Annotated in this window: 208 protein-coding genes and 3 pseudogenes (2 of these 211 only partly in view); 119 read left to right on the forward strand and 92 right to left on the reverse strand. The window is 44.2% G+C overall.

Going from position 1 to position 230,686, the window contains the following annotated elements; genetic code table 11:
- Together ATB76_RS03045 and ATB76_RS03050 are read right to left on the reverse strand one after the other, a co-directional pair.
- A protein-coding gene (locus ATB76_RS03045) for a hypothetical protein (RefSeq protein WP_061034757.1) crosses the window boundary here: on the reverse strand, positions 1 to 2,133 show its 5' portion. 87 nt of this gene lie to the left of the window's left edge; 2,133 of the gene's 2,220 nt are visible here — the first part of the coding sequence; its start codon is at positions 2,131 to 2,133; its stop codon lies beyond the left edge, outside the window.
- A 276-nt stretch (positions 2,134 to 2,409) separates the two neighbouring features.
- On the reverse strand, positions 2,410 to 3,339 hold the full coding sequence (locus ATB76_RS03050) for a sensor domain-containing diguanylate cyclase (RefSeq protein WP_061034586.1): 930 nt from the start codon (positions 3,337 to 3,339) through the stop codon (positions 2,410 to 2,412).
- A 302-nt stretch (positions 3,340 to 3,641) separates the two neighbouring features.
- Here ATB76_RS03050 and artP point away from each other — a divergent pair, with 302 nt between their 5' ends.
- The 5 genes from artP (at position 3,642) to ATB76_RS03075 (ending at position 7,261) form a co-directional block, all read left to right on the forward strand.
- Positions 3,642 to 4,370, forward strand: a complete 729-nt coding sequence (gene artP / locus ATB76_RS03055; RefSeq protein WP_104029939.1) for an arginine ABC transporter ATP-binding protein ArtP — start codon at positions 3,642 to 3,644, stop codon at positions 4,368 to 4,370.
- Between the two features lie 88 nt (positions 4,371 to 4,458).
- Complete coding sequence (locus tag ATB76_RS03060; protein ID WP_005443853.1) at positions 4,459 to 5,190, forward strand: arginine ABC transporter substrate-binding protein; 732 nt, start codon at positions 4,459 to 4,461, stop codon at positions 5,188 to 5,190.
- 1 nt (position 5,191) lies between these two features.
- Positions 5,192 to 5,881 carry an arginine ABC transporter permease ArtQ gene (artQ, locus tag ATB76_RS03065; RefSeq protein ID WP_061034588.1) on the forward strand — a complete coding sequence of 230 codons (690 nt, stop codon included), beginning with the start codon at positions 5,192 to 5,194 and terminating at the stop codon, positions 5,879 to 5,881.
- Positions 5,878 to 6,546 (forward strand): arginine ABC transporter permease ArtM, encoded by a 669-nt coding sequence (artM, locus tag ATB76_RS03070; RefSeq protein ID WP_005388569.1) that lies wholly within the window; start codon positions 5,878 to 5,880, stop codon positions 6,544 to 6,546. Before artQ ends, artM begins: the two co-directional genes overlap by 4 nt.
- A 139-nt stretch (positions 6,547 to 6,685) precedes the next feature.
- The gene (locus ATB76_RS03075; protein ID WP_061034589.1) at positions 6,686 to 7,261 is read left to right on the forward strand and encodes a protocatechuate 3,4-dioxygenase; all 576 of its coding nucleotides are present in this window, start codon (positions 6,686 to 6,688) and stop codon (positions 7,259 to 7,261) included.
- A gap of 9 nt (positions 7,262 to 7,270) precedes the next feature.
- On the opposite strand, the gene ATB76_RS03080 is transcribed toward ATB76_RS03075, so the two are convergent.
- Positions 7,271 to 8,101, reverse strand: a complete 831-nt coding sequence (locus ATB76_RS03080; protein ID WP_061034590.1) for a LysR family transcriptional regulator — start codon at positions 8,099 to 8,101, stop codon at positions 7,271 to 7,273.
- 118 nt (positions 8,102 to 8,219) lie between these two features.
- Between ATB76_RS03080 and ATB76_RS03085 the strand changes: the two genes are divergently transcribed.
- Positions 8,220 to 8,867, forward strand: coding sequence for a glutathione S-transferase family protein (locus ATB76_RS03085; protein WP_061034591.1), 648 nt, complete (start codon positions 8,220 to 8,222; stop codon positions 8,865 to 8,867).
- A gap of 45 nt (positions 8,868 to 8,912) precedes the next feature.
- Here ATB76_RS03085 and ATB76_RS03090 read toward each other — a convergent pair whose 3' ends face one another.
- Together ATB76_RS03090 and ATB76_RS03095 are read right to left on the reverse strand one after the other, a co-directional pair.
- Positions 8,913 to 10,676 carry a DUF3859 domain-containing protein gene (locus ATB76_RS03090; RefSeq protein ID WP_061034592.1) on the reverse strand — a complete coding sequence of 588 codons (1,764 nt, stop codon included), beginning with the start codon at positions 10,674 to 10,676 and terminating at the stop codon, positions 8,913 to 8,915.
- Positions 10,677 to 11,072: 396 nt separating this feature from the next.
- Entirely contained in the window at positions 11,073 to 11,744 is a 672-nt protein-coding gene (locus ATB76_RS03095; RefSeq protein WP_045405177.1) for a type 1 glutamine amidotransferase domain-containing protein, read from the reverse strand.
- 116 nt (positions 11,745 to 11,860) lie between these two features.
- Here ATB76_RS03095 and ATB76_RS03100 point away from each other — a divergent pair, with 116 nt between their 5' ends.
- On the forward strand, positions 11,861 to 12,745 hold the full coding sequence (locus ATB76_RS03100; RefSeq protein ID WP_038873443.1) for a LysR family transcriptional regulator: 885 nt from the start codon (positions 11,861 to 11,863) through the stop codon (positions 12,743 to 12,745).
- 221 nt (positions 12,746 to 12,966) lie between these two features.
- Here the strand turns inward: ATB76_RS03100 and ATB76_RS03105 are convergent, their stop codons facing one another.
- The gene (locus ATB76_RS03105; protein WP_039974214.1) at positions 12,967 to 14,484 is read right to left on the reverse strand and encodes an arylsulfatase; all 1,518 of its coding nucleotides are present in this window, start codon (positions 14,482 to 14,484) and stop codon (positions 12,967 to 12,969) included.
- Positions 14,485 to 14,676: 192 nt separating this feature from the next.
- Positions 14,677 to 16,338, reverse strand: coding sequence for an electron transfer flavoprotein-ubiquinone oxidoreductase (locus ATB76_RS03110; RefSeq protein WP_081094886.1), 1,662 nt, complete (start codon positions 16,336 to 16,338; stop codon positions 14,677 to 14,679).
- Positions 16,339 to 16,616: 278 nt separating this feature from the next.
- Here ATB76_RS03110 and ATB76_RS03115 point away from each other — a divergent pair, with 278 nt between their 5' ends.
- Both ATB76_RS03115 and ATB76_RS03120 read left to right on the forward strand, forming a co-directional pair.
- The gene (locus tag ATB76_RS03115; RefSeq protein WP_061034594.1) at positions 16,617 to 17,366 is read left to right on the forward strand and encodes an electron transfer flavoprotein subunit beta/FixA family protein; all 750 of its coding nucleotides are present in this window, start codon (positions 16,617 to 16,619) and stop codon (positions 17,364 to 17,366) included.
- Positions 17,367 to 17,377: 11 nt separating this feature from the next.
- Positions 17,378 to 18,343, forward strand: a complete 966-nt coding sequence (locus ATB76_RS03120) for an FAD-binding protein (protein WP_061034595.1) — start codon at positions 17,378 to 17,380, stop codon at positions 18,341 to 18,343.
- Between the two features lie 450 nt (positions 18,344 to 18,793).
- Here the strand turns inward: ATB76_RS03120 and ATB76_RS03125 are convergent, their stop codons facing one another.
- From ATB76_RS03125 to pdhA, 3 genes are read right to left on the reverse strand one after another with little or no spacing between them, the layout of a single operon-like run.
- Positions 18,794 to 19,936, reverse strand: coding sequence for a dihydrolipoamide acetyltransferase family protein (locus tag ATB76_RS03125; RefSeq protein ID WP_061034596.1), 1,143 nt, complete (start codon positions 19,934 to 19,936; stop codon positions 18,794 to 18,796).
- On the reverse strand, positions 19,933 to 20,916 hold the full coding sequence (locus ATB76_RS03130; RefSeq protein ID WP_009696326.1) for an alpha-ketoacid dehydrogenase subunit beta: 984 nt from the start codon (positions 20,914 to 20,916) through the stop codon (positions 19,933 to 19,935). Before ATB76_RS03130 ends, ATB76_RS03125 begins: the two co-directional genes overlap by 4 nt.
- Complete coding sequence (gene pdhA, locus ATB76_RS03135; RefSeq protein ID WP_061034597.1) at positions 20,909 to 22,003, reverse strand: pyruvate dehydrogenase (acetyl-transferring) E1 component subunit alpha; 1,095 nt, start codon at positions 22,001 to 22,003, stop codon at positions 20,909 to 20,911. The genes ATB76_RS03130 and pdhA overlap by 8 nt, the downstream gene beginning before the upstream one ends.
- A 595-nt stretch (positions 22,004 to 22,598) precedes the next feature.
- Here pdhA and ATB76_RS03140 point away from each other — a divergent pair.
- The 3 genes from ATB76_RS03140 (at position 22,599) to yegD (ending at position 25,220) form a co-directional block, all read left to right on the forward strand.
- Entirely contained in the window at positions 22,599 to 22,919 is a 321-nt protein-coding gene (locus tag ATB76_RS03140) for a DOPA 4,5-dioxygenase family protein (protein ID WP_038873466.1), read from the forward strand.
- Positions 22,920 to 23,154: 235 nt separating this feature from the next.
- Positions 23,155 to 23,781, forward strand: a complete 627-nt coding sequence (locus tag ATB76_RS03145; RefSeq protein WP_038873467.1) for a hypothetical protein — start codon at positions 23,155 to 23,157, stop codon at positions 23,779 to 23,781.
- Positions 23,782 to 23,867: 86 nt separating this feature from the next.
- Complete coding sequence (yegD, locus tag ATB76_RS03150) at positions 23,868 to 25,220, forward strand: molecular chaperone (protein ID WP_061034598.1); 1,353 nt, start codon at positions 23,868 to 23,870, stop codon at positions 25,218 to 25,220.
- A gap of 238 nt (positions 25,221 to 25,458) precedes the next feature.
- Here yegD and ATB76_RS03155 read toward each other — a convergent pair whose 3' ends face one another.
- Entirely contained in the window at positions 25,459 to 25,935 is a 477-nt protein-coding gene (locus ATB76_RS03155; RefSeq protein WP_038873472.1) for a copper chaperone PCu(A)C, read from the reverse strand.
- Positions 25,936 to 26,020: 85 nt separating this feature from the next.
- Positions 26,021 to 26,482: a hypothetical protein gene (locus ATB76_RS03160; RefSeq protein WP_061034599.1), complete on the reverse strand. Its 462-nt coding sequence runs from the start codon at positions 26,480 to 26,482 to the stop codon at positions 26,021 to 26,023.
- A 375-nt stretch (positions 26,483 to 26,857) separates the two neighbouring features.
- On the opposite strand from ATB76_RS03160, the gene ATB76_RS03165 reads away from it, so the two are divergent.
- Positions 26,858 to 27,898, forward strand: a complete 1,041-nt coding sequence (locus ATB76_RS03165) for a hypothetical protein (RefSeq protein WP_045405184.1) — start codon at positions 26,858 to 26,860, stop codon at positions 27,896 to 27,898.
- Between the two features lie 65 nt (positions 27,899 to 27,963).
- On the opposite strand, the gene ATB76_RS03170 is transcribed toward ATB76_RS03165, so the two are convergent.
- The 3 genes from ATB76_RS03170 to ATB76_RS03180 all read right to left on the reverse strand — a co-directional run bounded on the left by ATB76_RS03170 (position 27,964) and on the right by ATB76_RS03180 (position 30,017).
- The gene (locus ATB76_RS03170) at positions 27,964 to 28,260 is read right to left on the reverse strand and encodes a hypothetical protein (RefSeq protein WP_038877133.1); all 297 of its coding nucleotides are present in this window, start codon (positions 28,258 to 28,260) and stop codon (positions 27,964 to 27,966) included.
- Between the two features lie 117 nt (positions 28,261 to 28,377).
- Positions 28,378 to 28,713: a hypothetical protein gene (locus tag ATB76_RS03175; RefSeq protein WP_045405185.1), complete on the reverse strand. Its 336-nt coding sequence runs from the start codon at positions 28,711 to 28,713 to the stop codon at positions 28,378 to 28,380.
- A 122-nt stretch (positions 28,714 to 28,835) separates the two neighbouring features.
- The gene (locus tag ATB76_RS03180) at positions 28,836 to 30,017 is read right to left on the reverse strand and encodes a DUF5666 domain-containing protein (RefSeq protein WP_061034600.1); all 1,182 of its coding nucleotides are present in this window, start codon (positions 30,015 to 30,017) and stop codon (positions 28,836 to 28,838) included.
- A gap of 89 nt (positions 30,018 to 30,106) precedes the next feature.
- Here ATB76_RS03180 and ATB76_RS03185 point away from each other — a divergent pair, with 89 nt between their 5' ends.
- The 4 genes from ATB76_RS03185 (at position 30,107) to ATB76_RS03200 (ending at position 34,503) form a co-directional block, all read left to right on the forward strand.
- Complete coding sequence (locus ATB76_RS03185) at positions 30,107 to 30,775, forward strand: response regulator transcription factor (protein WP_038873507.1); 669 nt, start codon at positions 30,107 to 30,109, stop codon at positions 30,773 to 30,775.
- The gene (locus ATB76_RS03190) at positions 30,747 to 31,988 is read left to right on the forward strand and encodes a HAMP domain-containing sensor histidine kinase (RefSeq protein ID WP_045405187.1); all 1,242 of its coding nucleotides are present in this window, start codon (positions 30,747 to 30,749) and stop codon (positions 31,986 to 31,988) included. Before ATB76_RS03185 ends, ATB76_RS03190 begins: the two co-directional genes overlap by 29 nt.
- A 157-nt stretch (positions 31,989 to 32,145) precedes the next feature.
- A complete protein-coding gene (locus ATB76_RS03195; RefSeq protein ID WP_038877126.1) occupies positions 32,146 to 33,075 on the forward strand; it encodes an SRPBCC family protein in 930 nt (309 codons plus the stop codon).
- Positions 33,076 to 33,213: 138 nt separating this feature from the next.
- Complete coding sequence (locus ATB76_RS03200) at positions 33,214 to 34,503, forward strand: alkaline phosphatase (protein WP_061034601.1); 1,290 nt, start codon at positions 33,214 to 33,216, stop codon at positions 34,501 to 34,503.
- 82 nt (positions 34,504 to 34,585) lie between these two features.
- Here ATB76_RS03200 and ATB76_RS03205 read toward each other — a convergent pair whose 3' ends face one another.
- The 6 genes from ATB76_RS03205 to ATB76_RS03230 form a co-directional block, all read right to left on the reverse strand.
- Positions 34,586 to 35,029 (reverse strand): hypothetical protein, encoded by a 444-nt coding sequence (locus tag ATB76_RS03205; protein ID WP_039974230.1) that lies wholly within the window; start codon positions 35,027 to 35,029, stop codon positions 34,586 to 34,588.
- Between the two features lie 12 nt (positions 35,030 to 35,041).
- Entirely contained in the window at positions 35,042 to 36,820 is a 1,779-nt protein-coding gene (locus tag ATB76_RS03210) for a S8 family peptidase (protein ID WP_038873500.1), read from the reverse strand.
- A 256-nt stretch (positions 36,821 to 37,076) separates the two neighbouring features.
- Complete coding sequence (locus ATB76_RS03215) at positions 37,077 to 37,412, reverse strand: hypothetical protein (RefSeq protein WP_038873503.1); 336 nt, start codon at positions 37,410 to 37,412, stop codon at positions 37,077 to 37,079.
- A 9-nt stretch (positions 37,413 to 37,421) separates the two neighbouring features.
- Positions 37,422 to 39,197: a tetratricopeptide repeat-containing diguanylate cyclase gene (locus ATB76_RS03220; protein ID WP_230677765.1), complete on the reverse strand. Its 1,776-nt coding sequence runs from the start codon at positions 39,195 to 39,197 to the stop codon at positions 37,422 to 37,424.
- A 782-nt stretch (positions 39,198 to 39,979) separates the two neighbouring features.
- A complete protein-coding gene (locus ATB76_RS03225) occupies positions 39,980 to 41,236 on the reverse strand; it encodes an aromatic amino acid transport family protein (protein WP_061034603.1) in 1,257 nt (418 codons plus the stop codon).
- A gap of 220 nt (positions 41,237 to 41,456) precedes the next feature.
- Positions 41,457 to 43,673, reverse strand: a complete 2,217-nt coding sequence (locus ATB76_RS03230) for an EAL domain-containing protein (protein WP_038871645.1) — start codon at positions 43,671 to 43,673, stop codon at positions 41,457 to 41,459.
- 363 nt (positions 43,674 to 44,036) lie between these two features.
- Here ATB76_RS03230 and ATB76_RS03235 point away from each other — a divergent pair, with 363 nt between their 5' ends.
- The 11 genes from ATB76_RS03235 to nirD all read left to right on the forward strand — a co-directional run bounded on the left by ATB76_RS03235 (position 44,037) and on the right by nirD (position 57,491).
- Positions 44,037 to 44,471 carry an N-acetyltransferase gene (locus ATB76_RS03235; RefSeq protein ID WP_039976522.1) on the forward strand — a complete coding sequence of 145 codons (435 nt, stop codon included), beginning with the start codon at positions 44,037 to 44,039 and terminating at the stop codon, positions 44,469 to 44,471.
- 289 nt (positions 44,472 to 44,760) lie between these two features.
- Positions 44,761 to 47,424 carry a nitrate reductase gene (locus tag ATB76_RS03240; protein ID WP_061034604.1) on the forward strand — a complete coding sequence of 888 codons (2,664 nt, stop codon included), beginning with the start codon at positions 44,761 to 44,763 and terminating at the stop codon, positions 47,422 to 47,424.
- A gap of 20 nt (positions 47,425 to 47,444) precedes the next feature.
- Positions 47,445 to 48,350 carry a uroporphyrinogen-III C-methyltransferase gene (gene cobA / locus ATB76_RS03245; RefSeq protein ID WP_061034605.1) on the forward strand — a complete coding sequence of 302 codons (906 nt, stop codon included), beginning with the start codon at positions 47,445 to 47,447 and terminating at the stop codon, positions 48,348 to 48,350.
- Positions 48,347 to 49,300 (forward strand): glycosyl transferase family protein, encoded by a 954-nt coding sequence (locus ATB76_RS03250; RefSeq protein ID WP_061034606.1) that lies wholly within the window; start codon positions 48,347 to 48,349, stop codon positions 49,298 to 49,300. Before cobA ends, ATB76_RS03250 begins: the two co-directional genes overlap by 4 nt.
- A 228-nt stretch (positions 49,301 to 49,528) precedes the next feature.
- Positions 49,529 to 50,446, forward strand: a complete 918-nt coding sequence (locus tag ATB76_RS03255) for a dienelactone hydrolase family protein (protein WP_061034607.1) — start codon at positions 49,529 to 49,531, stop codon at positions 50,444 to 50,446.
- Between the two features lie 73 nt (positions 50,447 to 50,519).
- Positions 50,520 to 51,101, forward strand: coding sequence for an ANTAR domain-containing protein (locus ATB76_RS03260; protein WP_061034608.1), 582 nt, complete (start codon positions 50,520 to 50,522; stop codon positions 51,099 to 51,101).
- A 265-nt stretch (positions 51,102 to 51,366) separates the two neighbouring features.
- Complete coding sequence (locus tag ATB76_RS03265; RefSeq protein ID WP_061034609.1) at positions 51,367 to 52,731, forward strand: CmpA/NrtA family ABC transporter substrate-binding protein; 1,365 nt, start codon at positions 51,367 to 51,369, stop codon at positions 52,729 to 52,731.
- Positions 52,732 to 52,811: 80 nt separating this feature from the next.
- Entirely contained in the window at positions 52,812 to 53,777 is a 966-nt protein-coding gene (locus tag ATB76_RS03270; RefSeq protein WP_038889326.1) for an ABC transporter permease, read from the forward strand.
- Positions 53,778 to 53,788: 11 nt separating this feature from the next.
- Complete coding sequence (locus ATB76_RS03275) at positions 53,789 to 54,625, forward strand: ABC transporter ATP-binding protein (RefSeq protein WP_005450080.1); 837 nt, start codon at positions 53,789 to 53,791, stop codon at positions 54,623 to 54,625.
- 10 nt (positions 54,626 to 54,635) lie between these two features.
- Positions 54,636 to 57,155, forward strand: coding sequence for a nitrite reductase large subunit NirB (gene nirB, locus ATB76_RS03280; RefSeq protein WP_061034610.1), 2,520 nt, complete (start codon positions 54,636 to 54,638; stop codon positions 57,153 to 57,155).
- Positions 57,156 to 57,491: a nitrite reductase small subunit NirD gene (nirD, locus tag ATB76_RS03285; protein ID WP_061034611.1), complete on the forward strand. Its 336-nt coding sequence runs from the start codon at positions 57,156 to 57,158 to the stop codon at positions 57,489 to 57,491. It abuts the gene before it with no gap.
- Between the two features lie 98 nt (positions 57,492 to 57,589).
- Here nirD and ATB76_RS03290 read toward each other — a convergent pair whose 3' ends face one another.
- A complete protein-coding gene (locus ATB76_RS03290; RefSeq protein ID WP_061034612.1) occupies positions 57,590 to 57,994 on the reverse strand; it encodes a PPC domain-containing DNA-binding protein in 405 nt (134 codons plus the stop codon).
- 1 nt (position 57,995) lies between these two features.
- The gene (locus ATB76_RS03295) at positions 57,996 to 58,571 is read right to left on the reverse strand and encodes a TetR/AcrR family transcriptional regulator (RefSeq protein WP_061034613.1); all 576 of its coding nucleotides are present in this window, start codon (positions 58,569 to 58,571) and stop codon (positions 57,996 to 57,998) included.
- A 284-nt stretch (positions 58,572 to 58,855) separates the two neighbouring features.
- On the opposite strand from ATB76_RS03295, the gene ATB76_RS03300 reads away from it, so the two are divergent.
- The 8 genes from ATB76_RS03300 to ATB76_RS03335 all read left to right on the forward strand — a co-directional run bounded on the left by ATB76_RS03300 (position 58,856) and on the right by ATB76_RS03335 (position 66,957).
- Positions 58,856 to 59,470, forward strand: coding sequence for a glutathione S-transferase (locus tag ATB76_RS03300; RefSeq protein WP_061034614.1), 615 nt, complete (start codon positions 58,856 to 58,858; stop codon positions 59,468 to 59,470).
- A 254-nt stretch (positions 59,471 to 59,724) separates the two neighbouring features.
- Complete coding sequence (locus tag ATB76_RS03305) at positions 59,725 to 59,985, forward strand: hypothetical protein (RefSeq protein WP_038878106.1); 261 nt, start codon at positions 59,725 to 59,727, stop codon at positions 59,983 to 59,985.
- Between the two features lie 26 nt (positions 59,986 to 60,011).
- Positions 60,012 to 61,673, forward strand: coding sequence for a SpoIIE family protein phosphatase (locus tag ATB76_RS03310; RefSeq protein ID WP_061034615.1), 1,662 nt, complete (start codon positions 60,012 to 60,014; stop codon positions 61,671 to 61,673).
- Positions 61,674 to 61,893: 220 nt separating this feature from the next.
- Positions 61,894 to 62,367, forward strand: coding sequence for a prepilin-type N-terminal cleavage/methylation domain-containing protein (locus ATB76_RS03315; protein ID WP_061034616.1), 474 nt, complete (start codon positions 61,894 to 61,896; stop codon positions 62,365 to 62,367).
- Between the two features lie 318 nt (positions 62,368 to 62,685).
- Positions 62,686 to 64,383, forward strand: coding sequence for a GGDEF domain-containing protein (locus ATB76_RS03320; RefSeq protein WP_240538019.1), 1,698 nt, complete (start codon positions 62,686 to 62,688; stop codon positions 64,381 to 64,383).
- Between the two features lie 38 nt (positions 64,384 to 64,421).
- Positions 64,422 to 64,964, forward strand: a complete 543-nt coding sequence (locus ATB76_RS03325) for a type II secretion system protein (RefSeq protein WP_061034617.1) — start codon at positions 64,422 to 64,424, stop codon at positions 64,962 to 64,964.
- Positions 64,965 to 64,981: 17 nt separating this feature from the next.
- Positions 64,982 to 65,674 (forward strand): response regulator transcription factor, encoded by a 693-nt coding sequence (locus ATB76_RS03330; protein WP_042604128.1) that lies wholly within the window; start codon positions 64,982 to 64,984, stop codon positions 65,672 to 65,674.
- Between the two features lie 11 nt (positions 65,675 to 65,685).
- Entirely contained in the window at positions 65,686 to 66,957 is a 1,272-nt protein-coding gene (locus tag ATB76_RS03335; RefSeq protein WP_038878091.1) for a HAMP domain-containing sensor histidine kinase, read from the forward strand.
- A 343-nt stretch (positions 66,958 to 67,300) separates the two neighbouring features.
- On the opposite strand, the gene ATB76_RS03340 is transcribed toward ATB76_RS03335, so the two are convergent.
- From ATB76_RS03340 to ATB76_RS28585, 6 genes are all read right to left on the reverse strand, one after another.
- Positions 67,301 to 68,008: a response regulator transcription factor gene (locus ATB76_RS03340; RefSeq protein WP_042602877.1), complete on the reverse strand. Its 708-nt coding sequence runs from the start codon at positions 68,006 to 68,008 to the stop codon at positions 67,301 to 67,303.
- A gap of 214 nt (positions 68,009 to 68,222) precedes the next feature.
- A complete protein-coding gene (locus ATB76_RS03345; RefSeq protein ID WP_061034618.1) occupies positions 68,223 to 69,224 on the reverse strand; it encodes an NADH:flavin oxidoreductase in 1,002 nt (333 codons plus the stop codon).
- Positions 69,225 to 69,498: 274 nt separating this feature from the next.
- The gene (locus ATB76_RS03350) at positions 69,499 to 70,491 is read right to left on the reverse strand and encodes a cytochrome d ubiquinol oxidase subunit II (protein WP_061034619.1); all 993 of its coding nucleotides are present in this window, start codon (positions 70,489 to 70,491) and stop codon (positions 69,499 to 69,501) included.
- 2 nt (positions 70,492 to 70,493) lie between these two features.
- On the reverse strand, positions 70,494 to 71,825 hold the full coding sequence (locus ATB76_RS03355) for a cytochrome ubiquinol oxidase subunit I (RefSeq protein ID WP_061034620.1): 1,332 nt from the start codon (positions 71,823 to 71,825) through the stop codon (positions 70,494 to 70,496).
- Between the two features lie 700 nt (positions 71,826 to 72,525).
- On the reverse strand, positions 72,526 to 73,428 hold the full coding sequence (locus ATB76_RS03360) for a DUF1254 domain-containing protein (protein WP_240538020.1): 903 nt from the start codon (positions 73,426 to 73,428) through the stop codon (positions 72,526 to 72,528).
- 12 nt (positions 73,429 to 73,440) lie between these two features.
- The gene (locus tag ATB76_RS28585; protein WP_240538021.1) at positions 73,441 to 73,614 is read right to left on the reverse strand and encodes a hypothetical protein; all 174 of its coding nucleotides are present in this window, start codon (positions 73,612 to 73,614) and stop codon (positions 73,441 to 73,443) included.
- A 135-nt stretch (positions 73,615 to 73,749) separates the two neighbouring features.
- On the opposite strand from ATB76_RS28585, the gene ATB76_RS03365 reads away from it, so the two are divergent.
- The 7 genes from ATB76_RS03365 to ATB76_RS03395 all read left to right on the forward strand — a co-directional run bounded on the left by ATB76_RS03365 (position 73,750) and on the right by ATB76_RS03395 (position 83,358).
- Positions 73,750 to 74,685 (forward strand): LysR family transcriptional regulator, encoded by a 936-nt coding sequence (locus ATB76_RS03365; RefSeq protein ID WP_061034621.1) that lies wholly within the window; start codon positions 73,750 to 73,752, stop codon positions 74,683 to 74,685.
- Positions 74,686 to 74,728: 43 nt separating this feature from the next.
- The gene (locus ATB76_RS03370) at positions 74,729 to 75,286 is read left to right on the forward strand and encodes an ATP-binding protein (protein ID WP_038871702.1); all 558 of its coding nucleotides are present in this window, start codon (positions 74,729 to 74,731) and stop codon (positions 75,284 to 75,286) included.
- A 216-nt stretch (positions 75,287 to 75,502) separates the two neighbouring features.
- A complete protein-coding gene (locus ATB76_RS03375) occupies positions 75,503 to 76,822 on the forward strand; it encodes a peptidoglycan DD-metalloendopeptidase family protein (protein WP_061034622.1) in 1,320 nt (439 codons plus the stop codon).
- Between the two features lie 224 nt (positions 76,823 to 77,046).
- Positions 77,047 to 77,925 (forward strand): helix-turn-helix domain-containing protein, encoded by an 879-nt coding sequence (locus ATB76_RS03380; protein WP_061034623.1) that lies wholly within the window; start codon positions 77,047 to 77,049, stop codon positions 77,923 to 77,925.
- Positions 77,926 to 78,048: 123 nt separating this feature from the next.
- The gene (locus ATB76_RS03385; protein WP_061034624.1) at positions 78,049 to 78,909 is read left to right on the forward strand and encodes a hypothetical protein; all 861 of its coding nucleotides are present in this window, start codon (positions 78,049 to 78,051) and stop codon (positions 78,907 to 78,909) included.
- An 827-nt stretch (positions 78,910 to 79,736) separates the two neighbouring features.
- A complete protein-coding gene (locus ATB76_RS03390) occupies positions 79,737 to 82,625 on the forward strand; it encodes an Ig-like domain-containing protein (protein ID WP_061034625.1) in 2,889 nt (962 codons plus the stop codon).
- A 136-nt stretch (positions 82,626 to 82,761) separates the two neighbouring features.
- Complete coding sequence (locus tag ATB76_RS03395; RefSeq protein ID WP_061034758.1) at positions 82,762 to 83,358, forward strand: cytochrome b/b6 domain-containing protein; 597 nt, start codon at positions 82,762 to 82,764, stop codon at positions 83,356 to 83,358.
- Positions 83,359 to 83,456: 98 nt separating this feature from the next.
- On the opposite strand, the gene ATB76_RS03400 is transcribed toward ATB76_RS03395, so the two are convergent.
- Positions 83,457 to 84,029: a YceI family protein gene (locus ATB76_RS03400; RefSeq protein WP_042602864.1), complete on the reverse strand. Its 573-nt coding sequence runs from the start codon at positions 84,027 to 84,029 to the stop codon at positions 83,457 to 83,459.
- Between the two features lie 308 nt (positions 84,030 to 84,337).
- Here ATB76_RS03400 and ATB76_RS03405 point away from each other — a divergent pair, with 308 nt between their 5' ends.
- The 5 genes from ATB76_RS03405 to ATB76_RS03425 all read left to right on the forward strand — a co-directional run bounded on the left by ATB76_RS03405 (position 84,338) and on the right by ATB76_RS03425 (position 89,282).
- The gene (locus ATB76_RS03405) at positions 84,338 to 84,967 is read left to right on the forward strand and encodes a DJ-1/PfpI family protein (RefSeq protein ID WP_061034626.1); all 630 of its coding nucleotides are present in this window, start codon (positions 84,338 to 84,340) and stop codon (positions 84,965 to 84,967) included.
- A 233-nt stretch (positions 84,968 to 85,200) separates the two neighbouring features.
- Complete coding sequence (locus ATB76_RS03410; protein WP_038871736.1) at positions 85,201 to 86,331, forward strand: AI-2E family transporter; 1,131 nt, start codon at positions 85,201 to 85,203, stop codon at positions 86,329 to 86,331.
- A gap of 360 nt (positions 86,332 to 86,691) precedes the next feature.
- Positions 86,692 to 88,017: a diguanylate cyclase gene (locus ATB76_RS03415; RefSeq protein WP_061034627.1), complete on the forward strand. Its 1,326-nt coding sequence runs from the start codon at positions 86,692 to 86,694 to the stop codon at positions 88,015 to 88,017.
- 120 nt (positions 88,018 to 88,137) lie between these two features.
- Positions 88,138 to 88,824, forward strand: a complete 687-nt coding sequence (locus ATB76_RS03420) for a winged helix-turn-helix domain-containing protein (RefSeq protein ID WP_061034628.1) — start codon at positions 88,138 to 88,140, stop codon at positions 88,822 to 88,824.
- Positions 88,821 to 89,282, forward strand: a complete 462-nt coding sequence (locus ATB76_RS03425) for a hypothetical protein (RefSeq protein ID WP_038878050.1) — start codon at positions 88,821 to 88,823, stop codon at positions 89,280 to 89,282. Before ATB76_RS03420 ends, ATB76_RS03425 begins: the two co-directional genes overlap by 4 nt.
- Positions 89,283 to 89,350: 68 nt before the next feature.
- On the opposite strand, the gene ATB76_RS03430 is transcribed toward ATB76_RS03425, so the two are convergent.
- A complete protein-coding gene (locus ATB76_RS03430; RefSeq protein WP_038878049.1) occupies positions 89,351 to 89,956 on the reverse strand; it encodes a transcriptional regulator in 606 nt (201 codons plus the stop codon).
- Between the two features lie 375 nt (positions 89,957 to 90,331).
- On the opposite strand from ATB76_RS03430, the gene ATB76_RS03435 reads away from it, so the two are divergent.
- Positions 90,332 to 90,772, forward strand: a complete 441-nt coding sequence (locus ATB76_RS03435) for a YtoQ family protein (protein WP_042604139.1) — start codon at positions 90,332 to 90,334, stop codon at positions 90,770 to 90,772.
- 66 nt (positions 90,773 to 90,838) lie between these two features.
- On the opposite strand, the gene ATB76_RS03440 is transcribed toward ATB76_RS03435, so the two are convergent.
- Positions 90,839 to 91,825 carry a zinc-dependent alcohol dehydrogenase family protein gene (locus ATB76_RS03440; protein WP_061034629.1) on the reverse strand — a complete coding sequence of 329 codons (987 nt, stop codon included), beginning with the start codon at positions 91,823 to 91,825 and terminating at the stop codon, positions 90,839 to 90,841.
- A gap of 326 nt (positions 91,826 to 92,151) precedes the next feature.
- On the opposite strand from ATB76_RS03440, the gene ATB76_RS03445 reads away from it, so the two are divergent.
- Positions 92,152 to 92,997, forward strand: a complete 846-nt coding sequence (locus ATB76_RS03445; protein WP_033006300.1) for an enoyl-CoA hydratase/isomerase family protein — start codon at positions 92,152 to 92,154, stop codon at positions 92,995 to 92,997.
- A gap of 204 nt (positions 92,998 to 93,201) precedes the next feature.
- Complete coding sequence (locus ATB76_RS03455) at positions 93,202 to 93,831, forward strand: SGNH/GDSL hydrolase family protein (protein ID WP_061034631.1); 630 nt, start codon at positions 93,202 to 93,204, stop codon at positions 93,829 to 93,831.
- Positions 93,832 to 94,017: 186 nt separating this feature from the next.
- Here ATB76_RS03455 and ATB76_RS28420 read toward each other — a convergent pair whose 3' ends face one another.
- Positions 94,018 to 94,179 (reverse strand): hypothetical protein, encoded by a 162-nt coding sequence (locus ATB76_RS28420; protein WP_162998339.1) that lies wholly within the window; start codon positions 94,177 to 94,179, stop codon positions 94,018 to 94,020.
- Positions 94,180 to 94,455: 276 nt separating this feature from the next.
- Between ATB76_RS28420 and ATB76_RS03465 the strand changes: the two genes are divergently transcribed.
- Positions 94,456 to 95,670 (forward strand): GTP-binding protein, encoded by a 1,215-nt coding sequence (locus ATB76_RS03465; protein ID WP_061034632.1) that lies wholly within the window; start codon positions 94,456 to 94,458, stop codon positions 95,668 to 95,670.
- A gap of 148 nt (positions 95,671 to 95,818) precedes the next feature.
- Here ATB76_RS03465 and zigA read toward each other — a convergent pair whose 3' ends face one another.
- Positions 95,819 to 97,018, reverse strand: a complete 1,200-nt coding sequence (zigA, locus tag ATB76_RS03470; RefSeq protein WP_061034633.1) for a zinc metallochaperone GTPase ZigA — start codon at positions 97,016 to 97,018, stop codon at positions 95,819 to 95,821.
- A gap of 190 nt (positions 97,019 to 97,208) precedes the next feature.
- Between zigA and ATB76_RS03475 the strand changes: the two genes are divergently transcribed.
- The 5 genes and pseudogenes from ATB76_RS03475 (at position 97,209) to ATB76_RS03495 (ending at position 101,391) form a co-directional block, all read left to right on the forward strand.
- A complete protein-coding gene (locus ATB76_RS03475) occupies positions 97,209 to 97,634 on the forward strand; it encodes a TraR/DksA C4-type zinc finger protein (RefSeq protein WP_061034634.1) in 426 nt (141 codons plus the stop codon).
- A gap of 188 nt (positions 97,635 to 97,822) precedes the next feature.
- On the forward strand, positions 97,823 to 98,725 hold the full coding sequence (locus ATB76_RS03480; RefSeq protein ID WP_061034635.1) for a homocysteine S-methyltransferase family protein: 903 nt from the start codon (positions 97,823 to 97,825) through the stop codon (positions 98,723 to 98,725).
- Positions 98,712 to 100,247, forward strand: a pseudogene (locus ATB76_RS03485) (BCCT family transporter). Before ATB76_RS03480 ends, ATB76_RS03485 begins: the two are co-directional and overlap by 14 nt.
- Positions 100,248 to 100,511: 264 nt before the next feature.
- A complete protein-coding gene (locus ATB76_RS03490; protein ID WP_038878040.1) occupies positions 100,512 to 100,976 on the forward strand; it encodes a GNAT family N-acetyltransferase in 465 nt (154 codons plus the stop codon).
- Between the two features lie 64 nt (positions 100,977 to 101,040).
- Positions 101,041 to 101,391, forward strand: a complete 351-nt coding sequence (locus tag ATB76_RS03495) for a DUF3147 family protein (protein ID WP_005440716.1) — start codon at positions 101,041 to 101,043, stop codon at positions 101,389 to 101,391.
- On the opposite strand, the gene ATB76_RS03500 is transcribed toward ATB76_RS03495, so the two are convergent.
- Entirely contained in the window at positions 101,378 to 102,217 is an 840-nt protein-coding gene (locus ATB76_RS03500; protein ID WP_061034636.1) for an AraC family transcriptional regulator, read from the reverse strand. The two genes, ATB76_RS03495 and ATB76_RS03500, sit on opposite strands and share 14 nt — an antisense overlap.
- 110 nt (positions 102,218 to 102,327) lie before the next feature.
- Here ATB76_RS03500 and ATB76_RS03505 point away from each other — a divergent pair, with 110 nt between their 5' ends.
- From ATB76_RS03505 to ATB76_RS03535, 7 genes are all read left to right on the forward strand, one after another.
- Positions 102,328 to 102,804 (forward strand): YHS domain-containing (seleno)protein, encoded by a 477-nt coding sequence (locus ATB76_RS03505; RefSeq protein ID WP_020196331.1) that lies wholly within the window; start codon positions 102,328 to 102,330, stop codon positions 102,802 to 102,804.
- A 246-nt stretch (positions 102,805 to 103,050) separates the two neighbouring features.
- Positions 103,051 to 103,380 carry a YceK/YidQ family lipoprotein gene (locus ATB76_RS03510; protein ID WP_061034637.1) on the forward strand — a complete coding sequence of 110 codons (330 nt, stop codon included), beginning with the start codon at positions 103,051 to 103,053 and terminating at the stop codon, positions 103,378 to 103,380.
- 132 nt (positions 103,381 to 103,512) lie between these two features.
- On the forward strand, positions 103,513 to 104,262 hold the full coding sequence (locus ATB76_RS03515) for a phosphatase PAP2 family protein (RefSeq protein ID WP_061034638.1): 750 nt from the start codon (positions 103,513 to 103,515) through the stop codon (positions 104,260 to 104,262).
- Positions 104,263 to 104,446: 184 nt separating this feature from the next.
- The gene (locus ATB76_RS03520; RefSeq protein ID WP_061034639.1) at positions 104,447 to 104,824 is read left to right on the forward strand and encodes a VOC family protein; all 378 of its coding nucleotides are present in this window, start codon (positions 104,447 to 104,449) and stop codon (positions 104,822 to 104,824) included.
- Between the two features lie 275 nt (positions 104,825 to 105,099).
- Positions 105,100 to 105,921: an alpha/beta fold hydrolase gene (locus ATB76_RS03525; RefSeq protein WP_039977463.1), complete on the forward strand. Its 822-nt coding sequence runs from the start codon at positions 105,100 to 105,102 to the stop codon at positions 105,919 to 105,921.
- Positions 105,922 to 106,106: 185 nt separating this feature from the next.
- On the forward strand, positions 106,107 to 106,610 hold the full coding sequence (locus tag ATB76_RS03530) for a YgjV family protein (protein WP_038878028.1): 504 nt from the start codon (positions 106,107 to 106,109) through the stop codon (positions 106,608 to 106,610).
- 62 nt (positions 106,611 to 106,672) lie between these two features.
- Positions 106,673 to 107,155 (forward strand): tetratricopeptide repeat protein, encoded by a 483-nt coding sequence (locus tag ATB76_RS03535; protein WP_038878025.1) that lies wholly within the window; start codon positions 106,673 to 106,675, stop codon positions 107,153 to 107,155.
- A 46-nt stretch (positions 107,156 to 107,201) separates the two neighbouring features.
- Here the strand turns inward: ATB76_RS03535 and ATB76_RS03540 are convergent, their stop codons facing one another.
- Complete coding sequence (locus ATB76_RS03540) at positions 107,202 to 108,533, reverse strand: MFS transporter (RefSeq protein ID WP_061034640.1); 1,332 nt, start codon at positions 108,531 to 108,533, stop codon at positions 107,202 to 107,204.
- A gap of 114 nt (positions 108,534 to 108,647) precedes the next feature.
- Positions 108,648 to 109,439 carry a CLCA_X family protein gene (locus ATB76_RS03545; protein ID WP_009704528.1) on the reverse strand — a complete coding sequence of 264 codons (792 nt, stop codon included), beginning with the start codon at positions 109,437 to 109,439 and terminating at the stop codon, positions 108,648 to 108,650.
- Positions 109,440 to 109,723: 284 nt separating this feature from the next.
- On the opposite strand from ATB76_RS03545, the gene ATB76_RS03550 reads away from it, so the two are divergent.
- On the forward strand, positions 109,724 to 110,728 hold the full coding sequence (locus ATB76_RS03550; RefSeq protein WP_038871059.1) for a metal-dependent hydrolase: 1,005 nt from the start codon (positions 109,724 to 109,726) through the stop codon (positions 110,726 to 110,728).
- Between the two features lie 16 nt (positions 110,729 to 110,744).
- On the opposite strand, the gene ATB76_RS03555 is transcribed toward ATB76_RS03550, so the two are convergent.
- Positions 110,745 to 111,137, reverse strand: a complete 393-nt coding sequence (locus tag ATB76_RS03555; RefSeq protein WP_061034641.1) for a hypothetical protein — start codon at positions 111,135 to 111,137, stop codon at positions 110,745 to 110,747.
- A 251-nt stretch (positions 111,138 to 111,388) separates the two neighbouring features.
- Between ATB76_RS03555 and ATB76_RS03560 the strand changes: the two genes are divergently transcribed.
- From ATB76_RS03560 to ATB76_RS03580, 5 genes are all read left to right on the forward strand, one after another.
- Entirely contained in the window at positions 111,389 to 112,075 is a 687-nt protein-coding gene (locus ATB76_RS03560; RefSeq protein ID WP_104029934.1) for a glutathione S-transferase, read from the forward strand.
- A 198-nt stretch (positions 112,076 to 112,273) separates the two neighbouring features.
- On the forward strand, positions 112,274 to 112,465 hold the full coding sequence (locus ATB76_RS03565) for a hypothetical protein (RefSeq protein WP_038878013.1): 192 nt from the start codon (positions 112,274 to 112,276) through the stop codon (positions 112,463 to 112,465).
- Positions 112,466 to 112,577: 112 nt separating this feature from the next.
- Positions 112,578 to 113,036 carry a hypothetical protein gene (locus ATB76_RS03570; protein ID WP_061034643.1) on the forward strand — a complete coding sequence of 153 codons (459 nt, stop codon included), beginning with the start codon at positions 112,578 to 112,580 and terminating at the stop codon, positions 113,034 to 113,036.
- Between the two features lie 237 nt (positions 113,037 to 113,273).
- On the forward strand, positions 113,274 to 113,711 hold the full coding sequence (locus ATB76_RS03575; RefSeq protein WP_005440697.1) for a hypothetical protein: 438 nt from the start codon (positions 113,274 to 113,276) through the stop codon (positions 113,709 to 113,711).
- Entirely contained in the window at positions 113,712 to 113,891 is a 180-nt protein-coding gene (locus tag ATB76_RS03580; RefSeq protein ID WP_033006290.1) for a DUF1289 domain-containing protein, read from the forward strand.
- Between the two features lie 9 nt (positions 113,892 to 113,900).
- Here the strand turns inward: ATB76_RS03580 and rcnR are convergent, their stop codons facing one another.
- Positions 113,901 to 114,173, reverse strand: a complete 273-nt coding sequence (gene rcnR / locus ATB76_RS03585; RefSeq protein ID WP_005440696.1) for a Ni(II)/Co(II)-binding transcriptional repressor RcnR — start codon at positions 114,171 to 114,173, stop codon at positions 113,901 to 113,903.
- Between the two features lie 157 nt (positions 114,174 to 114,330).
- Entirely contained in the window at positions 114,331 to 116,091 is a 1,761-nt protein-coding gene (locus tag ATB76_RS03590; protein WP_061034644.1) for an ABC transporter transmembrane domain-containing protein, read from the reverse strand.
- Positions 116,092 to 116,387: 296 nt separating this feature from the next.
- Between ATB76_RS03590 and ATB76_RS03595 the strand changes: the two genes are divergently transcribed.
- Positions 116,388 to 116,801 (forward strand): PaaI family thioesterase, encoded by a 414-nt coding sequence (locus ATB76_RS03595; RefSeq protein ID WP_061034645.1) that lies wholly within the window; start codon positions 116,388 to 116,390, stop codon positions 116,799 to 116,801.
- 152 nt (positions 116,802 to 116,953) lie between these two features.
- On the opposite strand, the gene ATB76_RS03600 is transcribed toward ATB76_RS03595, so the two are convergent.
- The 3 genes from ATB76_RS03600 to ATB76_RS03605 form a co-directional block, all read right to left on the reverse strand.
- On the reverse strand, positions 116,954 to 117,592 hold the full coding sequence (locus ATB76_RS03600) for a hypothetical protein (protein WP_042602829.1): 639 nt from the start codon (positions 117,590 to 117,592) through the stop codon (positions 116,954 to 116,956).
- Between the two features lie 290 nt (positions 117,593 to 117,882).
- Complete coding sequence (locus ATB76_RS28040; protein ID WP_104029933.1) at positions 117,883 to 118,059, reverse strand: DUF6435 family protein; 177 nt, start codon at positions 118,057 to 118,059, stop codon at positions 117,883 to 117,885.
- A 376-nt stretch (positions 118,060 to 118,435) separates the two neighbouring features.
- Positions 118,436 to 119,332, reverse strand: coding sequence for a LysR family transcriptional regulator (locus tag ATB76_RS03605; protein ID WP_061034646.1), 897 nt, complete (start codon positions 119,330 to 119,332; stop codon positions 118,436 to 118,438).
- Positions 119,333 to 119,442: 110 nt separating this feature from the next.
- Between ATB76_RS03605 and accD the strand changes: the two genes are divergently transcribed.
- The 3 genes from accD (at position 119,443) to ATB76_RS03620 (ending at position 121,979) form a co-directional block, all read left to right on the forward strand.
- On the forward strand, positions 119,443 to 120,312 hold the full coding sequence (gene accD / locus ATB76_RS03610; RefSeq protein ID WP_061034647.1) for an acetyl-CoA carboxylase, carboxyltransferase subunit beta: 870 nt from the start codon (positions 119,443 to 119,445) through the stop codon (positions 120,310 to 120,312).
- 246 nt (positions 120,313 to 120,558) lie between these two features.
- Complete coding sequence (locus ATB76_RS03615) at positions 120,559 to 121,635, forward strand: beta-eliminating lyase-related protein (protein ID WP_061034648.1); 1,077 nt, start codon at positions 120,559 to 120,561, stop codon at positions 121,633 to 121,635.
- Positions 121,636 to 121,718: 83 nt separating this feature from the next.
- Positions 121,719 to 121,979, forward strand: a complete 261-nt coding sequence (locus ATB76_RS03620; RefSeq protein WP_038870892.1) for a DUF5062 family protein — start codon at positions 121,719 to 121,721, stop codon at positions 121,977 to 121,979.
- A gap of 73 nt (positions 121,980 to 122,052) precedes the next feature.
- On the opposite strand, the gene ATB76_RS03625 is transcribed toward ATB76_RS03620, so the two are convergent.
- Positions 122,053 to 122,478: a nuclear transport factor 2 family protein gene (locus tag ATB76_RS03625; protein WP_061034649.1), complete on the reverse strand. Its 426-nt coding sequence runs from the start codon at positions 122,476 to 122,478 to the stop codon at positions 122,053 to 122,055.
- 189 nt (positions 122,479 to 122,667) lie between these two features.
- Between ATB76_RS03625 and ATB76_RS03630 the strand changes: the two genes are divergently transcribed.
- A complete protein-coding gene (locus tag ATB76_RS03630) occupies positions 122,668 to 123,006 on the forward strand; it encodes a helix-turn-helix domain-containing protein (RefSeq protein ID WP_039976801.1) in 339 nt (112 codons plus the stop codon).
- Between the two features lie 153 nt (positions 123,007 to 123,159).
- On the forward strand, positions 123,160 to 123,654 hold the full coding sequence (locus ATB76_RS03635) for a YcxB family protein (protein ID WP_061034650.1): 495 nt from the start codon (positions 123,160 to 123,162) through the stop codon (positions 123,652 to 123,654).
- Positions 123,655 to 123,921: 267 nt separating this feature from the next.
- Here the strand turns inward: ATB76_RS03635 and ATB76_RS03640 are convergent, their stop codons facing one another.
- On the reverse strand, positions 123,922 to 124,491 hold the full coding sequence (locus tag ATB76_RS03640; RefSeq protein WP_061034651.1) for a DUF6795 domain-containing protein: 570 nt from the start codon (positions 124,489 to 124,491) through the stop codon (positions 123,922 to 123,924).
- Positions 124,492 to 124,730: 239 nt separating this feature from the next.
- Here ATB76_RS03640 and ATB76_RS03645 point away from each other — a divergent pair, with 239 nt between their 5' ends.
- Positions 124,731 to 124,958, forward strand: a complete 228-nt coding sequence (locus ATB76_RS03645; RefSeq protein WP_240538024.1) for a hypothetical protein — start codon at positions 124,731 to 124,733, stop codon at positions 124,956 to 124,958.
- A gap of 323 nt (positions 124,959 to 125,281) precedes the next feature.
- Positions 125,282 to 126,139: a hypothetical protein gene (locus ATB76_RS03650; RefSeq protein ID WP_061034652.1), complete on the forward strand. Its 858-nt coding sequence runs from the start codon at positions 125,282 to 125,284 to the stop codon at positions 126,137 to 126,139.
- On the opposite strand, the gene ATB76_RS03655 is transcribed toward ATB76_RS03650, so the two are convergent.
- From ATB76_RS03655 to ATB76_RS03675, 5 genes are all read right to left on the reverse strand, one after another.
- Entirely contained in the window at positions 126,136 to 128,634 is a 2,499-nt protein-coding gene (locus ATB76_RS03655) for a DEAD/DEAH box helicase (RefSeq protein ID WP_061034653.1), read from the reverse strand. The genes ATB76_RS03650 and ATB76_RS03655 overlap by 4 nt on opposite strands.
- Positions 128,631 to 129,527: a DUF1837 domain-containing protein gene (locus ATB76_RS03660; protein ID WP_061034654.1), complete on the reverse strand. Its 897-nt coding sequence runs from the start codon at positions 129,525 to 129,527 to the stop codon at positions 128,631 to 128,633. Before ATB76_RS03660 ends, ATB76_RS03655 begins: the two co-directional genes overlap by 4 nt.
- Positions 129,528 to 129,960: 433 nt before the next feature.
- Entirely contained in the window at positions 129,961 to 132,825 is a 2,865-nt protein-coding gene (gene gcvP, locus ATB76_RS03665) for an aminomethyl-transferring glycine dehydrogenase (protein ID WP_061034655.1), read from the reverse strand.
- 125 nt (positions 132,826 to 132,950) lie between these two features.
- Complete coding sequence (gene gcvH, locus ATB76_RS03670) at positions 132,951 to 133,331, reverse strand: glycine cleavage system protein GcvH (RefSeq protein ID WP_061034656.1); 381 nt, start codon at positions 133,329 to 133,331, stop codon at positions 132,951 to 132,953.
- 51 nt (positions 133,332 to 133,382) lie between these two features.
- The gene (locus tag ATB76_RS03675; protein WP_038870873.1) at positions 133,383 to 134,678 is read right to left on the reverse strand and encodes a serine hydroxymethyltransferase; all 1,296 of its coding nucleotides are present in this window, start codon (positions 134,676 to 134,678) and stop codon (positions 133,383 to 133,385) included.
- 379 nt (positions 134,679 to 135,057) lie between these two features.
- Here ATB76_RS03675 and ATB76_RS03680 point away from each other — a divergent pair, with 379 nt between their 5' ends.
- Both ATB76_RS03680 and gcvT read left to right on the forward strand, forming a co-directional pair.
- Positions 135,058 to 135,681, forward strand: a complete 624-nt coding sequence (locus ATB76_RS03680; RefSeq protein WP_061034657.1) for an XRE family transcriptional regulator — start codon at positions 135,058 to 135,060, stop codon at positions 135,679 to 135,681.
- Positions 135,682 to 135,941: 260 nt separating this feature from the next.
- Positions 135,942 to 137,060 (forward strand): glycine cleavage system aminomethyltransferase GcvT, encoded by a 1,119-nt coding sequence (gene gcvT, locus ATB76_RS03685; RefSeq protein WP_020197065.1) that lies wholly within the window; start codon positions 135,942 to 135,944, stop codon positions 137,058 to 137,060.
- Between the two features lie 152 nt (positions 137,061 to 137,212).
- Here the strand turns inward: gcvT and ATB76_RS03690 are convergent, their stop codons facing one another.
- The gene (locus ATB76_RS03690) at positions 137,213 to 137,938 is read right to left on the reverse strand and encodes a TetR/AcrR family transcriptional regulator (RefSeq protein WP_038870867.1); all 726 of its coding nucleotides are present in this window, start codon (positions 137,936 to 137,938) and stop codon (positions 137,213 to 137,215) included.
- Positions 137,939 to 138,101: 163 nt separating this feature from the next.
- Between ATB76_RS03690 and ATB76_RS03695 the strand changes: the two genes are divergently transcribed.
- From ATB76_RS03695 to ATB76_RS03710, 5 genes are all read left to right on the forward strand, one after another.
- Positions 138,102 to 139,175, forward strand: a complete 1,074-nt coding sequence (locus ATB76_RS03695) for an efflux RND transporter periplasmic adaptor subunit (protein ID WP_061034658.1) — start codon at positions 138,102 to 138,104, stop codon at positions 139,173 to 139,175.
- Positions 139,175 to 140,236: an efflux RND transporter periplasmic adaptor subunit gene (locus ATB76_RS03700; RefSeq protein WP_061034659.1), complete on the forward strand. Its 1,062-nt coding sequence runs from the start codon at positions 139,175 to 139,177 to the stop codon at positions 140,234 to 140,236. Before ATB76_RS03695 ends, ATB76_RS03700 begins: the two co-directional genes overlap by 1 nt.
- Entirely contained in the window at positions 140,236 to 143,295 is a 3,060-nt protein-coding gene (locus ATB76_RS03705) for an efflux RND transporter permease subunit (protein ID WP_061034660.1), read from the forward strand. The genes ATB76_RS03700 and ATB76_RS03705 overlap by 1 nt, the downstream gene beginning before the upstream one ends.
- 110 nt (positions 143,296 to 143,405) lie before the next feature.
- The gene (locus ATB76_RS28045) at positions 143,406 to 143,543 is read left to right on the forward strand and encodes a hypothetical protein (RefSeq protein WP_155647546.1); all 138 of its coding nucleotides are present in this window, start codon (positions 143,406 to 143,408) and stop codon (positions 143,541 to 143,543) included.
- 50 nt (positions 143,544 to 143,593) lie between these two features.
- Positions 143,594 to 144,307 carry a hypothetical protein gene (locus tag ATB76_RS03710; RefSeq protein ID WP_061034661.1) on the forward strand — a complete coding sequence of 238 codons (714 nt, stop codon included), beginning with the start codon at positions 143,594 to 143,596 and terminating at the stop codon, positions 144,305 to 144,307.
- An 85-nt stretch (positions 144,308 to 144,392) separates the two neighbouring features.
- Here ATB76_RS03710 and ATB76_RS03715 read toward each other — a convergent pair whose 3' ends face one another.
- Positions 144,393 to 144,956, reverse strand: coding sequence for a porin family protein (locus ATB76_RS03715; protein ID WP_039976789.1), 564 nt, complete (start codon positions 144,954 to 144,956; stop codon positions 144,393 to 144,395).
- A gap of 306 nt (positions 144,957 to 145,262) precedes the next feature.
- On the opposite strand from ATB76_RS03715, the gene ATB76_RS03720 reads away from it, so the two are divergent.
- Positions 145,263 to 146,096, forward strand: coding sequence for a winged helix-turn-helix domain-containing protein (locus ATB76_RS03720; RefSeq protein WP_061034662.1), 834 nt, complete (start codon positions 145,263 to 145,265; stop codon positions 146,094 to 146,096).
- Positions 146,087 to 146,581: a hypothetical protein gene (locus ATB76_RS03725; protein ID WP_061034663.1), complete on the forward strand. Its 495-nt coding sequence runs from the start codon at positions 146,087 to 146,089 to the stop codon at positions 146,579 to 146,581. Before ATB76_RS03720 ends, ATB76_RS03725 begins: the two co-directional genes overlap by 10 nt.
- A 125-nt stretch (positions 146,582 to 146,706) precedes the next feature.
- Here ATB76_RS03725 and fruA read toward each other — a convergent pair whose 3' ends face one another.
- The 3 genes from fruA to fruB are packed head-to-tail and all read right to left on the reverse strand — an operon-like array spanning position 146,707 to position 150,591.
- Positions 146,707 to 148,452, reverse strand: coding sequence for a PTS fructose transporter subunit IIBC (fruA, locus tag ATB76_RS03730; protein ID WP_045401944.1), 1,746 nt, complete (start codon positions 148,450 to 148,452; stop codon positions 146,707 to 146,709).
- A gap of 19 nt (positions 148,453 to 148,471) precedes the next feature.
- Complete coding sequence (gene pfkB, locus ATB76_RS03735; RefSeq protein WP_045401943.1) at positions 148,472 to 149,446, reverse strand: 1-phosphofructokinase; 975 nt, start codon at positions 149,444 to 149,446, stop codon at positions 148,472 to 148,474.
- Between the two features lie 11 nt (positions 149,447 to 149,457).
- Positions 149,458 to 150,591, reverse strand: coding sequence for a fused PTS fructose transporter subunit IIA/HPr protein (gene fruB, locus ATB76_RS03740; RefSeq protein ID WP_061034664.1), 1,134 nt, complete (start codon positions 150,589 to 150,591; stop codon positions 149,458 to 149,460).
- A 364-nt stretch (positions 150,592 to 150,955) separates the two neighbouring features.
- On the opposite strand from fruB, the gene cra reads away from it, so the two are divergent.
- Complete coding sequence (gene cra, locus ATB76_RS03745) at positions 150,956 to 151,951, forward strand: catabolite repressor/activator (RefSeq protein WP_061034665.1); 996 nt, start codon at positions 150,956 to 150,958, stop codon at positions 151,949 to 151,951.
- On the opposite strand, the gene ATB76_RS03750 is transcribed toward cra, so the two are convergent.
- Entirely contained in the window at positions 151,941 to 152,894 is a 954-nt protein-coding gene (locus ATB76_RS03750; RefSeq protein WP_061034666.1) for an endonuclease/exonuclease/phosphatase family protein, read from the reverse strand. The two genes, cra and ATB76_RS03750, sit on opposite strands and share 11 nt — an antisense overlap.
- Before the next feature lie 126 nt (positions 152,895 to 153,020).
- Here ATB76_RS03750 and ATB76_RS03755 point away from each other — a divergent pair, with 126 nt between their 5' ends.
- Positions 153,021 to 153,560 (forward strand): RNA-binding S4 domain-containing protein, encoded by a 540-nt coding sequence (locus ATB76_RS03755; protein ID WP_061034667.1) that lies wholly within the window; start codon positions 153,021 to 153,023, stop codon positions 153,558 to 153,560.
- Between the two features lie 107 nt (positions 153,561 to 153,667).
- Here ATB76_RS03755 and ATB76_RS03760 read toward each other — a convergent pair whose 3' ends face one another.
- The 7 genes from ATB76_RS03760 to ATB76_RS03790 form a co-directional block, all read right to left on the reverse strand.
- Positions 153,668 to 154,486, reverse strand: coding sequence for an EAL domain-containing protein (locus ATB76_RS03760; protein ID WP_061034668.1), 819 nt, complete (start codon positions 154,484 to 154,486; stop codon positions 153,668 to 153,670).
- A gap of 93 nt (positions 154,487 to 154,579) precedes the next feature.
- Positions 154,580 to 155,500 carry an amino acid ABC transporter permease gene (locus ATB76_RS03765; protein WP_061034669.1) on the reverse strand — a complete coding sequence of 307 codons (921 nt, stop codon included), beginning with the start codon at positions 155,498 to 155,500 and terminating at the stop codon, positions 154,580 to 154,582.
- Positions 155,501 to 155,576: 76 nt separating this feature from the next.
- On the reverse strand, positions 155,577 to 156,395 hold the full coding sequence (locus ATB76_RS03770) for a transporter substrate-binding domain-containing protein (RefSeq protein WP_038870832.1): 819 nt from the start codon (positions 156,393 to 156,395) through the stop codon (positions 155,577 to 155,579).
- A 9-nt stretch (positions 156,396 to 156,404) separates the two neighbouring features.
- The gene (locus tag ATB76_RS03775) at positions 156,405 to 157,202 is read right to left on the reverse strand and encodes an amino acid ABC transporter permease (RefSeq protein WP_038877954.1); all 798 of its coding nucleotides are present in this window, start codon (positions 157,200 to 157,202) and stop codon (positions 156,405 to 156,407) included.
- A 4-nt stretch (positions 157,203 to 157,206) separates the two neighbouring features.
- On the reverse strand, positions 157,207 to 157,941 hold the full coding sequence (locus tag ATB76_RS03780) for an amino acid ABC transporter ATP-binding protein (protein WP_061034759.1): 735 nt from the start codon (positions 157,939 to 157,941) through the stop codon (positions 157,207 to 157,209).
- 135 nt (positions 157,942 to 158,076) lie between these two features.
- Positions 158,077 to 158,715 (reverse strand): lysoplasmalogenase, encoded by a 639-nt coding sequence (locus ATB76_RS03785; RefSeq protein ID WP_042602785.1) that lies wholly within the window; start codon positions 158,713 to 158,715, stop codon positions 158,077 to 158,079.
- Positions 158,716 to 158,980: 265 nt separating this feature from the next.
- The gene (locus tag ATB76_RS03790) at positions 158,981 to 160,129 is read right to left on the reverse strand and encodes an iron-containing alcohol dehydrogenase (protein ID WP_061034670.1); all 1,149 of its coding nucleotides are present in this window, start codon (positions 160,127 to 160,129) and stop codon (positions 158,981 to 158,983) included.
- A 181-nt stretch (positions 160,130 to 160,310) separates the two neighbouring features.
- Between ATB76_RS03790 and ATB76_RS03795 the strand changes: the two genes are divergently transcribed.
- Together ATB76_RS03795 and ATB76_RS03800 are read left to right on the forward strand one after the other, a co-directional pair.
- Positions 160,311 to 161,192, forward strand: coding sequence for an AraC family transcriptional regulator (locus ATB76_RS03795; RefSeq protein WP_061034671.1), 882 nt, complete (start codon positions 160,311 to 160,313; stop codon positions 161,190 to 161,192).
- 278 nt (positions 161,193 to 161,470) lie between these two features.
- On the forward strand, positions 161,471 to 164,632 hold the full coding sequence (locus ATB76_RS03800) for a glycosyl hydrolase family 18 protein (RefSeq protein ID WP_061034672.1): 3,162 nt from the start codon (positions 161,471 to 161,473) through the stop codon (positions 164,630 to 164,632).
- Between the two features lie 89 nt (positions 164,633 to 164,721).
- On the opposite strand, the gene glgC is transcribed toward ATB76_RS03800, so the two are convergent.
- From glgC to ATB76_RS03830, 6 genes and pseudogenes are all read right to left on the reverse strand, one after another.
- A complete protein-coding gene (glgC, locus tag ATB76_RS03805) occupies positions 164,722 to 165,978 on the reverse strand; it encodes a glucose-1-phosphate adenylyltransferase (RefSeq protein WP_104025919.1) in 1,257 nt (418 codons plus the stop codon).
- A 322-nt stretch (positions 165,979 to 166,300) separates the two neighbouring features.
- Positions 166,301 to 168,049: a formate--tetrahydrofolate ligase gene (locus ATB76_RS03810; RefSeq protein WP_038870812.1), complete on the reverse strand. Its 1,749-nt coding sequence runs from the start codon at positions 168,047 to 168,049 to the stop codon at positions 166,301 to 166,303.
- 237 nt (positions 168,050 to 168,286) lie between these two features.
- Positions 168,287 to 169,591, reverse strand: a complete 1,305-nt coding sequence (locus tag ATB76_RS03815) for an inosine/guanosine kinase (protein ID WP_038870810.1) — start codon at positions 169,589 to 169,591, stop codon at positions 168,287 to 168,289.
- 130 nt (positions 169,592 to 169,721) lie between these two features.
- Positions 169,722 to 170,099 (reverse strand): annotated as a pseudogene (locus tag ATB76_RS03820) (CreA family protein); the annotation flags it as partial.
- 274 nt (positions 170,100 to 170,373) lie between these two features.
- Positions 170,374 to 171,372: a DUF6035 family protein gene (locus tag ATB76_RS03825; RefSeq protein WP_061034674.1), complete on the reverse strand. Its 999-nt coding sequence runs from the start codon at positions 171,370 to 171,372 to the stop codon at positions 170,374 to 170,376.
- Positions 171,372 to 172,661, reverse strand: a complete 1,290-nt coding sequence (locus tag ATB76_RS03830) for a hypothetical protein (protein WP_061034675.1) — start codon at positions 172,659 to 172,661, stop codon at positions 171,372 to 171,374. Before ATB76_RS03830 ends, ATB76_RS03825 begins: the two co-directional genes overlap by 1 nt.
- Positions 172,662 to 172,887: 226 nt before the next feature.
- Here ATB76_RS03830 and ATB76_RS03835 point away from each other — a divergent pair, with 226 nt between their 5' ends.
- Positions 172,888 to 176,640, forward strand: a complete 3,753-nt coding sequence (locus tag ATB76_RS03835) for a hypothetical protein (protein ID WP_061034676.1) — start codon at positions 172,888 to 172,890, stop codon at positions 176,638 to 176,640.
- Positions 176,641 to 176,671: 31 nt separating this feature from the next.
- On the opposite strand, the gene ATB76_RS03840 is transcribed toward ATB76_RS03835, so the two are convergent.
- Both ATB76_RS03840 and ATB76_RS27070 read right to left on the reverse strand, forming a co-directional pair.
- Positions 176,672 to 177,139: a CreA family protein gene (locus ATB76_RS03840; RefSeq protein ID WP_061034677.1), complete on the reverse strand. Its 468-nt coding sequence runs from the start codon at positions 177,137 to 177,139 to the stop codon at positions 176,672 to 176,674.
- A 171-nt stretch (positions 177,140 to 177,310) separates the two neighbouring features.
- Positions 177,311 to 177,412, reverse strand: a pseudogene (locus tag ATB76_RS27070) (lipoprotein); the annotation flags it as partial.
- 212 nt (positions 177,413 to 177,624) lie between these two features.
- Between ATB76_RS27070 and ATB76_RS03845 the strand changes: the two are divergent.
- The 3 genes from ATB76_RS03845 (at position 177,625) to ATB76_RS03855 (ending at position 180,867) form a co-directional block, all read left to right on the forward strand.
- Positions 177,625 to 178,134: a hypothetical protein gene (locus ATB76_RS03845; RefSeq protein ID WP_038870806.1), complete on the forward strand. Its 510-nt coding sequence runs from the start codon at positions 177,625 to 177,627 to the stop codon at positions 178,132 to 178,134.
- Positions 178,135 to 178,205: 71 nt separating this feature from the next.
- Positions 178,206 to 179,960 (forward strand): HD domain-containing phosphohydrolase, encoded by a 1,755-nt coding sequence (locus ATB76_RS03850; protein ID WP_039976774.1) that lies wholly within the window; start codon positions 178,206 to 178,208, stop codon positions 179,958 to 179,960.
- Positions 179,961 to 180,198: 238 nt separating this feature from the next.
- A complete protein-coding gene (locus ATB76_RS03855; RefSeq protein WP_061034678.1) occupies positions 180,199 to 180,867 on the forward strand; it encodes an HAD-IA family hydrolase in 669 nt (222 codons plus the stop codon).
- On the opposite strand, the gene ATB76_RS28875 is transcribed toward ATB76_RS03855, so the two are convergent.
- Both ATB76_RS28875 and ATB76_RS03860 read right to left on the reverse strand, forming a co-directional pair.
- Positions 180,864 to 181,079, reverse strand: a complete 216-nt coding sequence (locus ATB76_RS28875; RefSeq protein WP_095760689.1) for a hypothetical protein — start codon at positions 181,077 to 181,079, stop codon at positions 180,864 to 180,866. The two genes, ATB76_RS03855 and ATB76_RS28875, sit on opposite strands and share 4 nt — an antisense overlap.
- Before the next feature lie 270 nt (positions 181,080 to 181,349).
- Complete coding sequence (locus ATB76_RS03860; RefSeq protein WP_061034679.1) at positions 181,350 to 182,780, reverse strand: methyl-accepting chemotaxis protein; 1,431 nt, start codon at positions 182,778 to 182,780, stop codon at positions 181,350 to 181,352.
- Between the two features lie 605 nt (positions 182,781 to 183,385).
- On the opposite strand from ATB76_RS03860, the gene ATB76_RS03865 reads away from it, so the two are divergent.
- Both ATB76_RS03865 and ATB76_RS03870 read left to right on the forward strand, forming a co-directional pair.
- Positions 183,386 to 183,982 (forward strand): ACP phosphodiesterase, encoded by a 597-nt coding sequence (locus ATB76_RS03865; protein ID WP_038870798.1) that lies wholly within the window; start codon positions 183,386 to 183,388, stop codon positions 183,980 to 183,982.
- A gap of 75 nt (positions 183,983 to 184,057) precedes the next feature.
- Positions 184,058 to 185,314: a DEAD/DEAH box helicase gene (locus tag ATB76_RS03870; protein WP_061034680.1), complete on the forward strand. Its 1,257-nt coding sequence runs from the start codon at positions 184,058 to 184,060 to the stop codon at positions 185,312 to 185,314.
- Positions 185,315 to 185,345: 31 nt separating this feature from the next.
- Here the strand turns inward: ATB76_RS03870 and ATB76_RS03875 are convergent, their stop codons facing one another.
- Entirely contained in the window at positions 185,346 to 186,134 is a 789-nt protein-coding gene (locus ATB76_RS03875) for an EAL domain-containing protein (RefSeq protein ID WP_038870795.1), read from the reverse strand.
- Positions 186,135 to 186,328: 194 nt separating this feature from the next.
- Positions 186,329 to 186,961, reverse strand: coding sequence for a hypothetical protein (locus ATB76_RS03880; RefSeq protein ID WP_038870794.1), 633 nt, complete (start codon positions 186,959 to 186,961; stop codon positions 186,329 to 186,331).
- Positions 186,962 to 187,091: 130 nt separating this feature from the next.
- On the opposite strand from ATB76_RS03880, the gene ATB76_RS03885 reads away from it, so the two are divergent.
- From ATB76_RS03885 to ATB76_RS03895, 3 genes are all read left to right on the forward strand, one after another.
- Complete coding sequence (locus ATB76_RS03885) at positions 187,092 to 187,334, forward strand: DUF2164 domain-containing protein (RefSeq protein WP_038870792.1); 243 nt, start codon at positions 187,092 to 187,094, stop codon at positions 187,332 to 187,334.
- Positions 187,335 to 187,507: 173 nt separating this feature from the next.
- On the forward strand, positions 187,508 to 188,047 hold the full coding sequence (locus tag ATB76_RS03890) for a cytochrome b (RefSeq protein WP_061034681.1): 540 nt from the start codon (positions 187,508 to 187,510) through the stop codon (positions 188,045 to 188,047).
- Positions 188,044 to 188,613, forward strand: a complete 570-nt coding sequence (locus ATB76_RS03895) for a YceI family protein (protein ID WP_038870789.1) — start codon at positions 188,044 to 188,046, stop codon at positions 188,611 to 188,613. Before ATB76_RS03890 ends, ATB76_RS03895 begins: the two co-directional genes overlap by 4 nt.
- Before the next feature lie 99 nt (positions 188,614 to 188,712).
- Here the strand turns inward: ATB76_RS03895 and focA are convergent, their stop codons facing one another.
- Positions 188,713 to 190,164 carry a formate transporter FocA gene (focA, locus tag ATB76_RS03900; RefSeq protein ID WP_038870786.1) on the reverse strand — a complete coding sequence of 484 codons (1,452 nt, stop codon included), beginning with the start codon at positions 190,162 to 190,164 and terminating at the stop codon, positions 188,713 to 188,715.
- A 287-nt stretch (positions 190,165 to 190,451) separates the two neighbouring features.
- Between focA and ATB76_RS03905 the strand changes: the two genes are divergently transcribed.
- Together ATB76_RS03905 and ATB76_RS03910 are read left to right on the forward strand one after the other, a co-directional pair.
- On the forward strand, positions 190,452 to 191,357 hold the full coding sequence (locus tag ATB76_RS03905) for a LysR substrate-binding domain-containing protein (RefSeq protein WP_038870783.1): 906 nt from the start codon (positions 190,452 to 190,454) through the stop codon (positions 191,355 to 191,357).
- Between the two features lie 285 nt (positions 191,358 to 191,642).
- The gene (locus ATB76_RS03910) at positions 191,643 to 192,122 is read left to right on the forward strand and encodes a DUF1097 domain-containing protein (RefSeq protein ID WP_038877926.1); all 480 of its coding nucleotides are present in this window, start codon (positions 191,643 to 191,645) and stop codon (positions 192,120 to 192,122) included.
- A 160-nt stretch (positions 192,123 to 192,282) separates the two neighbouring features.
- On the opposite strand, the gene ATB76_RS03915 is transcribed toward ATB76_RS03910, so the two are convergent.
- The gene (locus tag ATB76_RS03915) at positions 192,283 to 193,914 is read right to left on the reverse strand and encodes an ATP-dependent endonuclease (protein WP_038870778.1); all 1,632 of its coding nucleotides are present in this window, start codon (positions 193,912 to 193,914) and stop codon (positions 192,283 to 192,285) included.
- 273 nt (positions 193,915 to 194,187) lie between these two features.
- Here ATB76_RS03915 and ATB76_RS03920 point away from each other — a divergent pair, with 273 nt between their 5' ends.
- The 4 genes from ATB76_RS03920 (at position 194,188) to ATB76_RS03935 (ending at position 198,784) form a co-directional block, all read left to right on the forward strand.
- Complete coding sequence (locus ATB76_RS03920; RefSeq protein ID WP_061034682.1) at positions 194,188 to 195,930, forward strand: bifunctional UDP-sugar hydrolase/5'-nucleotidase; 1,743 nt, start codon at positions 194,188 to 194,190, stop codon at positions 195,928 to 195,930.
- Positions 195,931 to 196,457: 527 nt separating this feature from the next.
- Entirely contained in the window at positions 196,458 to 197,477 is a 1,020-nt protein-coding gene (locus ATB76_RS03925) for a TerC family protein (RefSeq protein ID WP_061034683.1), read from the forward strand.
- A gap of 279 nt (positions 197,478 to 197,756) precedes the next feature.
- The gene (locus ATB76_RS03930; protein ID WP_005424996.1) at positions 197,757 to 197,948 is read left to right on the forward strand and encodes a hypothetical protein; all 192 of its coding nucleotides are present in this window, start codon (positions 197,757 to 197,759) and stop codon (positions 197,946 to 197,948) included.
- 137 nt (positions 197,949 to 198,085) lie between these two features.
- A complete protein-coding gene (locus ATB76_RS03935) occupies positions 198,086 to 198,784 on the forward strand; it encodes a DUF1223 domain-containing protein (protein WP_061034684.1) in 699 nt (232 codons plus the stop codon).
- Between the two features lie 5 nt (positions 198,785 to 198,789).
- Here ATB76_RS03935 and ATB76_RS03940 read toward each other — a convergent pair whose 3' ends face one another.
- The 5 genes from ATB76_RS03940 to ATB76_RS03960 all read right to left on the reverse strand — a co-directional run bounded on the left by ATB76_RS03940 (position 198,790) and on the right by ATB76_RS03960 (position 204,715).
- A complete protein-coding gene (locus ATB76_RS03940; RefSeq protein WP_240538025.1) occupies positions 198,790 to 199,692 on the reverse strand; it encodes a homocysteine S-methyltransferase family protein in 903 nt (300 codons plus the stop codon).
- A 167-nt stretch (positions 199,693 to 199,859) separates the two neighbouring features.
- Positions 199,860 to 200,417 carry an alkylphosphonate utilization protein gene (locus ATB76_RS03945; protein ID WP_038870769.1) on the reverse strand — a complete coding sequence of 186 codons (558 nt, stop codon included), beginning with the start codon at positions 200,415 to 200,417 and terminating at the stop codon, positions 199,860 to 199,862.
- Positions 200,418 to 200,697: 280 nt separating this feature from the next.
- Positions 200,698 to 200,907, reverse strand: coding sequence for a YgdI/YgdR family lipoprotein (locus ATB76_RS03950; protein ID WP_005435119.1), 210 nt, complete (start codon positions 200,905 to 200,907; stop codon positions 200,698 to 200,700).
- Between the two features lie 135 nt (positions 200,908 to 201,042).
- Positions 201,043 to 203,451 carry a VolA/Pla-1 family phospholipase gene (locus tag ATB76_RS03955; protein WP_061034686.1) on the reverse strand — a complete coding sequence of 803 codons (2,409 nt, stop codon included), beginning with the start codon at positions 203,449 to 203,451 and terminating at the stop codon, positions 201,043 to 201,045.
- A gap of 22 nt (positions 203,452 to 203,473) precedes the next feature.
- On the reverse strand, positions 203,474 to 204,715 hold the full coding sequence (locus tag ATB76_RS03960) for an outer membrane protein transport protein (protein ID WP_038870765.1): 1,242 nt from the start codon (positions 204,713 to 204,715) through the stop codon (positions 203,474 to 203,476).
- Positions 204,716 to 205,126: 411 nt separating this feature from the next.
- Here ATB76_RS03960 and ATB76_RS03965 point away from each other — a divergent pair, with 411 nt between their 5' ends.
- Entirely contained in the window at positions 205,127 to 206,155 is a 1,029-nt protein-coding gene (locus tag ATB76_RS03965) for a site-2 protease family protein (RefSeq protein ID WP_042602278.1), read from the forward strand.
- A gap of 156 nt (positions 206,156 to 206,311) precedes the next feature.
- Here ATB76_RS03965 and ATB76_RS03970 read toward each other — a convergent pair whose 3' ends face one another.
- Complete coding sequence (locus tag ATB76_RS03970) at positions 206,312 to 207,097, reverse strand: M48 family metallopeptidase (RefSeq protein ID WP_038870761.1); 786 nt, start codon at positions 207,095 to 207,097, stop codon at positions 206,312 to 206,314.
- A gap of 192 nt (positions 207,098 to 207,289) precedes the next feature.
- On the opposite strand from ATB76_RS03970, the gene ATB76_RS03975 reads away from it, so the two are divergent.
- The 5 genes from ATB76_RS03975 to cutA all read left to right on the forward strand — a co-directional run bounded on the left by ATB76_RS03975 (position 207,290) and on the right by cutA (position 210,338).
- A complete protein-coding gene (locus ATB76_RS03975; RefSeq protein WP_061034687.1) occupies positions 207,290 to 207,724 on the forward strand; it encodes a hotdog fold thioesterase in 435 nt (144 codons plus the stop codon).
- Between the two features lie 17 nt (positions 207,725 to 207,741).
- Positions 207,742 to 207,975, forward strand: coding sequence for a DUF3389 domain-containing protein (locus ATB76_RS03980; protein WP_038870757.1), 234 nt, complete (start codon positions 207,742 to 207,744; stop codon positions 207,973 to 207,975).
- A gap of 79 nt (positions 207,976 to 208,054) precedes the next feature.
- Positions 208,055 to 209,761: an SgrR family transcriptional regulator gene (locus ATB76_RS03985; protein ID WP_061034688.1), complete on the forward strand. Its 1,707-nt coding sequence runs from the start codon at positions 208,055 to 208,057 to the stop codon at positions 209,759 to 209,761.
- The gene (locus ATB76_RS03990; RefSeq protein WP_038870753.1) at positions 209,745 to 209,996 is read left to right on the forward strand and encodes a hypothetical protein; all 252 of its coding nucleotides are present in this window, start codon (positions 209,745 to 209,747) and stop codon (positions 209,994 to 209,996) included. Before ATB76_RS03985 ends, ATB76_RS03990 begins: the two co-directional genes overlap by 17 nt.
- Positions 209,997 to 210,005: 9 nt before the next feature.
- A complete protein-coding gene (cutA, locus tag ATB76_RS03995; RefSeq protein WP_061034689.1) occupies positions 210,006 to 210,338 on the forward strand; it encodes a divalent-cation tolerance protein CutA in 333 nt (110 codons plus the stop codon).
- On the opposite strand, the gene ATB76_RS04000 is transcribed toward cutA, so the two are convergent.
- A complete protein-coding gene (locus ATB76_RS04000; RefSeq protein ID WP_038870750.1) occupies positions 210,300 to 210,896 on the reverse strand; it encodes a DUF2238 domain-containing protein in 597 nt (198 codons plus the stop codon). The genes cutA and ATB76_RS04000 overlap by 39 nt on opposite strands.
- Positions 210,897 to 211,118: 222 nt before the next feature.
- On the opposite strand from ATB76_RS04000, the gene ATB76_RS04005 reads away from it, so the two are divergent.
- Both ATB76_RS04005 and ATB76_RS04010 read left to right on the forward strand, forming a co-directional pair.
- Positions 211,119 to 211,958 (forward strand): 2OG-Fe(II) oxygenase family protein, encoded by an 840-nt coding sequence (locus tag ATB76_RS04005; protein WP_038870749.1) that lies wholly within the window; start codon positions 211,119 to 211,121, stop codon positions 211,956 to 211,958.
- Positions 211,959 to 212,070: 112 nt separating this feature from the next.
- Positions 212,071 to 212,691, forward strand: a complete 621-nt coding sequence (locus ATB76_RS04010; protein ID WP_045405328.1) for a DNA-J related domain-containing protein — start codon at positions 212,071 to 212,073, stop codon at positions 212,689 to 212,691.
- Positions 212,692 to 212,775: 84 nt separating this feature from the next.
- On the opposite strand, the gene ATB76_RS04015 is transcribed toward ATB76_RS04010, so the two are convergent.
- From ATB76_RS04015 to tesA, 4 genes are all read right to left on the reverse strand, one after another.
- Entirely contained in the window at positions 212,776 to 214,431 is a 1,656-nt protein-coding gene (locus ATB76_RS04015) for an ABC-ATPase domain-containing protein (protein ID WP_061034690.1), read from the reverse strand.
- Positions 214,432 to 214,503: 72 nt separating this feature from the next.
- Positions 214,504 to 216,414 (reverse strand): EAL domain-containing protein, encoded by a 1,911-nt coding sequence (locus tag ATB76_RS04020; RefSeq protein ID WP_039977836.1) that lies wholly within the window; start codon positions 216,412 to 216,414, stop codon positions 214,504 to 214,506.
- Positions 216,415 to 216,604: 190 nt separating this feature from the next.
- Entirely contained in the window at positions 216,605 to 217,804 is a 1,200-nt protein-coding gene (gene fabV / locus ATB76_RS04025; protein WP_042602271.1) for an enoyl-ACP reductase FabV, read from the reverse strand.
- A gap of 83 nt (positions 217,805 to 217,887) precedes the next feature.
- A complete protein-coding gene (tesA, locus tag ATB76_RS04030) occupies positions 217,888 to 218,490 on the reverse strand; it encodes a multifunctional acyl-CoA thioesterase I/protease I/lysophospholipase L1 (RefSeq protein ID WP_038877902.1) in 603 nt (200 codons plus the stop codon).
- Here tesA and ATB76_RS04035 point away from each other — a divergent pair.
- The 3 genes from ATB76_RS04035 to ATB76_RS04045 all read left to right on the forward strand — a co-directional run bounded on the left by ATB76_RS04035 (position 218,489) and on the right by ATB76_RS04045 (position 223,425).
- A complete protein-coding gene (locus ATB76_RS04035) occupies positions 218,489 to 219,190 on the forward strand; it encodes an ABC transporter ATP-binding protein (protein WP_061034691.1) in 702 nt (233 codons plus the stop codon). The two genes, tesA and ATB76_RS04035, sit on opposite strands and share 2 nt — an antisense overlap.
- Positions 219,181 to 221,637 (forward strand): FtsX-like permease family protein, encoded by a 2,457-nt coding sequence (locus ATB76_RS04040; RefSeq protein ID WP_061034692.1) that lies wholly within the window; start codon positions 219,181 to 219,183, stop codon positions 221,635 to 221,637. Before ATB76_RS04035 ends, ATB76_RS04040 begins: the two co-directional genes overlap by 10 nt.
- Before the next feature lie 354 nt (positions 221,638 to 221,991).
- Positions 221,992 to 223,425 (forward strand): FAD-dependent oxidoreductase, encoded by a 1,434-nt coding sequence (locus ATB76_RS04045; RefSeq protein ID WP_061034693.1) that lies wholly within the window; start codon positions 221,992 to 221,994, stop codon positions 223,423 to 223,425.
- Positions 223,426 to 223,477: 52 nt separating this feature from the next.
- Here the strand turns inward: ATB76_RS04045 and ATB76_RS04050 are convergent, their stop codons facing one another.
- From ATB76_RS04050 to ATB76_RS04060, 3 genes are read right to left on the reverse strand one after another with little or no spacing between them, the layout of a single operon-like run.
- Positions 223,478 to 224,413 carry a biotin-dependent carboxyltransferase family protein gene (locus ATB76_RS04050; protein WP_045401845.1) on the reverse strand — a complete coding sequence of 312 codons (936 nt, stop codon included), beginning with the start codon at positions 224,411 to 224,413 and terminating at the stop codon, positions 223,478 to 223,480.
- Positions 224,410 to 225,093: a carboxyltransferase domain-containing protein gene (locus ATB76_RS04055; RefSeq protein WP_038877894.1), complete on the reverse strand. Its 684-nt coding sequence runs from the start codon at positions 225,091 to 225,093 to the stop codon at positions 224,410 to 224,412. The genes ATB76_RS04050 and ATB76_RS04055 overlap by 4 nt, the downstream gene beginning before the upstream one ends.
- Positions 225,093 to 225,848 carry a 5-oxoprolinase subunit PxpA gene (locus ATB76_RS04060; protein WP_061034694.1) on the reverse strand — a complete coding sequence of 252 codons (756 nt, stop codon included), beginning with the start codon at positions 225,846 to 225,848 and terminating at the stop codon, positions 225,093 to 225,095. Before ATB76_RS04060 ends, ATB76_RS04055 begins: the two co-directional genes overlap by 1 nt.
- A 289-nt stretch (positions 225,849 to 226,137) precedes the next feature.
- Here ATB76_RS04060 and ATB76_RS04065 point away from each other — a divergent pair, with 289 nt between their 5' ends.
- Positions 226,138 to 228,096, forward strand: coding sequence for a diguanylate cyclase (locus ATB76_RS04065; RefSeq protein WP_039977823.1), 1,959 nt, complete (start codon positions 226,138 to 226,140; stop codon positions 228,094 to 228,096).
- Positions 228,097 to 228,150: 54 nt separating this feature from the next.
- On the forward strand, positions 228,151 to 229,167 hold the full coding sequence (gene galE / locus ATB76_RS04070) for a UDP-glucose 4-epimerase GalE (protein WP_038870736.1): 1,017 nt from the start codon (positions 228,151 to 228,153) through the stop codon (positions 229,165 to 229,167).
- A 476-nt stretch (positions 229,168 to 229,643) separates the two neighbouring features.
- Here galE and ATB76_RS04075 read toward each other — a convergent pair whose 3' ends face one another.
- Positions 229,644 to 230,686, reverse strand: the 3' end of a protein-coding gene (locus ATB76_RS04075) for a TonB-dependent hemoglobin/transferrin/lactoferrin family receptor (protein WP_061034695.1). It continues 1,129 nt past the right edge of the window; only the last 1,043 of its 2,172 coding nucleotides appear in the window; its start codon lies beyond the right edge, outside the window; the stop codon is at positions 229,644 to 229,646.

The raw sequence follows: 230,686 nt of genomic DNA on the forward strand, positions 1-230,686 counted from the left end.
CATTGGCTTATCTAAATGGATGGTGATTTTCGGCGCTGAGAAATAGTCTGCACTTTTACCGAAAAAGTCAGTGCGATATAACACACGGCCTTTGCTGAACTCACGAGCTAACACCATTTCTGTTGGGCCTTGAGGGACTACATTGGTTTCTGACTGATAAGCAAAGTATGTATAGGTAGGCAATACGTAAGCTAACCCATCAGGAAGATCGGCATGAACGACTTCATTCATAGTTGAATCACCAATGACGGTGTAATCCGAAGGAGTAGGCGTGCTGGTGGACATCATCAGTGGGATGGCCTCTGCGCCCTCAGGTAGCTGATTGGCGGGCTCTCCCAAGTCAACAGCAAGTAAGGTACTTGGTTGATAGGCAATATTCTTTGGTATGCCTGCCTTCCAGAAGTTATCACCTGTAGTGTTATTACTTCCATATAGGTAACCATTGTTCCACTGATTAAAGTAACTGCCATCAGGGTGATGATTTAAGTAAAACGCCGCCAGTGCAGAGTATTGGTCCTGCTTCCAGTTATCTTCAGTGTTGCCAAAGTACTGAACTCGACCATAACGCGTGGTCGCTTGATAAATCACTTTCTGACCCGCTTTGGCGAGTGCAGAGTTATCCCAAAACTTAGCTAAACCAGCATAGCCACTAAAGCCAGTAGAAGGGAAAAGGTAGTGCTCGCGTAAGTACAAAGAGCCAGCTTCAACCAAATGGTTTTGTCCATTACGGCCGAATAAGTTTGCCGTGCCGATGTTGAGGCCAATTAACGCATCCGCACCCAGCGTCGCCAGTTTGTTTAAAAACGCCGAGAATTGCGCTTTGTAAGCATCGTCAGCAACTTGGCTACCCGCCACCAAACCAAGTTCACCCACTGTACCACCGGAATAAACGTAGAACTGATTTGCTCCGAGTAACTTATTCGTATCGTCGTTGTACGCACCGTTTAAACCTTGCTTCGCCCATTCAGCTTGGTAATAGTGGTGCATAGCGTTGGCAAAGTCGGGGTTGCCGAGATTGGTTAATGCCCAAGAAGAGGTTTGGTTCCACATACGACCAAATGGAATAACACGTGACTCCCAACGAAATCGTGCTGTCGCATTCTTATTCGAACGGTTTTTGTATTCACTCCAAGAAAGATAATTGTCTTGGTTGAGATCCGCAGATTTGTCGAAGCCACGAATTTTGCGCCAGCGTTGAATGGCTTGACCTTCAGGTGTTGCCGTTGGAGCATCGGTCAACTTAACGGTTTGGAAGCTGTTTTTGAGCTTTACTTCTTTTAGACGAGGGCGATTCTCGATGTTTTCGTCCTGCCAGGTAATTTTCGCAACGTAAAGACGGCCGCCATCGCGTATAAAGGTGGAGCCAAAGTACTGACCACCACCATAGGTTTGTCCGCTGCCATCGTGTGTTGTAGCGCGAACCCAATCCGAAGGAACAGACCAGTTTACCGTTTGGTTTTTGGTCATGTTTTCGGTTTTGTCTTTCTTAATATTGACGCTTTTCCATTGCGATACTTGACCAAATGCATTGGCGGCAGAAGGGTACTCAATCTTGAAAGTGCCGCCTTGAGCAAACTGAGAGAATTTAAATACTAAGCGGTCGAACTGCTCGGAATGGTAGACATACAATGCGCCACCATTATTGGTTTGTTCAAACACATCTGCATCCCAAGGCGGTTGCTGGTAGAGCGAAAAACCGGCATGGTCGGCACTTGCTGTATAACCGACAATCATTGGTTTTCGATTGAGCAATGTGTTTTCACCATGGGTTTTATCGACTTCTGCAATGATGGTGTCTTCAGAAAAATGCAGAAAGTAATCTTCGTAATCGATGCCATTTAAGTCTGCTTGATTACGAATTGTGTTTTCCAGCCAACTCGAATTGAGCTCTAGTTTTTGGTTGTACATGTAACCAATGGCGTTGACGCGTTCGTTATCACTTTTGTTTTGATAAGCACCAAATACAACATCGGCATTATCCAACTCCCATTCAAGTGCCGCGGCAGCGGAAACAGGAGTATCTCGCAAATCGATACCTTGCTCATGTAGTCCGGGTAATATGACCGCAGTGCTGGCCAAAATAGTAGGCGAAAGAAGGCTCAAAGAACCGAGCGCAAGACGATATGGCTTCATCATTGATTTGTCCCTATCAAAAACGTCGATAACTCAAATTGCGAGTCAAAATACGAGAAAAGTATTAGCGATAGGTATGACCAATTCAAGAAATGGCCGGAATGTAACTGCTTTATAAATTCTTTATGGTTCGAATAATCTTTGTGAATCAGCTTCTTCTAAAGTAAGTATGGGCATTCTCAATTTTGAATCTTGAAGGATAGGGGATTTGCTACGCGAGATTTTTCTCAAAATGAGAGAGTTAGATAGTAGCAATTGTTGGTTCAAAGTGAAGACCTAATCAGTTGAGCCGTGGATTAACCTGAAGTGTGTTGCTTTGTCTCTGCCGGTATTTTTGGAGTGGTATAGAGCTAAGTCAGCTTGGTGAATCAAATCTTTAACAATGTGATTTGCGACCCCATAAGATAGATGTGAGGAGTTTTTTGTAAAAGTAGTCGCTCCAAAACTACAAGTAACCTTTTTATAAGGTGATTTTAGTTTGTAGAGAGCGTTTTGTAATCTGCGTATCAAACCCAGAGCGGATAACTCATCGGTTCGTGGTAACAATAAAATGAATTCTTCTCCTCCATATCGAGCAATGATGTCATCAATACGCTTAGTATTATTTAGTAAGCTTGAAATTATGGTGAGAATTTCATCTCCTGCTAAGTGCCCGTATAGGTCGTTAAAAGTTTTAAAGTTATCAATATCAACAAGTACTAGTGAGAAGGTGTGATCGCCTCGCATTATAAATTCAAAAATACTCTCAAGAAACTTTCTTCTATTAAATAAACCTGTCAGGGGATCTTTATACGCCATTTCTTGCAACGACTTATTCATACTAACTAGTTGCTTATTGTTGAGGTCAGAATAGCTGCTTGAGTTTTTTTCAGAAGTAATGTCCTTGGCTACCGCGTATAACAACCCTGTTTTTCTTTCTGGATTCGAAGTCCATAGCAGATCTTTGTAGTCTCCCGATGAACAAATGTATCTATTGCGAAATGCAATTGTAGGTATACCTAATGATAATTTTGATACTTCTTGAATTGTTGCTTGTATATCTTCTGGATGAACAAATTGCATGAAGTCTCTGTCTACTAATTCAACTTTTGACCAACCAAGTGTTTTTTCAAAGGCATCATTGACATATTTAAATTGCCCCTCAAGAGTGGCAACGCAACACAAATCGATAGACATATTAAAAAAATGCTCAAGGTCGTAATCCATAGGTGTTGCCTGCCTTAATTTATGCTTAATACTCGCGAGAGGAATTTTACAAAACAGAGTCTAGTACATCGTGTTGAATAAACTAGTCATATGCAACGTAAATCACAATAAATGTTGAAATAATTGATCGATATAACAATTGCGGTGTGTGCATATCTAAAATCTAACTAGTCAGATGCTCTGCTTTGGTGGTTTATTCTCATACAAAAAATTAACAATCTAAATTTTTATACATTTTTATTGCATAAAATCTCTTTCTTGCTAGTATAACTCCCAGATGACAATTAATGCAGTATGGCAGCATGAGTATTCAAGTTAAAAGTATCAATAAGTCTTACGGCGATACCCAAGTTCTACACGATGTCAGTTTTAATTGTGAAAGCGGTGAAACGTTGGTGTTACTCGGTCCAAGTGGTGCAGGGAAGAGCTCTCTACTACGTGTTCTTAACCTTCTTGAAGGGGCGGATAACGGCCAGTTAAACATCGCTGATGACGCATTCGACTTTTCAACTGAAATCAAAGAGAAGCAAGGTTTAGCGCTTCGTCGTAAAGTGGGCATGGTGTTCCAACAGTACAACCTATGGCCACACATGACAGTGATGGAGAACCTGATTGAGGCTCCGGTAAAAGTTTCTGGCATGGATAAAGAAGAAGCGAAGACGCAGGCAATGCAAATTCTCGCAACGCTGCACTTGGCAGACAAAGCGGATGCATGGCCGATGCAACTTTCTGGCGGTCAGCAACAACGTGTGGCGATTGCCCGAGCCCTGATGATGAAACCAGAAGTCTTGCTTTTTGATGAGCCTACCGCGGCGCTTGACCCTGAAATCACGAACCAAGTGGTCAAAATCATTAATGATTTAAGCGAAACCGGAATTACACAAGTAGTTGTGACCCACGAGGTGGATTTCGCCAAGAAAATCGCTAGCCATGTTCTATACCTAGAACAAGGACACATCGTAGAACACGGCACGCACGACGCATTTGTTAATCCGCAAACCACTCATTTTGCCGATTACCTAAATCACTAAATTACGTTTTTAAAGTTCAGTCTATTTAACAGATAAGCTCGGCTGTCATTGCGAGTGTCAGCCCACTAAGTACACACGGAGTATTGCAATGAAAAAGATTCTACTAGCTTCACTAATCGGTCTTGTCTCAGCGAACGCAGCAGCACAAGAAGAGATCAAATTCGCGATGGAAGCAACTTACGCACCGTTCGAATACATGGATGAAAACAACCAAATCCAAGGTTTTGATGTGGATCTGGCGAACGCACTATGTAAAGAAATGGAAGCAAAATGTACCTTCCACAACCAATCTTTTGACAGCCTGATCCCTGCATTAAAATTCAAGCGTTACGATGCGGCTATTTCTGCAATGGATATTACGGATGCGCGTTTGGAGCAAGTGAACTTTTCTGACCCTTACTACGACAACTCAGCAGCGTTTGTTTCTATCAAAGAAAAAGTGGCTGATCAAAAAGCACTAGAAGGTAAGCGTGTTGGTGTTCAAAACGGTTCAACACATCAAAGCTACCTGATTGAACAAATGCCAGGCGTAACAGCGGTTCCTTACTCAAGCTATCAAGACGCATTCATCGATATGAAGAATGGCCGTATTGATTCTGTATTCGGTGACACGGCAGTCGTAGCAGAATGGTTCAAGAAAGAAGATAACCTAGCGTACGTGGGCGAGCACGTTACTAACCCTAAATACTTCGGTAACGGTTTCGGTATCGCGGTAAACAAAGGTAACGACGAGCTAGTGAACAAGCTGAACACGGCACTGAAAACAGTGAAAGCGAACGGCGAATACGACGTAATCTACAACAAGTACTTCGGTAAGTAATATGGCACTAACGGGTTACTCTTTATCGCTTGTTCAAGCTAGTTGGATGACTGTCCAACTGGCCTTCACAAGCCTTTTAGTCGGTTTGATTCTGGCAGTGGTATTCGCCAGTGGTGAAATGTCTCGCCGCGTTTTCGTTAAATGGCCAATGACGGCGTTTGTGACGATTGTACGTGGCTTGCCAGAAATCCTTGTCGTGTTATTTATCTATTTTGGTTCGACGCAGGTTTTGTTTTTAATCACCGGCGACTTTATTGAAGTTAGCCCGTTCTTGTCTGGCGTGGTGGCGTTGTCATTGATCTTCGCTTCTTATGCTTCTCAAACTCTACGTGGCGCATTGAAAGCGGTTGGAAGAGGGCAAAGAGAGGCAGCAAGTGCACTCGGCATCAGTCCAGCACACGCTTTTGTTCGCATTGTTTTGCCACAAGCAGTAAGGCATGCACTGCCAGGTTTAACTAACCAATGGTTGGTTCTGCTGAAAGATACCGCACTTGTATCATTGATTGGTGTAACGGACTTGTTGAAGCAAGCGCAGTTAACATCAGCCGCCACGCACGAAGCCTTTACATGGTATGCAACGGCCGCTGCAATTTACTTAGTGATTACGCTTGTTACGCAACGTGCAGTGAAAGTGATTGATAAGAAGTTCTCAATTCAAGGCATGAGCATGGGACAGGAGGCGACCGCATGAACGAACAACACGTTTGGCAAATGCTGGATGGCTTAGGCACTAGCCTTCAATTGACCGCCGCTTCTTTGGTCGTGGGGTGTCTCTTAGCTTTGATGATGACGCTGACTCTGATCCTACGTACTCCGGGTTTGCATTGGGTAAGCCGTGGCATCATCACCTTGTTCACAGGTACACCTTTGTTGGTGCAGATCTTCTTGGTGTACTACGGTCCGGGTCAGTTTGATGCAGTAAGAGAAAGTGTATTTTGGACATGGTTAAGCCAACCTTGGTTCTGTGCGATGTTAGCGCTAGCGCTGAATACCGCGGCATACAGTACTCAGTTGTTCAAAGGAGCGTTTAACGCGATTCCTTCTGGCCAATGGCAAGCGTGTCGTGCTCTGGGTATGAACAAAACGGCAACGCTGAAAGTGCTGTTGCCATACGCCATTCGTCGTGCTGTTCCGGCTTACTCGAACGAAGTGATTTTGGTCTTCAAAGGTACGTCCCTAGCAAGCACTATTACGATCATGGATCTGATGGGCTATGCGCAGCGCATTAACGCGCAAACTTACGATACGTTGACGGTATTTGGTATTGCTGGCGCGTTCTACCTAACGGTGAATGGTGTGCTGACTCTCATTTTCCGTCAGGTAGAGAAGAAAGCATTGGCGTTCGAAGCCGCATAAATCTTCAATCAAACACTCATCATTTAGTTCCACAGTGCCTCTGCAAATGACTCTCTAGCAGGAGCATTTTTTATATTCGTCATGGCAAATCGCTCAAGTTCCACCAAACTTAACTCAAAACTTTTCGATTGGTGACATTATGGAACGACGACACTTTTTAGCGCTGTGGACATTGTTGTTCGCACCCTCTTTAAAAGCGAAAACACCAATGCAACCAACGCCAGAACAAACAGAAGGGCCATTTTATCCAGTCGCAGATGTTCCTCTTCGTCAAAACTTGATTCTGCAATCAGAAGGCTTGGTCGGTGAACCTATCGTGTTGCAAGGCAAAGTCGTGGATACAATGGGAAATCCTCTCTCAGGCATCAAAGTAGAAATCTGGCAATGCGATGGGCAGGGGATTTACGATCATCCTAAGCAGCCAAATAACGATAAGTTTGATGCTCACTTTGCTGGCTTTGGCGCTGCAGAAACTCAATCGGATGATGGTCGCTACTTATTCCAGACTTTGTATCCCGTGCCTTATGCCTCTCGTCCGCCGCACATTCACGTCAAGTTGTGGCGTGATAACCAAGAGCTGCTGACCACTCAGTTGTACTTAAAAGGCAATACTGGTGATGAATGGTGGGGCGGCAAAGCCCGTGATTCTCTACAGTTTGAAACTATACGAATCGACGGGCGATTAACGGGCGAATTTAACTTTGTGATTGGCTAGCGAATCCATTTAAGCCATTAACTCAACCAATTGCGTTAAGCATTCTTTGTCCAGTATTGGATGAGGCTCGACACTTGTGACCAAAACGATATCCACTGAAGGCAGCGATGGCATATCGTCTAAGATCTTAAGATCCTCGCTAACGCTAATACTGCCCATCGCACCGATAGCCATGCCTGAACGTACAATCGCTCGTTGTGCAGAGGCCGTATTGCAACACGCCAGTAATTGATAAGGAATACCACGTTTGGTTAATCCGTCTACCGCTGCTGCGTGGTATTTACAGTCGGTTTGGAATAGGGCGAGAGGGAGAGGTTGAGCGTGCTCGATGTCAAAGTCAGGGTGAGCAATCCACACACCTTTGTCGCTTGCTAGCCAGTAACCTTCTTCACTGTCCGGTGCTCTAGTCACAATAGCGGCGTCTAGCTTTCCTTCATCCAGCTTTTCTCTCAAGGTGATGCTGGGCTCACTGAAGACTTGAATCGAACACGTGGGTTCAGATTGTTGTAATACACGAATGACTTTAGGCAGGATAATGTCGTTGTAATCTTCTGGACAACCTAAGCGAAGAGGACGCTTATTTTCATAGCGTTTCACCTGTTTCAGCGCTTGATTGTGTAAGCTGACTAGTTGCTCTGCATGAGAGCGTAGTGCCAATCCCGCTTCACTTAAGACAAGATTGCGACCTTCTTTTTCAAACAAGCTGACGCTGAGTTCGTCTTCTAGCTTACGCATTTGTGCACTGAACGCTGATTGGGTGCGATTGATCTGCTTGGCTGCACGAGTGAAACTGCCCGTTTCGACAAAAGCCAGAAAGCTGCGTAACGCATCGATATCCATATCTAAAACTCATCCATCGTTTTTGTTGAAGTGTTCCATCAAAACTATCCGTTAGTCCCCTTAAATACAATCAGATATTGTGATTGGGTAATCAAAACACGAACCGCATGGAGGCGTCATGAAACTGTTTATTGCTAACCAAAACTACTCAAGCTGGTCACTGCGCGCATGGCTGATCTTTTCTCAATTCAAATTGGATGTCGAAGTCACCAAGCTCAGATTATTCACGGAAGATTTTTATAAGACCTTGGAAGGTATTACGCCAACGGCGAAAGTACCTACCTTGGTGGATGGTGGTGCAACCGTGTGGGATTCATTAGCGATTTTGGAATACGTTAACGAGCAATACTTACAAGGCAAAGCATGGCCAAGCAACTCCGTAGAACGAGCTAATGCACGCGCCATTGCCTCAGAGATGCATTCGGGTTTCTTTGACTTAAGAAACGAACTCCCAATGAACATCCGCGCGCGCAGAAAAGTCGATCTAACGGATGGTGCACGTAAAGATATTGCACGCATTGACGCCATTTGGGCAGAGCAAGCCAAGCTGCATCCGAATGGTTGGCTATTTGGAGAATGGTCAATCGTCGATGCCATGTACGCACCTGTGGCATTGCGTTTCCAAACTTATGGTATCGAGTTATCGGAAGGTGCCAAAGCTTACCAACATAAGGTGCTAGCAAGTGAATCTCTAAAGCAATGGTTGGAAGAGGCGAGCCAAGAAACGGATATCGTAGAAGAAGATGAAGCAGGGGTAGAGGTTTAACGGTACTAGAGCCTCACTTGATGGGAGGCTCTATTCAAAAATACCTTATTTACTTTTCATACATTGAAGTACTTCTGTTCGCTCGAAATGATTTTCTTCTGCGTAGGTTCCCATTAAACACCCTGTATAAAAGAGAAAAGCATTTTTCAGAGCGTCTTTACTGTCAAACTTGCCCTTTTGTTTTTTGATTTCTCGTGCCATTACTGACTGGCAGCTCTTGGTATAAGGCTCAAGAGCTTGTTCACATTTACTAGTACTATCGAACCCAAAACAGCGCTGAAAGGCGGTTTCTTTACAAACATAACTAGAACCTTTGCTGAATAAGTTTTGCATGACCAGAGCTTCCTTGATTGAAGTGAGTTCTTTCGGATCATCCATATTGACTAGCTGGAAGGCTTTTTTTGCTACCACGCTATCGCGGTAAAGTATCTCGAGTTTCCAACTGCCGGACACCAGCTCGCTTTTATCGCCGAAATACCACATCGCGAGGTTACGATCATGCTTAAACATGGTGTCAGGCCAAGTGGATTCGGTGAACCCTTTGCCCGTTTTAGGATCGACAATCTTTGGATGAGTCATCCGGACGGTAATTGGGAATTTGTTGGTTTTTGCAAGGCTAGGCTCTACTTCGCCCTGTGCATTCTTGGGCAACGTAACCGAGTATCGAAAGCCAATGTATTGGCCGAGTTTTGGCATCACCATTTGTGTTGGAGTCACGGTGTACTCATTTCCCTCTTGCGTTATTACACCACCTTCAATGATGCTGACACGAGGAGATAGTAGGTTTGAGATGTTTTTCTCTTCGCTTGCTTGAGAGGTTGTCGTTAGAGCGGCGGCATAAGGTGAACCCTCGACTGAAAACAGATCAAACTCATGACCTTTAGGCAATGTAATATCATAAAGTGGGTTGTTGAATGCTGTGAACTTCTTCAAGGCCAGTTGTTGAGTCAGGTCCAGTTTGGTCAATTTATTATTGTTTAGCTCTAGTGACGTTAAGTCTGGGTTTTTACCCAATTGGAATTCAGCTAACTGGTTATAGTCTGCTTTAACTTCTTGCAGCTGTGTCTGCTGGCTTAAGTCCAAACTGGTGAGCTTATTATTGCGCACGTTAAGGTGCTTAAGATTCGCGTTTTTCGACAAATCAATCTCTTGCAATTGGTTTGATTGAAGAGATACGTGTGAAAGCTTTGGGTTATGGCTTAAGTCGATCGTAGTTAGGCTGCCACTTCCAAGAAAGAGCGTCTTGAGTTCGGAGTTTTGGCTAACGTTAAGTTCTGTCAGTTTATGGGCACTGAATCCAAGGTCACGCAACCGTGATAGGTGGCGAACGTCTATTTCTGCAATAGGCATTTTGTAGGCGTAGAGACTTTTCAGCTTCGAGTTCTTGTTGATGTTGAGCTGTGTCAGGTTGTTTTCTGAAACAGTCAGAGTTTCAAGCTCTGGGTTATGAGAGAGGTCGATATCTGTCAATTGGTTGTTCGCCAAGATCAGGCGTTTGAGCTTTGGATTATGTGTAGTATCGACGCTTTTAATATTGTTATTTAGGAGAATCAGGTCTTCTAGTGCAGGGAAAAATTTAATTTCTTCCACAGAGCTAATGTTATTGTTGGAGCAGTCGAGTTCGGTCAAAATATTTGGTGGAGACGCTTCGTAGCCAGAAAAGCAATCAGAAAAGTTTGGGTCGACGAACTGAATGTCTCCAATAGTTTCTGGAGTGGAACAATAAGCAAAACCGGATAACGCCAAACCACTTGTTGCCATCACCATTTTACCGGATAACCGGATTCGGTTTACCACTGACGCCTTCATACATGAATCCTTTTCGAAGTATTTTCTTTTTAGTTTTAGGTGCTCAATTGCCTTGCCGTTAGTGAATACGGTTTCGACAATGAATAGAGCAACATTGAATAGATCTTTAGCAGTTTACGCAATTTCTCAAAATAAAACTGTAGGTAAACTACCGGAACTATTAGCTTTTTCATCTAAAGTTTTCGAATGGTGATCAAGGTGACGTCGGTGGTTATGGCGTGGAAGGGGCGAATTGATATCGGGATAAACATGTGAAGCACAGCTACCATTATACTTCGCAGCTCTAATACTATACTTCACAGGTTTATGGCAGTACTGAGCAGCGAACATTAAAGTCGTGGAAGTTGCTATATGGCATCTACCACGCTCTATATCCGCTGCTTAACAATCGTTTGATTACCCCAATAGTTCCACAATTGCTTTCCCTACACCGTGTGCGCTAGTTGGGTTTTGACCAGTGATCACACGTTCGTCAACAATCACAAACTCTTGCCACGGCTGTACTTTTGAGTAGCGTGCTGCGCCACGTGCTAGGAATTCTTCCAAAAGGAAAGGGATATCATTGATGGTACCAAAGTCGATTTCTTCTTCACGGGTAAAACCTGTCACCGATTTAGACGCAAGCAGTTTCTCTCCATTGCTAAGCGTGATAGGCAGTAGGGCGCCAGGGCCATGACAAACGGCAGCAACGATGCCGCCACCTTCATAATGCTTTGCAGAGATTTGTGCGAAATCTTCATTGGTCGCTAAGTCAGAAAGTAGACCAAAACCTCCTGGGTAGAAGATTGCATCGTAGTTGTCAGCGTTGATTTGTGAAACTGGAATCGTGTTGTTGACACGGTTTTGGAAATCATCATCAGCCAAGATTTTTGTGTTTACCGCATCACCTTCAATGTCTGTTCCATACAGTGGGGCTTGGCCTCCTTTGATAGAAGCAATGTCGTAATCGAAGCCCGCACCAAGTAATTCTGCAAGTGCATGGGTGAGCTCTGGTGCGTAGGTGCCGTTTGCTTGATCGGTTTCGCCGAGTGTCGCGTGGTTCGTTACAACAATGAGTACTTTCTTCATGATGGGGTCCTTTTGGGTTGCTGTATTTTGTTGAGCACCTTCATACTAATTGCTAATCAGATGGGTGATAATAGAGGTAATTAGCAAAACATTATTGCCATATGGCAAAGGTGACTATGGACAGTTTTGAAGGTATCAACGAATTTGTTACGGTTGCGGAGAGCTTAGGGTTTTCTTCTGCTGCGAAACAATTGGGTTGCAGTACCAGCCATGTAAGTCGACAAGTGACAAAGTTAGAGGAACGTTTAGGCGTTGCCTTGCTAGCACGTTCGACACGAATGGTAAGCTTAACGGAAGCAGGGCAAGCGTATTACCAACAATGTAAAGAGTTGGTGATTGGGCTTCAGCAAGCCAATGAGCAACTCACTACACAGCAAACTCAATTGAGTGGTACGTTACGAGTGAGTGCTGCTGGTGCGTTTTCTGAAAATCACGTTGCACCAGCGTTGATGGCGTTTGCGAAACAACATCCGAACCTCACGGTAGAAGTCAACTTCAATACAAGTATGGTCAATTTTATTGAAGATGGTTTTGATTTTGCCATTCGTTACGGACGCCTAAGTGATTCTGGTTTAGTCGCGAGAAAGCTAGTCGATCGCCCCATGGCAGCGGCGGTGAGTCAGAATTATATCGACGAGCATGGTTTTCCTACTCATCCAACACAACTCAAGCACCACAGTTGCATCATCACGAACAAGGACGTTTGGTTATTTGAAAAAGATGGTAAGGCGCTAGATGGCGTGAAAGTCCAAGGACGATGGAAAAGCAACAACGCTAAAACGGTTTTGCAAGCCTGTGAAGACGGATTAGGCGTGGCGTATCTACCAAAGAGTAGCTTTAACGACGCCATTTCTTCCGGGCGATTGGTACCAATCTTAGAGTCTTATTGGGGAAGTGGTAATAGCAGTTGGATCGTTTATCAGAATCGCCACTTTCTGCCTCTAAGGGCTAGATTGGCCATCAACTTTCTACTTGACCATTTTGCTGATTGGCAGGAGTAGGGAGGGGTATTTCGAAAGCAAATAAAGCAGCGATAAACTGCGCCATGGGTGACAGGCGATATCTGCTTTTCTCTAAAACTATCCGACCGTGATGAACGTCGGTTATGCGACTCTTAGAGATGAGGTATAAGGGCTTGAGACATAAAAATACGGAGTACAGATACCAGCGATAATATCCGTACTCCGTAGGCTTAGTGCTTTATCAAACTAAGTGTTAAACATTAATTCCGTTGTGGTTGCGTCATGGCATCCACGACTTGCTCGATACTCAAAGAGCTGCCTTTGGTTGCAGGGAACTCTTTAAAGGTTTCAAGGAATTTTCGAACGATAGCCTGCGCTGGGACAAACATCCACATTTGGTCTGCGTAGAAGTGTCGGACATAAAGCGCTGAGTCTGGTCCTACTTCAAATGGGTCCATACGTAGGTTAACGATCAACGGCCAGCTTGGCGTTTTACGATAAGCCTCGTTGATGGCCCCTTCCATGATGGTGAAGTGAATCTTCCAATCTTTATAACGCAGAGCGTTTAAGTGGCCGCCAGCATCAAAGTAGAAGATTTCATTACGAGCACCAGTATCTGTTTTACCGGTAAGTAGGTCTAACTGGTTATATCCATCGAGGTGCGCTTTAAAGGTTTTGTTATTGGCTTCATGACCTTTAAGTAGCTTCTCTTTTACGTCTGGCTCACCCACGGCGGCCAATAGCGTTGGCATCCAGTCTTCTTGAGAGAAAATGTCGTTGATGACCGTACCTGGTTTGATTTGACCCGGCCAGCGAACCATCATAGGTACGCGGAAGCCACCTTCCCAAGTTGTACCTTTCTCGCCTTTAAATGGTGTTGTACCACCATCTGGCCATGTGAATTTCTCTGCACCGTTATCGGTACTGAAAATCACGATGGTATTGTCGGCTACGCCCAGTTCGTCAAGCTTCTTAAGCATCACGCCAACTTGATCGTCCAGATCCATCATGCCGTCGGCATAAAGGCCATAACCAGACTTCCCTTTGTATTCTTCACTTAGGTGTGTCCAAACGTGCATTCGCGTCGAGTTGTGCCAAATGAAGAAAGGTTTGTCGTCTTTCACGGCTTTTTCCATGAAGGCAAGACTGGCTTCCATAAACTCTTGGTCAACGTTTTCCATACGCTTACGGGTGAGTGGGCCTGTGTCTTCAATTTTTCCGTCAGCGGTGGATTTAAGAACACCGCGAGGACCGAATTTTTTACGGAACTCAGGATCTTTAGGGTAGAACTCTGATTCTGGTTCTTCTTCAGCATTTAAGTGGTAGAGGTTACCGAAGAATTCATCAAAACCGTGGTTAGTAGGTAAGTGCTCGTCTTGGTCTCCTAGGTGGTTTTTACCAAACTGACCCGCAACGTAGCCGTGGTTTTTCAGTAGCTCAGCAATGGTTGGGTCTTTGGCTTGAATCCCTTCTTTTGCTCCAGGCATACCAATCGTAAGTAAGCCTGTACGGAATGGGTGCTGACCGAGAATGAACGATGCACGACCCGCAGTACAACTTTGTTGCGCGTAAGCATCCGTAAAAATGGCACCTTCCTTGGCAATGGTGTCGATGTTTGGTGTACGACCGCCCATCATGCCATTGTGATAAGCGCTAATGTTGTAAACACCAACATCGTCGCCCCAAAATACTAAAATGTTGGGTTTATCTGCTGCCAACAGACTGACAGGCGCGACCGCGCTCATCAATACGAGAAACTTCCTCAATATCCTCTTCATCGAGTCCTCCTGGACAATAAGTAGAATTCATTTCTTTTGTTGTGATTTATGCAAATTGACCGTGAACTGCTTAGTTAATTGGCAAACTAAGCATAGTACACGTGATTGATTTGTTAGATTTTTGATGGATTTAAATTATCAATTGTTCAGATAAAAGAGGCGTGATAGCGAATCACCATCACATTATAAGTGCTACATGTTTTGATAGCTTGGTCCGCCGCCACCCTCAGGTGCTTTCCATGTGATGTTTTGCGAAGGATCTTTGATGTCACAGGTTTTGCAATGCACGCAGTTTGCGGCATTAATTTGGAATGTTTGCTCGCCTTCGACTTCTACCACTTCATATACGCCAGCAGGGCAGTAGCGCTGGCTTGGCTCATCAAACTTCTTCAAATGGATTTGAATCGGAATATGAGGATAGGCGAGTTGCAAGTGGCAAGGCTGATTTTCTTCGTGTTGTGTACCAGACAAAAATACCGATGAGGGTTTATCGAAGCTGATTACACCATCTGGTTTCGAGTATTGAATAGGTTGGCACTCATCAATTGGTTTCAGCTGTTCATGATCGTGCGAAGGATCAGTGATTGTCCACGGTATTGGTTTCTTAACCAGAGGTTGCCACAGATTGTGTTCGAAGGTGGAAAGTGCGCCGCCAAGCACACTGCCGAACTTGTGGATGTTTGCACCAAAGTTACGTGTGTGACTAAGCTCTTCATACAACCATGAATCTTCAAACTTGGTTTGGTAATCCGGTTCCGAATTGGATTGTGTGAATGCTTCGGCAATGGCTTCTGCGGCTAACAAACCGGATTTCATCGCAGTATGGCTGCCTTTGATCTTAGCGACGTTTAAGGTGCCCGCATCACAACCAATCAATAAACCGCCGGGGAATTGCTGTCTCGGTAGAGAAGACAACCCACCTTTCGCAATGGCTCTTGCGCCGTAAGCGATGCGTTGAGCGCCTTTCAAATGTTGTTCGATAGCAGGGTGGTGCTTAAAGCGTTGAAATTCGTCAAACGGACTCAAGTAAGGATTGCTGTAATTCAAGTCGACAATAAGCCCAACGGCGATTTGGTTGTTCTCCATGTGATAGAGAAAACCGCCACCCGTGGTGTTGGATTCACTCAGGGGATACCCTGCAGAATGAAACACGCTGCCAGATTGATCTTTGGCATCGGTAGGTAACTCCCAAATCTCTTTAAGCCCGAGCGCATAATGTTGCGGTTGTTTATCACCATCTAAACCAAATCGTTGGATGAGCTCTTTACCAAGATGACCTCGGCACCCCTCGGCGAATACGGTGTATTTGGCTTTTAGCTCAATACCGGCTTCAAAGTTGGGTTTGGCTTCTCCTTTCTTGTCCAAACCCATGTCGCTGGTGTTTACCCCTGTAACAGCGCCAAATGCGTCGTAGTTAATCGTGGATGCGGCGAAACCGGGATAGACCTCTACACCAAGCGATTCAGCTTGTTCTGCTAACCAACGACACAAGTTCGCCAAACTGATGACGTAGTTGTTTTCATCATTGTGCATTGGGTTAGGGGTAAGAAAGTGGGGAACACGAATGTGATTAAGTTCTGTGGTTAGGTACAAGAAGGCATCGTTTTTTACAGCGGCGGAAAGCGGCGCGCCCATGCTTTGCCAATCAGGAAAAAGCTCGTCTAATGCACGTGTTTCGAATACCGCGCCAGATAAGATATGTGCACCAACTTCTGAGCCTTTTTCTACCACACAAATAGACAGCGGCTCATCTTCACGCTCTTGGTTGAGTTGCGCTAAGCGGCATGCTGCACTCAAACCTGCAGGTCCAGCGCCGACAATCACCACATCAAATTCCATGCATTCTCTTTCCATCTTCTTGCTTCCTTTATGCGAAACCTTTCTTTGTGTTTCAGGTGCTTCTTCTATTACGCAGTGCTCGTATAAAGAACTATAGTCCAGTTGACGTAAACGTAAACTAAACTAAGCTCAAATGGTAACGTCATAGGGCGTGATAAAGATATATAGTGACAATGTCACAATGTGTTTTTTGTTAGCAAAGTAATGAAAAAACTGAGCTTTAATACAAGTCTTTGTCGCGCATGACCCAATTGCTAGGACGCGTATCGCTTTGCGATCTGCTAGGAGGGAATGTGAAAGTACTGGTTGCGATTAAACGTGTAATTGACCCTTACGTTAAAGTAAGAGTGAAATCTGATGGTTCCGACGTGGAAACCAACAACGTGAAAATGACGATGAATCCGTTCTGTGAAATCGCGGTGGAAGAGGCAGTACGCCTTAAAGAAGCTGGGGTAGCAGAGGAGGTGTTAGTGGTGTCGATTGGTGACACCAATTGTCAAGAACAATTGCGCTCAGCGCTTGCATTAGGTGCGGATCGTGCGATTCATATTGATGTTGAACAGTCACCAGAACCGCTTGCGGTCGCGAAGTTACTCAAAGCTGTGATGGAACAAGAACAGGCTCAATTGGTGCTGCTGGGTAAACAGTCAATCGATACGGATAACAGCCAAGTCGCACAAATGTTGGCAGCACTGACGAATCGTCCACAGGGGACATTTGCATCGGAAGTGAAAGTCGAAGGGGAAACGGTTCTGGTTACTCGAGAGATCGACGGTGGCTTAGAGACGCTCAAACTGGATATGCCTGCGATCATCAGTACGGATTTGCGATTGAATGAACCGCGTTACGCCTCGCTACCGAATATCATGAAAGCGAAGAAGAAGCCGCTATCGGTAATGACGCCAGACTTCTTTGGTGTGAGTGTTGAGCACTCTCAGCAAGTGCTGGAAGTCATGACGCCGCCTGCTCGTAAAGCCGGTGAGATGGTTGGCAATGTGAGCGAGTTAGTCGACAAGCTCAAAAATGAAGCGAAAGTGATTTAGGAGGCATAACCATGGAAAACAAACCGGTAGCAACCTTGGTCGTTGTAGAACACGATAACCAATCACTTTCAGCAGATACACTACGTGCGTTGAGCGCAGCTTTTCAGATTCAACAAGACGGTGCCTCCTTGCCTGTTACCGCCTTGTTAGTCGGGCATCAATGCGGCTCAGTATTGAATGAGTTGAAGTGTGTGCAAGGTATCTCACAGATCATTGCGATTGATGCTGCTGAATATCAACATGCACTGGCAGAAAATCTATCTACTTTGATTGCCGAAGTTGGTCGGGATTATTCGCATATCCTAGCTCCTGCGAGTACTTTCGGTAAGAACTTGATGCCCCGTGTCGCTGCCTTATTGGATGTTGGGCAGTTGTCAGATGTGATTGTGATTGAATTGCTCGACACGGTTGTTCGCCCCATCTATGCCGGTAATGCGTTAGCCAGAGTTCGTTCGGACGATACAACCAAAGTGATGACGATTCGAAGCTCAGCGTTTGACGCTATTGCTGTGTCTGATTCACCAGTAGTCGAGAATGTCGTGACGTTAGAAACGGTCATTAAGGCGGAGCACAGTGAGTTTGTTTCACAGCAAAAAGCGGAAAGCGAAAGACCAGAGCTACCAGCAGCAAACGTTGTTGTCTCGGGTGGTCGTGGGTTAGGCAGCAAAGAGAATTTCGCGCTGGTGGAACAGCTTGCCGACAAGCTTGGTGGTGCAATTGGTGCATCACGCGCTGCGGTAGACGCAGGCTTTGTGTCTAACGATTTGCAAGTTGGGCAAACGGGTAAGATTGTCGCGCCTCAACTGTACATTGCCGTGGGTATTTCCGGTGCAATTCAACATTTAGCAGGGATGAAAGATTCCAAGGTGATTGTGGCGATCAACAGTGATCCAGAAGCGCCAATCTTCCAAGTTGCAGACTATGGTTTGGTTGGTGATTTGTTTGAGATTATGCCGGAGTTGTTGGAGAAGGTTTAAGTTCGGTATTTGTCGGGCGTCATTCCCTAGAGCGAAGAATGAGCGGGCAGGGAATCCCTTCTTGCTCGCTACTTTAAGTCGTCATTCTGAACAGCGAGGAACGAGCGTGATTCAGAATCTATCGTCAAAGTGCACGGTTGGTATATCTCTATGAAAGCCCTTCAGTGCATTTTGCCATTAGATTCCTAGTCGCGCCTAGGCTTGCTGGAATGACACACTAGAGTTTCCTCTAAGTATCAGATTGTTACGGTGCTTCTTTTTGAGTACACACCACTCAGCGTCATTCACTAGAACGAAGAATGAACGATCAGGGGATCACCTTCTTGCTCACTACTTTAAGTCGTCATTCTGAACAGCGAGGAACGAGCGTGATTCAGAATCTTTTCAAATTCACTCTCAAAACAAAGGGCTTCCAATCGGAAGCCCTTTGTTATTCATGGCAAACGTTGCTTAAACGCTCGCTTTTCTTAGGTGTTCTGCTAGTACTTTTGTGAACCTTGCTGCTTCACCGCCGGTACATGCACGGTGGTCAAACGTAATCGACAGCGGCATGGCTTTCACTGCCACAGCTTGCCCGTCTCGAATTACAACCTTCTCAATGATTCGACCTGCACCGACAATCGAAACTTGTGGCGGCGTGACCACTGGCGTTGCGTAAATGCCTGCAATCGCACCAAAGTTTGAAAGCGTAATGGTGGCGTGCTGTAACTGCTCACGACCAATCTTACGTTCCCGTATGCCTTGCACGGTTTGGTCCAACCAACGGCGCACCTCTTGTGGCTCATACTCATCAGCGTGTCTCAGAACCGGCACGTACAAACCATGTCGACTGTCTACGGCAATACCAATATTCACCGTGCTGTGGACACAACGCGTCATGGTCTCAGCATCAAACCATGCATTCATAGCAGGTTCTTCCTGACACGCATGCACAATGGCTTGGACCAGACGAATACTGATGTCTTCACCTTGCTTCCAGCCATCTAAGACAGCTTCCTCAGTAATGGTCACTGCCGCGACATTGTGATGGGATTCCGCCATGGTCGACACCATGGTTCGGCGTGCGCCTTTGAGTACTTCTGTACCTGGACGCTGTTTGCCTGCTTCGTCGTAAATGTCGGCATCGACAATCAAACCGTCCGGACCACTGCCTTTGACCAAATCTAAATCCACACCTAGTTTCTTCGCTAATAAGCGAGCAGAAGGTAGGGCCGTGATGAGGTTATCAGGTGATGGATTGTGTTCGCCACCAATCCAGAAATCGTCCACATTCACGCTGTGCGCATGTTGGGATACATTACCGACCACGGTTGCTGCATCGGCAGTTTGTTTCTGCTCTGAGACGGTTTGTTCTGCTCCGGTTTCATCGATTTCCAGAAGTAGAGCACCGATGTTGATTACGTCGCCTTCTTCACCATGGCGACTCACGATGCGACCGCCATAAGGCGCAGGCACGTCCACGGTTGCTTTTGCGGTTTCAACAGTAAGCACCACTTGATCCAGTTTGACCATATCGCCAACACTAATATGCCATTTCACAATTTCTGACTCAGCGAGACCTTCGCCGAGATCGGGTAAGTTAAACGTCTTCATTTCCAATCCTCCACGAGTTCGCGCGCGGCGAGCACAATGTCTTCTTCCTGAATCATGTAATAATCTTCGTTGCGGTAGTACGGCATGATGGTATCCATGCCCGTGACGCGTTTTGGTGGCGCTTTGAGTAGGCACATGGCATGTTCTGCGGTTCTGGCTAGCAGTTCTGAGCCGACACCACAGGTTTTGCTGGCTTCATGGACCACCAAGAGGCGTCCGGTTTTCTCTAGCGAACGGAAGATGGTCGCGGTATCAATGGGTTTGATGCTGGCTAAATCAATCACCTCAACTTCGATACCTTGATTGGACAGCGTTTGAGCCGCTTGCAGTGATTCGACAACACACGCTCCCCAAGTCACTAACGTAATGTCGCGACCTTTGCGAAGGGTAAAACAAGTGTCGAGAGGTAGCGCTTCGCCGTTATCCACCACTTCAGATTTCACAGTGCGATAGATACGTTTCGGCTCGAAGAACATCACCGGATCGTTGCTTCGAATGGCTGCTAGGAGCAAACCATAAGCGCGTTGCGGTGATGAAGGAATCACAACCTTAAAGCCTGCGGTGTGAGCAAATAACGCTTCGACGCTTTCGGAGTGATGCTCTGGTGCGTGAATACCGCCACCAAAGGGCGCGCGGAATACCGCAGGGCAGGTAAGTCGACCACGAGTTCGGTTACGCATTCGCGCTGCATGACACATTAAATGCTCCAATGCAGGGAAGACAAAGCCTTGGAATTGAAACTCGGCTACAGGTCGTAAACCTTGCGTTGCCATACCGACAGTGACTCCGCCAATAAGCGCTTCAGCTAGAGGTGTGTCGATAACGCGCTTAAGACCGTATTTTTGTTTGAGTCCTACAGTGGCGCGGAATACACCCCCGTTATCACCCACATCTTCGCCAAGGACGATGACATTTGGGTCGTGTTCCATTTCATGGTGCAGTGCGAGGTTCACTGCTTCAACTAACGTGAGTTCAGCCATGTTTCCCTCCCTGCATTCGCATTGCTTTATTGATTAGCTCATCCCTTTGCGCATGAAGCTCTTGTGGCAGGGATTCATAAAGGAAATCAAAGCCCGTTTCAGGTGCTTGATTTGGCATGTTGAGATAACGCTCAACGGCGAGTTCAACTTGTTCTTTGCAATGTGCTTGCCACTCTTGCTCTTTCTCGTTATTCCAAACGCCTTGATTGGTGAGAAAGGCTTTAAGTCGACGAACAGGCTCATATTGCCAAGCCGTTTGAACCTCGTCCTTGTTACGATAGCGGGTCGCGTCGTCGGCGGTGGTGTGATCGCTCAAGCGGTAACTTACTGCTTCAATTAACGTTGCGCCTTTGCCTTTTCTCGCTCGTTCAAGGGCGTTCAATGTTGCATCAAACACCGCGACGACATCGTTGCCATCCACCGTAATACCGGGGATACCGGCACCTTTGGCTTTTTCTGAGAGAAATTCCGCGGCACATTGCAAAATGCGTGGTACGGAGATCGCCCATTGGTTATTGTTCACCACAAAGACTAATGGGATGTTCCAAGCGCCTGCACAATTAATGGATTCAAGGAAATCGCCTTTGGAAGTGCCGCCATCGCCGCACATCACCAAAGCGGCATCGTGATTGCCTTGGATTTTCAGTGCCGCCGCAACACCAACGGCATGGGTACACTGAGTTGCGATTGGGACACAGAAGGGGAGATCTTTACTAGGAAAAGGACTGCCTTCAGGCGCGAAGTCGCTGCCGCGTTCATCGCCTCCCCAATATTGCAGGTTCTTTTCCATTCCTATGCCACGGCACCACATGGCGGGCATATCACGATAATAAGGCACGAAAACATCGGTGGTGTTAAGCGCTCTGCCCACAGCAATACCAACAGCTTCCGAGCCAAGGTGTGATGGGTAGGTGCCCAATTTCCCAGTGCGTTGCAGGGCAACGGCTTTGTTATCGTAGGTCCGGGTTAATACCATGTCTTGGTAAAATCCGACCAAAGTTTCAAGATCAGCCCAGTTGGGTAGTTGGCTGACGAGGTTCCCATCATGGTCGATAAATCGATGCATGGGTAATGCCTGAACGTTCATCTCAAGCTCCTTTTGACGCTGCGGGTCTTTTGGACTGCAGCTGCTCATTATTTCGATCTCAGCCTGTATGGGTACTCAGGCTTTGATATCAGCGCAAAAGGTCATACCTAGGATTGCAGTTGTTTTTGATAGTTATTGACGCATCTGTCGTTCGTCTCTCTAACAAAACTGTGTTCTGGAAAAACACAAGGCGTCGCTTGATACTGCTGTTTACACCGCCTAATCCAGTGATGAATCTTGATATAACCAGACACTGTAAGTGTAAGCAAAATGTTAAATTATGCTTTGATTTACGCAATGCTCCACAGTAAAATTTCGCTTACAGTGTATTTTTATAGGATAAAACACTGGTTTTAAGAATTGTACGTTTTCAGAATTGAATGGAATCACTGACTTTGACCAGAAATTTGCGACAAAATTACGCTGTGAAATTTCACAACTTGAATAGTTTTTAAGCACTTTGAGGTGATAATTCAGTAACACGTTATTCTCGTCGTCACGCTTTGACTAGATAGAGTCACTTGTCACTTCCCAAGGTTAGGGAATGCATGTAGTGTGACCCATAATTAAAGTCTGTGATACTCATGGAGAAGTTATGTACCACATTCATGTTTATTTTCCGCTTCAGCAGCAGGAAAAAGCTCAAGCCTTGAATGAAATTATTCGTCAAGAACGCCAAGACGTGCTGCGCGTTTTTCCGTTAGTGTGTAAATTGGTTGGGCCCCATAAGATGCCAATGTTTGAACTGCACGTTGAATCCGTGAGCGAGGAATTTATCGCTTGGTTAGATACCATTCGAGGTGGCTTCTCTGTCTTAATCCATCCAGTCAGCGATAACGAATTACGTGATCACACAGAACATGCGATTTGGCTCGGGCGCGAACTCGGAGTATTTGAGGAAAAGCTCGAAGCGTAAATCGTTGGGGTAGGCGACGTTTCCCCTCCTTGTTCGTCCTACCCAGATTCAGCAATTCCGTCCATCGTGTGCTAAACCTAAATAACGATAGTGATAAAAGAGTCACCATCGTATGTTCTTATATTTGATGTTTAGCAACGCATTAAAACAAGATTTAGCATATAAATCAGGGAAGTGCAGTATACGACCCCAACGCCATTGGCAGTGGAAAGGACATTTCTAGAGGGGAAAGGGGATGCTAACAATACTCTTGGTGGCACTAGCGCTGTATATCTTTTGGCTGTTGTTTCGTAATGGCCCTGCATTTGCCGAGCGTGTGCCAAGTAAAAAACGCAACTGGGTCGGACCAACCGCTAACCAAGAAGAGTGGCAAGGCTATTGTTCAGAAGTCTTTCAACCATTCAGTTCTCAAACTACCTTTTATGCCATCGCCTATTTTGCCAACTTCGTTGCGGCTGCGAATGCGATTTCGTGGTCGATCATTTATGAAGGTGACTATCCCATCATCATGAGTCGTTTTGGTAGCTATTTCATCGTTAATACTCATGATGCGCTGTTGGTTTCAGGGTTTGTCGCGTTGGCGTGCTTTATTATAAATTGGCAGCTTGCTGTCCATTGCGCAGGAATCATGAGCCAATATTTGGTGCGCATACTCATCATTAACCGCACTCGTTTCGTAGCGATTAGCTTAGTGTTTTGTAGCTATTTTGCATACTTACTTACAGTAGGTATTTTTTGGCTCTTCCACGATGGATACTCGATTTGGCATGGGCTTACGCTCACACCGGTATTTCTGCTTTTGGCGTTGCTTCTTGCGTTTGTACTGCCCTCAATGAAAAAAGAGCCTGTAGAGAAAGACTAAAGCCAGATTCAATTCAAGTTGTTGCGCTAGAATTTCCACGACTGTTGAGGTAGGATTGCCGACCTTTTTTGTCAGTGGGAGGACTTATGTACATCGGCTTTGACTATGGCACCGCAAACTGTTCGGTGGCGAAAATGGAACAAGGTGAGCCTCAGTTGCTTAATCTTGAGGGGAATAGCCCTTACATTCCTTCCACCCTTGCGTCACCAACGCGTGAATCGGTGTCTGAACACCTATTTCGTCATCGTAATATCAAGCCTTTTGATAAAGTGGGTGAGCAAGTTCTGCGTCGCGCTATAAACTTCAACCGCGAAGAGAGCATTGAACTTGAGCCTGAAGATATGGCGTTTGGACAAGCAGCGCTGAATCGTTACTTAGAAGATCCTCGCGATATTTACTATGTGAAGTCACCGAAGTCTTTCTTAGGTGCATCGGGCCTGCGTGACGTTCAGTTAAGTTTCTTTGAAGATCTAGTGTGCGCCATGATGGACAACATCAAGTCGCAAGCTGAGAACGATGCGCAGCAAATCATTACTGATGCGGTGATTGGTCGTCCTATCAATTTCCACGGACGTGGAGGAGAAACGGCGAACATCCAAGCAGAAGGTATTCTCTTAAGAGCAGCAAAACGTGCTGGCTTCCAAAATGTTGAGTTTCAATTTGAGCCTGTTGCCGCGGGTCTGGAATATGAAGCGACGCTAACGGAAGATAAAACCATTCTGGTGGTCGATATTGGCGGTGGTACGACAGACTGTTCTTTGATTCAAATGGGACCATCTTGGCGTGGTAAAGCGGATCGCACAGCAAGTCTGTTGGCGCACAGCGGCCAGCGTGTCGGTGGTAACGATTTGGATATTGCATTGGCGTTCAAACAACTGATGTTCCCATTTGGTATGGAGAGTAAGATGGAGTCGGGCATCGTTATGCCAACCACACAGTTCTGGAACCCAATTGCGATCAACAACGTAGAAGCGCAGAGTGACTTTTATTCTCGTGAGAACCTTTCGGCGTTGAAACTTCTGCACAAGCAAGCGCAAGAGCCACAAAAGCTTGCTCGCTTGTTAGAGGTTTACCATGAGTCTCTGGGTTATAACATTGTCCGTCGTGCGGAAGAGGCGAAAGTCGCGCTTTCTGAACAAGCGTCTTACCATGCGGGCATTAACTTGTTGTCTGAGTTGATTGAAGTCGATGTTCAACGTGATGAGATGATTGAAGCGATTGAATCACCGAAGAATAAGATGACAGCGTTAGTAACAGAAGCGGTAGAGCAAGCGGGCGTAAAACCGGATGCAATCTTTATGACCGGCGGCTCGGCACGTTCACCTATTTTGCGTGATGCAGTGCAGACAGTATTGCCAAATATTCCGGTGGTGAGTGGTAACTACTTTGGTTCGGTAACCGCAGGTCTAGCGCGCTGGGCAGAGGTTTGCTTTAAGTAAGACTGAGTTAGCTGTTAATAGATTCCTGATCTCGCCTAGGCTCGTCGGAATGACGAGGGTGGAGTTTGGTTGATGTGTTGAGCACTAAGCCACTCAAACTTTGATAGAAGACTAAATGGGGTCATTCCCTAGAGCGGGGAACGAGCGAGTAGGGAATCTCTCAAGTACACATAATTAAAGTCTGAACACCGAAAGCAAAAGAGCCCGCTGAAGTCGCGGGCTCTTTTCGTTTAAGCGATTAATGGTGGTGCGTGTGCTTTTCCATGTGGTCTTTTTTCTCAACCGCCATTTCTACTTCCACTTTACCTGCTTTTTTGAACGTCAAAGTCACAGGGAAACGGTCGCCTTCTTTTAGCGTTTGGGTTGGGTTGAAGATCATGAGATGGAAGCTGCCTGGCTTGAATTCCACTTTCTGCTGAGGCTCTACCACGACTTCATCAATCTTAATCATCTTCATCATGCCGTCTTCTTTCGTGTGAGTATGAATCTCTACACGGTCAGCAATCGGTGTTGAAGCTGCAATCAGCGCGTCATCAGCATCACCTAGGTTACTTAGCTGGAAGAAACCGCCAATTACTGGCGCATTTGGTGGTGCTTCACGACTCCAAGGATGATCGATGTGAATCTTGCCTGCTTCATATTCGTGAGCGAGACTCAGTGGGCTCGCTAATAGAGCAATAAGAGCGAAGGCTGTGGTTTTCATTGTTTTAAGCATTAGTGTTTTCCTTTTGAAATTTTGCTTCTCCGAATCGTTTGTGCGATCGGATTAATTGTTATTGTTGTGCGCCACATGCAGAGCATTAGGCAAGGAAAGCACGAGGTGGTGATTGTTTTGGTGCGACGTGTTTATACACTTGTCGACCACATAGGGCGAAGTCGTAGGATATTAATGTGTGCTTGCGGCGTCGCAGCCAAAAGATGGTGGCAAGAAAGAGTCCTAACGCAACGGAGATAAAGAATTGAGCGGCTTGCAATAACGGACATTCAAATTGGATGCTGTCGTGCAGATTGAGATCTTGAATGAAGTCTGAGTTGGGAATTGCATTCGCTTGAATTAACTCGTTAACATCGACCCATTTAAAGCCATCTGCAGTACACAGTAGCACCTTCTCATCTTGTACTTGGTTGAGCCAGTTTTCACCGTGAATTTGCGTAGGGTTGAGCGCGACGGTGGATGTCAGGTACAACTGAAACAGCACTGCGATGATTATCGCTACTGCGCTTATAGTTGGTTTTCCTGATTGTATTTTGACTGTTCCCATACGACGCGATACTTCATTGTTTCGGCGCGGGATACTAACAAATGAGCGTTAAATTGTAACTGGTAGTTTATAAAAAGGTGATGTGAGTGTGTTTTATTTGTTTTGTGGATTATTGTTCTAAAGATAAATATCTAAAATTGCGTTGCTCACAGCACAGCTTAACCTGTTGGCTTGCTGAATGGTGCGGATTTGATTGGTGATTTTACGTGCTAGAATCGCGCTTATTCGATTCAAAGTGACTATCTATTCTTCACTTGTTTTCCATTAACGGAATTATGACAGTAATTTAATAAAGGATACGGTATTCTCCGCACCTTTGTAGTTGCCTGAAGCGCCCGTCATATAAGGGTTGCGGAATCTTAAGAAATTTCTCCAATGAAATACGAACAACAGATCGGATATCGATATCCTAAAGGTCGCTTTGCGATGGTGAGCGTGTATGCGTTTACTGGTGCAGCGATTTTAGCATCGACTATTTTCTCTCTTTTACTGTTTTTGTCGATTGATGAAAACCCAATGATGCAGGCGCTATTTGGCGGTTTGGCCATCATATTTGAAGCGGGTAAATTTTACGCTTGGTATGAATACGGTGAGCGTCGTGCCCATCGAAACTACGCAGGTGCCTTAACGGCATTGGTGTTTTATTTGGTTCTCGCTGCCATTTCTATTGGTGGCAGTATCGGTGGTATCAACAGTGCGACCAACAGTGCACAAAGCCATATCTCGGTAGAGCAGGCAAAAGTTGAAGCCTACAACCGTCAGATTGCATCAATCGATAAACAGATTGAACTGAACAACATGGCGGCGCAAAAGTACATCGAAATGGAGCGCATCGCGACAGGTGTCTCTCGTATTCAAGAGCAAAACAAGAAATTGCGTGAAGAACAGCAACGCCTAGCGACGGAACGCGACAGCTTACCGCCAGTCGCGCAAGGTTCGGTGATCGGCTTGATTGACAGCTTGGCGAAAGCATTCGGTACTACATCGTCTCAAGCGCAGCTGGGTTTGGTGGTCTTCTTATCAATCTTGTTGGACTTCTTCGCAGCGTTTTTCGTTGGATTGATTGGTGAAGAGAACCGCTTCCGTCATTATTTCCGCAGAAACGATGGTATTACGCTAGCGAACGTTCGTGATATTGAACTTGAACCGGCGGGTTACTTACCTCATATTAAAGAGGAAGAACAACCTGAAATGTCTGTGCCAATTGAGCCAGAAGAACCAAAGACGTTATTAGAACAAGTGAGTGATGCGCTAAAAGGGCATCAAGTGACATGTACTAAGAAAGCCGTCGCGAAGCAGTTCCGACTTTCAGCAGAAGAAGTTGATAAAGTATTTGAAGAATTGGCTGAGCTTGGTTTAGTCGGTAAGAAAGCGAATCACCATTACCATTGGATTGGTCAAGCTGAAGCGGCTTAAGCATTTCGAGCGAAAAACAAAAGAGCGTCCATCTGGGCGCTCTTTTTGTTCGCGGAAACACAGCATTAATCCGTGATGATTTTCTTGGTTGTGTTCTTAAGAGGTTTCTTTTCTTTTTCTGGCATTGCAGCATCAACTGCTTTACCTGCAATCCCCTCATCTGGCAGAGCGTCTTTGCCCGCTTCTACGGTGGTATCTTTCAACGCTTCTTTTGGGGTACAACGACCACCAACACCAACAACCGCTTTGGTTGCCGTTGCTTTCGCGGCTTTTTCAGCATCACAGTCGGGGTCCATTACGCCTGCATAGCTGGCTGTAGAAACAAACAAGAAAAGAAGGAGGGCCAGATTACGTATTTTCATTCCAGTTACCGTATTTATGTAAACATGCATTAAGTGTAACTGAGGGATTCTGATTTGCAGGAAAAGAAAAGTGCCGCCAAAGCGACACTTGTGGGTTTCTGTTGTAATTTCGGAAGTTTAGTCGTTCGCGAGCTCAATTTCTCTTGCGATATTTTGATCACCTACAACCACACCATCAACCTCAATCGTTGCACCATCTAGGTTGGCTTCCTGTACTCCTTCGAGTTGAGTATTGCTATCAATCACGACGGTTTTGGTTTGAAATTCAGGCCCATGCTCGTTTTGGCAAGCAAGAACAAACGTTCGGGAGTCTGCGTTATAGCTGTTTACTAAACCGGTGCACTCAAAAGATTCAACTCGTTCTGGTGTTGCATCAGCCTTTGTTGCAGCAAAACTGCTTGCTGAAGCACAAGCGCTGAAAATCATCATTAGAGGCAGTGTTATTTTACGCATTATTAATCCCTCATTTGGTCATACGTATCTGTTGTAAAGAGGATAGAAGAAAAGTCGATACGGGAGGAAAAGAAGCATCAAATTGTGATGCTTCTTAAATATTTGCGTGTATTTACATTACGTTAGTCGTCGTGACTTTCTGCTTCTACTTCACGTGCTACGTTTTGGTTGTTGATGATCACACCTTCAACTTCGACTTTAGTGCCGTTTAGATTGTGCTTTTCTAAGCCTTCAAAGCGAGTTTGAGCGTCAATCACAACGGTGTTGTTGGACATGACTTGGTCTGCATCATTTTCACAGCGTGAAACTTGGAACGTTTCCGTGTTTACGTTGTAGTTTGTTACCACACCTTCACATTCAAACTCTTTACCTTGCCAGTTACTGTCGTGGTCACCATCAAAATCTGGGCCGTCGATCTCGACTTCGGTCGCCGTGCGAACGCCATTTTTCATTACAGACGTTACTTCAACTTCTTGGCCTTGTTTCAAGTCGGTTTTAGTCCCGTCTTCAAAGCGGGTCGCGTTATCGACAACGAAGTTACCACGGTAGTTTAGTGAGAATTGGCTGTAGTCATTAGCGACCCAAGTAACAATGCCTTCTACGTCGTTATCACCGACCAAGCTGTCGTAGTTTTCGACTTCAACTTCTGTAGCCATGAAAACATCGCCTTGCATCGTACCTTCGGCTTCTACCCATTCGCCAACGCTCAAACCATCAACTCGGTCATAAGAGACTGTGACGTTCGCACCTAGTTTGAATGTACCGTTATTGGTGTCAATGCTTGAGATACGACCTTCAATTTCATCAGGACCGTTGTAATCGAAATCAAACTTAACGACGGATAGCACTTTGTAGCCCGCATCAGCGGTTGGTAGTGAAGACACCATAACCCAGTCGCCTTGGTCGATTTCATCACTTAAACCTTCAAAATGAAGTTCAACACCGTTTACCGTGAACGTTTTGTTGATGTGGTCAATCGCGGTCACCGTGCCAGTCATGGTCGGTTCTAGCGTAACAACAACCGGTTCCTCTGTTGATTTTTCTGTTCCAGAACCCACTTGAACCATCATGTTTGGCTGAACGGCGCCAAGGTTGGTTTCTTTTGAACCATACATGACTTCAGAAACGCGGTAGGTGTAGCCATTTACTGTAATGGTGCTTTTCGCTTCGTTTACGGACTCAACCGTACCAATCGCTGAGCTTGGTTTTGCTGCCGGTTGAGGTGAAGAGCTGCCACCGTCACCAGAACCACCACAACCCGATAATGCCATGCCCACTGCGGCTACAAGCGCTAATTTTTTCATGATTTATACCTGTTTTTGAAAGCTTATTTATGAATTTGGTTGTATCTTATGATGCGTATCGTGAAGTGTTCGTGAAGAAACGTGAGCCTATGAAAATATTAATTGTCGATGATAATCACAATGTTTCAGAAACTATTGCCGATTATCTGGAATTGGAAGGGATGACGATAGATTGCGCTTATCATGGAGAGGCCGCGCTAAATTTAATTCAAGAAAATCATTATGATGTGATCATTATGGACATCATGATGCCGAAACTTGATGGCATCAGTACCGTCCATAAACTGCGTCAAGAGTATCTATGTGGTACGCCGATATTATTTTTAACCGCCAAAGATACGTTAGACGACAAAGTTGCCGCGTTTCAAGCTGGGGGTGACGACTATTTGATGAAGCCATTTGCAATGCAAGAGTTGAGTTTACGTGTGCATGCACTGGCAAATCGAGGCCCGAGACAAGATGTTGGCACGCTCAAATTTGCCGACATTAGTTTGGATGTGCGTACCGACCAAGTCACAAGAATGGGTAAAGCACTCAAACTGAGTCGTATTCAAACTAAGATCTTAAAACTGTTATTAAAGCGGGCTCCGGCATCGGTATCTCGAACCGAAGTTATTGAGGATGTCTGGGGGGATGAACCTCCGGGCAGTGATGCGTTGCGTAGTCATATTTACGGGCTAAGAACTGCACTCGACAAAGGGTTTGATGATTCTAGATTAGAGACCATTCATGGACAAGGTTACCGACTTAAAGCATAAAGATTACCCAAGTATTTATCGCAAAATTCGTTGGGGTTTTGGCCTTATGACGTTTGCGATGTTTACGTTGTTTTGGTCATTAATTTATGTGGCAGAGAACAAACTGGAAGTGTTGAGCTTGCATCACTGGCTCGATACTGAAGTGGTTCTATACAAAGAGAATTACAAAAAGCAGGGTTGGGATGCCCCTTTGCCAAACGTGATGGAGTTTGATTCCTACTGGAGCAAAGCTCCGACACCTGATTGGTTGCTGTCGTTTAAGTTTCCAGGCTTCTATGAATACCTATTAGGTGAAGAGGATAAGCACTTTGTTGTCTTCGAGCACCCATCTGGTGAAGGATTGATGTACATCGTCTTTCAAGATGATTCCGATGATTATCTGGATGAGTACGAAAGCTCGTTGCATCAATTTACTTTTTTCTTGGGTGGCTTGTTTTCCATCATCATGGTTGGCTACGGTGTTTACATGGTGCGAATTCTTTCTCGTCCACTGGCTAAAATTGAAGGCAAAATCGGCTGTATGCCGCCGGACCAACCCGCGTTTGAAGTCGATACTAAGTTCAGTGAAACCCGACATATTGAGCAAACTTTGCTGGACAGTAAAAACAACATCGCAGGTTACTTCCGACGAGAGCAAGAGTTTAGCCGATTTGCATCACACGAACTTCGAACGCCCATCATGGTAATAAAAGGCTCTGCAGATATTTTAAGCCGAGTGCCAGATCAACCACGCGTCGCGCAAAAAGCCATTGCGCGTCTTCAACTGGCCAGTGAAGAAATGCGGGTTCTAACGGAAGCTTTCTTACTGTTAGGGAAAGAGAATGTTGAGCCGCAGCACTACGGCGACCATGAATTGATTGTTTGCCTCAATCAACAGCTAGAAGAGCTTGCTCCTCTGTTTGCTAAACAAGGTGCAGAGTACCAGTTAAGGGAAAAAGACAGTGGTGTGGTGCATGCGCCTGAGAGTTTTATCACCATTGTGATCAATAACCTGATTAAGAATGCATTCAGTTACAGCGTTGGTGACATCGAGATTGAACTGAATAGCACTCAATTGGTGGTTGTGAATCGCCATGATGGTAATGAGACCTACAATGCCGGTTATGGCTGTGGGCTTGTGATTGTGCAACGCATCTGTGAGCGCATGAGTTGGCCGTTTGAATTAGAGGATGATGGCGTAAGGTTTACGGCCAAAATCGACTTTGTTTCCTGATTGAGCACTTCGATTAGGGGAGTGCTTCGAACGGTGTGAATAACGAAAAGCCAGAGATTTCACTCTGGTTTTTTTGTACCTAACTGCCAGTGAAAAAAGAAAAAACACTGATATGAATTAGACTCTAGGGAGTGGAAGGGAAACTCAAGGAGCGACTATGCTTTCGTACCACGTAAGTAAGAGCGTTGAAATCGAAAAGACGCAAAGCGAGATTATCGATTACCTCAAAGATTTTAAGAATTGGCCGGAATGGTCTCCTTGGCTTATTTTAGAGCCGGATTGCGAGCTAACTTACAGCAATGAGCAGGGGCTGGTCGGTTCCGGCTATCAGTGGAACGGGAAGCGTGTTGGTACTGGGGCTATGGTCTTAGAGAGCACACAAGAACATCGTTTAGATATGGAATTGCACTTTTTCCGCCCTTTTAAAAGTCATGCGAAAGTGACGTTAATCGTCACGCCATCAGAGAAAGGATCTGTGGTGGAATGGCAGATGCAATCAAGCGTGCCGTGGTTTTTATTCTTCTTGAAAGGCATGTTTAAAAGCATGATTGAGATGGACTATGAACGTGGGCTGCGCATGCTGAAGCGCCAATTAGAGACCGGAACTGTCTTATCTGAATTGGTTGAAGTCGGTAGTCGTCAGCAAAATGAAATTAACTACATTGGCTTAACGGGTTCCGGCATGATGAATGATCTGGGACCAATCATGCAAGATCACATTGAACGATTATTTGACCTCGTAGAAAAAGAGAAGCTACCTGTGACCGGGGAGCTCTTTTGCTATTACTTATCCATGGACATGAAGCGTGGATACTTTGAATTTATTACCTGTTTACCAGTTAAAGCTGGCGTTGCCGCGATGAGGGATTTTGTTGCGGGAACCATTCCTGCCAGTGACACCTTTGTTGTGGAGCATAAAGGTGAATATTGGTTTCTGGGTAATGCGTGGTCAATGGCGATGAGTGTGACTCGGCATGATGGTGTTAAAGTGAAAAACAAACCTTTGGGTATTGAACGCTACTTAAACAGTCCGCATGATACTGAGCAGGCTGAGCTGCGCACTGAGGTTATCTTATTTAAGAAATGATGTGCGTTGTAAAACTATGAACTAACGCCATGTTTCATCCTAACTGCATGATAGTATTCGTTAATGCTTTAACATTAGAACGATACTCAAGTTGATGAGTGCCATATTGGCATCATCGCATTATGTCATGGATGAGATATGAAACTGAAAACCCCTCTAATAACTGCCTGCTTATTTGCCAGTCCTGTCTTTGCCAGCGAGGCGCCTAAAAACATCATCTATATGATTGGTGATGGGATGGGACCTGCCTTTACCTCTGCCTACCGTTATTATCATGATGACCCAGCCACAAAAGAGATTGAGCCGACGGTGTTTGATTCGATCTTAGTTGGTATGGCAAAGACGTATCCTGATGACGTCACCTATGTTACTGACAGTGCAGCAAGCGCGACGGCACTGAGCAGTGGCATTAAGAGTTATAACGGTGCTGTGGCGGTTGATGTCGATAAAAAGCCAGTTAAAACCATGCTTGAGATGGCAAAAGAGCAGGGGATGACGACTGGATTAGTTGCAACGTCACAAATTAATCACGCCACGCCAGCGAGCTTTGCAGCTCACAATGAATCTCGTCGAAACTATGATGAGATTGCCAATGATTACATTGATAACAAAGTCGATGATCAGTTACCTGTTGATTTATTACTTGGTGGCGGTGTGCGTTATTTTGAACGTGAAGATCGCAATTTGGTTGAAGAATTTAAACAGCAAGGTTACCAGTACATTACCGATTTCAAAGACCTTCCTGCATTGCAAACTTTACCTGCGTTAGGCCTGTTCGCAGATAAGGCATTTCCATTTGCGCTTGATGAGAATCCTACTCGTCTAGAGGAAATGACCAACAAAGCTCTCTCACTGCTGCAACGTCGAGATAACGGTTTTTTCGTTATGATTGAAGGCAGTCAAATTGATTGGTGTGGCCACGCGAACGACATTGCGTGCGCGATGGCAGAAATGGATGACTTTGCCAAATCGATTGAATTGGCGAAAGCTTATGTCGATGCGCATCCAAACACTTTGTTGGTGGTGACGGCTGACCACTCCACAGGCGGTTTAACTATCGGTGCCAATGGACAATACCAATGGGATACAGAGGCGATTAAAGGAGTTCATCAAACTGCATGGCCCTTAGCGATGTCATTAGCGCAGTCTCACGATATGATCAAAACATGGAATGCTTCTGTGGATTGGGAATTGTCGAAAGAGCAAGGTAGGCAACTCGCTTATGCGAAATTAAGTGAAGAACCAGCGAAAGCGCTTTATAAAGAAGTGAAAGACATCATCAACAAGAAGAGTTTTACTGGTTGGACGACGAAGGGCCATACCGCTGTTGATGTTCAAGTGTTCGCTTACGGGAAAGGGGCTGATAAGTTTGTGGGCTCACAGAACAATACCGATATTGCCAAGAAGTTGATCGGGTTTATTCAATAAATTAGATTGAAGCTGATTAGTAAAGAAAATGCCTCAGCGATTGCTGAGGCATTTTTATCAGCCAACTTCTCTTGCTAGAGAATTATTGTGCACGGTATTTACCGCTGTTTAGTTCAATTTTAGACGCTTTTACGCGACTGTCCGCATTTAGGTAATCACTGATGCCAAGAAGATCTTGGCCTTCTGATGCTTTAAACACCGCGGATTCACCTTGTGCGAAGACAACTTCAAGTTTCAGCTCCTTTGCTACAGCCTTTGCATCCGTAGGACTTTTTACTGTTACAAAGATAAGGCCTGTGGCTTTAGATACGTTACTAAACGCGTTCTTAAACACCTCATCACCTGCATGCAGTTCAGCGGCTTCAGATAAGTTATCGACTGATAGCTTACGGTAGTCTTGGCCGTTAACTTCTAACGCGTCAGAAGCGACGAATAGCTCAGGAGTTGGTTGCTCTGCCAATTGCTGTGCACTTGCAGTTGCCGCCATTGTTGAAAGAGCCAGAATAGAAAAAGTCATAAATTTCATGTGATTGACTCCTTAGTGACCGAAGATGCGCATAGACCAGTTTTTGATAACCCCTGGTTGTGCGTTGTTTGCCATCGGTACATCATAGATAGCAGAAGAGTTGAAATATGCAATGAATGAGAATACTTCATCACCGTTGGTATCGATCGCGCGTAGCGTCCATTCGCCTTTCGCATTCTCACCGTAGAACTGGTTCGACAGCATTAGTTGGTTTTCATAACCTGCCACTGTTGGATCAAGTGATTGACCAACAAGGCCGTTGCGAGGCGTTTGTAGAACAGAACGCGTACCTGCTGGAGAAATTAGTTCAATTGCCAAATCTGGTAGGCGTGAGTGTTCCAGCGTTAGCTTAACTTGAACAGACTCAACCGTTAAGTCTTCAGTGATCGCAACAGCAGAAGAGCCGCCCGTTAAGCTTGCATCTGGAACGCTCACTTCAGTTGCATTGTTTGCCCATGGCGTAATGACTTGTGCAGGTAGAACGTTGTTTGTCATACGTGCACGCTTCATTGCTTCATCTAGGTTAACGGCACCAAAACCATAGAAGGAATGGAAATCAACGCCCGCTGCGTTTTTCTGCCATGGTGAAATAGCTTCATAACTGACAACTTCACCTTGGTTGTTGACAAATTCAAGTGCAACACCTGGGTGATCTTTGTCCGTGACACTTGCTGTTTCTGCAAGAAGAGCACGAACATCACGAGCTGATAACGCGTGGTTTGTCGACATGATTGCGGCAATCGCACCAGAGGTGTTTGGAGCAGCAGAAGACGTACCATTCATCGTGCTGGTGTAGTTACAGTTTGGATCTTGCTCTGTACCGCCATGCAAGCCATTAATACCCAAATCTGCGCTGGTGTTTTGACCTTCTTCACAGCCCATTAAGTCCGTTGTTACCATTGCTGGAAAGTCTTGGCCGTATTCCCCCGCTGGTGCAGCAACCCAAACGTTTGTACCTACAGACGAGTAACTTGCACGTGTACCATCGGCACGTAATGCACTAGTGACTAGGTTGTAGTAACTTGCGTTGTCATAAGACTGCTGTGAGTTGTGCATTGGTAAGCCTTTGTTACCACCACCGGCGAAGAAATCGCCTGGAAGAACGAAGAATCGGCCAGTATTGAAGTAACGATAACCGTTACCTGCAGACTTAACGAAGACTGCTCCACGGCCCCATGCGTTACTTTCACTCACATCTTTCATTACATCCATTTCGAGTTTGAACTGAGGATCATTCTCGTCGAATGGAATAGGGGTAAGTGGGCTAAAGCCATAACTTTGGTTGAATACGCGCACGTCGCTGGTAGACGCGTCTGCACCGTGAGAAATTAACCAACCTTCAAGCGTTTGGTTAGCGAGCCAGTTAAAGCCCATCAAAGAAGAGCGAGAAGCGACACCGCGAACGCCTTCACCGTTATTACCGACAGCACTGATCAAACCGGCAACGGCAGTACCGTGACCATTTGCATCGACTGGGTAGTCGGCTGGGAATGAAGAGTCTTCAACAAAGTTTCTGCTGCCTGTGACTACGTTACCTGCAAGGTCTGGGTGGTCGATTTGAACACCAGAATCGATAACGGCAACTTTCACCCCAACGCCAGCAATACCCATTGCTTGTGTCAGGTTGGTGTTTAAATCGTTACCCGCAACCGCAGGATTGGCCGCGAACGCCGTTTGTCCTGTGTTGTTTAAGTGCCATTGCTCTGAATAGAGCGGATCGTATGCCGAGACGGCAGGAGAAATACCTACTGCCAACATCGCGGCGAATAGGCGATTAATGCGTGTTTCCATTTGTGACCTCATTGTCTTTGTTTGGAATTTTTGTCCCTGTTCGATACTCCTTTAAACAGGTCTAAACAAAGCTAGCGGTTAACTAAGGAGACGAAAACTGTTTACATCTTATTTACGTTCATTTTTCGACGCACGACATTATCTTGACGTTAACTGCTTGAAGTCACTTGGGATTCTAGATATTTGACTGGAAGATAGCGTGTTTAAAAAGCAGGAAAACTAGAGTAATTTCCTGCTTTTTATGGAATGGGGTGATTTATATGGCAGGTTGTATGGTTGCCTCAGGTTCTGTAGGGGCTTGTTCTTTACGAGACAGCAGACCGTCAACTACCTTTTCAACATAAAACTTCTTAAATTCTTTATCGCACCATTTCTTGTTCAAACCGCGACGGTTGAATTCAGCACCGATTGCTACTCGAGTTTGATTTGTGGCGCGATTGTAGTAGAGCGTTTCGCATAATTGCATGTTACTCATTTGCTGAGCGTACACATTAACACTGCTACTTCGCATTCCAAGTTGGGAAGCTTGTTGGTTACTGCATGCAGCCAAAAAGAAAGGGGCAAATGCAGCAAGAATCCATATTTTTTTCATTGTGCTTTTCTATGACGTCGAGTGAATTTTGTGCTGGTTACGACCAGCTTGTTTGGCATCATACAGAGCTTGGTCCGCGGCAAAGAACCACTTATCCCACTCTTGTTTGATCGATTGAGCGCTTAACTCGTTGACCGCGCCGAGAGAGATTGTGGCGCTTAGCGACTGTGAGTCAACCTCTAGATTGTTGTTTTCTACTGCAAGTCTCAAACGGTTGAGTGTTTTTGCACAGTCGTCGACGTGACGGATTTCGAACAATAATACAAACTCTTCACCACCCCAACGAACTAAAAGATCACCAGAGCGTGTCGCCTCATCCAAAATAGTGGCGACATGTATCAGCATCTTATCGCCTAAGTCGTGCCCGTATTGGTCATTGAACGATTTGAAGTGGTCGATATCAATGACCGCTAAGGCAAACTTTCTATCTGGACTGCGACGAGCCATATTTTCCAACCAGCTAGGAAGGTAGCGGCGGTTATGGACTTTAGTTAGCGGGTCTGTTGTGTTCTGTTGCGCCAACTCTTCGTTGATCTTATTCATCTGGCGGATGTAACGGAACAACCAAAAACCGATAGCCGCAACGACACAAAAATAGAAGATTTCACGATAGCGTTGAGATTCAAGCTCAGACGCTTGCAACGCATTTTTTGCTTCTAGTAAGGTCAGCTCTTTTTGCGCTAACTTTGCCTCAAGATCGAGCTTGATGTTAATCATTTCTTCACCATGGACATGGCTAGAAAAGTTGCGCTCCAAACTGCGTAACTGACCTAAGTAATCAAATGCAGCTTCAAACTTCTTCAACTCTTGATTCGCTCGAACCATGACTAGAAGAAGGTCCATTTTTTGTTTAGTTTCAGCGCTAGCCGATTCATTTAAGCTATCGAGTGCCAACTTCGCATTTAAGATTGCTTGATCAAACTGATTGTCTGCGAGGTACGCTTCGGCATACGCCTCATAACAAGCGGCTTTGATACTTTTATGATTCTGAGGGTTAGGTAAGGCTAAGCAGGCTTCTGCTAGCTCTAATGATTCATCTATCTTACCAAGCGTACTCAAAAGCTGAGATAGGTTGGAAACAGAATTATGTTTGATTCTTACTGAGCCGGTTTCCATCGACAGTTTCGCTGCTTGTTCGAAATAGTGTTCAGACTCAAGGTACTCTTCCATTCCAAAATAAACCACGCTCATGTTAGCGTACATGATCGCCAGGAAAAGGCTGTTGTCGTAATGATCATCGCTGTTTAAATACCCATCAATCGCTTGATCTAAGTAGGTTTTCGCTCGCTTCCAATCGGACAGTTCCATGTAAAGAGAAGCGATATTATTGAGCGTCATCGCGATTTGGATTTCAAACTCAGAGTGTTCAAGCAGATCGTAAGCGGTACGGTAGTGTCTTAGGCCTGTTTGCACTTGAGCGCGTTGGACTTCAGCATTACCTAACCAGCGATAGGCGCGGCCCTGCAAAGAGTCATAACCGATCTCACGCGCGGTGTTGATGACTTCGTGTAATAGAAGTTCGCCTTGCCACACTTCGTCTGCTTCTACCAATTCTACGGCTTGGTTGAGTTTGGCTTCTGCAATAACCCACGGCAACTTGTGCTTTTTACCAAACTCCACAAGGTTGGGAAGTTTCGGTAAAGGAACCCCTTCATAGCGTTCTAGATAGATACGGGCAAAGTAATACAGCGCTTGAGATTCTGGCGAAGCATTAGGTGTCAGTGACAGATCGCTAGATTTAATTGAACGAGGTTTACCAATGGAGTCGAAGTAGAACTCCAGCATTGGATAATCTGCGCGAGCAAGATGTTGCTTTAGGTAGCTTTCCTTTTTGGGCGCGTCAGCGGCTAGGCTGGGTAGTGAGCAAAGCACTCCAAATATAATAGTAAAAAGGAATCGCAGCGTTTTTAACGGAAAAGGCATCAGACTGTTGATAGAAAAGCTGACTCTTATAATGAAACACGTAACAAGTTTATCATCTCTTAACCGCGATTACCCATAGATTTAGCGGTTTTATTCTGCTTATTATTCTCTTCACCAAGCCAATGAAACTAGGCATGTGGTCAAGGTAAACGTTTAAAAAGTTCAGCTTTGTCGTAAGGGAGGAAGGTAGAGTCTTTCAGCGGTTATTTATATAAGAAGGGTCGGAGGGCTGGTGGGGATATTTTCGCTGACCGATTCAAAAATAAAGACGCCGTTTGATGATAGTTCAATCTTAAAAAATCGTTCGATCTCTAAAAGTTCACATGACTGTAATAAAAATTTAATCTTTGTATGAGTTGTGGAAAAATGCTTTTTTCGACATAGTGTTAGTAAGCCAAGAGAAAACGGCTTGTTTTCACTAAAAAGGAGATTGCCTATGCACAATGAAATGATTCAACCTTCCCACTTTGGTATCATCGGTCGTACTTGCATCGCGTCTGTACTAATGATCGTAGGTGTTTTCACATTCATGTAATGAGAAAGTCTCTTTCTATTACCGAATAAGAAAACCATAGCAAAATTCAGGGAATTACCTTAATAAAAAATAAGGTATTCCCCTGAAAATAAAAGCCACGTCTATTTTCTTAACTCAACAAGCTAAAAACCAACGCACTTACTGCAATAATCCCCGTCAATAGGACAAAGTACGTCGATACTTTTCCACGATACTGCTTTAACGCTTTCACTTTGTACACCGACAACATCGGCATAATGAACAAGATCATCGCGATAACCGGGCCAGATAGTGCCTCCATCATACCCAAAATGCTTGGGTTCATGATTGCCGCAATCCAAATAGACACGAATAGCACCACAACGCTGATGTGATCAACACGGCGTTTCGGCATATCTGAATGCTTAGTGATCAAACCATTTAGGCTTTCACGTGCACCTAAGAAATGGCCAAGGAAAGAAGAGGTGATCGCGACAAATGCTACAAGTGGACCAAGCGTTGCAATGAATGGATTGTCTGTTGCATTTGCTAAGTAAGACAGTACTGATACGTTTTGCGATTTCGCCTCTGCCAGTTGCTCTGGAGAAAGCGCCAAGACACAAGAAAACACAAACAAAAGAACAAACGCAATCAGCATGACGCTTGTACGACGCAGAATCAGTTCTGATTTATTATCGGCCGCATCACCATAATGACGACGTTGAACATTTGCAAAAGTGGAAATTGCTGCTGCGTGGCTGAAAGAGAAGATCACAACCGGAATCGCTAACCACATTGTGCTTGCGAAGGACGACATTTCCGGCGCATCCATCACTGGCATGCTCCAGTTCGGCATCAGATAAAATGAAAGAAACGCCAGAATCGCAACCAATGGGTAAACCATGATAGCAAACGCACGTAGCATCACTTTTTCACCCGCCATCATGATAGCAATTAAGCTGAACACCAATACGCCGGAAAGTAGGGCACGCGGTAATGGCTCCATACCCGCTTGGTTGATCATGAAGCTGTCAACGGTGTTGGTAATACCTACGCCATAGATAAGTAGAATCGGGAAGATTGAAAGGAAATACAAGAGAGAGATAGAGCGTCCCGCTTTTGCGCCAAAGTGCTCTTCAACCACATCGGTAAAATCTGCGTTTTTCACTTTTGATGACAGCACAAATCGTGCTAGGCCACGGTGTGCCAAATAAGTCATTGGGTAGGCGAGTACCGCCATGACGATAAGCGGCCAAAAACCGCCAATACCTAAGTTAATCGGTAAGAATAAAATACCCGCACCCACGGCAGTACCAAACAGACTTAGTACCCAATGGGTATCATGTTTAGTCCAAGCGTTTGTTGTGTTTAATTCACTAAAATTTAATGTATATCGAGATTCTTTCACTTAAAACTCGCCTTTATAAAAATAATAATCGCGCGGATGTTAACTGTTTTAGTGATTGTTATCACATGGAGGTGATGGTGAATCATGCTAGTGAAGAGGCAAAGGTGTAAACTATCGAACCATGTAAAATTGAAAAAAGCGATATATAGTTTCAGTTCGGTGTTTATAAATTGAAATTATATCGCGAAATATTACGATTTTATGGTTTTAGATGTTGCGGTTAAGCTTTGTTCGATAACATTGTAAGGTGTTCCGAAAGCAGCAGTGGTCTTGCGACCCCAAACCCTTGAGCAAACTGGATATTTAGCGCTTTCAGTGTATCGATATGACCTTCTGATTCGACAAACTCGGCAACCGTGACCAACTGCATGCTGCAGGCGACTTGGCTGATGGCTTGGACGATGATTCGGTCATTTTCACTGTCGACAATGTTTTTCACGAATGAGCCGTCCACCTTCAGCACGTCAAGGGGAAGGCGACGCAAATAATCGAAGCTCGCATAACCGGTGCCAAAATCATCCAGTGCGATGGTGGAACCTGCTTCCCGAAGTCTGTTTAAGTTTTGAATTGCAATTGGTTCATTACGAAGTGCATCCGATTCGGTAATTTCAAAACACAGTTTATTCATCGGGATCTGGTGTAGCTCCGCTTCGGTTTGAATGTCTTCCGCTAAACCCTGTGAATTCAGCGCTTTGGCGGTCAGGTTGATGGCACATCGTCCGATCGAGTCCCAATCTTTAATATGGTTTTTTAGCGCTTTGAAAGTGTGTTCGATTACCCATTTGTCTAGCTCTCTTTCTAACCCGAACTCATTGATTAAAGGGAAAAACTCAGCCGGAGACATAAGCTCTCCCTGTTTAGGTTTAAGGCGCAGCAAAATCTCAAAGTGGGCATTTTGAGCGTTATCCGATAGCGCTCGATAAGGCTGACAATAGAGCTCAAATTCGTTTTCGCGAAAGCACTGTTGGATGAAGCTCAATTGGTTAAGTGTCTTATTTTCTTCTTGATTGTGTGTTACCCAGTTCACGCATGCGGTGTCGCGACCTTGTTGCTCGCACAGTTTGGAGATCAAAGGATCAAGATTGTGGTTTCCGTCGATGGAAGCACACTGGATGGTACGTTTTACAAGGCTTACCGCGCTGTCGTCGAAGTAAAAATAAAAACGGTCTAACAGCCCAATGAGTTTGTTTAACTCTGCTTCCATGTTTGGCAAGCGTGGTGCAAAACAAAGTAAACCGCTAGCGAATGGCGGCAGATAAGCTCGAGTTAGGTGGTCAGTCTTATACGCGAGGTATTGGCTAAGTTGTTTCATTAACTGTGCTCGACCTTGGTGTCCTAATCCATGAAGTTTAGATAAGGTTGGTTCAAGATCGATGTAGATCAATGTCGCGTGAGTTTGCGTTGCGACATCTTCTTTTAGTTGCGCGAGATTGTATAACCCCGTAAAGCTATCGATGCGTTCTTTTCGAATCGCATTACGTGTCGTGACATAGTTCTTTATTGTATGAGCACCAAGCATAAAAGTGAGCATGGTCAGTACAAACAAAACCAGCAGCATCGCATAAACTTGTTCACGAGATATAAAGCCAAGATTGTATCGACTGATGATGTTTTCCACGCATACCAGCAATGTCGTTGCACCAATCAACATGGGGCGCAGTAAACCTAATTTGCCTAACCCCATGCCTACTAGGCACAGTAACATCAAACTGAGCGTATTAAGTGTCAGCGGGTTTTGTGTGGATATGCTGGCGACCAAAAATAGCGCACATACCATCAACCATAAGCGATAGTGTAATGGATCAGAGTAGGCCGCCATCATTGCACGATCGAGCTTAATATACGGTGCATTTTCTCCATCAAGGACATAGCTTAAACCAAGGCACAACAGAGGAGTTAGTACCATTTGTGTCAAAATGGCGCTCAAAACAGAGTAAGCGATAAACTCAAAAGAGAGATTTGCCACGTCACTTAAAAAGGCACTAATCAGCATGAGTAGAGCAGTGTTTGCAATAGGATAGAGAATGCCGATTAATACCGCATAATAACTGAGCTTTAAGGTGAAGTTATACGCCGCAACGCGTTTTAATGCGGATCGGTAGAGGTGACAAAACAACAGCGGCAATGCGGGTAGCAACACAGAAAATAGCAAAGCCATTTCCCACGGACGTTTGGAAAAGCACCCATAGTAGAAAAGTAACCCAGCAATGATTGTTGGCAAAACGCGCCAACTGTATCGGAGTATCACTGTTACAACGAAAGCGGCCGTAAAAGAGAGTACGTGGACACGATCCTGTGCTATCACGTAAAAGTTGGAGAGGCTATAGCTTACTTGTATTGCGCAAAATATTAGGATTTGAATGCCTAAAAACTGCCACCACTTTTTATTTTTATAATCGAGCAACAGGGGTGATTGCTCGAATCCAGACATCGACATTATTTAACTCTAATTTTGACAGCGTAATGGAAGCATCCGTTTAAGCACGGATGCTTCATTTTTTATAATGATTCGCCTAGCAAGGTGATTGCAGTTGCTCATGGTGGGCGGGTTAGCCCTTATCGTTTTTATTATTTTTGTATATAAGAGCGGCGATTATTCTACAAAAAACAACCAACAATCAAATAAAAACTGGTACGACGTTCCGTTAATATGAAAGAGTGCTCATGAACACGATTCTTTGTTTGAAAAATCAACCTTTGCCTAAAGTTGGTAAAGCACTAGAATCTGACTGAAATAATTGGAGTTTATCGAAATGGGGCTTTAGATATTGCTTAATGTGTCCCGAAGGAGTGAGTTGTTATGAAGATCACCTCAGCAGAAAAACAAGATTTAGTTACACTATACGAGCTTGAGCATAAGCTGTTTGGGCATCATGCATACCCAAGATTCTTCTTCAGACAAGCATTTGATTGCTGGCAACAGGGGTTGGTAGTTTCCAAGCAAAGCGAGCAAGTCACAGGCTATGTATTGATGGCACAAAGTGATGAACAAAACACCCATTGGATCTTGTCACTTGCGGTAGATAGTCAGCACCGAGGAAAGGGGATTGCACGTTCGCTTGTGGAGAATGTAATCGCAAAAGCAAGTTCCGGTTCTGTTATTAAGTTAACTGTCGATCCAAACAATGCGCCGGCTTACAAGTTGTACACTTCGTTAGGCTTTAAGGTTCTGGAAAAAGAAGAAGATTATTTCGGTGATGGAGAGCCGAGACTGGTCATGGCACTAGCCCGTTAATCTTGCACTTCTGTGATTCAAACTCGCACCTAATCAGTGCATTGCCAATTATAAAGTGAAAACGGATTTTGTTAAGTTATTGAAATGTAATGCAATATAAAATTGGCATCGGGTTTGCTATTTAGATTATGTTCATCGTTAACTCGATGCGCCGCTTTCCCTTAGCAGGCGGTTAAGCGGATAGGGTATTACTTTTTGAGCTTTTATAGGCAATGCAGCCTCTCTCGTTTCGGGAGAGGTTTTTTTTCGCTTGTAGCTCGTCATTCTAAGGAAAGAATCAGGGGGCGGAATGTCGCAAGGATGCAAAAAAACCACTTGTCCCTATTGTGGTGTTGGATGTGGTGTCGAGGTCAATGCGAAAGGAATCGTTGGGGATGCGTGTCATCCTGCAAATGCGGGATCACTGTGCGTAAAGGGCGTCGCGTTGGCAGAGAGCTTGAATATGCCTTCGCGCTTGCTGTATCCAAAGCTTGTTACCAAGCAGCGACCTCAAGGGCAAGAACTACAATGGCAACAAGCCACGGATCTGATTGCAGAAAAGATTCATCAAGCGAAAGCAGAGTTTGGACCGGATTCCGTCGCGATGTACGTGTCAGGCCAGTTGTTGACGGAAGACTATTACGTCGCCAACAAACTCATGAAAGGCTATGTTGGCAGCGCAAACATCGATACTAACTCGCGTTTGTGTATGTCTTCGGCGGTTGCGGCTCATTTACGAGCATTTGGTGAAGATGTCGTTCCTGTCAATTACGACGACATTGATAATACCGAGCTGTTGGTCATCTGCGGTGCGAATACCGCTTGGACGCATCCTGTTTTATTCCGACGTATTCAACAAGCGAGAGAGAACAATCCTAATCTAAAGCTGGTGGTCATTGACCCGCGTGAAACGGTCACAGCACAGCAAGCGGATTTGCATCTACCAATTAAAAATGATGGGGATGTATCACTTTTAAATGGGCTGCTTAAGTTTCTTATTGAGCAGCAATATATTGATTCTAAATACATAAATTCTTATACCGACGGGTTTGATGCGCTTGCAGAAGAAGTTTCTGATTTGCGTTACGATGTCACTAATCTAACGTCTTCCATTGGCATTTCAGAAGAAAAACTCACGACATTCTTCCAATGGTTTGCGCAAAGCCCAACCGCAATCACGCTGTTTTGCCAAGGGGTTAACCAAGCCGAAAATGGTGTCGATAAAGGCAATGCCATTATTAATGCACATTTGGCGACAGGTAAAATTGCCAAGTCAGGTTGCGGGCCATTTTCTATTACAGGTCAGCCGAATGCGATGGGCGGACGAGAAGTCGGTGGATTGGCAAATCAATTAGCGGTTCATCGTGCTTTTGACGCAGAGTCTATCAAGCAAGTGCAAGCGTTTTGGGATTCACCAGAAATTGCCACTCAGCCCGGTTTAAAAGCCGTTGAACTGTTTGAGGCGGTAGAACGTGGTGAGATTAAAGTTCTGTGGATCATGGCAACCAATCCCGTTGTCTCTTTGCCAGATAACCAATTGGTGAAACATGCACTAGAGATTTGTCCGTTTGTGATTGTTTCAGATATCACAGCGGATTCGGATGTCGCGCATTACGCGGACCTGTTGCTGCCCGCCGCTGGTTGGGGGGAGAAACAAGGAATGGTCACCAACTCTGAGCGTCGACTTTCAAGGCAGCGTCAATTTCAGGCGCCTCCCGGTGAAGCAAAATCTGATTGGTGGGCGATAAGCCAAGTCGGACAAGCTCTGTGTGCATTGGAAAAGACACAAAATGGCTTTGCGTTTACTTCTGAGCGGGCGGTATTCAGGGAATATGCCGCGATGACAGGCATGAATGCAGATTCGCCATTGAAGCTAGATCTTTCTCAATACGCCAACTTAACCGAGCAAGAATACGAAGAGTGGGTGCCGACACAATGGGGAGGAGAGCGTCCTTTTGCTGATGGAATCTATTCGCACCAAGATGGAAAAGCGCGCTTTGTCGTGACCAGTGAATCTCCAACGCGTTTAGAAAGAACAAAAGGCTGGTGGCTCAATACGGGCAGGCAACGCGATCAATGGCATACCATGACGCGCACAGGGCATATCGCACACCTTGCCGCCTCTGAGTTAGAACCAACCGTGTACATGAACACACTCTCTGCTACTCAAAATCGCTTAAAAGCAGGACAACTCACCAAGCTGTTTCAGCCTACTTCAAACACCAGTATTTATGCCAAAGTTGCCATTGATGAAGGTTTGGGTTTTCAAGAGCTGTTTATGTCAATGCATTGGGCGGGTCGATATGGCGGTGAAAGCAGTGTTAACGCGATAGTAAACAGCGCAAAAGACCCTATTTCCGGGCAACCTGCGTTTAAGTCGTCTTATGTTGAAGTGCAAGATGCGGCGGTAAAAACCTACGGTATGTTCATCGGTACACAATTTGATTCCGGCAAGTTTCTCTACAGCGCATTTCAAGCAGAAAGCAATTTGGGTATTTGGCGCTTTGCACACGATAAGCGACCAAAGAAGCAGAGTTTTTGTCGAACGGAAAAGAGCCGCAGAATTACGATAGATATTGCTCAGGGTTGGCTAGCGGTGGATTACGACCTTGTTGGAGACGTTCGTATCATTCGCTCTGTTTTAGTGGTGTCTAGCGAACCGATTCAAACTGACTACACCAACTTTACTGGCTTGATTGGCAAGCCGATGGAGCTATCGCAACTGCTTACCATCACTCAATCGCAAAGCAGTGCCAAACTGGTTTGTAGTTGTTTCCGTGTCACTGATAAACAAATACATGACGCGATGGATAAGCAAGACTGCACTTCACTGACTCAACTTCAAAACAAACTCAAATGCGGCACTAACTGTGGCTCGTGCGTTTCTCAAATCAAACAGATGGTCGACAGTCATCAGCATCAAAAGGGTAAACAGCAAGCGAACCAGCAGAGTCTGGCTATTCAAATAAAGTAAGTCATAAAGAGGATAAGCACATGGAAGCGCCTTATCAAAAGTCTTGGTTTAAGAAAGGACAAGCGAGTCAGAAACAAGAACGCTCGTCTCGTTTTTCTAAGCATGACCAAGCAAGCAAACTGAACCAACTTTTAGAAGACCATTCAGTAGACCTAGACGCGAACCACAAAGGTTTTGTCTCGATTGTCGGAGCAGGGCCGCACGATCCTGACTTGTTAACGGTAAAGGCTGTAAAAGTGATTATGTCGGCAGAGGTTCTGCTGTACGACCGCCTGGTTAACAAAGATATTTTGGAGTTGGCTTCGTCACAAGCCGATTGGATCTACGTGGGCAAACGATGCGGACAACCCAGTATTGGTCAGGAAGAAATCTGTGATTTGATGGTGTCGCTTGCTCAACAAGGAAAACGAGTTGTGCGCTTAAAAGGGGGAGATCCATTCGTATTTGGCCGTGGAGGCGAAGAAGCATTAGCACTCGTCAAACACTCAATCGCTTACGAAGTCATCCCCGGCATTACCGCTGCGATTGGGTGTTCCGCAAACAGCTTGATTCCGCTGACTCATCGTGGCGTTGCTCGCAGCGTTACCTTTGTGACAGGGCAAGTGGTAACAGGTGCATTTGAAGCGTGGAGCCAACTGATGCAAAGCGGACAAACGTTAGTCTTCTATATGGGGTTAGAAAAGTCATCGCAAATACAAACGGGTTTAATCAATTCCGGTTTGAGAGCAGATTTCCCAGTCGCGATCATCACTCATGGTTGCAGCCCTCAGCAACAAGTTCATGTTACCCAACTCAATCAGCTCAATGATTTATCGATTACACTTAAAGGCGTGAGCCCAGCATTGATTGTGATGGGAGAAGTTGTCAAACTGCGCGAACAACTAATAGAAACCGTACAGTCAGTGACGGAATACGAGGGAATATGAGCAGCATTTTGGAATGTATTAGAACAGTCGGTCGTGGCGAACGTGGTAGAAAACCACTGAGCTTTGACCAAGCGTTTCGAGTTATGGATGAATACCTAAACGGTGAGTGCGACGACGATCAGATGGCAATGCTGTTGATGCTGATCCGCGTACAGAACGAGACTCAACAAGAAATCGCTGGCTTTGTGAAAGCATTCCAATCCCGCATGCCAGCTATTGGTGCAGATATTGATTGGCCATGTTATGCAGGCAAACGTGAAGCGGCAGGTCAGCCTTGGCATCTGTTGGCAGCGAAGATCCTTGCCGATAATGGCCATAAAGTGCTGATGCACGGCTATCACGACCGTCAATCTGGTCGTTTACACGCTGAAGACTACCTCGACAAATTTGCTATTACGAAAGCGGAATCAGCAGAAGAAGCAAAGCGTGTGTTAGAAACACAAAACATTGTGTATCTACCGCTGAGTGCGTTTGCTCCTCAAGCAGAAACCATGATCGGTTGGAAGAATCGTTATGGGCTTAGAACGCCGATTAATACCGTGGTTCGAGCATTGAATCCGGGGCAGGCGACGGTTGGTATTCGTGGTAGCTTCCATCCTGGGTTCCAACAACTTCATGCTGAAGTCGAATACGAGATTGGTCAAACCGCTCACGCCGTTGTGTCATTCAAAGGACAATCGGGTGAGTCAGAATACAACCCGAAAGTAAGCCAAACAGTATGGCTAAGCCAAACAAGCGGCGTGACATCGCACTACTGGACGGAGCAAATGCTGTCTGAGGTGCCAATGCCTGCGAACTGCCCATTTGGGACGTCAGAAGACGACATGAACCAAATGGCAAATACGGTTCTTGCTACCATGACAGTGGTCTTGTTTGCACAAATGCACGACAGGGAAAAAGCATTCGAACGTGCCTTCTCTTACTGGCAAGCCTATTGCGGTCAGCAATAATGCACTATTGTCAATTAATGTAAAACCAACGACGCAAAGTTGTTGAATCTGAATCCATTATCTATTGTTTGAAGAAGGTAAAAGATCCTAGCTCGCCAATGATGTGTTCACCACCTTGCTCCGTATCAGAGTGGTGAAACCGCAGTTTTAGCCTCGATAGCGTTCGTTTCTCGCTGCGCTTTTGAGAATGAGAAATTCCCATATGGTAAGACACAGAGGACATGGATAATGGTTCTAAAGCATACCACTCCTAGTGAAAAGGCTTCTCATCCGATCCCGCAAGAAGCCTTCGATTGGTACGACGAATACGCCCACGGAAAAATCTCGCGCCGTGAGTTTCTTAATAGGCTGGGTGGCCTTGCGGTGCTTGGCTTTAGCATGACAGCACTGGTCGATGCGTTAACCCCGAATTACGCACTCGCAGAACAAGTTTCATTTAACGATCCTGACATCAAAGCAACGTACGAAACCTTTCCATCTCCAAATGGGCATGGAGAAGGGCGTGGTTATTTGGTGATGCCACAGAAGAAGACCTTGAAATCGCCGACCGTGTTGGTGATTCATGAAAACCGAGGTCTGAACCCTTATATCAAAGATGTCGCAAGACGACTTGCAAAGGACGGCTTTATTGCTTTCGCTCCAGACGCGCTTTATCCACTCGGCGGCTATCCGGGGAACGACGATGAAGGTCGCGCCATGCAGAAAGAGATGAACAGAGCCAAGATTGAACAAGACTTTATTGCAGCCGCTAACTTCCTCAAACAATACGAGGGTGGCAACGGTAAATTGGGAGCGGTTGGATTCTGCTTCGGTGGATACATTGTCAACATGCTTGCAGCGGTAATGCCAGAAGAGCTCGATGCAGGTGTGCCTTTCTATGGAACACCTGCTGCGCAAGAGATCCAAAAGCAAGTCAAAGGGCCATTGATGATTCACTTTGCAGGGCTCGATAAGCGTGTTAACGACACATGGCCTGCTTATGAGCAGCAGTTAATCGCGACCGACGCACAGTATCAAGCGTTAATGTATGAAAACGTCAACCACGGTTTCCATAACGACTCAACGGCACGCTACGCACCGGAAGAAGCAGCGCTCGCTTGGGAACGCACACTCGGCTTCTTCAAAGAACATCTCGCCTCTAGTTAGAACGCTTCAACTTTAGTTGGCACATTCCTTGTTATGTCTCTCTTAGTGAGTGAGATATAAACAAGGAATGTGCATGACTCAATCAACGTCAAAAACACCCATCATAGTATGCTGTGATAGCCTCGAAGAGCAGGCTCGATTGTCCGGCTTATTGAGCAAAGATTACGACAACATCATCGGCTGCCAATTGGCACAATTAGAAACGCTTATGCAACGAGAACCGCCAGCAAGCGTTGTGGTTGGATGGCAGCAGCCGACGGCCGAACTGCGTTTGATCGTCGATTTCTGCCGCAGAAAATCGGCCCCACTTCTTATCGTCTTAAAGCAGTTATCATCTAATGATATCAATCGGTTATCAGAAAAAATGGACTATGTTCTCATGCCACATGATAGTGAGTTTGCACTTCAACCCTGGATTGAACATGCGACATTAGTGAGAGCGAAATTCGAAAGTATGCAATCGGAAATTGAATCGCTGACCCATAAGATTGAAGAGCGCAAGCTGGTGGAAAAAGCCAAAGGTCTGCTGATGAAGATGCACAGTGTTGATGAAGAACAGGCGTATAAAGCACTTAGAAATTCAGCCATGCAATCGAGCCAAACGCTCGCACAAGTTGCCAAGAATTTGATAACTACTTTGGAGGTGCTTGATTAGTTACTCTACCACTTTGGGGTTAGAGTGCGTTTTCTAACGTGGTGCGTGTTGCACTATCAGCAAGCAATAACAGGGAATAACAAACAGCAAGATATACTAATCTATTGTATTTACTGTGAAAAATAAGTTGGCACAGTAATTGGATTAGAAGAATTGGGTTTATTGTTGAATCGCTTATCTCAATTATCAACGACGGTAATTGTAGACTTAGCAACGGCGCTACTGCTCTTCGGAGTAGTGGCGCTTTTTTTATGGGAGCAAACCAATGAAATGGAGTTCGATGCTGAAAGTGTCAGCAATTTCGTTATCGGTATTCACCACGGTCAGCGTAAAGGCAGAGTTGGGTGAGCCAGAAATTGAAGACCTGAAGTTTGGTTTTATTAAGTTAACCGATATGGCACCGCTGGCGGTTGCTTATGAGAAAGGTTTTTTTGAAGACGAAGGCTTGTACGTCACTTTAGAAGCGCAAGCAAACTGGAAGGTGCTTTTAGACCGAGTCATCGATGGTGAGCTTGCTGGTGCGCACATGCTTGCTGGTCAGCCATTGGGCGCAACGATTGGTGTTGGCACAAAAGCAGAAGTGATTACCGCGTTCAGTATGGATTTGAACGGCAACGCAATCACGGTTTCCAATGATACTTGGGAGCAGATGAAGCAATACATTCCAAAACAACCAGATGGCAAACCTGTTCACCCAATCAAAGCGGATGCACTGAAGCCTGTGGTCGACAGCTATCTGGATAAAGGCAAACCTTTCAATATGGGCATGGTGTTCCCTGTATCGACGCACAACTATGAGTTGCGTTACTGGTTAGCGGCGGGCGGGATTCATCCAGGCTTTTACGCACCAGACTCAGGCGATAACAGTGGCCAGTTGGATGCTGACGTTCTCTTGAGTGTTACACCGCCACCACAAATGCCAGCCACAATGGAGGCGGGCACGATCAAAGGGTACTGCGTAGGCGAACCCTGGAACCAACAAGCCGTATTCAAAGGCATTGGTACGCCAGTCGTGACCGATTACGAGATCTGGAAGAACAACCCAGAGAAAGTGTTTGGTGTTTCCAAAGCTTGGGCTGAGAAGTATCCAAACACGCACATTCGCGTAGTGAAAGCCTTGATTCGAGCGGCACATTGGTTGGATGAAAACGACAATGCCAACCGCCAAGAAGCAGTGAAGATGCTATCAAGAAGCGAGTACGTTGGAGCGGATGCCGAAGTTATCGCCAACTCAATGACCGGCACATTTGAATACGAGAAAGGCGACAAACGAGACGTGCCAGATTTCAACGTGTTCTTCCGTCATAACGCCACTTATCCGTATTACAGCGATGCGATTTGGTATCTGACCCAAATGCGCCGCTGGGGGCAAATCTCAAGCGAGAAATCCGATGATTGGTACATGGATGTGGCGAAAGAGGTTTACCGTCCAGATATCTACCAACAAGCGGCTCAAGCACTGATTGAAGATGGTGTGTTGAGCAAAAAAGACTTCCCAGATTTCAGTTCTGAAGATGGTTTTCGTGCGCCACAAACACACTTTATCGACAACATCGTTTATGACGGTCGCGAGCCAAATAAATATCTAGAGAAGTTCTCTATCGGGCTTAAAGGAAAAGACAAAGTTTAGGGTTAGCAGTCCTACAAAAAATACAGCGGGCAGGTGAGTCTGCCCGCAATAACAAGGATGTAAATTTCTTAGGAGTGAGTATGTCTAGTAATGTCATTTCCCTTTTTCCTGCTAAGCAGGTAGTGAACCGAAGTCGGTTGGTGCTTTTGCCCGTGATTGGTTTGCTGATCTTTTTGGCAATGTGGCACTTGGCGGCGAGAGAAGTGCAAACCTCATTAGGTACGCTACCAGGGCCTGTGCAAACTTTTCAGCAGTTCAGCAACCTTGTCGATGACCATTGGCAAGAGCGAGAAAAGGAACAAGCGTTTATCGAGCGTCAGGAAAAACGCAATGCCGCGAAGTTAGCCAAGAATCCAGACGCCGAAGTGAAGATTCGTCCTTACACAGGTAAGCCGACGTTCTTCGACCAAATCATAACAAGCTTAGTAACTGTGACTGCAGGCTTTTTGCTGGCGACGGTTATCGCGATTCCACTTGGCATCGTGCTTGGTCTGAATCAAGGGCTGTATCAAGCGTTCAACCCAATCATTCAATTGCTCAAGCCCGTATCACCTTTAGCTTGGCTACCCATCGTTACCATGGTTGTAAGTGCCACTTATGTGAGTGATGCCCCGATGTTTGCTAAGTCGTTCATTAACTCACTGATCACAGTAGCGCTATGTAGCTTATGGCCGACGCTGATTAATACCGCTGTGGGTGTAACGAGCGTTGATAAAGACTTAATCAACGTGAGCAAAGTGCTCCAACTTTCGTGGTGGCAGCACATACGCACCATCGTTTTACCTTCTGCCATTCCAATGATCTTCACCGGTTTACGTCTCTCTTTAGGTATCGCTTGGATGGTGTTGATTGCGGCAGAAATGCTCGCGCAGAACCCAGGGTTAGGCAAGTTCGTTTGGGATGAATTCCAGAACGGCAGTTCAGCATCATTGGGGCGCATCATGGTGGCTGTCATCACCATCGGCTTTATCGGTTTGATGCTCGATAGAGGCATGCTGCAACTTCAAAAGTGGCTGTCTTGGAATAAACAACAAGCGTTGAGATAAGGGAAAAGATCATGGAAAAAGCATTATTAGATCTAACGCGTTTAGGGATGCGATTCCCAACGCCAGATGGCGAGTTCATCGCGCTTAAGAACGTCGATTTACAAATCAATAAGGGCGAGTTTGTATCCCTAATTGGCCACTCTGGCTGTGGTAAATCAACGGTATTGAACTTAGTCGCAGGGCTGCACATGCCAACAGACGGCGGCGTAATAGTCGATGGGCGAGAGGTAGCTGGACCGGGACCAGACCGCGCGGTGGTGTTCCAAAACCATTCATTATTGCCTTGGTTAACCGTGTATCAAAACGTTGAGCTCGCAGTAAAACAAATTGCCGGCAAAAAGGGCAAAGCGTGGATTCAGGAGCAAGTGAACCACTATTTGGAGTTGATTCAAATGCAGCATGCAGCGCACAAAAAGCCGGATGAAATCTCTGGTGGTATGAAGCAGCGAGTCGGCATCGCGAGAGCACTGGCACTTCAACCAAAGGTTTTGCTGATGGATGAACCATTTGGCGCGTTGGATGCGTTAACACGTGCGCACTTACAGGATGCACTGATGAAGATTCAAGCCGAGCTAAACAATACCGTCATCATGATTACCCATGACGTGGATGAAGCGGTGCTGCTATCCGACAAAATCGTGATGATGACCAACGGACCGGCAGCAACCATTGGTGAAGTGTTAGAAGTGAATCTACCGCGCCCTCGTGAGCGTGTCGCACTGGCGGATGATGCGCAGTATCAGAAGTGTCGACAAGCGGTGCTGAAGTTCCTTTACGAGAAGCAATCCAAAGTCGAGATTCCTGCTTCGAAAGAAGACAAACCCAAAACCGCAGCGCAAACGGCATAAGGAGGCAGCGATGAACAGTCCTTTAACGATTCCAGTAAAGAACGCATTGAGCCACATCGTTGTGGTAGGCAACGGTATGGTCGGGCAACACCTCGTCGAGCAATTAGTGCAGAAAAACGCGCATTTGGAGCACCGAATTACCGTGATTGGTGCAGAGCGTTTTATCGCGTATGACCGTGTGCAATTGTCCTCTTTGTTTGCGGGTAAGTCTCATGATGATTTGATGCTGAGTAACCAAGAATGGTACGACATGCATGGCATCCAACTCGTACTTGGCAGCCAAGTAACAGGCATCGACAGAGAGCAAAAGCGCATTCTGCTTGATGGTGAAGATGTGCTGGGTTACGACGAACTTGTGCTCGCGACCGGTTCTTACCCGTTTGTGCCTCCAATTGAAGGTAAAGACCGAGACAACGTGTTTGTCTACCGCACGCTTGATGACCTTTCACAAATCAAAAAAGCATGTGAAGGCGCAAGAACGGGCGCAGTGATTGGCGGCGGCTTGTTGGGTTTAGAAGCGGCAAACGCACTTAAATTATTAGGGTTAGAAACTCACGTTATTGAATTTGCTCCCCGCCTGATGCCCGTGCAGTTAGACGATGGTGCTGGCTTAGTGCTAAAAGAGAAGATTGAAGCGCTAGGGCTAACCGTTCACACCTCAACGGGTACGGAACGAATCTGCGATGGTGAAACGGCTAAGCATCGTATGGTGTTTAAAGACAAAGATCCTCTCGAAGTGGATGTGATTGTCTTCTCCGCAGGCATTCGTCCTCAAGATGAGCTGGCAAGGCTGGCTGAGCTAGAAATAGGCGAGCGAGGCGGTATTGTGATTAACAACCAATGCCAAACCAGCGATGAGAACATATACGCGATTGGCGAATGTGCCCTTTGGGAGCAGAAGATCTTTGGTTTAGTCGCACCCGGTTACACTATGGCGAGAACCACTGCCGATGTCTTGACTGGGATGCCAAGCGAAGGTTTTAAAGGTGCAGACATGAGCACCAAGCTCAAGCTACTTGGGGTGGATGTGGCGTCTATCGGCGATGCACAAATGCAAACCGAAGGCGCGCAGGAAATGGTGTTGCAAGATGCGGTTGCAGGCATCTACAAAAAGCTGGTGGTTGATGCGAGCGGTACCCAATTACTTGGTGCGATTCTCGTCGGTGACAACAGTGACTACGATGCGCTTTTGCAGTGTTATTTGAACAAAACGGACCTGCCAGACCACGCGGCGAACCTGCTGTTTGATACCGGAATGCTTGATGGAGAGATGCCAGACAGCGCCATTATCTGTTCTTGTCACAACGTCACAAAAGGTGACTTAGTTGCCGAGATACAAGCTGGCACCACCAACCTGACGGACCTTAAAGCAAACACCAAAGCCGGTACTGGCTGTGGTGGTTGTAGCAATATGGTCAAATCGGTATTGGATACTCAATTAGCAGCCATGGGGGTAGAGGTTAACAACCACCTTTGTGAGCACTTTGAGCTCAGTCGCCAAGAGATGTTTCATATTTGCCAAGTGGAACAAATCAAAGACTTCGACACCTTAATTGCACTGCATGGCAAAGGGCATGGGTGTGATATCTGTAAGCCGACAGCAGCATCTGTGTTTGCTTCTTTGTGGAATGAACACATCATGGAGCCTCAACATCAATCTCTGCAAGATTCCAACGATGCCTTTATGGCGAACCTGCAAAAAGATGGTTCTTACTCGATTGTACCTCGTGTTCCGGGCGGCGAAATCACACCAGACAAACTCATCGTGCTAGGCGAAGTTGCTCAGCAATACGATCTATACACCAAAATCACTGGCGGTCAGCGCGTGGATTTATTTGGCGCGCAGTTAGAACAACTTCCTGAAATCTGGCAAACCTTGATTGATGCTGGTTTTGAAACAGGGCACGCCTACGGCAAATCGGTGCGCACCGTGAAATCTTGTGTGGGTTCTACTTGGTGTCGCTATGGTGTTGATGACTCGGTCGGATTAGCCATTGAGTTAGAGAACCGCTACAAAGGATTGCGAGCGCCCCATAAGCTTAAGTTTGCCGTATCGGGCTGTACTCGCGAGTGTGCAGAAGCGCAAAGTAAAGACATTGGAGTGATCGCCACTGAAAAAGGCTGGAATCTATACGTTTGCGGGAATGGCGGCATGAGACCAAGACACGCTGATTTGTTTGCATCTGACTTATCCAAATCAGAGTTGATCACCATGATTGACCGAGTATTAATGTTCTACGTCAGCACCGCAGATCGCTTGCAGCGTACGTCGGTGTGGATGGAGAACATGGAAGGGGGTTTAGATTACCTTAAACAAGTGATTTTGGATAACTCTCTGAATCTACGTGATTCTTTGGATGAACAAATGGCACGAGTCGTAGATACCTATCAATGTGAATGGAAGAGTACGCTGGGTAATCCTCAAAAACTGCAACGCTTCCGTCCTTTCTTGAACAGCACGTCGGGCAGCAAAGTCTTGCCTTACCAGCGTGTGCGCGGTCAGCGTATTCCAGTGAAACAGGAGGTGTAAATGGCAGCTTTAACCAAAGTTAAATTGTGTCAGCTTGATGACCTAATGCCGTTTATCGGTGCTACTGTATTGATTGAAGGCGAGCACGTTGCGTTATTCTACATTCCAGATAGCGGTGTTTACGCCGTTCAAGATTGGGACCCAATAGGTAAGGCTTATGTGATGAGTCGAGGGATTGTCGGTGATATTGATGGTGAGATGTGTGTTGTATCACCACTGTATAAACAGCACTTCAGTTTAAAGAGTGGGCAATGTCTGGAAGACGAAGCGCACTGTCTAAAAACGTGGCAAGTAACAGTCGACGATAATCAGGTTTGTTATTTAGCCGAAGAATGATCCTCGAAATTAGCTTGCTCGATATGAGTAAATTCTTAGCGTAAGAGACAAGCGAATAAAGCTCCAGAGACAGCACAGTATGGCTCTGGAGCTTTTTACTATTTGGAAGGATTCACTTTCAGCTCGGTATAGCCAGTCGAGTCGTCCATCGTTCTGGTAAACTCAAGTTCTGAGTAAGAATGGATGATCAATTCTGCGGTGGTATCAATAACCGTGCCTTTCATTAAATGCCCACCCCAGACTCGTCCTTCACGATCAGACACCGAGATATGAACGTGTTGATGTTCAGGCGTTAGGGTTCCCATCACAGAGACGATTTCAAATGGCTCTTGCTTGGTTAACGTACTCTCTGCACTTGCCAAACGAAGGTTGAGGTCAGAGACACAGCCAACGCATGAGGCAATCGAGCCAGCTTTGATACCATGCTGCTCGACCAATTTCGCAAGGCTGAGCTTTAAGTCCATGCCTTTGGTAAGACGTACCGCTATCACTTCAATCGACATGTCATTTCCTAATCAAAACCAGCAAGCAGGAAAGCGCCGTATCCAAGTCGGCATAACGTTTGGCTTTGCCAAGTACGCGCATGCCTTGCATGTTGTTGAGAACAAAACGAGCGAGTTCTGCTGGTTTCAGCGTTTTCGGCACTAAGGTTTCTTTCTGCGCATTAATCAGTGCATCCGCAATGATGTCGATAAGATGGTCGAACAAAAAATGCCCTTTGCGCAGTACATCATCGTCTTCCCCAGCGTGCTCAATCAACGCATTTTGGATAAAACACCCACAGTTGCGTTTGCGCTGCAGCTCAGCAAAAGATTTAAGGAACGATTCCAACTCAGGTAAAGACGCGTCGTCTTTTTCCAAATCATTCAGTGACGGTAGCGAGACCTTTTTCAAGTAGGTATCGAGCGCTTCGTAGTAGAGCTGTTGCTTGTCACCATAGGTGTTGTAAAGACTGAAGCGGTTGATGTTCAACTCGTCTGTGAGATCCGAGATAGACGTGTTCGCAAAGCCCTTGCGCCAAAACACATCCATAGCCACGAGAAGCTTTTCATCTCGGTCGAAGTTGGCTTTTCTTGCCATAAATTACCTGCCTGGGTCTGCTTATCGGGTAATTAAATTGCTTTGGAGGGATGGTACAGAGAACCTCTAGCGTTCGAACTGAACCAATATGATGAATACCCATCTATTCTTGGGTATCAGCCCCCAAATTCATGTGAACTCACAAACGGCATCAAAAATCTCGCTCAGCAAACAGACCCACAGCTGTTTGAAAATTTTTGATAGTGAAGTTCTTGACTGATCGTTTATAAACTGGCTACAGTATATCCTAACCAATCGGTTAGAAAAAGATAAAAGGATGTGAAATGAAGCTCTATGAAACCGCAATGACTCCAAGTTGTAAGCGAGTTAGCATTTTTCTAAAGGAAATCGGTGGCGAGGTTGAGCGAATTGCGCTGAACGTTCGTGAGGGCGATAACCTATCTGAACCGTTTAAATCGAAAAGCGTGAACGGCAAAGTGCCTCTGCTGGAACTGGATGATGGCACGACGATCTGTGAAAGCGTGGCAATTTGTCGCTACCTAGATGAAGCGTTTGAAAATGATCTGGCGCTGTTTGGTGCTAACCAGCTCGAACGTGCTCAGGTGGAAATGTGGCATCGTGTGGTGGAGTTCCAAGGTTTGTACACGGCTTTTCAGGCGTTTCGCAATATCACAGCAATTTACCAAGATCGTGAAAACTGTGTTGCTGCGTGGGGTGACGAGTCGAAATCTCGCGTATTAGAATTCCTGCCAATTCTCGACAAGCGCCTATCAGAAAGCGAGCATATCGCCACGGACAACTTCACCATCGTAGACATTACCGGCTACATTTTTGTTGGTTTTGCCGTAAATGGCTTGAGTATTGAAGTGTTCGAAACCTACCCAAATATTGCGCGTTGGTTTGAACAAGTATCGGTGCGTGAGGCATTCCAAAACTAAGGCTTAGTTATCGTCAATAAAGCAGTGAAGCTTGTATGAGTTCGCTGCTTTTTGCCGTTTTAAGCGTAAAGATCTTCAATTTTATCGGGTTTTCTCTTCTTTTTCTGCCATTCTCCTATAATTAACTCTGTTAATGAAACAACATCAATTGGCTCTCACGGCGTTTTGGAACCTTGAGTTCTTAGTTTGTAGACGTCCCAATCATTATTGGACTTCACCAAGTAATGAAGGACACCAAGCGACAAGGAGAGGTTATGCGTGTTCGAAGTAAAACCATCAATGGCGTGTTGTGTACGCTGCTCGTAGCGTCTGTGTGTGGATTAGTTGCGATGTATCAAAACCACACTCAACAACATCAACAAATTGAATTGCTGCGCGGGCAACTGGTGGAAAAAGAAAACCAAATCGTTGTCTCGAATGAGGCGTTGTCTTATACCCGTTACCAACACCAACTATTATCAGAAGATTACACTCGATTTAGAGACGAACAGTCCACTAACGCCATCCTTCGTTAGGCACTGCGTCATAAGCAGGGAGCATTATGAAATCAATTTTGTTGGTCGATGACAGTAAAACGGTGTTGCTCTATATGACCAGCGCATTGCAAAAGCAAGGGTACGAGGTCATTGCCGTTGAAGATGGTGAGTCTGCGTTAGAAGTGCTGACCCACCGAACTGACATTCAGTTTGTCCTCAGTGATTTGATGATGCCGGGCATCAGTGGTATTGAGCTTTGCCGTGAGCTTAAATCGTCGGCGTTTTCTCGTTATATCTTCTTTGTGCTTCTCTCTTCCCGTAACGATCAAGAATCCATCATCAAAGGCATGGATGCAGGCGCCGATGACTTTGTCGACAAGAAGACATCTGTAGAGGAACTACAAGCGCGCATCCGAGCGGGTTTTCGTACCTTAGAACTGCACAATACGCTCACGACAAAAAACCAAGAGCTCGATTTAGCCTATCAAACTATTCAACAAGATCTCGACGCTGCGAGTGATTTGATGACTCAGTTATTACCAGTGGAAGAACAAATTCACACGGCAAAATTCAGCTTTACTTATGTGCCTTGTTCCAAGATCGGTGGCGACATGTTTGGTTATGTCGAGCTTGATGAGCAACATGTTGCTTTCTACGTATTTGATGTATCGGGCCATGGTATTTCTTCAGCACTGATGGCATTTTCAGTCCAGCAAACTTTGTCACAACGTCACCAATCGGAGTCCATAACGTTAGACTGGAGCGACAATGAATACCGCATCAGTGAGCCTGCCGCTGTGATTGAAAGGCTTAATCGGCGCTACCAACAAGCGCAAAACAGCAAGCTTTACTTCACTATCGAATACGCCGTGTTGAACACCGAAACCGGTGAGCTGAATTATTGCACTGCAGGACACCCTAAATTCGTTTGGCAACAGACGGAACAAAACCGCTTGGAACTTGTTGGCGACAACAACTTCATTGTTGGGGCATTAGAGCCGATGATGTACCAAGGTGGAAGTATCCAACTTAAGCCTAATGACGCCCTTTGGTTTTTCTCCGATGGCCTAACAGAGGCCAAGCAAGGTGAGGAGCTTTACGGCATTGACCGACTGCTATCCAACATTGAAGGGAGTCAAGCGATGCCAGAAAAGGCACAAACCAATGCCGTTTTGGAGCAAGTGCAAAACTGGCAAGGAAAACCGGAACTCGACGATGATGTGAGCGTGTTGAAAGTGCAATGGTTGGGTTCTAGGCAGTCGCAAGCCGTCAATTCGCCGAGTGCGGTATTCCAGAAATCCTATCAAGCGTCTTTAGAAGTTTCACGCCAAGCGAGTCTCGAATTGGTTGAGTTCCTTCAACAACATTCGGTTTCTTCTCATGCCATGCAAACCCTAGAGTTGTGTGTGGTTGAGTTGATGAACAATGCTTTCATCCATGCCTATCAAGAACAAACCGGAAAAACGGTCGAGTTAGAGTGCGAACTAACACAAGGTGAGCAGCACAACATAGAAGTGCGTGTATTTGATTATGGCAATCGCATTTCTGATGAAACCTTCCAAAGCTACACCTCAAAGCAAATAGAGGCGCCAAATCTATTCGATGAAGAGAGTTGGATGCCTTCAGGACGAGGCTTAATGCTCATTGCCCAAATGACGGATGCGTTTTCTGTAACACATCAAGAGGAGCGTAATTGTTTTAAGGTGGCAATAGCGTCTAAATCGTAACTTCTGCTTGTGATGTTGCTAAGATCTTCCTCTTACACGCATTAACACGCATTAGTTTGTCCGCGCTAATCGATTGCCTAAACTTTATTTTTTCTGCCCGTTTTGAGTTAACCCTGCGTTAACTTTCCCCGTCGTATATTCTCCGTCAACCGATGGAGAGTCAGGGCTTCTGCCTCTTGTCATCGTGATTTTTCTCTCGTTTGTAGTTGGGAAATAAAAAATGAAGGCGAAAGGGTTTACCTTAATTGAATTGGTCGTGGTCATTGTCATCTTAGGTATTTTATCTGTGACAGCAGCGCCTCGATTCTTGAATTTGCAAGATGATGCAAGAAACGCGGCAATTGCTGGGTTTAGAGGGGCGATGAACGGTGCGATGGGCATTGTTTACGGCAAAGCGGCATTAATGGGTGTCGAACGCGCAGAAGAGGCTAAATTGGATACTGATGGCACAGGTACGCTTGATTTGGCTATCGCCTACGGATACCCAAAAGCGACTTTGAATGACCTATCTATTGTGGTGCAAGGCTTGAGAGAAGACTGGGCACACAAAGAAATCCCTGGTAGCGATTCAATCTACTTCGGCATTGCGGGTTATGACAAAGCTTGTATCAAATACACACAAGCCGGTGCGACTAGTGCAGCCGCAACCGTGGTCGTCAAAGACCCTGTAGAGTGTAGTGGGCTAACAAAATGATTCTTAGAGCCACTTTTTAAAGTGGCTTTTTTTGTGCTCAAAAGCTGTGCGTATTCCCTTAAAAGTCGCTTAAAACATACCGTTATGGTGACGATAAAAACAAATCATCAAAACAAGTTCGGGCGTTAACTTAGCGTTAACCATGAGAAATTTAAGATATGACTCATATCACACACTATGCCTCTTAAAGCGTTGGCTTTGAGATGGAATTTAACCTTGTTAATGATTAACAGGAAGTAGAGGCGAGTGTCATTAAACGTGTTGGTCAGCGAACTACGTGAATACCAACTCAATAAAAACACTTATAAAGGTCTCTTAATGTCAGATTTCAACTTGTTGTACCAACCAAAACTAAAAGATGGCGTGATCGTTGGTCTTGAAGCTTTGCTACGACCAGTCGACGTTGAAAAAACACTGCCTGAATTTTTCGCCGAAGTGAAAGACAACATGGCGCTTGATCTATCAGTGATGAAGCGTTGTTTGGAAGACATCGCGAAGTTTGACATTCAAATTCCGGTATCCATCAACATCTACCCAACCAGTGTTTTGAATGATTACTTTGTCTTCAGTGCGATCAAGCAGCTAAAAGGAAAGAACGTTTCTTTAGAGTTGGTTGAGCATCAAGGTGTTGAGCTCAACGACGAATTTCTTAATCATGTTGCGCTGCTAAAAGACAACGGCATCAAGCTGTCTATTGATGATTTCGGTAAAGATTTCGCGAGAGCGGATTTGGCGCTCACTATCGGCGCGGATGAAGTCAAATTTGACCGTTCGTTGGTTCATGACATTGAGAAAAACTACAGCAAATTTAAGCATCTGTCGTTTTTGTACTCAAAGATCAAAACGCTATGTACACACAAAGTTGTTTTTGAAGGTGTTGAGAACAAGCGTCAAAAAGAACTGATCGAATTGTTTGCCGAAAAGCCAACGATTCAAGGTTTCTATTTCTATCCAGCAATGCCGTTAGAGGAGATTGTTGAGCTAGATTGCTTTTCCAACCTTGAGCAAGATGCACCTGTAGAAGCACTGCTACGAATGAGCTTGGATTTAGATTACAAGCTTTATAACTTTCTGATTGAAAACAATATTGAAGATGTACAGAGCGAAGAAGTGAATCGCTTTATTGAAGACCATGACATCTTGGGCGTTGTGCACAACGAAGACGTAAATACGACTCTGAGCAACCTAAGAGACATCTATTTCAATAATACATCGATTATTGCGAATGGCGTTGTGTCGATGCTCGATTCAGCTGAAAAGCTGGTCATCATGAGAAACGAGCAAGGTGTGGTGATTTTTGATAACGCGGCACACCGAGAGTTGGTCGGAACCAGTATTGTTGGTGTGAAACCGCAAGAGATCATTCACGAAAACGAAAGCTACCGTTTGTGCTTAGAGAAAGATAAGAACTTGCTGCAAGACGAACATCTTATGTTCCACAAAGACAAAGAGTTTTTCGAGGGTATTGAGTACGACACGATTCGCGAAAAAATGGTCTACAACGGCAAGAAATTCATTATTGCGACCGTTTGCCCCTCAAACGTTGGTTTGGTGGATGTGAGTAAAGATGAGCTAACCAAGTGTTATACCCGCTCGTTTTTGAAGTACCACTTAGGAGCGTATGAAAACCGGATCGTTGCCTTTTTGGATATGAATGGCTTTAAAGCCATTAACGACGCGTTTGGTCATAGAGTCGGAGACAGCTGCCTTGTCGATTTTGCGTGTTTATTGAAATCATCACTTCGAGATAAAGACGTGGTGATTCGTTATGGCGGTGATGAGTTTGTAATCATTTTTGATACCTCTACTTACGACGATATCGAAAACAGACTCAATTCGTTAAACGTGAAAATGACGCGTTACTTTTCAGAAAAAGGGTACGACTTGTCCTTTGCGTACGGCCTATCAAAAGTGAACAACCACGATGTCAATACTGCTATCGAAATTGCCGACAGAAACATGTACACAGCCAAACGTCATATTAAACGTCAGCGCAGCGTTGACTACGTTATTTAAATCTATAGACAAGGACGTCTCAACGGTTTGGAGATTTTATGAAGAATAAAGGTTTTACTCTGATCGAACTGGTCGTTGTCATCGTTATTTTAGGTATCTTGGCCGTTATTGCTGCGCCTAAATTCTTGGGAATACAATCAGAGGCGAGAGTTGCCACTCTAAAGGCTACTCAAGGGACGATCGAGTCTGCATTTGCGTTGGCATCTGCCAAATCACAACTTCCTTCGGCTAATATCCAACCTTGTGATTACCACAAGCAAATGCGTTGTTTGGTGCTAAATGGGCAACAAATTCGTTTAACCAATGAAGACAACTATCCTTGGTTTGATGTCTTCCAGCGCCAAGCATACGAACAATTTAATGAGTTGGTTGATGCCGATGTCTCACCTCTTAATCAAGATTATCATGGTGAAGATACGCTGAATTTTGAAACTGATTACGATGGCGGATTTTGGATTTTTCCCCAGTTTTATGGTGATTGGGACGACTTAACCTCGTTTCATTGCCGCATTCATTACGTGCCAGCGACAGCAAGCCGCACTGGGAAAAGCATGACAACGTTAGAGACCGAAGATTGTTAGTGATGGAATGTAGGTAAATGGATGTAATGCACAAGCACCTTTTGTTGGTCGACGACAATATTGAATTAGCAAAGACCATCATGGAATACTTAGAGATGAATGGGATTCATTGTGACCATGCATCCAATGGTATGATGGCGTTAAAGTTAGCTCGTTCAGATGACTATGATCTGGTCATTCTGGACGTCAACTTACCCCAATTGTCAGGTTTAAAAGTCTGTGAAGAGTTGCGTTTAGATGGTATTGACTTACCTATTTTGATTCTGAGCGCGAGAAGCGATCTGAGCGATAAATTAGCAGGCTTTCAGGTTGGTGCTGATGACTACATGGTCAAGCCTTTTGCCCTTGAAGAACTGCTCGCTCGTGTACAGGTGTTGTTAAAACGTAGAAGTGGCGCGCCAGAGCGGCTCGTTGTGGGTGACTTGGTACTCGATATCAGCAGTAGGGAGGTCTTTCGAGGGGAAGATTCTCTCAATTTATCACCGACTTGCTACAATATTTTGAAAGTGATGATGAGCGCTAGTCCTTCACCAGTAAGTCGAAGTAAGATAATGCGATTGGTCTGGGGCGATGCGTCACCAGAAAGTAACAGCTTGAAAGTTCACATGTTTAAGCTGCGTCAGGCGGTGGATAAGGGACAAAACACCAAGCTTATTCATACGCTTCCTAACTTTGGCTATGTGCTCAAGTCCAAGTCACGGCATCAATAGGAAAGTCATCAGTGAAGATCAAAGACAGCCTTAGAGTGTACGTAATCACCGTCTCTGCGGTGTTAGGGTTAATCCTTGCCGTTGTTGCGGGCTCTTATAGCACCTATAACCTCTATACTGGTATCGATCTTATGACCAAAGGTGTCATGCTGGTGAAAGCGGAAACGGAAGAGCCGCAAGTAGGCAAACCCATCATTAACCCGCCATTTATCATTACCGCCAATTGGGATGACTTACCTTTGGCATTTCAACTCAAGTTTGTTGAAAAGGATCTCGCGGTAGGGAAGTTATTTAAAGCGACAGAGACTGAGTATCGCGCAGGGAGAAACGCCAACCGCTTCATCTATTTGTTGATAAAAAGCGAAGTGGATGCTCAAACCAAATTTGTCGCAGTCAAAATCAACAAAAACGCATTCGATGATTTCACCGATACACTTAACATAAACTTGTTACCGCAACTCAATTATATCGTGTTGTTTGTCGCGGTATTGTTAACCCTGTTTTTAATCGGCGTGTTCTTTATTCTTCGCAAAATCACAAAACCAGTCGAAGAACTAAAAACATGGGCGATGAATATTCGTGAAAAAGATGATCGTTCCAACATACCTGACTTTAAGTTTTCTGAATTGAACATGATGGCCCGAGTGATCAATTCGTCTTTATCTGCAGTTCAAAGAAGTGTGAAGAAAGAGCAAGAGTTCATACGCTATGCGAGCCACGAGTTACGGACGCCAATTGCAGTAATTCGTTCCAATTCTGAGTTGATGAAAAAAATGATCGCCAGCGATATGCCAAAAGAGCGATTACTTAAAAATATTCAGAGAATCGAAAATAACAGCCTGGCGATGTCTGACCTATGTGAAAGCTTGTTATGGCTCAATCATGAAAACTCAACTGAGCTTAAAGAAACGATGACAAGCCTAGGCGTATTGGCGGAGCTGGTGGTGAATGAACAACGCTACTTATTAGATGGGAAGGCCGTTGAAGTTGAGGTCAACGTCGATAGTTTCGAATGCTTGCACTTATCAGGCATGTGCAAAATCGTCATTACTAACCTAATTCGTAATGCGTTTCAGCACACCATAGAAGGTAAAGTGATTATTAAGCAAACCGGTTTAGAGGTCGAAGTCATCAACACTGATGCAAAAACAAATCTGACCCACGAAACAACCGGTTTTGGTTTGGGTCTATTACTGATTAAAAAGATTTGTGACAAGTACTACTGGCAATATGATGAACAAGTATTAGCCAACGGTAGAGTCGTGAAAGTGACGTTTGCATAAGAGAATTAAGACGATAGCAAAGGGTTTACCTTAAACGAGTTCGTTATTGCGATTGTGATTCTTCATATTTTTCGGTGGCTGTTACCCTCGATTTTTGAATTCACAGAAAGACGCTATAGAGTTGAATAATGGAAACCGATGTGGTTTCTGTGACGACGTTTCAGGAAGATCGACACGCAGCCGATCTGTTTACTGACAAAGCACGCCAAACAACCAAATCTATATTTTCTTCACTTCTGATTTGGATAAGAAAAGCATCAACTTCCAATGCCAAGTGATGTACCAAAACATCAGTACTCCGGAAGTAAGATTACTGACTGATACTTGCTAAGTGTCTGAGAGGTTACTTTAAGACGAACCCAAAGTTTTTGATGGTTTGGAGTAGCTTCTCTTCGTAATTATCATCGAGTGCATGCCTTAATTTGAACATGTGCACTTTTAAGCTGTTGGTGTCCGGTTGTTCATCTCCCCATACCTTCTGGATTAAGTCTTCACGACTGATTGGATTGGGTGTCGCTCTAAGTAGTACTTCCAAAATACGATAACCCGTAGGGGAGAGTTTAATTTCATCATTGGCACGCTTTACGTTGCGCTCTTTGACGTTCATTTGTAGATCTTTTAGCTGGAGCAGATTTACCTCGCCACTGCGTCGACGAGACAGTACCTTGACGCGCATAAACAACTCTTCGAATGCGAACGGTTTAGTTAAATAATCGTCTGCGCCAGTCTCAAAACCGATGATCTTATCGTTCAGCGTATCTCTTGCTGTCAGCATAATAACGGGGACATCGTTACCTTGTTCCCGTAACTTTTGACATACCTCCAAACCAGAGAGTCGAGGCAAGTTGAGGTCAAGAATCACCACGTGGTAATGTGTTTTAGCAATCAAATCGAGAGCAGCAATACCGTTAGGTACGTGATCACATTCAACACCTTCGAGTTCAAAGTGTTCAACGGTTGTTTCTGCTAGCTCTAGATTGTCTTCGACTAATAGCAGTTGAAGCGTATTTGGTGGCGTCACGATTCTTTCCAATCCAATTCTGTAAGGCATAATTGATTATTGAGCCTGAGTGGATGAAAAACAAATACTTAATTTCAATTCTTTATTGACGACTTGAACCACTTCCTATCATTAAAAGTTCACTCCGCGCGGCATAAGAAAGATAACGTTTCAACGAGCTATACTTCATTCAGCCACGTTGATTGGAGCTGGGGACATGCCCAAGATTTGAGATAAAAAAGAGCCTCCACGTGTTGAATTACTGTTAAGCACTGACCTCTTTTTGCATGATCTGCTGATTAAAGGCGAGGGGATCTTTCAATATGGCACGACCGACGGCAGCCAAATCGAGCCAACCGTTGTTGACCGCTTGGTCGAGGTATTCGGCACTCTCGATACCACCCACACCAATGATTGGGATACCCAAGTCAGCTTGTTTTAGAAAAGCGGATTCTGAGACTAAAAAGCCTTCGCCGCGGCGGTCTTTAGGACGGTTCCAACCACCAATACCCGATGAGACGTTAATCAAATCCAAGCCAGCGTTAATGAATAACTTACACACTTTCACCATGTCTTCTTGCGTTAATCCTTCTGGGTAAAGGTCCTGACCTGGAATACGCACCATCATGCCAATATTGCTCTTGGCTTTGATTGCTTCGATGATCTCGACCACTAAACGAGAGCGGTTCTCTAATGAACCACCGTATAGGTCATCACGTTGGTTCGTGACTGGAGAGAGAACTTGGTTTAATCCATAGCCGTGTGCGCAGTGCAGTTCAACAAAATCAAAACCGGCTTTGTCGGCACGAAGCGCTGCATCGACGAACTGCTTACGCCAAATAAGCATGTCTTCCAACGTCATCGCTTTCGGTTGCGGTAACACACGGTCGTAAGCGGGTACGGTTATTCCGGAAGGCCCCATTAAATTTGGACAGGTTTCTAACGTTGCCTTGCCACCGCAATGCGTGATTTGAAAGCCTGCTTTTGCGCCGTGATCGTGGATAACTTGGGCGATCGCTTTCATTCCTTCCACGCAGTCATCACTGTGCGCGCCCAATTGGTTCGGTTCACTTCGTCCAGAAAAATCGACAAAACTGTATTCAACCATAACAAGACCTGCACCGGATTGTGCCAGTTTGCCGTAGTGTTTTATGGTGCTTGAAGTTGCGAGACCTTCGGTAGTGGAGGTTTGAGATGCCATTGGTGGCACAACAACGCGGTTTTTCAAGTGGTTGTGCGCAACTGTCAATGAAGAGAAGCGGGTCATACGGTCCCTCGTAATATCTGTAATTCCGTCGTCATTTTAAGCCAGAGAGTGTTATTCATTAAGTGAAACTTAAGAACTAAAGGCTTAGCGTTATTACCCAAGAATTTTGAGGTTACTTGAGTATAATCAAAAAGCAGCCAATATTGACTGCTTTTCAGAGGCTTATCTTACGTAATCAGCGTTTCATGAGATCACCAGTTAATCGTTGAGCTATCAAAGCTTGAAAGGGTGTTGTTAAAACGCCGCTAGATCAGCGGCGTGTCTATTATGGTCGTTATTTGTAGCTGAGCTCTGTCGCTTTGCCCTTGAAAATTCGGTACACCATAAAGGTGTAAAGCAAAATCATAGGCATAACAATCATCACACCGTAACCCACAATGATTAGTGTCGCAGGCGATGACGCAGCGTCTTCTGCGGTCATCAACCCCGGCACAACTTCTGGGAAGAAGCTGTACGCAAGACCGAGAAAGCTCAAGGCGAAAATGACGGTGACACCAAAGAAAGGCCAGCGCACACCCAGATCATTCACCATTGGAACCTGACGCAAATAGCGATCAACGAGGAAGATAGTTGCCAGCACAATCAACGGAATGGGTGCAAGCAACAAGACTTCTGGGAAGCTGAACCAACGCAGGGCGACTTGTTGATTTACAATCGGGTTTACAACGCTCACGACTAAGATTCCCAAAGCCGCCAACCAACCAGCACGACGAGACCAACGGGCCGAACGTCTCTGTAAATCACCTTCCGTTTTTAGTACCAACCATGCGCCACCAATGTAAACGTACGCCGCTGTTACACAAAGTGCGCTTAACCATGCAAAGCCAAATGCTTCGGTTGATTGCTCAAAACCCATGATGTAACGACCGACCATGTAACCCTGAGTCAGAGCAGTGACTAACGAGCCAATTCTAAAGCACCAATCCCAATAAGGTTTATGATCCGAGTTCGCTTTGGCGCGGAAGTCGAACGCCACACCACGCATGATCAGAGCGATCAGCATGATGGCGGTCGGCATATAAAGCTCAGTCAAAATCAAGCTATGAGCGGTAGGAAAGGCAATCAGCAGAATACCGACAGCTAACACCAACCAGGTTTCATTTGCGTCCCAGAAAGGGCCGATAGACGCTATCATTCGGTCACGTTGCGCTTCATTATCACTTGGCAATAGGATCCCGACGCCAAGGTCGTAGCCGTCGAGCACGGCATACATAAAGACCGAGAAGCCGAGCAGCAGAAGGTAAATTTCTGGTAGATAGTCGAGCATGATTAGGCCTCTTGTTGTGTCAGTGGGACTTCATGGGCCGCAACGTCTTTGCGCGCCAAATAGAACAGGGTATGGATGTACGCAACCAGTAATGCAGCGTAAATGGCTAAGTACATAATGAGCGAAGTCATCACACTGCTGCTCGCAACCGTGGTGACGGCTTCTGATGTACGCAATACACCGCTGACTAGCCAAGGCTGTCGACCAATCTCAGTAACATACCAACCCGCAAGTGTGGCTATCCAACCAGAGAACGTCATGGCTAATACCGTGTACAGGTAAGGTCTAGGTAGCGTTTTTTTGCGTGCTAGTTTCACCGCGCCATACCAGCTAACCAGCAGCATAAGAACACCAACACCGACCATCACGCGGAAACCAAAGAACAAAGGCTTCACTGGCGGGTGATCAGGTGCAAACTCGTTAAGTCCTTGGATTTCCCCGTCTAAGTCATGCGTAAGAATCAAACTCGCCAGCTTAGGGATGCCCACTTCAAAATCATTGCTGCGAGTATCTTCATTTGGCATGGCAAACAGAAGAAGGGGCGCGCCTTGCTCGGTCTCCCACACGCCTTCCATTGCTGCTATTTTTGCAGGTTGATGTTCAAGCGTGTTTAACCCGTGAAGGTCACCGACAAAGATTTGAATTGGGATGAATCCAGCCGCCGCGAACAGCGCGACTTTTAGGCCAAGTTTGGCTGAGCGATGATCTGGCTTTTTCATTATTTGATAAGCCGAGATACCTGCAATCAAAAAGCTGGCAGTCAACGCCGATGCTAATAGCGTGTGTAGAAGACGGTATGGCAAAGAAGGATTGAAAATGACCTCTTTCCAACTGGTGACATGCACAATGCCGTCAATCACTTCATAGCCACTTGGGGTGTGCATCCAACTATTGAGAACCAAAATCCAAAATGCGGACATACTCGTACCGACAGCGACGAGAACGGTGGCAAGAGTGTGAACCCATTCTGGCACGCGTCCTCGTCCGAACAACATTACACCTAGAAAGGTGGCTTCCATAAAGAAAGCGGTCATGACCTCATAACCTAAAAGAGGGCCAGCTACATTGCCAACGCGTTCCATAAAGCCTGGCCAGTTGGTACCAAATTGGAAACTCATGGTGATGCCAGACACCACGCCTAGGGCGAAGGTCAATGCAAAGACTTTGACCCAGAAGTAATAAACATCAAGCCAAACGGGGGCTTGAGTGCGGATATATCTCCATTTGAAAAACACCAACATCCACGCCAATGCGATCGTGATGGTAGGGAAGAGAATATGAAAGCTGATATTGGCCGCGAACTGGATCCGCGACAACATGAGGGTATCTAACATCTTGGTTCCTCAAAAACGTGCCGTGCTAAAAAATCGTGTCTATCTGTAATTTAGTTACGAAAAATCGGGCAGTTTGGATTCATGTATAGAGAAATACAGGTAATTCTGTTTTCTTCTAACCATGATTTATATCAATTAAGACAAAGAAAGGAGTGTAGGAAATTGTCTCAAAATGCCGCCAATAGTCGCGAGAAGTGAGTAAAGGAAAGCAAATGTAACTGAAGTTGCATGAATTAAGATTAGTTCGAATTATCCTTATGATGGTTTCGATAATTCTGAAATAAAATTACAGAAACAGTGTTTTTAGTAAGGATATTTACGTTTGTTGCTTTGGATGTCCGATTTTGGTTTATCAGACAAAAAAACGGCGCGGACTTGGAGTCATCCGCGCGAGTCAATGACTGTTAGATACATAAGAGTGCTTGGTTAATCACTCGGAGATCTTGAAAAACACAACAATCGAGTAGAACGCTGGCATTTTCGCCAGCCATTCCATTCTTTTGTGACTACGTTTAATTCTCCATTAATTAATGGTCAAATAATGCGCTTAGATGCATATTTGAGTTCCAACATGAAAGTGCTTAGCCATTGATGCCATTATTTGTGTTGCGCTAAAAAAGAAGGGACAAGCAACAAAAAAAAGGACAAGCGTTAACTTGTCCTTAAAAACTATTAATTGAAATTGTCTAAAGTGTTCTCACTACAGTTTTTCTAGTTTTGGTAACTGGTAGTGTTTCATCTTCTCCACATCTGGCACGTAAGCTCGAAGCTGTGCGCGCCATCCATCTACTGGTGTTTTCGCGTAGTTCACGCCTTTTTCGTCTGCGATGGCATGACATTGTTCCCCACCAAAAATGATCGTAAAGCTGCCGTCTTCGTTACTCTTAAAGTCTTTGCGGTTTGTGCTCACAATATTGTGGTCGTTTGTCATCAAGTAGTTGTCTGAGTTGTACATGGTTAGCGAGCTGAAGGCTTTCGCCGGAACATGGTTAAACGTTGCGGTGTAACATTCATTCGCCTTGGTGTTTTCAGGAGCCCAAGAAGCATACATTGCCGTCGATTCAGGGCTCAGACCCCAAGAACCAGCAATGGTGTAGGTCCATTTCTCCCAATTAGAAACATCATGAATATCGAATTGCACCGTGTCGTACATGTCAGGTAACTTACCCCATTGTTTAAGTAGGGCAGAACGCAGCTCAGCGATGTCTTCCTCTTTGGTGTCAGTGGCGTATGGAACGGCTGAGTTTGACTCAATCTTCATCTTGGGTTGAATTTCGTTCTTGATGTACGCCAAGTCATCGGCTGTTGCGTCGGTTCCTACACGGACGCCAATAAACACGTAGTCGGTCTCAATATCACCCGCTTTGTATTCATACACACCCGGTGTCCAAGTGTACTGAACAAAAGTATGGTTTTGGTCTTGGATGTGAAGCGAGACAAAACGGTCACCCATGTCTGGGATTTCAATCTTGAAGCCTTTGCGCGCATCAATAACCGCAAGGGAATAGACGTTGTCGACATTCGGCGTTACTACCCAAGTATCACCCGCTTGAGATAGGCCAGGGAAGTGGATGAACTGGTTCAACTCACCACGGCTTAGCATCTTTTGTGCGAACTAATCGGCTTCTTTGCGCTGGTACTCCATTGCTGTCATGCCGTAATCAAGCGGGTTTACAGCCCAGTTAGAGGAATCGATGCTGTCGATCACTTGTTGTGTCGTTGGCAAATCAGCAGCAAAAGTAGCCGAAGAAATCAGAGCCATGGTCAGTGCTAATGACGTCTTTTTCATAATAGGACCTTTCAGGATTAAGGAAGCGTTGACCCCATATTAGGCAGAACAAGATATGTTCAGAAGTGAAGCTGTTGAATGTTAGAAATTAATTGTATTAATATCTAATGCAATGAGTGATGAAAGAGATGGCGTATGTTTGATTACAACCTACTCAAAGTATTACGAGTGCTGCTCGAAACCAGAAATACTAAGCAAGCGGCAGAACGTTTGAACCTTAGTCAATCGGCGGTAAGCCACGCGCTCAGCCGATTAAGGGAAACTTTTGATGACGCATTGTTCGTGCGCGAGCGTTACGGATTAGTACCGACAGAGCGTTGTTACGAATTAGAGCGTCGTCTTCCTGAATTGGTCGAGCAGATTGATGGACTGTTAGCCTTAGAAGCGGCATTTGATCCTTCTAAATACCAAGGAAAGGTCTCTATCAGTTTGACCAATGCACTGACGAATGCAATTGGTGTAGATCTGTTCTCCACCTTGCGAGAGAGAGCTCCAAACGCAAGATTTGAGATTATGGATTGGCGTGCACAAGTAGAATCGGCTTTGTTGTCTCGAAAAATCCACGTCGCTTTGGATTACGGTCCAGAAGGGTATTCCAAACAGATCAAACAAGAGTTGATGCCCAAGAACCACTTTATGTTTTGCGTCAGGCAAGGGCACCCGCTCACACAACTTGATGTTGTTACTATTCACGATTTAGCCAAGTATCCAATGGTGTTGATTCGTACTCCAGATTGGCAAACAAGACACGAAACGGCAGAGCAGACCATGTTAAAAGCCGGTCATGTTCCGGATATTTTGTTGAAATCGGATTCGCCGGAGGTTAACTTTAATGCCATCCGACATTCTGATGCCGTCTTCCCAGTCGCCAGTGTCATGACGACACTTCCAGACGATATCGTCGCTATTCATCCTACGGTTAATTCCAGCACAGGCTTACCCAAGCAAAATATGGATGTGTACGCTTATTACCTCTATCAAACTCAAGATACCCCATTGATTAACTGGCTTCTTTCAGAGATCAAACTTCTTCTACAACACCGATTCGAGAATAACCAACGACCGACATAAAAGGGCGGAAGGCGAACATTACGCTTCAACAATCGAGGTCTACATGAACAACCTAATCGTATTTACAGGTGGCCCAGGTGCGGGCAAAACCTCTGTAATAGAAAAACTGATTGAGCTTGGCTACGTTTGCGCGCCAGAGGTGGGGCGCAAAGTGATCAAACATCAAGTTGCCATCGATGGTGACGCATTACCATGGAAAGACAAAGTCGCTTTTAGAGATGGAATGATAGTAGAGGAAAAGAAAAATCATGAGGCTTACAAGTGCCGTGATGATTTGGTCTTTTTCGATCGTTGTATTGTGGATTCATACGGTTATAGCCAATTAGAAAACTTACCCATTCCACAAGCATTAATGGATGCGTGTCAGCGTATACGTTACGCCAACCCTGTCTTTATCTTTCCGCCTTGGGAAGCCATTTTTGCTAATGATAAAGAACGAAAACAAGACTTTGCTGAAGCCGTAAGAACTTATCAAGCCATCGTAGCGGCATATCAGCAATATGGTTATGAGTTGATAGAGGTACCGACGGTGAGTATCGAACAACGCGTAGATTTTATTCTCGAACGCTTAAAAGATCGGCAGTTGATAAAGAATTCATAGAAGTTGTGAGTAGTAGAGTGAACTAAACCGGGATCACGCAATCATAGAGAGGGTAAGAGGAATTTACCCTTTTTACAGTAAGGTTTATTTAAGCAAAATAGGCGCTTAGCGAGACTAGAAAAGCTTAGAAACAAAGTTCTCAAATACGCAATGTTTAAATTTTTAGATTCAGATGTTATAACATAACAATTACTGTTTCCTATTATCCCAAGTACTATGAAGTTTGTTCGTTATTCACTCATTGTTGTCGCTGCTACCGCATTCTCTCTTGCAGCTTATCTCACCTATCAAGCAGAAACGAAACCAGAAGAAATCACCATTAAGGTCACGCCTTATTCCGAGCTAGAGAACGCTCACGTACATGAGGCTCAGACAGACGACACGGCACCAAACGCCGAAGAGGCAACACAAGATCACGACAACATTGCACGTATTCACTACTTCGTTAAAGTAGGTGACACGCTCAGTACGATCTTTTCCTCATGGGGCGTCCCATACGAAACCACGCAAAAGCTACTTGAAGCCGATTTAACCTCCTTGAAACTGGATACCATCAAACCAGGTGACCACCTTGAGTTTGTGGTGGATAGAGACACCAAGACACTGCAACAAGTGATCTTCCACGAAAGCCTTGTCGAACGTTCGATTTACACGCAGAACGACGATGGCACATTCGCTTATGACTTTGTTGAAGAGCCGGGAGAATGGCGTGAGGAAATGTACTCTGGTGAGATCAACGGCAGTTTCTCATCTTCTGCGCACCGACAAGGATTAACTACTACCCAGATTGCCAACATTACGCGTGTACTTCGTGACAAAGTGAATTTTGCTCGCGAGCTGCGAGCTGGTGATAGCTTTCATGTGCTGGTACGTCGTCAGTACGTTGATGACCATTTAACAGGCAATACAGAAGTGCAGGGCATTGCCATCAAGATGCGTGGTAAAGATGTAGAAGCGTTTTTGGCTGAAGATGGTCGCTTCTATGACCGTGATGGAAACAGCCTAGAGCAAGCCTTTAACCGTTATCCAGTCGACAAACAATTCCGACGGATTACGTCTCCGTTTAACCCGAACCGAAGACACCCTGTAACAGGCCGAATTCAACCGCATAATGGCACCGATTTCGCGACGCCTGTGGGTTCACCAGTTTACTCCACGGGTGATGGCAAAGTGATTGCCGTTCGTAACCACCCTTACGCAGGTAAATACTTAGTGGTTGAGCACAACAGCGTGTACAAAACTCGTTATCTGCACTTGAGCCGTTTCTTGGTCAAGAAAGGCGACCACGTTAAGCGTGGACAAAAGATTGCGCTTTCGGGAGCGACAGGCCGTCTAACAGGTCCACACTTGCACTTTGAAGTACTTGTGCGCAACCGTGCCGTAGATTCGATGACAGCCGATTTGCCGTTGGCGAGTTCGATCCCAAACAAAGACAAACCTGCGTTCTTAGCACGAGTTTCTGAGTTTGATGACATGGTTGCTACCGAGCAAAATGCAAGCAACGCAAAAGCGAGCGAGGGTAAAAAGACGTCTTAGACTCTTTGCATAGATCAATGAACAAAGGCAGGCTTCGGCTTGCCTTTGTGTTTTAAGAGCCATGTGTTTTATGAACTGGCTTATTTTAAGCAGCGTGTTGGCTTAGGGAGATTAGACAGACATTCACCACCTCAAACGCTATCTTGGTTGCGCGATGTGATACAGTTCGATTCGCATTCCTGCTGAAATTGACCAAAATACAAGTAGTAACGAGTGGAGGGTGAATGCAAATACCAACCGTAGGCTTTGACCATAAAAAATCGAATCAAGCAGAGATTGAAATCTTCGATCTAGAAAGCTTGCATGGCCAAGAGTACAAAAGCCACTCACCTCAAAAACCGCATCGCATTACCTTCTTTATGATGGTTTACATCGAAAAAGGCAGTGGTGTGCACATGGTGGATTTTAAGCAGTATCCGTTTGAATCTGGCAGCATCCTCTTTGTTCGTCGCGAGCAGGTGCAAGCTTTCGATTTGTCCAACAAGCCCTCCGGTAAAGTGATCATTTTCACCCAAGCGTTTTTAGACCAAGTGCATGCCAACATGCGTTTACCTAACTACACACCAACGCACTTAAACCAAGCTCGTTCACCATTATTGAACTTAGACGAAGCTACCTGCCAGAGTGCCAAACTGCTTATTGGTGAGGTTATCAAGGAAATTGAAAGTCATCATTCCGACCCATTGATCGTCATGTATCTTTTCTCTTCTTTCGCTCTAATGCTGCATCGCCTAAGACCTGAAGAGAGGCACGATAAGTTAACCAAAGAGCAGAGCTACAAGCTTGCACGTTTCTTTGATTTGCTCCAGGCTAATTATGAACATATCCGTGATGCGAACTGGTATGCGGGGCAGATGGGGTCAACGTATAAAACGTTAAATGTTATCTGCAAGCTGGCAACCAACTTAACCGCAAAACAGATGATCGACGCGTTTGTCACAATAGAGATTAAGCGCCGCTTGGTGGTGAGTAACGTTACGACACAGCAGTTAGCTTTTGACTTTGGTTTTGAAGATGCGAGTAATTTTGTTCGATATTTTAAAAATCAAACTGATATGACACCAAGCCAATTCCAGAAGCAGTACGCCGAACCACAGTTATGATGTTGAGTATGAACGCCTTTTTGTGTTCATGTTCGATATTGACCATTTTCCGACGCACATCCACACAGACGAGTCTTTGATTCATTCCTATTATTGTTCTCAAGCCAACAAGAGGAAAATAATATGAACAAATTGACTCGCTTTTTCGCTAGCTCTGTTATCGCATCCACCGTTTTTGCTAGTGCTTCTTTCGCTGTAAATGCCGATGAATTGTCGAATCGTGATAAAGCCGTCGCGGTTATCTCAAGCATTGAAACGGGCGACCAAAACGCGATTTCATACATCAATCCAAATAAGTACATTCAGCATAATCTTGCGGTTGCAGATGGTTTAGCGGGTTTTGGTGAAGTAATGAAGATGCTGCCAGAAGGCAGTGCTAAAGCGAAAGTGATTCGTACCATTCAAGATGGCGAATACGTGGCATTGCACACGGAATACGACTTTTTCGGACCGAAAGCGGGCTTTGATATTTTCCGTTTTGAAGATGGTATGATCGTCGAACACTGGGATAACTTACAAGACGTGGCGAAACCTAATCCAAGTGGTCGCACTCAATTTGACGGTGCAACAGAAATTACAGATGTAAACAAAACGGACGAGAACAAAGCGATCGTTTCTGATTTTGTACAAACCATTTTGGTGAAAGGAGACATGTCTCAGATCAGTAAGTTCATCGGTGATAAAGACAGTGACTATATCCAACACAACGTAGCGGTGGCTGACGGCTTGAGCGGTTTGGGTGTTGCATTGAAGCAATTAGCGGAAGCGGGCATGCCGATGGTATACAGCAAGAACCATTTGATTATCGGTGAAGGGAACTTCGTGTTATCAGTGAGTGAAGGTCAGTTCATGAATCAACACGTCGCGTTCTATGACTTATTCCGCGTCGACAATGGCAAAATTGTAGAGCATTGGGACACGATTGAAGCGATTCCACCGAAGTCAGAGTGGAAGAACGGCAATGGTAAGTTCGGCTTTAAATAGCATCTAAAGACAACATGCACGAAAAAGAGAGTCACATTGTGGGCTCTCTTTTTTCGTTTAAACGAGCTATATACCCAATAATAGTTCGAAAATAAATCAATGTGATACAGGTGTAAAATAAAAACAGCTTAACTTTGGCTTTTATTTGTACAGAAATTAACGACATTAAGTGATAACTGGATTATTAAGGCCTTTATGAAATATGAATAGAATTAAGGCTCTAATTTTTCTCTTTCGTATTTTTGTTGTGGCGCATGAAAAATGTGTGACTTTAATTCCAAATAATATTTTTAAAATCGATTTATTGGATTTTATTCACTTTTTACTTTCCTATTTGTATTGGTTATTGAATTAGCTAAATTATGTCTATTACTTATTTGTTGTAAGGAAAATACTACAACAAAAACAGTTAAGTTAATGTTTTTACGGTTTTATTTAGCCCGGCGTTAGTTCTTTCTATTGAATGCAAAACGAGGGTTTTGTTGCTAACTTGCTGTTAGAATTCTGGAAAATGCTGCTTAGTTCCTCAAAGTAATGCCTTTATCTTGATTGTAAAATGGCTGCTGTTAATTAATTTAAAATAAGCTAATTAAGATTATTCTACATAATGAAGTTTAGTTGGGTTCATATAATGATTGGTTTTATAAAACTATATTTGTAATTATTATTTGAAATAAATTTTGATATTTATCCCAGAAGTTGAAAGGAATTTTTGTCTTGGTTATTTTTACTTATAAATTAAGTGTGCTTGCAAAAAATAGTTGAACCGAAAATTGCAGGTCTTTGTGCAGTACCTAAATAATTAATATAAGACTAAGGACTTAATTATGTATCTAAGAAAGAGCAGTGCTACGCAGACAAATTCCATTGGTTATCGCACGTTAGGGCTAACAATGCTTTGTTCTGGTTTATTGTTGAATCCGATTTCACAAGCCATGGCGGCGGAGTTCAGCACCGATGCGGTTGCACAATCAGAAAGCGAATACTGGAGCACCTATAAGCTAGACATCAAAAACACTGGCTCAGACAGCGCAGACATGCGTGAAGCGGTGATTGAGTTCTTATTGCCTGTCGCGATTAACGACATTGGTTGGGCATCAAATCACCTTTCATACCCATCATGGGAGATTGCTCATACAACACAAGCTGACGGCGTATTGAACGCTGTGACGCTCAAGTTCCCAGCAGGCTCTTGGGTAGACAGTGAGTTGGCATCTGGCGAGTCGGCGGCGTTAACCATCTCTTTTGGCGACGAACTGAAGGATCTCAATGCGTTTGAAGATTCCGTGGTGGTGAAAGTCGATGGTGAAGTTGTTCCTCCACCAGAGTTCTCATTGGATATCTTAGCGCCGGCACAAAACTCTGTGATTTACACTGGCTCGAATGTAGACATCATCACGAGTGTAGAGGGTGAAGGTGCAAGCAAGCTAGAGTTCTGGATCAACAATACCAAGCTGGCAGAACAACCTGTAGTAGAAGGAACGACTGAGTATCAACAAGCTTGGCTACCAGCGGAAATTGGTGCTGCTTCAATTGCTGTCATGGCGTTCAATGAGAGCGGTGAAAAGCTGACTGAACAATCGGTACAAGTGACGGTTGAATCAGAATCTACCGCGCCAAACCCTCCCGTGATTGAGTTTATCTCACCAGACGCAGGCTCTTCTCACCAAAAAGGTGACAGCATCACAATTTCAGCGCATGTGACGGATGCAGATGATGACTTAGCGACAGTTAAGTTCTTCGCTAACGATGCAGAAGTGTGCTCTCTTGATGCGAAAGCGACGCAAGATTTCTCTTGTGATTGGACTGCACAAACTGCGGGTTCAGCAACGCTTCGCGCAGAAGCTCAAGATGACGAACAACATGTTACTCGTAAGAGCCTAACCATTACTGTGACAGACACGGGCACCAGTTGTGGCGATGTTCCTCAATACGAAGATGGCGTGCCATACAAGGTGGGTGATGAAGTTACCAATATCGGCAACATCTATTCATGTACCGTAGCCGGTTGGTGTGGAAACCCAGTTTGGACGCCGGGGACAGGTCACCCAGATTATCCGGATGCGTGGAAAGACGCGTGGGACGAAGTAGGGCAATGTGATCCTAACCCAGTTCCAGTGGTGGATGTTCAATCTCCTCAAGATGGACAAAAAATTGCACCAAACCAAGCGTTCGATGTGATTGTTGATGCGACTGACGATACTGAAGTTGCTCGTGTTGACGTTCAATTGAATGGTCAAGTGGTGGCAACATCAAGCACTCCTACACAAGGCGATACCTACACCATTACAGTTCCTGCACAAGACGAAGGCCAATATACGCTAACCGTTGTCGCTTACGATGACCAAGGTGCCAGTGCAGAAGCCGCACCAATTTCTCTGGCGATCACCGATAAAGACTTGGTGGTTTCGCTGTCCTCTCCAGTGGACGGTTCGAGCTACTTTGAAGGTCGTGCAATTTCAATCAAAGCAGACGCGAAGAGCTACGAAGGTGATATTACTTCAGTAAGCTTTATCGCCAATGGTAATGAGCTATTCAAAGACATTGAAGCGCCATACGAATACGAATGGCTAGGTGCACAGAAGGGCGCTTACACGATCACGGCTAAAGCGGTAAACACAGCAAGCCAAGAGCAAACTTCGGCAACGTCGAACATTACGGTCAAAGAAAGTACAGGTGGCGGCGGTTTAGCCGATAACCCCGATCGCTCTATCAGTTACCTAACATCTTGGGGGTTGAATGACTACGAGCAGTTGTTCAACTCAGAGGGTGATGGTTACCTATTGTCATTTGGTAAGTGGGACGCGAGCGGTAACATCACGATCTCTGATGGCATGCTAACGCCACCAGATTACAATCCGGATTGGATGCCAACACAGTACCTAGCTTGGTCAACGCTTAAGCATGACAATGAAAACGTGACTATGATGGTGGCATTTGGTGGTCAAACGTACGAAAGCATTTGGTCAGCGATCAGCACGCCACAAAGCCGTGAAGCGGTCGCAACTGGATTGGTTGATTTGGTACATACGCCATTCCCTGTGTATAAAAAGAATCTGACACCAGAAGAGATGGAAGGTGAATGTCTTGCATCAAAACCTGATGGCAGCTGTGATTACAGTAAGTACCAGCTAGCAGGCTACGTACACATTGACGGTCTAGATTTCGACTTCGAGAAAGCCGCTCGTATTACGGATAAAGAGAACCAAGATCTGACTGCTCTGATCAAACTGATCCGTGAGAAAGTAGGCAATACGAAAGTGCTGTCTCTGACGACTTACCACGTAGGTGCAGACCCAGTTGAGTGTATGGATGCGAGTGTGTTCGAAAATTGTTCTTACATTGAACCATCAGGCCGTTCATCTCACCACGGTGAAGTGATCGATTTGCTGAAAGCAACCAAGAACGACTTCGATTTCTTCAACGTAATGACCTACGACGCTGGTCGAAACTTCCTCTACGACGTCGCGATGGCGAACTATGCTGAATATATTGGAGACAAGTCGAAGATTGTTTTAGGTAACACGATCAACAGCCAATGGGCACCTGGTGGTAACTTTGTTGAAACGCCTCAAAACAACCTAGACCGTGCTAAATGGCAGAAAGATAACGGTTACGGTGGTTTCTTTATGTGGACGCTAGGTTCAAACAACCAAGGTTTGAGCATGGCAGAACAAGTTGACTACTTTAATGACATGATCAGTGTAAGCAAGTAGTACTCACCTCATCTTGTAATCTACTTGAACGACGGAAGGCTCTCATGCCTTCCGTTATTTCTTCAATCTTCATCATGGGAACGCTTTTGTTCGCCGTTTTCCCATGCCAATCTCAATAAAAATCAGTGGTGACAATATGTCGAAATTAGATTCTGGTCAGCACCAGAAAGCGATTCCGCACGTCCAAAATACACCCACTCAACACTATGACGCGTTCAGTAAATGGCTTCATTGGATAATGGCAGTCATTATTATCTATGCAACGATTGCAGGCTACGGCATGTTATTCGTCATGGACATGCCGCAACTGTTCCACGTTTTATCTACGCTCAATATGTCATTTGCAACGATTGCTTCGGTGCTCTTGATTGTCAGGTGGGGGTGGTCATTTTTTCGTAATGCTCCAGAGCTACCAGACACGATTCCAAACACTCAGAAAAGTATGGCCAAACTTGCACATGGCGCTCTCTATCTAGTGATGTTCGTTGTGTTTGTCAGTGGCTTTTTAATGCTTAAGCACGAGTACCCATTCTTTTGGCTGTTTACTATTCCAAACCCAATTTCAAATGCTGAAGTGAATGCGTTCTTTTTTATGGTTCATCGTTTTGGCTGCGCGACTCTCGCAACTTTGGTGTTGCTGCATGTGCTCGCAGCTCTAAAGCATCATTTCGTGAATAAGAATGATGTATTAAGAAGCATGGCGTTTAACGGATCCAAGCAAAGCCAATCTTAAATCAAACGGAAAGGTTGGCTGAAATACTATAGAGAAAAAAGGCTTGGTGAGCCTCCAAGCCTTTGTTTCGCGTTATCAAGCCGTTTTGGGCTAAATAACTACTTTTTAAAGGTGAGATTCAGAGTAAGTGGAACTCGGTCTGAAATCTTAATCCCACCAACCGTTGCTGCAAGGTTCGTTAAGTTGTCAGTCGGGATACCAAAATCGCCAGCACCGATGATGACAGGGGCACTCGAACTGACCATTACCGTATTACCTGCATTGAGTACCACGACTGGGAATTCGACGGATTTCGTCTTACCAAACAGCGTGACTTCAGCCGGTACTTTTACTTTGTGTGAGCCTTCACCCAGAGATGCCCAATCTACTTTGCCTGTCACTGTTACTGGCGCATGTTTTGCAGATTCAAAGAAGATCTCGTTCAGGCGCGTATTACGAATTGGAATGCCTGTATTGATGCTGTTTAGGTCGATAGCCACATCAAACTGCCCATCACTGTTGAGTGTGCCGGAAAGGGTGTCAATGGTCGCGGGCTCAACAATATATTGCTTTTTGATTGTTGCGAAACTTAGGGAAGATAGATCGGAATCAAGCGTGTAGCTGTCTGCAGCAAATGCGGCACTAGAAAACAGTGCGACCGCGATGCTTAGTGTAGAGAAAGCCTTTTTCATTATTGTTAACCTTATTTATGTTGAACGATGGTTCCACTTGATAGTAGTTCGGATTTATAAAAGTTAATAAGGAATTAAATCGATTGATTTGGGTGATTTTTTCGATGTGATTGAGTGCTCAAATGTCATGGTTTGATATCAATACAACTGATGTTATGTCTGCTTTGAATGTCAAAAATACGCTAATTAGCAATAACTTAATAAGCAGGTGCGAATGTGTGAATTTATTTCTAATTGATGATTCGCGACTTGCTTAGGTTGCCGTTACACTGTTCGCACATTTTATCATTCGTTAGGTTGGTTGGCTTATGTATACCGTTGGGATTGTGTTGTTTGATGATTTCACAGACGTAGACTTTTTCTTGATGTATGACCTGTTAGGAAGGACGCAAGACAGTTGGACAGTCAAAGTGCTAGGGACCAAGCCAGAGCATGTTTCTCATCTAGGTATGACGGTAAAGACGGACGGTCATATCTCTGAAGTTGCAACGCAAGACGTTGTGCTTATCGCGAGTGGCAAGAAAGGCATACCAGCAGCGCTTCAAGATAGTGAGTTCATGTCCGCGATGAAGCTCAACCCAGATAGGCAGCTAATTGGCTCTATCTGCGCGGGTTCTTTTATCTTGCATGAATTGGGCTTGCTTGACGGTAAAAAGCTCACAACCAACCCAGATGCTAAAGCGGTGTTAAAGGGCATGGGAGGAGACGTTCAAGATGTTCCTTTGGTTGTTGAGGGTAATATTGCAACGGCGGGAGGTTGTTTATCATTGATGTACCTCATTGGTTGGTTAGCAGAGCGCCTGTTTGATTCTGATAAGCGACGCGAAATCCAAAACCAGTTGATACCCGCAGGGCAGTTGGAGATATTCGAGTCTCTTATCGCCAACACAATCATGGAAGCAGAAATGCTTAACCAAGTGACTTGCTCAGCGGAATAAGCAATAACTCTGATTTTCCCTTTGTGACTGAACACAAACTTGTTTACTAAACCGTTGAATGTACGGGGAAGTGTACTAGGTTTTATATGAGCGCTTGTTTTAAGACCGCGGCTATCTAAGCCATCGGTCTTTGATTATGTGCGGATAAATACTGTGTTGGGTCCATTCACGCGTCATCGATTATCGGATTACCGATAAATAAGAATATGGCGCGAAACCAAAGGGAAAAACAGTTGAGCAATCCAAATGAAAATTTAGAGAAAGTACTGGCCAAAGCGTTTACCACGTCTTTGATTCGATTCTCAGTCACGACGCTTATCGTTATTGTCTGTTGGTGGGCGTTTTTACCATTTCTTCCTATCTTGCTTTGGGCGTTGGTGCTTGCCATTGCGCTCTATCCAGTCAAACTCGTCATTGAAAGAAAGCTTGGATTAAGCTCGGCTCGTGCTGCGACATTGATTGCCATCATTGGTGTGTTGATTCTCGGCACGCCAACGGCCATGGTGGGTAATTCCTTTGCTTCGAAAACACTCGGTGCATTTGAATCTTATCGAGATGGCACTTTGGTCATTGCTAAGCCTGCAGACAGCGTCAAAACTTGGCCTTTAGTTGGTGAAAAAGTTCATGCTGTTTGGTATGAAGCTGCGGATGACTTACCTACATTTATCGAGAAACGCCAGCCTCAAATTAAAGGTTTCTTTAGTTGGTTTGTCGATAGTGCAACGGGGGCCGCTAAAAGTGTATTCATGCTCATCGGTGCTATTATCATTGCGGGTGTCATGCTCGCTTGGGCACAACCTGCTGCAACGTCGATACGTAAGATCTTCATTAGTTTTACGGATGAGGTGAGAGGGCCAGATTTACATCAACTCACCACGGCCACCATCAGACAAGTCGCTGTAGGGATCATTGGTATAGCGTTCTTAACGGCAATGGCATTCGGTGGTGTCGTGGCGTTATCCGGCGTACCTGCCGCAGCATTGTTTACGCTTATTGCGTTGATCTTTGCGATTGTGCAACTGCCCGTGACCATTATTGCGTTAGTTACCGTCGGTATTTTGTGGGCAGGAGATAGCGGCACGGTTCATAATGTTGTCTTCACGGTTTTGCTCCTTGCTGCAAGTTTAATAGATAACTTCTTAAAGCCGTTAATTCTTGGCCGCGGCCTCGAAGTTCCTATGCCTATTGTTCTTATTGGTGCAGTGGGCGGCATGATGTCGGGTGGTATTCTTGGCATGTTCATTGGTGCTGCGTTCTTAGCTGCGGGTTACCAAGTATTTATGAAGTGGGTAGACACAGAAACCCAAGACGTTGCTGATGCGATTAAGGATGCAGGAACACAAGGACAAGAATCTAGGAAGTAGAAAGACGAACGAGATTCTCAATTGAGCAAAAGACGGTACTGATAGCCGTCTTTTTTGTTGTCTGTGAATTGAACCGTTCCACACAAAAATTTACCGTTTGGATCAATCTTTTTAATCAACACAATCGATCGTGTCGATCAATGACATCGATCGATAGAAAATTAATCAATTTTGATAAAAAAGTTTTGTCTTAACGATACTCATTGGGCATCGACGGTTATTCTATTATGCGTATAATCCCTGTTTCTTGATTATCGTAATCATAATAATTGTGATAAGAAAAGAAATAACTGAAATATAGATGGAATTTTGAGAATCAAATAAAGGATATGGAGAACGACACGAACTGGGAAGGTTACAGTGAACAAAAGCATCAAAGTAGTATTAGTCATGTCGATACTAATATTAACCGAATTCCTTGCGACTGAGTTGAGTCGAATTAATAACCAAAAAGAATCTGCAAATGTAATCAGTACGATAAACAAAGAGATGAAGAAGGTTTTTAATGACGCGTTAATCACGGCTGAAGTCTTGAAAGAAGTCGTGGTGCTTTCTGAAGACAGCAGCATCTCACTTGAAGCGTTTAACAAACTGAGCCGAACTCTGTTGTTTTCCTATAGTAACGTTGATTCTTTGCTCTATTTGCCACAAGGCGTCGTGACGCTTGTCTACCCATACGAAGAAAACAAACGAGCGATTGGTCACAATGTGCTTCAAGATCAAAGCAGAAGGCTAGGAGCAGAGCAGTCGATTAATTGTCGTAAAAATACGGTAATTGGTCCGGTTAAGCTTGTTCAGAATGGTAAGCAAGCCTTTATCCTTCGTAAAGCAATTACTAATGAATCTGGATTTATTGGTTTTTCGTCTTCCATTATTTATTTAGAAACCATTCTAAATTCATTAGAAAGTATTCTGGAAGATAAAAATATATCTAATTATTCGATTGTTGGGTTCGATCCGGATAATCGTAATTTTCATGAAAAAGTGATCAGTAGTAAAGGTCATATTGATTGTGATGTTGATATCAGCATAGTGACAATATTTAATACCAACTGGCAGGTCTCAATTTCACAAAGCGACTCGGGATTACTGGCTAGAGCCGCTATATTCTCGACGTTGTTTATTACATTGCTTTTAATTATGTCTCCCGTGAAGTTTTTCAATCAGTATCGACGGTCTGAAAAACAGCGTTTCGATCTACAAAACGAAGCATACACAGACTTCCTTACTGGCTTGTTGAATCGCCGTGGCTTAGAAAATCGATTTTATGCGTTAAAAGAGCAAGAGGTTTCCGGTTCTATTGCCGTTTTTGATATCGACTTCTTTAAAGCTATCAATGATACCTACGGCCACGAAATTGGCGATGTGGTTCTGGTTCAGTTTGCTTTACTGTGTGGGGCGAAGACCGAATTGAATTTTACTTTGTCACGTACTGGTGGCGAGGAATTTGTTCTTCTTATGCCTGGTGTTAAGAGCTCAGAAGCAATGTTGTTCTGTGAGGAGCTTCGACAAGAGGTCGCTGCTACTCCAATTCTTATTAATGATTTGAAGATAGAAATCACCGTGAGTATTGGTGTTGCTCATTTTGATTCTGCTGATGGTATAAGAATCGCTTTAGCTGAAGCGGATGAAGCGCTATACAAAGCTAAGCAATCTGGCAGAAATCGGGTTTACGTGAAAGCTTGATAAAGCCCCCCGGATATTGGTAGTAAAGCTGGTCTGATGAGTTCTTGTATCCTAGATGTGCGGTAGCCATTTCTACTACAATGCTCGGCCTTTTAAGCAAGACCTCTCGGGCAAAGTAAAGTGAGTAAGCAGTACACTTGTGACGATTTGGTATTCGACATCGAAAAGATGAGCGTCAGAACAGATCGTTTAGAACGTTCATTAAATTACAACGAATGTCTTTTATTTAAAGCGTTTCTGGACAATGCAAGTCAAGTTCTTGATAAAGAAACGCTCAAACAAGCAGGGTGGCCGGATACCATTGTAACGGACTCTTCCCTGCAAAAGTCGGTGCAAAAGCTGAGGCTTGCCATTGCTATCTCTGATTGCGTAGAGCTACGAACCATTGCGGGTGTCGGATACATGCTCTATTGCAGCTGTGCGGGAGCCAATGAATCAACGTCAACTCGTTGTGCTTTCAATTCACTTACATTAGCGAAAGCCTTGCTGGCGTCTGTTTCTCTAGTTCTCATAGTGTTGTCTTTCTTCAATTTCTCTAGGGTCACCAACACGCATTTGGTTTCTTATCGCCATGATGGTCATGAGATCATGGAACTCAACCACCATCGGGTACTTAAGCCAAAAGGGATGGTATTACCATTGAAGATAGAATCTTTAATTGAACATTCCAAATGTGATTGTTTCTATTCTGTGGCACAAACAGAAGGACTTTACACCCTATCGGTTTACGACAACGTGCACCGACGTAGCGAGAACTATCTGTTTGAAGTGGAGACACTCCCTAAGGTAATTAAGGAGCTCGGATGATACGCAGTTTGAGACCTTGGATTGGTTTGTTTTTACTCGCTTCTATGCTTTACAGTGTTTCGTTATACGTGAGTGGTAAGAAGCTTCTACTTAGTGGAAGATACACCACCACCGTACAACAATACTCAGCGGACAACGGTGTTTGGAAAGAACGCATAGAAGTTGATTTAAATAACGAAAACCTAGAGTCAACGATATCCATAGAGGGAGATGGTCTAGAGGGCGTTGCGCTCTTTGCGGTCACAGGTAAAATCACCAAGTCATTTAATGGCGAATTTGAGTTTTTCTATAAGACTGAGCCGATTCAAACGACTAAGGTATTGGATGGTTACCAAGCGGCGAGCTACAGCTCCCTGTTTCTTTCTGGTACGTCTAAGAACCAACTCATCTATCACGATGAAAATCTTGATGTGATAGCGCGAGAACGAAATCACTTAATGCTGAGCCGAGTTTGGTAATTATTTACTTTTTAAAACGAAAAAACTCCCGGTTTCCCGGGAGAAGAAGCCAACTAAGGTTGTTGTTATTAGAAGTGGTATTTCACATTTGCTGTTAGCAGTACTTCGTCACCAATCTTATATGATGAAGTATGTTTTTGGCCGTTGTAGGTCTCTGAATATTCGACCTCATTTGTGTGGTGCAGGTAGCTTACTTCAGTACCCACGCTCCAAGCTTTAAAGCGGTAGTTTAGTCCTGTTTGCGCGCCCAGAACGACGCCATTTAGCTCGTCCGCACCATCAGAATCTGAGTTATACATCTCGTAGCCAAGCTTGCCACCAATGGTCCATGCCAGTTTTTGCGTGATAGGTACAAGGTAATCGTATTGTGCGTATAGCGTGCCAACTTCAAGGTCATCGTCGCTGTAGTCAAGACTTACTCCGCGGTAGTCGTAACCGATGCTGAACTGATGCGCTTGGTTAAGGATTACACCACCTTCCACGCCAAATACCATTGATGATTTTAGGTCTAGGTGCTCTTCTTTTCCGTCATATTTCGATTCAGCTTGACCACTTAAGCGTGCGCCAGCATCAATACCAACAAACGGTTCGTATTTTACTGCTGCGTTAACGTTGAACGTTGTTGCTGCTGTTAATGCTGCTAGAGCGAAAAGTGCTGCTGTCTTATTTTGCATCATGTATTTCCTAGTGTAATAGCTGCTAATTGATAACTCGTTGTTACCTTTGTGCTCTTTCACATCGTGGTGAAAGTGGTGGCTAAGCTAGATACTGATGCACAAAAAGAGAAACGAATTGCGCAGAATGTTGCGGAAAAAAGGTCAAAGTTCGTTTTTATAATAATTTATGTTTTTTTGCGCTTTGGTAAGCGGCTGAAAATTCGTACTTTTAATGCTTCCTACGCAAACCTATCGTTGTAATACGGGAAATTCCGTTGCCTGTTTTTAACTTGGCATTTAATGCCAGATTCACAGATATGCGCTTAGAACCTTGTAAATGGTGTGTGCATGCGGTTTAAATTCAAGCACATAACAAAAACAATGTGAGTGATTATGAAGTTAAAAGTGTATTTGTCGGGTGAGATCCACACCGACTGGCGTGAGCAAATCATCAAAGGCTGTGAAGCAAAAGATCTGGCTGTGTCGTTTATTTCTGCCAACACGCATCATGAATCCAGCGATGCAGCGGGCGATGGTTTGGGCTCGGAAGACAATCCTTTTTGGCGCGATCATAAATCAGCGAAAGTAAATGCGATTCGAATTCAGACCGCCATTAAGTCTTGCGACCTTGCCGTGATTCGATTTGGGGATAAATACAAGCAGTGGAATGCGGCGTTTGATGCAGGCTTCTGTGCCGCTTTAGGTAAGCCTTACATCACTTTGCATGATGAAAACATTGTCCATGCACTTAAAGAAGTTGATGCTTCAGCGCAAGCATGGGCAACAACGCCAGAACAGATCGTCGAGTTAATTGCGTACACCGTGACTCCATAACTGAAAAAAAGACCTCCATCACGGAGGTCTTTTTGAATTGTGCTGTTAATGTCACTAAGACAAAACTTAGATATTCACGACGACTTTACCAATCGCTTGACCACTGGCTAGACGATCATGCGCAGCGCCAGCTTGCTTAAGGGTAAACTCGTGTTCATCGAGAACCGGTTTTAGTGCGCCTGATTCTGCAATCTTGGCTAATTCTTTTAGGATGATGGCATGTTCGCGTCGACCAACATTGTGGATCATCGGAATCAGCATAAATACAACGTGCAATGACAAGCCTTTCATGTGAACGGTACTTAAATCTTGCTCATGCAAAGACACGGTTGTTGCAACTTGACCGTTGAGTTTTGCTGCATCAAACGAGTTAGTTAGGTTTGCACCGCCAACCGAATCGAAGACTACATCAAAACCAGCACCAGAGGTGTGTTTTGTAACGTAATCGGCTACAGACTCAGTACGGTAATCAATCGCGGTTGCACCGAGCTCGGTAATCAAGTCATTCTTCACACCTGTGGAGCCAGTTGCGAAGACTTCAGCCCCCATGTGACGAGCAAGCTGCAGTGCAATATGGCCAACACCACCTGCGCCGCCATGAACCAGTACTTGTTGACCTTGGCGAACACCAGCACGAATCAAACCTTCGTAAGCCGTAATGCCAACCAATGGAATTGCCGCCGCTTCACGCATAGAAAGGTTGCTTGGCTTGTGAGCGATAAGATCCGCGTCTGCCACCATGTATTCCGCTAGAGAACCTTGAAGATCACCAAGGCCACCCGCACAACCATAAACCTCATCACCAACCGTGTATTCGGTAACACCTTCACCTACGGCTTCAACCGTACCTGCGAAGTCCATACCTAGAATGCCTGGAAGTTGTGGGTGGAAGGGTAAACCTTCGCCCATTTCACGCAGCATCATATCAACGGTATTAACGCTTGATGCAGCGACTTTAACTAAGACGTGGCCCGCTTTAACTTCCGGTTTTTGTACGTCTGCTGTTTCAAATACTTCTGAACTACCAAACTGACGAATTACGGCTGCTTTCATTATGATTTCCTCGGTTGTGCGTTTGTATGGATTCAGTATAGGCGCAATTTCAAAATTGATAATTGGGCTGAAAAAGAAATCAGTTTTAAGTTTTTGTTGATAATACTACGAGTAGTAAACCGCAGAGTTACTTACTCACCAATTGAAAGTAAAGATCAGATCAGGGTGATTTGTTGCTAGCCGTTATTGAGGAAATCACCTTTTAGTTTTCGTAGATACTGTTTCTTTTTATGCGTCATTGTTTGATGTTTTTTAGAGGCGTAACGTTAATTGCGTTGCTTTGAAAAATGGCAACTTAATGATTTTATTGGAAAAAGGAAATGGATATGGCTTACGAAGGCTACAAAACGTTTACTGCAAAGCAAGAAGACGCAATTCTTTATGTCACGTTTGATTTTGGTACGGTAAACGTGCAAGGGCAGGAAATGTTGGCGGATTTGAATGGGTTAGCACTGCGATTAGAACGTGATCGTAGTGTCAAAGTGGTTGTATTCCAATCAGCCAACCCGGAGATTTGGGTTTGTCATTACGATACCGAATTGCTTAAAGAGATGTCCACAGAGGCTGTTTCTCGCGAAGAAGCGAAGTTACTCGATCTTCAAGCGGTTCTTGAAAGAATCAGCAAGCTACCACAAGCCACAATTGCAAAACTAGAAGGCTTTGCCCGTGGTGGCGGTCATGAATTTGCATTGGCCTGTGATATGCGTTTTGCCGCTCGCGGTAAATACAAATTCATGCAGATGGAAGTGGGTATGGGCATCTTGCCTTGTGGCGGCGGTGCATCTCGTATGGCGCGTCAGGTGGGTTTAGGTCGTGCCCTAGAGATCATCTTGAGCGCTCGTGACTTCGATGCGGATGAAGCAGAAGCGTACGGCACCATCAACAAAGCGTTAGAACCCGATGAAATTGGCCCTTATGTTGATGCATTGGCGCAGCGAATTTCTAAGTTCCCGGCTGAATCTATCAATGCATGTAAACAGATGGTGTACGAGTCAATCGACAAGCCAATTGATGAAGCATTGAAAGCCGAAGCCTACTGGCTTTACCAAGCAACGAGCAAGACGCCTGCAGTTAAGCGTTTCCAAATTGCCGATGATCAAGGCTTAGAGCATGACATCGAGAACCAACGTAATTGGGAAGACTTGGTGATGAAGGTACAAGACATCAACTAAGCTGTTGCGTTAGTTTCTTAGCAAGCACTAGAAAGGCGAGCCAAGTGGTTCGCCTTTTTGTGTTCATTGGTTTTTGCTTTATCGTTCTTAAAATCGCAGGCCAATCGAGCTTGTTTATGGGAATGAACTTTCGAATTAATTCACAGACTTGAACAACGTTTTTGATAGACTGCAAAGCGATAGTTTTAGTGAGGAACACGTTTAATGCCGACCATACTTTGTTTTGGCGATTCAAATACCTGGGGCGCAGTACCGAATGAAGATCGCCGTTACGGACCAAACGAGCGATGGCCATCCTTGTTACGAATGTCTCTACCGGATGGTTATGAGGTCATAGAGGAAGGGCAACCAGGGCGAACAACTGTGCACGATGATCCTTTTGAAGGTGAGAAAAATGGCCTTCGCTATTTACGCCCTTGCTTGGAATCTCATCTGCCTGACTTGGTCATCATTATGCTCGGCACGAACGACATGAAAAACTGCTTGGGTTTATCCGCTTTCGATATCTCTCGTGGGGCAGCTCGCTTAGCACAAGAGGTTCTTAACTTTGATAACTGGGCAAAGCGAGAAGCGCCGCAAGTTCTATTAGTCGCGCCGCCACCCGTGCATGAGATTGGTTTCTTCGGGAGTATGTTTATCGGTGGGGCGGAGAAATCCAAAGAGTTTGGCTTTCATTATCGAAACCGAGCGGAAGAGCTGGGATGTGCATTTTTTGATGCCGGAACCGTGGTGGAATCTTGTCCTAAAGAGGGAATTCATTGGCAACAAGACCAGCATGATAAATTGGCGAAAGCACTGCAACCCATGGTGTTAGCGGCTTTTCAAAAATCATAGATGTTAAGAGATTACAGAGTAAACAGGCTTTTCGTCTAAGGAAAAGCCTGTATTGAAAGGGTTGAGAAGTAGGGCGAGTATGCCTGCGCCCTAAAGGCGGTGACGTAAGCAGCTTGGTGCTTTATCCATGCGTAGAGTGTTTACGCCAAGGCTAAACCGCTGTCTGGGCTTTCGTGTGCGGGAATTCTATGTATCCTTGCGGGACTGCCTTTTACGTGCGCCCACATCCGCAACATCGGACGCTTTGCAACAACCTCCGCCTTTGATCGGCCTACGTGAAAACATCACACCAATTGCGAGCATCGCAATACAACTTAGGAAAATAAGAACGGTAAGAACTAAAGTCATAACACCACCTCCTATAAATCGTTGTATTGTCATCTTTCTCCAATTTTATAAACAAAGCAATGGTCGTTTTGTAACCACTTATTATTTTTATCAATAGTTAGACCTTTGCTGGTGATGAAACGTGATGAGAAACGAAGGCGAGTTCTGAGAAATCAGCCCCTGTGATCTTTACCGATTCTTAAGTTTTGCGTCTAAGACAGCAATTGGATTCCTTCTATAACTCACTAAGTTGTTATGTTATAACATGCACTCATCCAGAGTTTGTAGGTCAAAGGTATGCCATCAATTCCAGTCACCATTTTGCATGGGTTTCTCGGGTCCGGGAAAACCACGTTTTTACGCAACATTCTTCAACAAGCCGATTCTTCTGGTATTGATCTTTCCGTTATTGTGAATGACATGAGTGAGTTAGACGTCGATGGCGTGCTTATCTTAAATACCGATGCGGTGAGTGAAGAGCAGGGCAATTTTGTCACGATCAGTGGAGACAGCATCAGCAGCCCGAGTGGTGTAAAGCAGCTCGATAAAGCCCTTAAAAAGCTCTGCGCAGAAAAATTGCCAGAATGGATTGTGATTGAAACGTCGGGCAGTAGTCATCCTTTGCCTTTGGTTGAGTATTTTAAAAACAACGCACCATTCGCACTCAAAGACGTGATTACGTTGGTGGATGCGACTTGGTTGCGAGATGACTATCGACAAGGCTCTGCTTTAATTCCGAAGTGGCAAGAGAACGTACAGCAGGGTGTTCGCGGCGTTGAAAACTTGTTGGTAGAGCAAATCATGTTCTCAAACCGTGTCATGCTCACCAAGACGGACAAAGTGGATGACAATACCGTTCGCAACATCGCGCAGGCGATTCATCCGCTTAATGTTTACACCGAGATAATCAAAACGTCATGGGGAAACTTGGATATCCGCATGTTGAAAGGTGAGCAAGACTACAATTTCTTCCTCGTTGAGCAATTAATCGCCGAACTACGTGAGACGGTGAATGAGCCGCTGAACCTCTCTGATAAAGATGAACAAAGCCTTGTCGCGAAAGTGATCAAAGATGATCGACCTTTTCATCCTGCACGTTTGTGGAATACCTGCCATCAGTATTTAACTAAAGGTGTGTTCCGCAGTAAGGGGTTCTTTTGGTTCCCAACTCGAGACGATGTTTCACTGCTTTGGAGCCAAGCAAACGGCAATGTGGGGCTTGAAATTACAGGCTTTTGGCGCGCTTCGGTAATCAATGACGAATCGCAAAACTTTACTGATGAACATCGTCAAATCCTGCAAGATAAGATAGACAGCGTTGAAAGTCGCTTTGGTGATCGTCGTTGTCGCTTAACGGTGATTGGGCAAGAAAACGAAGTCGATGTGTTTATTGATGCGCTGGAAAACTGCTTTTTAACGGAAGCGGAATTGGAGCAATGGCAACAAGGGGCAACATTTGAAGATCCTTGGCCAAAGAAAATAGCTAAGTTGAGCCAGAAGAAGATGCTTTGAATGTACTGGTGAGGGTTCCCTTGGTGCATGTTTGAATCTCGGCTTGTACCAAGAACGGACTTGCTGCGTTGGCTCGGTATAACAAAATTGGCTCTGTGTAACGAGAAAGCCTCCCGAATGGTGGGAGGCTTTTTTGTCTCTCAGTCGTTTACTGTTCCCATTCAGGGAAAGGGTCTTCCATAGATAACCAATAGTCGAGCCCTTGCTCCATCTCATCTTCTGCTAACAAGCATTCGTTGAGACGAGCAATCAATTTCTCTTGCTCTAATCCCTGACCAATAAACACCAATTCTTGTCGCATATCGCCGTATGGTTCTTCCCAAATGTCGTTTATAGCGTCGAGGTAATCTTGATCCTTTGGCCATTCCTCCTTCGGAATCGCTTTCCAAAACATACCCGCAACACCATAACGTGCGATGCCTCCCGCTTGGCTCCATTGACCGACAAACTCTGGTCTTGTTGCTAGCCAAAAGTAACCCTTGGAACGAATCAGTTTGCCGTAATCTTTCGCATTGTGGAGGAAGTCGTAAAACTTCTCTGGATGGAAAGGACGTCTCGCATGATAGGCAAAGCTGGAAATGCCGTATTCTTCGGTTTCAGGTATGTGTTCGCCTCGCATTTCCTTCAACCAACCTGGGGCTTGTTGTGCCTTTTCAAAACTGAAGCTTTGTGTGTCGAGTACTGCTTCAAGTTCTACTTCACCATTCGAGATAGGAAGAATAGTGGCGGATGTATTGAGAGTTTTAAGAATCGCAATAAGCCTTTCGATTTCTGATTTCTCAGCAAGGTCGGTTTTACTTATCAAGATAACGTCAGCGAACTCGACTTGATCAACGAGTAAGTCGGCGACGCTGCGTTCATCGTCTTCGCCTAAGGATTCGGCTGTCTCTGTTAAGAACTTAGCTTCATCGTAATCACGCAGAAAGTTAATCGCATCAACCACCGTAACCATTGTGTCTAAACGTGCAACGTCTGAAAGTGATAGCCCGTTTTCATCAGCAAACGTAAAAGTCTCTGCAACGGGAAGTGGCTCGGCGATGCCAGTGGACTCGATAACTAAGTAATCGAATCTGCCTTCTTGTGCGAGTTTAGTGACTTCTTCAAGTAGATCTTCACGCAGGGTACAACAGATGCAGCCGTTACTCATTTCAACCAACTTTTCTTCACTGTGGTTGAGAGAAACTTCATTCTGAACGGTCGCTGCATCGATGTTGACTTCGCTCATGTCGTTGACGATGACCGCGACTTTTCTGCCTTGTCTATTGTTAAGAATATGACTTAAAACGGTTGTTTTTCCTGCGCCTAGAAAGCCGGACAAAACCGTAACAGGGAGTTTCTGGGTGTTCATGCTCATGCTCTTTATAGTGTAATGTTATAATATAACAATTAATATAGTCGGTGATCTTAACTCTGGCATCAAGCAGTTTGTGACTGTGTCGAGTACTGCACCTTATTGGCGCATTCATTCGTCGTTAAGTTATACAGATCCAGATGTACGGAATTTAGAGAGCGAACTCTTATCTCGGTGTGGAGGTTCTATGAACGAAGAGAAAAAGCATGTCATGACAGAAGAAGAAATTCTTGCAGCGCCCGAGGCGGATTATATGAATGAAGCTCAGATCACGTTTTTTGAAAACCGATTATTTGAGCTTTATGAATCGACATTAGCGCATATTGAACGCGCGAAAGAAGAGATGATTGCGCCAATGGAATTCAGTGACGAAAGCGATAGGGCGTCCAGTGAAGAGCAATCTGCAATCGCATTAAGAATCATAGATAGAGAGCAAAAGCTGTTACCTAAGATTCAACAATCGTTGGCTCGTTTGCGCGCAGGAGAGTACGGCTACTGTTTAGAGTCTGGTGAACCTATCGGCATTCCAAGGTTATTGGCACGACCTACCGCTGAATATAGTGCAGAAGTAAAAGCGCAAATGGAGTCAAAAGAGCACTGGTATAGAGAGTAAAATGTTACCCAAGTAAATAGGGGTAAAGTGGGTTTTAAATCTCCATGCGTCGCATAATAACTTGCAAGGCAATACTTGTTTTCACTCAACATGAATCTTCTTCATGTTGAGTGTGAGGAAATGTAACTTTCACTTACGTCATATTGTGATTGAATAGCCAAATAGATTTTAGCGGTATGGATGTCTAAATGGTAAATCTTACAATATTGGATGGTGGCATGGGGCGCGAGCTAAAACGCATCGGTGCTCCTTTTTCTCAACCCCTCTGGAGTGCCCAAGCACTTATCGAATCCTCACAGCATGTTACGCAAGCGCACCAAGGTTTTATTGATGCAGGTGCACAGATCATTACCGTCAACAGTTATGCTTGTGTTCCGTTTCATCTAGGTGAAGATTTGTATGCAGAGCAGGGACGCGAGCTGGCAGAGAAAGCCGCGAAAATTGCTCGTGACGTCGTGACCGTGTCACAAAAAGAAGTGCTTGTTGCCGGCGCTATACCTCCTGCCTTTGGTTCTTATCGACCTGATTTATTTGAAGAAAAGCGTGCTTACGACATCAGTGTGAATCTATTTGAAGCGCAAGAGCCATATGTAGATATTTGGTTGGCGGAAACTGTCGCAAGCCTTGGTGAAGCGCGAGTGATCAGCAAAGTTCTGTCTAAAACCGACAAGCCAGTTTATATCTCTTTCACGTTAGAAGATGAAATCAGCGAAGTCTCACGTCTGCGCTCTGGTGAGCTTGTCATAGACGCAGTTGAAGCACTTCTTGATACTAATGCGACTGGTATTTTCTTCAACTGCTCAATTCCTGAAGTGATTGAACAAGCGATCAAAGATGTGAATCAGGTATTGGAGCGGACTGGGACTACGTTAACTATTGGTGTCTACGCAAACAGCTTTGCGCCCATTAAAGCGAATCACCAAGCGAATGAGTCATACCAAGGGCTTAGAAACTTCTCTCCAACAGAATATTTGGAATACGCAAAAACGTGGCATCGCTTAGGGGCGAGTATCATTGGCGGCTGTTGTGGCATTGAGCCTAGTCATATTGAAGAACTGACAGCGTGGAGAGACAGCCTTGAAGAATCTTAATCTCGGACTCACCATTCCTGCGATTGGCACTGTCCTGCTCATTTTACTTGTCTCTTCGATGTTCCCAGAGCAGTCTCAAGCTATGGCGAACAACGCAATGACGTTTGTGACCGATTGGTTTGGCTGGTTAGTGTAAATCTGCAGTCTTGCTCTTGTTGGCTTTCTATTTTGGTTGGCGTTTTCCAAGTACGGCGACATTCGATTAGGTGAAGGAAAGCCAGAGTATTCGAACTTCTCTTTTGGCGGCATGATCTTTACGGCTGGTGTTGGTGCATCGCTTATTTATTGGGGGATTGGAGAGCCAATGTACTACCTGCAATCTCCACCACTATTTGCTGAAGAGAACAGTTACACTGCAGCGGCGTGGTCAGTCACTTATTCAATGTTCCACTGGGGGATAACAGGGTGGGCGATCTACTGTTTCCCTGCGATTCCTTTTGCTTACGCTTTTTATGTGCAAAAACGCCGTACATTGAAGCTCTCGACACTGTGTGAACCCGTGCTGGGCAAGAATCCAATCGTGGGTAAATGCGTCGACCTTTTGGCCATCTTCGGAACACTAGCGGCTTTTGCGAGTTCATTGGCGTTAACCGTCACGTTGCTGAGTACAGGAGCGGCAGAGTTATTTGGGATAGAGAATAACTTGTTGCTTCAAGGCGGCATCATCTTTTTATTCGTATTAGTTTTATTCGCAGTGACGCTGGTGGGCTTCAACAAAGGCATTAGGAAGGTATCCGATTACACGGTCATCGCTGCGATTTTATTTGCCTTGTTTGTGTTGTTTTCATCAAATGCCCAATTTGTGCTGAACAATGTAACGGATTCACTCGGAGTCATGTTAGATAGCTTCTTCCGCATGTCTCTTTGGACAGACCCGGTGCAGAAGAGTGGTTTCCCTCAAGCATGGACTCAATATTATTGGTTCTGGTACTACGCGTACTTAATCATGATGGGGCTGTTCATTACGCGTATATCGAGAGGCCGAACTATCCGTGAAGTCATCTTGTATACCATCTCGATGGGGGCTCTGGGATGCGCATTCTTTATCTCAATCTTTGGAGGCTATGCGGTTTGGGCGCAGCTATTAGGTGGTTATCCCGTTCAAGAATGGATGAGCAATGGTGGATTGACGTTTGCTGTTGTCTCGTTGATCAAAACTTTGCCAGCAAACAATGTGGTTCTTGCGGTCTTTTTGGTGATTCAGTTCTTTTTGATGTTGACTACGATGTCGAGTGCTAGTGTGGCCACCTCGATGTTGACGACGAATCAACTGTCCCTAAACGGAGACCCTGACAACAAGGTCAAACTGATGTGGGCAGGCGCGATTGCACTTATCAGCTTTAGCGTCTTCCTCACGGGTGGTGGCATCAATACCATTAAGTCTTTGTGCGTGGTGGCAGGACTACCGATGATGTTTATCTACGGAATTTTGGTTAAGCAACTCATGATGGAACTGAAAGGCAAGACAGCTTCGCAACCAGAATCGGAAGCATCTGTAGAAGCACGAGAACTGATTGCTTAGCCTCAAAACACAAACCCTCTTCACTTTAAACTTGAAGAGGGTTTTTATCGCTTCATCCACCAACTTTGGCTTTTATCTCTTCCCTGATCGCTAACTTGATGCGCTGTTCTTCATCAGTAAGAAAAACACAAACACACCCTCTCATTTCCAAACTAAGCCACGGTTATTGCTTTGAAGTGCAAGTAAAAAGTCGGCATGATGTTTAGCAATTCAAAACGAGCTGCATAAAAAAACACTCGCACACCTAATCTGACAGGAATAAACATGTACCAAGTTTTAAACGTGAATGAATATCCACAGGGTGTGGAAGTGTGCATTAAGTACATCCATACAAAGTGGGGTTCGGAAGACAATTACGCGTACTTTGAAAATGCGATTCTGCATTCAAGTAAGGAAGAAGACGCCATCCCTCAGTTTTATGTGTTGGTCACTGAAGGTGAGATTGTTGGCTGCTTTGGCCTGATCATTAATGATTTCGTCAGCCGACATGATTTATATCCTTGGTTGAGCTCTTTGTTTATCGAACCACAACATCGTGGCAAACGATTGAGCGAATTGCTGTTTAATCATGCATTGAATGCTGCTAAAAGTATGGGCTTCCAAAGCCTTTATCTAACGACTGACCACGATGGTCTTTATGAAAAATTTGGTTGGGATAGAATAGAAGACGCTTACGATCCGTCTGGTTATGTGACAAAGGTGTACCGTAAGTCTTTAGAAAACATCTAGAATCAATTGGAGTAGGTTTCTAGATTATTATTAGTTAATGTCCGAAGTAAGCAAGGAAGCGAAAATGCTATGGATTGTGACAAAGTACTTAACCACCGCCGCGATTGTGGTTCTCATTTCTGAAGTCGCGAAGCGAAGTGATAGGTTAGGTGCGCTCGTGGCTGCATTGCCAACCGTGACCATATTGGCGTTGGTATGGATGTATATCGAAGGGCAAGGTACAGAGAAGCTGTCTAACCACGCGTTTTATACCTTTTGGTTTGTTGTACCAACACTGCCAATGTTTCTTCTTTTCCCTTATCTACTGAGCAAGTATTCCTTTTGGATTACCTTGCTTATTAGTTGTGTTGTATCCGTAATTTGTTTTGCGATAACGAATTTGATCGCGAAACAATTTGGTATCAACTTGCTTTAAGCTCGTCTTCCTTTTGGTTTTGTATCCATTGGCGAGGTGACATACCAGATACATTTTGGAAAGCACGAGAAAAGCCCGAGTAGCTGTGGTATCCCACCTCGTCAGACACCCAGTTGAGCGGTTTATTTTGCAGCAATAAAGACTGGGCGACGGATACACGCCATTTTTGTACATAATCTCCTGGAGTTTCCCCAACGGCTTGTTTGAACGTCTCAATAAACTGAGTACGAGACATGGCCGCCAATGACGCCAATTCATTAAGATGAAAATGACGGGCAGGGAGCTGATGAATGGCGGTCATAACGGGAGCTAGACGTGGGTGGGCGAGCGCAGCAAACAAGCCGTGTTCAATTTGCTTCCCCTCGATAAGATAACGAAAGATCAATGCCATTAAGGTATCGCTCAGCTTATCCAATAAAAACTCTTGTCCGATGCCATTTCCCCTTGCTTCCGAAGACAGCATATCCAAGACCGGAGTTAGGCTCGGCACCGCATTAAAAGGGATAACGACGACATCCGGCAAGACAGACAATAGAGGGTTGATCTGCCCACCTCGATAATCCACATTGGCGCAAACCAATTCTGTTTCTTCGTTTCCTTCAATTCTATGCGGCGTATTGTTTGGCAAATAAATGATGCAAGGCTCTGTTAGCTTTTGAGCCTTCTCATTTGCGCTTGTCAGTATCAATTCGCCAGCATTCAAAACATGCAAATGGCCTCGGTTATGGTGCTCTGCTTGGAACGAGGAGATGCCACACAAGTGTCCAGAATAGAAAACGCCTGTGCGTATTGAGAAGTGCTTCATCAGCTGTGACAACAAATCCATGTTACCTCCGAACGATTCGCGTACTTTTTTGGTCTTTTGTACCTTTATAGACCGGAAGAGTTAGCTAATTTATTCACACAAGGCAAACAAACACAGACAAGGAGCTTACTATGTCACGCATTAAATCAACTGGTCGAAAACTCACTTTAATGACCGCTTTACTCGGAACCAGTTTTTCACTGATGGCTGCGGATGTAGGCATGAGCGTTGATGCAAATGATCTCGCTATCAAGGGTTACGATCCGGTGGCTTACTTCACGGATAATGGCCCAGCTCAAGGGAAGGCCCAATATTCAGCTACGTACAACAATGCGATTTATCACTTTGTGAATGCAGCAAACCGAGACCAGTTTAAAGCTGATCCTCAAGCGTATGCGCCGCAATACGGTGGTTACTGTGCATTTGGCGTTGCTATGGGCAAAAAGTTTGAAACTGACCCAGAGGCTTGGAAGATTGAAGGTGGCAAACTCTACCTAAACTTGGATAAATCGGTACAGAAGCGCTGGTTAGAGGATACGCAAGGCTTTATTCAAGATGCCAACACCAACTGGACAACGATTAAAGTTGTCGATGCAGATAAGCTGTAACTGACGTCGTTTTTATCCTTTCCTCACACATTCAAGGCGAGCCAATTGGTTCGCCTTTGTGTATTGGCTCGAGGGAACGGACGTTTATAAGTTGTTATTTACCCAAGGTAGAAGCGATACATTTGTCACGAAAATTGATTTATTCTCAATCAAATTAGTTAGATAGGTTGTTTTATAAATGCAGATAGGATTACTGTTGTCGAATAATAATTTATATCAATAACAATCAGTTGGAACCTATCAGACATGAAAAACAATCTTCTTAAAAAACTTCAAGTGCTCGGCGTTATCGCAATGGCTTCTTTGACAGTGGGATGTTCATCTATGGATGCACATGCGAGAGGGGGTTACGGTAAACCATTTTCCGGTACGGCGTTGTCCGTCGCGCGCCAGCCATGCTTCTTGGATGGCTCAGCCGTGTCTTACGCTTTATATCCTATTTCTTTCGTCGATATGCCTTTGTCATTGGTTACTGATGTTGTATTCCTGCCTGCTGATTTAATCATGTTATTTACTCCGACGACGAGCTACGGCAGTGTTTTGTCACAAGGTTGCCCAAGTGGAAGTATGATTTAGTTGCTTTGCTTCATTCCATTATTAACTTTTAGGAATAATCGTTATAACTTCCAGCACTAAAGGGCTGCGGATAATATTGGATTCAGTTGTTAAGAATATTCCTACAATCCTTTAATTCTGGAGGGAAAGCAAATGAAGAAAGCTCTAATTTGCGTAGCGCTAACTTTGCCTGCATTTCACGTGTTCTCTGCGCCAACAGACATCAATTCGCTTGAACGTATCGACTACGGAAACTATCAGTTTTACCAACCATACATTGAAACGGTACACACGGTAGATTTGATTGCACCGCCACCAGCAGAAGGCAGCAAACAAGATATCGAAGACAAGCGTGTGGGTGCTATAGACTTTTCTGTTGATGACCCAGCGAGAATAGCTCAAGCGACACAAGACGCGCGTATTACTCCAGAATACTTTGCCAAGATATATGGTGATGTTTTGGGCGTGAAGATTACTAAGGAAGACACCCCAGCGATGTATACCGTTTTAGGACGTAGCATTGCTTCTTTTGGTCTTGCGACATCTGACTCTAAAAAGCACTACAACAAAGCACGCCCATTTGCGGTAAACGGCTTACCTTCTTGTACACCTTATGCCGAAGACTACCTATCTAAAGATGGATCTTACCCTTCTGGTCATACTGCGTTAGGCTACGGGGTTTCACTCGTTGCGGCAGCAATTGCGCCGAACAATGCAAAAGCACTGACAGAGCGGGGGGCGGATTATGGTTACAGCCGGGTCGTTTGTAATGCTCACTGGATGAGTGATGTGGAAGCAGGCCAAAAAGTGGCGCACATCGTGTTTGATAAGTTAAAGGCAGATAAACAATTTGCTGAGGACTTACAAGCTGCGCAACAAGAGTACATTGCGCTAACCCAATAACGATAAATCGACACAGCTACAGGCGGCCACAGTGCCGCCTTTTTCATTTTTAGCTCTTGCTATATAGACTTCAAACAACGGCTGAAATCATTTCTTGACCTTAAGTTAGCTTGAGGTTTTATCTTCGTAACCTCAAACACAACCCACCCAAATCGGTAAGAAACCAATTGGAAAAGGAACTTCTATGAATCTAAATCAAGTGCTGTTAACCGTTAAAGACATCAAGTCATCTATCGAGTTTTATCAAAAGCTAGGGTTCAACTTGATTGTTGAAACAGAAAATTACGCGCGCTTTGAGTGCCTTGAAGGAGATGCCACTTTTTCACTTTATCTCGGTGATCCAGAATCAAAAAGCAACAGCGTGATCTATTTTGAACACAAAAATCTTGATGCGTTAGTTGATAGTTTAAAGAGAAAAGGCATCGAGTTTGTTCAAGAACCTACAGACAAAGATTATCTGTGGAGGGAAGCAATGCTTAACGACCCATCAGGTAATGAGCTAAAGCTGTATTGGGCTGGAGAGAACCGAAAGAATCCGCCTTGGCGAGTCGCTAACAATTAAGATTCCAAAGCATATTAGCAGAGGTGAGCGAGGCAGCGCGTGCTCACCTTTATAGGGTTTCTGTTGCCAATTGACTTCTACTAATGCACATGTCTGCTCGACAAATCGACAAATCGACAAATCGACAAATCGACATCACCGAGAACGCCTTCATGGGATAGGTCGCCAGATAACTCTACTTTGCCAATTTGCAGGTTTTTATAAAACAGACCTTTTGTTGCAGGGTGAATTCGTTATGATGAATCCTAGTTCAGTAGTCGAAACGCGAGGGTTGTGTGTTAGTAGAACAGTGGATAGACATCGAAGGCGACAAGTTGTATTGCTTGTCCACGCCAATCATAGAATCTCAAGAAACATTAGTGCTTATCCATGGTTTGGGGGAATCACATTTGTGCTTCGCCGATGCACTGGATTGGCTACCCAACTACAACCTAGTCATGTTTGATTTATGTGGTTATGGTTATTCTCCAGCTTCCAATAGATCTCATGCAACGGATGTTCAAGCCAAACGAATTTTAAAGGCTTTAGAGCAGTTAGATATAAAACAATGCTTCCTTCTTGGGCATTCTTGGGGTGGTGATACATCTACTTTAGTGTGTCACTACGACAGTAAAGGCGTCATACGCGGCTTCATTAATGCTGAAGGTGGATTGCATGAGGAGAGTATTATCTTATCTCAAATCATCGCTGAGCATTACGTGAAACTAAATAAGCCTGAATTCCAGGCGTGGGTCAAAGGGGAAGGTTTTGCAAAGCGTTTTACGATGTCTTGGAAGCATGGAGCAGGTATAAAATACCTTTCCTCATTGAGACGGTGTGAACCAATAGTATTGGGTGAAACGGCCAGTGAGATTTATGCGCAACACAGTACAAAGGATGGAAGAGGTGTTGTGGAGTGGGGGCAAATCTATGAGAACTTATCGATTCCAAAAGTTTATTTTTGGGGAACACAGAGTTTAGCGGGATGCCATCGCGCTATCGATTTTATCTCTTCGATTAACAATGTTGCATTTGAAGGTGCCAACCATTGGGTTCAAAACGATCCTAAGACTTTTTATGTCGAGGTCGATAAGTTTATTACTGCGACAGTGAGCTAGTATTATTTACAAGGTCGTGAAGCCTTGAAAGAGGCTTCTCTTCGTCCGCTCTTTTCGAATTTAGTACGCCATACTTGTGAACGACATTCACATTTATTCATCTTGTAGCACGAAGATAGTGGTGTCATTTTTAAGTCGATCATACGCTGCGCCAGTTGTAAGAATTTGTAACGGTAGGTGTAAGTATGGATGCGTTTTTCTTGTCACAGGTTCTCGTAGCAATTGCTATTTGTTTCGATTTGTTGTCGTTTCAATTTAAAGAGAGAAAGAAGATTGTTGCCAGCTTATTCTGTGCGGGCGTTTTAATATCAAGTCACTTTGCATTATTAGAACAATGGACAGGGGCTTCTTTAATGGGTATCGCTACTTTGCGTTATCTGACCAGCATCTTCTCTACATCTTCAAAGTTAAAATACTTCTTCTGCGGAGCGTCTGTCATTGCAACGGCGATGACGTTTACTGGTGTGACGAGCATCGTGAGTTGTTTTGGTTCTGTCTTTCAAACAGTGGCGGCATTTCAAGAGGATGATCGTCGCTTGCGTCAGCTGATGATTGTCGGCACATCCTTCTGGTTGCTTCACAACTACCTTATTGGCTCACCAACAGCCGTACTAATGGAAGTCTTGTTTATCTCCAGTAATCTTGTCGGTTATTACCGCTACTATGTTAAGAAACCTGAACTGGCATGATGATGTGATTTAATGTATCTATGTCATAAACACACGATATATAAACGCCGAGGGAGAAGGTGATGGAATCGATCATCAAGCAGGCAATCGAGTTGCGTAAAGCATCAAAGTTTCAGGAATCTAGAGCGTTACTCACTCCGTTATTAAGTGATGAAAACTACGCTGCAAAAGCACACCTGCATATTGCTTGGTCATACGACAATGAAGGCAAAGAGCAAGAGGCTATTGAGCACTATACGGCGTCTGTTGCGGGGATACTTACTGTAGATGAAAGGTTTGATGCCTTATTTGGTTTAGCGAGTACCTACCGTAGCCTTGGAAAATACCAAGAAGCACGGAGTTACTTTGAGCAAACCATAAACGAATACCCAAATTCGCTCGAAGTTCAGCCGTTTTACGCGATGTGCTTATATAACCTCGGTCGCCATAAAGAAGCCACGTCGTTGCTACTAGAGTTGCTGCTTTCAACCACGAACAGTGAGGCAATTAAAGAGTATCAGCGTGCGATATCTCTGTATGCAAAAGACTTAGACAGAACGTGGTAGAAGTAGATAGTTAGTGGAACAGTAAACAGACAATGGAACAGGCGATCTAGAAGATCGCCTGTTTTTTATCTTTGATATAGAAATAGACGCTGATAACGATGAACAAGAACGTGAAATAGTAGAAGAACGAAGACAGCGATGCGATAAAGTCGATGTGTTGTTCTATCTGTGCTTCGGTGTAGTTTTGTGAGAGCAGTTTGTAGTAGTAGGCATAGAGCATACCGATTAAGCCGTAACCTAAGTTAAACATCAAACCTTTGAAGCTTAATACTGTCGCTCGGTTGTGAGATTCTGTTTTCTTGTTTAAGTGGTAGCTGATGAAAATGTTCATCGTCATTATAATAAAGATCAGAATCAGCGCAGGAATTACCCCGTATATTGACCAACCTAAGCTTATCCAATAGTAGGTCGCCATCGTTGCGATGCCCATGACTAAAATGAACGTCTTAGGTGCCATACTCTCTGCCAAACGGCGGCTTTGGCCAGCTAAGATAATCTGCAAGAGACTAATGCCAGCACCGATCAAACCAAAGTAGATGATTGGAATATCAATCGCACGATAGTACTGACTGTTCATGGTCAAAAACATTCGTGAAGTGGGCTCGAACAAACTGTAGTAGAGCAGAATGAACAGCACATAAGGCGTAGACAATACCCACTTGGCGGTGTTGAGTGTGAGCTTCATGCTGGCCATGGTTGAAGCCAACCTGCTTTCACTGCTTGGTATGACCTTTTTCTCTTCTCTCATGCTGAATGCGGCGTAGATGGCGATCAACGCAACAAACAATGTCGCGTAAACAGGGATGCGCATGATGTCTTGCGTGGTTTCTGGTTTGTCGAGTCCAAGGAACTGATAAACGTTGGCCATAAAGTTCACGTCGTACATAGCAGCACCCACAAGTGTGACCACAATACCCACGCTCGAAGCAATACGAAGCTGAATCTGCAACACTCTAGGCCACAGCTCTTCCTTGCCTTGCTCTTTCAATGTGTCGTAAGCCAGCGCTTCATCCGCGCCACTTGCTAACGCCATCGCTAAGCCACTCAGCACTCGGTTAATCAAAAACACAACGAAAACAAAAGTGGGATTCCCAGTAGGGACAAAGGCGATCATTGCGATTTCGATGAACATGACGATGGACGACAGCACCACCAGTCGTTTTCGCCCCAAGGTATCAGCAAAAGCGCCGGAAGGGACTTCCGCAAGTACAATCGTCGCTGCCCAAACAACATTCAGCATGGCGAATTGAGACAGCGTTAATCCGTAATCCAAATAGAGCAGGGTGAATACGGGGTAATAGAAGCGCGCAAAGTAACTGCTTCGGAACATGAGGAAGCAGCGAACGTTACGGATTTTAAGGATTTCTTTCAGCGTCATGAAACATTCAGCAATATGAATAACATAACGTTATGTATAAACCTTTTTTAGATTGATGGGAAAAGTTTGTGCTTTGAAATCGCGAGATTTTTTTGAATAGTCGCTATTCCTTAGTTAACGACTCAACGCGTCACCCAGTGGACGAAAGTACGCTTGAAGCGCTTCATATATCGCGTTTCTGTGTGCGATATCTGGGTAGAGAGGAAGGGTGTCCGCCTTTGTGGTGCCAGAAACTAGGTATGCGTTTTCTATACCAGAACAAGACTCCACAACGGCTTCAAATGCTCTTGCCATCATCTCGGTGGGTTGCGAAAAGTAGCTCGACCCCATCGCTTGGTCTGCTTTTACACTTCGAGATACATAGTCGTGTCTATCTTGGCCGTCTGGCGTGAGCAATGTGGCGTCAAATATCTTCAATAATCGCTCGTTGAGTGGGTGCGGAAAATGATCGGCATTTTTCAACCAACAATCACTCGCAAATAAGATTTGGCGTTGAGGCCCCGAACGATCTCCAATGTCGAAAGCTTTCTCGGCAATGTAATGATCGAACGCGTGCCAAAACTCATGAGCAAGCGCTCCTGCACCAGCATTCTTTGCCAAGGCTAATTCACGTTGATTCGGTGCGTAATGTGCTTGGACTCCTTTGCGGCCGCCAGTACCAAAAGCAAGGCTCAAATTACCACGAAGTCCAATCGCCGAAGGCGGTAGCGCAAGGATGTACGCTAAGTCTGCGAGAGAATCGAATATTAAGTTTGCCGCGAGGTCTTTTTCTTCTTTGTTCACCCATTTACCAATACGAATTCCGCCGATGCCAAATGTCTCTTTGATGTCGACAAACGACACTTGGTCGCCATGGCGATAATCAGGGCCTTTACGCGTTTTGTATTTAAAACTGGTTAACTGCAAGACGTGCCTCGAAGTGGTGCTGAAGGAGTGGAAACTTATACTCAAAACATAAGACGTCAGATTATACCGCAATAGAAGGCTGAGTCGGAGATTTCGTCATATCTCGTTTTACGCAGGCTCGCGAACTTGTCCAATCCATCTACACTAAAACTAACACTCGTTTTATTCGCTTTGATTTTCAATAGCTTTGATGTGATTCCACCCAATGGGTTCGAGTCATCGAAATACGGATATTTTATGTGGCAAACATTTCTGGTTTTTAAGTGTGATTGGGAGATTTCGCCGTGGACCCGTTAACGCAAGGGGTGGTTGGGGCGTCATTGTCTCTATCAGTAAGCAAAAAACAGCACTTGGTGGCGGCAGGTGTCCTTGGAATGCTTGCTGGTATGGCTCCAGATTTGGACATATTGATTCGCTCTTCCAATGATCCGCTGTTGTTTTTGCAATATCACCGACAGTTCACCCACTCGTTGCTGTTTATTCCTATTGGCAGCTTACTCTGCGCTTTGGTTTTCTATCCGCTTTTTGCTAAAAGGCTTGGTTTATCGTTCACACAAAGCTGGTGGTATTGTGCGCTCGGCTATGCCACACACGGTTTATTGGATGCGTGTACCAGTTACGGCACTCAGCTTTTGTGGCCGTTTACCAACGAGCGGTTTGCGTGGAATACCGTTTCTGTTATTGACCCTGTCTTCACGCTTCCTGTTCTAATTGGCGTCGTGCTTGTTTTACTGAAACGTAACCCTTGGTATGCACGAATCTCGATAGTTTGGGCGTTTGCTTACCTTACGTTCGGCATGATTCAAAGAGACAGGGCAGAAGAAGCAGGGTGGGAGTTTGCACAAGCAAGGCAGCATACTCCAGTGCGCTTAGAGGCCAAACCTACGTTCGCGAATAGTTTGGTTTGGAAAGTAATCTACGAAGCCGAGGGCCAGTATTACGTAGACGCCATAAGAGTAGGGACTGCGACCAAAATCTATACTGGAGAATCGGTTGCCAAACTGGACATCGGGAAAGACTTCCCTTGGTTAAGCTCAACATCGCAGCAGGCCTTAGATATTGAGCGATTTCGTTGGTTCTCTGATGGCTTTGTCGCGCGTGATCCGGACGATGAAAAGCGCATTATAGACGTGCGTTACTCAATGGTTCCAAACCAAATAAAAGCCTTGTGGGGCATTGAGCTTTCGCAATCTGCTGATGAAAACACCCATGCCGCCTACACAACACATCGAGACACTTCCCAAGAATCAAGACAAGCATTTATCGATATGCTGAAAGGCAATGACTGAGGGTGACTCTGCGTCATTAAGCGCACTGAAAGTCTTTAATCAATGTTGGCTTTTTGGAGAAGAAAATTTTACTAAACAAGGATTTGTATTCCCAGCCAAGAGACAGCAGTCTTTTCGCTAGGTTCTTGTTTTCAATGATGGCAACTTCAACACCTTGATAGTGATATGGGTTGTTTCTTACGTAGTTGATAAACGCGGTTAAAACCCCTTGGCCACGTACCGAAGGATCAAAGTTGATCGACACAATGGAAAAGCGCTGACTCCCCACAGGACAACGGACAAAGCAGTAACCCAACGGGTGAGTAATGGTTTCTGAAAACTCAGGGAAAGGGCGAGATTCGAAGTCCTTAGATAACTCATCGTATTGCTTACAGAGGTGATGAAAAAGTTGTTTTGCTTCGTTGTTCATAATGGCGTTGCTTTGTATTACTGGATTTCACGGTAATTTTAACCACAGCCCGCACCACAAAATGCGGTGAACTTTTTCCAGATTGATTTCCTATTTTTGAAAGTAATTTGATTTCAAGTGAAGATTCATGATTTCTATATGGAATAGAAAAAGCAGAACTTGCTACTCTGGAATTGAAAGAGCTAGACAGTGAAATAGTAAGAAGAGACAGTAATAGATAGAAGCAAGGCCAAGGCTTGATGGAACGAAATATGACGAAAGGTACGGCACCCATTCTTTATTCTTTGCACAATTGCCCCTACGCGATTCGTGCGAGATTTGCGTTGCTCAAAGCCCAGCAACGTGCGCTTATTCGTTCTACCAAGCTCGATAACAAGCCATCAGAAATGCTAGAGGTATCACCGAAAGGCAGTGTGCCTGTACTAGTCATTCCCAACCGTTCTCAAATAGAGACTCCACAGCAAAAACAGATACTTGAAGAAAGCTTAGACATTATGGTTTGGGCGCTTTCTGAGTGTGACCCGAATGATCTTTTGGAAAGCGAACATCCAGAAGCATTGTCCAAGATGCTCGAAGTGATTGGAGAGTTTGAATCGCACTTTGTACCCGCGATGAACGCTTTTGGATGTGCGAAGCGTTACCATGAAGATAATGCAGATGAACTGCGTAAAAAGTGTGAAAGGGAACTCATCACGCTTGAGTCTCTTTTAACGCAGCACTCCTTTTTGTTCTCAGAGCGAGAAAGCCTGGTCGATATTGCTATTCTGCCTTTCATCCGTAAGTACGCCCGCATCGATAAACAGTGGTTTAGACAAAGCCCTAACTCAAAGTTAAAAGCGTGGCTGAATGGTTATATTCAAAGTCCTCAGTTCTCCAAAGTGATGAAAAACTATGACTTGTGGTTAGACGCTCGGGAGGAGCAATACTTTGGCAATTAAACGCTGTTCTTAAGACTATTTGGGCGGAATCATCGAGCGCATCTTCACATTTGCAATATTAGCTTACTGCCTCATCCATTGACGATCACACCTACGACGCGCATCCTTTTACGTTCACTCAGGGCCAAGGCTCTTATTTCGCAAACAACTCGATAGCTGCGTTTAGTACGCAGTGCTTGAATTTAAAAGGTAGCGCGTATGAACAAGATTGTTATGTTGGTGATGGGGCTGCTTTTTACCAGTCGGTTGTTTGCAAGTATTGTCCCTCACGCAACCCAACTTGAACACGATGCGCCTATTCTCCTTCGTTCTGTGCTGCTTGTCGGTGTCGCAGGCTTCCTGATCTGGAAAGTGGTTCAGTACTTCCAAAAAAGCAAATCCTCAGAGTAACGCGTTGCTACTAGTCTTTATCTGCACATCTAAACAAATAAAAAGTGGTAATTGAAATCACAGCCCTTAGAATGCGCAAACTAAAAGTTAATAACTGATGTAGAGTGATTTTATGCTTCGTGATTACACATTCGATTGTCTTGTGACTATGCCGCGCCATGAACTGGAAGAGTTTAGTGCTCGCATGATCAGTAAAATGGTGCCAGAAGATGTGATGAACGAACTGTTTACCTTCGACCAAGAAGAAGTAGACAGTGAAGACCGCATGTTGTCAGCGCGCCTAGATGCGATGTTACGCATGACCGCAATCGCACTAAGTGAAATTCAGCAAGCGTTTGATGATTCGGACAACGCGAAGCAGAACAGCGAACGTATGACGCGTCTTGTGCTTTGGCACTTCTACGCAATTTCATTCCGTCTAGAAGAAGCAATCACACTTGAAGTGCACTGTGAGCAAGTAGAAAAACTACTTCAAAACACGCCGACAGACGTATTCGCATGGGTGAAGACGCTAACAGAGCTTCTACACACGTACGCGGAAATCAACGCGAAGGAAAACCCAGAAGGCTAAGTCCTACTAGGGATAAAAAGTACAGCATGAAAGGCGAGCCAACTGGTTCGCCTTTTTCGTTTGTATTCTTAAGTGGCTTAAAGCTGCATGTTGGATTTTTTTCCTTGGAGTTATAAATAACGCCATTACTCTTTCTCCCGCATCCTACCCAAATAACCACATATACTAGGGGGTAGTATTATATACTGGAGGGGAGTATAGTTTTTAAAATCATAACTCACTGGGAAGTGTCACTGTATGAAAGACGTAAAGGGTGTTTTTCGTAACCTAGAAAAAATGCTGCAAAACGCGAATTGGTTTGAAGATGGTTGGGAAATTTATAACCGAGGAGAGTACTTGCAGCTGTATAAGCAAAACTGGTTCAACGAAAACCAAGGTGGTGTGCATTTCGAAACGTATATCGAAGGGCCTCAAGTGAAGCAAAAAGCCTTTCCGATTTGTATGCATGCGGAAGAAGACTGTCCATCTCAAGCTGAATTTGTACGTCAATTCAAAGAGCTAGAAGGGAGCCGTATTGCTGGTTGGAAAGGATATAAGACACTGGATAACAGCTATGGCATTTGCCAGCGAACCCTGCCGCTCAACTTTAAAAACCTAGAACAACGTTTGTTTGAAGAGTTCAACCGACTGCGTGCGCTAGAAGCAAGCATCGACAAAGTGCTGGATAGGTTATAAATGAAAAAGCAGAAAAGCCCTTGTATTGATGTATGTGATTTTTCCCATAGCAAAGGGTGGTGCGCTGGGTGCGGAAGAACGCGAGAAGAATGTAAGGCTTGGAAATCGATGAAGCCTTACGCCATCAATGCTCTCAAAAAAGATCTGCAAAAGAGAATGTCTCAAATGAAAGCTCAGTAAAACTGGGCTTTATTTAATGTATGAGTCGATAACTTTAATCACCACGTCCATATCTGCTTCTCGTTGTTCTTTGCTTTCTTCTAGAACAAGGTGCTCATGTAAATGGCCTTTGATAACCTCTTTCATCAGACCGTTTACCGCGCCTCGAATCGCGGCGATCTGCTGCAACACGTCCTGGCACTCTTGCTCTTCATCCAACATCTTCTTAAGGCCATTAACCTGACCTTGTATCTTGCTGACTCGGGCCGTTAGCTTTTTCTTATCTTTGGCTGTATGTGACATAGCATCTGTACTCAATGTAATTGGCAGAAGAGAGAAGTTAGTCGGTAATGTAGCACCGAATTTATACTGGGGGGTAGTGTTTATACTAACGGGGAGTATATTTGCGATGAATTGTTTTAAAACAAAGCCCGCTAGTTTCAGCGGGCTTTATGGAAGGTTACTCTAGGTGCTTAAACTGCAACGCGACAAGGCGCTGATAGAGTTCGCAGCTTTGCATCAGTGACTGGTGGTTGCCAAGGTCAATCAACTCGCCACCGTCTAGCACCGCAATTTTATCGGCGTGTTGGATGGTTGAAAGTCGGTGAGCAATGATCAGAGTCGTGCGGTCTTTCATCAATGCTTCAAGTGCTTGTTGAACATGGTGCTCACTTTCACTGTCCAGTGCGCTGGTGGCCTCATCAAGCAAAAGGATTTTTGGATCTTTCAGAATCGCACGAGCAATCGCGATACGTTGTTTTTGACCGCCAGATAATCTCACGCCGCGCTCACCCAAAAAGCTATGGTAACCGTCCGGTAGCTTCTCAATAAACTCATGCGCGTGTGCTTTCTTCGCCGCTTCAATCACTTGCTCGTCAGTAGCGTCTGGATTGCCGTAACGAATGTTGTGGAATACATCGTGACTAAACAAAGCGGGTTGCTGTGGAACCAATGCCATTTGACGGCGAAGATCATTCGGTTCGAACTGTCGAATGTCTTCTCCACCAAACAATACTTGGCCTTGTTGCGGGTCGTAGAAGCGTTGCAGCAATTCGAATAAGGTCGTTTTACCAGCGCCAGAAGGGCCAACTAAAGCCAACACCTTACCTTTCTCTGCAGTCAGGTTTAACCCTTTGATAGCGGGTTGGTCGGGGCGAGAAGGGTAGTTGAAGTTCACTGAATCAAACGTCACTTCCGCTGGCATATCATCGGTAATAGGAAGGTGATTGTTTGGTGCGCTGATGTCGCTTTCCACTTGAAGGATCTCAATCAGCCTTTCTGTTGCACCAGCGGCTCTTTGCAGTTCCCCCATGACTTCGGAAATCGTTGCCATGGAAGACGCAACCATGATGGCGTAGAACACAAATGCCGCTAGATCGCCGGCAGACATCTTGCCGTGAATCACATCACTTCCGCCGACCCAAAGCATGCCAGCAATGGCGCTAAATACAATTACGATAACGCCAGAAATCAGAATCGCGCGCTGTTTTACTCGCTGTCTACCCACCTCGTAAGCTTTTTCTACTTCGACAGCAAACGCCGCGCGTTCATGCTGCTCTGAGCTAAAGCTTTGAACCGTTTTGATGTGCTCAATTGCTTCGCCTGCGTAGCTGCCAACGTCGGCCATGGTGTCTTGGCTTTGGCGTGATAGGGCTCGTACTCGTCTCCCATAAACCAAAATCGGAACCAATACGAATGGAACAGAAGCCAGCACAATCAAAGTGAGCTTAAAGTTTGTTGCGAACAGCATGATGATCGCACCAATACACATAAGCGCGCTGCGCATCGCCATAGAAAACGACGATCCAATAATGCTTTGCAGCAGCGTCGTATCAGTGGTGAGGCGAGACATAATATCGCCGCTACTATTGGTCTCAAAATAACTAGGATGCAGCGTAATTACATGGTTAAACACCGCAAGACGAATGTCTGCGCTGACGCGTTCGCCCACAGAAGAAACCAGATAGAAACGGAAGAATGTCCCCACTGCGATGCACAGCGTCACACCGACGATAAATTGAATCGCATTGGTGAGTTCTTGCAGTGATTGCTGAGCAAAGCCTTGGTCTATAAGAATGCGTACGCCGTAACCGACGGATAGCGTCAGGCTAGCTGTTGTGATGAGGGCAACTAAAGCCGCAGCAACGCGCCATTTATAAGGTGAAACGAAGGTGTTGAGTTTAAGAAGAATGCTGAGATTTTTATTATTTTTACTGCTCATGAGTGGCTCACAAAGCGTTATAGGTACTTGGCATAGTAAGCGACTTTGGTACGTGAAACCAGCGGTGAGTCAGTTTCGATAACAGAGTGATCCTTCCGCCAAGGCATTCAGCTCGATGGAACCTAATTTCTCACTTTTTGTTATTGGCATATGCTAATTACAGAGCATAAAGTGACAGCATAAGTAGATAAAGGAATTCACCATGTCAGTCGCTCGTCAAGTCTAACGCTTCTTTTCTTTGTTCTCTTTACTCATTCTGTTTTGTTCCACAGACAATCTCAAACTCAGAGGTCTTTATGTCTATTCGCGCCCCTAAAAACCACCAACATTGCGCAGTCTGCTGCCAGCCATTTTTCAACGCGCACGATACGATTCAATTTACGGCAATGCCGAGTGGTGGCGTGCAGGGGAAAATCGTGCCGACAGAAAAGGTTCAAGGCTATCAAGGCGTAATGCAAGGCGGTGCCATCAGTGCGCTGCACGATACTGCTATGACACACTGCCTTTTCGCACAAGATATCTGCGCTATGACGGCTAAGTTGGAGGTGCGCTTTATCAAACCTATCCCTCTCAATAGTTCTATCCGAGTGGAAGCACATTGCATCAAGAGTAAGCGAGGCATGTATTTGCTAGAAAGCGAAATCTATGTTGGTGAGCAGTGCTACTCAAAGGCAGAAGCCAAGTTTATGCGGCAGGCTGTTGATGTCTAATATTGCTAACTTTTTGAGTACAGCAGTAAGTCATGAGAAGAGTTTAAAAGGTGCGGTCGTAACGAAGGGATAGGGAGGTGAGTCAACCTATTTGGTCAACTCACACTCTTTACTTGTGTGGCAGTGAGTGAAGAACCTAAACAGCGATGAAGTTAATCCACATACGCCACAGAGCTTGGTTCTTTATAAATGCAGTCTACTTTTGTCACACTGCCACTCGAGTCTTGATATTGAGCATAGACGACCCATAGGCCGTTGGTTCGCGCGCCCATAACCGTAACCCGAGTATTTTCACCATAAGTTGAATTGTCCGTGCCAGACCCTCTGCCAAAAGAGACTTGAAACTCCTTCTGGACAGCACGTTGTACTTCCATGCCGTTAAAGTCCCCCTTTGGTTGAACATGCAAAAACTCAAGCCCGCCTCCTTTTGCTTTACGGATTGCAAAGGTACAGCCGGTCAATTGAGTGGTTACCAAGTAGTCAGCAGCATCATAGTGGGTGACTTTAGAAATGGAGTCGGGTTTAAGTTGTTCAAAAGGAGAAACGGGGATATGAATACATTGAAGTGCTTTCGCGTTTTTAACTAACGATTTTGGGCCAAGGCGGAAACGCATCTCCTTCATCTTAACCCCCTGATTTATCCCGAAAGCGGTATCGCCATGGCTATACAGGTAAAACCTCATAGCACCTTTCGATTGGCCTGCGCTGGTAATGGATAGTGGGAAGCGAAGTAAAAACTCCTCTAAATCTCGGTCTAAAACCTGAACAGCCTGATCTAACGTTTGTGGCATAACACAGTCCTTTGTTGTTATTTATAGATTGCGTGAAATCTTATTGATTATAGTTCACAGGCATAAGCATATATGAACATATCGAATCCAATGAAATTTCTTCTTCTTTCATCGGTAGAACATGATATTGCTCGTAAGCAGGCACTGGTTATGTTGATGAAGTCGTCCGTTAGCAAAAAGACAATGTCGTTTCGCCATTTAAAAACAGAAAGGTGAACCAAACCGTTCACCTTCATACTTTTATTGGTTGCTGATCCAACCTTAATCGATCATCGAGCTTAACGTAGGACTCAACTCTGGGGCTTGTGAGCGGTTTTTATTTGCTCGAAAAGCTCTTCGGCCTCCGCCGTCAACAATGAGTAGGTACGTACGTCGCCTCGTCTTTGCGCTTGCATCGCTTGTTCAAGCAGCATTGAGTGGCGCTTTTTGAGTTTCTTGACAGAATTGTTTTTGAAGAAAGAAAACATAAATAAATCCTTTACTTAGAACCTTCCTTTATTACGCGTTTTGTCTGCGTTTGGTTCAAACCATAAACACCGTACTATTGTTTTGTTACGTCTTTCTTTTGTTCAATCTGCCGCCAAAGATGACAGTTTTTGACTGTTCTATGAGAGGGCTCTTGGGAAAATTTAGACTTACTTTGCCGATATGATTGCACCGTGGATCTCGACTAACGCCCCTGAACTGGCGAAATACAGCCTGACTTCGGGCTTGTTCTGGTTAATTGTATTGGTGGATGCAATTGGCTGCAGGTTAATAATTCAACCTCGCGATTCAATGTAACGATACCTAAAGACAAGTCCGGCATAGAAGCAACTATGCCGGACTTTTTGTATTCACCTTTTAAGCTTCATGTGCTTGGCGTTGCAGGTGTTCGATAAATACTGGTATCTTTTTCGCTAAATGCTTCCTCGACGCATAAAACGCATACAACACCAAATCTTCCGGTGTGTATTCCAAGTCAATCACTTCCAAGCAGCCTGAATTTAAGTCCTCTCGGCAAAACTCAGCAGGCAGAATCGCAAAGCCCAACCCAGCCAATGCAGCGGACTTGGCAAGTTGTCCGCTGTTTACCTTAAATGAAGACTTCACTCTTTGAGTTATCAGCTCTCCCTCTGGGCTTTTGAAAACCCAAGGTGTTCCTTTTAATGCAGTAAAGCTACTCACGCACGGAACGTGCCTCAAATCTGTGATTTGGTAAGGTTTCTGGCACGCTTTCAACAGGTTAGGTGAAGCGACGATAACACTCGACCAGCGTTTAATCTCTTTGGCAATCCAATTACTGTCTTCCAGCTTCCCGCGATGAAACCCTAAGATCACGTCAAACCCGTCTAACAAGCTTTCTTTTGGGCTTAAGTTTGTTTCGCAGTTCAATGAAATTGAAGGGTGTTGAACACAAAAAGAGACGACTGCCTTTGCTAGCTCTGGTGAATCTGGCATCAGAACGTTGAGTTGGCCCATGACCGTTCGAGAATGTTGAGTTACGTCTTGAAGCGCATCATTCAGTGTGTCCAGTAGCGGCTGTGTACGTAAATAAAGGTGTTCACCGGCGTCTGTCGCGCAAATTCTTCGGGTTGTTCTATCAAACAATCGCACATTAAGTTGTTCTTCCAGTAAAGCAATATGCCGACTGACATTTGATGTGGGTAGGGACAAAAACTCAGCAGCTCTCTTAAAGCTATTGTTCTCATAGACGCAGTGGAAACTCTTTAGCCATTGTGGATCAATTTTATCGAGCATCCTAGTTAATCCCATTTTGTTGGATTATAAAGCCTATAAATCACACTTTATTACTGAAAATAGGTTTATACAATGCTTGCTAACGTGATTTTTGGATAAAGGTTCCCCCTATGAGTTGGTTAGAAAAGCTATTAGATAACAAGAGCATCATCAGTACGCGGAAAGTGTCAATTCCAGAAGGAGTATGGACCAAGTGTCCGTCTTGCGATCAAGTATTATATCGGCTTGCCCTCAAGGAGAACTTAGAAGTTTGCCCGAAATGCCAACATCATATGCGGATGTCTGCTCGACATCGTTTGGATAGCTTCTTGGATAAAGGAGAGTGGATAGAAATCGGCAGTGAATATGAGCCAAAAGATCTGCTCAATTTTAAGGATAAAAAGCGCTACAAAGAACGTATTGTCCTCGCTCAAAAGAATACCGGAGAGAAAGATGCGTTGATCACGATGAAAGGTGAGCTACTCGGTTTACCCATTGTCGCCTGTGCATTCGAGTTTTCTTTTATGGCGGGGTCGATGGGGTCAGTCGTAGGTGCTCGTTTTGTTGATGCCGTCGATACGGCAGTAAGAGATAATTGTGCACTAGTTTGTTTTTCAGCTTGTGGTGGTGCTCGTATGCAAGAGTCTTTAATGGCGTTAATGCAGATGGCAAAAACCAGCGCAGCATTGGCGCGGCTATCTCACGCACGCTTACCTTATATTTCGGTATTGACCGATCAAACGTTCGGCGGCGTCTCTGCAAGTTTAGCTATGCTGGGAGACATCAATATCGGTGAGCCAGAAGCAAGGATCGGGTTTGCTGGACGCCGTGTGATTGAACAAACCGTACGAGAAAAGCTACCGGATGGCTTTCAACAAAGTGAGTTCCTTCTGGAGCATGGCGCTTTAGACATGATTGTCGAGAGAAGTGATATGCGAAGGAGGATAGGTGGGTTAATCGCAAAACTGACCAATAAAAATATTCAACCTGAAGCGGAGTAAGTTTCTGTAGCGTATTTCGTCAGCGAAAGGCCAAGACAAAGAATTTTCGCCAATTTATAACTGGGTTTCTTTTCGTGTTTACGGTGAGCATGATCTTTGTTCTGCATAAATCATTCTTGAGCTGAATCTATGTCCAGTCGGAGGTTCCGCACGGAGGCATACGCAGAAAAGACATCGCGAAAATGCAGTTTACGCCTCCGTATTAACAAGTTACATTGTTGAAACTTTGATTCAAAGGACAGAACAATGAGTGCCCACCTAAAACAGCTTTGTCATACCCATCTCCCTGGTAATAAAGAAGACTCTCCAGCCGAACACTTTGCGAAAATGGCAAAGTGGTGCGAAGAAAACAACGTGAATCACGATGTCTACGGCGAGGGAGAGACGATTCAAGCGTTCGAGCAAAAGGTTGCTGATCTGTTGGGTTACGAGGCAGGGCTTTTTGTTGTAACAGGGACGATGACACAGCCAACGGTGCTTGAAATTGTCACAAGACAAAAGCGTAATCCTATTGTCGCCATGCACGCATCTAGCCATATTCCAGTGCATGAAAAACAAGGTTATCAGCTTCAACATCGCTTTAATATTCTACCAGTAGGTAACCCTTACCAAACATGGAAGCTTGAAGATCTCACTGCGTGGACGGATGAAATCGCAGCCGTTCTTTATGAACTCCCGATGCGCGAAATTGGCGGTCAGCTACCTTCATGGCAAGAACTGGAAGAAATCAAAGCGTACTGCGCCGAAAATGACATTCATCTCCACATGGATGGCGCAAGACTATGGGAAACCGCAGCGTACTATCAGAAAGAATACCGTGAGATCGCCGCTGGTTTTGATACGACCTATGTTTCACTCTACAAAGGCATCAACGGCATGGGCGGATCTATGTTGCTTGGCTCAAAGTCGTTCATTGAACTGGCTTCAATGTGGATGAAGCGACAAGGTGGCAACCTTTATCACAGAACACCTTATGTGGTGTCTGCGGCAATGCAGTTTGATGAAAGGTTGTCACAAATGCCGGCTCTGTTTGAGCGAACAAAACAGCTCTACAAAATCATTGAAGAGTTCCCGTGTTTAGCGGTAAGACCAACTCAGCCTCAAGCAAACATGTTGCACCTTATCCTGCCATTTAGCTGTGAAGAGTTGAAAGAACTCCAACACACGTTTGCCACGGAAAAGGGCATTTGGTTTGGTAACCCGCAAGTCACGGCACATCCAAATCAATCCATTGTTGAATGGTATGTTGGCGACTACCTGCTCAACCTTGATGATGACGAATTAAGGTCATTTTTCAATCAGTTACTCGGTAATAAGGCATAAACTTATCAATATGCGAGCTTATTAACACGTCACTGGCGTTACTTCATGTATTCTGAGGTCAAGCGAACAAGAGGATTTTATCAATGTCAAAAAGCTCCAAGCTTCACAATGAAGATAAACTGGTTAAAAAGGCACTAGAGATTGCCGGAAAGATGGCAAAGATGCAGGGCTTTGACCTTCCTCAGTCACCACAACCAGTAAGAGTAAAAGCGATTTACCTGTTCTTGGTTGATGCTAAACAGATCACGCCACTACCGGACAGCAAATTAGATGGCGCAAACATTAAACACAGACTGGCACTTTGGATTCACAGTGCGTTGCCAGACAACGACCCTCTAAAATAGAAAACCTGAAGAAATAACAACGATTATTCATTAACAAGGCGAGCCAAATGGTTCGCCTTGTTTGATCTAGGCGTCAATAGCCGTTGGGATTGTCAATCACATAGACCCAACCACCATCCACATAGTGCATCACCTCTAATGCTGTTCCTTGAATGTTGTTACCTTGCGAAGCGTTCAATATTTCCCAATCAGATCGCACCATGGCAATGTCGTCATTAATGTGAATAGAAACGCTTTTGGTGAGCATGTCTACATCGCCATTCATGTAGCCTTTCAATACCTGTTTAATTTCTTCTCTGCCTTTGGCTTGATTACCTTTTTTATCTAAAACAAATACTGCGTCTGGGTGAAAAAGCGTACCTAATCCATCCAAATCTTTCTTTGCAAAATACTGCCCAAATAACGCATGTAACTCTGAGGGTGTTTGTGGTTTTGAATAAAGATCCTCAGCGTGTAAGCCAAGGGAGAGAAAAGAGATAAACAGTAAAACGTAACGCATAACTTCATCCTTTTGATATTGGCTTAGGCCGCAGTTGTGCCTCCGCCTTGTTGTGTTTTCACAATAGATAAGTCGGTTACAATTTAAAATTAGCTTCCTAAAGGTAACTAGTTACGCCTAGGTAACTATTGGTCTGCGAGGTCGCGTTTGATTACACTTACTTAGCAAAGAATGAATTGGGAAAGGACGATGCCGACGAAAGTAAATCATCGAGTACAGCCAGATGGCTATTGCAGTGTCGATAAATATTTAACTTTGATATCGACAAAGTGGACAGCGCACATCGTATGGTTGCTCGGGCAACAAGAAGAGATGCGATTCGGTCAAATTCGCAAACAATTAGCGCTGGTCTCAAGCAAAGTGCTTACAGAGCGTTTGAAGCTGTTGTCTGAGCATGGATTTGTGTGGCGAAAACAACAAGACACCATTCCTGTTACCGTGAATTATGGGTTAACCCCAAAAGGTAAAGAGCTTGCTGGTGTCGTTGAACTCATTGTCCAAAAAGCCGATGACTGGGACGCCGAGTAGGCGGCATATCGAACCGTCGTCGTTTTTCGGTATTATTGATTTACAAAACAGAATCAAAAGGACTAAAGATAAATCCAGAGAAGCGCTACAATGCATGCGTTGCGAGAGTGCAACCAAGATTACTCATTTACAGAAACCTTGAAGTAACCATACATGTCTAAAGATTTCGAATTCACTACAGAATACACACTCGACAAACCTTTCTTTGCCGAGTGTTATGATCAAACTAGCCAGCCAACGAAGTTCCCACAGGCGTACCTAAAAGGGATACTGTTTCTTATCTTTGGTGTGGTCTTATTGGAGTTTGAACTGCTACCTAACGGTTATGTGGGTTGGTTCTTTGTCGTATTGAGTGTGATTGAAGCGTTCAGCGTGTACTGCAAGCGAACGTGGTGGCTGTGGCGTCAAACCATCAGCTCAAGCCGTGGCAGTAAAGTGGTGTTTGAAGTGAATGCAGACGGAGTACGCTACAAAAGCGGTAAAATCGATCGTAGCCTCGCTTGGAATGAAATCGACCAACTCGAACAAACTGATTTGGGCTTTATCCTTCATCTTGGTAAACAACGCCAATACATCAGCAAATCTTGCTTAAACGAAGAAGTCATTGCGTTTATGGTAGAACAGCACGCGGCATCGAAAGCGAGCTAACAAAAACCAACTAACAAAAGAGGCGAGCCAAGTGGTTCGCCTTTTTTACTCTTAGGATTTGGTGTTCAGGGGGTAGCTCTGATTCAGACTCAAGGGCTGAATTACTACACTCGGCGTTTCCAATGGGGTCACTCCAGCGGTCCTGTTTGAGACTAGGAATCCCCCTAAGCGTGCTGTGGGAATCAAACCCGCATCGTCAGCTTGGAAGGAGGCGTAGTACGGTGTTTGTAAGAGCAATTGGTCATTAAATCTATTTAATATCAACTATTACGTGTCCTTGTTTAGTAGTACTCTTTCAGAAAATCCTTTCAAATCGCACCTACTAAAAACTTCAAGATCGAGACCATGCTCAACAAATTTATTTTTAAAAAAGTAATGATATTCGTCCGAATTAATCTCACAACTTAAACCAAGAAGATTATCTGAAATAAATTCATAGGGTTTCACATCAGAAAATCGAGCTTCTAGTAAGTAGTATTTTTTGCCATCTACAAAAATGTAAATGCCAATGTAGCTAGAGGATTCATGAAGGGCAGGTTCTTTAAACGTCTGATAGTGGTATGTGGGTTCGAAATCAAAATACCCCTTTTCTGACGTTATAGTTTCGGTGATATAACGGTTGTTAGAAAAAGCCGTGTGTAGATAAACTACCTCGCTAGTAAACGCTTTCCCGTTTAAGTGTAAGCTACCAGTGATCTCTGAGCTAAGTGTGTATTGAAACTTTTTTGATTTGAAGAAATTAAACATATCTGCGTTGCAACCTGTAGAGAGCAATAATATTGTGGCACTCATAAGGAAAACCAGTATTTTAGTCATTCGCTTGCCAATATCGTACATAGGTCAACCCATCCCCATGCGTGAGAAGATACTATGTTCTAATGATCTCAAGTGCTAGCCTATAACCGTCCCAGCTTTTAAATCAAGTCATGCTAAATCTTATATCTAGGCACACTTTAAAAAATAATGTAAATAATATTTCCATTACTTTCATGGTTGGCTTTGTTGTGCAATTCGTCTTCAAACTAAAGCATGCTTAAAATGAACTTATGGAATGACACCATTGGATACATGACTTATTGCTGTCTGATGATCACGATATCGAGAGTATTGATGTTTCTTACCTTGGCGAAGGTAAGTATGCCGCTGAGTTTGATGTCCGTTGGCGCGGCGACTTTAAGGATGGTTCGTTTACTGACCTCACCGTAGCGCAACGCTGGGTGATGTACGAATCGGAACAGTTCGATCACCCAGTGATTGATAGCTACCTTGCGGTGGTGAAGAGTAATAAACTGACTGTCGATTAGGGGAGGTCGGAACAAGTTACCCTTGATTAGCTAAGGTTTAGCACCATAAACGTCTCAGTTACCTCATCCCATACAAAAAAGGCGAACCACGTGGTTCGCCTTTTTCGATCTTGAAGCTCGGTGTTTAGTGGAGATGTGTTATGGAAGGTGAGATCTATCGTTTCAGAATAGAGTAGGGATAATGGTGGCTACAGCAAGGCCCGAAAAATCATAGATATAGGTCTTAAATTATCGTGACTCAACTTTCGCAATCGTTGTTACCGTGCTAAAATACTGTTCATTAATACAGGCGATAACTCTGTTAGGAATTGAGTGGAGTTAAAATGAACAAATTAAAAAAAAGTGTGACTGTACGTTTTTTTTCCATTGATGCAACAAGCTCATTTTTCGATAGCTTTTCAGCCAACTACGCTGTTAGTTGTGAAGGGGTATCGTGCTCCAGAATTATAACCAATAGAACTGTTAAGCATCTGATTAAAACTCTCCCTAATCATAATGATGGCTTCATTATTTCTGTTGTTAAAGAAAGGAATACTTGGCAAACAAAGGCAACCAGAGATGGCGAAATTTCTGGTCTAGCATTAAACCAAGGAATTATCGGCGATCCTTACTACTTCAGTGTAATTCCAGAGAAAAAACTCATACTTGGTTTTACGACAGGCCCTATTGGCAGCTTGAAAAGTGTGGCTAAATTCGCTTTAGAGCAGTTTAATTCTAGTCGGACGGAGAAAATCGATCTATCTTTAATACCGAAAGAAAAGGAATACGATAAGCTAAGAGAACTTCCAGATTATAGTAGCCTCCATTTTAAAATAAACTCGTCTTCATTGTCAGATTTATCTGATGATGCCCCACTATTAATTAAGAATTTAGGCTCAGCTCCTTATATAGACAATAATATTCAATTATCTCTCGACTTAGACTGTAGCGATGAACCTGAAAGCATCATAAATAAAGAAAGTTTAATAGAAATTGTTAACTATTTGTCTGAAAATGATGCGTGTACTTTGCTTAAGGTTAAAGGAGTTGATAGTGATGGCCAAAAAGTTAATTTAGATTTTGGAAACGCCTTTATGAATTATAAAGCCGATCTTAAGCTGAGAAATAAGTATATTGACCAAGATACTTCATTGCAGGTTTTAAGATCGGCTTTAGACTCTATCCATCAAATATTCAACTAGCCTGCTAGCGTTCTTATCTCCCTCTTGGTGACTGGATGGAGGTTGTCAAGAGGTTTAGAATCGAGCATCTCTAGTAACTGGTATATGGTTTCTATCTTTGAGGTGCTTCCTAACAAATCTTCTATCTCATTTGCAGCTTCTCTTGAGAGCCCCATATTGATAAGGTTAACCATGTTTTCATCACAAGCACCGATCTCCAGATAGGTATGTAATTTTACGCTTGTCTTATCAGTACCTTTCTGATTCATTTTATTAGTGAGTAGCAAGTGATAGCAGCTTAAAGCATTTCTAAGCCTAAACCTAATATCATTATTTATTACTTTAATAACGTTTCTTACAGACTTATTAACATTGCTAGAATCGGTATTACTTTTATCCCATGCAATCTGTTCTGTTATAATTTCTTTAAGGCTTTTTCCTGAAACCCATTTAGATGAAATGACGCATATGTAATTGATTGTATATTCATCACTATTAATGTATACGCCTAGTTCGTTTAGTTTAAGAGCTACTCTAAGTAGTACTTCATATAAATCAGGAGACTTTGGATGTGGTAATACCCAATCGTTGAAGTCTTCAAGATTATCTAAGAAGCTAAACAATTTATTTTGTTGGATGTAACCGACAGTTGGGTTAGCTTCTAATGTAAACGGTGCTACTCTTAGCGACCTGTAAGCTTTATCTACTGATTTCAATAGCAACTCAATATCATCATCTCGTAAAGATAACTCTTTCGAGCCTAAGGTGCTTTCTAGTCCATCATTAGAGAACTCCCTAATGAGTTTGTTCGCAATGGTATAAAACCTATATTGATCAGACTCATCGTGGGGATATGTGCCAGATAGAGCATATAATACTCCAGTGAGCTCTGTGTTGAGGGTTTTATAGTATGTAGGTAGTTTGTTTTCTTCGTCTTCATCGTCTTCAAAGTAATCTTTGAATGTCCAGTTTTCAGGATCAATGAGAAAGATGTTTCCTGAGAAGTGTTCTAGCATTCGACCAGCACGGCCTGTGATGTTGTTGAGCTTTACATCTTCTAAGCGTTCAGATGGTTTTCCAACAATGGTCTGTATTGGGTTTTGTAAGAATAAGTTTTTAGCTGGTAGGTTTACACCCTCGGCTAACGTACTAGTACATGCAATAAAGTTAACTTCTCCATCTTTCGCAAGATTCTCTATCATTACTCTAACAGAGCTTGGTAGAGGGCCGTAATGGAAAGCTACTCCCTTTCTTAGGTTATTTGCCAGACTAAATTCTTCATGGATGAATCTTTCAATGTAATCCGCCGCTTCTTCGAGGTTATCTGTAACATCAAATTCATCGATCCGCTCTGCTATGTCCTTTGCGGTATCTTCACAGTAATTAGTTTTATTTCTGTAGATTATATTACTTTGTCCTTTACCAAGCCTTAAGACTATGTCTGCTAGCTTAACCCCTGTAAAAGCCTTTGGTATAGTTACAGTATGGTTTAGGTTTTTACTCGATATCTCTATGTTTCTACCAGTCAGTTTTACTGACATTATTATCTTTGCTACAGGTGAGTGCCTTGTTATCTCCTTGTGGAAGTCAATATCGCTAAACACTGAACTAAAGGCGTTCTTGTAGCTTTCTGAAGGCATACTAATAATGATTTGAGGAAAGCTGTCTTCAAGAAGCTTTTCTAAGGTCAAATGGAGAAGCACACCTCGGCTTTTATCTGAAATGTTATGAGCTTCATCTATGAATAAATAGTTGAAGCTTAGGTCTCCTCGCTGAATTAGCTCGTAGAGTCGTTCTTGTGTCATAACAAAAATCGTTTTATCGCTAAATTCTTTGTCATCTCGTGGAACTGTGCATATTTCGATATTTTCGTGTTGTCCAAAGCCTTTAGCTATTTCGTAAACCTTTCCAGATACTTCAGAAATGAGTGCCCTAGTTGGGACTACAATTGCTGCGAAAGAACCGTTAGGGCTTTCAGATACCTCTCTAACTAAGTATGTCAATATTATATGAGTCTTTCCCGCTGAAGTAGGAGCGATAGTGAGGACATCCTCGTCAGACTCCAGGTTTTCCCACAGCATTCTTTGAAAATCGGTCAATGGAAAGTCAAGTTCCTTAACCGAGTTGAGATTTTTCTTAAACTCAAACCTAGCATTGTTATAAAACCCCAAATCCATCTTCACATCTGGATAACGGTGCTCTAGAAGAGAAATATTCGGAAAATCCCCTGAATCAATAAACATGCTTTTAGCAATGGGTACTAACTCAGGGTACAGGTCTCCCGATACATCAAGTAGCATGGCCAGCAAAATAGCTGCCTCTCTCCTTGTTTCTTGTTCGGTAGACTTACTAAAGTATTGAATCACAGAAACTATTCTTTTTACGAAGTTCCTATCAAGCTCTATTTCGTTTCTTAAAAGATAAGCTACGTAAGTATTGAAGAGGGTTTCTTTATCCTTACTAAACTCAGGGTGTGAAGAAATCTTGATGTTTACCTTATCTGCTAACGTGTTCATTTATATATTCCTGTGTAAGCAATAAATTCTTCGACCAGCTTGCTTACACAAGTAAATGGCAACATTAATAGTGTAACTTCATTAACATCAAGACCCTTATTCTGTACTTTTCCAAAAAAGTCGTTGATGTACTCATTAGCTATTTTTTCATATGAACCAACGTAGTCGGGAGCATTTTGAAAAATAATGTCTGGCTGAGTAAAGCCGATGAAGCAAGGAGAGTGAATGTGCTGAATACTATCGGATGATGTATAAGGGTTTAGAGCATCTAATATCAATTCCTCAAGTTCATCGTCTAAATTAGGAAAGTCCATATGGCTTTCAATGAGATCAAACTCATCCCCAAACTTTTCTTTTGCACTCTCGATTGAGGACGCAGCACTTGCTGCTGCAGCCTTGAACTTTTGGTAAAGTTTCGATTCACCTAAATAAACTCTAAAGTTTCCATCAACCATTTGAGCGTGAACGGCGTCTGCCCCAAATACAGGCATAGTTGCTCTATCTTTCATCGATACCTTACTGAGTATCTTTGGAGCTGATAAGTAAACGTCAAGTAATGTGAACAAAATTAGTTCACCAAGTTCACCTTGGGCTGTATGTTTACTTATTTTTCTTAAAGCTTTGTTAAAGAGTTCGTCCATCGCAGTCTCACTGCTTTTACCAAGTTTTTTTTCAATTTCGGTACATGTAAAAACATAGTTTTGTAGGATGCCATTTTTGATACATTCAAAAAACTCAGACAAGCTAGCTTTTCCATCTTCGTGACAAGGAAGGTAAACAAGTAGCGTGTTCACTTGACGACCATCTTCTAGATAAAACGTCGTTGGTAACTCTTTTAGAATACTCTTTATTTCATCTGCATTGGATAGTTGGGGTTTTAAGACGGGATCCATGGGCTACTATGATGCTCCAGATAGTATTATGAAATAATCGGCATAATACACCCATATTTAGTGTGGGTAGTAATTGTTTTTAGCTAACTAATTGTATTTGTGACTTTGATAACTTTTGAATTAGAAATACGCATAGTCCGAACCTCTAGTTAGCGTTTGCTTCTCAAGAGGGCTGTAAAAGTCTTATAGCCAACTTTAAAGAAATTTTGAGGATTACTTATAGGGTGTAGGTTGTGGGTGTGTTCAGAGTCTATCTATTATGAAATCCCCAAATAGTAGACAGATCTACTGGTGTGATTTTTATTGCGGTGCGGATGGTTTACTGACTGAAACGAAAAATCTGCTACATAGTTTCTAAACTGCAGTTAGAAAAGAAAAAGACCTGAGAAGCGGGAGCGCTCTCAGGTCTTTGTCTATTCAGATTCTACAAAAATTAATCTTCGTAGTTATCGATGCTTGGGCACGAGCAGATTAGGTTACGGTCGCCGTATACGTTATCTACGCGGTTTACTGTTGGCCAGTATTTCCAAGATTTGGTTGCTTTAGAAGGGAAGCAGCCAAGTTCACGAGAGTAAGGGCGATCCCATTCATCTTTCGCTAGGTCAACTTGAGTGTGTGGCGCGTTAACAAGCGGGTTGTTATCTAGCGGCCATTCACCGTTCTTAACCTTCGTCATCTCTTCACGGATTGCGATCATCGCATCACAGAAGCGGTCTAGCTCTTCTAGGTCTTCCGATTCTGTTGGCTCAACCATTAGCGTGCCTGCTACAGGGAACGACATGGTTGGTGCGTGGAAACCGTAGTCCATTAGACGCTTCGCGATATCTTCTTCGCTGATGCCTGTTTCTTCTTTTAGTGGACGAATGTCGATAATACATTCGTGCGCTACACGGCCGTTAGAGCCACGGTAAAGAACAGGGTAGTGAGGGCGTAGTTGCTCCATCACGTAGTTTGCGTTCAGAATCGCTACTTTCGTTGCGTCTGTTAGGCCAGCTTCGCCCATCATTGCGATGTAAGCCCAAGAGATAGGCAGGATAGATGCGCTACCCATATCTGCTGCGGATACTGCGAAGTTTTCGCCGTCTGCACCGTTTTCAATGTGACCCGGTAGGAAAGGCGCTAGGTGAGATTTCACACCGATAGGACCCATGCCCGGACCGCCACCACCGTGTGGGATACAGAAGGTTTTGTGTAGGTTCAGGTGAGAAACGTCTGAGCCAATAAAGCCTGGCGTGGTTAAACCAACCTGTGCGTTCATGTTAGCACCGTCTAGGTAAACCTGACCGCCCGCGGCATGAACCATTTCACACACTTCTTTCACTTGCTCTTCGTATACGCCGTGCGTAGAAGGGTAAGTGATCATGATGCTTGATAAGTTGTCTTTGTGCTTCTCGATTTTCGCTGCTAGGTCGTCGATGTCGATGTTGCCTTCTTCATCACACTTAACCACAACCACTTTCATTGACACCATAGACGCTGTCGCAGGGTTAGTACCGTGCGCAGAGCTTGGGATCAAGCATACGTTACGGTGACCTTCGCCACGGCTTTCGTGGTAGCGTTGAATCGCGATAAGACCTGCGTACTCACCCGATGCACCAGAATTTGGTTGTAGTGAGAATGCGTCGTAGCCTGTAATTTCGCATAGCTTCTCTTTTAGATCTTTTGCTAGCGCTGCGTAACCGGCTGCTTGTTCTGCTGGTGCGAACGGGTGGATCGAACCAAACTCAGGCCATGTTACTGGAATCATCTCTGCTGCTGCGTTCAGCTTCATCGTACAGCTGCCCAGTGGGATCATGCCGTGCGTTAGTGAGAAGTCTTTGTTCTCTAGCTGTTTTAGGTAACGCATCATCTGTGTTTCGCTGTGGTGCGTGTTAAACACAGGGTGCGTTAGGTATTCTGTTGTGCGGCGCAGTGCTTCTGGAATCGCTGCAAACTCGTTGCCTGCAATTTCAGTTGATAGTGCTGCGACTTCTTCTTTCACACCGAATACTGCGAATAGGGCTTCTACGTCTGCCACTGTTGTGGTTTCGTCGAAGCTTACACCTAGTTGAGTACCCAACTTACGTAGGTTGATGTCTGCGGCTAGTGCTTTCGCGTATAGGTCTTCAGTTTGTGCACCAGTATTGATGGTGATGGTGTCGAAGAAGCTGTTGTGAGCAAGCTCGAAGCCGCCTTTCGTTAGGCCAGCTGCTAGGATGGCTGTCATGTGGTGCGTACGACGAGCAATCGTGCGTAGGCCTTCTGCGCCGTGGTAAACCGCGTAGAAAGACGCCATGTTCGCTAGCAGTGCTTGAGCGGTACAGATGTTTGATGTCGCTTTTTCACGACGGATGTGCTGCTCACGCGTTTGCATTGCCATGCGCAGTGCTTGGTTGCCGTTGGTATCGATAGAAACACCGATAACACGACCTGGCATTGTACGCTTGTGCTTGTCACGTGTTGCCATGAAGGCTGCGTGTGGACCGCCGTAACCCATAGGTACGCCGAAACGTTGCGCCGAGCCGATTGCTACGTCTGCGCCCATTTCACCCGCAGGTTTCAGTAGGGCAGAAGCCAATAGGTCAGTCGCTACGGTTACTAGCGTTTTGTTTGCTTGTGCTTTTGCGATGATGTCCGTTAGGTCACGAACTTCACCCGTTGTACTTGGGTATTGAACTAGCGCGCCGAATACATCTTGCTCTGGTAGTGATTCTAGAGAACCAACTAGTACTTCAAAGCCGATGAATTTCGCACGAGTTTTTACCACTTCTAGCGTTTGTGGGTGAACGTCGTCAGCAACGAAGAATACGTTGCTCTTGCTCTTACCCGCACGCTTACAAAGTGTCATCGCTTCACCGGCCGCCGTTGCTTCATCAAGCAATGACGCGTTTGCGATTTCCATACCAGTAAGATCCATCACCATTTGTTGGTAGTTTAGAAGCGCTTCTAGACGACCTTGTGAGATCTCTGGTTGGTAAGGGGTGTAAGCGGTGTACCAGCCCGGGTTTTCCATCACGTTACGTAGAATTACGTTTGGCGTGAAGGTGTTGTAGTAACCCTGACCAATGAATGTACGTTTAACTTGGTTCTGATCGGCGAACTCACGCATTGCTGCCAGCATGTCTGCTTCGCTTTTCGCTTCTGCCAAGCTCATTGGCTGCTCTAGGCGAATTTGTGCTGGTACGGTTTCGTCGATAAGCGAATCTAGGCTAACTGCGTTGATCGCTTCCAACATTTTCTGTTGGTCAGATTTGTTTGGTCCGTTGTGGCGAGCAACGAACTCGTTTTGTGTGCTGAGGCTTTGAAGTAATTCAGTCATTGTCCTTTACCTACTCCTTGGTTCGGGTAACGGATGAACGCTACTGATAATCTAAATTATACGTCCGAACCTAGAAAAAAAGCTGCCCACTTGGTGTTAAGGGGACAGCTTTCGTCTCATCCTAATTACTCTTCTTCGATAGAGCTTAGGTATTCTTCCGCATCTTTTAAGTCTTCCAACTCAGATGGGTTTGAAAGCTTCACTTTCGCAATCCAACCACCTTCGTATGGTTCTTCGTTGATTAGCTCTGGGCTGTCTTCTAGCTCTTCGTTGATTTCAACTACTTCACCAGTGATTGGTGAGTAGATGTCTGAAGCCGCTTTTACAGATTCCACCAAAGAAAAGCTTTCGCCTGCTTCGACTTCATCTTCCACGTCTGGTAGGTCAACGAATACCACGTCACCCAGCATCTCTTGAGCGTGCTCTGAAATACCGATAGTTACTGTGCCGTCACCGTTGTCACGTACCCACTCGTGGCTATCTGTAAACTTCAGTGTTTTGTCCATTGCTTAATCTCCAAATAACTTGTCAGGATAGTTTCTGATTTAATAAATCTTTTATTGGTAAAGAGGGTAGCGACTGCAAAGCTCTTTTACTTGCTTGCGTACGCGTTTTTCTACTTCTGCGTCACCTTCAGGGTTGTTCACCAAACCGTCCAGTACGTCACCAATCCAATTACCGATGAGTTTGAATTCTTCAGCGCCAAAGCCGCGGCTTGTACCCGCAGGCGTTCCTAAACGGATGCCCGATGTAATCATAGGCTTCTCTGTGTCAAATGGGATGCCATTTTTGTTACATGTGATGCCTGCACGCTCTAGTGCTTCTTCTGCTTTGTTACCTTTCAAGCCTTTAGGGCGAAGGTCAACCAGCATCAAGTGCGTGTCTGTACCACCAGTTACGATATCGCAACCGCGAGTTTGCAATACTTCTGCCATGACTTTTGCGTTGTTGATCACTGAATCAATATAAGTTTTGAATTCAGGACCGAGTGCCTCACCGAACGCCACTGCTTTAGACGCAATCACGTGCATCAGTGGGCCGCCTTGTAGACCTGGGAATACTGCTGAGTTGATTTTCTTAATGATGTCTTCGTGGTTGGTCAAAATCATACCGCCACGTGGGCCACGCAATGTTTTGTGCGTTGTAGTCGTAACAACGTGTGCGTAAGGAAGCGGGCTAGGGTGCGCGCCTGTTGCGATAAGACCGGCGATGTGCGCCATGTCGACCATAAGAATCGCGTTTACTTCGTCTGCGATTTCACGGAATTTTGCGAAGTCGATAGTACGTGGAATAGCACTACCACCTGCGATGATCATTTTAGGTTGGTGCTCAAGTGCCAGTTGGCGAACGTCTTCGTAGTTGATTTCTAGTGTTTCGCGGTCAACGCCGTATTGAACTGCATTAAACCATTTACCAGAAAGTGCAGGGCGAGCACCGTGTGTTAGGTGGCCACCTGCGTCTAGAGACATACCAAGAATGGTGTCGCCAGGCTGAAGTAGCGCCAGTTTTACTGCGCCGTTTGCTTGTGCGCCTGAGTGTGGTTGAACGTTTGCGTATTCACAATTGAAAAGTTTTTTCGCGCGTTCGATAGCAATGGCTTCCACTGTATCTACGTGCTCACAACCACCATAGTAACGGCGACCTGGGTAACCTTCAGCGTATTTGTTTGTTAGGCAGGTGCCTTGAGCTTGCATTACCGCTTTAGACACGATGTTCTCAGAAGCGATAAGTTCGATTTGTTCGTTTTGGCGAGCGAATTCTGCCTGAATTCCAGCAAAGACAGCGTCATCTGTCGCAGATAGGTTGGTAGAGAAAAAGTTTTCCAAGCTGTGGTTAGGGTAACTCTTGTTCATGGTAGTTGACCTTCCAAATCTTAAAATGAACCCGCACTAGAAATAGTTGTTTGATTGCGATGGTGGCTCATTTGTTCTCAAAACAGCTGAACTGCATAGCAGAACAGAGTGAACTTTCGGCCCGAATAAGTGGGCAAAACTCCGTTGGATTGTGGTTTCTCTTGTCCAATCTCTTACGGAAATGTGCATCTCTACATCTAACAAGTTGGTAACATAGCGTCTGCGGCACGAACAATCAACCAAAAATTTCCTATAGGAAACGAGATTTCTGGTTTTGTTAACAAGAGCACGCTTTAATTAACTCGGTGGACTTTTATCCACTATAGGCTTCATGCACAATGCTAATAGGAAGGAATAAAGGATATTTACAGAGGGATTTATGGCAGAAAGTATTTACGATGAATACCCGTCAATGACGTTGGCGAAAGAGCAGCAAGACCAGAATATTGAACCGCTTAAGCTCGGTCAGCGCATTAAAGATATCCGCTCTAAACTTGGTATTACGTTAGAAGAGGCGAGCCAACGAACTGGCCTTGCGCGTTCTACGCTAAGTAAGATCGAGAATGAACAGATTTCTCCAACGTTTCAAGCGATGCAAAAATTAGCGCATGGCTTACAAATTGATATGCCGCAACTCTTTGAACCACCTAGAAAAAAAGTTGCGACAGGGCGCAGGGATATAACCAAGAAAAAAGAGGGTAAACCACACCCAACCCAAACCTACGAACACGAGCTGTTGGCGACTCAACTTTCCAATAAGAAAATGATGCCTTTTAAGAGCCAAATCCGCGCCCGTAGTTTTGACGAATACAAAGACTGGGTTCGCCATGATGGGGAAGAGTTTTTACTCATCTTATCAGGTGAGGTGATGTTTTATTCTGAGTTCTATGAGCCTGTTGTATTAAGCGAAGGCGACAGTGTGTATTACGATGCGAACATGGGTCATATGTTGACCAGTGTGAGTGCGGAAGATGCGCACATTTTGTGGGTGACTGCCAAATAGTGATAAATAGTTGTAAATTTCCTATAGTGAAAGCAAACGTTTGCTATCAGTTTTGAATGCGTTATGATGGCGCTCTGTTGATGATATCTCACTCAACAGAGCGCCTTTTTTGTGCGTTCTGTTGTGATTAAAATGTTAAAAGTCACACTTTTGAAAGTCGAGTGATGTCTTGTTCGTGCAAAATTGAATCAAGCGTGTTTATTATTGGAAACACAACGAATGCCGACAGCATCATCGGGTCTATCTAAATGGAGACGAAAATGACTCAAGAACTTCTGAAAACACCACTGCATGCACTTCACGTAGAAGTAGGCGCAAAGATGGTCCCGTTCGCGGGTTACGACATGCCAGTTCAATACCCACTAGGCGTAAAGAAAGAACACTTACACACTCGTGATGCAGCAGGTCTGTTCGATGTTTCTCACATGGGTCAACTTCGTTTGATTGGTGATGGTGCAGCAGCGTTCTTAGAGACACTGGTTCCGGTTGATATTGTTGACCTAGGTGCGGGCAAGCAGCGTTATGCTTTCTTTACTAATGAGCAGGGCGGCATCATGGACGACTTGATGGTGGCTAACCTTGGCGATCATCTGTTTGTTGTTGTGAACGCAGCATGTAAAGAGCAAGACATTGCACACCTTCAGGCGCATCTTCCTTCTGGCATCGAGCTAGAGATCATTGATGACCGCGCACTGCTTGCGATTCAAGGCCCTAAAGCGGCAGAAGTACTAGCGCGTTTCGCACCAGAAGTAGCAGAGATGCTGTTTATGGATGTTCGCAAAGTTGAATTACTAGGCGTTGAGTGCATTGTTTCTCGTAGTGGTTACACAGGCGAAGACGGTTACGAAATCTCTGTTCCTGCGGACAAAGCAGAAGAGCTAGCTCGTAAACTAACAGGTGAAGAAGAAGTAGAGTGGATTGGCCTTGGTGCTCGTGACTCACTTCGTCTTGAATGTGGCCTGTGTCTGTACGGTCATGACCTAGACACAACAACAACGCCTGTTGAAGCAAGCCTACTATGGGGCATCCAAAAAGTACGTCGCGCTGATGGCGAGCGTGCAGGTGGTTTCCCTGGTGCTGACATCATTCTTAAGCAGATCGAAACGAAAGACGTTGCACGTAAGCGTATTGGCTTGGTTGGTCAAACTAAAGCACCAGTTCGTGAAGGCGCTGAGCTGTTCGATGCAGACGGCAACAAGATTGGCGTGGTAACCAGTGGTACAGCAGGCCCTAACGCAGGCAAGCCAGTATCAATGGGCTATGTACGTGCAGATCTAGCGGCTATCGGTACAGAGCTGTTTGCAGAAGTACGCGGCAAGATGCTACCAATGACGGTAGAAAAAATGCCGTTCGTACCACAACGCTACTACCGTGGTTAATTAAAGCTCGTCATTCCAGCGAGCCAAAGCGAGACTAGGAATCTAACCATCAGAACGTAGGTTCCATTTCGTTTCCTCGCTGAATCGATAAACACAAACAAAAATGCCGAGCAATGTGCTCGGCATTTTTTATGTTCTTTTGAAAGCTCAACTTATGCAGTGAGCTCTTCGATAGGGCAACACATTTCAATCACAACTTCACTCAGTTTGCTTGGATGAATCATGTCTTCTTTCTTAACGCTGAACTGGTTTGCCATGATGGTGTTGAACAATTCCCAATGGTTAATCAGCATCTTATCGCGGTTGCCTGCATCTTCTGGCCACGTTTCTTGCATCATAGGCGCTAAGCTAATTGCACCATGTGCAAACACCAGCATCTGCCATTTTGATTCCCACTGGTCAATCTGGTGCTCCGGGTATTCCACGTTGTAGTCTGCAAACAGCTCAGTAAAGATCGCCGCGAACTCGTCTTTGGATCTCAGGAAGTACTGCAGTAGTGCATCATCACCTTGGCGAATTGCATCCGCAATCATTTGGATTGGATGCGGATTCATGAGGGCAAATGCCAACATTCTTACCATGAACAGGTAGATTTTTTGATTAGATGGGGTGTTTGCTGGCATTTCGCTTACCAGCTGTGCCATGTAGCCTTGCATGAATTCATCCATGGCATCACTGACGGCTTGCCAGATTTTCTCTTTGCTGCCGAAGTGGTGGCGAATCAAACTATGAGACACACCAGCTTTCTCACTGATGTTTCGAAGCGAGACACGTTCGTACCCTAACTCACAGAACATATCTGCCGCGACTCTTAGAATCAGACACTTAGTTTGCTCAGCGGCTTCAGCACTTCTACGGCCTTGCTTTCTTTCTGTCATAGTTCGAATTTTCCCGAATATTAATCAACGCGCCTATTTTTACCAGAAACCGGACAGTTTGCCTAATTATTTTATTATCCACATGGAAAATATGTTGATCATTTTTTCGTTATGCATATACTGCACACCTGTGTAGTAAATATAAAGTCGATGGAGAAAGCCAGTGCGAAAACAATACTTAAAGCGCACATTTGTGGGAGCAGCGGTGGCATTGAGCCTCGCCACGATGCTGACAGGGTGTAACAAAGCCGTATCAGAACCGTCTGAGCCATTAATCAAACCTGTAAAATTACTTGCTGTTAATGATCTGACTGTTGCCGATTCCGATGCATTCCTTGCACGAATAGATGCAACGTACAGAGCCCAACTTTCATTTCAGGTAGGTGGCGAAATTGAGAAGTTGATCGTGAGAATGGGTGAAGAAGTGAAGCAGGGCGATGTACTTGCAACGCTAGACCCAAAAGACTTGCAGTTAGCTCTTGATGCATCACAAGCGCAGTACGCATTAGCGAAAACCCAATGGGAACGCTCGAAAAGCTTGTACAACAAGAAGCTGATCAGTACAGACAGTTACGACCAACAAGAAACGCAATACAAAGCGGCACTGGCAAACTTAGAGCAAGCGAAAACCGATTTGAGCTACACAGAGATTCACGCGCCGTTTGATGGTGTGGTGTCTTATACCTACGTGAAGCCATACCAAGTGGTTGCTGCTAAGCAAGAAATCCTAAACCTAATCGACAACACCACTTTGGATGTGTCGTTTACTTTGCCTGTGACTTACGCCGAAGCGGTGTCATTGAACTCACTTAAAGACGCAGAGATGTGGGTGACGATGGACAGCGAACCAAACAACCGCATCCAGGGCCAATTCAAAGAAATATCTACCCAACCCAATGCTGACACCAACAGCTACGAAGCGATCGTGACGATTACTCGTCCTTCTGATCGCAACTTGCTAACGGGCATGACAGGCCAAGTACACATTGCGAAGCAAAACGTATCGAACGCGATGATGCTGCCAAATGCGGCTTGGGTGTCGAAAGACGCCGCTCATGGTGAAGTTTGGGTAATGGACAGCGATACACAGCAAGTCAATAAAGTGACCTTGTCACTAAGTGCGAATGGTGCTGTGGAGTCGGGTCTGGACAAGAATGATTACGTTGTTATTGCAGGTGTTGAACGCCTAGTAGAAGGCCAAGTGGTGAAAGCTTGGGTTCGTGAGGAAGGTATCTAATGAAACGTTCATTATTCACAGTATCGGCTATCGCATTGGCCGTACTAACCGGTTGTAACAGCACAGACGAAGTCACCGCAGAGCAGCCTTTGTATGTTTCTACGGTTGCTGTCGATGTTCCAGTAAAAAGCCAATACCGCACATTCAAAGGCCAAGTCGTGCCAGCGGAACAGACGCCAATTGCATTCCGTCGCGCAGGTGAAGTTCAGCATGTGCTCGTTAAAGCGGGTGACACGGTTAAAGAAGGCCAGATGATCGCTAAGTTAGACGACAGCAAAGAAAAGCAAGCGGTAAACGATGCAGAAGCACAATACACACTCGCGATTCGTCAGCTGAAACGTGGTGAAGAACTGCATCACCGCCAAATGATTTCTAAAGCGGAGTTGGATGAGCTAACGGCAAATAAAGAGCTGGCGGAAGCAAACTTCTACAACGCGACAAACCAACTGAACTACACACGTTTATTTGCCCCGTTTGCGGGCAAGGTTTCGGATGTATTCAAAGAGCGTTTTGAGCGTGTTGCGATTGGTGAGCCGGTTCTAAACCTTTATCAAAGCGACAAAGTGTACGTTCGCATCGAGCTGTCAGACAACGTGCTTGCGATGGTAAACCCAAATACACAAAGCATGAGCTACCAACCTCAAGCAACGTTCTCGGGTGACGCGAAATCTTATGCGTTGGATTACTTGGAGCACACCAGTGAGCCAAACGCGCAGACACAAACATACCAAATGTATTTAACCATGCCACAACCTGATGAAGAGATTTTGCCGGGTACTAGTGTAAGCGTTGCAGTAGACATGGTGGCAGCAGGTATAACGTCAATTGATGGCTACAACATTCCAATGACTGCGCTTCAAGCGGGTAACAAGGATGGTGAGTTCTTTGTGTGGAAATTAAACAGTGACGCGGTCACAAAGGTGGCGGTGACGATTGATCAAATTAACGGTGAAGGCGCGATTGTGTCATCAGGCGTTACACAAGGCGATGTATTAGTGAATTCCAGCTTACGTAAGTTACGCGAAGGTAAGTCAGTGGATGTGGTGGAGAAACAACAATAATGAGCATTGCTGAATACTCAATTAAGAACAAAGTCATCAGCTGGCTGTTCATCGTTATTCTCGCGGTTGGCGGGGTAATGTCATTCCTAGAGTTGGGCCGATTGGAAGATCCGGCATTTACTATCAAAGATGCGATGGTGGTGGCGACTTATCCCGGCGCGACTTCTAAAGAAGTAGAAGAAGAGCTGACGTATCCGCTTGAGAAAGAGATTCGTAAGCTGCCTTATATCGATAAGATTACGTCGACGTCCTCAAGTGGTATGTCACAGATTATGGTGAGCATGAAGATGGACTACGGTCCGGATGAATTGCCGCAAATCTGGGATGAAATGCGCCGTAAAATCAACGATCTGCAACCAACTTTGCCGCAAGGCGTTCAATCTCTGCAAATCATTGATGATTTTGGTGACGTGTACGGCGTAATGCTGATGTTAACGGGTGACGACTACGATTACGTAGAACTGAAACGTTACGCAGACCAGCTCACGCGTGAACTCGAACTGATCGATGGCGTGGGTAAAGTCGACATTGCAGGCGACCAACAAGAAATGCTGTTTGTTGAGATTTCATTGGATCGCTTAGCGGCTCTGAACCTCGACATGAACGTGATTTCTGGCTTGCTGAACCAACAGAACAATGTGGTTTCTGCGGGCGAGGTGATGGTAAACGGCGAGAGCCTTATTATTCGCCCAAGCGGTACATTAAACACCGTAGAAGCACTAGAAAACCTGATCATTCACGGTCGTGACACCGGTAACCTGATTCGCTTGAAAGACGTTGCAACCATCAGCCGTGGCATTCAAGAAAAGCCGGGCAATGTGCTGCTGTATAACGGTAAGAAAGCAATCAACATTGGTATTTCGTTTGCGTCTGGCGTAAACGTAGTAGAAGTCGGTCAACGTATTGAAGCTGAACTGGAGAATCTTGAGACCATCAAGCCCGCTGGTTTGGATATGAACTACTTCTACAACCAATCGCAAGAAGTAGACGATTCAGTTAAAGCGTTTGTTATTAGCTTGGCAGAAGCCGTGGCTATCGTAATCATCGTACTGCTGTTCACTATGGGCTTACGCAGTGGCGTGATCATCGGTTTGGTTCTGTTGTTGACGGTATTCGGTACCTTCATTTTGATGAACTACAACAATATCGAACTGCACCGTATCTCGCTTGGTGCGTTGATCATTGCGCTCGGTATGCTGGTGGATAACGCCATCGTGGTGGTCGAGGGGATATTGGTTGGCCTTAAGAAGGGGCGAACCAAAGTTCAAGCTGCAACAGATATCGTAAAACAAACTCAGTGGCCGCTGCTTGGTGCGACAGTCATTGCTATTACCGCGTTTGCGCCTATCGGTCTGTCTCAAGATGCGACTGGTGAGTTCATGGGCTCTCTGTTCTGGGTACTGTGTTTCTCGCTATTTCTAAGCTGGGTAACTGCGATTACGTTAACGCCATTCCTTGCAGACCTTCTACTAAAAGAAGAAGACAAAAATACACAAGCAGAAGACGAAGATCCGTACAAAGGTTGGTTGTTCGTCACGTTTGGTGCGTCTCTTAAATTTGCGTTGCGTTTCCGTTGGTTAACGGTAGCAGGCATGGTGGCATTGCTCGTTGGTGCTGTGGTTGCGTTTGGTAGTGTGAAGCAACAGTTCTTCCCGCCATCAAACACGCCAATGTTCTACGTTGATATGTGGATGCCAGAAGGCACAGACATTCGCGAGACCATCAAGAAAGCGGAAGAAGTAGAAAGCTACATTCGTTCACAAGATGATGTCGATTTTGTTTCAGCTTCGATTGGTCAAGGCTTGCAGCGTTTCGCTCTGACTTACCAACCAGAGAAAAGCTACGAAGCTTACGCGCAGTTCCAAGTTCGTACGACAGATCGTGAGAACATGTTTGAACTGCTGCATAAGTTGGATGACAACCTAGCGAAGACGTTTGATAAACCCACGTTCCAGTTCAAGTTGATGGAATTCGGCCCGTCGCCGGCGTCTAAGATTGAAGCGCGTATTACTGGCCCAGATCCACAAGTGCTTCGTGATCTCGCGGTGCAAGTAGAAGACATTCTTCATACTGACCCGGGTGCTCGTAACATTCGTCACGACTGGCGTGAGCGAACTAAAGAGCTCGTACCGGTATTTAACGAATCAAAAGCGCGTCGTTTGGGTATCTCGAAAGAAGATCTTTCAAGCACTTTACAAATGGCGTTTGGGGGCAGCACGCTTGGTTTCCTCCGTGATGGTACAGATACACTACCTATCATGACGCGTTTACCAGAAGAAGAGCGTGTAGATTTCGAATCACTGCAAAACGTGAATATTTGGAGTCCATCGTTACAATCTTATATCCCAGTTGATCAAGTGATCGATGGTGTGAAGCTGGCTTGGGATGAGCCGTTAATTCAGCGTCGTGACCGTAAGCGTACTCTAACGGTATTGGCTGACCATGATGTGCTTAGTGACGATACACCCGCAAGTTTATTCTCTCGCATTGAGCCTAAAGTGATGGCTTTGCACCTTCCTGTAGGCTATGAAATCACGTGGGGCGGCGAATACGAATCATCGAAAGATGCACAAGAAGGTCTGTTTGGCTCATTGCCAATGGGTTATTTGTTGATGTTCATCATTACGATGCTTCTGTTTAACTCACTGAAGAAGCCATTGGTTATTTGGTTCACTGTACCGCTGTCTATCATTGGTGTGGCATTTGGTCTTCTGACGACAAACATGCCTTTTAGCTTTACTGCGTTCCTAGGCTTATTGAGCTTGAGCGGTATGATTCTGAAAAACGGTATCGTACTTCTTGACCAGATTAACCTAGAGCTAGCATCAGGTAAGGATCCTTACTTAGCGATTGTCGACAGTGCGATCAGCCGTGTTCGTCCAGTGAGTATGGCGGCATTGACGACGATTCTGGGAATGATTCCTCTGGTATCAGATGCGTTCTTCGGCTCAATGGCGATTACGATTATGGCAGGCCTTGGTTTTGCTACAGTTTTGACTCTGATTGTTGTACCAGTCATGTTTGCAATTCTGTTTAAGATCAAACCAACCACTGCATAAGGGACTTCCTGGCTTTTATTATTGTCAGATTCCTGCCTAGCCCTGGGGACTTTCCTCAGGGCTTTTTTGATCGGGGAGAGTCAAGATACGAGAGGGAAAAGAGAATAGAAGTGAGAAGCAAAAGAGAGAAGAAGAGAGAAGCAAAAGAGAGAAGAAGAGAGGCTGGAGAAAAAGATAAGGGCGAAAAGGAAGGCTGGTGGTTTGGTGTACACCTTACTGATTTTTATGATTTTCTTACAAGCGATTGATAAATCTTGCGTATACTAAAGAAACATCATCAATAAAAGAGCGAACGCAAATGAACAATCGCGGATTACATGGACTCTTCCTTTTAGGTTCACTAACGCTAATTGGCTGTTCTTCCACAGACGGCATTTCTACTGATAATACAGATTCTCAAGTCCCTGTAGAGCTAAAAAGTGCAGATGCAGCGACCATCGCAACGTGGATTGACCAAAGTATTCTGATGCCACAGGGTCTTTCTTTAGAAACGGACAAAATTCGTTATGTTACGGGATCTGCTGATTTGAACAGTGATGGTACAGAAGAACATTTGGTGTTGTTCCAAGACCGTTTCTTCTGCGGAAGTGGTGGCTGCACGGCATATATGTTCGATAATAACGGTAAAGTGCTGAACCGCATGTCGGTAACAAGAACACCGATTGCACTAATAGACAGCTACAGCAACGGTTGGCAAGACTTTGTTGTGTGGAGTAATGGTGCTTATCGTCAGATGAGTTACAACGGTGAATCTTACCCAAGTAACCCGTCAGTAGAACCTAAAATCGACCACAACACTCAAGTTCAGACAGCGACAGCGTATGTGATGGCGACAGAGTTATACCAGCAAGATGGTTACGATATTATGCCCGTCGATGACAAAGAGATTTGGACGCCGGCCAACGTGTATCACTTCACCTTTAAACACCATGGTGATCCGCAAAATGTTTACAACGCGACGGTGAACTTGAACAGCGGTGACGTGGATATCGAATCTGAACCGAAGCAATAAATCGGCACGTTATACAAGAAAGGGCGAACGCTTATCGTAAGCGTTCGCCCTTTGTACTTTCTATGTGTCCGCGTTTGTTTTTTTACTAAAACTTATAAGTTGCACCCGCATAGAAAGAGCCGACCTGAATGTTGGTGTCCCAGTTCGAGCCTTTCGAGCCGACATTGAAGTGGTCCATCTCATACGCTGCTCGGAAAGTGATGTTGTTAAACTGATGCGGCGTGTATTCAAGACCGGCCCCTACGCGAAGTAGCAGCTCGTTTTCGTCTTCACCGAGAAATTCAGGAACATCCACCGAAATGTAGCCCAAACCTAGCGTCGCGAATGGTCGTAACCCATTGTCGAATGTGTAGCCAATGTTTGCAGCAACAGACGCACTATTTACGTTGAGATCAAAAGGCGTGTTCTTTACTTTGATATCACCGTAGTCAGTGTATTGAGCTTCTATACCGACGATACGATTGAATTGATAACCGCCAATAATTTTAAAAGTTGTGCCATCAGCATCCAAATGTGTAAACGGACTATCATCACTGTATGTGGTGTTACCCATACCCCCGCCCAGATAAAACCCTGATACATCCTGTGAGCTATTTGCATGAGCCTGAATGCTAACAAGTACGGCGATAAGGGTGGCTGCTTTTTTCATTGTTATTTACCTCTGTATTACTGTCTGTATTGTTGTGTTTAAAACAGTGTTCATTATCTAAATGAGGCGCTGAAAAACTAAACAAAAAGTAAACAAAAACCAAATAATTCCTATTGATTTAGTGACTTAGGCAATTGTGTGTTTTTTGTGTGCTCGGAAGGTATGCAGAGTTAAAAATTGATGTTTGAATCCTTCATTACTAAAAACTGAGTGCTGCATTGTGGTGTGATGAAGATGACTTGGTTTTTAGAATGGTTCGGCAAACCTGACCTATAATTCAAGGAGTTGAGAAAGCAGTGAGCCTGTATGCATAGAATCTATTTCGCCAATTTGGTCCTCGATCCGACGACAAGGACATTGTCCAATTCACACGGTAATGATGTTCCTCTAAGGCCACTTCCATACCAAGTGCTGAACTTGATGCTTGAAAAGCAGGGCGTACATGTAACTCGCGAAGAGTTGTTCGAAACCTGTTGGGATGGTTCAGTCGTTACCGATCAAGCATTGACCAATGTCATTTCCGGTTTAAGAAAGAAACTTGTTCAGTTGAAGGCGCAAGGTGTACAGATAAAAACGGTAAGTAAAATTGGCTATTTACTGGAAGTTGATGCGGATGTGAAACCCATCAAACAGAAAGTTGAGATACCGGAACTCCAAACGCTCGAAATTGATGATGTTGAGCATCAAGTCAAAGCAGCGCCCAAGCAAGAAGCTGAATCGCGAGACAAGGCATTTAGCTTAACCCCAATACTGATGACGGCTTTCTTGCTTTTTGCGATTGTCTTTGTGCTTTATTTTCGTCCGTTTGTGCCACATCCTGATTTTCTTGATGATTCGGATTACCAACACTTTTCTGTGTCAGAAACGGACTTCTACTTTTACGATCAAAATCATGATGAGTTAGATCTTTCGGCTTTGGCAAAGAGCCTCAACGATGAGGTATTTCCGGTGTGTCCGGCCATCGTATATTTGCGTGTGTCTGAATCGGCTTATCAAGAAGGGGCGCATACTTTACGTGCGTTTGCTTTCGCCAAAAACAGTAATAAGAACGTCAACTACATTAAGTTTTCTCTCGATATCGACACCTTGAAAGAAACGGTCTTAGAGAGCATGAGCAGGGCGGACGCAATATGCAGATAAACAAACTCCTCGTACTCAATATTGCATTGGCAACGGGCCTAGTGGGCGTGATTGTTCACCAAAAGTATTTCCAATCCGACGAAATAACAGGTTCGCGCTGGGCGTGTGCAATGTTTGAAGAAGACTTTATTTCCAGAGGTTACCGACGTTATGAAAACATCAGTGACCGTTCTGTCGTGGTGTTTAGCTCGGATAGGGACATGTACATTTTTCAGAAAGGAACGTTGCTGACGAAAAAGGGCGAAAGCAAAGAATATGAACTGGTTTACAACGGCAAGTATCAAGTGGATGGACATGCGCTGACAGTGGATTATCAGAAAGTCAGTTGGAATGAACAGCCAACGGAGAGTGAGGTCTTCGTAAGAGACATGAACTCATACGTGGGCACAAAAACGGACTTCATTTACAAAGTGGAGGACGAGCAACTGTTCTTTTTCAATCAGAGCGAAACAGAAGAGAGTAACTTTATCTGCTATCGGATTTAGCGCCCGTTAGACTCCGATTATCGCTCAATAAAAAACACCTCCCAATGCCGAGGCTAGAGGGAGGTGTCGAATGCCAAATCGAGGGAGGCATTGTAATTAGATACGCATACGCGTTTCAGCCATGATTAAGCGGCTGCTTGTTGTTTCGCTTCTGCTTTGTTCTTTAGGAACGCGTAAGTGAAACCTGTTACCGCTGTACCTGCTGCGATTGCTACCAAGTACATTAGCACTGGTGAGATTGCGTTAGGGATAAGCAGTACGAACAAACCACCGTGTGGTGCCATCAGTTTTGCACCGAACAGCATAGATAGAGCACCAGTTAGTGCGCCACCCGCCATACATGATGGGATAACACGCATTGGATCTTTCGCTGCGAATGGGATTGCACCTTCAGAGATAAAGCACAGACCAAGCACGAATGAGGCTTTACCTGCTTCACGCTCGCTTTGCTCGAACTTGTTCTTAGCAATGAACGTCGCAAGGCCCATACCTAGTGCAGGAACCATACCCGCGGCCATGATTGCAGCCATTGGTGCGTAAGTTTGCGAAGCCAATAGACCTACACCGAATGCATAAGCAGCTTTGTTTACCGGACCACCTAAGTCGAAACACATCATTGCGCCAAGGATAATACCCAGTAGAACTGCACTGTCTGAACCCATGTTGTTTAGGAAATCAGTTAGGCCGTTCATGATGCCAGATACTGGACCGCCCACGATGTAAATCATCACTAGACCCGTGAACAGTGTCGCCACGAACGGGATGATAAGGATCGGTTTAAGCGCTTCCATTGATTGTGGCAGTCTTACTTTGTCGGCAAGGAACTTAGCAGCGTAACCTGCGATGAAACCTGCTGCGATACCACCAAGGAAACCTGCACCTGTTGAACTAGCAAGCATACCGCCAACTAGACCTGGAGCCAGACCCGGACGGTCAGCAATAGAGAAGGCGATGTAACCAGCAAGAACTGGGATCATCAAGGCGAATGCAGAGCCACCACCAATGTTCATTAGCGCTGCTGCTAGCGTACCTTCTTCTTTAAACGCTTCGATACCAAATACGAAGGATAGGGCGATGATCAAACCACCGGCTACCACAACTGGCAGCATGTGTGATACACCTGTCATTAAGTGTTTGTACGCGCCTTTCTTCTCTTCTGTCGCTGATGATGCGCTAGAAGAACCAGAGTGTTGGTATACGCTTGCTTGTTCAAACGCTTTGTCCATTTCTTCCGCTGTTTTCTTCAGAGCTGGACCTGTTTTAGTGCGGTACATCTTTTTGCCGTTAAAGCGGTCAAGAGGTACTTCGATGTCTGCTGCGATGATGACCAAATCTGCGTCTGCGATTTCTTGGTCAGTCAGTTGGTTTTTCGCACCTACTGAGCCACGCGTTTCCACTTTAATTTGGTGACCACGACGTTTGCCTTCCTCTTCTAGCGCTTCTGCTGCCATGAAGGTGTGTGCCACGCCGGTTGGACATGCTGTGATAGCAACAATCTTCTTAGTTGCAGATGCGCTTTCTGCTGGTGCTGCTACTTGTGCCGCAACTGTAGTTACTTGCTCTAGTGTCACTGCACCTTCAACAGCCGTTTGTAGGAAAGCGGATGCGTCTTTCGCTACAGTGCTGATATCTGCTTGGTAGACTTTTTTACCTACGAAACGAGAAGTATCAACTGGAGTGTTAGCCGCAATTACGATCGCTTCTGCTTGTTCAATGTCAGCGTCTGTCAGCAGTGTTGGTTCAACCACGCTTGATTGGCATTCAATCTTTGCGTTCCAACCCAACTTCGCCGCTGCTTGTTCTAGTAGACCTGCCGCAATGATGCTGTTCGCAACACCACTTGGACAAGCTGTAATAATGGCAATATTCATACTGATAACCTTCTGTTCCTTAGTTTTTGTCTAAGTTCGTATTAGGGTAAAGCTCGGTTACTTGCGTTTGGAGCTTGATGTTCTCCAGTTCTTCCTGACTGGTTAGGCCAACGCCAACTTGGCTTACTGCTAGGGCAGAAAGCGCGGTAGCGAAGCGCAGTAAATCGTTTTTCGGCATCGCTTGCATGTGACCCCAGCACAAGCCAGCAACAAGCGTATCGCCAGCGCCAACAGTGCTTACTACATTCATTCTTGGTGGTTGAGCACGTAACCATTCGCCTTGGTTAAGCCACATCACGCCGTCTGCTCCCATAGAAACTACGATGTTCTCAATGCCTTTATCGCTTACCGTTTGCGCTGCTTCTTGGCATTGTTCTGGCGTTGAAAGGTGCTCGCCGACAAAGTCACTTAGCTCTTCATCGTTTGGTTTGATCAACCAAGGGTGAGCGTCGATGCCTGCACGTAGTGCCGCTTTGCTGCTATCGAACAAGACTTTCTTGCCTTTCTGATGCAGCTTCTCAATCCATGCCGCGCATTGCTCTGCAGTAACACCGCCCGGTAGGCTGCCTGCCAATACAAAGTAATCGTGTGTTTCTGCAAGGCGGAATAGGGTTTCTTCAAAGCGCGCGATTTCTTCTGCCGTAACTTGAACGCCAGGGAAGTTGATGTCGCTCACTTGGCCATCTGCTTCAACCAATTTCACGTTGATGCGAGTTGCGCCTTCGACTTCGACGAACTCGTTTTTAACCTTGATATCGCTAAATAGCTGGTGGAAGAGCTCTGGGTTGTCTTTGCCAAGAAAGCCCGTCACGGTTACGTCTGCACCTAGGTCACTAAGCACTTTCGCTACGTTTACGCCTTTACCGGCCGCGTGTAGGTTGCTCTTTTCAACTAGGCTGACAGAACCCACTTTAATTGAGTCCAGCGAACCTGTTAGGTCAAGGGCAGGGTTAAGCGTGATGGTAACGACTTTGTTTGTTTTCAATCCTGTCATTCTCTCGCCCCTTAACCTTCGCCAAGACCAGATGCGATTGCTTTGCCGATTGACTCAAGTGCTTGTGCAGCATCTGGACCTTCAGCAGAGAATTGAAGCTGGTGACCGTGTTTCACACCCAGCGCGATAACTTTCATTAGGCTCTTCGCGTTCACTGCTTTGCCGTCGCCATCTAGGTTTGCCACACGAATGGTAGATTCGAACTTCTTCGCTTCAGCAACTAGCATTGCGCCAGGACGAGCGTGTAGGCCGTGGGCGTTTTTGATCTTAAAGATTGCCGTGTTGCCATCTTCAGCCGCTTCTGTTGCCATTTCTTCGCCTTTGAACAGTGCAAGGATCTGTTCAGCAGAAGCATCAAGTAATTTGCTGTGTTCGTTGTTAAACACAAGCTTTGAAATCGTGCTTAGGATAGATTGGTGAGCATTGTTGCAAGCTGCAAATGCAACTAGAGCACGCACTTTCTCGCCTTCGAATTCACAATCATTTGCTGTTGATACAAAAGAAACACCGGTGCGCGTTACTTGCTTATCACTACCTACTAGCCATAGACCTTGACCAAGGTGCGTTGGCGTTTTCGTTACTAGATCTGCAACGAACTCTGTACCTGCACAACCTGTGTTTTTAAGTAGGCCGCCAGCTACCGCGCTCATTTGAATCATGTCGCTTGCTGGGAATAGCAGTTGAATGAGAGAAGCATCGAAATCCGCCTCTAGCTGAACGTCGCCATGAAGCAGGGCAATAATGTCGTCTTCGTTGTTCGCATCACGCAGACGCTCTTCAACGCCATCCGCACCCAGTACTTTTGTTAGCTGCTTAAGAATGCCCAAGTGCTCGTCTGATTTCGCAGCAATACCGATCGCAACGTAAACTGTGTTGCCATCACCCCATTCAACGCCTTCTGGGAAATGGTGAACAGCAACGCCGGTGGTTTTCACCATTGAGCGCGTGTCAGTCGTGCCGTGTGGAATCGCGATACCGTTACCTAGAAACGTAGAGTTCTGGTTTTCACGGTTTAGCATGCCTTCTACATAGCCTTGTTCAACCAGACCTTTGTCTGTCAGGCTTTTCGCGATGCTTTTGATCGCTTCAAACTTATCTGTAGCGGATTGAGATAGGGTAATGTTGTTCTTACTTAGCTTAAGCATGGTGCTTCTCCAGCCTTAAGGTATCTATTTCTAATTCATCTTGGCTACGCAGAGATTGGTTTGCGTAACATCGTTTATCTGTTTTGCTTAACAAAAGAAACTGAATCGATTCAGCTTTTGGTCAAATTTTTTAAAACACTCAGCGAAACTGTTTCTAAAATCGAAACTTAACCATTCATGGCTTTATGCTTTTAAAGCCTAGCAAAGGGAGCCTGTATTGCGTGATTTTGGTGACTCTCGTCAATTTTTAAGTTTTGCTGAATCCTTTCAGCTTTTATACTGAATCGGTTCAGCATATAATTCAACTTATCGAAGGATCGTTGATGTATTAATATGATCCCGCGCACAGAACAGGGCTTAGAATATGACACTGGATGAAATAGCAAAATTAGCTGGGGTTTCGAAGACCACAGCAAGCTATGTGATTAACGGAAAAGCGCAGAAATACCGCATCAGCGAAAAGACTCAAAAGAAAGTCATGGCGGTGGTTGAGCAGTACAATTACAAACCGGATCACGCAGCATCTTCTTTAAGAGCGGGCAACTCACGTTCGTTCGGTTTGATCATTCCAGATTTAGAGAACACCAGTTACGCGCGTTTAGCAAAACTGATTGAACAGAACTCGCGTAAAGCGGGCTATCAAATTTTGATCGGCTGTTCTGATGATGATCCGCAAACGGAGCAAAAGGTTGCGGAGGCGCTCGTGAGTCGTCGTATTGATGCGCTATTCGTCGCGAGCAGTATGCCAGCAGCGAGCGAGTATTATCTCAAACTACAAAACTCCGGTACGCCCGTTATTGCGCTTGACCGCCCTATGGATGACGAGCACTTCTGTTGTGTGATCAGTGAAGATTTCGATGCGGCGTTTGAGCTTACAGAATCAGTATTGTCGCCTGAGATTGAGTCCATCGGCCTGATTGGCGCATTAGAAGAACTGCAAGTCTCTAAAGAACGTGAACTGGGTTTCCGTTCTGCATGCCAGCAAAAAGGTAACGAGGCATTAGTAGGTTATGGTCAGCACTTCTCTCGTGAAGAAGGCAAGAAGGTGTTAGAAGGGTGGATCGAAAAGGGCAAGCTGCCAGATGCTATGGTGACCATGTCTTACACCTTATTAGAAGGCGTGTTGGATGTGATGTTGGAAAAGCCAGAGTTGATGGGCAAAGTACGTTTGGCCACCTTTGGTGATAACCGCTTGCTCGATTTTCTTCCAATCAAAATTAACTCTCTTCCACAGCAGTTTGAGCTGATCGCCGACAGCGCAATGGAGTTGGCGCTTAATGCTTCAGCTAAGCGCTATAAAGCAGGAGTGGAGTTGATTCCGCGTAAGATTGTAAAGCGCTACACCGACGCTAAAGCTTAATTTCTACCGTCAGCGCCACAAATGCGTGGTCGCTGGCGTTTTTATCTCTTTCAAAAGACGGGTTGATTAGGTGCGTATCGTGCACTTGGTAATTCGTGACTTCTGCTATTGATACATCTTCATGAGAATCGAACTCTTGCGACAACAGTATGTAATCCAAAACATTACCTTTTGCGAAGTGATAATGGGTTGCAGGCCTTGAGTCCAGCAGTGGTGTTACTTGTAAATCCCAACCATCATTAAGTCGCAAATCAGTGACGCTGTCACCATATTGTTCAACCAACGCCTTGTTCACACTGGCATCAGTGATGGGTTGGTTCATGTCACCCATTAATACCGTTGGCATCGGGCTACTCGCATAGTGCTTTTGCATGGCATCACGCAACATTGCCGCTTCCCAGCCACGTTGTTGAGTTGAGAGCCATCGGGCAATCGGTCTGCTTGCCTGTTCGGGCGCATCTGTGTCTGCAGGGCGTTGAGATTTTAAATGCGTCACATAAACCGTAATGTGGCCGATAACGGGATGCACAATGCTCGCTCTAACCGGTTTTCGACTGAAAGGGGGCGCGGTGAGGTCGCCAAAGGCAGCGAGTGTTTTTTTGTCGAACGTAACTGCTTCATAATGTTCAATCGGAAAACGCGAAGCGACGGCGACAACAGGACGCGAGTAGATATAATCGCCTTCGACATGTGGCGTATCGACACAGGCAAAGTGTTCGTAACCGATCTCAGCAAAGAAGTTTTTGGTTTCTTCAATGCTGAACACTTCTTGCAAGCCGATGATGTCAGGATTGAGCTGTTCGATTTGTGATTTTGTCCAAGCGAGTTTGTCTTGCCATTGTTCTGTCGAGTAGATGTTCTCGAAATCATAATAGGCATTGGGTGGGGCGATAAAGTTAAATAGATTCGCCGTGGCGAAGGTGATTTGGCTCGTTTTAGACAAAATGACGCTCGTTCAAGGAGTTATTGGGTGAGTATATACCCAAATAGAAGAGATGAGTGAAGATCACGTTTCTATTTGTACGCATTCCGTTTAAACTCCGTGCATCAAGATTAATGAGTACCGAACATGACCCAAGATTACGAAAACGAAGAGTATTTAGAAGGCGAAGAAATTGAAATCGAAGCGATTGGCATCGACGTCGACGCGCACCCAATTGAACTGTATAAGCTTTTTAAAATCGCAAACTTGGTGAGTGGCGGTGGTGAAGCAAAACACATCATCGAAGAAGGTTACGTTGCGGTAAATGGTGAATTAGAAACGCGCAAGCGTCGCAAAATGTACGATGGTGATTTTTTCGAGTTCAACCAAGAATATTATGTTGTTGTCTGTGACGCGCCAGTAACTGAACCTGAATCTGCTGAAGAAAAAGCAGAGAAAAAGGCGAAGAAAGAAGCACAAGCGGCTCGCAAAGAAAAGTCTCGTTCGAAAAAGAACGACAAAGCGAACGTTAAAGGGCCGAAATCAACAGGCCGTAAAGCCGCGCACAAAGAGCGTAAAGCACAGAAAGATGCCTTATCTCAATCGGCTAAGAAAGGCAAAAAAGAAGATAAGCCTAAAGCGACTCGCGATCCGAACAGCGGCCGTAACTCAATCGACTTCTTTTAATTGATGTTGGTTTGATTCGATAGATTCGAATAACTAAAAAGCGCCGACTTAGTGTGACTAAGTCGGCGCTTTTTATTTGTAGAGTGGGCGAGGATGCTCGCATGAGCTCAATGCAGAAGCTTATTACTATTAACCTGATTCGTCCAATGGTGGATTGCGTTAGGCTTGCCGAGGTAAAAACCTTGGTAATAATCTAAGTCTAATCGTTGCATGGCGGAAAGCTGAATGTTTTCCTCTACACCTTCTATCACGACTTTCGCATTCATCTCTTCAGCCAGTTCTACTGCGTTTGCAATCGCGAGCGTATCACCTGAACAATAATCGAGAAGGTAAGAACGGTCTATCTTGATGATGTCGGGGCAAAGATGTTTAACGCGAGACATGTTTGAATGGTGAGAGCCAAAGTCGTCAATAGCGAACAAGAAGCCATTCGTCCTCATCAATTGGACGGCTTCTATCAAAAGCTCAGTGTCACCACAAGATTCTTCAACTACTTCAAATACGACGTCAGAGGGGTGCATTCCAAGCTCCTCTAAGCGTTTGTACAGAAGGCCGTTATCTTTGAAACCCATATCTTTAGTTAGGGTAAGCAGCGTTTGAGGCATGACATTAAGAAATAACTTAATTGTTGAACCTGCGAAGTGCTTGGCAAAGTTACGAATATGAATAGCACGAGATAAAAACTCGATACATAGACGAAAGTAGGTATCAATACTTGCATCAGCAAAGAACAGGTCTGGCCGAATGTTAGCGCCGCCTACACCACGAATGCGGAGTAGGGCTTCCATACCGATTATGTTTCTATGCTTATCGAAGATAGGTTGATAAACACTGTAAAACGTATATTGGTTGAGCACGACATAGTATTCACCAAGACTGTCCTGTCTTATGTACTGCTCGTAGTCGGACTGCTGCTTTAACTCCATGAAAAACGCCAAAAAACTAGCATGGCGATGACTGTAACAGGATGGAGTTCCGATTTGAAGGCTTACAAAGTCTTAAATATGAGGGCTTTTAAGTTAATTTGAAATAGATTCCGATTTTTTCTCTATGTATCTAAAAATCATTGATAGACCGAAACAAATCAGAAAGTAAACGAAGCCGACGATTAACCAAATTTCGAAAATGTAGCCTGATGAATTGGCCATCTCTGTGCCGACAAAGGTCATTTCTTGAATCGAGATCAGCGAAACGATAGAAGTGTCTTTAACCAGTGAAATGGTTTGTCCGGCGAGGGCAGGTGTAATTGCTTTGAGTACTTGTGGGGCAATTACAAAACGGTATTTGACCCAGAGAGATAAGCCGAGTGAATCTGCAGCTTCCCACTGGCCTTTATCCACGCTTTGCAAACCAGCGCGAACCACTTCAGCAATATAAGCCGAAGACAGTAAGCCGACACAAAGCACACCAGAGGCCAAGTTTTCCCATAGGTTTGGTGGACCAAATAAGAAGTTCTGCAGTGCATTTGTATCTCCGCGATAGTTGCGCAGAAGATCTTCTAACCCAAGTAATGGGATTAACTGGTTCGAGATGAAAAAATAGAAGATGAATACGAATACCAAAGGTGGAATGTTTCGTACCAATTGAATAAAAGCGTTGGCAGGTGTGCGTAGCCAAGCTGAGGCTGAGAATCGAGCTAAACCAAGTAGAGTGCCCAATACGAGAGCAAAGGTTATGCCCCAAAGGCTTAAGCGCAGCGTTGAGATTAGGCCTTGGAAGAAATACGGCAAGCCGCCGTCAGCTCTTGGGGTGAATAAGAGATCAATGGCTTCTTTCCAATGCCAGATGTAGTTTACGCCAACGGTAGAACGATGATAGAGCCAAACCCCAGCCAACGCGCAGATGGCAAGCAGTACCCAATCGAGTAGGTTAAAACGACTTAAGAAAAAGCCTGATTTTGCTTTGGTTGGTGCAACGCGAGTGGTGGTTTGTCCGCTCAAAGTTTGACTCCGATAGTAGAGAAGAAAACCGACCCGCAGTACGAGTCGGGGTTGTTAATTCGTGCGATGATTAAGGTTATTGACCTTGTGCCACCTGGTCTTGCCAATCTAGCGTTGAGAACCAGTATTCGTAGCGCTCATCTAACCAACCATCTTGGGTACGAGCTTCAATCCACTTGTTAAAGAAGGCTTTTTTGTCTTCTTCTCCTAAGCGAACCGCAAAGGCTTCGTTACCTTTTGATAAGCGCTCAGTAAATGGGATAAACAGCTTATCTGCGTGTTTGATCGCTTCATGTTCCGGTTTCGGGCTTGATGCAATAACCGCGTGTGCGTTGCCGTTCAATACCTCTTGGAATGCTTGCGCATCGTCGTCAAACTGAAGGATCTTCGCTTTAGGGAAGGTTTCACGTGCCACTTGCACTGTGAATGCTCCTCGGCGAGCGGCAATTTTTATACGGCGAGAGTCAAAGTCGGAAAACTCACTAAAGCCAGCAGCTAGCTCTTTGTTTGCTGCTACTTGAACACCTGAGTGCGAGTAAGGTTCAGTAAACAATACGCTCTTTGAACGTTCTGGCGTAATCGACATGCCACCAATGATTACATCAAACTTCTTAGCAAGAAGAGCTGGGATGATGCCGTCCCACGCTGTCGGTACGAATTCAACTTGTAAGCCTGAATCTGCGGCTAGGCGTTTCGCTACATCGATTTCAAAACCAATTAACTCACCTTGTTTGTTACGCATTGCCCAAGGCACAAATGTCGACATACCAACGCGAAGCGTGCCGCGGTCTTTGATTTGATCAACATTTGGGGTCGCGGCTTCTTCTTTTGCAAGCGAAGGCAAAGCAATCGCAAGCCCCAATAATGCAGTAATGGTCGCTTTGAATAACTTCATGTTATCTCCTTATAATTTGCGCCAACTGGCTCCTAGTTTGTGTTCTAGCCAAGCGGATAGGCCAGAAAGTGATAGTGTAAGAGCAAGGTAGATTGCTGCTACGCTAAACCAGATTTCAAACGGCATGGCCGTTTCCGATACGATGTTTCTCGCTTCGGTCGTTAAGTCAAAGATTGCCATGACGCTGACAATTGAAGAGTTTTTAATAAGAGAAACCACTTCATTCGTCAAAGGTGGCAAGGTGCGTTGCAACACTTGCGGAAGTATGACGTCTTTGTAGGCGAAGAAAGGCGATAACCCTAATGTCTTCGCCGCTTCAAACTGACCTTTTGGAATGCTGTTTAAGCCAGCACGGAAGATCTCGGCGGTATAGGCTCCTTGGAATAAGGATAACGCGAGGACTGCGGTGCTGAATCTATCCAAACCAATGACAGGACCAAAGACGAAGTAGAGTAGGTAAATCTGTACCAGTAGCGGCGTATTACGAATAAGTTCGACATACGTCGTTCCAATCGCATTACCAACTTTGGAATCGCTAAGCCTTAAAAGCGCGGTCACCAATCCAATCACTAAAGTGAAGAATAGACTAATCGCAGAAATCTTTAGCGTGACGATAAGTCCTTCGATTAATTCTGCCGGCCACCACTCACCATCTTCGTAGAAGGCAATATAGTCAGGTACACGTTCCCACTGCCATTGATATCCCATTGCTTGAGCACCAGAATCCAATACCCATGCGATAGCGATGAGAAGGACAGTGATTTGTAGTAACGCTTGAAGGACAGGTTTGAAGATTCTATAGACCATGTATTTAGTAACTCAGAATCTGATTTAAGAATGCCTGCGTCCGAGGGTGCTGCGGTGTCTCAAAAAGTGCCACAGGGGAGTTCATCTCGATGATTTCACCTTCATCCATAAAGACCACTCGATTGGCGACCTTTTTGGCGAATCCCATTTCGTGCGTTACACAAATCATGGTCATGCCACTTTGTGCTAACTCCACCATCACGTCCAACACTTCGTTGATCATTTCAGGATCGAGCGCCGAAGTCGGCTCGTCAAATAGCAGTAAATCTGGTTCCATACAGAGCGAGCGTGCGATAGCCACACGCTGCTGCTGACCACCAGACAGTTGAATTGGGTATTTGTTGGCTTGTTCTTCGATGTTAACGCGCTTGAGATAATGAATTGCACGTTTTTCCGCTTCTTGCTTAGAAAGCTTTAGCGTGCGGATAGGGGCAAGAGTGAGGTTTTCTAACACCGTGAGATGTGGAAACAGGTGAAAGTGCTGAAATACCATGCCGACTTTACCCGGTTTTTGTGCTTTAGAATTGGCAGGTTGTTCGAAGACGCTGAGCTCACCTTCTTGGATGGATTCTAAGTGGTTGATGCAACGGATTAGCGTGGATTTTCCTGAGCCAGAAGGGCCGCAAACAACAACGATTTCACCGGTATGTACTGAAAAATTAATGTCTTTGAGGGCGTGATATTCACCATACCACTTGTTTACGCCGCTGAACTCAACAACGATATTTTTCTCTTTCAAGGCTGCCAACTTTTAGAATAAATTTCTTTCTACAATAACAAGTTATTAACCGTATTGCACCTGTTAATCAAGCATAAACTGTCCAACTGGTGAGCAAATAACTCGTGATAAAACTAACCAATAATATAGTCAGTTTTAGAGAAAACGGATCACAATTGCGAAGACAGACATAGTGATAAGAAACTGTGCAGAGTAGTAGGTTGTCATCACCACTTGGCGCGAAAATACCGATGTACTGCCAAATCGTTCGAAGGCAAGGACAACTCCGGACATAGTGAAGATGAAACTGCCGAGAACCGCGAAGGCCGATGATTGGGTCTTTCCACTGGCGTAGTACTCCATCGCCATCCATAGCATTGTCATCAAAACAAAGATATAGCTAGCTACCGACCACTTTTCTTTCCCCAAATCGGGTTTAAAGAAGAAATAGGCACAGACGCCTACGCCAAATACGGCAAATGGCAACCAAGGTGTGAAGTGCCATGCTGCCATATTGATGAAGCCCAAAGCGTAACTAATTTGGGCAAGACAAAACAGTTTAATGCCCGCAACAAATTTGTCTTTTGGGTGCATTAAGATTAGGTCACCCATGAGTGACAATGACAGACCGCCAATGATCCACTGGGTGTAGGGGAGGTGGCTTGCCGGAGACAGCATTAGCATCCCAATCATTGCTGTGATGGGTAACGGTTTGGTCAAAAAGAATAACCACTTAGGGCCAGTCTTGATACTGATGATATGCATGAGCGCGCAAGCTACGACAATCAGCCACATACGATTAACTCTTGAATAGACGACTAAACGCTCATTTTTATGAGCAAGCAAAAAATGGACACATCGACTAGTAAGCACTTGGTTTGTTTTTGGTCATCGGCTTACATAACAACATCGAACTATCGCCTATTTGTTATTTTTTTAGCAGAAAAGTTCAATTTATATCGATTTGTCAGTGTGCGGCTAAATTACCATAAAAAAACGGTATTGTGTCTGCGCGGACACAATACCGTTAAAAAAGGCAGAAATTTGATAGATCAGGTCGTTATGCTACGGCGAGATCTAGGATCTTACGACTGTTTTCTAGGTCAATTGCTTGGTTCTCGCCAAGAACGGTCATGCCGTGCTTTGATAGCTGTGCAATTACTGAGTCAATAGCGGCTTCACGATCATCACCGTAACCTTCAAGTTGAGTTGCTACGTCTAGCTGATGATAGAAAGCTTCGATGGCTTGAATCGTGCGTTCTGCCAAATCTTCACTTTCTGATAAGCCAAATACGTTACGACCCATTTGCTCAAGCTTAGGGCGTTTGAACTGCATTTGGTTACGAAGTAGCGATGGTTGGATGATCGCTAGTGAGCGTGCGTGGTCTACGTGCCAAAGCGCAGTTAGTTCGTGACCAATCATGTGAGTCGCCCAGTCTTGTGGAACGCCACTACCAATAAGGCCGTTCAATGCTTGGTTTGCTGTCCACATTAGGTTCGCACGCCATTGGTCGTTATCACGTTCTGCGAACTGATCGCCGAGTACTTTTAGGTTTTTAAGTAGCGCTTCTGCATAGCCGTCTTGAACCATTGCGCCTGTCGGTAATGTTAGGTATTGCTCACAAACGTGAACCCATGCATCCACAAGACCGTTGATAAGCTGACGCTCTGGCAGGGTCTTCATTACGTCTGGGTCAAGAACTGCAAACTTCGGTTGAACTGCAGGTGCTAAGAACGCCAATTTATCTTGCGTTTCTTTCTTCGTGATTACCGCGCCCATATTTGACTCGGAACCTGTTGCAGGCAGTGTCAAAATAGCTGCGAGTGGTGTTGCTTCTGTTACTTGGTGTTTACCTACCATGATGTCCCAGCCATCACCATCGTACTTAGCCGCAGCTGCAACGTATTTAGAACCATCAATTACTGAGCCACCACCAACAGCAAGAATAAAATCAACATTCTGCTCTTTAACGGTCGCTACCGCTTTATCCAAGGTTTCTTTCGTTGGGTTTGGCTCTACGCCAGAGAATTCAAGCCACTCGCGACCTTCAAGTGCTTGTGCAACTTGGTCGTACACGCCGTTCTTTTTAATAGAACCGCCACCGTAGATAACCAGTACTTTTTGGTCTGCAGGGATTGCATCTTTGATTGCGGCAATTTGGCCTTGGCCAAAGAAGATTTTAGTAGGGTTGACGTATGAAAAGTTCATTATTAGACCTCTTGCTTCCAATGTGAGGATGGTTAATACATGCATATTAGTATGTGTTAATGGCGCTGAGTAGACCGATTTCTGCAAATTTATTGCCTATTTCTACAAATATACCGTTCTTGTGCTGGAACTGTAATCGGAACTCCAAGTATAGTGCGTGCATAACTATTGGAGTGACAAGATGAAGACACTTGCTGAGATCATGCAGCAGTACGCCACTAAATATGGTTTAGATGATTTAGAAGGCATTAAAGAAACCGCCATTGATGGTGTGTGGTTTTATCGCAGTAGCAAAGGCAATAATCGTCAACCTTTTGTTTATCAATCAGGGATTATTGTTTTAGGGCAAGGTTACAAGAATATTCATATTGGCCAAACGCCAGTACGTTATGGCCCTGACGATTATTTGGTTGTAGGGGTGCCTATGCCACTTGAGTGCGAAGCAATTTCTGTTAACGACGAGCCTTTGTTGGGTATTTCCATTGATATTTCTCCCGCCATGCTTCAAAAGTTGGTCAAAAAACTGGAGTCGCAACACTTCAGTAATATTTGTGAGGACGCTGCTCGTTGTGGGTTGAAATCGGTTCGTATGAACGATCTAATGCTGGATGCGTGCAAACGCCTAATGACGGCATTGTGTAACGATCTTGAAGTCGCGATGCTTGGCGACATGCTTCTAGAAGAGATCGTCTACCGTACTTTGGTGAGTGAATCCGGTCATGTTCTTTTTGAGCTCGCACATCAAGAGGGGTCGTATGCGAGGGTTGCAAAAGCATTAAACCGCGTTCATCAGGAATACCATGAACAACTCAATGTACAAACGTTGGCTGAAGAGGCGAACATGAGTGTATCCGCGTTTCATCAAGCGTTCAGGAGTGTGACTTTGGAGTCACCGTTGCAATACATCAAAAAGGTGCGTTTGAATAAAGCTCGTGAATTGATTCAGCTTGAAGGAAGAAGAGTGAATGACGCCGCGAGACAAGTGGGCTATAGCAGTCCTTCTCAGTTTAGTCGTGAGTACAAGCGGCATTTTAACGAAACGCCAAGATCAACAAAGGCTTAGTGATCTTTATTTCAAAATTAGGACTTTTTTTGTGTTTTTTAATTATTTGCGATCGATATATTTATTTGAGTAATAAAATTAGTTATCGGTGCAAAATAAGATGTCATTCGTTGCAAGGTTTTAGTGGATTCTTGAGAGGTGTTGCTGAAAATCTATAAATTCTTAGTGTGAAACTCTGTACTTGTACTTAAGTTATTTTACGTCGAAACAAAAGTAATGATGCGCAGTATTTAAAGCGTATTTTGTATTGTACTAACAATAACTTAAGGAAGAGCAATATGCACCTTAGAAACGGGAAAGCAGTAAAGAGTGTATTTACACTCAGTACGTTAACTGCATCTTGTCTAATGGCCTTCAACAGCTATGCAGCCGTTGATTGTACGCCGTTAGCAGCTTGGGATTCGTCAAAGGTTTACAACGGCGGTGACCAAGTTCAACACGAAAACAGCGCATACAAAGCGCGCTACTGGACGCAAAACAACAACCCTGCACAGTCCGGTCAATGGGGGGAGTGGGAAAACCTTGGCGCTTGTGATGGTGGCCCAATTGACCCACCAGTGAATGAAGTTCCGACAGTTTCATTAACTTCACCTTCTGCGTCGGCTTCAATTACAGCAGGTGATGTTGTTACTCTTGCTGCGGATGCGGCAGATACGGATGGAACCATCAGTAAAGTTGAATTCTTTGTTGATGGCGCTCTAGTGGGTACCTCAACTGCAGCACCTTTCACAGCATCATGGACGGCGACTGAAGGCGCGCATGAATTCTCAACGAAAGCTTACGATGATAAAAACGCAGTGAGTGCGGCAAGTGCTGTAACCCTTACTGTTAATGCCGGCCAGCCTGGTAATGAAGCACCAACCGTTGACGTAGCGCTCTCTGCAACGACTGTGGATCTTGGTGGTACGGTAACGGTGACTGCAAATGCAGCTGATGCTGACGGTGCGGTTGCGAAAGTGGAATTCTTCGCAGCAGGCACACTGATTGGTACAACAACTGCTGCTCCTTATTCGGTTGACTTTACTGCAGCAACGGCAGGCAACGTCTCAATTTACGCGAAAGCGACAGACGATGCTGGTGCGACAACAGACTCTTCTCTTGTATCGTTAGTGGTTAATGGTGGTGCGGTTACTTCAAACTGTCGTCCAGATGGTCTGTATCAAACGGCAGGTGTCGACGTTCCTTACTGTACTATTTACGATGAAGATGGTCGTGAATTAATGGGTACAGATCACCCGCGTCGTGTTATCGGTTACTTCACAAGCTGGCGTAGTGGGGATGACCCGCAAGCTGCATACTTAGTGAAAGACATTCCTTGGGATCAGCTAACACACATTAATTACGCGTTCGTGAGCATTGGCTCAGACGGTAAAGTGAATGTGGGCGATGTAACAGATCCAACTAACCCAGCAACAGGTAAAACGTGGCCAGGTGTTGAAGTTGACCCAGCACTGGGCTTTAAAGGTCACTTCGGTGCACTTGCAACTTATAAGCAAAAACACGATGTTAAGACGCTAATTTCAATTGGTGGTTGGGCTGAAACCGGCGGTCACTTCGGTGCTGATGGTAATCGTGTTGCTGACGGTGGTTTCTACACCATGACGACCAATGCTGATGGCTCTATCAACCATGCTGGTATCGAGAAGTTTGCAACGTCTGCCGTTGAAATGATGCGTACCTACAAGTTTGACGGTCTAGATATCGACTACGAATACCCAACGTCAATGGCGGGTGCTGGTAACCCTTACGATAAAGACTTCATGGAACCACGTCGTGCTTACTTATGGGCATCTTACCAAGAGCTGATGAAAGTTCTACGTGAGAAACTAGATGCGGCTTCTTCGCAAGACGGCATCCACTACATGCTAACAATCGCGGCGCCTTCTTCTGGTTACTTACTGCGCGGTATGGAAACGTTCGACGTTACTAAGTACCTCGATTACGTAAACATCATGACCTACGACTTGCACGGTGCTTGGAATGATCACGTTGGTCACAACGCTGCCTTGTACGACACTGGTAAAGATTCTGAGTTGGCACAGTGGAACGTATACGGCACGGCGGCATACGGTGGTATCGGTTACTTGAATACTGACTGGGCGTATCACTACTTCCGTGGTTCTATGCCAGCAGGTCGAATTAACATCGGTGTTCCTTACTACACTCGTGGTTGGCAAGGTGTAACAGGTGGTGATAATGGCCTATGGGGCCGAGCAGCACTTCCTAACCAATCTGAATGTGCTCCTGGCACTGGTGAAGGTGAGAAGAACAATTGTGGTCACGGCGCTATCGGTATCGATAACATGTGGCATGACACTGACCCTAAAGGCAACGAAATGGGTGCAGGTTCTAACCCAATGTGGCATGCGAAGAACCTAGAGAAAGGTATTTGGGGTTCTTACGCTCAAGCTTACGGCCTAGACCCTGTGAACGATCCAACGGACAAGTTTGTTGGTTCTTATACTCGTCACTATGATGATGTTGCGGTTGCACCATGGCTATGGAATGCTGAGAAGAGCGTTTTCCTATCGACAGAAGATAAAGCGTCTGTACAAGTGAAAGCGGACTACGTTATCGACAAAGAAATCGGTGGCATTATGTTCTGGGAACTGGCAGGTGACTACAACTGTTATGTACTAGACGCAAATGGCAACCGTACTGCAATCGACGCTACAGAACAGGCTTGTGCGGCGGGCAATGGTGAGTACCACATGGGTAACACTATGACTAAAGCGATTTACGACAAGTTTAAGTCTGCAACGCCTTACGGTAACAAGATCGCAACTGGTGCAATCCCAACCGAAGCAGTAGACATTGCAGTGAGTGTTGGTGGTTTCAAAGTTGGTGACCAAAACTACCCAATCAACCCTAAGATCACGTTCACCAACAACACGGGTCAAGCTATCCCTGGTGGTACGGAATTCCAATTCGATATTCCTGTATCTGCTCCGGACAACGCGAAAGATCAGTCTGGCGGCGGTCTAAGTGTGATTGCTTCTGGCCATACTCGTGCGAACAACATTGGTGGTTTGGATGGTGTAATGCACCGCGTATCTTTCTCGCTACCAGCATGGAAAGACCTACCTGCGGGCGGCACTTACGAGCTTGATATGGTTTACTACTTACCAATCTCTGGCCCAGCTAACTATACGGTGATTTCTGGCGGTAAAGAGTTTGCGTTTAAGTTTGAGCAACCAGACCTACCAATTGGTGACCTAAACTCTGGTACTGGCGGCGGCGGTGGTACTGAGCCGGGTACTTGTGACACTGCGGGTCTAGTTACTTACCCTGATCTTCCACAAACAGATTGGCAAGGTAACCCAAGCCACGCTAACCAAGGTGATAAAGTGATTCACAATGGTGTGGTGTACCAAGCAAATTGGTGGACAGCATCTGAGCCGGGTAGCGATGGTAGCTGGGCGACAGTATGTAACATCTAATCCGTTTTAATCGGTTATGGAAAAGCGCGCGATGTAAATCGCGCGCTTTTTATTATGGGAGATAAATAGTGTTACCAATGGCGAGTCAGTTAGAATTCATACCCCTCAGGGATAACCACGATGCCTTTTTCCGATACGTGGAATCGCTTTGCATCCTCGATCTTGTTCATACCGATTTGAGTGTGTGGTGGGATGCAAACATGTTTATCGATGATACAACTTACCAGCTGACAACCTTCACCAACTTCGACATCGTCAAAGATAATACTGTCGACTACGGTCGCGCTATCATGGATACGCACATTCGATGCAATAACCGAGTGCTGAACTGAACCGCCTGAGTTGATTACGCCGTTTGCAATGATGGAGTTAATGAAAATACCCTCATTGCCAGTAGCAGAAGAAACGGTTCGTGCTGGTGGAAATTGAGCTTCATAGGTTCGAATGGCCCAATTGGGTTGGTACAAGTTCATCGGTGGAACGGGTTCTAACAAATCCATATTTGCTTCATAGAAAGAGTCAATCGTACCCACATCGCGCCAATAGCAGTCTTTGTCAACCCGGCCTTTGCTGCCACAAAATTTGTATGCGTAAACCGACTCGGTATCAATGAGCTTAGGAATGATATCTTTACCAAAATCGTGGCTCGACTCTTCGAGTTGCGAGTCTTGTTCGAGAGCGTCTTGCAATACATCCATATTGAAGATGTAAATTCCCATCGATGCGAGACTCTGTGTCGGATCATCAGGCAGAGTAGGTGGGCTTTCTGGTTTCTCGATGAAAGACTGCACCAAACCACTTGCATTTGTTCCCATCACACCAAAAGCGGTTGCTTCTTCTACAGGAACATCCATACAAGCTACAGTTAGTTTTGCTCCGTTCGATTTATGCTCTTCGAGCATTGCCGCGTAGTCCATTCGATAGATATGGTCACCGGATAGAACGACAACGTACTTGGCATCATTTCGGTCGAGAAGCCACATGTTGTGGTAAATAGCGTCCGCAGTGCCTTCGTACCATGCACCACCTTTGCGCATTTGGGGTGGGACAGCGGTAATGTACTCACCAAGTTCGGGATTAAAAACGGACCATCCATCTCTTAAGTGTTTTTGTAATGAATGGGATTTGTATTGAGTGAGAACTAATATCTTTCTTAAACCTGAATGAAGACAATTAGTTAGCGTAAAGTCGATGATTCGGTATTTTCCTCCAAAGGGGACCGCAGGTTTTGCCCTATCATCGGTCAATGGACTGAGTCGAGAACCCATTCCTCCAGCTAAAATTACGGCGAGTGCATCTTGCATAATATTCCCTTTCCCTTGTTCTTCGTGTCCTGAAGCAGCGATAAGCCTGAGGAGTTAGCCAACTGCTCGCGTGCTTATATTTGACGTTATGTAATGCTACATAACGCATTACAAGATTCGAGCCACAGAATTTTTCTAATAGAATCAATGCGCTTTGAGCAAAATGGAAGGTTGGTTGCACTATATTAGGGAGTTAAGGAATATACCGTGCACTATATTGGTGAAAGGGAGGTGTGGAAGTAGGACCTTGGTGTTGGTTTACACTGTAAAGCGATTTAAAAACAGAGGATTAAGAGGGTTAAGAGGAATAAATGGAAAAATAGGAGTGTTGAACACTCCCATTCTATTTTTAAATTCGCATACCTTAAGACAGGCCGATAATATTGCCTTGATCATCAAGGTCCAAATTCATAAATGCTGGTTTATCTGGTAAGCCTGGCATGGTCATAACATTACCTGAAAGCGCGTAAACAAAGCCAGCGCCTGCGCACAAACGCAGTTCTCGAATTGGTACGCTAAAGCCATTTGGTGCCCCTTTAATGGCAGAGTCGGTTGTGATCGACAATGGTGTCTTAGCAATACAGACCGCTAGGTTATCAAAGCCGAGCGCTTCAAAGTGTGCTAATTGTTTTTTCGCTTGCTCGCTCATGTCGATAGTTGACGCCCCATAACCCGCTTCACACACTGCCATCAATTTTTCTTTTAGAGGCTGTTCTGGCGTGTAAAGGGGACGGAATGATGAGGGCTGCTCACAGGCTTCAACAACATGTTGCGCCAACTCAATCGTGCCTTCACCCCCTTGGCCAAATGCCGTGCTCACGGCCACTTTTACATCCGGATTGAAACGTTTAACCAATGATTTCAACTCACTAAGTTCTTCTAACGAATCTTGAGGGAATTGGTTAATAGCGACGACCGCAGGAATACCATATTTATGGACATTGTTAATATGCCATTTTAGGTTTTCAAATCCTGCTTCTAATGCGGCTTGGTCAGGGTTAAAGATTGAATCCGGAATCGCCATACCTGGGCGAAGATCATAATGACCCGAATTGGCTTTTAGGCCCCGGAGTGTTGCTACGATTACCACACAGTCCGGGGCTCGATTCGCTGCCGAAGCTTTAATATTGCACGCTTTCTCGAACCCCATATCAGAACCAAACCCCGCCTCAGTGACAACGTAACTAGAAAGTTTTAATGCAATTTGATCGGCAATGATAGAGGAGTTGCCATGGGCTATGTTGGCAAAAGGGCCTGCGTGAATCAACGTAGGTACACCTTCCAACGTTTGCATGAGTGTTGGGGCAATGGTGTCTTTTAGTGTGACAGCCATAGCTCCTGCGACTTGTAGATCTTCCGTCGTAATCGGTTTGCCTTCTAAGTTGTAAGCGACAACAATCCGACCTATACGCTGGCGTAAGTCGTTTAAATCTTTTGCAAGCGCGAGTATCGCCATCAGCTCGGAAGCGGCAGAGATATCAAACCCTTCATCACGCTCAAAGCCGTTAATGGTTTTACCTTCTTCGTTCAGACCAATTTTCACCATACGCAGTGCGCGATCGTTATGGTCCATAACACGTTTCCACGTGATACGCTCAACGTCGATTTTAAGCGCAGTTAAACCCGTTCGTGCTTCAAATGCCTCATAGCCTTCTCGTTGTTCATGGTAAAGACGTGCATCCAATGCTGCAGAAGCAAGGTTGTGTGCTGCGGTAACAGCATGAATATCGCCTGTGAGATGAAGATTTAGTTCGTCCATAGGGGCGACTTGAGAGTAACCACCGCCAGCTGCACCACCTTTGACTCCAAAGACTGGCCCCATTGAAGGTTGGCGAATGCATGCCATGACCGATTGGTTAATCTTGGAAAGGCCTTGTGATAAACCAATAGTGGTAACGGTTTTACCTTCACCAAGAGGGGTGGGCGTGATTGCAGTAACCAATACCAATTTACCGTCTTGATTTGTATGAAGGCGTTGAAGGCACTGGGGGTAAACTTTGGCTTTATATTTTCCGTGTGTATCAAATTCGTGCGGTAAAAGGCCTGCGTTTGCGGCAACGGTAGCGATGGAAGATAACGGTGTGTTTCGGCAAATTTCAATATCAGACTGCATGGATACTCCAAAAAAATGGCTAACACGTAGCGAGCAACATTAGCCATCTGAGCTGCGGCCTTGTTGTTGCGCAAACGTTTGCGCGAGAATAATACTGGTAAAAAATAAGGTGTAAAGCAGTTCGTGCGCCTTAGCGTGCTACATCATAACAAAAACCACTAATTACTGCGCTAGATCAAAACAAAAAGGCCACCAAATGGTGACCTTCGCATATTTATTGCTCTAAGTACTTGGTTCTTATCGATCCCAGTAGGTCTCTTCTAGACTATCTTCGCGTTCTGGTAGCGCACGTGATAGACGAGGTGAGTGTTGTGTCAGTACTTCGTAGCTTACGCGGTTTGCGTATTTACAAATTTGCGACAGAGAAGAGTAGGTTAAGCAACGTACTTCATGTTTCTCTGAGTTTGGCACTTCTTTATTGTGGAATGAGTTAGCTGCCATGTCGTGCAACAGTGCAGAGAGCGCAGCGTCGCCAGCTCCATTCGTGTTTTTAATCTCAAGCGGGCCGCCAAGGTATGGACCAATGTGAGAGTACACTTTCATTGGATTCTGGCAGTCGTCTTTACGCATTGCACGGCTAAACTCAAACTTGTTGAAGTCTTCAATTGAGCCTTCAAGAATATCGTGAGTGGTTTCACGCTTCACTTTTTCATCCGTGTAGCCAGCCATGTAAAGGCCATCAGGACCAGCAGTGCAAAGAACAAGGTCCACCCATTCCAGAGCTTTGTTTGCAGCAGCAAGCGGATCATTCTCACCTGTTAACGCTGCTCCTTCTTCTTCATTCATTGCGACAACTGATACGTTCTCGCGAATGTACTCTTGCCACCATTTAGCATTACCTTCGATAACGTATTTAGTGCCTAAAGTCAGTACCACAGGGACTTCGTGTTTCTTTGCAAACTCGATAGCGCGTTGAACGGCTTGCGGCATCTGGTCTTCTTCTTTACCACGCATTAGGTAAGAAGAAACCACGAGAGCAGAAGCTTTGGTAAATACTTCTTCCGGGATGCTCTCTGGAGAGAGCTTGTTCATATGACCTTCATTGATTGCGAACGTACGTTCACCATCTTGAGTGATCAGTGTGTAACAGCGACCAATCGGACCATCTACGGTTTGTAGGTGGTTCAAGTTCATACGAGAAGAGGTACGGCATAAGTAGCGGTATGCGAATGAACCTACTTGGATGTTTTTAGACATCACACCAAGAAGTACGGATTTACTGTCTGCAAGTACCGAGTAGTTGTGAAGCGTGTTGCCGATTGTGTCACCAGGGTATTGGTGCGTAATCAGGCCTTGTTCAACGAGCTCTTCGTACAGTGCATCAGCTTTACTCTCTTCAAGAACGAGAGAGTGACCTTTACTTAGGTTATATTTTTCTAAAAACGCATCATCTACACGCGCTTCGATATCTACGATGGTTTGACCAACACCGACAACCGTTGGACGGTACAATTTAGGTGCTTGTCGAATTTGGTTTACTAATGGATCTCGAGCGTGAGTTGGGAAGTAGTGTTTAGATTTTCGCTGACCAGGAAACTTCATGCTTGTTCTTGAGTGAGAAAAAAAGAGGCGGGATTGTATCACAAAATTTTGAAAATCGTTCCGTTTTATTGCAAAGAAATTTGCCCGCTGAAAAATTCAACGGGCTGCTGTTTTTACAAACAATTTAGACTTAATTTGTCGGATTTACCGTCGGTTCTACATACGCTTTTGTTCCATAAAGAGGGACAGTAGACAGGCTGTGTTTGAAGCTGCCTTCTGTTTCTTTGGTCGTGTAAGACAAGTAAAGCAATGTTTGGTTTTCTGGATCGTAGATACGACGTACTTTCATGGTTTTGAAGAAGATACTCTTTGACTTTTTAAAGACCACCTCACCCGATTTGCTCTTGTCAATTTTTGCAATCATCTCTGGTGTGATATCGCCTGTTTGACGACATGAGATGGAGCTGTCACTTGGATCAGACAAGCTTAGGTTTGCTTCAATAGAGGCAATATGACAAGTCACACCGGTAACGACCTCATCTTGAAGATGACCGATCTTGATATCTTTAAATGCAAAAAGTTGTACCTAAAGACACAATTAAAAAAACTGTTTGGCGTAGCCATTGATTACATTAACTTGTTTCTTTTGGTATGTTTACGAGCTGTATTTTATTGAATGTCATCGGCATGATTGTGCTGACGTAAAAGAGGTGGATTTTCTTTCAGGGCATATTTTCGAATAAATGATGTATTTATCTGAACAGTTGGGTATACGGCACGAGTCTCTCTTACCAAGCTCAAAAAATATCTCTATGAATCACTCTGGTTAAAAGCCTATCGATTTATTTGATAGATAAGCATACACCACACCTTTTTTTGTTATTTAACACCAGAGTTGGTGTTGAAGTTTTACAACTATTGCAAAGGTTAGGGTTATCTTTTCGCTTAGTGATTGTTAACTGAGATTTCAGTTCTCCCTCCATTATTTCAACATCTTTGTAATAGGCTTTAAGGTAGTAGTCGTGGAATGTGAGTTTAGAAAATGGAAGAAGTTCGTTTTTCCATTCATAGTTAAGCTCTTGACCCTCGATGAATGGCTCTCTCCAATGAACATCAAACCATAACTCACCAGTTTCTTGAGTCTTTTCTTTTGCTTCACGGCTTAGTACAAAAACGTTGGCTCGATTTCGGTAGGCAATATCCAAGTCGGTGAAGCGTTTTCCATCAAAATCTAATAGTACCCATACAACAAAAGTGTTGTTTCGTTGATAGAAGTGCTCACGAGCGGCAATGACACTGATAAACGTTGTACTCATTTGCAATTCAAACACGACACGTTTTGTTTGTCCCTCATCGTTATAGTAAGAAGATACGTCAGGTATACGCCACTCTTTACTCATTATCTGCGTTGGATCATCAGTAGAGTCTCTGAACGTTGCCTCTATTTCACATTCAGTGAATCTCTGTAGTCGATCATTTTCAATAGCTTCGTGAATGAACTCTTTAAATTCTCTATGAGCCTTTCCCTCTTTTTGTCCATTGAATTTCATAGCAAGGATTTGCTCTTGCTTTAGCACTGAATCTTTCTCTTGTAGAGGACACTCTGCGTTTTGGTGTTTATGCTTATAGTGATCAATTGTGCGGGCTTGGTTTGAACGGAGTACGACAGGCTGAAAACAGACCGCACACAAGTAAGTTCGTAAGCCGTCTTCAATAAGGCTTCTTTTCTTGAAAAATTCACCTTCTTCTATTGAATCAAGTTGGTCAGAAACCAAAATAATATCGTGAGTCTGAGGGTCGTAAATCTCAGTTATCAAGCGTTTTTTAAAAATTGTAGCCATCACACATCACCACTTTCAACGAGCTTTTTAAGTCCCTGATTCTCTTTGAATAACTTAAATTTTTGAGCTTTGTAAAACTCAACCCCTTTCTTTACTTCATCAAGCTCTTCTTGCTTTTTCTTTACATTAGCCTCAAGTTCGTTGAGTTTATTCTGTGCTAATCTGGACTTGTTCTGATATTGGTCATAAGACTCAGATAGCTCGACAATTTGAATTAGTTCTTGCTCTAAATCACCAAAGCTACATTCAAACTTTTCAAGTACACGCCTTAACCATTTGGCATTGGCAATTTCTTCATCAAACTTGGATTTTTGGATCGTTAGACGTTCAATCTGTCTCTCTAAGCTTTTTTTCTCAAACTCTTGCTGTTCGATATGACGCTTTCCTGAAGAATAGGCAGTACGCAACTCTTCAACTTTATCGTTGAGTCTCGATGTTGTGTTACCACTCAATAATTCGCTTCTTTGCCGTTTAAGTGCCGAAATCTTTGTAAATAGTTCACTTTCTTGCCTTTTCAAATCATGTATGTTTTTACTTAAGTCATACTTGTGTTTCTGGTTTTGATAATGGGTTAAGGTTGTCTGTGTTGTTACAATGTCACGAGTTATTTGTTCCAGTGTATGGTTGGCAACTTTGATTCTTTCATTTACCTGTTCAAGTTCACTTAAAGCTCGTTGTTGTTCGCTCTCAATCGAGGATTGCTCAATAGAGGCGATATTTTTGGTGAGTGGATGAAGAGGGTTGAAAGAAAGCCAAGTACAACGTTTGTGAAGTTGGTCATCTAGGACTTTATCTTTAAGGTAAGAAGTAAAGTCGGTTGATGGAACAGTAAGGCCACCAAGATTAAGTTCAATCACACTCTCGAACCGTTTTCTGAGATCTTGAATCTGGTTTTGGTTAACTTCGGAGTCTTCTAAAGCTATTGTAAGATAGATCGCTTGATTATCTTGTAGTGTTAGCTCGATTAGAGGTCTGGTATCAGTGTCGATTAATAGGGAGCAGTGTGTTACATCTACACTAATACTGTTTGTGCAAGAGTAATCAATAGGAATTGCTAATCGCTTTTGGTCTGAAATTAAGTAGGTTAAACGTTCACAGATTTCGGTTAGAACTAGGTGATCACATTGTTTATCTGAATGTTGAAATAGTTGAAAACTCTTCTCACGTTGGACGCTCTTACCGCATACACGACAATGACCTGTTAAGTCATTACTTTCCTTTGAGTCTATCAAAACACCATTGTCATTAAGGCAAAAACGAATTCCCATTCTTTGAGTGCTAGATAGCATAGCCAAACTCCCACAAGATCAGATACATAGCCATATTCAAACAGATTTTAGAACAGAAAAATATGCAATTTACGTAATATTTAATTGTTGACGTAGTAAAAATTGTCAAAACCTATCGAAAGCCAGATAAGTAGTCTACAAAAAACAATGATAATCAATGACATAAAGATTCACTAGAAGTATCATAGTTTAGGTATAGTTTCTTCACTTTCAAAAGGCATCATTTGTGATTTATCAAAAGCTACCTTTACGGCTCAGTGAGATTAATGAGCTGCTTATTCCGTCTTCTGATTACCGACAACCACAACGTGAATCGTTGAACTACCGAAAACACCAAGAAGCTGAATATCTAGCAGAAATTTTGTGGAAGCTAGAGCTGAACGGTAGCCCTTTGAATCGCAAACTCATAAGTGACCTTCATTCTGGGAAACAGAAGTGGGCAGATGAGCAAGGAGTTTATGTTTCAATCGCTGAGACTGAGTTTGAATTTGAAGTGCTAGAAAAGTTGGGTTTGATATTTTTTGAAAATGACTGGCTTAACCTAACTACTAGAAGCCTACCTGACTTTTCAGTAGTAGACGATTCGATAGTACCAGTGCTACGGTTTTTAGAACACATTAAACAGATACTTACAGGTGATTCAGAACATTCGAATTTAGAATCACTCAAATTAAAGATAAAAAGAAGTGAACTTTATGAGATCGTTGGTGAAGAGGGGTACAAATTTACCGAACATAAAGTTAACTTGACTACAGTCGGAGAGTATTTCATTGTAGATGTTCAAGGCCACGGATGGGACGAAGAACAACTACTTAATCAATACTTTTGGAAACTTTTCTTGAAATCAGAATGCACTAAAAAAGAAATAGAACATTTTTTCTCACTAAATGCAATTTTTCGTGATTTAATAAAGTTTCCCCAAATAGAGTTATATGATAGAGATGATTCTGATAAATTAGAAATTTTAACAAAAGAAAGTATATCAAACTCATTTTTACTTAAATGCTCAATTTCAGAATTTCTTACTCTAGAAGAAACAAAAAGAAAGTTTATTGATAATCTCTTTAAAACAAAGAACAACGAAGAAGAGCCAAAAAAGCTAACTTTGCTTGAACTTGTCAACTACTATGATTCAATACAAAGTAGAAGCTATGAGCTAGAAAAAGATGTTTTGCCAATGCGGGCTAATTCCTATTACTACAAATTCATAAGTAGTATAAGTCACAATGCCATAATACAACTAGCTTCAAACAAAGTACAAGTGAATTACTCAGGTGTGTATATTGATGATTTGTTAAATGAACTTCTACTAAATATAAATGACTATCCATTGTTAAAGTTCTTCTTGTTATATGAATTACATTCCATAAATAATGCCTATGCTTTATATCTACTTTCTAGTCCAGATTTCTTTGAGTATGGATATGGTCTAGTCAAAAGTAAGATAAGCAACAAGTACAGGCTACATATTGAGAGTGATGTTATAATCATTCGCCATATCATAACGTTAGTTGCGGAGTCTTGTGTTGCTACAACATTAAATAATGATACAAGAAATAAATTGGCTATTTTCTTATGTGATTTGATTAAAGATTTACACATAAAAGAGCATAAGATATACAATATAGACCATGATCTTTTTGAGGAGATCTTTAATCGCCTAAGCTCCTCGGATACCTCAGAGGTAATCAAATATTGCATTGAATACTTGAGCAATATTTCAACTAATTTAATGAAAAATCAATCAGAATTGTATCTAATTTTTAATTTGTTGAAAGGCGTTTTACAAAATAAACTATACGACGATGATGCTAAAATTTACGTTAAATTGAACGATTTAATTCTAAATAGATATAGAGAATACTTTTGGAAAAGTTCAAATACTAATGGGTACTCCTTTGATAAGGACCTTTTTTACGATACCTTACCATGGGAACATCTATCTGAACAATTCTGCAATGGCTTTCTGAAAATACAACCTAAAAAAATAGAATTACACAACAAATTAAGCGATGATAATGTTGAAAACAAGATTCAGTTTGCAAATAGCGTTTCTAACTATTTGCAAATCCTTAATAATCTTGTGAAAGTTCAAAGTGGTTCAAGGAATGTAATTATTTCAAATATTATCTATTTGGTTGCTGAGTTTGGGTTTGAAAGTGAGGATGTCAGTTATCCTCTAGTTTATGATAAGTACAAGAGTACATTTAAAGAAGAGTATTGCCTGTTAGTTGCTATTTCGAAGAACTTTCATTATTACCGAGATGCTGATTTTGAACGGTTACTAGATAATATTTCTAATATAGCTCCGTTGTCGTCTATGCTTACTCTTTTAGAGAACGCTCAATCTGAAAGTAGGAAGAAGTATATACAAAACCTAATAAATAGTAAAAACTATAGTGAGTCTGGAGAGACAAGTATTACTAATATTGAATCATCATATAACTCAGCAATAATGACCAACAATCTTGACTTAGCAAAACTTGCGCTATCTCAGGCGCACCATTTTTTTGAATTCCACCATTGGAAAGATAAAATCGAAGTTAGAGTGATGATGTTTCAATGGAATGTTTTAGAGTATAAGCTTGCATTGGTTACTATTTTAAACTCAGAATTGTTACCTGATGAAAAAGAAAAATCAGTAAATGATACTGAATATCCTGAACCAAACTCAGACATAAAAAATTACCATAAGACCAAATCGTGGGAGAAAGAGGCAAAATTATTTAAAAGCTATATTCTAGGGCTGATAACTTTTAGTCAAGATCCCGAAAGAGCAACGAAAATTTTTGAATATTTGAAAAAATCGCATCCTAATACAATTTTCCCTCATCTCCATTTCATAACTAATATCAAGTGGTTAGAGTCAAAATCTTCAACCAGTGAAGAGTTTAAATTAGTAATCAAGGATTATGAGGACTCTATTGTTGATTTCAACTTTGAAAAGCTCTCGCTTGGCAACAAAGCTGATTACTTATCAGCAATATTTCTGTCAGAACAATATACAAAAGTAGAACAATTGTGTGAACCATTAGATGTTGTCGAAAAATCATACAAACCTATTGCACTTACTTACTGTCGTTCTCTTCAAAAAAATGGGAATGATAACAAAGCTAAACAGTTTGTTGATAACTATAAACTTTATCACGGGCTAGACGCTCTAGATGAAGAGTTCAATAAAGAGGTGGAAAATATTGATAAGTCAATTCTAAATAGGTTTGATGAATCAATGAATGAGAAGCTTAAGTATCAGTTTATGATTGGACGAAAGGATAATGATGAATTGAGAACAATTTTTAATGAAATCCGTGTTGCACCAGTTAATGATTTATCAGAAATTCTTCCAACGACAAAGTTAGATAAAGATAAATTTCTATATGAAGAAATATTGGCTTGTGCAAAAGTTATTCGGTCAAGAGTAAAAAATTTAGAAGTTGAGATAGAAAGAAATGACGAAAACCTTATCAATTCTTGGATTGTATCTATCTTCAATGCCAGATTGAACCGTTTCGGTATTTCAATAGATGAGCAGAAGTTCATTGGGGAGTCTAGTCCAAAGGACGATACCAAAACACCTAAAACTTCAGGCTCTGCTGACGGTGTGATTATGGATCAAACAAATGAACAACTGGCATTGTTTGAAGGGTTAAACCTTAACTCTGTTTCTACTTCAACAATTGACTCTCATTATGACAAACTCAATAAGTATGACCTGATAGGTTTGTCACCCATGTTTCTTGTATCGTACTGCTACTTTAAGAATGATTTTAGTTCCTCTGTTGACGATTATATCAAGCACGTTGAAGCTAAAGATTACTATGATTTCGACCGTCCAGATGATCACACATTGGAAATCCTTTCTGAAGCAACTACTAAACACTTAGTGACAGCTTTAGAGTATCGAAATCGTGGACCAAAACGTGTTGCGATATATCACATTCTTATTGATATGAAGCTTCCATCTCAAGAAAAGAACTAGAAGTCATATGCCGCTAATTTAGCGGCATTTTTCATTGTACTGAACTTGGTTTAATGTAAGCAGTAGTACCCCATAGAGGCACTGTAGAAAGGCTGTGTTTGAAGCTACTGTCCGTTTCTTTGGTGGTGTATGAAAGGTAGAGTAAGGTCTGATTCTCTGCATCATAAATGCGTCTTACTTTCATGGTCTTAAAAAAGATACTTTTTGATTGTTTGAAAACAACTTCACCTGATTTGCTCTTATCAATCTTAGCTATCATTTCTGACGTAATATCACCAGTTTGTCGGCAAGAGATTGAACTATCGCTTGGATCGGCAAGGCTAAAGTCAGCTTCTACAGAGGCGATGTGGCATGTTACGCCCGGTATTTTTTCATCATCCAAGTTTTTAATCGATACGTCTTTTAGGCTAAATATGCCAAGGTCAACATTACCAACCTCATTATCTGAACAACCCAATAGTGCAACTGAAAGTCCGAAAGCAGTGGCTATTTTTTTCATTTTTTTTCCTTTTATAGTTCTTGTGACCTATGTTTTATGTTGATTTTGCTATGTAATGTACTTTTTGTTTTTACTTTCAAATCAATCCACTCTCAAGATTCAAGTTGTTGATTTTGGTTGATTTGTTCGTTTTTTTAGTATGGGTGTTAATGGTTGCGTAATGAATCAATTATCTTTCATTGTGAACATGCCCAGTGAAACATCCCCAACTTCGTTATCGCTACATCCAGCTAATACGGTCACCAAACCCAAAGCAAGCAAGCTCTTTTTCATTTTTTCATCCCTTAAATAGGCAAATTTATCGAATCAATTTATCAGACGTACGCAGTTAAAACAAAATTTGGCGTTACCTCAGGAGTTTAGCTAGGTTTGTAAGAGGCTTCATGCTAATGTACCGCTCCATAACGGGTGACGCCTATATTTCTAATCAAAGTCCCGTCTTTACTCGCTACCAATGTATAGCGTGTAGCTCTGAAGGTAATAAAATGAACGAACAACAGTTAGAAAGTATTCAACGTAAAAATGCATGGCTACATGACTTGGTCGAGGTCGAGTTTCCAACTAAGGAAAGCTTAGAAGGACGAGCGACTTACTTTCGTGCTCTTGAGACGCAAGAATACCAAGTTATGGGTAAATCAGAGTTACTCGATAGTGATAACGCGTTAGGCAAAGACGATATTTTCCTTGTTGATTTTCATCGACTTACTGTGATGTTTTCTATTCTTCAGTCACAACGTTGGGCGGATAAGCACGACCAAGAAATGATCATTGAGTACCTGACTCAAATCATTCTGACCCCGGATTTTGAACTGTATGTTGGCTTCAAAGAGGGTGAAGCTGTGGGAGCGGCGATTGTTAGCCAACATGAGGAAAATACCCTCATCTCTGATATCGCTGTTTCTCAAAAGTTAGATAAATCAGACTTTATCGCGGATTTAGCAAAAAAATTGAACGACGATCAAAAGTTGTATGAAACAATAATAGTAGAAAATTGATCAATGTCGTGCTCAGTTAAGAGTTCGACATTTAGTATGTGCAACATCATTTCTTCTCGGCTGGGTATCACATGGTTAAGCGTTTGACGCGTTTATTGGCTCTTTTATTGTGCCTAGGGACGGCTGCAGTCAATGCTGACGAAACTGATTGGGAAATCAAACGAGTACTGGTTTTACATTCTTATGAACCGTCCTATCAATGGACGAGTGATATTCAAAATGGCATCGAAGAAGGTTTCGAACAGACCAACAGCGAAGTTAAACTGTCTATTGAATATCTTGATGCTAAACGTATTCACTCCGATGGCTATTTTCAAAGGATGGCCAACTACCTACAGCTGAAATATCAAGACTACGAATTTGATGGTGTCATCATCTCTGATGACGCTGCCTTGCAATTCGCCAAGAAATATTTACCTAACGCTGAACGTTCGACGCCTTTAGTGGCGGTCGGTATCAACGATACTTCGGCAAACTTAGATACCTTGAGTTCTGCCGGAAGTGTGCTCTATGAGCAAGACCGTGTTGTCGAGAACATTAAGTTAATCAATCAAGTACGCCCACAAATCAAAAACTTGTATTACTTAGCTGATCGAAGCATGACCTCTGAATTAATTCACCAACGTGTTGTTGAAGAAATGCAGAAGTACCCACAGATAAATCTGATTGAGCTGCGTGATGAAACACTCGCTGAAGCTTCAAGCATGTTGGCAAAGGTAAGCCCAAATGATGCAGTTTTATTGACGCACTATAATACCGAAGCTGAGCACGGACATTACCACTCATATCAAGAAGTCGCGCATGTTATTGGCTCAAAAAGTGGAGCGCCAGTATTTGTGTTGTGGGAAATGTACTTGGAAGAACCCGGAATATTAGGTGGCTTTGTCAATCGCTCTAAGCAATATGGATATGAAGCCGCAGAATTGATGTCAGGTAAACTTGGTTTGTCGATAACAAAGGTGGATGATGAGCTTATCTCTGAAGCAGTGCTCGATTTCGTTGCTATTCAAAAATACGGCATCAGCCGCTTCGATATACCGAGAACGGCCCACATCATTAACGCGCCACCACCAGCAATTCAAGTCAACGTAAAGCTATTGCTGTTCGCCTGCGCCCTCATTATTTTGTTGTTTATGGTGATTGTCAGTCAGTTTATGACGATACGCCAACGTAAAGAAATTGATCGCAAAAATCGTAAGATAGTGACGTTGCAAAAACGTACCTTAAGCGTTCAAAAAGAAATGATCCACGTGCTTGGTGAAGCGATTGAATCCCGCTCGGGTGAGACCGGGCAGCATGTTAAACGTGTCGCGAGGTTATCCGCGACATTGGCTGAGTTCTGCGGTTTGAGTCATCGTGAAGTCGAGATGATTGAAATTATAAGCCCAATGCACGATGTGGGTAAGATTGCGGTGCCTGAATCTATTTTAGATAAACAGGGCAAATTATCCCCCCAAGAATGGGAGGTGATGAAGCGACATACTGTGAAAGGTTATGAGCTGCTAAATAACCGCGAAGGTGAACTGACTAAACTTGCCGCTATCATCGCCTATGAGCACCATGAACGGTGGGATGGCACTGGCTACCCAAATGGATTGAAAGGTGAGGACATCCATCTATTTGCACGTATCGTTGCTATCGCAGATGTGTTCGATGCATTGCTGAGTGAACGTTGTTACAAGCGCGCTTGGACAATCGATGAGGTGGTAGAGTTATTTAAACGTGAGCAAGGTAAGCATTTTGACCCCGCGTTGTGTCAGTTAGTTCTCGATAATCTTGACGACTTTATAGAGGTTCGTTACTTATTCCCAGATAACGAGGTGTAAGCAAGCCATACCTACCGAGTGAAGTTTCATATTTCTTCAATTTGGATCTTCATTCGGTGATCTTGCTTAGAAAATCGTTAATTCCTCTTTCTCATTTCCACGAAATGCCAACTCAGTCGTTTAAACATTTTTAAACTTATCTATCATGAAGAAACATATTTAGTACCAATAAATAAGTCAATAAGATCAAATAAATTGGTTATTAGTGTTTTTTATTATTTAGCGTCGGGGGGAAGTCATGGCTATTAACAATATTAAGTGTGTCATTTTTGATTGCGATGGCACGCTCGTGGATAGTGAGCGTCTGTGTTGCCAAGCCTTGGTTAATGTTTTTAGCCAGTATGGGGCAGAGATGACTTTTGTTGAGTGTGTTGAACATTTTAAGGGCGGTAAACTGGCCGATATTCTACGCGATGCTAAGGTTCTGATGAATATTAACGTATCGATTGATGTGCTAGAGCCACAATATCGTGCTGAGTTGCAAAAACTGTTTGTTCGTCACCTACAACCAATGGATGGCGCTAAAAAACTGATTCAGTTTCTCGATGAGCACAATATTGAGTATTGCGTTGCTTCAAATGGCCCGAAAGATAAGATTGAGTACGCCTTAGAGCTCACAGGGTTGTTGGGGGCATTTAAGGGGAAAGTCTTTTCCGCTTTTGATGCAAACAGTTGGAAGCCAGAACCTGATTTGATCATGTACAGCGCAATGAGCATGGGATTTTTACCAAGTGATTGCCTGTACATCGACGACACACCAAAAGGCGTTGAAGCCGGATTGAATGCGGGTATCAAGACCGTTCAGCTGTATAACGGTGCTGCTGTAAATCTCGTCGACGATGAGCGAGTCATTCGTATTCAGCACCTTGATGAACTAAAAGAGCAGCTCTTAGGCTGCTCCGTTTAGTGACATACGTTACTCAAACTGTGGATATGCTTGAATTTAGTTTGTAATAGTGGTGTTTGATGTAAGCATTGGATGGAAGAGAAGTTTTTAGTGTGAAACCCGCAAGAAGCACATGTGAATTTCTCACCATCTGATGAAATCATATATTCATCGCATTGGCAGAGCGGACACTGAAGATCTTCAGCGTTGTGAGCTTTGTTGTAATTATTCATATTATTCACCAGCAGCAAAATTGATTGGCAAGATCTAGAATAGCTGAACGCCTATCCTTTGAACATTCTTTCATCAAATACAGAAGATTATTTCGATTCACTTCAAACTAAATTATATCGGTGCTTTCTTTAAACTCAATTTAATTAAGTTCTCCCACTTTTGATACGAAAAAGAAATGACGAAACTTAGTGGTAATAATGAATAGATAACGTAATAAACAAGAAAAAGGGCTTCCAATTGGAAGCCCTTGTCGTAGGAAGCGGTTTGCTCTAAGCGGTACGATAACGCTTTAGTATTTCACCTAAAGAGTTTGATGCTTTGGTCAGATTGGTGACTCCCGATGTTGATTGCTCGGCGACTTCTCTGATGGTGTTTGATTGGGAGCGGATATCGGCCAGCTCGGAGGCAATGTCATTTGCGACAGCACTTTGCTCTTCCGCTGAAGTCGATATTTGAATACTCATGTCCATTAATGAGCGGGCCGAACTCGCAATCGAAGCTACATCGCCACCTATCTCATCAATCAAATGACTGCTTGTTTGTGCTTGTTGAACGGTACGGTTGGTGATCGAGGCAATGTTTTGGCTTTCCGTTTGTAGTTTTTCAATCATCGATTGAATCTCAACGGTGGCTTGTTGTGTTCGACTTGCAAGCGTACGTACTTCATCGGCTACCACTGCAAAACCACGGCCTTGTTCACCAGCACGAGCAGCTTCAATTGCTGCGTTTAAAGCGAGTAGGTTGGTTTGTTCAGAAATGGCATTGATTGTGGTAATCACTTCGTTAATTTGAGTGGTGTTTTCATTGAGGCTTCCAACTGAAGCAGACGCCTGCTCAATATAGTTCGATAATGTCTCAATTTCAGATATGACACTCTGAACACGGATACGGCTCGTCTCAATTTGTTGTGTATCTTGATCGGACTGCATCATCGCTTGTTGAGAGATATTCGATACTTCTTTTGCGGATGCCGTCATTTCTTCCATTGCAGTCGCAACAGAATCAAGCGTTTGATATTGGTGCGTAATTTGTGTCTCACTCCGACACATGTCTTTTTCGAAGGCTGTTGAAGTCTCGCTTAATGTGTGTGCGTTGTTTTTTACGTTGTTGACAAGGTCAGTCAACGTATCCATCGATTTATCGAGTGCGCAGCCGATTGTGCCAAACTCGTCTCGGCCAGGATGAAAACCAAGACGTGAAGTTAGGTCGCCATCGCCGATTTTCTCAGTCGTCGTATACAGTACCCACAGTGCGCCGCCGATAAAGGTTGCGACCCAATACGAAAACAAACCAAATGGGACAACCCATAACATGCTAAGAAGGAAAGTAGTTAAAGCGTCTGTTTTAGCTTGTTTATATTGGTTAGAGAAGTTTTGCGTTAACTGAATCGCTTGTCCGGATTCGAGTTGAGAGTATACCGTTACCGTACCATTAGTGAATTTTGGGTTGTTTTGAGCGCTGACGTTTACCAACCCGTCTATATTACGCAAATTTTCGGGTTGGGCTTGCACCACACCAGAAATTGTCGCTTGTGCAGAAGCAATCGAGCGTTGCTCAAATGCCTGTATGTCATTGAAATATCGGCTTCCTGCCACTGAAGTTAGAGCTCCCAGAAATAGGAGGAAAATGGCCCACATTTTGTCGTTGATAGACATTTTAATGAATAGCTTATCTATCGTTCTAAACTCTACTTCTCTCATTTGTTACTCCATTTGAGATGAAAAGGATGGTGTACAAGTTATGCGACTATCGAAACAAAATATGCGATAGGAATCAGCAAAATATGTAACAGTCAGTTGATGTATTTCAAAATATGAGATCTAAATTCACAATAAACGGTTTGTCGTATCTTTTAATGACAGAAATATTGATTAACCATGACAATGAGCCTTTGTGTTTGTGGTTTTAGTTGGGCGGAGGGGGTTATAGAAGAGAAGAATCGATGCAAACGTTTACTTATGATTCCTGTCATAGCTTTCTAAATCTTTACTTCTCGCTGTCATGAATGTGTCATATAAAGTGTATAAAAAGGAGTTGCTGTCATCGATGAAGAAAAGAAATGACAGTGAAGATTGAAGCGGGTTGCTTCAGGAGATGTAAAACAAAGGAGGTCACAATGAGCGACCAATACCAAAACGACGAATGCCTAGAGTTGCTAGATGCACTTGAAATCGGTATTAACTTGTCGGAATACGTAGGCTCAGAAGACGAAGCCGAATAAGTACAATTAGTACTCTCACCGCGTCACAACAGACGTTATAATAAGTTCATGTAAGACGAGCCAAAAGGCCACTCACAGCGTCTAATGAACTTTCTAGCCCACCTGCATATTGCACAACATTGTAATAGCCATTTAATGGGAAACTTGCTTGGAGACTTCGTAAAGGGAGATCCAAGCAAGCAGTATCAAACTGACATTTCCAATGGCATTAAACTCCATCGCTTTGTTGACCGCATCACAGATCATCACCCCATAGTAGAAGAATGTAAGCCGCACTTTACTGGTGTCGCCCGTCGTTTTGCGCCTATTGCGCTTGATATGTTTTGGGATCATTGTTTGGCCAAACATTGGGACAGTTTTTCTTCTGAATCGTTAGATTCATTTGTCCACAAAGCTTTCAAACAAGTCGATAACCAAATCACAGATTCATTGCCATCAAGGTTTTTACTGATACATAACCGAATGTGGAGTGGTGGGTGGTTACAATCTTATCGCCAATTGGAAAACATAGAGTTTGCGTTACATCGAATGTCTCAACGTACGCCTCGTATGGCGGATCTCACCACAACGTTTGAAGTATTGGATAGAGAGTATTCAACGTTAGAAGCAAAGTTTCCTGCGCTTTATCAAGATGTTCTGAGTGAATCACGAGAATTCTACCAACAACTGATCAATTCATAGATTGGTAGAGTCTAAAGGTAGTCGGACTATCAAGGCTCTGGTAAACTCTGCGCTCCAAAAATTATGAGGTTTATCATGTCCGTTAATTTCGCTGATCTTGGCATTGAACAACATTTGGTGGAGACGTTAACTGGTTTAAATATCGTTACTCCAACACCTGTGCAGGAAAAATCTATCCCGCATGTCTTGGCCGGAAAAGATCTACTTGCTGCAGCTCAAACAGGCACAGGTAAAACCGCCGCATTTGGTTTGCCAATTATCCAAGCCGTGCAGCAGAAGAAACTGAACGGAACACCTCAAGCTCTGATTTTGGTGCCGACGCGTGAACTTGCGCAACAGGTTTTCGATAATCTAACGCAATACGCTACCAACACTGAGCTTCGCATCGTTTGTGTCTATGGTGGCACAAGCATTGGCGTACAAAAGAATAAGCTTGAAGAAGGAGCTGATATTCTTATCGCGACTCCTGGACGCTTACTTGACCACTTGTTTAACGGCAATGTAAACATTTCAAAAACGGGAATACTTGTCCTTGATGAAGCCGACCGTATGCTAGACATGGGCTTCTGGCCAGATCTTCAACGTATTCTTCGTCGCTTACCTGAGAGCAAACAGTTCATGCTATTCTCTGCGACATTTGAAAAACGCATTAAAACCATTGCTTATAAATTGATGGATGAACCCGTTGAAGTCGAAGTGTCTCCACCAAATACGACAGCCGAAACGGTAAAGCAAATGGTGTACCCAGTTGATAAGAAGCGCAAGCGTGAACTATTGGCGTATTTGATTGGATCTCGTAACTGGCAACAAGTGTTGGTATTCACTAAAACCAAACAAGGTAGTGACGAACTGGCGAAAGAGCTTAAGTTGGATGGTATCAAAGCTGTGTCGATTAATGGTGACAAGTCGCAAGGTGCTCGTCAGCGTGCACTTGATGAGTTTAAATCGGGTAAAGTTCGCGCTTTGATTGCAACTGACGTCGCCGCGCGTGGCTTGGATATCCAGCAACTAGAACAAGTAGTGAACTTTGATATGCCTTTCAAAGCTGAAGATTATGTTCACCGAATTGGTCGTACTGGCCGAGCTGGTAAATCTGGTTTAGCTGTGTCTTTGATGAGCCGAGATGAAGAGTATTTGTTGTACGCTATTGAGAATTTGCTCGATCAACGTTTACCACAAGAATGGTTAGAAGGTTTCGAGCCGAGTCTAGTTGAAGAAGTGGAACCTGAAAACAATAATGGTGGTGGCCGACGTAAGAGCCGTTCATCAGAAAAACGTAAACTAAAAGCGAAATTAGCGATTCATAAAAATCGTGGTAAAAACCGCCGATAGAAAAGGTGATGGCGTCTATCAGTAACTCTGATTACGCCGTCTTAGCTTCTTGGTAGGCTTCAAGGGGTTGAGGCATCGCCAATAAGTAACCTTGATACATATCGAAACCGAGTTTTTTCATTAAGTTAAGTTGATGCTCGGTTTCAATTCCTTCAATAACGGTTTTTGAACGAATATCTTTTGCGAGATTGAGTGCTTCCATCAAGCAAGAAAAGTCCCCATTTTCATATCTGAGTAAAAGTGACCGGTCAATTTTAATAATATTCGGTTTTACGCATCGAACTCGCTCAATGGTAGAAGCGTCAATTCCGTAATCATCAATCGCCAAAAGATAACCATTGTTGCTCAACTCCTTCGTGGCTTTATATAAGAAAGCTTCATCACTGGCGTCTAATTCCACCAATTCCATGACGATCTGCTCCCGCCTTAAATCAGCTTCAATAATCGCTTGTTTGAGTAGATTGCTGTATGAAACATCTTTTGCCAACATTTCCGCGGCTTTAGGCAGAACATTCAAAAACAGCTTCTTATTACAAAACTTTGATTGACCAAAGTTACTGATGTGAATGAGACGGCTGAGACGTTCAACATTGATTTGGTCTTGGGCGGGGATAGTGTTTGAATGGAAGAACTGATCAGGTCTGATCATTAAGCCTTCTTGGTTACTAATTCTAACCAACGCTTCGAGGCCGATGATGGAAAGATCTTGTTTATAGATAGGCTGAAACACACTACGCAACGTGAGTTGATTGTATTGTGCTATGTACTGCCCATCGGGTTGCTTCGATATGCAGCCAAGCAGCTGCGAAATACTCATCATTATTGTTGTAACCTAGACCAATGCTCTTTACTGATGCTTAACTGATTGTTGTGCATCTAGTTTTACTTCAGTAGTTTGAATCTAAGCGGGGGCTTGCTCCAAGGCAAGAGAGTTAGCACTCGATAAACAGAAATATCGACCAGCATCAAACAAATGGATGAACAAGCTGATAATCTACCCGTTGCAATTTGATACTACCACTGTAATACCGCATAAAGTTGGAGGTATTTTCTGACCAATTGTTGTTTGTTTGAACGACGCAAAGGGTGGCCAAATTTAATGTAGCAAGGGCTAATCCCAAACCTACCATCCAAAGAATTGCTCAACTGCGATTCACTTGTAAAGAGCGTGATTCCTTGCTCGGTATATTCATTAATTGGCTCAGGAAGTTCACCCATCCACCAGTGTAAAAGCTCTCGACTGGTTTTACTGCGGCTAATCCAATGGTCACTGACCAAAAACAACAAATCATTGGGTTGTAGCGCATACCCATATTCACTTTGCCATTCGGTAATAGAGGAGAGCAGGTTCTCTCGGCAAGAATTTCCTGCGCTCACCATATGGTGACTTAGTACCCAAACCGTACCCATTTCAGAAGAAATACGATAATGATGAGGTAAATCTGGTGCATCGAGCACTTCGATTGGTTTAATGACACTGCTATAGCCAAAATGGCGGAAGGTGTGTTCCATACGCCTTGCAAACGCGAGTCCAAGGTGATGTTCACTCATGCCTTGGTTATGCACCGCAGGATAATGCTTCTCACAGAGTTTGAGACAATCGTCCTGAAAATCATTGACACTTTGGATGACTAAGTCGAGTAGCAAAGAATATCCCTTAACGGTTAACAAAATGAACGGCGAAAGGTTAGCATAGTCCTTTTAGGATAGACTAATTTGGAGAGGCAACTTCTTGATCTAAACATCAATTTTGAGAATGGAACAGTATAGGTAGAACATGATCAAACTAGAAAGAGCACAAAAAGAAGCGTTAGCTCGCGCAATTCAAGATTATATGCAGGATGAATTGAGTGTGGAAATCGGCCAATTCGACAGTGAGTTTTTAATCGACTTCGTAACAGAAAAGCTTGCTCCGATTTATTACAACAAAGGAATTGAGGATGCGAAGTCAGTGATTGAAAGACGTATGCTAGAAATGACCGATGAGTTGTATGAAATTGAGCAAGAAGTTGATATCTAAGTGTCAGTTTTTTAAATGATTTGAAGTTCCTTCTAATTTTTCGAACAACTTGTTTAAAAAGGTGTTATTGGTTAGATGTAAAGGATGGTAAATAATCTGTTGCATACAAGGTAAATAAGTTAATGTTGTGTTTCTTGCTCAACATCAACTTAGGAATATATCTAGGACGTGAGATGGATACACTGGTAAAGAATTACAACCTAACTGCACGATTTATGCATTGGCTATCTGCTCTTTGCATCATCGGTTTATTTGCTGTGGGTTTGTGGATGGTCGACCTTAGCTACTACAGCGAATGGTATCGCACTGCACCACATTATCACCGCTCTGTGGGCATTTTATTAGCAACCCTCACTTTGGTACGCATCGTATGGGAGCATGTGACGGTGTCACCAAAAGTGGAAGGGAAACCTTATGAAGTAGTTGCAGCGAAAGCCGCACACGGTGTGATGTATCTATTGCTCATCACCATCTTTATTTCAGGTTACCTCATCTCAACATCTGATGGTCGCGGTATCGAAGTATTTAATTGGTTTACGGTGCCAGGGGCGGGGGAATTGTTTCCCGGTCAGTCGGATATTGCAGGTGAAATTCACTTCTATGCAGCTTGGGCAGTAATCCTAATGGCAGGTTTACACGCAGCTGCTGCACTCAAACATCACTTTATCGATAAAGACAACACATTAAGAAAAATGTTAGGAGCTTCAAAATGAAAAAGTCACTTTTCGCTACAGGATTAGCAATCGCTATGGCACTACCTTTTGGTGCTAACGCTGCAGATTACGTTATCGATACGAAAGGTGCTCACGCATCAGTTAACTTTAAAGTTAGCCACTTAGGTTACAGTTTCATCAAAGGTCGTTTTAATACATTTTCTGGTGACTTTTCTTTTGATGAAAACAACATCGCAGATTCGAAAGTAAATGTAGTGGTTGATACGACAAGCCTTGATTCAAACCATGCAGAGCGCGACAAACACATCCGTAGCGGTGATTTTATTGATGCCGGTAAGTTTGGCGAAGCCACATTTAAGAGTACCAAAGTTGTCGACAAAGGCGACGGTAAGTTAGATGTAATAGGTGACCTAACGCTACATGGTGTTACTAAACCAATTACGATTACTGCTGAATTTGTTGGTGCAGGGAACGACCCATGGGGTGGTGAGCGTGCGGGCTTTATTGGTCAAACTCGTCTGGAACTTGCTGACTTCGAAATCCCAGTAATGGGGTCTTCTAGCTACGTGGATATGGAACTGCACGTAGAAGGTATCAAAAAGTAACCTTCTTGCAGTACAACAGAGTTTCCAAATGATGAAAGCGCTCTTAATTAGAGCGCTTTTTTATTGGTGCCAACCGTATATTGTCAGTATTTATATTGTTTATGCGGTTTCTAGAACGTTATCTTCAACAAGGTTTAAGCGTTCGCCGTAAACTGGGCGCAGAGCTTTAAGCACTTCATTACGTGTTACAACGCCAACCATCAACCCATTTTCTAGAACAGGGAGTACCTGAGGTTTGCTTACTTTAATGCTTTTTGCTCGCTCTTCTAGAGAAAGAGACGTTAAGCGTGTAGCCATCCCCATACTTGTTGTCGGGTATAGTTGTTCTTTGTCAATGCAAAGGAATTCAACGACATCAACTAGGCGGTCATTGGCATCAATTGCCACGACATTACGACTCATCAAATCTACGACTTTCTGTTCGTTAGCAGGAATGTAGTCTTGGCACCACAATTCAACCATCACATCATGAGCAGAAAGGAAGCCAACTAGACGGTTTTGAACATCAACAACAGGTGCACTGATTAGATTGTTATCCAATAGGGTATCAAGTGCAGTTGCTACTGGCATTTCTACGCTTAGCGTAACTGGCGTTGGGTTCATGATTTCTTTAACGATAGATGCATTTTTCATAGTGCTTTCCTTAACTGACGTGAGTGTTGTAGTGTTTGTAATTGATGCAACTTTTGCTGCTTTTAATTCTGGGCGACGGTAAATACACCAGTTAGCCAAGCCAACTAAGACGGCACCACCGACGATGTTGCCAAGTGTCACTGGAATTAAGTTTGCAGTAATAAAGTGACCGACATTTAAATCTGCGTATTGAGAAGCTGGTACGCCAACTGCAGTCCAGAACGATTCCGGTGCGAAGTTTGCGATAACGATACCCAGCGGTACCATGAACATGTTTGCAACACAGTGCTCAAAACCACTGCTGACGAACATGGCAACTGGCATGATGGTCATTGCGGCTTTAGTCATTGCATTTGCAGAGCTGAATGTCAGCCAAATAGCTAAACAAACAAGTAAGTTACAAAGAATGCCCAGTGCGAATGCTTGTACTAAGGTGTGGTGCAATTTATGTTGTGCGATGTTCAGTGCATTTAAGCCCCACTGACCCGCGTCCATTGTGTACAAGCCTGCCGCACTAACGAGAGCCAGTAAGAACATGGCACCAATAAAGTTACCAACGTAAACTTTGCCCCAAATCGAAAGCATTTTGCCGAATGAAATTTGTCTGTTTGCCCAAGAGATGCTCGAAAGCACAGAACTGGTAAACAACTCACCGCCGCAAATCACGATGAGAATTAAGCCCATACTGAACGCTAAACCACCAGCAAGACGACTAAGACCCCAACCAGCGTCAGCACTGCCTGTTGTTACTGTGATGTAGAACAGGAAAGCCAATCCGATAAATGCGCCTGCCATGATGGCCAAACCCAGTGTCATGCCGCTGGTTTTATTTGCCTTACTTAGCGCAAACTTCTCAGCTTCAGCCATCATTTCTTTTGGAGAAAAGTATTGATGATTTTCAGAGCTGCTCACCGCCATGTTGACTCCTTAGTTTGTGGTTCCATAGAAACTCCTTAGTTAATGAAATCGAGGTATTAAATGCGCTCGAAAATGAAGGTGTTAATTGTGTTTTGTTGCGGTGTTCCCGAACCGCATATCCAGATTAAGCACTCAGGACGTACAGGTAAAATTGATAATATTTAGAATCCTCATCAAATTATTTGATAAGTTCTGTAGGGTAGGTAAAATGAACCTCATTGCGTATTTACGCATGGATTTTGGGGTCGCGAGGGTATGAGGAATACTCGCCAATTAGGGAGACAACTTTGCGCTACTCACTTAAGCAATTAGCGGTTTTTGACGCAGTTGCAGACACCGGCAGTGTAAGCCAGGCCGCAGATAAACTGGCTTTAACACAATCAGCGACAAGCATGTCGCTTGCGCAATTAGAAAAAATGCTTGGCAGGCCTTTGTTTGAAAGGCAAGGCAAGCAAATGGCCCTAACGCATTGGGGGATGTGGTTAAGGCCAAAAGCTAAGCGTTTATTACAAGACGCGCTGCAAATAGAAATGGGATTTTATGAGCAGCATTTGCTGAGTGGGCACATTCGATTAGGTGCCAGTCAAACTCCGGCAGAACACTTGGTTCCTGACCTTATCAGTATCATTGATAACGACTTTCCAGAGATGCGAATCTCACTTGGAGTACAAAGTACGCAAGCCGTTATTGATGGAGTGTTGGATTACAAATACGATTTGGGCGTGATTGAAGGGCGTTGTGACGATAACCGTTTGCACCAAGAAATTTGGTGTCGTGATCATCTTACTGTAGTCGCAGCGTCTCACCATCCGTTTGCTCGTAACGATTCGGTTAGTCTTGCTCAGTTAGAACATGCAAAATGGGTTTTACGTGAGCATGGTTCTGGTACTCGCAAGATTTTTGATAGCTCTATTCACCATCTCATTGAAGATCTCGATGTTTGGCGTGAATATGAACACGTCCCAGTGCTACGCAGCTTAGTAGCGAACGGTCAATATCTTACTTGTTTACCTTACCTTGATGTAGAGCGATACATCGAAGCGGGTGAACTAGTGGCACTAAACGTACCTGAACTAAAAATGGATCGAACGTTGTCGTTTATCTGGCGTGCGGATATGGCGGAAAACCCATTGGTTGATTGCATCAAGCGTGAAGGTCTACGAATGATGAAAGGTAAACCTTCGGTGCTTTAAACGATATCTGATATAAATTGACCGAATTTTTCAAAAGGCTCTGCATTAGGCAGGGCCTTTTTTGTGATTTTTGATCAATTCATTATGATTTTGTTATTTTCGAAATCTGTTGATTTATCGGTTGCGTCAAATTTAACGTGTAAAAAATGAAACGATATGAAGTTTAACGTGATCTTAATCACCGAAGTGATAGGGCTATATGCCTAGTATTGACTGCCTGATTTCAATGTATGAAGGCAGTTCTCAAACCAATTCGGTACGAACTAGCAAGCGGGTAAGAATACCATGACAACACTTTTAGCAATCTCTATTACTACTGGCATTCTCTCTGGCGTGTGGGGCTGGATCGCGATCTCCCTAGGCCTGTTATCTTGGGCTGGCTTTCTTGGCTGTACAAGTTACTTTGCATCCCCGACAAGTGGCTTAAAAGGCTTAGGAATTAGCTTAATTACCAACTTGAGTGGTGTTTTTTGGGCAATGGTGATCATCTACGGTTCTACTTACGCTGGACTAGAGATTCTTGGCTACGTAATTACTGCTGTTGTTGCGTTTTTCATGTGTATTCAAGCCAAGCAAGCTTGGTTAGCGTACATTCCTGGTACTTTCATTGGCTCATGCGCGACTTTCGCTGCTGATGGCAACTGGCAACTTGTCGTTCCATCACTGATCTTAGGTGGTGTGTTTGGTTACCTGATGAAAGCGACGGGACTTTGGTTACATGCGAAATCAGCCGCTACTTCTTCGCTTGCTGAGCAAGTACAGTAGTGAACCCCCGATCTTATTTGTATCCGCTGTGTATTGAGACTTATCCCGCTCAATACAGTTAATCAAAATTATTGATTCTTGATACGAGCACACCAAATTGGTGTGCTTTTTTATGTTTGTATTTCCGTCCGCTTATCTGCAACACAAGTCATGGGCACGATCAGGTGTTGCCGTTCGCCATCGTTACTACTCGTTTTAGGGTCCAACGAAGCAAAACAGGGATGCATTCGACACCTCGTTCTTCGCAATGGGCAACGATAGCAAGGGCTAAATCTGGCTTCGCTTGTTTCTTCAAAACACGATTAACCACTTTTTTCGCAGGGATCGGGTGGTCATGAGGGATCTTAACAATGTCTTTGAAGAACAATTCGAACCCGTTGTTATACAAGAAGTGTTCAATGTCTCGATCTGGCAATTCGGTTAAGCGATGGCGTTCCTGATCATTATCTAAGTGCGCTCGAACCGTATGTGCGTATTTTTTCCCCGCGGGGTCTCCATCGGTAACAACGTGCCAATCAATCCCAAACTCTTTGGCCACTTTGATGAGTGACTTCAAACCTGACTGTGCAAACTCAACAATTTGAACACCCTCCGCCGCTAAATCATATCCGCATTGGCGGGCGAGTTCGTTAAATAGCCATACTTCAGTTTCTCCCTCAACCAATAACCAACAGCGAGCAAAGAGTGCACCAGCACGGTGGAAGCGAATGTGGAAGCCAATCCGTCTCAATTGATCGACACTAAATCGGTTAGTATTGAGTGACTTTGCAACGGTCTTGTCTGATAAACGAATTAAACGTCGGATAGAGGCCAATGGAACAGAACCGAGCAAACGGGCACTGTTGGTGGTAAGAATCTTCTGCATTGGTAATAGCTGCAACAAACTCCAAGCACGCGATAAGTGGGTAGGGTGTAAACGACCTTCCGGATCTTCAATGATCAAAATAGGGCGAGCGCAGCGCCTCAAGTCGGTTGGACCTTTTGCTTGCAAATACGCGTTTAGTAAGCCCATTAAAAGCAATCGACTTTGTTTGTTGTTGGTTTCTTTAAGAAACTGCGCAAGGCCTTTTTCAGAGGAGGGGCTCGCATAGAACAATCCGTCGCGTGGCTTTCTTGGGTTGCCTTTTTTAACACTTCGGAAAGCAAAGTAGTGTTCGACCAAAGTTTGCATGGAGCCTAGACTACTTCGTACCTCACCTTTGTTGACATGGCCGGGCATGGCAACTAAACGACGACAAGTGTTGTTAATCCGTTTTTCAATACGTGCATTTTTGCTGTCTCCATTGGTGGGAGGTGCAGGGAAACGACGTGAGTCGCGTAAACGAATCACTGGATGCAGCGTCATGAGTTCAACCGCGAGCTTTTCTGAATGGTGCAGTTGTTTTGGTTCGCCGTCGCAATCTAGAAAGGCGTACTTTGTCGTCGTGTTATGGCCGTCTCGCGTGGCACTTATACGGTAATAAATGACGTGCTCATTGTCTGCATTGATACACCATGTCGGCTTTATACGACGGTAACGACCAGCATTCACTTCTTGTTTATCTTGCGCCTTAAAACACAGGATAATTTGTAAATGCTGCGATTGCGGATGGGCGATGGCGTAGTCAACGTGGAAATCAGTCATCTCAAACTGATAAAGAGAACCGTCAGCAGGAAGGGCAAGCGAAAGCGCATCAAGTAATGATGATTTGCCCCAAGTATTTTCACCAATCAAGGTGGTGAGTTCGTCAAAAGAGAGTGACAGGCGTTTGATGCCTCTAAACCCAGAGATTTCGATGCGTTCTAGTCTCATCTCACTCCTCCTTGCAATTATTTGAATTATAGAGAGTTCTTTTGCTTCTCCTAAGCATATATGAAATTGGTCTAATCGAGTTAAGCTCAGTTCACAAAATTAAGAGCATTCACCCTAGGAATGCAGACCGTTTAGGCGTAAAGTCGCTTTCATAATTGTACGCAAGATGAATCTTGATCACGTTAAAATGAAATGACAATTTCTCTGTTTCATAAAATTCATGATTCTGTCATGATTCAATTCTAATAATTAAAAGGAATGAAAAGAGAGAAGATGACAATGAATAAAAATCATAAGCCAGTCAGAATCAAACTGGCGCACATCAATGACACACATTCCTACTTTGAACCAACGTCATTACAACTAAAACTCAATATCGATAACGAACGTACACTGGAGCCGTACGTGAGCGCTGGTGGTTTTTCGCGTATTGCAACGCGCGTAGAACAGCTTCGCGATGATGCTCAACGCCAAGGTCAGGGCATGTTGTTCCTTCATGCTGGTGACTGTTTTCAAGGCACGTTGTATTTCTCCCTATTTAAAGGCAAAGCAAACGCTGATCTGTTAAATGCTCTAAACATCGATGCCATGGCTTTAGGCAATCATGAATTAGATATGGGGAATGAGCCAGTCGCGTTGTTTTGTCAACGTACTCACTTTCCACTGCTTGCGGGCAATTGGGATTTGTCGAATGAGTTATCGAGCAAAGATCACCGTATGAGTGATTGTGATAATGTACTGAGCTTCGATACTGCAACTCAAAGTGCGCAATATTTGGTCAAAGAATTTGATGGCGAGAGAGTGGCCATTTTCGGTTTGTCTATTGATAAGATGAGCGACATCGCAAACCCAGATGCGGATACACCATTCATATCTGCAATTGAAACCGCAAAGCATACGGTTGAACAGATTAACCAAGCGGGTATCAAAAATATCATTCTTTTAAGCCACTTAGGTTACGAAGGCGATCTTGAATTAGCATCCAAAGTAGAAGGTATTGGCATTATTGTCGGCGGTCACAGTCATAGGTTACAGGGTGACTTTACCGCTATTGGTCTAGGTCAAGACGACCCTTATGGCATTAAAGTTAATGACACTTACGTTGTGCAAGCTGGTTATCATGCGCTGACGATGGGGCATTGTGTGCTTGAGTTTGATGAAAGCGGCAAACCGACCATGCTAAATGGCCAAAATGAGTTGTTGCTTGGACGTCGAATCTTTTGGGACTCAACGTTAAACGAGCAGCTCGATCAAGGTGTGTTTGAGGAAGCGTGTGACTTTATTCATGGTCAGCCAAATGTGGTGGTGTGTAAGAAGCACCCTGAAACACAGGCAATTTTGAGTGATAAATACATTCCGCGAGTGCGCAAGTTGCAAGCACAAGTCATTGCAAACGTAGTGCAGAAAAAGCGTCATGTTCGAGTGCCCGATGAATTCGGTGGTAGCGAGCTTGCGCCATCCGTTGCACACTCCTTTCTTTATAGTTTGAACAAACGTGGCCATCAGGTTCAATTTGCAATTCATAATGCGGGTGGGGTGCGCACTTCTCTCAATCCGGGAAAGATCACCGTGGCAGATGTTGCCGGACGATTGTTGCCATTTGCCGTGCCAATCGGCTGTTATGATGTGCAAGGTAAAGCGATTCGTCTAGCATTGGAAGGCGCAATCAATAATGCACTCAACAATGGCGTTGAAGGCACTGGTTCTGGTAGCTACCCATATACGCATAACTTGAGCTTTGAATACGATGCGGGTGCGGCAAAAGGACAACGCATTAAAAAGTTAGAAATTTTTGATGGGGATCGTTGGTCACTGATTCAAGAAGAAGAGTGGTATCGCGGGGCATCCTCGGCCTACACAATGAAAGGTAAAGAAGGCTATGAAGCCTTGTTAAACATGAAAGGTGAAGGGTTTGTGAGTAACCTTTCTATGGCCGATTGTTTCATTGAATTACTGACCGATGAACCAAACTGTTTGAACGAAAATCACAAAGTTTATTCCCAAAAGAACCAGTAAAGCTTATTGGTATCCTTTTTGCTCTCTTTCTGTTGCACATGCGATTAAGAGGGAAGAGAGTATGTGGAAAAAAGATTGGGCTGATGCAGCGGTCGTCGTTGCGTGGGTCGCGGTTTGGTCAACACTGGTTTATTTTGTACCATTAACTGGTTTGTAAACCCGATAAGTCATCAAAAAGGAGCACAGCCGTGCTCCTTTTTTGTATTTATCATCCAGTTGATAGGTGCTGCTGATAACTGTTCTTCACAAAATACTTTGTTTTTATCGATAAGTAATTTTTGTTGGAGATCGCTGCAGGCAGGGGTATGATGGCGGCGTTTGGGGAGTAGTTAGCGCAAGTTTATTTATCGTCATCTCGTTAAGCATCAGCTTATCCGGTAAATAAAGGTGATACTTGATTCATCAAGTCGTCACTTCAACGAGACCAACGCATTCATTGATTAGCAGACACATGGGTAATGTGACTGCTGGTTTGTATTGTTTGCGGAAGGTCAGCCCGAATAATGTCCTTCCGCTCGGGAGGAAGCATGTCTCTTATCGAAAATACCACCCAATTATCCCAGTCTGTTCCACTGCAAGAATCACTGACAATGTACGGTGTATTCGGCCTATTTACCTTGGTTTTAGTCGCTCTCGATATCTATCAGACTCGTGGCGGCGTGATTACCATGAAAAAAGCGATTGGTTGGAGCGTATTCTGGTTCTTATTAGCGTTTGTCTTTGCAGGTTCTATCTATTTCTTTTGGGATTATTACGCGCCTCATAGCGTTTATACTCACGAAAAGGCGACCATATCATTCTTAACGGGTTATTTGCTTGAGAAATCGTTAAGTGTCGACAACTTGTTTGTTTTTGCGATTATCTTTGCGCAATACAAGGTGCCAGAACATTTACGTCCTCGTGCTTTACTGTGGGGTGTCATTGGTGCGTTAGTGCTACGTGCAATCATGATTGCTGTTGGTGCGCAGTTGTTGGCTCAATACCACTGGGTGCTTTACCTATTCGCGGCATTCCTAATTTGGACTGGTATCAAGTTAGCGCGAGATAAAGGCGAAGAAGAAGAGGTGAACCCTTATCCTGAGCAATTCATTCGCAAGTTCTTACCAGTGACAGACGAGTATCAAGGCAACCACTTGATCTTAAAACAGGCAGGTAAGTGGGTTGCAACGCCAATGTTGATCGTTGTTGGTGTGATTGCGGTGATGGACGTTATGTTCGCTCTGGATTCTATCCCTGCGATCTTCGCTGTCACACGCGAACCGTTCCTAGTTTTAGCGGCAAACGTATTTGCTCTACTTGGCTTACGTTCATTGTACTTTGTACTTCAAGCGATGTTGGATAAGTTTGTTTACCTAAAACCAGCGTTGTCGGTCATCATGATCTTTATCGGTATCAAGATGCTGCTAGTCGGAACTCAATATGAAATCCCGACGGTTTGGTCTTTGACCTTCCTGGTGACAGTGATGACAACCGCGGTTATTGCTTCTATCTATAAGAACAGAGAAAGCGATAGTTCTAGCGTTAATATTACTAATCAAAACTCTTAAGTATTTTGTAAATTTGAAATCCTTAAAAAGATTGTTTAGTTAATTAAATGTTGCAAATCAACTTGGGTTTACACACGTAAATCCAAGTTATTCAACTAAAGATTTCAATTTATGAATAACTATTCATTTTGGTGGCTTTTGTATTCTGGATATTTGTAAATACCTTGTTTTATTAGAAAAACTAATTTGAATGAGCAAATTTTGTCATTTTTTGCTCAATGAAAAAATGACTAATATACAACCAACGAAACAAATTACTGCTTTTAAAGAGAGGCAATCATGGCACAAGCAATGCAAATGACAAATGTAGCTTTACCAACCTCTATGGATAAGAAAACCTACTCGGTTAACTTCAAAGGATTGATTGCTCACCTACTAGACATTCTTTTTGTAGACAATTCTGCACCTCGCAGCTACTACGCAGAAGATTTGTCAGCACATATTCAGAAAGATATCGGTATGTATCGTTAATCTGAATGGAAAGCGAATTCGAAATGCCGGTTTAATCGCCGGCATTTTTGTATCTGAAATCGCCACATCTAAAACAGTATTGAAAGCTATCTTTAGGTAGCACGGTCATAGTCAGTAGTTACAAGAAGGAACTGTCTATGATTGCTATATCAACTTTGTCTATTCTAGCGAGCATTTCTGCTTCTCAAATATGGTCTCATGAGGGACGGCCTGCCCAAGTCATCGAACTGTTTACTTCAGAAGGTTGCTCTAGTTGTCCACCTGCAGACAAATACCTTTCTACGTTCGAATCCAACCCTGATTTGTGGGGAAAGTACATTCCCGTTGCCTACCACGTTGACTATTGGGACTATCTTGGCTGGAAAGACAAATTTGCAAAGCCTGAATTCTCTCAGCTGCAACGTTTGTATCGTGCTTATGGCGTGGTAGGGAGCGTTTATACTCCGGCATTTGTCGTTGATGGTAAAGAATGGCGCGGCTTCTTCAACTGGCGTGAGCGTGTGTTACCAAGCAACCACAATGATAAAGCCCAATCTTTGGTTCTAGAGCGATCTGGCAACCAATTCACCCTGCGATTTGAAGAGTTGGGTATGTATGATGCGACGATTGTGTTTCTCTCAAATAATGAAACCACACCAGTGAAAAGGGGTGAGAATAAAGGTAAAGTCCTTGGGCATAATTTTGTGGTATTAGATAAACAACAAAGTCGTTCAGAGAATGGACAGTGGACGTTTAAGCTCAGTCAACCATTAGATAATATTGATGCTGTTGCGGCGTGGGTGACTGAGCCTGGTACCTTTAACCGTGTACAGACGGTTGCAGGAGAAATTGATTAGAATGTTTACACTGCGTTTTTCCAATCCACCAACGCTTTGATGTGTTCTGGGCCGATACCGCAGCATCCACCAATGACGGTTGCTCCTTTTGCATACCATTCTTTGGCAAATTCGACGTATTCTTTTGGAGTAAGTTCGCGCATGGACTGAAGTGCACTATTCGCTTCATGATCAGATTTAATTGCAGTAAAGTTATTTGCATAAACGCCAATATCAATATTGCTCTTGTGTTTGTTTAAGATTGCGTTGGTGTCGCTGACCGCTTTTGCCATTACCTCTGGTACCGAACAGTTGAAGTATATACCACGTGTATTAACCGAAGCATTGGCCACCACTTGTTCAATGGCTTGCGTCACGGTTTCCCCGGAACGAAGGAGTGCGGTGCTTGACACGTCGTCGTTGAGAGAAAAGGCATAAACGACCGGTTTATTGCAGCTATTAAAGACGTTTTGCAAACAAGTGAGCTCCTCTAGGCTACAGATCGTTTCCGCAATCCAGATCGCGACATAGTCATCTTGTGCTTTCAGTAACGTTTCGAAGATCTGTTCGCCTTGCTCTTTTTCAAATAGGTCAGGGCGATAGCTACCAAATGCGGGGGGAATACAGCCTGCGACGATAATGTCGTTTGGTGATTGATTTGCGCATTCTTGTGCAATCTGAGCCGCTTGACGAGCAAGTTCACTACCACGTTGTTCGTAGAGTGTTTCACCAAGATGAAACGGTACACAAGCATAACTGTTGGTGATAATGATCTCCGCCCCAGCATTGATAAAGCTTTGGTGCGCCTGATAGACGTACTCGGGAGATTCAATCAGAGCTTGAGCGCTCCATTGTGGCTGCGAGAAAGGTGCCCCAATGCGTTTGAGTTCACGGCCCATACCACCATCAAGAATGGTTAACTTCTTCATACAACAATCCATCTTAATTTGTTCCTTCTCGAACCATAATCGAAAATGCTTGAGAGCGAAAGCGAGGAATGACAGCGATAAAATAGATAAGTAGAAGAAAGCGGAAGTTAGAAACGAAAACGGGGTCCCAATTGGAACCCCGTTAAACTTCGAAAGTAATATCGAGATTACTTCTTACGGCAGTACTCAGCGATCACGTACATTGACTGACCGCCGTTTGCTTTACCTGAAACAAGTTTAGGATCATCACCAAGGCTGATACCACGAATAACAGTACCTTGTTTGATTACTTGGTTTGTACCTTTAACTGGTAGGTCTTTGATTACGGTTACGTCGTCACCTTTTTTAAGTTCAGTGCCGTTGCAGTCAACCGTTTTGTCGTCAGCAGACATACCTTTCATTGCCCAGTTCATTTGCTCTTCTTCCATGTACATCATGTCAAGAGCATCTTGAGCCCAGCTTTCAGAGTTTAGGCGAGTAAGTTGGCGCCATGCAGTGACTTGTACCGCAGGTACTTGGCTCCACATGCTGTCGTTTAGGCAGCGCCAGTGGTTAATGTCTTTAGGATCTTCGATCTCACCATGACACTTATCACAAACCATGATAGCAGTATCAACAGTCACGTTACCGTGTGGTGGAACAGCAAATGCTGTTAGTTGAGATTCAGAAGAACACAGTTCACATTTTGACTCGCAGCGAGCAAGCAAAGTAGCTTCGATAGACATAAGGACTCACCTTAGTAATGTTTTTTTGGTGGCGGTATTATCCACTTTATCCTGAGAAATAAAAGGGTGTTAGAGAATTAAAGGCGAGATTTTACAATATTCCAACCTGAAAGGAGTGAAGATGTAAAATATTCGCTAACCAAATAATAGTGAGAATATAAATAAGGGTGTTGATTGTTTTGAATGATGAATTAGTTGCATTGATAAAGGCTATTGGTTTCAAGTTGAGTTATTCAGAGTGAATGAGAAGTGCCCTCTGTTTTCCAGAGGGCACGGTGTTTTATCGTTCAATGATCTGTACAACTTGGTCTTTAGAAATGCTCATTTCTTTTCCATCTACGTCCTCATATTCGTACATACCAGTATCTTCATTGAGATCAGGCTTGCCGTAAGAGGTAATGATTTTCCCTTCATTCGTTGACATAAGATATTGGCTGCTACCGCAAGCGGCAAGAAGTAGTGCAGTGGCAATCACGGTCAATACGCGCATAGAGTTTTCCTTTTTAAACAAGTGAGTTAGACAAAGACATCGACTTAACTATAGCAGAGGAAATATGAGTGGGTTTGAATAGCACTGAAACGAAAAAGCCCAGTCGAAACTGGGCTTTGGTATTGCTAAAGATACTTACTTAAGTACAGAGGTATTGGTGACACCAGTTAACATATCATCCATTAGGAAGTCAGCATTTTCCATCTGCATTTCTACATGATGGTCTAAGTCAGCCAGTGTTCCGCCTGGGGATGCAAACGTACTGTGTGTTGCTGTCGCATTAAATTGAACAAAGCTAGCAGAAGGAGATACCGCAGTATTTGCACTGTTCACAGTTGTTAGCCCAAGTTTAGCCGCAAGAGGTTCAGTACCCGCGAATGGTGCGTTTGCAACATTGTTTGGTACGGTATCGTCACCATCTACCTCTGTCATGAAGAATGGTGTTGATAGTGAGCCACTTGAGACAAGATCACTTGCATTGGTAAATGGATCAACTGTATCCAGCGTAGTTTGTGCCGCATAGATAAAGCTAGAGAAACCAGCATTAAGTGCCGCTAGTTGTGTGTCGCTTGCTACTTGTTCAAATGCCTCGTAACACGCTTTGTCAGACAAGTCTGCACATGATGCATCTGCATAGCTCGCGTAATCTGTTGAAGCTGCGTACGCTAGGTTATGCTTGATCTGTGGACCAAAGTTAGACGAACCAAGCAGTAGGTTACCAATTTGGCCACCTGCGTTTTGAATTGATGCGCCGCTGAATGTGTACAACGCGTCTGCCGTTGGGCTACCCAATGTGTTGTTCGCCGCTGCTACTGCAGAAGTACCGACGATACCACCCAATGAGTGACCAAGCATCTTCACTTTTGAACCCGTCATCGGGTTAAAGCCTTGAAGCGGGCTGCTTGCCAGAAGGCCAGCTTGCGCTGAAACAACTAAGCTTGCACGTAAACCCAGCACATCGAGCACGCTTTGGCGAAGGTTATCACGCGCCACTGCTAGGTTAGAAAGGTTCAGGTAAGCCAGTACATCTGCGTTGGCAGAGCGTTGGTCATCTAAACTACGAGTACCATGGATTGGTAGATCGATTGCAATAACAGCAACACCTGCTTTAACCATATTAAAAGCAAAAGAGTACGCATTTTCTTTAGCTGATGTAATACCGTGTTGGTAAATCACGACATCTGTAGGTGTGCCAGTTTGCGGTGTAAACAACAAGAACTCTACGTCTTCGAGTGATTTAACCACTGGTACAGGTGAATAACGAGTGATAATACGGTCGCTATCCAATTGTGTTCCGTCCGTTAGATACAGAGTCGAACCAACAAGCTTTAACTGCTCTGTCGGGTCCGTAGCTAACTTAGTGACATCTACAGGATCATCGGCAAATACACCTGTAGAAAGCTGTTGAACCATGTTCGCTTGTTCGCCTTCATCCGCTAGTGCAGCACTGACTTTAGCAAGGCTAGGCATTGCAGAAACCATTGGTTGCATGTTCCAGTCAGCGCCTTTCTCTAGATAATGAGGCAGTTTTGCAACACCTTGTGTCACATTGACCGCCACGTTAGCGCCAGCATATAAACCTTTGATTGCTGTTTTAGCTGCATCCAGGTCACTAACGTACTTGTTAAAGTCTTCATCAGCGTCAAGTGCTGTAACAAAGTCTTGTGTCGTCCCCATTGTCAGAGTGTATGCGGTAGAAAGGTCAATGGCACCTTCATTTGCGTCGTTTTTGTACACAGTATTTAACGTATTAGCACCAGTAGCAAAACCGGTTGCCGTGACGCCTTTCACAGCAGCAAGCGTATCGCCTACAGATTGTGTGCTAAACCATGATGAGTAAACAATATCAGCAGGGTTGACACTTGCGAGTCCGAAAATACCCTCTACTGCTGTCGTTGCAGCCTGTACTGAAGCTAAGTCACCAGTCTCATAAACGATCTCTTTCGTTTTACCTGTCGCATAGCTTCCTGACGTACCAATTGGATTTCCGTTTACGTCTTGAATCGCTTGAGTTACCGCGAAGATGTATTCGCCAGATTCGTCCAAAGAGTTCATAAACTGAATGTACAGAGAATTGCCGCTCGCTTGTACAACGTAGTCAGTACCCAGCGTAAGTACTTTTTCGATTGGGTTTGAAGCGCCATCCCAATCGGTAAGACGTTGGTTTATTTTAATAACACTGATACCAGAAGTAACAAGGCCGTCAGCAAAACCATCGCCATTGAAGTTAAGAACGATTGGCATAGACGTTGACCAACCATCCATTGTGTTCATGGCAGCTAGGGGATTAGTTAATGCATCGTCCCCGCCTGTTGGAAGGCCAAGCGTTCCGTCTGTGCTATCCATCAATAAGTAAGATGGCGCAGGAACGTCTGCATCTGCACCTTGCAATGTAAAGCTAATCGATGTGTTGCGGTCAAGTAGCGCTTGTACTTCAGGCTCAAACGTCGGTGTATCTGATGTACCAGAGCTCGATGTATTGTCACCACAACCTGCAAGTAGGATTGCAGAACAAAGCAGTGATAGTTTAAACGTATGTTTCATTGGTTTACTCCGTTAATCCTAATTACTTGAACGTGTAGTTCATTTGTACAGCACTGATGTAGGCCGTACCTTCTGAATCAAAAGTGATCTCTTGATCCGCGGCGTTGGTTTCAGTAAACGAGCCAGACTTACTCTTGACGAAAGCAAAACCTGCATCGAAGGTTAGGTTTTCTTTCATTGCATAAGTCACGCCTGCGCTGTACCAAAAACGGTCGCTATCAGGGATACTCAATGTGGCTTCACCGGCTTGCTCGTCATAGGCGATACCCGCGCGAAGTGTCCATTGGTTGTTCAGAGTGTATGTACCACCGAAGGAGTAACGGTTGTTGTCTTCGTATTTTTCAGGTTTGAAGAAGCACACACCACCAGCACAATCTTTACTGGTTGCTTTTAACTCTTTAAATGTGCTCCAGTCCGTTTGTTGCCATCCGTAGTGGATCGCCCACGTTTCGTTTAACTGATGGAATGCAGAAAGTTCGATAATAGACGGAAGAGAAATTTGCAGACGGCCATCTACTTTTGCAGCGTTGGCGACACCAGAGTCATAGCTGCTGAATTCACCTTCATCAAAGTCAAGGTCCACTTTAGAGCGGTAACCAAAGCCAAAGCGGTTGTTTTCATTCAGCTCGTATAAAGCGCCAATGTTCCAACCCCAAGCAAACGTGTCGCCTTCCATACCAATGAGGTTGTCGGATTTCTTGCTGTCAGGACCAAATAGCGGAGCAAGTGCACCTTTGTGGCGAGTTAACTCTGCGTGTGCGTATACTAAGTTAATACCACCACCGACGCTGAATTGCTCGTTAATGCGATAAGCGATATTAGGGTTTAGGTTGACGGAAAGTAGGGAGGTATCACCCGCCATATCACCGGCAGAGATATCATCTGGGTAATCAGTCGCAACACCATAGGTAGTGAACATACCAATACCCCAAGCCCATTGATCATTGATTGGGCTGATGTAGTAACCCGCTGGAACGATTTGTAGCGGTGCCACGTCGTCAGCGTGCTCTTTATGGTAAGTGTCGTAGACGTTAACTTCAGGGTCGACAATAGACAGTGCACCTGAAAATTGAGCTTCTTTAAAAAGTGTCATCGCAGCTGGGTTACGTGCTAATACGCTTGCATTATCCGCAACCGCGCCTTCACCTGAAAATGCTCTACCAAGACCAGATGCCGAGTGCTCAGCAACCTGAAAGCCCGCCGATTGGGCATTACACGCAAACAATATTGAAATTGTAAGCAGAGAGCAGTGCTTCTTGTTCATCCTTGACCCTCCTAGGGTGTCATTATGTTAGACCGAAGTCTTTGTAATTGTTGTGTAGCGATTACACCAGCTGTTGTCGGTTCGAATTACAACTGCGATGTAACGATAATGTTAATTGTATGTTTATTAACTTGTCAAAGATCATACCTATATTACGTTTTAAATTTGATGCATAGGTCAAATGGCATTTAGTAAGGCCATGTATTATGGTGATATTTTTATAACAAATGGTACGACCAGAGTTTTTTTGTAAATCTGATGGTTAAATGATAGTCAAACACTAGTTGTTAACATGCTTTTCGTTCGATTCCTTTACAGGCATAATCCGCACTTCGTGTTTATCGCATTGGGAATAGCGTGGAATTACTACACATTGAATTTCTTGGGAGACCATTGAGATTAGAAGGGTCAATGGCTGGATGGCAGCAGTTGTTTTGGGATAACACTTTGGTATCGCAAATTGATGCCAGTGAGGATGATTCAGGCAAAACCTCACATCAATTTAAGCTTTCTTCAGCGGAAGAGATCTTATCTTGCCAACTCGACTGTGAGCTAAATTGGCAACCGTTTGATTTCAAATATCAAGCGTTTGTCGACGATGTTTTGGTTACCGAAGGAACAAGAAACGAAAAAGACATTGAGCGTCAGATACCGGTTGAAGCGCCGCCAACCGAAAAGCGTTTTAGTTTAATCGGTATGGTGTCACTGGGGATGAAAGCGCTGAAGAGTGCGAAAGTCATCAAGGTTGCGCTTGCGTCGGCAAGTTTAGCAGCGTACTCCTGGTTATTTTCCATTGAGTTTGCTTTGGCATTGTTGGCGTGTCTTGTTTTTCACGAATACGGGCACATTAAGGCGATGAAGTACTTCGGCATGAAGACCAAAGGAATTTATCTAATCCCGTTTCTTGGTGGTTTAGCGCTGAGTGATGAAAAGATAAATACTCGATGGCAAGACGTGGTTATTTCTATAATGGGGCCGTTCTTTGGCTTGGTGCTTAGTATCATTTTCACCGTTCTTTACTGGATGACTGGAGAAATGATCTTCGCAGGGTTGGCAGTGTTTAATGCACTGTTAAACCTTTTCAACCTATTGCCGATTCTACCTTTAGATGGTGGTCACGTCTTAAAAAGTATTACCTTTTCAATGAACACTTGGGTCGGGCTTGTCGGTAGTATTCTTGCAGCATTGTTTGGAATTTATATCAGTTACACGTTTGGTTTAACGTTATTAGGATTTCTATTAATGATGGGCATGCTGGAAGTGGTAATGGAATGGCGAACGCGACATCAAAGCCACTTATTGCCGTTAACTCGTTATGGCCAACTGTTCTCGTTTGCATGGTACTTAGTATCCGTCGGTGGTTTTGTTGCGATCATTTGGTACTTTGCTGGGTTAGGAGATAGCTTACTCAGTTTGCCATTGCAAATTCTGGGCACCTAATTTTCGCTCTCGAGCTGACCAATCTCGTCTAAAGCAGGGACCATAAAGGCAAGAACTAAAAAGAAAGCTCCGGTAGGTTTTAGCCTAACGGAGCTTTCGTGTTTCTGGTGTTAGATTAATTATGTATTTTTACGTAATACAACCTAAAACATTAAATTACCCGCACTTCGGAGCTTTCACGGTAGAAGCTGGCAAGGTTTTAATGGTGGCCTGCAAATCTCTGATACGAGTGTTATGCGATGGGTGAGTTGAGAAGAACTCAGGTGGTTGCGCACCACCGGCTTTGCCCATATTTTGCCAAAGATCGACGCTCTGATTCGGGTCGAATCCCGCCTTTGCCATAAAGCCAAGGCCAACAATATCCGCTTCCGACTCTTGAGTTCTACCATAAGGAAGAATCACACCATACTGAACACCAACACCTAATGCCGCCATGGTCATTTGCTGGTATTGTTTGTATTCAGAGGCGCCGATTGCAACATTAGCAAGGGACAACCCTGCGTTGGTGAGTTGGCTTTGAGAGAGGCGTTCGTTACTGTGATCCGCTAGGACGTGAGCAACCTCGTGGCCAATAACGGTTGCTAATTGGTCTTGGTTTTTAGCGACTTTCAACAGTCCTGTGTATACGCCAATTTTGCCACCGGGTAACGCAAAGGCGTTCACTTGGTCACTATCAAAGACAACCACTTCCCAATCTTTAAACCCAGCTTGTGGTGGAATGGTATCAGTGATTTGTTTTGCAACACATTGAACGTATGCATTGGTTTTCTTGTCTTTGCTGATCGGGATCTCTTTCTTCATTTGATCAAACGATTTTGCACCAAGTGAAGACATTTCTTGATCAGAAAACATTAAAATCTGATTGCGGCCAGTAGGGGAAGAACTGCACGCTGTTAAGCCAGCTATAGTGAAAAGCACTGATGCTTTAATCCATGTTCTCATAGTGGGGTCCATATAAATATTTTCTGTTTTGTACCAATAGTATAACGCTTAGTAAAGAAACTTTAAGCCATTATGTTGATCACGTTGAACGATGTGTTTCGTCTTGAAGTGATGTTACGATCGGGACTATCCTAGAGGCACTTCAAATCGAGATTACCAGTGGTTGTAACTGGTTAGAATAAGAGCGAAAACATGAGTATTTGGAAAAAGCCAATGAACTTGGAGGTTCTTAACGCTACGTCTAAGAACACCATGATGGAACATCTGCAAATCGTCTATACCGACTTCACTGACGACTCGCTTACCGCGACCATGCCTGTGTGCAGCTTTACTCATCAGCCATTAGGGATGCTTCATGGTGGTGCATCGGTTGTGTTAGCAGAAACGTTAGGCTCACTTGCCGCTAATTTCTGTGTGGGCGAAGGCAGTTACTGCGTTGGCTTAGACATTAATGCCAACCATGTGCGTGCGATGAGAAGCGGTTACGTTATTGGGACGGCTACACCAGTGCATTTAGGCGTATCTACACAAGTTTGGCAGATCAATATTACCGACGAACGAGAACGTTTGGTTTGCACCGGTCGTTTGACCATTGCAGTCAAACATCAAAAAGAAAAGACAGCATAATTCAACGAAGGTAAGGCATGGTTATCGAATTTTCTCTGGGTAAGATCATCGCAACCCAACGTGAAATTGTCATCAAGTTAACCGGTTCGGGTATGGTTACGATGCAAGCCCAAACTGATGCAATTCAATTGCTTGGTCGTGGTGCGAATGTGGTGTTAGCACATGGCGCAGAAACAAAATGGTCGATCAAACTCGACGATGAAGATCAATTACGCCAAGTAGCGCAAGAAATTGGTATCGACATTCAATAATTTCACTTCCGAGGTTTGCACTTTTTGCAAAAAATGAGGAAACTTAGTTTATCGCAATGAAAACTAAAATTTCCTCTTTATGAGCAGTCCTCGTTTACGTGTTCAATTCGAAACACTGTTTGAAAAATTTTCTGGTAATGACACGGAAGTTCAACTCGAAGACATTACCGAAGCGCTCTTTTGTACTCGACGTAATGCCCGAATCGTTCTCAATAAATTAGAGGAAGAAGGGTGGATTGAGTGGCATCCTGCCGCTGGTCGAGGAAAACTCTCTAAACTTGTCTTTAAACGTAATCGCAGTGACGTGAGTGAAAACTTGGCTCGTCGTTATCTTGATGAAGGAAAAATTGGGCAAGCTTTAGAAGCGTTAGACAATGATGCCGCCAAACTGACTCAGGTAATCCAAGGCTACCTTGGTTTGCAGCACCGTCAGGGTGAGCAAGTCGTCCGTTTGCCTTACTATCGGCCATTAGCCATGTTGAATCCTCAGAAACCGATGCGTCGGTCTGAGCAACATATTGCCCGACAAGTATTCAGCGGTTTGACTAAGCTCGACGACAACGAACAACTACAGCCGGATTTGGCGCACTATTGGGAAGCGCTATCCGATACCCACTGGCGTTTTTATTTGCGCCGAGGTGTTCGTTTCCATAATGGAGAGTTGCTCACGACGGACTGTGTTATTGAAAGCATTTCTGCATTGAGTGGCTTGAATCTGTTTTCTCATATAGAAAAAGTGATTTCACCAGAACCGTGGACGGTGGACATCCATCTTGTACGTCCTGATAAGTATTTGCCCCTCGCGTTGAGTGAGTCTCAGGCGAAAGTCCTGCTTCCCAAGACGCTTCGCTCAGAAGAGTTTGATCGAAAACCCGTCGGTACAGGGCCATTTCAAGTCAAAGTAAACGATGACAAACGACTAATATTAACAGCGTTTGACGGTTATTTTGGACTACGTCCGCTACTTGACCAAGTCGAAGTCTGGGTGATTGATGAAGCGTACTCTTCGATGGTTTACCCAAGCTTGTCAAAACCACAAATGGACAAACAAGCCTCCACCGACGAAGTCGAACTGGACCCAGGCTGTACCTTTTTACTACTCAATAAAAACAAAGGGATAGCGAAAGATCCACGTTGGGCAGAGTTCCTAAGTCAGGTATTGAACAGCTATCAAATTTACTCTCTTGTGCCACAAGATAAGGTCATCGAACTCGGAGTGCTTCAAGCATTTGGATTAAAACCTGGTTGGATAGATCTTAAGCCTACGATGGGAGGTGATGCGCCTCAAAAAGAGAAAACGATTTGTGTTGCTTATCAGAAAAAACACCCAATGTTTCCGGTCATCGGGAAGGCCATTAAAACACTGTTAAAGCCGCATGGTATCGATGTAGATTTCATTCGCTATGATACTCAGCCGCCTTCCCCAGAAGAAGTGGATATTTGGATTAAAGCCATGGGCATTGCCACAAATCGCAATGACGCACTAGCAGGTTGGCTACTAGACTACAGTGATATCGATAAATTTAGCGCAGGGTACGACTTTTCTGGATGGGCAACGCTGGTGGATCAGTGGCGAGCAGGGCGACACAATGATTTTCCTGCACGAGAGCTTGGTCGACAATTAGTGAAAAGTTGCCAAGTCATCCCGATGTTCCACTGCTGGCTTGGCGTAAACAAAGACCACAGTGGCGCATTACAAAACGCCAAATGCAACGCACTGGGCTGGTTCGACTTTAGCAATGTATGGGTAAAACCAGAAATAGAGAAAAATGGCGAAACCGAATAAAAAACAACCGACAAAAACCGTCGAAATATACTGCGCAAAATGCAAAGCTCAGCTGTTTAAATACCGTAAAGGAGGAAAGGGTGCTTTGGTCAAATGTTTTAAAGAACGTATTGTCGAAGACTTCACTAAAGTGCCTTGTGTTTGTCCGGGTTGCGAGCAAGAGTTTGCACGAGATACGTTGGTGAGAGGAACGCCCGCCTTCAAGATGATTGGCGGTAAGGTCACAATGAAATAAGAGTCAGTTATGAGCGAACAACACGATTACTGCATGGTATTGAGTACAGCGGGTACACAACAAAACCGAGATGAAATTATCAAAGGTCTACTAGAGGCTAAACTCGCTGCGTGCATTCAAACTATGCTAATAGAAAGTCATTATGTGTGGAAAGGGGAAATTTGCAGCGATAACGAATGGCTCATGGTGATTAAGACGCGGCGTGATTTGTATGCATTAGTGGAAGACAAAATAAAAGACCTGCACGAATATGAAGTTGCTCAAATCGTACAGGTCCCAATTGTCGAAGGGTTTAATCCGTATTTAGAATGGCTTCGCCAATCGACGTTGAGTTGTCAGTAATAACAAAGAAACTATCGCACCCATGGTGTCGCACAACATGTCTTTCTGGGCATCCCAAATATCGCCCTGTGATCCCAGAAAGGCAATGCCTTCATCTCCACCCGCAATTGCGGCGTACCACCATTCAATGATCTCGTAGCCAGCCGCTAACGACATGATTGCAAACAAAGCGAACCAAGAAGCGAAGCTTGCGCTGATTTTCTTTTTATTAATCAGATATTCAGCGATTGGGTATGCGTATAAGCCAATAGAAAAGTGCGCGACTCGGTCGAAGTTGTTGCGCTCAGATCCAATCAAATTGTTAAACCAGTCAAAGGGGACTTCTGCGAACGTGTATTTTGCGCCAATGGTATGTAAGCAAAGCCAAATGAACATCAATACGTAAGCGGTGTTACTGAATTGGTAACGAATAGACAGTGCCCAAATCGCGATGAGAATACCAATGGCTGGTACGATTTCGGCAAACCACACCGCTCGAGAGCTCGGCTCTAACGCTGAAAACAGAAATACGACGGCATAGAAAATGGTTAAACCCAATAAGGTAGAAGTATTCTTCATAGAGAAATTGATCCTTCAATTAAATACTGACGTTATGATTACACTTAATTGAACGCTGTGCAATTGTTTGTTTTATCAAAATAATGATTACTGTTTTTGTTGATATATTGGCAAACTGCTCAACAATAAAACGTTTGCGCGGAAACATTTCATTAAAGTTTGATTTACAACATGCCCATCCATAGAATTCACGACTCAGTCTAATAAAAAAGAAGTAAAGTCATGAAACTGGAAACTGTCGATTATCTTGCTGACGATGCTGCTCAACAGTTCGTCACCTCACTACGTGAAACTGGGTTCGGTGTATTAAAAAACCACCCAATCCCACAAGAGCTGGTCGAGTCAATTTACAAAAACTGGTACGAGTTTTTCAGCTCAGCGCAAAAAAACGATTTCCAATTTAATGTTGAAACACAAGACGGTTATTTTCCACCTTCCGTTTCTGAAGTTGCGAAAGGCCACAGCGTAAAAGACATCAAAGAGTACTTCCATGTATACCCATGGGGTCAGATCCCTGTGCAGCTAGAAAAAGAAATCTTAGAGTATTACGAACGTGCGAACGCATTTGCTCAAGAATTACTTGGCTGGGTAGAAGAGTACGCACCGAAAGAGGTTCAAGAGAAGTTTTCTATTGCGCTGTCTGAAATGATCAACAATAGCGACAAAACATTGCTACGCGTTTTGCATTACCCACCAATGACGGGTGAAGAAGAACCGGGAGCAATTCGCGCTGCGGCTCATGAAGACATCAACTTACTCACGGTGCTGCCTGCGGCAAATGAGCCGGGCTTGCAAGTTAAGAGTAAAGAAGGTGATTGGTTAGATGTGCCTTGTGACTTTGGTAATATGATCATCAACATTGGTGACATGCTACAAGAAGCGTCAGGGGGTTACTTCCCATCAACGACACACCGAGTCATCAACCCAACGGGTGGTCGTCAAGAGAACTCCCGCATTTCTTTGCCGTTATTCCTCCATCCAAAGCCTGATACAGTGCTTTCGGAACGTTACACAGCACATAGTTACCTGATGGAACGACTACGAGAACTCGGCGTTATTTAAATCAATGAGATCTTCGTTCAAAAGGCCGATCGTTTCTTACTGTCGGCCTTTTTGTGTTTATGGTACAAATTGACTAGCTTTAGAGAATAAACCGAGAAAACAAAGAGGATACATGGACGAACAACATGACGTTTGCCAACGTGGTCATCATGATATGGAAAATCCATTGTTATGGCCGATCCTCGAAATCCTCAAAAAGAAACCTTCAGGCTGGAAAGTGCATACTCTAGCTCATGAATTGAGTGAGCATGGTTACATTGCCCAATTAGACTCATCTCCAGATAAAGATCTCTTCAAACGTAACTTCTTGTTGATGAATGCGCTCTTTCAATTACAAGAAACGTTATATCCAGAAGGTTGGCTGCAAGTTGAAGCCATGGACATCGTGTTAATGTCCTCATTAGAAGCTACGCGCCATACTATCGATACGACGAATCCGTTACGAGAATACTACCTCGACTGGAGTAATTATGAAGCCAACGAAGGAGAGGTACGCCGATTGCTGAATGACTTTTGGAATCGCTATCAACACTTCATTGGTGGCTCATCCAGTTCTTGTATTGATAGGTCCAAAGCGTTGAGTCTGTTTGAGTTAGGGCGCGACGCGACAAGAGTGGAGATCCGTAAGCAATGGCGAAAATTAGCGTTGCGTTGGCATCCAGATAGAGAAAACGGCAGCGCAGAACGCTTTCGTGTGCTGTGTGATGCGTGGAACGTATTAAGAAACGGATAGTTAACTAGAAAACAGTTGAACATAAAAAGGCAGCGGTGAAACGCTGCCTTATTTAATTCTTCTTTAGGTTCTTGAACGATAGAATCAGTTGGTTGGCTTAAACTGAGATTTACGCATGCGGTTTAACGCTGCCATTACGTCAAGTGTACGTGGCTTAGCTAGATCGCCTTGCTTAGGTAAGTTTGCGTGCCATTCGCCAACTAGCATGTCATCAATCTCTTTCGCAGGGTTGTTACACCAACCTGGAAGTTGCGCTAACTGGAACCACAGCCAGCCAATGGTGTTCACTTCATCCGCGGATTCTAGTTGCTCCAAAGCACTTAAATCAGCGAACTCTTTACCGAAGCGAAGTGAATCTTTGCCTTTTGCATTTACGCGGAATTTGCCATCCATCAAAATGTTCATTAACGCGACACGATTAAGTGCACGCGGACGGAACGTTTGCAGAGGCTCTTCAGATTCGTTATGACGCTGAGTAGGGTGCTGAGCTATCACTTGTTTGGCTTTTTCTGTCACGTTAACCGCTTGGTAATCGTGCATTTGAATGACGGTGTCTGCAACGTCTAAGTAATCACCAGATCCCCCCATAACAATAATGGTTGATATCTGCAGCTCATTACGTAATTGGCCAATGCGATCTACAAGGGGAGTAATTGGCTCATCACCTTTTGCAACCAATGCCTGCATACGCTCATCACGGATCATAAAGTTAGTCGCTGACGTATCTTCATCAATAAGCAGTGAGCTTGCACCGGCTTCAATTGACTCTTGTAACCAAGCGGCTTGAGAGGTTGAGCCAGATGCATCTTGAGTAGAAAAGTCGGCGGTATCTTTGCTCATTGGTAAGTGGTTGATGTAGTTCGACAAGTTCAAGTGATGAACACAACGGCCGTCTTCTGCACGAATCTTCATCGCGTTTGCATCGGTAACAATGTACTCACGGCCATCACCTGGAATGTGGTCGTAAATAGAACGCTCAATTGCATTCAATAACGTTGATTTACCATGGAAGCCACCACCAACGATCAATGTAATTCCTTTTGGAATACCTAGGCCTGTTACGTAGCCTTTGTTAGGGGCGTGGAGTGTAACTTGAAGGTCTTCAGGGGCTTTGAATTCGACCGCTTCTTTCATTGGTAGATCGCAGTTACCTGCGATACGAGGAAGAATGCTTCCATTCGCAACGAAAGCTACGAGATTGTTCACTTCCAATTGTTCACGCAGCGCCGCTTGATCTTCCACCACTTGGCAGTGCTCTAACAAGGCTTCTTTGTCTAGCTCACGTTCCAGCGTTGCACGGCGGATGAATTTTGGTAGATGGAAAGTCAGAATGTTATTGGCTTTTTTACCAAGCACTTGACGTCCTTCCGCAGGAAGGTTCACGCGGAAACGTAATTCAATACCTTCTTCAGTAAAAAGGACAGCCGTGTTGTCTAGCACGGTCTGGCCGCTTAGCGAGATAGTTACCGTATTCTCTTGTTTCGCAAATTGCTCAAAGCTGCGTGCAATGAAATCACGCGCTGCACGTTGGAAAGCTGGAGATTCATCTTTTAGCCATTCAAGGCCAGTGAGTGACCAAGCACGAGTTGCACGCAAGCGAGAAGCAGAAGCGTATGGGTCGCCTTGTACATGATCAATGTACAGATTGAAATCATCGAAGTCGTATTGACCCTTGATTTGCTGGTAAGCGCGGTAGTTCTGCTTTTCGATTTTTTTTAGCGTGGCAGTCAACTGATCCATGAAGATATTGGCCTTTTTATTGGAAGCGGGCGGCGATTATAGAAACCACCGCAAGCAGAGTAAAGCAAATGCTTAGGAAGAATAGGTGTATTGACCGCCCAAGAGGTTTTGATTAAACAAACTTTGCTCAAATTCGTTACAAGGCATAGGCTTGCCATAAAGAAACCCTTGCCCAATGTCGCAGCCCTCGCCAATTAAAAATTGTTCTTGCTGGGCGGACTCAATGCCTTCTATGACGACTTGTAACTCCAACTTTTTAGCGATGTGTATGATAGAACAAATAATGGCACGGTCATCATCGGACTTATCCATTTGCTGAACAAAGCTTTTATCGATTTTAATCGCATCAAACGGGTATTTCTTTAGGTAACTGAACGACGCGTATCCTGTTCCAAAATCATCAAGTGACAGCGTCACGCCTAGGTTGTGGAGTTTATTCAATGTATTACGAGCAACAACCTCATCAGCAATGAGAGCGCTTTCGGTTACTTCAAGTTCTAGAAAGTGAGCGGGCAGATGGAAAGTTTCAAGTAGGTGTTCAATTTGTTCCGCAAAGTTGACGTTCTGCAATTGGATGGGTGATACGTTAACGGCAATCTTAAAGTTATCCACTAACTCAGACCATTGCTTAGCTTTATCGATGGCGGTGCGTAGTACAAACGAACCGACTTCAAATATCAAACCATTTTGTTCTGCCATATGAATGAGAGCCTCATTCGAAACATCGCCTAATACTGGATGACGCCAGCGCAGTAGGGCTTCTGCACCGATCCACTTGTGAGTATGGGGCAGTACTTTGGGTTGAAAATAAAGCATTAAGTCGTCGTTTCTGACTGCTTGGAGTAGGTAGCTTTCTAGTTGGTTATGGTTATTGAGTTCTTGTGTATGGCTTTCGCAGAAGTAACTGTAGGGTTCACCTGACTCTTTACAGAGCAGCATCGCGTAGCAAGCGTTTTGTAGCAGTTGTTTGGAATGGCTGTTTCTGTGCGCTTGAACAACCCCAATGTAAGAGTGTAAATGGACCTCGGTATCTTCGATGTAGAAATTACCAACACTTACATGTGTGATATCTTCTAGCAGTTTCTGGACTTTGTTTTCGACATCTTCTCCCGATACAACAATCACAAGGTCATTGGAGCTTGGTCGACCCGTGACAAAATAACTGGTTTCGTTATGGCCCAAGCGAAAGCGAAATTCTTTGAGTACCTCATCAAAACCTTCAAAGCCAAATTTTGTCTGTATGCTTCGTGCGTTGCTGAATCCTACGTTAATCACGGCAAGCGCTTCGTGTTCATGATTCAATGTTTCTAACGTGCTATCGAGGACTTTCTCTAATGCGGAACGGTTTAAAAAGCCTGTACCTTGGTCGTGTGTTTTTTGGTAACTCACTTGCTTTTCTGCGGCTTTACGGCGGTCGATTTCTTTGGTTAAGGAATAGCTGAGTTGTGCTAGGTCAGTGGTCCGAGTTTCGACTCGGTTTTTAAGTTCACTGTTTAGTCTCATCAGCTTGTGTTGTTGAAAAACCACCGCAAGCTGCGCTTCGATGGACTCTTTGAAAGTATTTAAAAGCTGCCGATAAGTTGCGTTGTATTGATTTTCTTTGGAGTCGAGCATGCAGATCGTTCCAAATGTTTCCCCATTTGGCCAGTAAAGGGGCAAGCCGCAGTAAGAAATCATACCAAGCTTAATATCAGGATTATTTTTCCATTCGTCATCGAGCAAAGCGTTGGGTACCATGAGCTCCCTTTTGTGTTCAATGACATGTTCGCAATAGAGGCCGTGTCCAAGTCCTTCTTTATCACCGACTTTGTAAGGGTTATTTTGTGTCTCGCTGGTGGTGTTGACTTCGATATGGTTAGGGTGGATGCGCATGATGAGCGTGGTCGGAACATTAGCAATTTGTGCGAGAAGGTTGACGATGTTTTGCCAACTTTTCTGCATGGACTCCGGGATCTTATAATCTAAAGTTTGCAATGTTCCCATAAGGTATCCTTCCCGAACGTTCACTTCCTGTGAATGGAGGTTTGTTTTTATTCTTGTGTTGAGGCTGCTATTTAACCACTCGTTAAGATTAAGTATAGGGGTGGGAGATTTCGAAACAAAAAAAAGTCCTGAAAACCGTTCAGGACTTTGAATTACTTGGCACTATCTCACCTATGAGACAAGCTGTTGGCTACGGCTTGAGTGCTTTTAATGTTTTTAAAGAGATGTCTTGTGAGTAATCCACGCCTTCAAAGTTAAACCCGTTCAGCTTCATGAACTCATTTTTGAAGCCTTCATAATCGCCAAGCTCTTTAAAATTGTCTGCGTTCATTTGTTCAAGGATGGCAGAGACCTCTTGTTGAACTTGTGGATCTAACTCAAGATCATCAATACGGATCAAGCGTTCACCATCGACGGGTACTTTTTCTTGGTCATACAGCTTAGTTGTGAATAAACGTTGCATTTGCTCAATACATCGTTCGTGTGTGCCTTTCTCTTTCATCACGCGATAAAGCGCTAGTAGATAAGGGCTCAACGCCGGTATGAATACACTCGCTTTGGTGACTAAAGCTTTACACACCGTCGCGTGAGCGCTACCGCCGAAGTTAGCCATTTTCAAATTCAACGAATGGCTGGTTTGGTGTAAGTCTACCTTTGCTCGGCCCAACGTACCGTCAAGGTAGATAGGGTGAGTTACTTCTGGGCCCATGTAAGAGAAAGCAATGGTTTTACAGCCGTCAGCAACCGATTCTGAGTTGATTAAAGCATCAATCCAACTTTCCCAGTCATCACCGCCCATGACTTTGATGGTCGCTGCCGCTTCTTCTTCGGTTGCTGGTTCAAGCGACGATTCAACCCATTGATCGTTCTCTAGCATAATTGAAGCGCCAGTGACTGACTCGCCGATAGGTTTGATGACACTGCGCCAAAACTCTTCTGAATTCGGCATAGGGCGAACACCCGTAGCCAAGCTGTAAATAACTAAGTCAACTTCACCTTCAAAGTAGGTTTCAATCGCTTCAATCACTTGATTACGGACTGTATCCGAAAAGGCATCACCAACGATGTTGATGGCTGTACGGCCATGATGTATTGCTTCTTCTTTAAAAAAGATATTGTTGTACCAACCTGCGCTACCAACCCCTTTGTCTGACGGGCCGCGTTCAAAAGATACGCCAATTGTGTCAGCTTCTGCGCCACCAAAGGTTAGGGCGATACGAGCGGCCAATCCAAAGCCGGAGGAAGCACCAATGATCAAAACCCGCTTTGGGCCTTTTTTTATTTGTGGCGCTTGTTTTACGAAATCAATTTGCTCTTTGATGGAAGCACGGCAACCATATGGATGCGACGAACGAGCTACAACACCTTGAATTAACGGTTCTATTTGCATTTTTATTATGTGACCTTGGTGAATAAGATTCAGATAAGAGTAACGTAAAGTTAGGTAAAACTTATTGAGCTAGACCAGTAAAATTAGAGATGTTTAACCAACTCTTCCGCGACAAAGTCGGCAATAAAAGGCTGTGCCTCTGGTTTAGGGTGTAGGCCGTCGGACATCATCCATTCTGGTTTGATGATTACGTGCTCTAGGAAGAAAGGCATCAACTCAACTTGTTGATGTTCTGCGAGCTTAGGGTAGATATCGTAGAACATGTCACTGTAGCGTTTACCGTAATTAGGCGGTACACGGATTTGCATCATGATCACATTCGCACCAGAATCTTTGATCATGGTAATCATTTTCGATAGGTTCGACGTAATAAGCTTAGGTGGGAAGCCTCGAAGTCCGTCATTAGCGCCTAGCTCGATGAGTACAACGTCAGGAGAGTGTTGCTTCAATAACTGGGGTAAGCGGGCCAAGCCGTTTCCCGTGGTGTCACCAGAGATACTGCCGTTAACAACTTTTACATCTTGGCCATGTTCTAATAACGCGTCTGGGAGTAAGCTAGGCCAACTCTCCTCGATCGGCATTTGATAGCCAGCGCTCAGACTGTCGCCCAATACAAGAAGCTTTTCGCTCGCCATAGCGGTCGCGGAAAGACTAAGAAAGAGAACTAAGGAAAGTATACGAATCATGCAAACACCTGTACTTAAAGCACCTATTGTTCAAGCGAATTTGGTTTCTAAACAAGTTTCTACTAATCAAGAACAATTAACAATCCTTAAAAATGTAAACGTCGACATTAGAAAGGGAGAAAAAATCGCCATCGTGGGTACGTCGGGAGCGGGTAAATCGACGCTGATGACACTGCTTGCTGGCCTAGATACTCCAACATCGGGTGAAATTACATTATTAGGGCATGAGCTTTCCAAATTGGACGATGAAGCTCGCGCTAAAATCCGCGCAGATTCGTTGGGGTTCGTATTTCAAAGCTTTCTTCTTATCCCAAGTCTCAGCGCGTTGCGTAATGTCACTCTTCCTTGTCTCCTACGTGGTGAGGCTGAGAATGATGCAAGAGCGACTGAATTGTTAACCGCTGTTGGTTTGGAAAAGCGACTTGACCACTTACCGAGCCAACTATCAGGGGGTGAGCAACAACGCGTCGCACTTGCAAGAGCGTTTATGACCCAGCCGGAGTTGTTATTTGCTGACGAGCCAACTGGTAACCTAGACCATCAAACCGCAGAGAAAGTCATCGAGCTGTTATTCGACCTCAACGAGCAACATGGAACGACCTTGATTCTTGTCACCCACGACAGTCATTTGGCAAGCCGTTGTGACCGTGTTTATCGAATGGAAGCGGGTGAAATCATAGAGGAGGTGGCATGTCCGTAATTTCTTCAAGCGAACAAGGTTCCGACCAAGGGCACGTTAACCCTAAACAATCACCAAATAAGAGTCTTATCCGCTGGAGTTTAGGTGAAATACGTCAAGGTAACTTATGGCCCATCAGTGTGGCATTGGTATTGGTGATCGCTAGCATTTTCGCATTATCAGCACTGGCAGAGCGAATGGAGCAGGTGATCATTAAACAAGGTAAGGATGCGTTAACTGCTGACGCTGTTTTTGTCTCTGCCAATCCGATCCCAGAACCGCTTCTAGCGAGCACACAAGCGCTAGAACGTTCAACTATGACGCGGTTTGCGACCATGGCTTTTAGTGAGAATGGGATGCAGTTGATTACCGTAAGGGCGGTTGATGAAAACTACCCACTTATGGGGGACCTAGTACTGGATAGTAATGAGTCAGGTCATGTAACGCAGAACCAACTGTGGCTTGATGAACGTATTATGGCCCAGCTAGAAGTGAGTAAAGGTGACATTGTCACGATAGGCGATGCTGATTTTACGGTTTCAGGCGCTGTATTAATGGAACCGGGGCTGAGTTTTAATCCTTTCCAACAAATGCCTTCCGCCTACATAAGTTCGTCAGAGGTGGCCAAAACGGGCGCAATACAAGTTGGTAGTCGAGTACAATACCGATTGTTTCTGAAAGGTGACGACGCGACTCTTACTAAATTGCAAGACAGCACCGAGCTTTCACCCAGTGACCGTTGGCGAACACAAGACACCGCAAGTCGCAGTAATGAAGTATTCGACCGCACGACTCAATACTTATCTCTTACCGTTGCTATTGTCATCATAATGGCGGCAACTACATTAGTATTAACGTGTCAAAGTTACGTGAACAGCCGCACGCAGACTATTGCGATGTTAAAGAGCTTAGGGGCAAGTCGTCGCTGGATTGAAAAATGGCTTTTAATACAAGTTACGATTCTGTTGGTGAGTGCAAGTGTCGTCGGCATCTTGCTTGGCAGTGGGTTAGAGTACCTATTGCGAATCCCACTGAAAGACTTGCTGCCAAATCCATTACCTAGTTACGGCGTCACGCCAATACTTGTGTCTGTCGCCTCTGCCATATTGATCACGGTGCCTGCAATTGGGATTCCACTACTTGGCCTTATCAAAACTCCCGCCTTAGAAGTGCTCCAGCAAGGGACTGCAAAACGTTCATGGAAGCGTATGTTGTTAGTTTTGGTCCCAGTGGTTCCTCTATTGGTTATTTATGCCAATAACACGTTGGTGTGGATAGTCTTAGCTGGTATTGCGACATTATTTATTGTGTTGGCGGCGGTGAGCGTTGGACTCACCAAATTATTTGCACGTCTATCAACACGCCCTGCAATGAAACTGGCTTTAAGTCGTATCAACAGAACGCCTCTTACGAGTGGACTTCAGTTTGGTGCGTTATCGTTATCTCTAATGTTGCTTTCTATTATCTGGTTGGTGCGTAGCGATATTCTGGCTGACTGGGCGAGGACTCTTCCAGCTGATGCCCCGAATGTATTTGCTTTAAATATTGCGGACTATGAGTTAGATAGCTATCTGGAAACGTTAGATAAAAACCAAGTGACGCGGTCACAAGCGTTCCCAATTATTCGTGGTAGATTGACCGAAATTAATGGCGAGAACGTTAAGGAAATCGAGTATCAAGGCGAAGGATCTGATGCGATTCGTCGTGAACTCAACCTGACATGGGGCGATGTGTTACCTGAATACAACGAAGTGCTTTCTGGTGAGTGGACGAATAAGGACAGCGTCTCAGTCGAAGCTAAAGTTGCAGAGGACTTAGGGATAGAGCTGGGTGATACACTTCGCTTTATGATTAACAGCCAGAATTTCGATGCAACGGTTGATAGTATCCGACATGTAGAATGGCGAGATATGAAGCCCAATTTCTACTTCATTTTTTCTTCGGATGTCATGGCTAGCTTACCTGGCTCCTATTTGATCAGTTATCGTATTAGTGAAGATGATGATTCGTTACTAACTTCAATGTCTCGCGCTCATCCAACGGTTTCGGTTCTTGATATTCGTACGATGGGAGACAAGATACAAGAACTCGTACAACAAATCGTCTCTGCTATTACTATTCTTGCTCTATTGGGTGTTGTTGCTGGTTTATTACTGATCTTTACGCTGTTAAGGCTGAGCCTCTCACAACGACAGCAAGAAATTCGCTTGTATCGTACCTTAGGAACAAGTAAAAAACGGATCAATACCACGTTGTGGGCGGAGTATGGGATCATGGCCGTTGTTGCGAGTGGTGTAGCCGTCATAGCTGCAGAGCTTTGTGTCGCTGCTGTGATGAAATATGGCTTTGATCTGAACCCACAGATCCACCCAGAATTGTGGATAGCTTTGCCTCTGGGTACGTTTGCTGTTCTAGCCTTAGTGGTGATGAGTTTATTGAAAAGATTGTTAACCCCTGTAAACACTTAATGCAACGTGAGTTAGTCACAGCGGAAGCGCTCTATGACAGTTTTATTTTAGTTATCCACAAAAACAGTGGATAACTTTTTGGATAACTGAAGTGGTCGAAAAGTAGGGTGTTTCCGCAGGCTTTACACCATGGGTGTTGGAGCAAAATTATTATGCACATGCCCCTAAAAATTCGCTTTCTCAACAACCTCGTCAAGCATTTTTTTTCGAAATTTTTTGCTCTTAAAAGTAACTTTTGACGTATACCGTTAACAAATGCAAACCCATGAACTTTTTGTGATTTTAATCATGCTCAAAGGCGAGTAGAATCAACATTAAGTAAAGATTTCTCCTTATAAAAATTTCAGTGAAGCAATGAAGTCTGAGTTTCCAAATCGTAAAGATAAACATATCGCAGTAATCGGTGGTGGCGTTGCAGGGGCAACCGCTGCTATCCATTTTGCAGAGCTAGGTTTTCAGGTATCAGTGATCGAGAAGGGTGTTTCGCTCGTTAATGGCCCACCCATCTGTCATTTACATGCTGGTGGTAACCTATATCGGGAAATTTCTGAGCAACAGTGCCTAGATCTTTTAACGCAGTCTATTGATACAATTCGTTTGTATCCTCACTCATTGAATATTCGACCAACCGTCATTGCAGTACCTCACTCCGATGGTGGAGACCCTACTACGCTCATCCCTCGTTTAGAGACCCTCAAAAGCGCCTATCAGTCTCTTGTTAAGCAAGACGCCCGAAATCAAGTTTTGGGAGATCCAGAAGCGTATTACAAGCTCTATTCAAAAGAAGCGTTATTAGCTTTAGCTGAAGGTATTCAACCAGAGAACCCTCAAACGATCGATGAGTGGTGTATTCCATTTGCACAACATGCCGATCTAGACACGTTGAAGTACCCAGTAGTCGCAGTACAAGAGTATGGTTGGAGTGTTTTCCGATTAGCTGCTGTTGCCAACATGACGCTGGCACAGCTTCCGAATGTTCAGGTATACACACAAGCTGAGCTGAAAGATGCGTCATGGAATGGTGATACATGGTCGTTATGCTTCCAACAAGACGGAATAGATAAGCAATTGTATTGCGACTATCTCATCAATGCTTGCGGCTTCGAAACCGGTGAAGTTGATGACTCCATCGGCGTAAAACGGGATCGGCTTGTTGAATTTAAAGCGGCTTATGTGACTCGTTGGGAAGCGTGTCATCAGCAGTGGCCAGAAGTTATCTTCCATGGCCCTCGGGGAACAGACAAGGGTATGGCGCAACTGACGCCTTACGGTAACGGCTACTTTCAATTGCATGGTATGACGAAAGGCATCACATTGTTTGATGATGGTTTGGTCGAGAGTAGTGCTGAGTCTGCGCAACCGGTGTTACCAACACGCTTACTTTCTAAGATACGCAACGGTTGGAGGCAAGAGGTTCTTGAAGAGCGCACTAACAATGCGATTCAGCATATGGCGCAATTTATTCCAGATTACAATACCGCGATAAAAGGTGGTAAAGCTTTATTTGGTGCTCAGCAGATACCGGGCACTGATCCTGTGCTTCGTGCTGCTGATGTTACGTTTGAAGATAACCATTATGCACGTGTTGAGGTGGTTAAAGCTTCATCAACCTTACTAGCAGCGCAAAAAATGGCGCAATACTGGTTTGATATCGAGCCAAGTAGCCATGTTGAGAGTCAGCATCCTGATGCGGTCAAGTGGACCGCAGAAGAAGTCGAACAGTTTGCTATCAAGCTCACTCAACAACGTGGTTACCCACAAGCATTAGCTGAGCGCTACGGTATGTAAATTTGACTTTACTGCAAATATCCTCATGGATAATGTTTAACGAAGTTAGGGCTCAGTACCCGAAAAACTGAGCCCACTGACACCAAACATCCTGCAAGCCTTTTCGATCTCCCTTAACAAAACTCACCGCTTGACCTGGCTTTGCTTGTGCTAAGCGCGGTAAATCAATTCTCGCAACGCAGCCAAATTTTGGATACCCCCCAATTGTTTGGTGATCATTCAGCAACACGATGGGATTACCATCATTTGGGATTTGAATTGAGCCTAGTGCAATGCCCTCAGATAAAATACCGTCATATGGCGGCATGATCGTTTTGCCTTCCAATCTATAGCCCATACGGTTTGAATTCGTTGAAATCGAAAAACGACTGGAATAGAAATCGTTGACAGATTGTTGGGAGAAATCTTCGTGTTGATAGCCTTCGATCACTCTTAGCTTAATCGGTAGGTTGTAATCGGGTTTGAATCGGAACGTCATCTGCTTAGGTTTAGTATTCGGCAGTGGATGAGGGTGACATTCAACGATATCACCAACTTGAAGCGCTTCACCGTTTCCTTGCAAGCCTCCGAGCGCCTCACGAACGACCGTTGAACTGCTACCAAGATGCGTACTGACGCTAAAACCACCTTTAACTGCTAGATAAGCGCGCAGTCCATTTTTTGCCATACCAAATCGAAGTGTTTGACCTTTTTTTAAGGTGAAATCAGACCAATTGGCGATAGGTGAACCTTCAACAGAAGCATTTAAATCCCCACCACAAATTGCTAGGTGACAATCCGACAATGCTTTAAAGCTCGCATTACCGAGAGTAACTTCGATGACTGAGCAATTGACAGGGTTATTGAGTAGATGATTAGACCAACTGTATGCGTAATCATCCACTGGCCCACCTTGAGTAATTCCGATATGAGCTAAGCCAAAGCGTCCAAAATCTTGAATCAGAGAGAGCGCCCCTGGTTTTTCTACATATAATCCTATTCGACTCATAGAATACCTCCTAAGTTGAGGAATTCTTGTTTTGATATTGCACCAAATGTGACCTTGTCTCCTACTTCGAAAGGGATAAAGGGAGGGGTATCCACAAAGAGGGAAATAGGGGTTCTGCCGATGACGTTCCAACCTCCAGGGCTATCAGAAGGATACACCGCTGTTTTAGAGTCAGCGATTGCGACACTTCCAGCAGGAACGTGCGTTCTTGGAGTTTGATGCCTTGGTATTTGAATGCGTTCTGCTACGTCAGAAAGGAATGCAAAGCCAGGGGCAAACCCAATTGCAGAGACAGTATAAACCACTTGCGTGTGCTGTTCGATAAGCTCTGTCAGCGTTAACCCTTTGAGTTCAAACCGCTTAAGATCAAGAGCGGTTTCTTCAGAATAGTAGACTGGGATAGAAATGTAATTTGGCTGTTTGTTGTCCATGGACTGAACGTCGAAACGAGAGATGAGATGTTGAAGCTCATTTAAAATCGACGCTTCTTGAATTCGAAAGGGCAAATAATCTATCAAGATGGTGCGGTAAGATGGGACCACGTTCATGACGATCATATTTAACTTGTCAACAATCTGATGTGCGAGTTCGCCAATGTGCTCAACTGTAATAGGTTCTTCGAAGCGAATAAGAATACTGCACTCTGATATCGGTGAGATAGAAAACTGCCCTTGATTCATTAATTTCCTCCGGTGTAGAGACTCTGACGTATTTTTTGTATCAACGTGATCGATTCTTCATTGTCTCCATGTACGCAAATGGTATCGGCCTCTAAGAGAATGTATTGGCCTGAAGCCGTTTTTACTCTGCCTGATTCTGCCAGCATTTTAACTTGCTCTAGAATGGCGTGTTCTGCGTTTAATACCGCGTTAGGGTGGGTTCTAGGGGTGAGTAAACCGTCGTCTTGATAACGTCGATCTGCAAACGCTTCAAAGAGCAAAGGGACATCGAAATCATCAGCAATCTCAAGGTATTTTTCATTCTCTTGTGAAGCAAGGATCATTAAAGGGACTTTGAACAATGCGGCCGCTTTGACTAAGGCCAAGAAAACACCGTCATTTGCCATCATATCGTTGTATAACGCACCATGAGGTTTGATGTAACCAATGTCGGTGTATTGCGCTTTGCACAGTGCCTGCAGCGCGCCAACTTGATAAATCACCATGTTGGTAATGTCATCGTTGTTCATAGCCAAACTACGACGGCCAAAGCCCTGAATGTCGGGATAGCCCGGGTGAGCTCCAATTTCTACGTCGTGCTGGTTGGCTAGGGTAATCGTATCATGCATGACATTTGGGTCGGAGGCGTGGAATCCGCATGCGATGTTCGCCATATCAATATGTGGCATAACCGTTTCATCGGCGCCCATTTTCCACGATCCAAAGCTTTCGCCCATGTCGCAGTTAAGTGTCAGTTGCTGTTTATTCAATGTCATACGTTTCTATAAATCCGAACTATGCATGTAAAATGCAGGAAAATACGTTTAAGTTCAGTGACTAACTTCATTTTTCAGGTAGAAGACTAGTAGATGATAATCGATAAAGATCGTTTAGTAATTTGAAATGATCCGAAGTTTCAAGAAAATCATGTTTTATCAGTCTAATATCTGAGAATTACAGGTTCATTTCATCGATTGTCGTGTTAGTCTTGACTCTTCTTTTTGTGTGATAGCTTGCATAGCAACCATTGTGTCTTTTGGGTTGTCTTTTGCGACAGGAATATATATGTCAATACGAGCAAAGCTAATATGGCCGATACTCGCTTTCATCACGGTCATCTTTGTTACATCTCAGAGTTACACGTCATACATCACGTACCAGTCCGCCAAACATGAGCTCGTTGAGCAGACGAAAGTTCTTATTAATGATGTCTCTCATTCCATTAAAGATGCGCTCGCCACAAAGAACAAGCAAAAAGCACAAACCATTTTGGCTGATTTTTTGATGGAGCCAAACGTATCACTCGTCAAGTTGTATGACAAAAACAATCAGCCGTTTGCCGTTTTTGCGCTTGATGGCTTTTCTGCACCGAGCCCCTCAGTTAAAGAGCGCAGCCGCTTGCATTCCTTAGGGTATGCGTTATCGGCTCATTTCCTTTATGTATTAGAGCCAATTATTCATGAAGGGCAAGTTATCGGTAGTATTCGTGTAACGTTATCTCAATTGCCGATGATGCAAGTAAGAGACGCGCTGTTACAAGATGGCTTATTGTTCTTGGTTATTCTTTTCGCTGGTGGTGTGACTTTTTACTTTGGTGTCGAACGACGAGTTCTTCGTCCACTGATTGAAGTGAACAGAGCATTACAGGATTTCGCTAACGGTCACCATTTGAGCGGACGTATTAATCATCGAGCAAAAGATGAAGTGGGGGATCTCGTTGCTTCATTTAACCTCATGGTCGATAAGCTACAAAAACGTGAGAAACAGCGTAAACATACATTAGATATACTTGAGCGCCGTAAGTCGTTTTCAGAAGAAGTGATTGACTCGATTCAATACGCGCTCATTGTGACGGATAACTTAGGAAGGGTCATCCATTGCAATAAGATGACTCACCATATATTTAAAGAAACGTTCCATAATTTGGAAACGGCGAACATCTGCGACTTGATTAAAACCAAAACACCCAACGAACTTAGTCAGATTCTGAGCCGCGGGTTAGAGTGTGATGATATACATCTACAAAGTGATTTGAACGAGCAACAATTGAGTCTTACGAGTCGACGCCTATCTAAACACGGATATTTGTTGTTTGCGATTCAAGATATAACCGCCATCGAAGAGGCGATGAATCGTCAAAAAGTTGCAGGACGAGTGTTTGAGAGCAGTCAGGATGGTTTGGTGGTTCTTAATCACTTAGGCATTATTACGATGGTAAACCCCGCCGTTACGAAACTGACCGGTCTTGAGATGGAGCAGTTGATTGGAAAGCCGTTTATCAAATCGATTCGTTGGCGCAAGTTACAAGCGATGATGCCAAGTATTTTAGAGTCGATCGAAAACTACGGCATGTGGCAGGGGGAAGTCATTGAGAAAAACCACAACGGGCAACTCATTCCTCTGTTTGCAAAAGTAAATCGCATTGTGAAAAGTGAAGATAATAATGCGTATGATATGGTGATCATCTTGACTGATCTCTCGAGCGCAAAGGAAATGGAAAGGCTTGAATACCTTGCTCATCATGACGCACTTACCGGCCTTGCTAATCGTTCCAAATTTCATTTGGAGCTGGAAGAATTGGTACAAAGATCAGGCTACTTACGAGATGAATTTGCGGTACTTTATCTCGACTTGGACGGTTTTAAAGCCATCAACGATACTTACGGGCATGATGCCGGGGATGAAGTGCTTAAGCAAGTTGCTGAGCGTATGACGTCCACCACGCGACACAGCGATCTCATTGCGCGATTGTCTGGTGATGAATTTGTGATGTTAGTGAATCCTGCAAATCAAAAAGCAGTGACACGCATCGCTGAACACTTACTCGAGAGTATTTGTGCGCCGATTGAATACAGAGGCTCCTTACTGAAAGTCGGTGTCAGTATCGGTGTTAAGTTGGTCGGTGTGAATGAACGTGATGCCACAAGAATATTGAAAAGCGCCGATACGGCCATGTACCAAGCAAAGAAAGCGGGTAAAGGCCAAGCGATTTTAATGGGTTGCGAATCCCCAGAGACTGTTTAAAAACGGGCTGGAAACCTTTAAACTAGCCCGATTCGCGTCAGAAGGAATGATAAAATGAAAGTACTTGTTACGGGTGGTATGGGCTACATTGGCAGCCACACTTGTATTCAAATGATCGAAGCTGGTATGACACCAGTTATTCTCGATAACCTTTACAACAGCAAACCGACAGTACTAGAACGTATAAAGAAAGTTTGCGGTGTGACACCTGTATTTATTGAAGCGGATATTCGTGACAAAGCCTCATTAGTCGATGCGATGAAGACGCATAACATTGAAGCAGTCATTCACTTTGCCGGTCTCAAAGCGGTGGGTGAATCTGTAGAGAAACCATTAGAATACTACGACAACAATGTTAACGGTACGCTCGTATTGGTCGATGCCATGCGTGACGCTGGTGTGAAATCTATCGTGTTTAGTTCATCTGCAACGGTATATGGCGATCCTGCAACAGTGCCAATTACAGAAGATTTCCCAACAAGTGCAACTAACCCTTATGGTCGCAGTAAGCTGATGGTCGAGGAATGTCTAACTGACTTCCAAAAAGCGAACCCTGACTGGAGTATCACGTTGCTACGTTACTTCAACCCAGTAGGTTCGCACCCAACAGGTGAGCTTGGTGAAGACCCACAAGGCATTCCAAATAACTTGATGCCTTTCGTCTCTCAAGTTGCTGTAGGTCGTCGTGAATTTTTGTCGGTATTTGGTAGCGATTACCCAACAAAAGATGGTACGGGTGTTCGTGACTACATCCATGTTATGGACTTGTCTGACGGTCACGTTGCGGCATTAGACAAAGTAGGTAACAAAGCAGGCCTTCATATCTACAACCTAGGTACAGGTAATGGTTATAGCGTACTGGAAATGGTGAAAGCGTTTGAAGCTGCTTCTGGTAAACCGGTTCCATTTAAGCTGGTGGATCGTCGTCCTGGTGATATTGCTGAGTGTTGGGCTGACCCTTCAAAAGCAGCGAATGAGCTGGGTTGGAAGGCAGGGCGAACACTTGAAGAAATGACAGGTGATACGTGGCGTTGGCAGTCAAATAACCCACAAGGTTACCCAGACGCCTAAAAGTGACCATTTTACAAAATAGTAACAAAAAGGTGCGTTATCGCACCTTTTTTGATCTAAATCGGAAAAAAACGTAAATTTGTGGTTAAAAGGTAGCACGTAATTATAGAAGTGCTAAACTATGCCCGACTCTTAATTTAGGTCGTAAATTTTCTTTAAACTATTCGGGGTAGTTCATGGAACTTGGTTTAATCATCGCATTCATCGTTGCTGCAGCAGTTATGGTGAAGAAAGAGATGGCAAAACAATAATCTTTCATTTTTCATTCTTTTCTTAACATTTTAGCAATGAAAGTACTGGTAAAAAGTCAGCATAATGCTGGCTTTTTTGTTTTTGTAGTGCGGAAGAAATGTTTTACTTAGAAAAGTCTGTAAAGCATCAGAAATGCGTTAAACCTGCAGCCTTTAAGGGGTTACATAGAATAAAAAAGCGCCTGACATTGTCAGGCGCTTTTCATTATATCGCTAAAAAGTAAATTAGAATTGGTAGTCTACAGATACACCCCAGTTACGGCCAGGTTGGCTGTAAAAATCGGTGTTGTCGGTGTTATCAAGGTTGCGAACGTCCTGGTATGTCCAATATTTCTTGTCGAACGCATTGAACAAACCAGCCGATACTGTCAGGTCTTTCACTGGCATGTAGTAAGCGGTAATGTCCATTACACCGTAACCTGATGAATCGATTTGGTCTTCATCAGACCAGTCGTCTTTCTTTGCCGCAAGTTTTAGTGAGGCTAGTGCACCAAAGTTGTGCTCAACATTGTCGTAGCCTAAGCCAATGACTGATGAAAGCGGTGCTACAGAATCAAGAGGTTTACCTGTCGACTTGTCTTCGCTGTCTAGGTAAGTCACAGACAGCTTAGTGTACATACCTTTAGGTGCTGAGAAGCTTTCATCTAGCAGTAGAGTTGAACTAAATTCCACACCAGAAATATCCACCTCGTCACGGTTTACGATAGTGATACGATCTTTGTTTGGATCGATGCTTGGCAGGTCTTCAGCGTCAATAAAGTCTTTGTATTGCGTGATAAAGCCGGTCAATTCAAACTGAGCAAAGTCGTTTTGACCTCGGAAACCGATCTCGTATGAAAGGCTCTTTTCCGCTTCTAGATCTGGGTTTGGAACGAATTCAGCACCCGTGTCGTATTCGTAGTAAAGCTGCTCGACCGTTGGCGCTTTAAAGCCTTGGCTGATTTGAGCAAATGTACTTAGCTTATCGTTAATGTGATATACCGCACCAAGTTTACCCGTCCAAGCATCGTTGCTGTTTTTCTTACGTTCAGTTGTGAAGCCTTCATCTGAAGAAGGGTCAGCTTCAAATGAGTCATAACGAATACCAGCGTTAAGAACAAGCGTATCTTCTAGTAAGAATGCGTTGTTTTGAAGGAAAACGCCCCATTCAGTTACTGTTGCGTCTGGGATAGTGGTTGAACCAGGTTTTGTTGTGCCATTGTCATGGAAGATATCTACGTTAGTCAGCTGAAAATCAGTGTGTACAGAGTTCAAACCGTAGGTTAGCT

The sequence above is a fragment of the Vibrio sp. MOR3 genome, assembly GCF_001557775.1.
Classification (GTDB): domain Bacteria; phylum Pseudomonadota; class Gammaproteobacteria; order Enterobacterales; family Vibrionaceae; genus Vibrio; species Vibrio jasicida.

What these genes read in the sequence shown, in the direction of transcription:
- ATB76_RS03050 (WP_061034586.1), bottom strand. Translation starts at nt 3,339, where the DNA reads ATGGATTACGACCTTGAGCATTTTTTTAATATGTCTATCGATTTGTGT.
- artP (WP_104029939.1), top strand. Translation starts at nt 3,642, where the DNA reads ATGAGTATTCAAGTTAAAAGTATCAATAAGTCTTACGGCGATACCCAA.
- ATB76_RS03060 (WP_005443853.1), top strand. Translation starts at nt 4,459, where the DNA reads ATGAAAAAGATTCTACTAGCTTCACTAATCGGTCTTGTCTCAGCGAAC.
- artQ (WP_061034588.1), top strand. Translation starts at nt 5,192, where the DNA reads ATGGCACTAACGGGTTACTCTTTATCGCTTGTTCAAGCTAGTTGGATG.
- artM (WP_005388569.1), top strand. Translation starts at nt 5,878, where the DNA reads ATGAACGAACAACACGTTTGGCAAATGCTGGATGGCTTAGGCACTAGC.
- ATB76_RS03075 (WP_061034589.1), top strand. Translation starts at nt 6,686, where the DNA reads ATGGAACGACGACACTTTTTAGCGCTGTGGACATTGTTGTTCGCACCC.
- ATB76_RS03080 (WP_061034590.1), bottom strand. Translation starts at nt 8,101, where the DNA reads ATGGATATCGATGCGTTACGCAGCTTTCTGGCTTTTGTCGAAACGGGC.
- ATB76_RS03085 (WP_061034591.1), top strand. Translation starts at nt 8,220, where the DNA reads ATGAAACTGTTTATTGCTAACCAAAACTACTCAAGCTGGTCACTGCGC.
- ATB76_RS03090 (WP_061034592.1), bottom strand. Translation starts at nt 10,676, where the DNA reads ATGAAGGCGTCAGTGGTAAACCGAATCCGGTTATCCGGTAAAATGGTG.
- ATB76_RS03095 (WP_045405177.1), bottom strand. Translation starts at nt 11,744, where the DNA reads ATGAAGAAAGTACTCATTGTTGTAACGAACCACGCGACACTCGGCGAA.
- ATB76_RS03100 (WP_038873443.1), top strand. Translation starts at nt 11,861, where the DNA reads ATGGACAGTTTTGAAGGTATCAACGAATTTGTTACGGTTGCGGAGAGC.
- ATB76_RS03105 (WP_039974214.1), bottom strand. Translation starts at nt 14,484, where the DNA reads ATGAAGAGGATATTGAGGAAGTTTCTCGTATTGATGAGCGCGGTCGCG.
- ATB76_RS03110 (WP_081094886.1), bottom strand. Translation starts at nt 16,338, where the DNA reads ATGGAAAGAGAATGCATGGAATTTGATGTGGTGATTGTCGGCGCTGGA.
- ATB76_RS03120 (WP_061034595.1), top strand. Translation starts at nt 17,378, where the DNA reads ATGGAAAACAAACCGGTAGCAACCTTGGTCGTTGTAGAACACGATAAC.
- ATB76_RS03125 (WP_061034596.1), bottom strand. Translation starts at nt 19,936, where the DNA reads ATGAAGACGTTTAACTTACCCGATCTCGGCGAAGGTCTCGCTGAGTCA.
- ATB76_RS03130 (WP_009696326.1), bottom strand. Translation starts at nt 20,916, where the DNA reads ATGGCTGAACTCACGTTAGTTGAAGCAGTGAACCTCGCACTGCACCAT.
- pdhA (WP_061034597.1), bottom strand. Translation starts at nt 22,003, where the DNA reads ATGAACGTTCAGGCATTACCCATGCATCGATTTATCGACCATGATGGG.
- ATB76_RS03140 (WP_038873466.1), top strand. Translation starts at nt 22,599, where the DNA reads ATGTACCACATTCATGTTTATTTTCCGCTTCAGCAGCAGGAAAAAGCT.
- ATB76_RS03145 (WP_038873467.1), top strand. Translation starts at nt 23,155, where the DNA reads ATGCTAACAATACTCTTGGTGGCACTAGCGCTGTATATCTTTTGGCTG.
- yegD (WP_061034598.1), top strand. Translation starts at nt 23,868, where the DNA reads ATGTACATCGGCTTTGACTATGGCACCGCAAACTGTTCGGTGGCGAAA.
- ATB76_RS03155 (WP_038873472.1), bottom strand. Translation starts at nt 25,935, where the DNA reads ATGCTTAAAACAATGAAAACCACAGCCTTCGCTCTTATTGCTCTATTA.
- ATB76_RS03160 (WP_061034599.1), bottom strand. Translation starts at nt 26,482, where the DNA reads ATGGGAACAGTCAAAATACAATCAGGAAAACCAACTATAAGCGCAGTA.
- ATB76_RS03165 (WP_045405184.1), top strand. Translation starts at nt 26,858, where the DNA reads ATGAAATACGAACAACAGATCGGATATCGATATCCTAAAGGTCGCTTT.
- ATB76_RS03170 (WP_038877133.1), bottom strand. Translation starts at nt 28,260, where the DNA reads ATGAAAATACGTAATCTGGCCCTCCTTCTTTTCTTGTTTGTTTCTACA.
- ATB76_RS03175 (WP_045405185.1), bottom strand. Translation starts at nt 28,713, where the DNA reads ATGCGTAAAATAACACTGCCTCTAATGATGATTTTCAGCGCTTGTGCT.
- ATB76_RS03180 (WP_061034600.1), bottom strand. Translation starts at nt 30,017, where the DNA reads ATGAAAAAATTAGCGCTTGTAGCCGCAGTGGGCATGGCATTATCGGGT.
- ATB76_RS03185 (WP_038873507.1), top strand. Translation starts at nt 30,107, where the DNA reads ATGAAAATATTAATTGTCGATGATAATCACAATGTTTCAGAAACTATT.
- ATB76_RS03190 (WP_045405187.1), top strand. Translation starts at nt 30,747, where the DNA reads ATGGACAAGGTTACCGACTTAAAGCATAAAGATTACCCAAGTATTTAT.
- ATB76_RS03195 (WP_038877126.1), top strand. Translation starts at nt 32,146, where the DNA reads ATGCTTTCGTACCACGTAAGTAAGAGCGTTGAAATCGAAAAGACGCAA.
- ATB76_RS03200 (WP_061034601.1), top strand. Translation starts at nt 33,214, where the DNA reads ATGAAACTGAAAACCCCTCTAATAACTGCCTGCTTATTTGCCAGTCCT.
- ATB76_RS03205 (WP_039974230.1), bottom strand. Translation starts at nt 35,029, where the DNA reads ATGAAATTTATGACTTTTTCTATTCTGGCTCTTTCAACAATGGCGGCA.
- ATB76_RS03210 (WP_038873500.1), bottom strand. Translation starts at nt 36,820, where the DNA reads ATGGAAACACGCATTAATCGCCTATTCGCCGCGATGTTGGCAGTAGGT.
- ATB76_RS03215 (WP_038873503.1), bottom strand. Translation starts at nt 37,412, where the DNA reads ATGAAAAAAATATGGATTCTTGCTGCATTTGCCCCTTTCTTTTTGGCT.
- ATB76_RS03220 (WP_230677765.1), bottom strand. Translation starts at nt 39,197, where the DNA reads ATGCTGGAGTTCTACTTCGACTCCATTGGTAAACCTCGTTCAATTAAA.
- ATB76_RS03230 (WP_038871645.1), bottom strand. Translation starts at nt 43,673, where the DNA reads ATGTCGATGTCTGGATTCGAGCAATCACCCCTGTTGCTCGATTATAAA.
- ATB76_RS03235 (WP_039976522.1), top strand. Translation starts at nt 44,037, where the DNA reads ATGAAGATCACCTCAGCAGAAAAACAAGATTTAGTTACACTATACGAG.
- ATB76_RS03240 (WP_061034604.1), top strand. Translation starts at nt 44,761, where the DNA reads ATGTCGCAAGGATGCAAAAAAACCACTTGTCCCTATTGTGGTGTTGGA.
- cobA (WP_061034605.1), top strand. Translation starts at nt 47,445, where the DNA reads ATGGAAGCGCCTTATCAAAAGTCTTGGTTTAAGAAAGGACAAGCGAGT.
- ATB76_RS03250 (WP_061034606.1), top strand. Translation starts at nt 48,347, where the DNA reads ATGAGCAGCATTTTGGAATGTATTAGAACAGTCGGTCGTGGCGAACGT.
- ATB76_RS03255 (WP_061034607.1), top strand. Translation starts at nt 49,529, where the DNA reads ATGGTTCTAAAGCATACCACTCCTAGTGAAAAGGCTTCTCATCCGATC.
- ATB76_RS03260 (WP_061034608.1), top strand. Translation starts at nt 50,520, where the DNA reads ATGACTCAATCAACGTCAAAAACACCCATCATAGTATGCTGTGATAGC.
- ATB76_RS03265 (WP_061034609.1), top strand. Translation starts at nt 51,367, where the DNA reads ATGAAATGGAGTTCGATGCTGAAAGTGTCAGCAATTTCGTTATCGGTA.
- ATB76_RS03270 (WP_038889326.1), top strand. Translation starts at nt 52,812, where the DNA reads ATGTCTAGTAATGTCATTTCCCTTTTTCCTGCTAAGCAGGTAGTGAAC.
- ATB76_RS03275 (WP_005450080.1), top strand. Translation starts at nt 53,789, where the DNA reads ATGGAAAAAGCATTATTAGATCTAACGCGTTTAGGGATGCGATTCCCA.
- nirB (WP_061034610.1), top strand. Translation starts at nt 54,636, where the DNA reads ATGAACAGTCCTTTAACGATTCCAGTAAAGAACGCATTGAGCCACATC.
- nirD (WP_061034611.1), top strand. Translation starts at nt 57,156, where the DNA reads ATGGCAGCTTTAACCAAAGTTAAATTGTGTCAGCTTGATGACCTAATG.
- ATB76_RS03290 (WP_061034612.1), bottom strand. Translation starts at nt 57,994, where the DNA reads ATGTCGATTGAAGTGATAGCGGTACGTCTTACCAAAGGCATGGACTTA.
- ATB76_RS03295 (WP_061034613.1), bottom strand. Translation starts at nt 58,571, where the DNA reads ATGGCAAGAAAAGCCAACTTCGACCGAGATGAAAAGCTTCTCGTGGCT.
- ATB76_RS03300 (WP_061034614.1), top strand. Translation starts at nt 58,856, where the DNA reads ATGAAGCTCTATGAAACCGCAATGACTCCAAGTTGTAAGCGAGTTAGC.
- ATB76_RS03305 (WP_038878106.1), top strand. Translation starts at nt 59,725, where the DNA reads ATGCGTGTTCGAAGTAAAACCATCAATGGCGTGTTGTGTACGCTGCTC.
- ATB76_RS03310 (WP_061034615.1), top strand. Translation starts at nt 60,012, where the DNA reads ATGAAATCAATTTTGTTGGTCGATGACAGTAAAACGGTGTTGCTCTAT.
- ATB76_RS03315 (WP_061034616.1), top strand. Translation starts at nt 61,894, where the DNA reads ATGAAGGCGAAAGGGTTTACCTTAATTGAATTGGTCGTGGTCATTGTC.
- ATB76_RS03320 (WP_240538019.1), top strand. Translation starts at nt 62,686, where the DNA reads ATGTCAGATTTCAACTTGTTGTACCAACCAAAACTAAAAGATGGCGTG.
- ATB76_RS03325 (WP_061034617.1), top strand. Translation starts at nt 64,422, where the DNA reads ATGAAGAATAAAGGTTTTACTCTGATCGAACTGGTCGTTGTCATCGTT.
- ATB76_RS03330 (WP_042604128.1), top strand. Translation starts at nt 64,982, where the DNA reads ATGGATGTAATGCACAAGCACCTTTTGTTGGTCGACGACAATATTGAA.
- ATB76_RS03340 (WP_042602877.1), bottom strand. Translation starts at nt 68,008, where the DNA reads ATGCCTTACAGAATTGGATTGGAAAGAATCGTGACGCCACCAAATACG.
- ATB76_RS03345 (WP_061034618.1), bottom strand. Translation starts at nt 69,224, where the DNA reads ATGACCCGCTTCTCTTCATTGACAGTTGCGCACAACCACTTGAAAAAC.
- ATB76_RS03350 (WP_061034619.1), bottom strand. Translation starts at nt 70,491, where the DNA reads ATGCTCGACTATCTACCAGAAATTTACCTTCTGCTGCTCGGCTTCTCG.
- ATB76_RS03355 (WP_061034620.1), bottom strand. Translation starts at nt 71,825, where the DNA reads ATGTTAGATACCCTCATGTTGTCGCGGATCCAGTTCGCGGCCAATATC.
- ATB76_RS03360 (WP_240538020.1), bottom strand. Translation starts at nt 73,428, where the DNA reads ATGCTAAGCCGTGGTGAGTTGAACCAGTTCATCCACTTCCCTGGCCTA.
- ATB76_RS28585 (WP_240538021.1), bottom strand. Translation starts at nt 73,614, where the DNA reads ATGAAAAAGACGTCATTAGCACTGACCATGGCTCTGATTTCTTCGGCT.
- ATB76_RS03365 (WP_061034621.1), top strand. Translation starts at nt 73,750, where the DNA reads ATGTTTGATTACAACCTACTCAAAGTATTACGAGTGCTGCTCGAAACC.
- ATB76_RS03370 (WP_038871702.1), top strand. Translation starts at nt 74,729, where the DNA reads ATGAACAACCTAATCGTATTTACAGGTGGCCCAGGTGCGGGCAAAACC.
- ATB76_RS03375 (WP_061034622.1), top strand. Translation starts at nt 75,503, where the DNA reads ATGAAGTTTGTTCGTTATTCACTCATTGTTGTCGCTGCTACCGCATTC.
- ATB76_RS03380 (WP_061034623.1), top strand. Translation starts at nt 77,047, where the DNA reads ATGCAAATACCAACCGTAGGCTTTGACCATAAAAAATCGAATCAAGCA.
- ATB76_RS03385 (WP_061034624.1), top strand. Translation starts at nt 78,049, where the DNA reads ATGAACAAATTGACTCGCTTTTTCGCTAGCTCTGTTATCGCATCCACC.
- ATB76_RS03390 (WP_061034625.1), top strand. Translation starts at nt 79,737, where the DNA reads ATGTATCTAAGAAAGAGCAGTGCTACGCAGACAAATTCCATTGGTTAT.
- ATB76_RS03395 (WP_061034758.1), top strand. Translation starts at nt 82,762, where the DNA reads ATGTCGAAATTAGATTCTGGTCAGCACCAGAAAGCGATTCCGCACGTC.
- ATB76_RS03400 (WP_042602864.1), bottom strand. Translation starts at nt 84,029, where the DNA reads ATGAAAAAGGCTTTCTCTACACTAAGCATCGCGGTCGCACTGTTTTCT.
- ATB76_RS03405 (WP_061034626.1), top strand. Translation starts at nt 84,338, where the DNA reads ATGTATACCGTTGGGATTGTGTTGTTTGATGATTTCACAGACGTAGAC.
- ATB76_RS03425 (WP_038878050.1), top strand. Translation starts at nt 88,821, where the DNA reads ATGATACGCAGTTTGAGACCTTGGATTGGTTTGTTTTTACTCGCTTCT.
- ATB76_RS03430 (WP_038878049.1), bottom strand. Translation starts at nt 89,956, where the DNA reads ATGCAAAATAAGACAGCAGCACTTTTCGCTCTAGCAGCATTAACAGCA.
- ATB76_RS03435 (WP_042604139.1), top strand. Translation starts at nt 90,332, where the DNA reads ATGAAGTTAAAAGTGTATTTGTCGGGTGAGATCCACACCGACTGGCGT.
- ATB76_RS03440 (WP_061034629.1), bottom strand. Translation starts at nt 91,825, where the DNA reads ATGAAAGCAGCCGTAATTCGTCAGTTTGGTAGTTCAGAAGTATTTGAA.
- ATB76_RS03445 (WP_033006300.1), top strand. Translation starts at nt 92,152, where the DNA reads ATGGCTTACGAAGGCTACAAAACGTTTACTGCAAAGCAAGAAGACGCA.
- ATB76_RS03455 (WP_061034631.1), top strand. Translation starts at nt 93,202, where the DNA reads ATGCCGACCATACTTTGTTTTGGCGATTCAAATACCTGGGGCGCAGTA.
- ATB76_RS28420 (WP_162998339.1), bottom strand. Translation starts at nt 94,179, where the DNA reads ATGACTTTAGTTCTTACCGTTCTTATTTTCCTAAGTTGTATTGCGATG.
- ATB76_RS03465 (WP_061034632.1), top strand. Translation starts at nt 94,456, where the DNA reads ATGCCATCAATTCCAGTCACCATTTTGCATGGGTTTCTCGGGTCCGGG.
- zigA (WP_061034633.1), bottom strand. Translation starts at nt 97,018, where the DNA reads ATGAACACCCAGAAACTCCCTGTTACGGTTTTGTCCGGCTTTCTAGGC.
- ATB76_RS03475 (WP_061034634.1), top strand. Translation starts at nt 97,209, where the DNA reads ATGAACGAAGAGAAAAAGCATGTCATGACAGAAGAAGAAATTCTTGCA.
- ATB76_RS03480 (WP_061034635.1), top strand. Translation starts at nt 97,823, where the DNA reads ATGGTAAATCTTACAATATTGGATGGTGGCATGGGGCGCGAGCTAAAA.
- ATB76_RS03490 (WP_038878040.1), top strand. Translation starts at nt 100,512, where the DNA reads ATGTACCAAGTTTTAAACGTGAATGAATATCCACAGGGTGTGGAAGTG.
- ATB76_RS03495 (WP_005440716.1), top strand. Translation starts at nt 101,041, where the DNA reads ATGCTATGGATTGTGACAAAGTACTTAACCACCGCCGCGATTGTGGTT.
- ATB76_RS03500 (WP_061034636.1), bottom strand. Translation starts at nt 102,217, where the DNA reads ATGGATTTGTTGTCACAGCTGATGAAGCACTTCTCAATACGCACAGGC.
- ATB76_RS03505 (WP_020196331.1), top strand. Translation starts at nt 102,328, where the DNA reads ATGTCACGCATTAAATCAACTGGTCGAAAACTCACTTTAATGACCGCT.
- ATB76_RS03510 (WP_061034637.1), top strand. Translation starts at nt 103,051, where the DNA reads ATGAAAAACAATCTTCTTAAAAAACTTCAAGTGCTCGGCGTTATCGCA.
- ATB76_RS03515 (WP_061034638.1), top strand. Translation starts at nt 103,513, where the DNA reads ATGAAGAAAGCTCTAATTTGCGTAGCGCTAACTTTGCCTGCATTTCAC.
- ATB76_RS03520 (WP_061034639.1), top strand. Translation starts at nt 104,447, where the DNA reads ATGAATCTAAATCAAGTGCTGTTAACCGTTAAAGACATCAAGTCATCT.
- ATB76_RS03530 (WP_038878028.1), top strand. Translation starts at nt 106,107, where the DNA reads ATGGATGCGTTTTTCTTGTCACAGGTTCTCGTAGCAATTGCTATTTGT.
- ATB76_RS03535 (WP_038878025.1), top strand. Translation starts at nt 106,673, where the DNA reads ATGGAATCGATCATCAAGCAGGCAATCGAGTTGCGTAAAGCATCAAAG.
- ATB76_RS03540 (WP_061034640.1), bottom strand. Translation starts at nt 108,533, where the DNA reads ATGACGCTGAAAGAAATCCTTAAAATCCGTAACGTTCGCTGCTTCCTC.
- ATB76_RS03555 (WP_061034641.1), bottom strand. Translation starts at nt 111,137, where the DNA reads ATGAACAACGAAGCAAAACAACTTTTTCATCACCTCTGTAAGCAATAC.
- ATB76_RS03560 (WP_104029934.1), top strand. Translation starts at nt 111,389, where the DNA reads ATGACGAAAGGTACGGCACCCATTCTTTATTCTTTGCACAATTGCCCC.
- ATB76_RS03565 (WP_038878013.1), top strand. Translation starts at nt 112,274, where the DNA reads ATGAACAAGATTGTTATGTTGGTGATGGGGCTGCTTTTTACCAGTCGG.
- ATB76_RS03570 (WP_061034643.1), top strand. Translation starts at nt 112,578, where the DNA reads ATGCTTCGTGATTACACATTCGATTGTCTTGTGACTATGCCGCGCCAT.
- ATB76_RS03575 (WP_005440697.1), top strand. Translation starts at nt 113,274, where the DNA reads ATGAAAGACGTAAAGGGTGTTTTTCGTAACCTAGAAAAAATGCTGCAA.
- ATB76_RS03580 (WP_033006290.1), top strand. Translation starts at nt 113,712, where the DNA reads ATGAAAAAGCAGAAAAGCCCTTGTATTGATGTATGTGATTTTTCCCAT.
- rcnR (WP_005440696.1), bottom strand. Translation starts at nt 114,173, where the DNA reads ATGTCACATACAGCCAAAGATAAGAAAAAGCTAACGGCCCGAGTCAGC.
- ATB76_RS03590 (WP_061034644.1), bottom strand. Translation starts at nt 116,091, where the DNA reads ATGAGCAGTAAAAATAATAAAAATCTCAGCATTCTTCTTAAACTCAAC.
- ATB76_RS03595 (WP_061034645.1), top strand. Translation starts at nt 116,388, where the DNA reads ATGTCTATTCGCGCCCCTAAAAACCACCAACATTGCGCAGTCTGCTGC.
- ATB76_RS03600 (WP_042602829.1), bottom strand. Translation starts at nt 117,592, where the DNA reads ATGCCACAAACGTTAGATCAGGCTGTTCAGGTTTTAGACCGAGATTTA.
- ATB76_RS28040 (WP_104029933.1), bottom strand. Translation starts at nt 118,059, where the DNA reads ATGTTTTCTTTCTTCAAAAACAATTCTGTCAAGAAACTCAAAAAGCGC.
- ATB76_RS03605 (WP_061034646.1), bottom strand. Translation starts at nt 119,332, where the DNA reads ATGCTCGATAAAATTGATCCACAATGGCTAAAGAGTTTCCACTGCGTC.
- accD (WP_061034647.1), top strand. Translation starts at nt 119,443, where the DNA reads ATGAGTTGGTTAGAAAAGCTATTAGATAACAAGAGCATCATCAGTACG.
- ATB76_RS03615 (WP_061034648.1), top strand. Translation starts at nt 120,559, where the DNA reads ATGAGTGCCCACCTAAAACAGCTTTGTCATACCCATCTCCCTGGTAAT.
- ATB76_RS03620 (WP_038870892.1), top strand. Translation starts at nt 121,719, where the DNA reads ATGTCAAAAAGCTCCAAGCTTCACAATGAAGATAAACTGGTTAAAAAG.
- ATB76_RS03625 (WP_061034649.1), bottom strand. Translation starts at nt 122,478, where the DNA reads ATGCGTTACGTTTTACTGTTTATCTCTTTTCTCTCCCTTGGCTTACAC.
- ATB76_RS03630 (WP_039976801.1), top strand. Translation starts at nt 122,668, where the DNA reads ATGCCGACGAAAGTAAATCATCGAGTACAGCCAGATGGCTATTGCAGT.
- ATB76_RS03635 (WP_061034650.1), top strand. Translation starts at nt 123,160, where the DNA reads ATGTCTAAAGATTTCGAATTCACTACAGAATACACACTCGACAAACCT.
- ATB76_RS03640 (WP_061034651.1), bottom strand. Translation starts at nt 124,491, where the DNA reads ATGTACGATATTGGCAAGCGAATGACTAAAATACTGGTTTTCCTTATG.
- ATB76_RS03650 (WP_061034652.1), top strand. Translation starts at nt 125,282, where the DNA reads ATGAACAAATTAAAAAAAAGTGTGACTGTACGTTTTTTTTCCATTGAT.
- ATB76_RS03655 (WP_061034653.1), bottom strand. Translation starts at nt 128,634, where the DNA reads ATGAACACGTTAGCAGATAAGGTAAACATCAAGATTTCTTCACACCCT.
- ATB76_RS03660 (WP_061034654.1), bottom strand. Translation starts at nt 129,527, where the DNA reads ATGGATCCCGTCTTAAAACCCCAACTATCCAATGCAGATGAAATAAAG.
- gcvP (WP_061034655.1), bottom strand. Translation starts at nt 132,825, where the DNA reads ATGACTGAATTACTTCAAAGCCTCAGCACACAAAACGAGTTCGTTGCT.
- gcvH (WP_061034656.1), bottom strand. Translation starts at nt 133,331, where the DNA reads ATGGACAAAACACTGAAGTTTACAGATAGCCACGAGTGGGTACGTGAC.
- ATB76_RS03675 (WP_038870873.1), bottom strand. Translation starts at nt 134,678, where the DNA reads ATGAACAAGAGTTACCCTAACCACAGCTTGGAAAACTTTTTCTCTACC.
- ATB76_RS03680 (WP_061034657.1), top strand. Translation starts at nt 135,058, where the DNA reads ATGGCAGAAAGTATTTACGATGAATACCCGTCAATGACGTTGGCGAAA.
- gcvT (WP_020197065.1), top strand. Translation starts at nt 135,942, where the DNA reads ATGACTCAAGAACTTCTGAAAACACCACTGCATGCACTTCACGTAGAA.
- ATB76_RS03690 (WP_038870867.1), bottom strand. Translation starts at nt 137,938, where the DNA reads ATGACAGAAAGAAAGCAAGGCCGTAGAAGTGCTGAAGCCGCTGAGCAA.
- ATB76_RS03700 (WP_061034659.1), top strand. Translation starts at nt 139,175, where the DNA reads ATGAAACGTTCATTATTCACAGTATCGGCTATCGCATTGGCCGTACTA.
- ATB76_RS03705 (WP_061034660.1), top strand. Translation starts at nt 140,236, where the DNA reads ATGAGCATTGCTGAATACTCAATTAAGAACAAAGTCATCAGCTGGCTG.
- ATB76_RS03710 (WP_061034661.1), top strand. Translation starts at nt 143,594, where the DNA reads ATGAACAATCGCGGATTACATGGACTCTTCCTTTTAGGTTCACTAACG.
- ATB76_RS03715 (WP_039976789.1), bottom strand. Translation starts at nt 144,956, where the DNA reads ATGAAAAAAGCAGCCACCCTTATCGCCGTACTTGTTAGCATTCAGGCT.
- ATB76_RS03720 (WP_061034662.1), top strand. Translation starts at nt 145,263, where the DNA reads ATGCATAGAATCTATTTCGCCAATTTGGTCCTCGATCCGACGACAAGG.
- ATB76_RS03725 (WP_061034663.1), top strand. Translation starts at nt 146,087, where the DNA reads ATGCAGATAAACAAACTCCTCGTACTCAATATTGCATTGGCAACGGGC.
- fruA (WP_045401944.1), bottom strand. Translation starts at nt 148,452, where the DNA reads ATGAATATTGCCATTATTACAGCTTGTCCAAGTGGTGTTGCGAACAGC.
- pfkB (WP_045401943.1), bottom strand. Translation starts at nt 149,446, where the DNA reads ATGACAGGATTGAAAACAAACAAAGTCGTTACCATCACGCTTAACCCT.
- fruB (WP_061034664.1), bottom strand. Translation starts at nt 150,591, where the DNA reads ATGCTTAAGCTAAGTAAGAACAACATTACCCTATCTCAATCCGCTACA.
- cra (WP_061034665.1), top strand. Translation starts at nt 150,956, where the DNA reads ATGACACTGGATGAAATAGCAAAATTAGCTGGGGTTTCGAAGACCACA.
- ATB76_RS03755 (WP_061034667.1), top strand. Translation starts at nt 153,021, where the DNA reads ATGACCCAAGATTACGAAAACGAAGAGTATTTAGAAGGCGAAGAAATT.
- ATB76_RS03760 (WP_061034668.1), bottom strand. Translation starts at nt 154,486, where the DNA reads ATGGAGTTAAAGCAGCAGTCCGACTACGAGCAGTACATAAGACAGGAC.
- ATB76_RS03770 (WP_038870832.1), bottom strand. Translation starts at nt 156,395, where the DNA reads ATGAAGTTATTCAAAGCGACCATTACTGCATTATTGGGGCTTGCGATT.
- ATB76_RS03775 (WP_038877954.1), bottom strand. Translation starts at nt 157,202, where the DNA reads ATGGTCTATAGAATCTTCAAACCTGTCCTTCAAGCGTTACTACAAATC.
- ATB76_RS03785 (WP_042602785.1), bottom strand. Translation starts at nt 158,715, where the DNA reads ATGTGGCTGATTGTCGTAGCTTGCGCGCTCATGCATATCATCAGTATC.
- ATB76_RS03790 (WP_061034670.1), bottom strand. Translation starts at nt 160,129, where the DNA reads ATGAACTTTTCATACGTCAACCCTACTAAAATCTTCTTTGGCCAAGGC.
- ATB76_RS03795 (WP_061034671.1), top strand. Translation starts at nt 160,311, where the DNA reads ATGAAGACACTTGCTGAGATCATGCAGCAGTACGCCACTAAATATGGT.
- ATB76_RS03800 (WP_061034672.1), top strand. Translation starts at nt 161,471, where the DNA reads ATGCACCTTAGAAACGGGAAAGCAGTAAAGAGTGTATTTACACTCAGT.
- ATB76_RS03810 (WP_038870812.1), bottom strand. Translation starts at nt 168,049, where the DNA reads ATGCAGTCTGATATTGAAATTTGCCGAAACACACCGTTATCTTCCATC.
- ATB76_RS03815 (WP_038870810.1), bottom strand. Translation starts at nt 169,591, where the DNA reads ATGAAGTTTCCTGGTCAGCGAAAATCTAAACACTACTTCCCAACTCAC.
- ATB76_RS03825 (WP_061034674.1), bottom strand. Translation starts at nt 171,372, where the DNA reads ATGGCTACAATTTTTAAAAAACGCTTGATAACTGAGATTTACGACCCT.
- ATB76_RS03830 (WP_061034675.1), bottom strand. Translation starts at nt 172,661, where the DNA reads ATGCTATCTAGCACTCAAAGAATGGGAATTCGTTTTTGCCTTAATGAC.
- ATB76_RS03840 (WP_061034677.1), bottom strand. Translation starts at nt 177,139, where the DNA reads ATGAAAAAAATAGCCACTGCTTTCGGACTTTCAGTTGCACTATTGGGT.
- ATB76_RS03845 (WP_038870806.1), top strand. Translation starts at nt 177,625, where the DNA reads ATGAACGAACAACAGTTAGAAAGTATTCAACGTAAAAATGCATGGCTA.
- ATB76_RS03850 (WP_039976774.1), top strand. Translation starts at nt 178,206, where the DNA reads ATGGTTAAGCGTTTGACGCGTTTATTGGCTCTTTTATTGTGCCTAGGG.
- ATB76_RS03855 (WP_061034678.1), top strand. Translation starts at nt 180,199, where the DNA reads ATGGCTATTAACAATATTAAGTGTGTCATTTTTGATTGCGATGGCACG.
- ATB76_RS28875 (WP_095760689.1), bottom strand. Translation starts at nt 181,079, where the DNA reads ATGAATAATTACAACAAAGCTCACAACGCTGAAGATCTTCAGTGTCCG.
- ATB76_RS03860 (WP_061034679.1), bottom strand. Translation starts at nt 182,780, where the DNA reads ATGAGAGAAGTAGAGTTTAGAACGATAGATAAGCTATTCATTAAAATG.
- ATB76_RS03865 (WP_038870798.1), top strand. Translation starts at nt 183,386, where the DNA reads ATGAACTTTCTAGCCCACCTGCATATTGCACAACATTGTAATAGCCAT.
- ATB76_RS03870 (WP_061034680.1), top strand. Translation starts at nt 184,058, where the DNA reads ATGTCCGTTAATTTCGCTGATCTTGGCATTGAACAACATTTGGTGGAG.
- ATB76_RS03875 (WP_038870795.1), bottom strand. Translation starts at nt 186,134, where the DNA reads ATGATGAGTATTTCGCAGCTGCTTGGCTGCATATCGAAGCAACCCGAT.
- ATB76_RS03885 (WP_038870792.1), top strand. Translation starts at nt 187,092, where the DNA reads ATGATCAAACTAGAAAGAGCACAAAAAGAAGCGTTAGCTCGCGCAATT.
- ATB76_RS03890 (WP_061034681.1), top strand. Translation starts at nt 187,508, where the DNA reads ATGGATACACTGGTAAAGAATTACAACCTAACTGCACGATTTATGCAT.
- ATB76_RS03895 (WP_038870789.1), top strand. Translation starts at nt 188,044, where the DNA reads ATGAAAAAGTCACTTTTCGCTACAGGATTAGCAATCGCTATGGCACTA.
- focA (WP_038870786.1), bottom strand. Translation starts at nt 190,164, where the DNA reads ATGGCGGTGAGCAGCTCTGAAAATCATCAATACTTTTCTCCAAAAGAA.
- ATB76_RS03910 (WP_038877926.1), top strand. Translation starts at nt 191,643, where the DNA reads ATGACAACACTTTTAGCAATCTCTATTACTACTGGCATTCTCTCTGGC.
- ATB76_RS03915 (WP_038870778.1), bottom strand. Translation starts at nt 193,914, where the DNA reads ATGAGACTAGAACGCATCGAAATCTCTGGGTTTAGAGGCATCAAACGC.
- ATB76_RS03920 (WP_061034682.1), top strand. Translation starts at nt 194,188, where the DNA reads ATGACAATGAATAAAAATCATAAGCCAGTCAGAATCAAACTGGCGCAC.
- ATB76_RS03925 (WP_061034683.1), top strand. Translation starts at nt 196,458, where the DNA reads ATGTCTCTTATCGAAAATACCACCCAATTATCCCAGTCTGTTCCACTG.
- ATB76_RS03930 (WP_005424996.1), top strand. Translation starts at nt 197,757, where the DNA reads ATGGCACAAGCAATGCAAATGACAAATGTAGCTTTACCAACCTCTATG.
- ATB76_RS03935 (WP_061034684.1), top strand. Translation starts at nt 198,086, where the DNA reads ATGATTGCTATATCAACTTTGTCTATTCTAGCGAGCATTTCTGCTTCT.
- ATB76_RS03940 (WP_240538025.1), bottom strand. Translation starts at nt 199,692, where the DNA reads ATGAAGAAGTTAACCATTCTTGATGGTGGTATGGGCCGTGAACTCAAA.
- ATB76_RS03945 (WP_038870769.1), bottom strand. Translation starts at nt 200,417, where the DNA reads ATGTCTATCGAAGCTACTTTGCTTGCTCGCTGCGAGTCAAAATGTGAA.
- ATB76_RS03950 (WP_005435119.1), bottom strand. Translation starts at nt 200,907, where the DNA reads ATGCGCGTATTGACCGTGATTGCCACTGCACTACTTCTTGCCGCTTGC.
- ATB76_RS03955 (WP_061034686.1), bottom strand. Translation starts at nt 203,451, where the DNA reads ATGAAACATACGTTTAAACTATCACTGCTTTGTTCTGCAATCCTACTT.
- ATB76_RS03960 (WP_038870765.1), bottom strand. Translation starts at nt 204,715, where the DNA reads ATGAACAAGAAGCACTGCTCTCTGCTTACAATTTCAATATTGTTTGCG.
- ATB76_RS03965 (WP_042602278.1), top strand. Translation starts at nt 205,127, where the DNA reads ATGGCTGGATGGCAGCAGTTGTTTTGGGATAACACTTTGGTATCGCAA.
- ATB76_RS03970 (WP_038870761.1), bottom strand. Translation starts at nt 207,097, where the DNA reads ATGAGAACATGGATTAAAGCATCAGTGCTTTTCACTATAGCTGGCTTA.
- ATB76_RS03975 (WP_061034687.1), top strand. Translation starts at nt 207,290, where the DNA reads ATGAGTATTTGGAAAAAGCCAATGAACTTGGAGGTTCTTAACGCTACG.
- ATB76_RS03980 (WP_038870757.1), top strand. Translation starts at nt 207,742, where the DNA reads ATGGTTATCGAATTTTCTCTGGGTAAGATCATCGCAACCCAACGTGAA.
- ATB76_RS03985 (WP_061034688.1), top strand. Translation starts at nt 208,055, where the DNA reads ATGAGCAGTCCTCGTTTACGTGTTCAATTCGAAACACTGTTTGAAAAA.
- ATB76_RS03990 (WP_038870753.1), top strand. Translation starts at nt 209,745, where the DNA reads ATGGCGAAACCGAATAAAAAACAACCGACAAAAACCGTCGAAATATAC.
- cutA (WP_061034689.1), top strand. Translation starts at nt 210,006, where the DNA reads ATGAGCGAACAACACGATTACTGCATGGTATTGAGTACAGCGGGTACA.
- ATB76_RS04000 (WP_038870750.1), bottom strand. Translation starts at nt 210,896, where the DNA reads ATGAAGAATACTTCTACCTTATTGGGTTTAACCATTTTCTATGCCGTC.
- ATB76_RS04005 (WP_038870749.1), top strand. Translation starts at nt 211,119, where the DNA reads ATGAAACTGGAAACTGTCGATTATCTTGCTGACGATGCTGCTCAACAG.
- ATB76_RS04010 (WP_045405328.1), top strand. Translation starts at nt 212,071, where the DNA reads ATGGACGAACAACATGACGTTTGCCAACGTGGTCATCATGATATGGAA.
- ATB76_RS04015 (WP_061034690.1), bottom strand. Translation starts at nt 214,431, where the DNA reads ATGGATCAGTTGACTGCCACGCTAAAAAAAATCGAAAAGCAGAACTAC.
- ATB76_RS04020 (WP_039977836.1), bottom strand. Translation starts at nt 216,414, where the DNA reads ATGGGAACATTGCAAACTTTAGATTATAAGATCCCGGAGTCCATGCAG.
- fabV (WP_042602271.1), bottom strand. Translation starts at nt 217,804, where the DNA reads ATGCAAATAGAACCGTTAATTCAAGGTGTTGTAGCTCGTTCGTCGCAT.
- ATB76_RS04035 (WP_061034691.1), top strand. Translation starts at nt 218,489, where the DNA reads ATGCAAACACCTGTACTTAAAGCACCTATTGTTCAAGCGAATTTGGTT.
- tesA (WP_038877902.1), bottom strand. Translation starts at nt 218,490, where the DNA reads ATGATTCGTATACTTTCCTTAGTTCTCTTTCTTAGTCTTTCCGCGACC.
- ATB76_RS04040 (WP_061034692.1), top strand. Translation starts at nt 219,181, where the DNA reads ATGTCCGTAATTTCTTCAAGCGAACAAGGTTCCGACCAAGGGCACGTT.
- ATB76_RS04045 (WP_061034693.1), top strand. Translation starts at nt 221,992, where the DNA reads ATGAAGTCTGAGTTTCCAAATCGTAAAGATAAACATATCGCAGTAATC.
- ATB76_RS04050 (WP_045401845.1), bottom strand. Translation starts at nt 224,413, where the DNA reads ATGAGTCGAATAGGATTATATGTAGAAAAACCAGGGGCGCTCTCTCTG.
- ATB76_RS04055 (WP_038877894.1), bottom strand. Translation starts at nt 225,093, where the DNA reads ATGAATCAAGGGCAGTTTTCTATCTCACCGATATCAGAGTGCAGTATT.
- ATB76_RS04060 (WP_061034694.1), bottom strand. Translation starts at nt 225,848, where the DNA reads ATGACATTGAATAAACAGCAACTGACACTTAACTGCGACATGGGCGAA.
- ATB76_RS04065 (WP_039977823.1), top strand. Translation starts at nt 226,138, where the DNA reads ATGTCAATACGAGCAAAGCTAATATGGCCGATACTCGCTTTCATCACG.
- galE (WP_038870736.1), top strand. Translation starts at nt 228,151, where the DNA reads ATGAAAGTACTTGTTACGGGTGGTATGGGCTACATTGGCAGCCACACT.